Raw genomic sequence first — 230,686 nt, 5'->3', positions numbered from 1 at the left:
TGTGCTTACGCTCGGGTTGCTTACGGTGTGCATCGGGCTCGTCTGTTTCGCGGCGGTCGTGACCATGCTTGCTTATGCGCCTCTTATCGTAGGCATGGTCGTGACGGGCATCGGCGCGGGCATGCTCAACGGCGAGACGACCAAGGTTTCGATGACCGTGATCCCAAAGGAGCGATCCGGCATGGCGTCGGGTGTGTCGGGCACGACGCGTTTTACCGGACTCGTCATCGGAATCGCGATGCTCGGCGCGGTGATGTTTGCGCGTGTCCAAAATGCCATTACGAATTCGATGTCATCCGTCGATTTGCAGCAGCGCCTTCATCTCGTAGTGGATATCACTGCAGGGCATCTTCAGAGCGCAACCTTGCCAGGCTGGAGCGATGCCGCGTTGCATGCACTCGGTGGGATTAGCTTCGCCAAAGGGTATCAAGCGCTGTTCGTCGTGGCTGCATTGTTCATGTTGTTGTCGGCAGCGTTGACTTGGCGCCTCGTGAATCCGGCTGAGACACCGCCGACTTTAGCACGCTGAATCAAGGCTTGAAATCAGCCAGTATCACGCCGTTGCGAATATTTTCAAGCGCACGGGCTATGTAGTCGACGGTCGGCTCAGGCGGATGGTCCAGCGGCGCCCAAACAAACGCAGAACACTTGTGCGGCTCCATGTTCGCAAGGACGCCTTCCCAAGAACGACATGTCAAAAAGAAGCTTATTCGGTTCTGTTCCGAATCGCGTCGCATCACCAACGTGAAGTCGAATGAACCTGGCGCGATGCTCACGCCGGCTTCTTCCTTCGACTCGCGGATCGCGCATTCCTCGATGGATTCCCCAGGTTCGAGATGACCGGCGACCAGCGAATACTGACCGTCTCTATGGCCAGTACTTGCGCGCTGGATGAAGAGATATTCGTTATTGTCGTTCTTGAACAGGACATGTACGTCGACAACGCTTTGCATTCGGCTCATCTTTGTGCACCGTGGAAGAAGCTGATGTTCGGTTCGCGATCCTACGTCGCGAAGCGGCGAGCGCAAGTTTAAACCGCGAGGCGGCTTATTAATATTGGCGGCGATGAATCAGGCTGATTGCGTCGAGCCTCGACGGCGACTTCGGTTGAATCCTGATCCGGCGTGCACTATGTTGGAACTCATCCTCTCAGTATTTCCCGAAGCGAGCGCACAAAGCAGCCCTGCCAATGAAGCGCGAATTAAAAAGTTGGGAATCCAAATCAGCGTGCTAAACCGTCGCGCCGGCTCTGTGACTCGACACGATCGAATCCGCGTCGGCGTTAAGCTCCTTGCGAGTGACGACAGCATGAAATCACGGTCGACGCTTTGTTCATCACGCCCTTTGTCGCCAATCGTTGGCATGTTGTTCGATAGCGGCACCTCGTGGGGTCCGGTCATGGCCGCAGGCTTTGGTGAGCCGTATCTGCGGTGGCAGTGAATTCGGGCTTTGATGAGCGTGGCGGAGTTCTCGCATCCTCACCGATTCGTGATCGGGTCGCAGGAAGGCGGCGCGCCAACGATTCAGGCGCACCCGGCCGGGAGAGAACTCCGGCATCGCGTTTGCATGACGAGATATCACGTTTGCAGCGATGTTCACCGGTTTCCCGAGGATTGCGCTCCCTGCATGTCGAGCCTCGAACGGCCCTTTAATGCGGGTCATCCATTCAGCATGCATAGCGCATGCGATTCCACTTTGCCTTTTGCCATCACGATGCTTCGCGATGTTATCGAGAGGCCGCTAAGAAGTATCGCTTAGTCAACTTTGTTACCCAGCTTTCGAGCATCGGGATGACAGGGGACATCGCGCTTTGCTTCTAGAGTAACGCTCTAGCCGTTGCGGACGGTTGAGAGCCTGAGATTACCGGCTTTCGCAAATGGCCCGGCCGAATTTCTGCCCCTAAGAAGTGCGATAAGGGTCGCTGTCTTTAGCGATCCTCTAAGCAGCTTGCGCTAGCAAAACTCGTCGGCCTGTCGCGTCGATTCCATCACACATGGCAACGTCTCGCGACTCGACGCTAGCGCCTACGCCCTGTGCGCTCTCTACCGTTCTAACGGGCTACGCGTCGATCCAACGATTGCGGAATGTCGCACAACGCCTTTAAGACCAACTGTGTCCAATTTTTGTACCCCTGAAACCGCCGCCATCCTTTCGAAATGGAAACGTCATATCAATCGGTATATGTTTCACTGTCAGGAAAACTTAACGCATTTTTTTCTTAATTTCACATTTACAGTCATCTCATAAGACGATAACCTTGCTTCCGTTCTCACCAATTCGGCACATCTTGCTTTAAGCAAGAACTCGTACAGCCGAAAGCGGTAATAGTTGCTACATCTAACGCGGTTTCTTGTGTCTTACGTTCGGTAGCTTCGATCGGCAGTTCCTGCAGTATCGAAGCAATCGTTTGCTTACGTGCTGAGTACAAAGCAAGCCGCGGAAAGCCGTGACTCGTCGCGAAGTCGACGTGGTGCAACGGCAAACCTCGCAACTAGCGAACTGTGTGCTAGCTGTCGGCGGAAGTGCCGGCAACCTTTTAAACATGTGCGGGCGCTAGCCCGGCAATTAGGTATGCAAACTAACATGAATGAAAATCAGTCATCCCATTTCCTGAAAGTTCTGTCGAAAACTAAAGCCGCAGCGCTTGCCACTGCTCTGGTCGCTTCCACGTTGCTAGCAGCTTGCGGTGGCGGCGGCGAAAGCGCAGTCGATGCCGCAGTCGACAAGTCTGCCGCCACGCCGCAATCGACCGAAAAGGCCGCAACCACCAGTTCCATTTTCTACGGCGCAAACGGCCACATCACGAACGGCGGCGCGTATGACACCACGTCGTACGCAACGCAGCTTTCGCAACTCCAAAATCTCGGTGTGAAGATTTACCGTAACGACGTGTACAGCCAGGCATCGGCGAAAGTTCTCGCCACGGTCGCAAAGCAGTTTGCGGCAGGCGGCGTACAGGTTTATCCGGTGATGCTGCTGGGCCTGAACTACAACAGCGAGCAGGCCGCCTATAACGCGGGCTACACGATGGGCCAGCAGACGGCGCAGACGTACAACTACACGTACTACGAAGTCGGCAATGAGCTCGAAGCAAACACGCTCTCTGGCAACTACGACGGCAACGTCTGGAACCATTACAGCAATCAGCCGTTCACGGTCGCACGCGGGTTGATTCGCGGCATGATCGCGGGCGTGAAGTCGGTTAATAGCTCGGCGAAGATCATCGTCGACGGCACGTGGAAGCACACCGCGTTCTTTCAGATGCTTGCGGACGGCTCGCAGCCGGACGGCACGCATGGTCACCCGACTGTCAGCTGGGACATCACGGCATGGCACTGGTACTCGGACCAGGGCGACATGACCCACGCTTGCGGCAACACAGGTTGCCATGACATCCTCGGCGTGCTGAACTCGTTTGGCAAGCCGGTCTGGATCAACGAGTACGGTGTGCGTCCGACCTACGGTACGTACTCGGCAATCGCGTCGTACTTCACCGGCAGCTTGATGATGCAGCAGTTTTACAACAACGCGGCAAAGTACAACATCCAGTCGATTCAGGCTTTCGAAATGTACGACGACAGCGAAGGCGCATACGGCCTCATGACGAGCGATGGCAAGACGCAAAAGCCTGCCTTCACCGCAGTCAAGAGTTTCATTGCAAGTCACCCGAAGTAAAGCGAGTCAGAAAGGGCCTTCGGGCTCTTTCTTTTCTTGTTTCGGTAAGCGTTGAGGCCCGTTCCCATTCAACCGATGGTCAACGTTCACCAGGGCGCACGTTACGTCACGATGCTCGCTAGCCGCATCAATTCCGACTGACGCGAGCAGGACGTTTTCTTGAGCGTTGCGGCAAGGTGCTTACGTACGGTCGCAATCGACAAGTCAAGAATCGCTGCGCATTCATTGACGCTGTGACCGCAGATCAACTCGCACAGCATCCGCGCTTCAGCCTGCGATAAGCCCAACACACTTTGTAGTGTCGCTACCTCCGGCCGGCGAAAAATATGACGGCGCTCAATGCGCAATACCGCTCGCGGCCGTGAGGAAAGTACAAGGTCGTCCGCGCGCGTGATTACGATATGCCACGCATGTCCCCAAGCTCCAGTCACGACGATCGTGCTGCACTGACCGCGAGCCAGCGTCTTCGCCACGCTCGACTTGAGTCCTTCGTAGGCCTTCGGGTTCAGATGCATGAGCTGTCCATCGCGGATAGCAAGACCACCCTGGTCGCCAAGTAGGGCCAACGCGTTCGACATCTTGCACATGACGTTCAGATCGGCATCGACGGCGACGACCGTGGTCTCTTCGTTGAACAGATAATCGACCAGCGCTGCGGCATCGCTGCTTTCGAGCGCGACGGCCTTGACCGTCCGAGCGTCCGACATCGCTTCCTGCGCGTTGATCGAAACCGCGACGTTCATCTCCGATGCCACGATACATTCCAGCATTTCATCCCCTTCGGTGTTTTTTTAGGCCGGCTTTGGAGCCATCACGTTGGCACTTTTGCATCGACCAGGCAGAGGCAATTTGTATGCCAAATCCTGCGAAGCCTTGTTGGACAAGAGGTCTCCAAAAGCCGCTCACTGCTAGTTGAAATCCGCACGAATTTGAACCAGGCGGACCAAAATTGTTTCAGTCACGAACGTCCAGTTTTCGGTCGCTAACGTTTGCGCAGCGGCTTTTAAGGGCGATCGCCTCAACCGAACGAGCGTCTCAAACGCCCGCCGCACGTGCGTTCTCGTAACACCGTAACGTGTTCCCCGCGACACGAGTCGCGGAAGTTTCATGGCAGCGAAAGGTGTTCATTTGACCCATCGACATCCGCCATCGCCATCCGCCAGAATGCGTTCCATACCACTGCATCGCTTCGGCAAACGAAGTCTGCAGGAATGACGACGAGAGGCTTGTATGCGACACGATGGCGATGCAAACAGGATCTCGACGAAGGGCGCGTGGCGCATGCCGCAGTTCTGGGTCGCGTCGATGACGTTCGTGACCACGGCCGCGCTACTCGGCAACATGGTCGATAACGCGGCATATGCTCAAGGCGCGCAGGACGCCGATTCGCCGTCGAGCGCTCATGGCTCCGCTTCGGGTAATGAAGCACGTGCGCTCGTCACGCTGCCGAACCCGCCGACGCCGAGTCCGCTTACGAGGGTCCGGCCGCAAGCGGCGTCGCCTGCACTCACCGACAGTGCGACGGTCAGCCGCCAGTCGACGATCACGGGCAGCAACACATTGCCCGCCAAGCCGGATGCCAGATCTCCACTCGTGGATACGCTTGGCGGGATCGTTACCAACGACGCGGTGACGCTGGTAGGCGAAGACTTCTATAACTTTTTTGCTCAGGCATGGACGCAGATGCCGATGAGCGAACGCTATAACGTGTCGGTCCATGAGCGTCCCTCTGCAAGATACGGCAGTCTGGTCTGGATCGAATACGATCAGCGTCGTGTGTTTCAGGCGTTCTTGCCTATTGCCCGGGCGAACGTGCGGCCTATTGCCGAAAGCGCGGCGGCGAGCGCGTTGCAGACAGTGCTGCAGGCGGATATATCGCGCCTGCTGTTTCATGAAGCCGATCTCGCATCGGATGAAATGTAAGTCGCGGCATACGGTAGCAGAAAGACAAAGACAGCATTCAAACGATAAAAGAGAGTTCGAGGAAATCGGGATGACTAACCAAAAGACCTTCACGCGGATACTGCTTACCGCCATTGCCAACGCGGGACTGATCGGCGGAGCGTATGCCTCGCCGCTGGTGTACGAGCCCATCAATCCGACCTTCGGCGGGAATCCCGCGAATGGTCCTGTTCTCATGGATCAGGCGACCGCACAGAACAAGCATCAGGACCCGAGTCTGGCGAGCCTGACCAGTTCGCAGTCCACGCTCGATCAATTCAACAGTCAGTTGCAGCAGGCCATTCTGTCACGCGTGGCGAGTTCGGTCACGAGTTCGATCGTGGGCACGGATGGATCGCTCAAGCCAGGCACCATCAACACGGGCAACTTCTCGATCAACATCGCGCAGATAGCGAACGGCAATCTGCAAGTGACGACGACCGACAAGACCTCGGGTGCTTCAACGACTTTCGTGGTGAGCGGCGGCCAGTAACGCAGCCTACGCCAATTGCTGGAGCGAGGGCTGCGACCAGCCGTCATCCAGATCGATACCAACAAGAAACAGCAAGACACGGGGAATATCATGAACCGATTCGCACTCCGGGCAACGCTCGCGCTCGTCAGCGCCGCCGTGCTCACGCTCTCAGGCTGCGCGGTATCGCCGCAGAATGTGGCGGGCAACGCGACGCTCACGCCGCCCACGCGCGTGACCCGCGACCTCGTGCATCTGCCGCCGCCCAAGGGCCGCGTGCTCGCTGCCGTCTATGGCTTTCGTGATCTGACCGGTCAGTACAAGCCGTCGCCCGACAGTTCGTTTTCATCGCAGGTTACGCAAGGGGGAGCGTCGTTCCTCGTTGCCGCCATGCGCGATTCCGGCTGGTTCACGCCGGTCGAGCGCGAGAATCTTCAGGACCTGCTGACCGAACGCAAGATCATGCGCGCGCTCGAAACACCGGACGACAAGAACCGCGTCATTCCGCAGATCGGCGCGTTGGCGCCGGCCAGCATCATCCTCGAAGGCGGGATCGTGGCGTACGACTCGAATGTGAAGACCGGCGGCGCCGGCGTGGCGTATCTCGGGATCAGCGGCTCGCAGCAATATCGCGTGGATCAGGTGACCGTGAATCTACGCACCGTCGATATACGCAACGGGCAAATCCTGAATAGCGTCTCGACCACCAAAACCATCTATTCGTATCAAGTGGATGTCGGCGTCTACAAGTTCGTTGGCTTCAAGGATCTGCTCCAGGCTGAAGCAGGCTTGACGCGCAATGAGCCGGCGCAGTTATGCGTCAAGGAGGCGATCGAATCCGCAGTGGTTCATCTGATCGTGCAGGGACTGAAGAACCAGACGTGGGCGCTCAAGGACGACAAGGACTGGTACGACCAGACGGTTCAGCGTTATCTGCAGGAAAACCAGAACTACGTCGCGGAGATGGACAAGGTCAATACCTCGTATGACCCGACGAAGGTCGAACCGGAAAAGGCATCGTCGGGCGGTTGATTCCGGCGCACGCGATTAGTAGCTCGCATCAGGAGCCGTAAATGAAGAACCAAAGAATCAAGAAGTCGCTCGCTCATAAAATATACGGAATGCTTATGATTGTTGCGTCTACCGCGAGTGCCGCTGACCTGTCCTTCATCTCGGACTTCGGTGCAGGGGAGCCGGCTTTCACGGTGAGCCGCCAAAGTGCGACGGTGAATCAGACGGGTTCAGCGAACACGGTGCAGGCCCGGCAAACCGGCGTCAACGCGATCACCATCAATCAGATTGGCGTGGCGAACGTGGCGGCGTCGCAGCAAACCGGGACGCAGAACTGGCAGTCGCTCGTGCAGTCAGGTAACGGCAATCAGTATGTCGGCGTGCAATCGGGGTCATACAACACGGCCAGCGTGACGCAACGAGGCAATAGCGACTACGCGTCGGTTACGCAATACGGGTCTCGCAACGACGCATCGGTGGCGCAACGCGGCAACGGTAATCAGGCAACCATCATTCAAGGAGGCGCCGGCAGCGGCATTCAGGTCCAGCAAACGGGTAACGGAGCAAAAGCGTTGGTGATCGCCCGATAAGCATACAACGACGAGCAACGAATCAAGGAGCAGCCATTCGATGAAACGACGAGTGAAGTAGCGGCAGCAGCAGGGGAAAGGCGGCAAGTGCACACCATGAAAAATGCCAAGCAGGCCGGACCGCTGAAATGAAAGCAAAAGCACAAACACGAAACCATCGTTCACTGGTTCATATAAGGGGTTGACCAATCATGAAGATCAAAGCATCCGTCGTTGCAATGGGGTTTCTGGCACTGGCCTCGTCGAGCGTGTTCGCCGAAGCCATCAACAACACCGTCACCGTGACCACGACCGGTACATACAACAATGCATTGGTTGACCAGAAGGACACGAACGGCGATAACGTCGCAATATCGCAGCAGGGCGGCCTTATCGCGGCCGGCAACCGCGCGAGTGTCACCGAATCGAGCTCACGCGACAACACAGTTGTGATCAACCAGTCGAGTATGCTGAACAACGCATCGGTCAATACGAGCGGCGGTGCGGGCAATGCGACGAACATCGATCAGAGCGGTGTGCTTACCGCGGCCAAGGCGTCGGTCGTGCAGACGGGCGAAGTGCAGAACAAGGTCAACATCACGCAGACCGGCTTCGTGAGTGGTTCGAGCGCCAACGTGAACTCGAACAATGGCACCGGCAACACGACTTCGATCTATCAGACCGGCGTGAATTCGGCGAGCGTTGCGCAGAATGTCGGTTCGGATAACACGACAATCATCAGCCAGACCGGCGCGCTTGGCGTGGCATCGGTGGGCCAGGCCTCGTCGTCGGGTAACAACACGAATGTTCAGCAAGATGGCGCCAGCGGCAACGCGACGGTCTCTCAGACGCTCGGCTACGACAACACCACGAACATCGCGCAGCATGGCTCGCTGGAGACGGCAACGGTCTCGCAACTCGGCGCGCTCGGCAACACGACGCAGATTCTGCAAACCGGTCCGAGCAACACGGCAAACGTCGCACAGACTTTGTCGGCGGCCAACCTGACTTCCATCTTGCAGACCGGCTCGAATAACAACGCGGCCGTCTCGACGATGCTTGCGCTAGGCGGCAACGTCACGGTGTCGCAGATGGGCTCGAAGAGTCAGGCCTCGGTTTCGCAGGTGAGCGAAGCAGGTTCGAGCGCGACCGTGTCGCAAAGTGGCTCAGGCGTGAATAATGTCAGCACGTTGCAGCACAACGGCAGCGGCAACGAGATCACGTCGACCCAGGTTTCGACTGGCACGGCCGTCAACACGGCGGGCCTTTCGCAAGTCGGCGCATTCGGCTCGAAGCTCGATGTGCTCCAACATGGCAGCGGCAACAATGCGGTGGCGTATCAGGCCGGGATGGAAGAAACGCTGCTGGCATCGCAAGATGGCGTAAGCAACGAGTTGTACTCGTCGCAATCGGGCAGCGGCAACCGCATTGCATCGACGCAAGTTGGTGGAAGCAATTACGCATCGGTCACGCAAGCCGGTTCAGGCAACATCGCCACCGTGACGCAAACAGGCATCCACAACTCGACGACGATCGCTCAGCACTAAGGGGCGTAGTAAAGATCGTTGTGTGTGTTCGACTCGAACGGCCGAGCCCCCGGCCGTTTGATCGATGCTCTCCTTCACCCCGCGTGGTGCCGGTCGATATTCATAGCCACCACGCCGGGTGCTTTTCCATTCAGACGCGCTTTGCCTGAGAGGAGCCAATCATGATCGCGTTCTCCGATGTCGCCGTGTCCTTCGATGTCACTTCCGCCAACGGTTCAATCCGCGTCGTTCCGTACGTCGTCAGCGTGTACGACACCGGCCTCGACTACGACATGCACGTGCTCAAGTCGGGCGCGTCGGGCACGTCGAACGTGTCGCAGTCGGGCAGTTTGCACTTGCGCGGCGGCGAGAGCCGAGCGGTCTCGACGCTTGCCGTGTCATCGGCGAAAGGGGAGGCTTGCAAGGTCAGCATCACGTTGATGCAGGCCGGGCGTGTGATCCGTACGGTCAGCACGGATTGCGGAACTGGCAGCGCTTACCAGGCGACTCGTTGAAAGCCCGAGCGGCCGTTTGAACCATCAACTTTGCCACTGAGTCTTCAATCGTTCGATGAACCATTTGCCTGCCGGTCCAGGCGGCTGCGAAGGCTGCTGAAAGATGGACATCGTCAAAAGCCAGCCGCTGGGCGGCATCTCGTCCGTATCGAGAACAACCAGCGTCCCTGCGGCGATGTCTTTTTCGACCATATGCAAGGGCATGCCTCCCCAGCCCACGCAGTCCTTTAGAAACGCATATTTGGTCGACAAGTCCGCCAAGCGCCAGGTCGAAGCGGAGGCCACGCCGAAGTCGCGACCTGCCGTGAGATCGGATCTGTCGGTCAGCACTAGTTGAACGTGGCGGCCCAGTTCACGCCGTGTTATCCGGCGACCGATGGCTGCAAGCGGATGCTGCGCCGAAGCCACCGCGACCACGGGCACGTCGCCGAGCCGCTCGCTCGTCAGCGATGAAAATGCCTGTGGCAGCGGCGGTAGTATGCCGAGACTGCATCGGCCGTCGAGAACGGGTAGATAAGCCGCTCCCAGTCCTTCGACGAAGAGACGTAGCGGCGTCAGTGGAAACTGCTCGGCGAAGGCCTTTGCGACTGCACTGATCACATCAGTCGGGAAGAAAACGTCGACCACTACCGAGAGTTCGGCTTCCACGCCCGATGTCATGAGCCCCGCACGCGCCTTCAACGCATCCACCCCAGCGACGATATTGCGAGCGTCCGCGAGCAACAGCGCGCCCTCCGGCGTGAGCTTCGGGAATCGTCCAGAGCGCTCGAAAAGAATGACGCCCGTTTGATCTTCCAATCCTCCGACCCAGCCACTTACCGCCGACTGAACGCGATTGAGTTTTCGCGCTGCCGCCGAGAAACTGCCCTCATCCACGGCGGCGATAAAGGTTCTGAGTTGGTCCAGCGATATTCCATCGAGCATAGCGGCTATCCATCTCCGAGCATGATGGATTGTATCTCGATATGCCGTCTTCCCAGATCGTTCACGCGCTGCCACGATCCACACAAGCAACGACGTACTCGTGACCAACCAAAAAAGGAATTCTCATGACTTATTCGATCATCGGGAGCGGCAGCGTAGGCGCCGCGATTGCCCGTCAATTCGCTCGCAGCGGCATCACGGCAGGCATCGCGAACACGCGCGGGCCGGAATCCATCGCACCTATCGCGCAAGAGCTCGGCGACAAGATCGTACCTATGACGTTGCAGGACGCGCTCAAGGCCGACGTGATCATTCTCGCGGTTCCGTTCTGGGCGCATCGCGATGTCGCCAAGGCTATGGCTAGCTGGCAAGGCAAAGTCGTCATCGACGCCACCAATGCCTATGGCGTGCCGCTAAACGAACTGGACGATCTGCCTTCCTCGGCGGTCGTGGCGAAGGCGCTGCCGGGCGCGCATTTGGTCAAGGCGTTCAACCATCTGCCCGCGCGCGTGCTCGCGCAGGAACCCGCGACTTCAGCGGGACGCCGAGTGCTCTTTTTATCGAGCGATGATGAGGGCGCCAATGCAACCGTCGCGGCGCTCGTCGAACGGCTCGGTTATGCGCCGGTCAGTCTCGGCAAGCTCGCCGAAGGCGGACAACTCGTGCAGGCCCGTGACAAGCATTGGGCGGCGTTGATCTTTCAGGACCTGTTCAAGAAGGAGCAATGAGCCCTGTACGATCATGTCATCGGACCCAAGCCGTATGACCGGGGAAGGTCGGCTATCCGTGCCCTCAATGACATATAAAGGCGCCGCTTGAAGTCGTGTGAAAGTTGCTCGTCGATGCAAAGCAGGGGGCGAGCGACTACTGCGTGCCTCTATAAGAACGCATTCAGCGCACCCGCCGCGACGAATACAGCGATAGTCCGCTTGACATGCGAGCGGATCTCGTTGCGAAGATCATCGAGGTTTTCATCCATCAATGCTCTCATGAGCATGGGCGGAACGATTGCATCGAGCATCTGAGTAGCGATGATCAACGCATTGCGCTTGATGGCAGCGCGCGTACTGGCGTCGCGCGCAATTTGCGAATGTTCCGCCATCAAGCTCGCGACCGCATCGATGCCGCGCAGGCGCCCCGCCTCGCGTGTCATTTTCGCCAGCGACGGAAATCGCGGCGCGTCCGCTACCACCACTCTGATCAACCCGATCACCTCGTCGTCGAGCAAGCGTGTGACGAGCGCGCGCGTCACCCCTTCGAGTTGCTCGACGAGAGCAGAGGATTGCGGCGCCTCGAACACGGGACGCAAGCACCGCTCACAATTTCGTTTGACCACTTCGGCGAAGAGCGCTTCCTTGCTCGGATACCGACTGTACAACGTTGCCTTGCCTGCGCCCGCCGCCTCGGCGATGCGCTCCAGCGACGCTCCAGCGAAACCCTGCTGCAGAAAGACGGTACTCGCCGCGTCCAGAATGCGCTCTTCCACATCGCCTGCCATCGCGTTGGACGGACGGCCTTTCTTGCGCGAGAACATGGCTCCTATGGGGCATAGGGAGGCATGTCCGTTGCCATCTTTCATCGTGCGTTTCACGGCTGATCCTTGCATAAATCTCCAGCGCAAGATTAACACAGACGCCGCTTATTAAAAAAAGAACGAGACCGTTCCGTTCTATTGTAGAATGCATCTCAATATTGGTTGGGAGACTGCAATGGCCGGAAGTGAAAGCGAAGATAGCAAGCCCTCCGGCGATGCCGGAGAAGGCGACCGCGAGCAAGCCGACAAGAAGCCGGGCGAGGAAACGTCCAAGCCGATGAGCCCGAAGCGCAAGCGCATGAATGCCATCATCGGCGGAACGGTATTACTGATTTGTGTGGCTGGAGGCGTTGCGTACTGGCTCCATAGCCGGCACTACGAGAGTACCGACGACGCGTTCATCGACAGCAATCAAAGCCAGATTGCATCGCAGGTGAACGGTCGCGTGATCGAATTGCTGGTGGCGGATAACCAGCACGTCGAAAAGAATCAGCCGCTCTTGCGCATAGATCCACGCGACTTCGAAGTGAAGCTCGAACAAGCCGAGGCACAGGAAGCCAATGCCGTTGCGCAAGTTGCGCAGGCGCATGCCGACCTGCTGTATCAGCAAGCCAATCTCGCGCAGCAGACCGCGCAGGTGCGCGTCGCGCAGGCCGATCTACTGCAGGCGCAACAGGATCTCGCGCGCTATACGGGCACGGACCCGGCCGCCATCACGCGTCAGCAACTCGAACAAAGTCAGGCGACCACCAAGAGCGCGCTCGCGAGGCTCGATAGCGCGAAGCAGGCCGTTCAGGCGGGCGAAGCGCAGGTCGCGTCGCAACGAACCAAGATCGACGCCGCTCAGGCATCGGTGCGTCAGACGCATGCGGATGTCGATAACGCGAAGCTGCAATTGAGCTACACGGAAGTCGTCGCACCGCAGGCAGGGAAGGTGACGCGCCGCACCGTGAACCTTGGCAACTACGTGACGCCCGGACAGGCGCTCGTTGCAGTGGTGCCCGACGAGATGTGGGTCACCGCGAACTTCAAGGAAACGCAGCTCGTTCACATGAACGTGGGACAACCCGTGGATGTCACCGTGGATGCTTATCCGGACAAGGTTCTCCACGCGCATGTCGAGAGTCTGCAACGCGGTACGGGCTCGGTGTTCAGCAGCCTGCCTGCGGAAAACGCCACGGGCAATTACGTGAAAGTGGTGCAGCGTCTGCCCGTGAAGATCGTCTTCGATGGCGACGACTGGCGCAACATGCCGCTCGCGCCGGGTCTCTCCGTCAGTCCGCGCGTGACGGTACGTTGACATGGCCGCTACGCACGCAGCATTGCCGAGGTCGGCGGCGGGGCCCTTCAATCCGTGGCTCATCGCGGTCATCGTGTCGATTGCCACCTTCATGGAAGTGCTCGACACGACCATTGCGAACGTGGCGCTCAGGCATATCGCGGGCGGACTCGGTGCGAGCCTCGACCAGAGCACGTACATCACGACGAGCTACCTGGTGAGCAACGCAATCGTCTTGCCTATCAGCGGATGGCTTGCGAACGTGATCGGGCGCAAGCGCTTCTACATGATCTGCGTGTTCCTGTTCACGGTCAGTTCGGTGGCGTGCGGCTTCGCCACCTCGCTGCCGATGATGATCGTCTTTCGCGTGCTGCAAGGACTGGGCGGCGGGGGTCTCGCGCCGGTCGAGCAGAGCATTTTCGCGGACACGTTCACACCGGACAAGCGCGCGATGGCGTTCGCGCTGTATGGTTTTACGGTCGTCACGGCGCCCGCCATCGGACCGATGCTTGGCGGCTGGATCACCGAGAACTATTCGTGGCACTGGGTGTTCCTCATTAACCTGCCGGTGGGGATGGTGTCGCTCGTCCTGACGTGGATGTTCGTAAGCGACAGCAAGCTCGTTCAGCAAGAGCGTCGCGCGCTGCTCGACCGAGGCTTGCGCATCGACTATCTCGGCTTCTTTCTGGTGGCGGTCGGCTTCGGCTGCCTGCAGATCGTGCTGGATAAATTCGAGCGCGAGGACGGGTTCTCGTCGAACTTCATCTGCTCGTTCGCGGCGGTTGCATGCGTCGCATTGGTGGCGCTGGTCTTTCGTGAACTGACGACCGCGCAACCAATCGTGAACTTGCGGCTTTTCAAGTCGCGCGCATTCGCCATCAGTTGCGGCGTCATGTTCGCGTTCGGGTTCATCATCAACAGCACGACGCAGATTCTGCCGCAATTTACGCAGGAATTACTTGGCTACGATGCCACCAACGCCGGCCTCACACTTGGCTTGGGTGGTCTCGTCACGTTGTTCTTCATGCCCGTGGCGGGCATCGTGACCGGGCGCGTGTTCCAGCCCAAATGGCTCGTGATGATGTCGCTTGCGGGCACGGGCGTCGCGTTACTGCATTCGGCGGGTCTCAATCTGAACATCGGCTTCTGGGATGTCTCGTTGTCGCGGCTTTATCAGGTCATCTGGCTGCCGTTTCTCTTTATTCCGCTTTCGACCGTGCAGTTCATCGGCATTCCGCCGGAAGAGAACAACAACGCATCCGCGCTCATCAACATGATGCGCAATCTCGGCGGCAGCTTCGGCGTGTCGCTCGTGACGACGCAACTGGCGTGGCGCGATCAGTTTCATCATGCACGGCTCGCCGAGCACATCACGCCGTATAACGGCTTCGTGAATGCGCTCGGCTCCATCGCCGGACGGGTCGAGCAACAGGCGTCCGTCATGAGTTATCTCGACGTGTTCATCATGCTCGGCGTCATATCACTCGTGCTGTGTCCCGTCTGTATCTTGTTGCCGAAGCTGCCGAAGCTGCCGAAGGGGGCACAAGTCAATGCGCATTGATTATCGATGGATTCCGTTTGTCGCGTTCCTGTCGGCCTGCACGGTCGGCCCGAATTTTCAGCGTCCTGCATTGCAGACACCGGCGCCGTGGCCCGAAACGCAGTCCACGAGCGAGGCTAACCGGTCGGTCGCGGTGCCCGAACCTGTCGATCCGCAATGGTGGAACAGCTTCGGCGATCCCGTGCTGACCGAGCTCGTCACGCGCGCGATGGACAGCAATCTCGACATCAAGGTCGCGGCGGCGCGGCTCCTGGAGTCGCGTGCACAGCTTGGCCAGACGAAGGCCGACGCGCTTCCGACGCTCAACGGCAACGCTTCCTACACGCGCGAGCTGCAGAGCGCCGATGGCGTCATCGGCTTGCTGGGCAGCGGCGGGTCATCGGCCACGGATACGAACGGACTCGGCGGACGGCAAGGCGGTGTTCCGACGTCGAGCGCGGCGCAAAACGCACTGCCGCCGTTCAATTTGTATCAGTATGGTTTCGATGCATCGTGGGAACTCGACCTCTGGGGCCGCGTGCGACGCACGACGGAAAGCGCGAGCGCCACGGTCGAAGCGCAGAACGAGGCGCGGCACGATGCGATCGTCTCGACCGCCGCCGAAGTCGCGCGCGATTATCTGAATCTGCGTGGGACGCAGGAAAAGCTGCGTATTACGCGAGAGAATCTGGCGTTTGCAGAGCGTACCGTGCAACTCACGGAGGAGCGCGCGAAGCATGGACTCGCTACCGATCTCGATGTCGCCAATGCGCAGAGCCAGGCCGAATCGAATGCCGCGGATATTCCGCAGGAAGAGCAGCAGGAAGCGAAGCTGATCAATGCCATCGGCGTGCTGCTTGGCGAGTATCCGCAAGCGCTTGCGGCGAAGCTGTCGCCGCCATCCGCCGTGCCGATGGCGCCGCCGCGCGTGCCGGTCGGGCTTTCATCGGAACTGGCGCATCGGCGGCCGGATATCCGCGAGGCGGAGGCGCAGCTTCATGCGGCAACGGCGAGCATCGGCGCGGCGAAGGCGGACTTCTTCCCCAAGATCACGCTGTCGGGAAGCGTCGCCATTCAGGCCACGCAATTCACGAATCTCGGTAGTTGGGGCGCGCGCAGCTACAGTGCGGGGCCGAGTCTTTCGCTTCCCATCTTCGAGGGTGGCCGCTTGCGTGCGACGCTCGCGTTGCGGGAAGCCCAGCAACAGGAAGCGGCGATCACGTACCGCAAGACCGTGCTGTCGGCATTCCAGGAAGTGGATGACGCGCTGACGGGATTCGCCGCCGAACAGCGCCGCCGCGATCGCCTGGAGGCAAGCGTGCAAGCGTCCAAACGCGCGCTCGACATTGCAAACAAGCGCTACATTCGTGGCCTGTCGAACTACCTCGACGTGTTGACGGCACAAAAGGCGTTGCTCACCGCCGAGCAGCAATGGGTCGACAGCACCGCGACGGTATCGACGAATCTCGTCGCGTTGTACAAGGCGCTCGGCGGCGGCTGGGATACGCAAGACGGCGCGTATGCGGCGCTTCCCGCCAAGCAGGAATAAGGCGCACAAGCGCGCGTTCGCGATGCCTCGATGACGGCTTGCGCGAGAACGAGGCTACACTCAGGGTTTTCCAAGCCGGAACGCGCTGTGCCCAAAGTGTCCACGATTCGCGAAGTGGCGGAACATGCCAAGGTCTCGAAGGCGACCGTATCGCGCTACCTGAACGGCAGCCTCGCGTTGCCGCCGGACACAGCCGAACGCATCGACGCCGCCATCGCGGCGTTGAAGTACCGGCAAAACAGCCTTGCTCGGCGCCTGAGCCTCGGCAGCAGCGAGACTATCGGCTTGGCCATGCCGGACGTGGCGAATCCTTTCTTCGCGGAGATCGCCGACGAAGTCGAGCTGGCCGCTTCCGAGCATGGCTACGGTCTGTCCTTGTGCATCACGCGCAACCAGTTCGCTCGCGAATCGCTGTATGTCGGCTGGCTCGACATCCAGCATCTCGACGGCCTGATCCTCGTCTCCAACCGTCCCGACGACGGCACGCTGCGCACGCTCATCGGCACGCGCGGCAATATCGTCGTGATCGATGAAGACGTGCCGGGCGCGGACGTGCCCAAAGTGCTCGTCGATAACGTGCAGGGCGGCTATCTCGCCACGCAGCATCTGATCGAGGCGGGGCATCGGCGCATTGCTCATATCAGCGGCCCGCTCGGTCTTTTTACCGTGCAGGAGCGTTGCGAAGGGTATCGGCGGGCGTTGGCGCAGGCGAATATCGAATTCGATGAAACGCTCGTTTGTTTCGGCTCGTACGAGCGCGAGTTCGGCGCGACGGCGCTCGGCCGTCTGCTTGCGCTGCCGTCGCCGCCCACGGCGATTTTCGCGGCGAGCGATTACCTCGCGGTCGGCCTGCTCGAAGCGCTGCGCGATCGACGTATCGACGTGCCGCGCGATATGTCGATCGTCGGCTTTGACGACATGGAGTTTGCGAGCCTGCTGATGCCGCCCATCACGACGCTTCGGCAGTCCGCGCGCGATCTCGGCCGCACGGGCGTCGAGTTGCTGCTTGCGCGTCTTTCGGGCGGCGGACCGTCCGCCGTGCGGCGGCTGCCCGTGAGTCTGATCCAACGCGCGTCCGTCGCGCCGCCACGTTCGCGCTGAACTCAGCGTCAACGCCACTCCACGCAAATTCTAATTTTGACCGGTTGACACGAACGAGGCGACGGCCGTAGCCTAAGTAAACCGGTTTACAAAGCGGCGCGTTTTCATCCGCGCCCTCTGAAGTTTCAACCATGCCAGGACCAGCCGACGAGTCGCTCGTTCTGCGCCTTTGCGATGGAGGAGCTGTGATGAACGCCATGCTTTCACGCCGGATCATGTCCGCGGTCGCCGTGATGTCCGCCGGATCGCTGATTACACTATCGGGCGGCGCGCACGCCGCCGACAAGAAGAAAATCGCGCTGGTCCAGATCAATCAGGAAGCGCTCTTCTTCACCCAGATGGATGACGGCGCGCAAAAGGCCGCGAAGGCCGCGGGTGCGGACCTCGCCATCTTCAATTCGAACAATGACCCGAACGCGCAGAACAACGCCATCGAGACATACATCCAGCAGAAGGTGGATGCGCTTCTCGTGGTCGCCATCGACGTGAACGGGATCAAGCCGGCGATTGCCGAAGCAAAGAAGGCCGGCATTCCGGTCGTCACCATCGACGCTATCGTGAACGGCGATAACGACGTGCAAGTCGGTGTCGACAATCTCAAGGTCGGCAAGGACATCGGCACCTACACGGCCGATTACGTCAAGAAGTCGCTTGGCGGCAAGGCAAGCGTGGGCGTGGTCGGCGCGCTGAATTCGTACATTCAGAACGTGCGTCTGGACGGCTTCAAGGCCGGTCTCGCGGGCGCGCCCAATGCGAAGATCGTGTCCACGGTCGATGGCCAGAACGTGCAGGATCAGGCGCAGACGGCCGCCGAAAATCTCATCTCCGGCAACCCGAACATGCAGGTCGTTTATGCAACCGGCGAACCGGCCTTGATCGGTCTCGTGGCCGCCGTGTCGGCGCAAAGCGCGACGGATCGCGTCAAGATTTTCGGCTGGGACTTGAGCGCGCAGGCCATCAAGGGCATCGATCAGGGCTTTGTCGTGGCCGTGGTGCAGCAGGACCCGGAAGGCGAAGGCAAGGCGGCCGTCAACGCCGCGCTCAAGCTGATCGCGAAGCAACCGGTCGAGAAGAACATCTCCGTTCCGGTGACCATCGTCACCAAGGCGAACGTGGCGAAGTATCGCAGCGTGTTCAAGTAGGCCGCGTCCAAACCGGGAGAGCCTCATGTCGAGTGTGGACACAGGCGCGCCGCTGCGTGTGCGGATGCGCGGCATCACCAAGCAATACGGCGCGATACAGTCGCTGCGCGGCGTGAATCTCGATGTCGCGCCGGGCGAAGTGCTGGGCCTCGTCGGCGACAACGGCGCGGGCAAATCGACGCTGTCGAAAGTGCTGTCGGGTGCGGTCGTGCCCGACAGCGGATCGATCGAGATCGACGGCAAGACGGTCCATTTCGACAATCCGGGCGATGCCCGCACGCATCGCATCGAGATGGTCTATCAGGACCTGTCCTTGTGCGATACGGTCGATGTCGCGGGCAATCTGTTTCTCGGCCGCGAGCCCATGCGCCGCGTGCTCGGCATGCCGATGCTCGATCACGCGAAGATGCATCGCGATGCACGTTCCATGCTGGACGGGCTCGGCATCCGCATTCCGGACACGAAACTCGACGTGGAAAATCTGTCGGGCGGACAGCGTCAGGCCATCGCCATTTCGCGCGCGGTTTCGTTCGATCCGAAAGTGCTCATCATGGACGAGCCGACTGCCGCGCTCGCCGTCGCGGAGGTCGAAGCGGTGCTCGATGTCGTGCGAACCGTAAGCGCGCGCGGCGTCAGCGTGATTCTCATCAGTCATCGGCTGCAGGACCTGTTTCTGGTCTGCGACCGCATCACGGTGATGTACGAAGGCACCGCTATCGCGGACCGGCCTATCGGCGAGACGAATCTGCAGGAGATCGTCGATCTGATCGTCGGGCACAAATTCAACGCGCGCTCCGCGCGTCCACACGCCGAACATTGATCATGGGTACCACCGTGTCCTCCGAATCTTCCGCACGGCGCGCGCTTTCGCTGTCGCACCGGCTGGGCCATCGTGCAGGCGTCGCGAGCATCGCGGCCTTCTTCGCGATCTGCGTCGTGGCGTTCAGCATCGCCACCGACACTTTTCTCACCACCGGCAATCTCCTTAACGTGCTGCGTCAGAGTGCGCCGTTGCTGATCGTCGCCACGACGATGACGCTTGTCATCACCACCGCGGGCATCGACCTTTCGGTGGGCTCGACGCTCGCGTTCGTCGGCGCGCTCGCGGCCATCGCGTTGCACGCGGGCATGCCGGATACGCTCGTTCTGATCGGCGGCCTCCTGCTCGGCGGGGTCATCGGGCTCGCGAACGGCTACTTCATCGCGATCGCGGGCATGCCCGCGTTCATCGTCACGCTTGGCACGTTGTCGATCGTGCGCGGTGCGGCGCTTCTCATCACGCAAGGCTATTCCGTGCCCGTGGATGGCAACGGCTGGTTCGTCGCGCTCGGCCGCGAGTGGTTCCTGGGACTTCCGCTGCCCGCCGTGATCGCGGTGGCCGTGATGCTCGCCGGATGGGTCGTGCTGCGTCATACGCGCTTCGGGCGCTACATCATCGGGATCGGCACGAACGCGGAAGGCGTGCGGCGCGCGGGCGTCGATACACGCGGCGTCATCATCAAGGTGTATGTGCTGAGCGGCATCGCGGCGGGGCTCGCAGGGCTCATTACGACCGCGCGGCTCGGGAGCGGTTCGTCGAATCAGGGCGTCGGCTTCGAGCTCGCGGTGATCGCGGCGGTCGTGCTCGGCAGCACCAATCTGTTCGGCGGCCGCGGCACCATTCTGGGCACGCTCCTCGGCGCGCTGACCATTGCCGTGCTCGGCAACGGGCTGATTCTGGTTCACGTGTCGCCGTTCTATACGCAGATCATCCAGGGGGCCATCATGCTGTTCGCGATCTGGCTGAACACGCGCATCTTTTCCGCCCGGCGTGGAAAGAAGGGCTGAACATGATGTCGACGAAACCCGTATTCGGTCATCCGGCGACGCTGCCCATAGGTGTCGGCAGCGGCCACGTGATGACGGTGCTCGGTCCGCTACCGGTCGAGCAAATGGGCATCACGCTGATGCACGAGCATATTCTGGTCGATGCCTCCGGCAAATGGGTCGCGCCGGCTTGTTGCGGCGAACGGCATATCGGCGAGCAGAAGGTGCATGTCGGCATTTTGGGCGCGCTGCGCATGAATCCGCTCATGAACCGCGACAACTGCCAGCTATTCGATGTCGATGCCGCCACCGAGGAACTGATGAAGTTCCGCGAATTGGGTGGCCAGACGGTGGTCGATCCGACCAACCTCGGCATTGGCCGCGATCCGCTCGCGCTGCAGCGCATTTCGCGGCGCACGGGGCTCAACATCGTCATGTCGACGGGCTTTTATCTGGAGCCTTCGCATCCGGCGTACGTGCGCGAGCGTTCCATCGACGAACTCGCCGAGCAGATGATCTTTGACGTGGGCGGCGCCGAGCGCAAGCCAGATGTGATCGCGGGGCTCATCGGCGAAATCGGCGTGTCGGCGGCGTTCACGGCGGAAGAAGAGAAGTCGCTGCGCGCGGCGGCTCGCGCGAGCGCCGCCACGCGCGTGCCGCTTTCGGTGCATCTGCCGGGATGGGTGCGGCATGGACATCGCGTGCTCGATATCGTCGAGCGCGAGGGCGCCGATCTCGCGCATACGGTGCTTTGTCACATGAACCCGAGCCACGCGGATATCGAGTATCAGCATTCCATCGCGCGGCGCGGTGCGTGGCTCGAATACGACATGATCGGCATGGACTACTACTACGCCGACGAAGCCGCGCAATCGCCGTCCGATGAAGAGAACGCGCGCGCTATCCGCGCGCTCATCGATGCGGGGTTCATCGGCAATCTGCTGCTCTCGCAGGACGTGTTCCTCAAGATGATGCTCACGCGTTACGGCGGCTTCGGCTACGGCTATATCCTCGAACACTTCGTGCCGAGACTCAGACGCCACGGCGTGAGCGACGCGCAGATCGAAACCATGCTCGTGACCAATCCCGCTCGCGTGTTCTCGGCGGCGGCATCTGGCGTGACGAGCCGTCGTGTTCAAGGAGATTGAGAATGACGAAGAAAGTCCTGCTCGCCGGAGAGTCGTGGACCAGCACGGCAACCCATGTGAAGGGTTTCGATCTGTTCGCGTCGGTGACGTATCACACCGGCTCCGAGCAGTTTCTCGCGCTCTTCAAGGACAGCGCCGGGTACGCGGTCACGCACATGCCGAGTCACGACGCGCAGACGCGATTTCCCACGACGCTCGAAGGGCTCAAGGAGTATGACGCGATCATTCTTTCCGACATCGGCGCGAATACGCTCTTGCTGCATCCGGATACGTGGGTGCACAGCAAGCGCACGCCGAACCGCCTGAAGTTGTTGCGCGAGTATGTGGAGGCAGGCGGCGGTCTCATGATGATCGGTGGCTATCTGAGCTTTCAAGGCATCAACGGCAGTGCGCGCTTTCGCAATACGCCCGTCGAGGACGTGCTGCCCGTGAAGTGCCTCGCGTGGGACGACCGCGTGGAAGTGCCCGAGGGGTTCACGCCGAGTATCGTCGCGCGGCATCCGGTGATAGAGGGCCTCGGCATGCAATGGCCGCATCTGCTCGGCTACAACGAAGTCGAGTTGAAGCCAGGTGCGACGCTCATCGCAACCGTGCCGGACACGGGCCATCCGTTGCTCGTGGCGGGGCAGTATGGCGAGGGCCGCACGCTTGCTTGGACAAGCGACATGTCCGTGCACTGGCTGCCGCCCGAGTTCTCCGCGTGGGACGGTTATGGACGGCTTTGGCGGCAGTGTCTCGACTGGCTGACCGAGGCGCGCGCGGCATGATGTATTTCGGTATCGCCGACCTCGATCTCGATCTCGACCTCGCGCGCGCGGCATGCGCGGCTTGCCGCGATGCTTGCCCGCGTGAGGCGCTCGGCTCGTATCTAGCAATGTTCGGCTACCGGATGGCACCATCATGAGCAGCGCGCGCGTCTGCGTGATCGGCAACGCGGCGATGGACATGACGCTGCGCGTGGCTTCGTTGCCGAAGCCCGGCGAGACGTCGATTGCGCTTGGCAGCACGCTGGACTTCGGCGGCAAGGGCGCGAATCAGGCGGTGATCGCTGCACGCGCGGGCGCGCAGGTGACGTTGCTTGCGGCTGTCGGACGCGACGCCGACGGCGCGCGCATCGTCGCCATGCTCGGTGAGGAAGGCATCGATACGCGGCACGTTGACCATCTCGATTGCACGACGGACCTTTCCATTGTCACCGTCGATGCTGCCGGTGAAAACACCATCGTCACGCGCAACGAAGCCGCCAGCGGCTACGCACCGGATGCCGCGTTGCTGGATGCCGTGAGCGCGCCGGGCGACTGGATCGTGCTGCAAGGCAATCTGGCGCGCACGGTGACGGCGACGTGGTTGCGCGCGGCGCGTCGCGGCGGGCGGCATACGCTTCTGAATCCGGGACCGGTGCAATTCGAGGTCAACGCGCTGCTGCCCGATGTCGATGTGCTCGTCGTCAACAGCGTCGAGGCCGAAATGCTGTCGGGCGACGCCGATGCACGCCGCGCGGCGCTCGCACTGCACGCGGCAGGCGCGACCGACGTGCTGCTCACGCTCGGCGCGGGCGGCGTCGTCTGGTGCGGCGCGCACGGCGGCATCGAGCAGATGCCCGCATCTGAAGTCATTGCCGTGGACACGGTCGGCGCAGGCGATGCACTCTGCGGCATGCTCGCGGCTGGGCTCGCGCACGGCCATCGTCTGCGCAACATCCTGCCTCGCGCAATGGCCGTTGCCGCCTATGTGGTCGGCCGGCACGGCACGCAGGCGAGTTTTCCGGATCGTGCGCGCATGCTCGAACTCGCGCGCTTCATCTGACCGATACTTCGACAGGATTCTCATGGACACCGGACACGAGGTTGGACGCGGACGCACCGACAGCATCGCGCATATTTTCGGCCGCCCGCGCGGCGTGGTCATAGGCGTGATTCACTGCCCGGCGTTTCCCGGCGCGCCGCGCTACGACGGAGGCACGAGCGAGGCGCTATACGAAACCGCTCTTGCCGATGCCCGCGCGTATGCAGCAGGCGGCGTCGATGGTCTCATCGTCGAAAATCATGGCGACGTGCCGTTCGCAAAACCGGATGACATCGGACCGGAAACATCGGCGTTCATGGCCGTGAGCGCGGACCGGATTGCGCGCGAGACGGGCCTGCCTATCGGCATCAACGTGCTTGCCAACGCTTCGGTGCCGGCGCTTGCCATCGCGGCCGCGAGCAATGCCGCGTTCGTGCGCGTCAATCAGTGGGCGAATGCTTATGTGGCCAACGAAGGCATCATCGAAGGCGAGGCGGCGCGGGCCTTGCGATATCGTGCGCGGTTGCGCGCGGAAGGCATCCGCGTGTTTGCGGACGCGCACGTGAAGCACGGCGCGCATGCAATCGTCGCGGATCGTGCGCTCGAGGAACTCGTGCGCGATGTCGAATTCTTCGATGCCGATGCGATCATCGCCACCGGCCAGCGCACGGGCGATGTCGCGAGCCTTGATTATCTTCGGCAGATTCGCGCCGCGACCAGGCTTCCGCTTTTGGTGGGCAGCGGCTGCACGGAAACCAACGTCGCGGAGATTTTGTCGGTCGTGGATGCGGTGATCGTCGCGAGTTCGCTGAAGGTGGGCGGCGTGTGGTGGAATCCCGTCGATGAAGACAAGGTGCGGCGGTTCGTACACGCGGCGCGAGGAGGTTAGGACGAGCGGTAGACTTCTCCTCGTGCAACCGTCTTCCGGGAGAATGAATTTGAACCAAGACAAAGAGGTCGAGCCGCTCTCGCGGCGCTTCGGGTTTCTGATCGAACTGGACAAGTTGAAGTCGGTTATGCGGCAGTCGCCGCTCATCGACCGCAGCCGCAGGGAGAATTCGGCGGAGCACTCGTGGCATCTGGCCATGTTCGCGCTGGTGCTTTCGGATTGCGCGAAGGATGTCGACAGTTTTCATGTCATCAAACTGCTGCTCGTGCATGACATCGTCGAGATCGATGCTGGCGATCATCCGCTGCACGCGCCAGGCGCGGATTCCGCGTCGATCGAGCAATCGGAGCAACGGGCCGCGGAGCGAATCTTCGGGTTATTGCCCGACGATCAAGGGCGCGAACTGCGCAAACTATGGATGGAATTCGAGGCGGCTGAGACACCGGAGGCGATCTTCGCCAAATCGCTCGATCGGCTGCAGCCGTTGCTGATCAATACCTTGACTGGCGGAGGCACGTGGACGGAGAACGGCGTGAACGAGCAACAGGTCGTGGAGCGGTACGGGCCTGTGATTGCACGCGGATCGCCGCAGTTGTGGGAAGCGGCGCGTGAGCTTGTCGGCGCGCACTTTTCCGGTGACGTCGCTCGCCGGAAAGACGACTGATGCCGTGGCGAATGGCGTTGAATGACGGCGAGATGCATCCGCAGTGTCGTAGTTGGCGATGATCGCCACCTTGGTTGAGGCGACGCGTTTTGTTCCGGTCGCTCATCGCCATGTTCAACGCGTGCCCGATACATGTCCCTGACGAGCCGAAGCTAACCGTGCCATCGGCGAGCGGATTTAACAAGCCCGCTCGGCGATTCGCATCCAGGAAAACCATCAATCGTTCAAGCCGCGTTCGTCGCCCGTCGATCCGCATCGCTCGTCTTGCGTGTTTCATGGCCGTGCCGCAACCGCACACTGCATATTGCCGCGACAATCAGCGCGACAGCAAGACACACCAGCCCGTTCATCGCCTTGCCGGTCGATTGCTCGATGATCCCCATGACCGTGGGCCCGACGAAGCCGCCGAGCAACCCGCACGTGTTGACGAGCCCGAGTCCGCCTGCAAGCGCGCTGCCTGAAAGCCGCGAAGACGGGAACGTGAAGATGATCGACTGAACCACGAAGAACATCGAAGCGGACACGCACACGCCGAGAAAGCCGATGACGGGCGTCGAATAGGCGGCGACCAGCATGCCCGCGGCCATGATCAGCAGGCCGCCCACGAGCATGCGGCGGCTGCGCGATGAATTGCTCGCGAAGCGCGGCAAAAGGGCGGCGCCGAGTGCGGCGGCGACCCACGGCGTGGACGTCAGCACGCCGACGACGAATGGCGAGAAGTGCCCCGAAGATCCGATGATCCCTGGCAAAAAGAAGATAACCGTATAGATGGTCAACTGATGGCAAAAGTAGACGAAGATCGAGAGCCAGATCTGTCTGTCCGCCAGCGCCGCGCGAAACGTATGACCGCCGTGACCGGTACCGATGGCTTCCTGTTCGGCGGCAAGACGTCGCTCCAGCGCCAGCGCTTCCTCGCGCGGTAACCACGAAGCGCGTGTCGGCCGGTCGGGCAACATCTTCCACACGACGATCGCGAGCAGCACGGCAGGCGCGCCTTCGACCATGAACAGCCATTGCCAGCCGTGAAAACCGAGCACGCCATCCATTTCCAGCAGCGCACCGCCAAGCGGGCCGCCGACGATGTTGGCCACGCACACGCCGAGCAGGAAGTAGCCGGTGGCGCGCGCGCGATCCTCGCGTCCGAACCAGTAAGTCAGATACAGCATCACGCCGGGAAAGAGTCCCGCTTCGGCCACGCCGAGCAGAAGACGCATCACATAGAACGAGGTCTCGCCGCGCACGAAGGCCATCGCCACCGAGAGCACGCCCCATGTCACCATGATGCGCGTGATCCAGAAGCGCGCGCCGACACGATGCATCACGAGATTGCTCGGAATCTCGAAAGCGGCATACGTCAGAAAGAACAGCCCCGCGCCTAGCCCATAGGCGGCGGATGACAGGCCAAGATCGATGCTCATCGTATGCTTGGCAAGCGCGATGTTGGTGCGATCCAGAAAGCTGATCACATACGAGATCACGAGCAGCGGCATGAGCTTGCGAAACAGCAGCGCGTTCAGCGACGCATGGGGTGACGCATGTGTTGAGTTACGCGAAGAACTGGGCGTGGACATGATGACTCCCGGCGTCAGGACAGATTGGAAGAGCAGGGCGCGCATGGACGACGAGGTGAAGCGTCGCGGCGAGATAGGTAGGCTTTCATGACTTGTCTCCTTGTATCTTTTCGTTGTCATGGCGCGGACGTCGCTTGGCGCGCGTCCGCTTGCTTCGGTGCGGTCTTCAGAAGTTCACGTTGTCGTGGCCCTTGAGCGCGAGCATCTGACGCGCTTCGGCGGGCGTCGCGATGTCGAGCGACAAGCCTTCGATCACCTGGCGAATCTGGCGCACTTGCTGCGCGCTCGATTCGGCGAGCTGGCCAGGACCGATCCACAGCGAATCCTCAAGGCCGACGCGCACGTTCGCACCTTGCGCCGCGCCGATGGACGCGAGCGGAATCTGATTGCGCCCCGCGCCGAGAATGGACCACACATAGTCCGAACCGAAAAGGCGATCGGCGGTTCGCTTCATATGCGCGAGATCTTCCGGGTGCGCGCCTATGCCGCCCAGCAGTCCGAACACGGTCTGCACGAAGAACGGCCCTTTCACTAGCCCGCGATCGACGAAATGCGCGAGGTTGTAGAGATGCGAGGTGTCATAGCACTCGAACTCGAAGCGCGTGCCGTTCGCCGTGCACGAGCTCAGGATGTACTCGATATCCGCGAAGGTGTTCTTGAATACGAGATCGCGACTCTTCTCCAGATGCTGACGTTCCCAGTCGTGCTTCAGGTCCTTGAAACGGTCGAGCATCGGATACAGCCCGAAGTTCATCGATCCCATGTTGAGCGATGCCACTTCCGGCTGAAAATGATGCGCGGGCTTGAGGCGCTCGGCGACCGTCATATGCGGACTGCCGCCCGTCGTGAGATTGATGACCGCGTTCGTTTCCGCCTTGATGCGCGGTAAAAAGCGTTCGAAAACCGCAGGGTCTTGCGTCGGCCGCCCGTCTTCGGGATCGCGCGCGTGCAAATGAAGAATCGATGCGCCTTCGCGTGCGGCGGCGAGTGCGGCATCGGCGATCTGATCCGGCGTGACCGGCAGATACGGCGACATGGAAGGCGTGTGGATGGCGCCCGTCGGCGCACAGGTGATGATGACTTTGCGTTTGCTTGCCATGGTGTTCGATCTCCTCTCGTACTTGTTTGAAGCGATATTCAGAGCGTTTCGACGTTGCCGCAGACGGACAGCGCCTGACCGGAAATCGCACTGCCTGCTGGCGAGCTCAGGAACAGCACGCTGGCGGCGATCTCCTCTTGCGTCACCATGCGGCGCAGCGAAATCTTCTCCAGATAACGCGCTTCCATTTCCTGATAGCTGATGTTCAGTTGCTTCGCGCGCGCGGCGATCACGCCTTCCATGCGCGGCCCCTTGACGATGCCCGGCTGCACCGCATTCACGCGAATGTTGTCCGCGCCGAGTTCGATGGCGAGACTCTTCGCGAGGCCCACGATCGCCCATTTGGTCGCGGAATAGGGCGTGCGGAATCCATAGCCGAGACGTCCTGCGACCGACGACATGAAAACGATCACGCCGCCGCCATTTGCTTCGCGCAGCATCGGCACGGCCTGGCTCGAAAAGTAGTAATGGCTATTCAGATTGATGTCGATGGTGCGTTCCCAGTCGTCCGACTCGATCTCGTCGATGCCGCCCGTCGGTCCCGCGATGCCCGCGTTGTTGATCAACACATCGAGGCCGCCGAGTTCGCGCTTCACGTCGTCGAACACGCGCGCGACGTCGGCTTTGTTCGATACGTCGGCGCGAGTACCGGTGATCGACGGCGATTCGGTCGCATGAGTCGATAGGGCATCGATGGCTTTGGCGTCAACATCGCATACATGCACGCGCGCGCCCGTGGACACGAACGCCTGCGCGATCGTCAAACCGATGCCCGACGCGCCGCCAGTAATCAGCACGCGCAATCCGGCGGGCGGGGCGAGCAGTTTGAGGTAATCCATGTGGTTGGCTCCTGTAGGACGGTTGTTATTTGGTCAGCTTTTCGAAGCGCGGGCGATGGTGATAGGCGTGTGCGGTTCTTGCTCGCATGGCCCATTTCGCGCTTTTTGCATCTTGCGCATGTTGATGCGTTGGTCCGCGCCACGGGCAGCGCAAGAGAGCCGGATTGATTCCGTGATCTGTGATCACAGTGTGTGTTTGTTGCTGATCTGTGTCAATCCGGTTTGCCTAGGGGATAACCCTTCTGCGAAGTAATCGCCTAGGCGAATTTATGAAATAGGCGTTTAATAAAGCAGCGAGCTCCGCTATTCTCACGTCATCGACAGTTGCGGCGCGCGCGAGACGAGCGGGTTGAATCGCTCGTTTCGAGGACGCGCCCAACTGAAGAACCGCTTCTGCTTACAACAATCAACCCCGAACCGCAGTCATGACGCAGGGATCGCCGTCTCCCGCAGCACCCGTCCCGCATCCGCCGTTGCAGGGCGGCCAGCTCGTGATTGCCACCATCGTGGTGGCGCTTGCGACCTTCATGACCGTCCTCGATACGTCGATTGCGAACGTCGCCGTGCCGAATCTCTCGGGAAACCTCGGCGTATCGGTCGATGAGGGAACGTGGGTCATCACGATCTTCGCGGCCGCGAATGCCGTATCCATTCCATTGACGGGCTGGCTTACGCAGCAGATCGGCCAGATCCGCCTGTTCGTCGGCGCGATTCTGATGTTCGTGTTCGCTTCGTGGCTTTGCGGCATCGCGCCTGACCTGCCTTTCCTGCTGGGCGCGCGGATCTTGCAAGGCCTCGTGGCCGGGCCGCTCATTCCCTTGTCCCAGGCCGTGCTGCTGAGTTCTTATCCGAAGGCGCGCGCCAACATGGCGCTGGCGCTCTGGGCGATGACCGCCACGGTCGGTCCGATCGCAGGACCGGTGCTAGGCGGCTGGATCACCGACAACTACAGCTGGTCGTGGATCTTCTACGTGAACATTCCGGTCGGCTTCATTGCGGCGGGCGCCACGTGGATCATCTATCGCAAGCGCGAGACGCCGACGAAGAAACTGCCCATCGATACGGTCGGCCTTGCGTTGCTCGTGGTGTGGGTGGGCTCGCTTCAGGTGATGCTCGACAAGGGCAGGGACCTCGACTGGTTCGCTTCGCCCTTCATCGTTGCGCTGGGGCTGATCGCCCTCGTCAGCTTCGCGTTCTTTCTCGTGTGGGAGTTAACGGAGGCGCATCCGGTCGTCGACCTGAGGCTCTTCGCATTGCGCAATTTCAGCAGCGGCACCATAGCCATTTCCGTTTCCTACGCGCTCTACTTCGGCAACCTCGTTCTGCTGCCGCAATGGATGCAGGAGTATCTCGGCTATCGCGCTTATGACGCAGGCCTCGTCACCGCGCCGGTGGGCATTTTCACGGTATTGCTTTCGCCTTTTATCGGGCGACTTTTACAGTTATTCGATGCCCGCGTTCTCGTGACGGTCGCGTTCATGGGACTGTCCGGTGTGTTCTTCATGCGCACGCAGTATCTGAGTACGGTCGATGCGTGGCATCTCGTCATACCGACCTTGCTGCAAGGTATTCCGACCGTGCTCTGGTTCGTGCCCCTCGTGTCGATCATTCTTTCCGGCTTGCCGCCCGAACGAATTCCCGCAGCGGCGGGGTTGTCGAATTTCGCGCGCATTTTCTGCGGGGCGGTGGGCACGTCGATCGCGGGCACCGTATGGAATCATCGGACGGTCGTGCATCACGTGCGACTGACCGAACAGGCGAGCGTCGACAATCCGATTTTCAATCAGACCATCGCGGCATTGCAGTCGCAGCTTCATATCGATGTGGGTGCGGCTTACGCATCGTTCGAGTTGATGGTGGCGAATCAGGCTGCCGTCATGGGGCTCGACGATTTCTTCTATGCGTCCACGTTCATTTTCATTTTGATCATTCCGCTTATCTGGATTACGCGGCCGGTGAAGGGTGGGGATTCGGCGGAGGCGGCTGGGGCGCATTGAGGCCAGGGAACAGGCATGCCTGCGGCGCGCGGTCGGGGTTCTAGTACGTCACGAACGCTTCCTGCAACGCGTGCGTGGTTCTCGTTCCCGTGAGCGCCACCATCATCAGGATTCGCGCCTTATGCGGGACCTGATCGTCCGCTGCGATCCATCCATAGCGATCGTCCGGCTGTGCGGCATTACGGATGACGATGCCGCTGCCCGTGCGCGACGCACGCACGATATGAATGTGTCTCGCGCGCGCTTTCACGAGCGAATCGATCAACTCGTGCGCCACGTTGCCGTTGCCCGTCCCGGCGTACACGATCGCATCCACGTCGGAGCACGCCATGTGTTCGACCACCGTCCGGTTGATGCCGCCATGCGCGTAGACGATAGCGACCTCGGGCAAGGTCTGGATGGTGTCGATGCTCCATTCGCTTTCCACCGTATGCCGCCGCGCCACCAGCCGATAAAAACGCGCGCGTCCCTCGACCACGTAGCCTAGCGGACCGAAGGTCGAACGAAACGCTTCCTGCTTGAAGGTGCTGGTCTTCACGACGTCGCGCGCCGAGTGAATCTCGTCATTCGAAACGACGAGCGTACCCTTGCCGCGCGATGCCGCGCTCGACGCCACCACGATCGCGTTGTACAGGTTGAGCGGTCCGTCGGCACTGAGCGCAGACGCCGGGCGCATTGCGCCGACCACGACGACGGGCTTCGCGCTCGGCACCACCAGGTGCAGAAAGTATGCCGTCTCGTCGATGGTATCGGTGCCGTGCGTCACCACGACTCCGTCGATGTCGTCCTGCTTGAGAAGCGCGCGAACATGCCGCGCGAGCCCGAGCAACTCCTCATTGCCGAAGTTTTCAGAGCCGGTCTGGAAAAGCTGGGCCGTTTGGATATCGGCGAGATCGCGCGCGCCGGGCAACGCGTCAAGCAAATCATCCACCGTTTCGACAGAGCAGTCGTAGGTCGCGGTATGCGCGGCCGACGCACCGCGCCCCGCGATGGTGCCGCCCGTGCCGACAATGACGACGCGCGCATTCATGATGCAGCACGCGGCGAGAAGGGGGTGTCGTCGAGCGAAGGTTGGCGCCCGGCCATCCGTTGCGCGAGCACGTGCGCCGAGCCCATGGCGAGCGTGAAGCCAAGCGCGCCATGACCGACGTTGAACCAGAGATTCCGGTATTTGGACCCTCCGATGATCGGCGTCCCGCGCGGGGTGGCCGGCCGCAAGCCCGCCCACGCGGCTGCCGCGTCATAATCGCCCGCGTGCGGAAAGACGGCCTGCGCTTCGCGCCGCAGCGTCGCGAGCCGGGTCACATCGATCGCACTCGAATGCCCCACGATGTCCGCCATGCCCGCCACGCGCAGACGGTCGCCCAATCGGGCGTACACCACCTTGCGGTCGAAGTCCGTCACGCTCGTCGCGGGCGCAGCCTTTCCCGCGACTGCATCGAGCGTCAGGCTGTAGCCCTTGAGCGGATAGACCGGCACCCGCACGCCAATTGTGCGCAGTAAGGCCGCGCTGTCGCAACCCGACGCCACGACAACATGTTCCGCGTCCAACCTGCGGCTTCCGGCAATTGCCCGGACCTCGCCTTTGTTCGACACGGACAGCGAACGCACGGCCGTACCCAGCTCGAACGCCACGCCTCGTTCGCGCAACAAGCTTTCGAGTCCCACGCAGAAGCGGTGACAGTCGCCTGCCTCTTCGCCCGGCGTATGGATGCCGCCGACGAATCGATCTGCCACCTGGGCCAGCGCGGGTTCGAGCGCGACGCAATCGCTCACGCCGAGCGCTTGCTGCTCGCTACCGAGCGTACGCTGGTACGACAGCAAGGACGCGGCCCGCGACATCGCCATTGCGCTTCGATGCATGACGAGCTTGCCAGCGCGGACGTAGTCGAAGGCAAGCGTGGGATGGGCGGCGGTAAATTCGTGCATCAGCGAGCGGCTCAGAAAGGACAGCGCAAGGAGTTGCGCCGTGGTCGATTCGCTCATCGCCTGAGTACAGGCCCGTGCGAATTGCCAGCACCAGCGCCACTGATTCATGTCGATGGCGGGCGAGACGCGCACCGGGGCGTCGCGACGCATAAGCCAACCGGGAAGCTTCGCAAGCACGCCAGGACCGGCGAGCGGCGCCACGTAGCTGTAAGAAAGCTGCGCGCCGTTGGCGCGGCTCGCTTCCGCCGCGACCTCCGTGCGCCGGTCGATCACGCTCACTTCGTGGCCGTCCTCGCGCAAGCGGTATGCGGTCGTGAGACCGATCACGCCCGCGCCGATCACCAGAATGTTCATGGCTTGCGTCGTCCTTGTGAATGTGCGGCCATTACATCTTGACGACGTCGAGCAACGTTTGATTTCCGCCCACGTAGTGATAGAGCGAGATCATTCCCTGCCTGAGGTCGCCGTGCGCGTCGAATTGCGTCTCGCCGAGTACGCCCTTGAAGTCGGTGTTGGGCATCGCCGCGAGAATCTTGTCCGGCGAGGTGGAATTCGCGCGCTTCATCGCGTCGACGATGATGTACACCGCGTCATACGCGAACGGGGCGTTGAGCTGCACCTTCTGCCCGAAGCGCGCTTCGTAGCGTTGCTCGAACGCGGGGCCATCGGGCATTTTAGCGAGCGGCATGCCGGCGATGGAACACACGACGTTGTCCGCCGCCTCACCCGCCAGTTGCGACAGCGACGCTGCGCACAGGCCGTCGCCGGCCAGTACCTTCGAGGAGATTGCGAGCTGGCGGGCCTGCTTCGCGAACGGGCCGCCTGTCGCATCCATGCCGCCGTACATGATCACGTCGGGATGCTCGCTCTTCACCTTGGTCAGGATCGCGCGGAAGTCCACGGCCTTGTCGGTGGTTGCGTCGTGCGACAGGACGTTCATCCCGTTCGCCTTGGCGCGCTTTTCAAATTCGTTCGCGAGACCCTGACCGTAAGCGGTGGCGTCGTCGACGATGGCGACCGACTTCGCCTTCAGCACTCGGGCTGCATAGTCGGCAAGCGCCGGACCCTGCTGCGCGTCGGTGGCGACCACGCGATACGTCGTGCGAAACCCCTGCTGCGTATAGACCGGATTAGTGGCCGAGGGCGAAATCTGCAGCACGTTGGCATCGCTATAAATTTTCGAGGCCGGAATGGAGGTGCCGGAATTCATGTGCCCGACCACGGCCGCCACCTTGTCGTCCACGAGCTTTTGCGCGACCTGTGTGCCTTGGCGCGGATCGGAGGCGTCGTCCTGCGCATCCAGCGCAAGCGTGATCTTCTGTCCGCCGATCACGAGGCCCTTCTTGTTGATCTCCTCGACGGCAAGCCGTGCGCCGTTCTCGGTGTCCTTGCCGAGGTGCGCATTGGCCCCCGTCAGAGGCGCGACGTGGCCGATCTTCACTACTTCATCGGCGCACGCCTCGACCGGATGCAGGACGACGAACGCACTTCCAAATGCGGCGCAAACCGCCAGATGCAACGCTGCTGACATGACGCACTCCCTGTTTTGAATCGGTTCTTTCCGGCCGTCTTCACCCCGGAACTGACTTCAATGTAACGGCGACGAAATAGGCGGCATTGCACGCGCTCGCGGAAAAATAGAACGAATGCGACAAGTCGCACCGATCGCTTTTCGGCGCTCCTATACTGGCGCCGACGACCTCACGGCATTCAAGGAGTGCATGGATGGCAATGGCGAATGCAAAAAAGTCCGATACCGCGACGCTCGGGCGCGGACTTGTCGAGCGGCTCGATCGCATGGACGGCGTGGATCGCAAGGTATCTGCGCGACGCGCGGGCGCCGAGCTCAGCGTCGGCCTTCTACTTTGGCCGAGCTTTCCGCTGCTTTCGCTCGCGAGTTTCTGCGACTGCCTGCGGCACGCCGCGGATCTCGGCGACCAGAGCCGCCAGTTACGGTGTACGTGGACCTTGCTCGGGCCGACGGACGACACCGTGGAAGCGAGTTGTGGCGTGAGCGTGCCAGTTCGGGCGTATTCCGGGAAGGCGTCGCGATTCGACTACTTCGTGGTGATCGGCGGCTTGCTGCCCAGGCTCGAACATGTCGACGAGCGCTACTGGGACGCGCTGCGCGACGCCGACGCAGCCGGCGTGCCGCTCATCGGCCTGTGCACTGGCAGCTTCGTGCTGGCGAAAGCGGGCTACATGCACGACCGCGTCGCGTGCGTGCACTCCTTTCACTACGACGATTATCAGTCCATGTTTCCTGGCCTGCGCGTGGTCACGAACGCCGACTACGTGATCGACGGCAACCGCATTACGTGCGCGGGCGGCGTGTCGGCCATCGAACTCGCCACGCGGTTGATTTCCGTGCATTGCGGCGCCGACCGCGCGTCGAAGGTCATTCACCAGATGACGGTGAGTCGCAAGAGCGGCACGTCCTTCGTCGAACGCCGCCGTGCGCTCGGCTACCTCGCCGTCGATAGTCTCTTGCTGCGTCACGCGATCGTGCTGATGGAGGAGAATCTCGAAGCCCCGCTGACGATCGCCGCGATTGCCAGGATGACCGGTTCAAATGCGCGGCAATTGGAGCGCGTGTTCATGTCTGAAATGGGCGTGACGCCAAAGGAGTTCTACCGGACGATGCGCTTGCGATACGCCCGCTGGCTACTCTTGAACTCGGCGAAGCGCGTCACCGCGATCGCCTACGAATGTGGCTTCGCGGATTCGGCGCACTTCATTCGCGGCTTTCGCGAAGCGTACGGTGTGACGCCGGGTAAGCTGCGCGCGTCGCTTAGCCGGACGTGAAGTGCGGAGGTCTTTGGACTTCGCTTACTTTGGCGTGCGCTTAGTTGCTGGCCGTGTCTGCAATGAATCGTGCAAAGTTCGGTGTAAGTCATCGTGCGAGATGAACATTTCGATCCAGTTGCCTGTCGGCGTTGCCCGGCCGAAGTGCGTGACTTCTAATCGACGACGCAGCCTTGGGAAACGATGAGCCCGGACTTCGGCAGAAGAATGATTCCGGTTGAGGTAGCGAAGTAAGTGCTCGAGTCGAGTCTCTGGAACGCGCCTCGATTCTGGAGGGTATTGAGCTGCGGCAGCGCTGCCGTTTCCGCACAGTCGAGCCGCAGCATTGTAAAGCGCGCGCTAGTCGGGCAGTTCGATGGTTCCTTCCATATATTGAACCGCGTGACCGGATATCAAAACACGCTCCGGTTCGATCTCGCAATGTAGAACGCCGCTTCGTTGGGAAGCCTGTAACGCGACGAGCTTCGGCTTGCCAAGAATGTCGGACCAGAGCGGAGCAAGCGCCGCGTGAATGGACCCCGTCACCGGGTCTTCGGCGCCGCCGTTCGCTGGCCAAAAGTATCGGGAGACGAAGTCGTATTGGTTGCCACGAGCGGTGACCGCGACATCCAGTGGTCCAAGTTGCGCGAGCAGTTCCAGATTTGGCACGACGGCGCGTACCTCGGCTTCGGTGTCGTAGAGGGCGATGTATGACTGCTGGTTTATGAAGACTGCCGTTGGCTTGATCGACAAACCATACGCGAGCTGGTCCGGAACATCTTTAATCCGTTCACTTTGTCGTCGCGGAAAGTTCATTTCAATCAGCCCCCGCTCGCGCCGATGAACAGAGAACGCGCCCGTTGCTTCTGCATGGAAGACGAGGTGATCGTCTTGAGGGAGATGTTCGAACAGAACGAAAGCGCTCGCCAGCGTCGCGTGTCCGCAAAAGGCGATTTCCTTGATCGGTGAGAACCACCGGATGTCGAAAACGCCATCGTCTCGACGCACGATGAACGCTGTTTCCGACAGGTTGTTTTCGCTGGCGATGGCTTGCATTAGCGAAGCGGGAAGCCACGCGTCGAGCGGAATGACCGCCGCATAGTTTCCCTTGAATACTTCGCTGGTGAAAGCGTCTATCTGATAAAGCTTCAGTTGCATGGGCGGTAGAGTCGAAGAGAGATGAGCTAGTTCGTTCCTATCCTATCGGCTTGAATGATTCGCGAACATGCACAGTTTCCATCTGACACGCTGAAAAGTGACAGCCTCGAAGCCATCGCGTAGCCGCGCCCGACTTGCCAAAACCCGTGCCCCGGATAGTTGTTCCGTCCACGAAAAATCTTCTCTTTTTTCTGCTCAGTGCAGAGGGCGCATGTTTGCCATCATCGCATCAGCGGACGCCATTGAGCATGGGGGAGGGTGCTGCCACTTACGACCGGATGGCTTTCACCGATAGCCATGCAAATGTATTGCTCCACGTAATGGCCGCCGATGGACTTACTGTGAATTACGCGAGAAGCTCGATGTCGACCGCCAACGGTGACGACCGTCTTGCTGTCGCGGAGTTTTCCGAAAAGGTCGCATTCGGGTTTGCTGACGGTTTCGCCTTGCAAACGAAGCTTTGGATCGCAATTGAAGCGGTACCGCTGCACTTACTCGACCTTCGCTTTTCGCGGCGGATGCGCGGCTATCTTGCACGCGAGTTCGACAAAAGCGCCTAGCGCAGCAGACGATTTGGGCTCCTTCCACGCAAGGTAGAGTTCGCTCTTCGTGTGCTCTTCGCGCAGAGGACGAAAGACGACGTTTTCCATGTGCGTTCGTTGAACCGACGCCGGTACGAGCGTCACACCGAAGCCGGCGCTTACAAGGCCAAGAGAAGCGTAGATCTGGCCCATTTCAAAGCTCGTGGAGGGAGAAAATCCGGCAAGCGCGCACAACTGGTTGATGGCGGCGTGATAATCGGGCGCGACATCCTTCCGATAATTAATGACGCGCAACTGCTTACAGTCCTTGATGGAAATGCGTCGTTTGGCTGCTAGAGGATTGTCTTTAGCGATGGCAACGTAAAACGGCTCCTGGAGCAACAAGACGCTGTTCAGTTGAGTATTTGGCGGCAACGAACGGACGAATGCCAGATCGACGTCTCCTCGGTTCAAGGCATTGATCTGTTCCGCAGAGGAAAACCATTGAAGCTCGACGGTCACCGCAGGGTAGCGCTGTTGAAAATCGCGCAAGAGCGGTGGCAGCAGTGTGTACGCAATGTGTTCGAAGAACCCAACCGCCACCCGGCCGGTTTCGCCTCTTGCTGCACGTTGCGAATCCACGATTGCGGAGTTCGTGTCCTTAAGAATCTGCTGGGCCCGTTCCTCGAAGACCTGGCCCGCCAATGAGAGAAACACGCGTTTACCTCGGCGCTCGAAAAGCGCTACGCCGATTTCTTCTTCCAGTTCCCGTATCTGCCGGCTCAACGGCGGCTGCGCCATGTGCAATTCGTCCGCCGCCTTCGTGAAGTTGAGTGTGCGTGCCACCGTCAGGAAATAGCGAAGATGACGCAGTTCCATTTGGAACCTTGTGAGTATCGATACGCGACCTATTATATCTTTTACATTGGATGCGAACGCTCTTAGGATCATGAGACCACACTAACAAGTCAGGAGATTCCCTCATGAAACTTACGACGTCGCAGTTGGAAGCGTACGAGCGCGATGGCTTCGTGGTTCTGCCAGAGCTTTTCTCGAAAGAAGAAGTCGAGCATATGAAGAGCGAGTTGCGCCGAATCCAAAAAATCGACACCGACCATCTCGTTCGTGAAAAAACGGGCGGCATTGCAAAAACGATTTATAAAGTTCATGAGACCGCCAGTCCAACGGCATCGCCGATTTTTCACTCCGCAGTGCGCTCGCCCAGATTGCTCGAACCCGCACAACAATTGATCAACGATCCCCAACTTTACGTCTATCACACGAAGTGCAATTTGAAGACGGCAATCGACGGTTCGGTCTGGCAGTGGCACCAGGATTTCGGCACCTGGCATATGGACGGCGTGAAAGAACCGCATATGACAACCGCGTTGGTCATGCTCGATGAGCCGACCGAAATTGGCGGATGTCTCTACTTTATTCCGGGAAGCCACAAACTAGGCTCACTCGATCCAACGTTCGATGAGACGACCGGTTATCGCTTTTACGTGGTACCCAAGCCGACCATGCTCGATATCTTGTCCAGCCATCCCAAGGCCGTGCCTATCATCGGCCGACCGGGAACAGTGGTGTTCTTCGACGCAAACATCGTGCATTCATCGGGTCACAACCTTTCAGGTGACGATCGATGGCAAGCCTATGTCGTCTACAACCAGGTGGAGAACAAGCCAGAACAGGTGAAGCAGCCGCGACCGGATTATGTGCGCTCGACCAATTTCGCTCCTCTCGAGGAAGGTTCGGACGAGATTCTCGACAGAGTTCAGATCGACTGAAATCTATCGATTTACTTTACCGAGTCGGCTGCAGGTGGCAGCGTGTCTATCGACGCGCCAGCGTGCTCGCATGGTCCATCGTTGGATCGCATCAATTGGACTGGACGCCGCCGCGTGCGGCACGTGCACAACGCTTTGCATGAAGGCATCGTTGATCCATCAACGCATAGGGAATGCGCGCCCGGTCCAATTACTTTTGACTCATACGCAGACGTTGCGTGGGCTGCTTCGGGCTTCCAGAATTTCATACGTGATGGAAGCCAAGAGTGAGAGTGAACATATCCTTCGCGACATCGCTCAGTCCTGAAAGCGGCAGCGCGGCCTCAAGCGCTTGCGGCGAATACGCTCATTCGTTGAAGAATCCAACTCAGCAGTTGTTCCGCGGCGCCGGAAAGCGGCCGTCGCGCCTTCACGAGAATGCGTGCCTTCGCCGCCTCGAATAGCGGGTGCTGTGTGTGTGCGGGTGGGGAGCCGTTTGAGGGCCGAGGGGAAGGTATGCGATCGACAGGAAGCGCGGCTTGCCACCGTTTAGTGGCTCTGGATTAACCGAGAGTCCGTCGGGCTGTGTTCAACGAACGTTGGTCATTTGGTAATTTACATAATCTTAATTATCGATTATTTAAATGTAGGTCCCAAGTTCAAATGTCGTTTTTCTGCCAAGTAGAGATGTCGCCTTTTGACATAGGTTCATTGCCAGACAAGAGTTTCTGGCGCGCGAGCAATCATCGACTATCTGAGGGCGTGGCGCAGCGCGCGCTTAGGTTAATCCGCGAGCGTTACGCCGACTTCGGACCCACCCTGGCATGCGAGAAGTTACGGGAGTGCCACGGCATCAGACTGGCTGTCGAGACAGTGCGAACGTTGATGACGGCCGCAGGACTCTGGGTTCCCCGCAAGCAGCGCCCGCCCAGCATTCACCAGCCGCGTAATCGGCGCGCGTGCCTGGGTGAGCTGATTCAGATCGATGGCAGCGATCATCGCTGGTTCGAGGATTGCGCACCGGCCTGCACATTATTGGTGTTTATCGACGATGCGACGAGCCGGCTGATGACGCTGCACTTCACCGCGACCGAGTCGACCTTCAGCTATTTCGAGGCGCTGTCAAAGTACTTGCGCGCACACGGCAAACCGATGGCGTTCCGTAGCGACAAGGCCAGTGTGTTCAATGTCAAGAACCGTTCGAGCACGGCGGGCAAAGGCGTGACGCAATTCGGGCGAGCCTTGTACGAGCTCAACATCGACGCATTTTGCGCAAACACGAGTCAGGCCAAGGGCCGCGTGGAGCGTGCCGATTTGACCTTGCAGGATCGGCAACGTCCGGACATTCCTTCAGAAAAAAAGCGAATGAAAATAAATACGGGTCAAGATAATCAACGTAATACGCAAAAAATCAAATCAACCTAATCTCCAAGTTAGACATTAATATCATAATGTCGGTTAAGTTCGTATGCGTCCCAGAACAACCCAAGCAAGCCTCACCCCCTCCCCTGAACCCGTCGCATGATCCGATCAAGCGCCTCCGAATAACTCGCGAAAGTCCCCTTCTGCTGCAACTCCGCGTGAAGCTGCTCGTTGATGCCGCCGGGCGTGCTCGACTCCTTGATCATCTTCGAGAACGGTTGATCGCCTTGCGTCGTATCGTGTGCCAAGCCGACGTGATAGCCCGACAAAAACGATCGGGCCGCCTCATACGGCAGCCCTTGGCGAACGAGCCACGCAGCCTGCTCTTCCAGTAGCGCGTAGAAACTGGCCATGGTTGCCGTGACTGCCGACAGCGCATCGAACTGATGTTCGCTGTCTACTTCGACCGCCTTACCCAACGGCCCAAAGAGCGCTCGCGCAAGTGCGCTCGGCGGACAGATGGCCGTGCTGCCCTTGCGTTCCGCGACGGCCGGCAAAGGAACCGCGCGCGCGACACTCGCGGCCGTGCGCACCATGTTGGATACTCGCTCGATCGACACGCCCGCCATGAAGCTGATGACCTGATGCCGTGCATCGAACTCGAGTTCGCCAAGCACCTTCGACGCAATTTGCGGCACGACCGCGAGACACACGACGTCGCTGGTGTCGAGCACCTCCTGATTGCTGCTGCACACCGCGACGCGCGCGTCGCGACTCGCAAGTTTCGCGGCGATTTCGGCATTGCGCGGCGAAAGCGCAATGTGTTCAAAGGGAACGTCGAACCGAATCATTCCGGTCACGACGGCCCGCGTGATCGTGCCGGTGCCAATGAATCCAATGCGCATAGTGCCTCGTATGGTCTGAGATGAACGGTTCAATCGAGCCCTAGCCACGTGGCCTTGGGCTACATATACCGTATCGTGCCGCAAACTGCGTTGTCATGCCGCGAGTGAAAATAGCCGGCAAGCGCAGTGGCCAATGCCGCAACAACGAGCCGTCGCGACATTGAGTCGGTCATCTATCGATGCGCCTGACGAACGTGCGATGCTCATCGTGCAAGCGCGCGATCGCCCGCCGAACCAGGGTCCGTGGCGCGAATGGCTTCGCTTCATTTGACCAACTCGACGCCCGACGAAAACTCACGCGATCTCGCTGACGTTGCACAAGGCGGTGCTCGATGCCATTATCGGCGGCGACGGCCCGCGCGCGAGCGCCGCCATGCTGGAACATCTCGTCGATACGGAAGCGCGCCGTCGACGTTCCGCACGGCTGCAAGGAGACAGCGGCTCAGAGGCGTAAGCACGCAGTGGTGCCGCGCAGCATCTTTCGTTTGATCAATCGTGAGGACGTGTCATGGCGATCGTCAGTGATGTCAGTAGCGACTATTTCCGCGTTCCCCTGCCCGTGCCGCTGTCCGACAGCACGCACGGCCTCATTCCCAATTTCGAGCTGGTCACGGTAACCGTTCGCGATGCCGATGGCGCCCAAGGTGTCGGCTACACCTACACCGTCGGGCGCAACGGCCGTTCGGTTCAGGCGGCGGCAAACGAGATCGCCGAACTGGCCCGGCATCAGGATGCGGACCTGGCCGAAGCGCTCTGGAAATCGATCTGGTGGGCCATGCATTACGGTGGGCGCGGCGGCCCGACTGTCCTCGCGCTATCCGCTTTCGACATGGCGATCTGGGACCTGAAGTCGAAGCGCGCGAACCTGCCGCTCTGGCGCATGCTCGGCGGCTACGATCCCAAGGTGCCGGTCTATGCGGGTGGTGTCGATCTGGACTTTCCACTCGATCAGTTGTTGCGCCAGGCGGAAGGTTTCATCGACCAAGGCTTTCGCGCCATCAAGATGAAAGTGGGACGCAAGAATCTGGCGGAGGACGTGGCGCGCGTCGCGGCCATGCGCGAGATGCTCGGCGACAGCTTCCCGCTGATGGTCGACGCCAACATGAAATGGTCCGTCGATGAAGCCATCCGCGCCGCGCGCGCACTTGCACCGTTCAACCCCGGCTGGCTCGAAGAGCCGACCATTCCCGACGATATCGCGGGTCACGCGAGGATCGTCAGCGAAGGCGGCTTGCCGGTCGCGACAGGGGAAAACATGCGCACGATCTGGGAGTTCCAGCAGATGATCACCATCGGTCGTGTGACGTACCCGGAGCCCGATGTCACGAATTGCGGGGGCATCACGCCGTTCATGAAGATCGCCCATCTCGCGGAAGCGCACAACCTTCCCGTCACCAGCCACGGCGCCCATGACGTGACCGTGCATTTGCTCGCGGCGGTTCCGAATCGCTCTTATCTCGAAGCGCACGGTTTCGGGCTGGAGAAGTATCTGGCCGAACCGCTTCGTATCGAGGACGGTTTTGCTATCGCTCCGGAAAGGCCGGGGCATGGAATCGAGTTCGACTGGAATAGGCTGAAGGCGCTGAAGGCTTGAGCTGGCTGTCGCCTGCTCAAGCGAGCGTCGCGCATGTCTTCGCCAAACGATCGCGTAGCCCGCTATGCCCCGGCGAGCGATGCGCGCGCGACGTTCACTTCTGGTTAGGCAACCGGCCACGTCTTTCGAAGCTGATTACCTTGAAGGTCACCGGAACACGTACACAGTCCGCGCCCGCGCCGAAACCTCACATCACCTTATCCAACGTGATCGGCAGATCCCGAACCCGCTTGCCCGTGGCATTGAAAACCGCATTCGCCACGGCCGCACCCACGCCCGTGATACCGATCTCGCCGACGCCACGCGCGCCCATCGGCGTGTGCGGATCGGCTTCATCGTTCCAGATGACATCGATTCTCGGGACATCGAGATGAACTGGGACATGGTAATCGGCAAGCGATGGATTGATCACGCGGCCGCTTCTCTCGTCGAATTGAGTCTCTTCCATGAGCGCAAGGCCGAGTCCCATGATGATGCCGCCGCGAAACTGGCTCGCAGCCGTCTTGGCATTGATGATGCGGCCGCAATCGAACGAACCGAGAAAACGGCTCACGCGAATCTCGCCGGTGACGACGTTCACACGCACCTCGCAGAAGAGCGCGCTATGGCTGTGCATCGACCAGTGCTGCAATTCAAAAGGCATCGGGGCTTCGGCCTCCACGGTCACTTCATCGCGCTGACCGCGAGCGAGTATGGCGCCGTAGCGTTCGTGCCGGGTTTCGTCGTCGAGCGCGCAAAGGCCGCCGTCGTGGCCGCCAACGTCGTCGGGCAAAAGACCGGACAGCGGCGAACTGTTGCCCGCAAGACGGAGCAGTTCCTTCACGAGCTTGTGATGCGCCGCGATCACCGCAGCGCCAATGGCCGCCGTCTGCTGCGAACCGCCCGCGAGCACCGCGCCGGGCAAGTGTGAATCGGCGTACTTGAACTCGATGTCCTCCATGGCGAGTCCAAGGCGTTCGGCCACGATTTGCGTCTGCGCGGTCGATGTTCCCATGCCCATTTCGTGCGCGGCGATGCTTACCGTCGCACGCCCCGCGCTATTGAGCGTGATGCGCGCCGCACCGCCGGGCATCCGATAGTACGGATACGTTCCCGTTGCGCAGCCCACGCCAACGAGCCAGTCGCCGTCGCGGCGTGCGCCCGGCTCGCCGCGCTCGGCCCAACCGAATCGTTCACGGCCGGTCTTCCATGCCTCGACGATTCCGCGCTGGGAAAATGGCAGTCCCGTCGTCGGATCTTTCTCCGGCTCGTTCTTGAGTCGCAACTCGATAGGGTCCATGCCCATGGCGTGCGCGAGTTCGTCGATGCCGCATTCGAGCCCGAAGGTGCCGACCGCCTCGCCGGGCGCGCGCATGAACGTATTGGCCGTCATGTTCATCTTGACGGTCTCGACATCGAGCAGAAAACTGCGCGACGCATATGCGCTCTTTGCCGGCAAGATGAACGGCTCCGGCATGTTGTTATGAGGCGTCATGGCGACCGTGCCGGTATGAATCAACGCGTCCAGGGTTCCATCAGCCTGGGCACCGAGCGCCACGCGTTGCTCGGTGAGCGTGCGTCCACCGACGATGCGATATACGCCCTCGCGCGTCAACATGATCCGCACCGGCCGTTTCACGAGTTTCGATGCAGCCGCGGCCAAAACCTGGTGTTGCCAAATAGTCTTGGAACCGAATCCGCCGCCGACATACGGTGACGTGACATGCACGTCCTTCTCGTCGATGCCGAACACCTGCGCAATGGTCCACGCTTCGTGCGCGACCGCCTGCACGGTATCGTGGATACGCAGCGTCTCGTCCTTCCAATAGAGCGTCGCCGCATGCAACTCGATTGGATTGTGATTGTGACGCGGCGTCGTGTAGCGCACGTCGATCTTGTGCGGCGCGGAGGCGAGCATTGCCTCGGCATCCTTGATCTCGAGCTTGAGCGGCTCGCCCTGAAACACGCCCGGCTCCGAGCCGTGCGCCTTCGCTGCCGCCAAGGACGTCACCGCATCGCCTGAGGTCTCGTACGTCACCTGTATCAGCGACTGCGCGTGGTCCGCCTGCTCTTGCGTTTCGGCCAGCACGAGCGCAACCGGTTGACCGTTCCAGTGAACTTGATCGTCCTGCATGATCGGCACATCGTCGCCACCCGCGGCCTTAGGCTTCGTCATGAACGCGGGCATCGGCTTCAGACGCGGCGCGTTCTTGTACGTCATCACGAGCACGACGCCCGGCGCGGCGTCCGCCGCCGACGTATCGATCTGCACGATGCGGCCGCGCGCTATCGATGCGTACTTGAGTGCCGCGTACGTCATGCCATCGACTGGAAACTCGGCCGAGAAGGTCGCCTGGCCGGACACCTTCAACGGTCCGTCGATACGGCTAACCGGTGCGCCGATCAGCCCGTGCTTGTGAAGGATCAAAGGGTCCGGCTTGCCGCCGGGAATGAAGCTATCGGGTGCGAGGGCGATGGCTTTTTTCATGACCGCCTGCACGGTGTCCTTGAGGATAGGCATTAGCGGATCTCCTTGCGAGCGGTCAGTTTGACCAGTGTGTCGGCAATCACGCGCTGACCCAGTTCGATCTTGAAGGCGTTGTCGCGAAGACCTCGAGCGGACGCAAATTCCGCCGCTGCGGCAGCGCGATACGCGGCTTCGGTCGCGGGTCCATCCTTGAGCGCCGCTTCGAGCGCGAAGGCGCGCCACGGCTTGTGCGCGACACCGCCCAGGGCGACTTTTACCTCCTTGACCATGCCGCCCTGCACGTCGAGAACCGCCGCCACGGAAACGAGCGCGAAGGCATAGGAAGATCGATCACGGACTTTGCGATAGGCGGATCGGCCCGCCGATTCAGGCGGCAACGTAACGGCCGTAATCAGTTCGCCTGCTTCGAGCACCGTTTCGATGTTCGGTGTGTCGCCGGGCAGGACGTGAAGATCGATCAGGGGAATACGACGCGCGCCATTGAGGCCTTCGACTTCCACGTTCGCGCCGAGTGCGGCGAGCGCTACCGCCATGTCCGAGGGATGCGTGGCCGCGCACGCGGAGGACGCGCCGAAGATGGCGTGCATGCGGTTGAATCCGTCCATTGCATCGCAGCCCGAACCCGGCTCGCGTTTGTTGCAGCGGGCGGCATCATCGTAAAAGTAGCCGCAGCGGGTGCGTTGCAGGAGATTGCCGCCGACCGTTGCCATGTTGCGAATCTGCGCGGAAGCGCCTGCAAGGATGGCTTCGGACAATAGCGGGTAGCGTTCGCGCACGCGCCGGTCAGCGGCCACGGCGGTGTTCTTTACGCCGGCGCCGATTCTCAGGCCGCCGTCATCCGTGTCTTCGATGGCGCATGAGAGGCCCGTGATATCGATCAGCATCGTCGGATGCTCGATCGTCTCTCGCATCAGATCGACGAGATTGGTGCCGCCGCCTAGGTACTTTGCATCCGAACGGGCACCGGACGTCAACGCCGCCTGCTGATCCAGGGCGCGTTCATAGGTGAAGGGATTCATTGTTCGACCCCTTGCTCGACGGACTCTTTCTGCGTCTGAACCTTTCCGAACGTGATCTGAATGGCGTCGACGATACCGTTATACGCACCGCAGCGGCACAGGTTTCCGCTCATCCGTTCGCGCAGTTCCGCATCGGTCAGTGAGAAGCCTTCCGCACTCACGTCCTCGCTGACATAGCTCGGCACGCCGCCTCTCAACTCCTTTTCCATTCCGATAGCCGAACAGATTTGACCGGGCGTACAGTAGCCGCACTGAAAACCGTCATGCTCGACGAAGGCTTCCTGAAGTGGATGAAGCGCGCCCGGTGCGCCGAGTCCCTCGACGCTGGTGATCTCGCGGTCCTGATATTGAACGGCCAACGCGAGGCAACTGTTGATGCGCGTGCCATCGACCAGCACCGTGCAAGCGCCACATGCGCCTTGATTGCAGCCTTTTTTAGCGCCAAAAAGATGGAGATGTTCACGCAGCAGATCGAGCAGCGACGTTCTTGGATCGAAGTCCAGGTCGACTGCCTTGCCGTTGATAACGAAATGCATGATTGCTCCTGTTGAATTAGAGCTCGCGCCAAGAGGCGGTGTACTGGCTGTTGAAGCGAAATGAGATGCGCCAGGCGACCCACGTCAGGTTTGCCTGGACCATTGGGCAAGCGCTGGTTCTTCGTCGATTGGAACTGTTTGCTCAGACGCGTCTTTCGGCAAGACCTCGACTGTTGAAAATCCGAACGACGCATGAGACGCCTGACAGCAATTCATGGACCTCATCTGCCGCAACGGTGCAGGGGCTCTAGGAAACAACCAGTCGCCTTTGACAGCCGCTTGGCGCATTTTGTCCTCATCCTGACCGCAAGCATTCTCGATTCCCGCAAAAAGCCCGCTTATGATGGGACTTTCCCAATCAAGGAGCGTCAAAAATGTCCGCCACCCTTCCCCGCTCGGCTTTGATCATCATCGACGTACAGGAATCGTTCCGTCAGACCGCCGACTGGTCGGATGCCGATCTGCCTGCCTTCAAGAGCGCCATCCTGCGTCTGGACCGTGGCGCGCGCGAAGCCGGCATTCCGGTCGTCCACATCTTTCACATCGGCAAGGCTGGTCCGTTCACCAAGGAATCCGGCTTTGTCGTGCCGCAGGATTGGTTGCCGGGCGCGCCCTCCGTGGTCTTCGAAAAACACACGCACAACGCGTTCACCGATACCGGCCTCGATCTCTGGTTGCGTCGCCGGCAGATCGATCATCTCGTCATCACCGGCATCCGCACCGAGCAATGCTGCGAAACCACGACGCGCGTAGCCTCCGACATCGGCTATACGGTCGACTATGTGACCGACGCCACGCTCACCTTCCCGATGACTCACGCGACGAGCGGACGCGTCTATTCGCCGGCAGAAATCAAGGCGCACACGGAACTGGTCTTGCAGAATCGCTTTGCACGCATCGCCAGCGTCGACGATGCGCTCGCCAATTGGCAAACGTCACGCGCGGCATGAAGCCCGCGACATCCGTATGGTTCGTGCTGACGCCCTCCGTGCTGATGCTCGATTATGCGGGCCCCGCCGAGGCTTTTCGCATGGCGGCCGAATCCGGCGCTTCGTTCGACTTGCATCACTGCGGCCCGCTGCCTCGCGTCGCGACCTCCATCGGCACGTTTGTCGATGGCCTCGAACCGCTGCCCGACAAGCTGCCGCCGAATAGCCTCGTCATGGTCGTCGGCACCACGGAATCGCCCGAGCCCGGCACGAGCGCGCCCTTCGATGCGGTCGCGCATTGGCTGCGAACCGCGCCGCGCGACGACACGCGCATCGCCAGCATTTGTTCCGGCGCCGTGCTGCTCGCGCGCGCGGGCTTGCTCGCCGGGCGCCGCTGCACCACGCACTTTGCGTTGATCGATCTGCTCAGGCGTGAGGAACCCACGGCGCGCGTGCAGGACGACTGCCTGTTCGTCGATGACACCGACGTGTTGACGAGCGCCGGCATCACGGCGGGCATCGACCTGGCGCTTCATGTGATCGAGCAGATCGAGGGGGCGGAACTGGCTGCGTCAGTGGCGCGACGTCAGGTGATGTACCAGCGCCGCGCGGGAGACGAATCGCAGCTGTCGCCGTGGCTTGCGCATCGCAATCACATGCATCCGGCGGTGCACCGGGCGCAGGACGTCATCGCGCGGGACCCCGCGCGCGCCTGGAGCGTGGCCGAGCTTGCGCAGGCCGCGCACGTGAGCTCGCGGCATTTGAGCCGGTTGTTCGCGGAGCATGCGGGCGTCACCGTGCTGGCGTATCAGCAAAGTCTTCGCGTGGCTCGCGCGCAAAGATTGCTGACGAGCCCGGACCTGTCGATAGAACGCGTGGCCGAGCAATCGGGGTTCGCGTCGGTACGCGACTTTCGCCGTGTCTGGAGGCGATATCACGATACGGCACCGCGCGAGTATCGGAGTGCAAGCGCCGTCTGAGCGGCGCGTCGAACTACCGCTCGCTGCGCGACGGACCGCTTTCTGTAATCACGCCCACAGATCGCAACGGCTCCCCGATGCACAATCGATCCGGAAAACGCGACGCCATTCGGCGCCCACCGCGTGCACGGAGGAGCAATGGGTTGGAAGAGTCTGCTGACGGAATTGCCGGTCTGGACGATTGGACGCTTGAACCCGGCACGGCATGATCCGCATCGCGACGTGCCGCGCGAAATCCTCGTGCTGCGCCCGAACGATTTCGGTGAATTGCTGACCACCACGCCGATCTTCGAGGCGCTCAAGAAGCGTTTTCCGACGACGCGCCTTGTCGCGGGCATCGGCGGTTGGGGGCGGCCGATTCTGGAAAACAATCCGTTCATCGACGAGATCGTCGAGATCGATGCGCCTTGGAACAACAAGCTCGTCCAGGACCGTTCACCGCGTAACGTTCTGCGCTTTCTACTGTCGTCGCCGCAAGTCGCCGCGCTGCGCAGGCGTGGCGGCTTCGATGTCGGCATCGACGTGCTCGGCAGCTACATGGGCGCGCTTTTGATGATGCGCTTAGGCGTGCGCTACCGCATAGGCGTGCGCGGCTATCGCGGCGGTCACAGCGGATGCCAGGAATTTATCGACTTCGCGCGTCGCCAAAGTGGACGCGCCGCGCTTGCGCAGGCCGAACTGCTGGGCGCGACCGATCTGCCCGAAGCGCGGCCGCAACTCTTTCTTACCGCGGATGAGCGCGCGCAGGCCGCGAACGTCTGGCACGCCGCCGAGTCTGGCAATCGCCCGGTGCGCGTGCTGGTCGGCATCGGGGCAGGCGTGCCGACCAAGGTCTGGGACCCAAAACAGGTCGGCCCCGCGCTCGCGCGGGTTGCGTCGGCGCTCAACCGAACCGACGACGCCTGCGACATCCTGATTGTGGGCAGCGCCGCCGACAAGGCGCGCGCCGCCGAAGCGATCGCCGCCGCCGGTCCGGGCGTGCCGGTTCGTTCGGTGGCGGGAACGTTGTCGATGCGAACGGTTTTCGCGCTTGCCGAATCGGCGGATGTCGTGCTGACGAACTCTTCCATGCTCATGCACGTGGCGGCCGCGTTTCGTCGGCCGACGGTCGCGGTGATCGGCGGCAGCATTACGAGGCCGAACGTTCACGACGCGATCTGGGGCTATCCGGAGCAGTATCGGAGTGTCTCGCCGGATAGCTATGTCGAGCATGCACCGGATAAAAACTGGCCTTCTGTCGACCGGGTCGTCGAGGCAGTACTGGACTCCGTGCGCGAGCGGCGCCCTGCTGCAACGCAGAGCTGAACTTCGCCAGCGATGACGCCGCGCCGCCTACGGACGGCGGCGCGTGAGAATCTCGGCTTCGCCTCGGCACCTCATTTCAAAGGGTAAATCCCGATCCAATCAGCGACCGGAAGGACGCTCGCATCTTTTATACTCGGTTTCGATTTGGCGAAACTCTTTTCGAACATACGAAATTGAAGCCGACTGACCGTGCTCTAAGCATCTTCGAGGCATTCGAAGCCGCATGCCGCCCGATGACGCTGTCGGAACTCGCATCGGCGTCGGGCATGCCGGTGAGCACCAGTCACGGCATCGTGAAAGTGCTGACCGAGCGCGGCTATCTCTACGTCACCGGGCGTCGCAAAGACTTGTTTCCAACGCGGCGGCTGCTCGACATGGCGCTCGAGATCGCCTCGCACGACCCGTTTCTCGAACGCATCGAGCCGTCGTTGCTGGCGTTGCGCGAGGCCACGCAAGAGACCGTGATCATTGGCAAACGTCAGGGCGATCACATCGTCTATCTCGCCGTGTACGAAGGTCCGCAGACCATTCGATACAGCGCGCCGGCCGGTGCGCTCAAACCGCTCTACTCGACGTCGATCGGCAAGGCGATGCTCGGTCAACTCGACGATGCAACGCTTTCCGACTGGCTCGCGCGCACGACGCTCGCGCCGGTCACCGCGCACACTTTGACCGCTGCAAACGCGTTGATGGCCGACCTCGTGGAATCGAAGCAACGCGGCTTTTTTCTCACGCGCGGCGAAAGCGTGAGCGATGTCTTTGCACTTGCCATGCCCGTGCATGTGAACCGGGAAGTGCTCGGCATCGCGGTCGCGGGGCCACGGTATCGGATGGAAGGCGCGCTCGACGGCATCGCGGCGCGCATACGCGCGGCTATCGGCGAGATTCAGGAAGAACAGACGCGCTGAAACGATGGTTCGATAAATAGAAAATCAGGAGACGGAAGATGCAGGCAAAGCGCTGGACCCGCATGTTCACCGCCATGTTCGCGCTCGCCGCGATATCGACAGCGGCACACGCCGACGACGTCGTGACGCTCAAGATGGCACACCAATGGCCCGACGACCCGAACGATTATGTGGTGCAGACCGGCAAGAAGTTCGCGCAGCAGGTCGAGCAGAAGTCGGGCGGCAAGATACACATCAACATCTTTCCGGCCGAGTCGCTCGTCAAGTCGCTGAACACCCACACGGCCTTGAAGAACGGCAGCGCCGATCTCGCAATCTATCCGTACATCTATTCGGCGGGCGCGATCCCGCAGATGAACCTCATCCTCCTGCCGGGCCTCTGGAAAACGCCCGAGGACGTCTTCAAATTCCGCACCTCCGCGCCCTGGAAAGAACTCGAAGCGAAGATAGAAGCATATGGCTTCAAGACGCTCTGCTGGATTCAAATCTCGGGCGGCATGGCATCCAAGTCCAAGCCCATCAACGTGCCCGCGGATCTGCCGCAACAGAAGGTGCGCGGCGCCGGAAAGATGATGGAGGCGGCCTTGCAGAGCGCCGGCGCGAGTACCGTGTCGATGGCGTCGTCGGAAACCTATAGCGCGATGCAACTCGGCTTGCTCGATGGCTTGTGGACGTCGTCCGGCACCTTCGGTTCGTATCGGCTTTACGAAGTGGCGAAGTACTACAACTCGCCCGAGGACTACAGCATCTACTACACGATCGAGCCGATCGCGATCAGCATGAAGACGTGGAACAAGCTCACGCCCGAGCAGCAAAAGATCATGACGGACGTGGGTCGAAGGCTCGAGCAGAGCGCGTTCGAAGGGGCGAAAGCGGACGACCGCCGCGTCGCGCAACTGTTTGCGAGCCATAACGCGAAGATCCACAAGATGACGCTCGATGAGTGGAACCAGTGGCAGACCTTGTTCCAGAAAGTCAGCTTCGCTAAGTTCCGCGCCGAAGTGCCCGACGGCGGACGTCTGCTCGATCAGAGCACGGCGTTCTACAAATAAGAGGCCGCGATGCGCCACGCATTGGACCGCTTCTCGCGCGGGCTCGACGCCTTTTGCCGGGGCGTCGCGTTGTCCGTCGGCGCGGCGGTCATCGCGACCGTGCTCGTCATTTCGTATGGCGTGCTCGCGCGCGAAGCGCTGCATCTTTCCGATGTCTGGGTCACGGAAGTCACGACTTACCTCATGGCCTACATGACCTTCGTGGGCACCGCGGCGCTGGCGTGGCAAGGCCGGCATCTCAAGGTCGACGTTCTCAGCGCACATCTCGGCGAACGTGGCAAGCGCGCGCTCGCGTTCATATCGACGGCCATCGTCACGGCGGTCGCGTTCGCGCTCGCATGCCTCGCATTCGACTTCTGGTGGGAGGCGTACACGAGCGGTGAACGTTCGTGGGGCATGTTCTCGCTCTCGCTGTGGATTCCTTATTCGGGCTTCTTCGCGGGCATGCTGCTTTTGTGCATCGCGCAGATCGTACGCTTGCTGACCATCGTATTCGCACGCGAACCGGCAGGCCGTGAAGTCGCCATCGACGACATGCTGCTCGGGAGAGAAGAATGAATCAGCTCGTCATCGGTGCGGGGATGTTCGGCGGCTTGCTCGCGGTGTTGTCGATGGGCGTGCCCATTGCGTTCGCGTTGCTGTTTGTCGCCCTCGCCTCGCTGTTCGTCACGGGCGGCGGATGGGATGCACTGAGTCTCGTACCGAGCACGTACTGGGGATCGGTTGCCACCTTCACGCTGACTTCCGTGCCGATGTTCATGTTCATGGGCGCGATCGTCTCCGCGTCGGGCATGGGCGCGCGTCTTTATGCGGCGCTGGCGACGATCCTCGACGGCGTGCCCGGCGGCCTCGCCGTCGCGACGACGCTTGCATGCGGCGTGATGGCGGCCGTATCCGGTTCGAGCGTGGCGACGGCGGCGGCCATCGGCGGCTTCGCTGTGTCGGAGATGCGCCGGCACCGCGTTCCCGAAGCGCGTGCATGCGGCGCGGTCGCGGCCGGCGGCACACTCGGCATTCTGTTACCGCCGAGCATACCGTTGATCGTGTATAGCGTGATCGCGGAGCAAAGTATCGGCAAACTGTTCGTCGCGACACTCATCCCCGGCGCGATCATGGCTTCTGCTTTCGGCATCTATCAGATACTGCTCGCCATGCGCGATCGTGCGCGCGGCAGCGAGAGCGAAAGGCGCACGCGGCCGCTCGCGAGCATGCGCGAACGTGTCGTCGCATTGAAAGACGTCGGCCCGTTCGCTCTGTTGATTCTCATCATTCTCGGCTCGCTGTATCGCGGGCTTGCAACGCCTCAGGAAGCGGCGTCGCTCGGTATCGTCGCAAGTCTGGTGCTTGCGGGCGTCGTGTACCGGGAGCTTTCGTGGAGCAAATTCCGGCAGATCCTGATCAGCGCGGCCCAAAGCAGCGTGATGATCCTCGCGGTGATTTCATCGGCCATCGTGTTCGGCTATGTGATGACGACGAGCCAGGTTGCGGCGTCGCTCACGCAAACCGTCGCGGGCGCGCACGTCGAACCGTGGGTGCTGTTCGTGAGCATCAACGTGTTGCTGATCTTTCTCGGCTGCTTCATGGAGACGATCGCGATCATCGTCGTGACCATGCCCGTGCTCGTGCCGGTCGTGGAGGCGTATCACTGGAATCTGATCTGGTTCGGCGTGGTCGTCGTCATCAACATGGAGATGGCGCTCATCCATCCGCCGGTGGGACTCAACCTCTTTGTCGTGCAGAGCGTCGCGCCCGATGTCCCGTTGCGACGGATCGTGCTCGGCACGTTGCCTTATGTGTTCATCATGATGGGCGTTCTTGCGCTCATCGGTATTTTTCCTTCGCTTTCGACAATGCTGCTCGGCGCGAACTGACACACGCCCGGCTACGAGGAGTTCGCATGGACATTCGCAAAGTGGCGGGCGCGCTGGGCGCCGAAATCTCCGGCATCGATCTGTCGCGGGGCGTGACACGCGAACAAGCGAGCGTTTTGCGCGCGGCGCTCAACGAGCATCTCGTCATCTTTCTGCGTGACCAGAACCTCGCTCCCCGGCAGTTCCTGGATTTTGCGGAGGCGATGGGCGAGCCTATCGAATATCCCTTTGTGAAGAGCCTCGAAGGTTTTCCGACCATCATCGAAGTCAAGAAACTGGAAACGGAGCGCGTGAATTTCGGCGGCATCTGGCATTCGGACACAACCTATCTCGACGTGCCGCCCATGGGCTCGATGCTGCTCTCGCGCGAGATTCCGCCCTATGGCGGCGACACCCTGTTCGCGAACCAGCAGCTTGCGTACGACGCGTTGTCCGACACCATGAAGCGGCTCCTCGAAGGACTGAAGGGCATCAGTTCATCGGCCAAGGCGGATGTGTCGCGTACCCGAGAGGATCGCATTCGAACGGACGGCGCGGGCAAGAAGCCGGACGATTTCGTGGCGAAGCATCCCGTCGTGCGCACGCATCCGGAAACGGGACGCAAGGGGCTTTACGTGAACATTGCGCATACGGTCGGCATCGACGGCATGACCACCGACGAAAGCGCGCCGCTGCTCGACTTTCTGTTTCGACACCAGGTGAAACCGGAGTTCACGTGCCGGTTCGTCTGGTCGAACAACGCGATTGCGTTCTGGGACAATCGCGCGGCTCAGCATAATCCGGTGAATGATTATCACGGGTTTCGGCGGGTGATGCAGCGGATCACGCTCAAGGGGGACGTGCCGCGATGAGGGGGGCGACGTTGGTTTGGCTCGAGTTTGTAAGGCGCGCTCAGCCAACGTATGCCGCTTCAGCGCATCCTTCAATATCGGTGCGCAAACAAAACAACGCCCCTGCAAGCGGTTGCGTCTCGAGCGCTTCCACGGACAACTTACGCGTACCGCTCGTCACAAAAAGCGTACGCATATCCGGCCCGCCGAACGTGCAGCTTGCTGGCTGCGTGACCGGCATCGGCACGACGCGGTCGATGCGTCCATCGGGCGCGTATCGCTTGACGACACCGCCGCCATATTGCGCGCTCCACAGGTAGCCATGACGATCGACGGTTGCGCCATCGGGAATTCCCGTGTCGCGGTCGAGCCGCGCGAAGAGACGTCGCTCGCCCGGCATGCCCGTCGAAATATCGAATGGAAACGCCCAGATCACGGGCTCGATGCCGTCCGCAAAGTACATCGTCGCGCCGTCCGGCGAGAAGCACAGGCTGTTGGGCACGGCTACGCGTTCGATCACGCGCGTATAACGCCCCGCTTCGAAGCGATACAGCGCGCCCACCGGCGTGCGTCCAATGTCATCCATCGAGCCGACCCAGAATCGTCCCTGTCTATCGCACTTGCCATCGTTGAAGCGCATTTGTGGCTGGCTTGCGTGCGGCGCGTCGAAACGTTCAATGGCGCCGCTCGCCGGATCGAAGAACGCGATGGCCGAGCGTAGCGCCACGATTAATCCGAGCCGCGACGCGCATGGCGCGATCGAGCCTACGAGTTCGGGCATGGTCCAGGTTTGCGTGTGGTCGTCGCCCCATTTGCGGCGGCGGATCAGATGGCTGCGGATGTCGACCCAATACAGCGCCTGTTCTTCGACCGACCAGTACGCAGACTCCCCGAGTACATCGCGCGTATTGCCGACACATTCCAGCTCGCTCAATGGGCGATCTCCTCCAGCGCTCGGCCCGTGACACGCGGACCGAGCCACGCCACCGTCGTGGCGATGATCGCCATTGCACCGCCGATGAACGCAAACACGCCAGCCTGCCCGAATTCACGCAGGAAAAAGGCGATGAAGAAGCCTGCGAATATCGAACTCAACCGGCTCCACGAGAACACGAAGCCGACCGCGCGAGCGCGCATCCAGGTTGGAAACAGTTCCGACTGGTAGGCATGCACGATGGTGGACATCCAGTTGACGACAAGCGTCTGCAGGCATCCAACCATAATGAGCCAGCCCGGCGCGTTCAGCATGGCGAAGATCGTGCCGATGATCGCCACGGATATCACACTGCACACGAGCTGCCATTTGCGCTCGAAGCGGTCTATCACGAGCATGACGAGAAGCGGCGCGACCGGATAGGTCAACACGATGAGAAACGTGTATTCGAGACTTCGCGTGACAAGAATGCCCTTCGCTATCAGAAGCGTTGGAATCCAACTCACGAAGCCGTAATAGCCGATGGTCTGGCAGAAGTTCACGATCATCAACATGATGGTGCGCGTGCGATAAACCGGCCCGAACATTTCGGCGATACGCCCTTCCGGATGTACCGTGCCAACGGCCTTTTCAGGTTCGGGCAACGCTTGGCCGTACTCCTTTTGCACCTTCGCTTCGATAACCGAAAGCACGCGGTCGGCCTCGGCGAGCCGCCCATGTTGCGCGAGCCAGCGCGGCGACTCGGGCAAGCGGCGCCGCAAGAACAGCACGAGCACCGCGCCGAACGAGCCGAAAAGAATCACCCAGCGCCAGCCATCGAAGCCGAACGGTCTCGTCGGCACGAACATCCACGCTAGAAAGGCCACGAGCGGCGCGCTGATTTGCGCCAGCCCGTAGAACAACGCGAATGCTTTGCCGCGCGCACCGCGAGGCGCGAGTTCGGAGATGTAGGTGTCGATCGTGATCATCTCGACGCCGATGCCTATACCGCCTATCAGCCGCCATATCTCGAGACCGTGCACCGAGCCCTGAAACGCCAAAATGAACGTCGTGACGCTATACCAGATCATCGAGCCGAGAAAGACCACCCGCCGCCCGAAGCGATCGGCGATATAGCTGAAACAGATCGTACCGATGAACAGCCCGAGGAACAGCGACCCGAGAAAGGCTGCAAGACCGTTGAGATCGAAGAACGATGCAGTGGTCGAAGTCAGCAGCTTGCTCTGGAACAAACCCGGCGCGATATAACCCGTGAAATAGATATCGTATTGTTCGAAGAGACCGCCCGCTGCGATCAGCATCAAGAGCGTCCACATGTGCCGGGTCATCGGCAGCCGGTCGAGCCTGCCGTTGATGGTGCCGGATACGACCTTCGGGTCTACGGAATCCATTGGCTGCTCCGCAACGGCGTCGATGCGCGTACTCACCGCGCGATGTCGTCGAGGGCCAGCCCCGTGGTGCGCGGGCCGAAGAGCGCCACCGCCACGACGACGATCGCCATCGCGGCGAAGATGAAGGCGAATACGCCCGGCACGCCGAACTCGCGCAAAAAGAACGCGATAAAAAAGCCCACGAAGATCGACGACAGCCGGCTCCACGAATACACGAAGCCCACCGCGCCCGCTCGCATGCGCGTCGGGAACAACTCGGCCTGGTAGGTATGCACGATAGTCGACAGCCAGTTGACCACGAGCGTCTGCACGATCCCCACCGCGATGAGCCAGCCCGGCGCCTTGAGCATCGAGAAGATCACGCCGATCACGGCCACCGAGATCGCACTGCACACGAGCTGCCATTTGCGCTCGAAGCGGTCAGCCACCAGCATGACGATGAATGGTGCGATTGGATAAAGCAGCACGATCAGGAAAGTGTATTCGAGGCTGCGCGTCACCATGATGCCCTTGGCGATGAGCAGCGTCGGAATCCAGCTGACGAAGCCGTAGTAACCAATCGTCTGAAAGAAGTTCACGACCACGAGCATCAGCGTGCGGCTGCGATAGCGCGGGCTGAATGCCTCGCGCAACGTGCCTTCCTGCTCCTCGGCTTCGGGCGCGTCGGCCGGTGGCGGCAGGTCCTTGCCGTAGTCACGGCGAACGCGGGTTTCAATCATCTGCATGACGCGTTCAGCCTCGTCGAGGCGACCTTTCTGCACGAGCCAGCGCGGCGATTCCGGCAGACGCAATTGCAGATACCACACGAGCAGCGCGCCCACCGATCCGAGCGCGATCACCCAGCGCCAGCCCTCGAAACCCAGCGGGGAAATCGGCACCAGCACCCACGCAAGGAACGCGATCAGCGGCGCGCAAATCTGCGCCACGCCATACACGAGCCCGAACGCCATGCCGCGTGCGTGTCGCGGCGTCAATTCGGAGACGTAGGAATCGATCGTCACGTACTGCACGCCGACGCCGATGCCGCAAATCACACGCCACACGTTCAGTCCTAGCGCCGTATCCTGAAACGCGATGAAGACCGTCGCAATGCAATACCACAGCATGGATGCGGCGAAGACGCGGCGCCGGCCGAATCGGTCAGCGAGACTGCCGAAGCAGATCGTGCCAATGAAAAGCCCGATGAACAGCGACGCCAGAAAGCCGGCGAGACCGTTCATCGCGAAGAAAGTGGGCGTGGTCGCCGTGAGGATGCCCGAGCGGAACAAGCCCGGCGCGATATAGCCCGCGAAGTACACATCGTAGAGTTCGAAGAAGCCGCCGAGTGCGACGAGGGTGAGGAGCTTCCACAGCGTGGCGGTCATTGGCAACCGGTCGAAGCGTGCGGTCACGCCGCCTGCCGTGATGACGCGCGCCGGATAATCCGCGCTGTCGAGCGACCCGGCGACATCGGCGCCGATGGCCCTGTTCGGGGTGTTCATCCTCTTCTCCTCCTGTGCAGCCGGCTGAATGCCTAAGGCGCATCGTACCGGTCGTGAATATCGGCGATACTAACTATTCGATGAGGACGGTGTGGAATTGCTGGCTTGGTTCGCATTGTCTGTCGCTAGCTTGTCCGGGCCGCTGTCTCCTTTCGATTAGCCCAGTCTAGTGACGCATGGAGCGGCCCACAATACTTGATCGTTGAATCAACTTGATCGCGGCGCCCAAGAAAAACGGCCCTCGCGAAGGGCCGTCGGCGTCATGTCGTGCGATGCGGAGATTCAGGGCGGCAGGATCGACGTCAGCAAGCGCGTCTCGTCCGAATCGTTCTGCGGGGCGTTCGCCTTGAGGTAGTCCGCGCGTGGACGTATCAAAGCGCCGGATTCGCGCTGCTCGATGATATGCGCCACCCACCCCGCCGACCGTCCGATGATGAACAGGCAAAACGCGCTGCGCGGCGGCAGCCCCAATGCCACGGTTAGCATGGTCAGCCCAACTTCCAGGCTCGGCAGACAGCCGTAGCCCGCTGCGATCTTGAGTGCCGCGAAGAGCGGATCGACCGCGGCGTGCCGCCCTTCGAGCCGCCGCGCGAGATCGATCAGGTAGCTCGCGCGCGGGTCGCCATCCGGATACAAGGGATGATTGAAGCCCGGCAGATTCCGGTGTGCCGCATAGTGCTCCGTGAAGAGCCGTTGCGCTTCTGCAACCGTGCGGCATGCGCGCAGCAGGTCCTCGGTGGCTTCGTACGATCGCGCGGACGTGAGCCCCGTCTGCGTGAGGATGGCCGCCGCCACGCATTCGCCGATATCCGCTCCCGCCGACGCCGCGATACGCGCCACGAAGGTCGCCTGCGCGAGTTCGTGATCCGCGCACAGCACGAGCGCGGCGTCAAGCGCGGCACGATGCGCGGCAGACGCCGAACCACCGAGCACGGTCAACAGCGTCGCGGCGAGACCGTCCGCGCGTTTGCGCGTGACGCCCGCCGCAGCGCCCGGCGTTGCGCGTCGCAAATGCGCAAGGCAATGCGCCATCGTTGCGATCATGCGGCTGCATTCGATGAACTGCGCGTCGCCGGCCTGCAACGCGCGCAGATGCTCGCCGCCGAAGCGCATTGCAATATCGGCGAAGAAGCGCACGAGTTCTCGACGTGGCTGGAGACCCGCCGTGCGCGACCAGGCATCGGCGAAACGTAACGTGCGACCGCACGGCTGCCACGAAAGGATCACGTCGTCGCGTGGATTCCAGAGCGCTTTCACGACCTGTTCGAAGGTCTTTCCCTTGCGCGCGAGTTCGAGCGCCGCGACGCCGCGATAACGCGGACCTTCGGCCGTGATTTCGGTGAGCGTGCTCGATATGATCGGCTCGCCCCAGCGCATGGCGGCCGCGGCGACGGGCGCGTGGCCACTGCGGGCATCGGCGCGCGATTTCATGCGTTCGACATCCTGGCGCGCATAAAGCCGGCGCCCCTTGTCGCCTTGCGGCACGCTGCGAATCAAGCCGCGGCTGACGTAGGCGTACAACGTTTGCAGCTTGATCTGCAGCAGCGCGAGCGTTTCAGCGCGTGTCAGATAATCGCCGGGCGCGTCGGGCGGCGCGCTGGCGGCATCATGCGGGTTCGATTGCACCTCGGTCTCCTGTCGACCCAGGACGGGCGCCGAAGCGCCCGTCCTGGTCCCATGCGAAGCTGCCAGCGCAAAAGCGCCGGACGGGGCACAGTGAACCACAAGATAATCAAACGCGTGGATGCTCACAATCGGGTCATGCCAGTACCGCGGTCGAACACGCTCCGTCTATGCATGAAGTCCAGCCGTCCGGCGGAAAGTCTTGGGAATGCCGGCCTTTGGCACCTGCCCGTACATCGGCTCGCCAGGCAGCCCTTCGTGCAGCAGTTCGCGCGCGGCGATCAGCCGTTCCAGGTCTATTCCAGTATCGAAGCCCATGCTTTCCAGCATGAAGACGAGGTCTTCCGTGACGATGTTGCCCGACGCGCCCGGCGCGAACGGACAGCCGCCAAGGCCCGCGAGCGCGGAATCGAAGAAACGGATGCCTTCTTCGAGCCCCGCCAGCGCATTGGCGAGGCCGAGTCCCATCGTGTCGTGCAGATGCAGTTTGGTCAGCTTGTCGCCGATCTCCGCGCGCACGGCCTTGACCATCTTGCGTACCTGAACGGGATTGCCGTAGCCGACGGTATCCGCGAGCGCGACGGCATCGACGCCTGCTTCGGCTAGCGCGACGGCCGTTTCGATTACCTTTTGCAAGGGAATCTCGCCGTCGATGGCGCAGCCGAAGGCCGTCGCGCAACCCGGCTCGATCGCCATTGGCCGCTCCTGCTCGCGCACCCATTCGACGATTCGCCGTACTTCGTCCACCTGCTCCATGGTGCCCTTGCGCGTGTTCGAGCGGCTGTGTCCCTCGCTCACCGAAACCGGTATGCCGACGCCATGTGCACCCGCCGCATATGCCGCCTGCGCACCGCGCAGGTTGGGCACGAGTGCCATCACGCGCAAGCCGGGTTGTAGCAGCGCCGCCTTGACGATTGCCTCGGTGTCCGCCATTTGCGGCACGAGCTTTGGCGGAACGAAACTGCCGACCTCTATTTCGCCGATACCCGCTTGCGCGATTGCCGCGATCCAGCGCGTTTTCTGCTCGGTCGGCATGATCTCGTGAGCCATTTGCAGACCGTCACGCGGCCCGACTTCGCAAACCATCACTTTTTCTTTCATGGGTCCTGCTCCTTCAAAAATGAGTCTTTGCACGAACGCGCTCGTCATCAACGCAGCACGCCCGCTTCGGTCAAGGTTTCAATTTCGTGCGCATCGAGGCCGAGCAGCTCACCGAACACGTAGTCGTTGTGTTCGCCGAGGCGCGGCGGCGGCGTGAAATCGCCGCGAAAGCCGGCGTTATCGCGCCACGGAAGCGCAATGCTGCGTGAGCCGTCCGCGAGCAGCGGGAAGAGGCCGCCATCGGCGAAATACGGGTCTTCCATCACCACGCCAATGTGTCTCGAACGCGCGGCCGGCACGCCACGCGACTGCAGCGCATCGAGTGCTTGCGCGGGCGTCTGGTCGCGCAGCCACTCTGCCAGTAAATTGTCCGCCGCTGCGCGATGCGCGGCGCGGCCGAACGCATCGGAGAAGCGGGGATCGGTAGCAAGTTCGGGCTTGCGCATGGCGTCGCAGAGCGCTCGCCATTGCCGGTCGTTGCCAATGGAAACGGCGAGCCAGGCGTCGTCGCCTGAGCAGCGGAAGCATCCGGATGGTGCGGCGTCCCATTCGCGCGCGCCCGTGGCCGTTGGCGTCTTGCTGCCGAGCGCCTCGCGAAACAGCTGTTCGGGCAATAGCGCGACGGTGCTTTCGAGCATCGACAGATCGATGTACGCGCCCTCGCCGCTCACGCGCCGGTGCCGGATGGCCGCAAGCACCGCGCAGCTTTCCCACAGCGCAGTGATCGGATCGGTCCACGCAGGCAGAATGCCCATGGCCTCCACGCGCTCGTTCGGCGTGCCCACCACGCTGGCGCGACCGCTGTACGCCTGCAATAACGAGCCGTAAGCAAGCGCATCGCGCTGCGGGCCTTCGCGACCCGTGCCCGACGCGGACACGAAAATCAGATCGGGGCGAATCTGCGCAAGCGTCGCGTAATCGAGGCCAAACTTCGCCAGCACGCCGTTGGAGAAGTTTTCGACGACCATATCGCTCTGCGCGATCAGACGCCGGATCAGTTCCGGACCTTGCGGCCGGCTCAGGTTGATCGTGCAGCTCTTCTTGCCGGCGTTCACCACTGCCCACCAGGGCGGACGCTGCGTATGTTCGGGCCGCGTCGCGGATTCGATCTTGATGATCTCCGCGCCCATGCCCGCGAGCATCTTGGTAGTCATGGGTCCGGCCAGCACCCAGCTGAAATCGACGACGCGCAAGCCCGCCAATGCTTTCTGTGTCATCACACGACTCCATGCCGGCGCAAGCTTTCGACTTCATCCGGCGACAGTCCGAGGCGCTCTTCGAACACCGCGCGGTTAGCGGAGCCAAGTGCGGGCGATACGACATCGCGCGCGCGTGGCAACTCTGCGCCCGAAGTCGTGCGCATGGCAAACGGCAGGCCGGGCATCGACAGTGGCGTGCCGCCCGCGCACTGCCAGCGATCGAAAAACCCGCGCGCATTCAGCTGCGCGTTATCCAGAAGATCGCGCGCACCGCTCACCGGAAAACACGCCACGCGCGCCGCCTGCGCGCGCTCGAAGACGTCGGCGCGGCTATGCTCGCGCGTCCACTTCGACATCTCGTCTTGCAGGATCATCCAGTTTTCGTTGCGCGCCGTGCGTTCGCCGCACAGCGTCTCATCGCGCGACCACGCCGGGTTTCCGAGCAATTCGACCCAGCGTTCCCATTGATGTTGTTCGCGCGGCGAAATCATCACGAAGCCGTCCTTGCACGGCAACAGCCAGATCAGCCCGCCCGCGACCTCGGTGCCCTGCAGTTCCTCGCGCAGCCGGCTGAAGCTGCGTTCGCCGCGCCCATGATCGGCGACGGGCTCGATCAGCAGATGCGCGATCACATCCAGCTCCGCGCATTCGATACTGCGTCCCTCGCCATTCATCTGCGCTTCGAGCAGGCCCCAGAGCGCCGCGTTCGCGGCGGCCACACCCGTGGCCAGCGCCACTTCGCGGTCGGCACAGGCGACGGGCGCTTGCTGATCGGGTGCGTGAACGGGGCGCGCCTGATGAAATGCATAGCCCGCGTGATGCGTGAGGGTGAAGTCGGTGTACGCGGACGGCGCGTCGGGTCCCGCATGCGTAGCCCAGGGCGTGACGGAAAGCGTGACGAGCGCGGGCTGAATGTGCCTGAGCGTATCGCCGTCGAGTTGCAGTTCCGCAAGGCGGCTTGTATTGGACGTAATCAGCAGATCGGCGGATTCCACGAGACGCCGCAGCAACGCAGCTCCTTGCCGATGCGACGGATCGAGCGTGGCGCTTTCCTTGCCGTGATTCAGATACGCGAAGAGCGCGGCATCTTCACCATAAGGAGCATTGGGTGCGAACGGGCCGGTTCGACGCAGCGTATCGCCAGTACCGGGCGGTTCCAGCTTGAGCACCTGCGCGCCGAGGTCGCGCAGCACGCGCGCACAGAAAGCGGCGGGCATGGCGTCGCTCCATTCGATCACGCGCACGCCGGCGAGCGGCGCGGCGACCACGCGCGCTGGGGATACGAAATCAGCGGCGCTCATGCGGCCTCTTCGAGAACGGCTGGATCGAAGGGATAAGGCACGGGCGCGCCGTTGCGCAAGGGCAGAACGACCGTTGCGCTGCCGGGCGTGCTTTCCCTGCCTTCCTGATTACGCAAGCCGATTTCCAGATGCGCGAGACCGAAGCCGCCGCGCCGTTCGGTTCCGGTCACGCGGCCCCACGCCGTGAGCAGATCGCCCGGCACGTTCATGCCGCGAAACTGGAACTGGAGCTTCCATGCCCAGCCGCTTTCACCGGCCCAGTCCGTCAGCAGTTGCAGCATGATGTGCTGTTTCCACGAGCCGTTGACCATTACGTCGGGTAACTTGTCGTGTTGCGTGGCGAAGCGCCAGTCGTAATGAATGCGATGCCAGTTCTCCATGGATGCCGACCAGCGCACGATATGCGCCGTGGTCATCGGTCCCTTGACGAGCGCCGGGATCTCCATGCCTGTTTCGACATCCTCAAAATACAGTGCAGCCATGATGACCCTCGCCTAGCGCATGATCTGGGTGTTCGTGACCTTCAAAAGCTTCTCGCCCTTCTCGTTCACGTAGGTCTCTTCGATGATGACGAGCACCATCGGTCCGCTTTTGCCGTCGCGCTGCACGATGTCCTTGTAGCGCGCCTGACGCAGCACCTTCTCGCCGACGCGCGCATAACGGTAGAGCTCGTATTCGTAGCCGCCGTTCAGATCGCGTGGCAACTCCACTTCGACGGCCGGCAGGCCGCTGAAACTGCGGCTCAGGCCATCGTAGTCAGGCTTGTTCATGTCATCCAGCGGGTCGGGCGATGACGGCGGTCTGCGAAAGGCATGCACCGGAAAACCCGGCGGCGCGACCAGTGCGCCATAACGACTTGTCGCGGCCCAGTCTTCGTCCCAGTAACGACGCGCGTCATCCATGGTTGCATGATGGAAGCGGCGCACTTCGCTTGCTTCGACGGCATGCGTCGACGTGACCCATTCGGTCTCGGCGCCGATGATGGCTTTCACCTTGCCGGTGATGTATTCGTTGCTCACGGCTCTAGTCTCCTGTCGCTACATCGACGAAGCCAGTCTAGGGGAGCCGCCCTTTAGCGCACAATACTTGATCGTTGAATCAACGTCTTCTCAGGGTCGCATCGATCGACTATCGTGCCTCACGTACCGCTCGACGCATGACACCACCAAGGGAGAGATGTCGATGAGAACGACCCGCTACGACGCGAACGCGCTCTTTGAATATGCAATGGAAGTGCTTTGCCTGGCGGGGCTCGCGAGCGCTCATGCGCGGGACGTGGCACGCACTCTCGTCGATGGCGACTTGATGGGACACGACACGCACGGACTCGCGCTGTTGCCAGGCTACGTGAAGCAGCTCGAACAAGGCGCCATGACACGCGACGGCGCGCCCGCAGTCATCTCTGATCGTCCTGCCGCGTTGCTGTGGGACGGACGGCGTCTGCCCGGACCCGCGCTCGTGCATGCCGGCATCGACGTCCTTGCCCCGCGCGCCCGCGAACTCGGCGCCGCCACGCTCGTGATCCGGCGCAGTCATCACATTGCATGTCTTGCCGCGTATCTCCTGCGCGCCACCGAAATGAACCTGGTGATGATGCTGGCGAGCTCCGATCCGAGCGTGCAAAGCGTCGCGCCGTTCGGCGGCACGCGGGCCTTGTTCACGCCGAACCCGATCGCTCTCGGCATACCGACATCGACGACTCCGATGCTGATCGACATCTCGTCCTCCGTGACGACCAACGCGATGAGCGCGCGCCGCCATCAGAACGGCCAATCGTTCGACGAACCTTGGATGATGGATGCACAAGGTAACGCGACGCATGATCCCGGCGTGCTGTTTGCCGATCCACCCGGATCGATCCTGCCGCTCGGTGGACTGGCCGCCGGTCACAAGGGATTCGGCATGGCGTTGATGATCGAGGCGCTGACAGGCGGACTGGCCGGCTTTGGCCGCGCCGATCCACACGAAGGCTGGGGCGCGACCGTGTTCATGTCGCTGCACGATCCGGCAGCATTCGGCGGTATCGAAGCATTCCAGAGGCAGATGGATTGGCTCGGCGACGCCTGCCGCACCAACCCGCCTCGCACGATCAACGACCCCGTGCGCCTTCCCGGCGAGCGCGCAATGGCAAGGCGGGCCGAGCAACTGAAGAATGGCGTGCATCTGCATGCCGATCTCGACACACCGCTCAAGGCTTGCGGAGAACGCTACGAGGTGCGCTTTCCGCAGCCCAAGCCGGAGGCAGCATGACGCCTAAACCTTTGCGCTCACCCCAGACCCGATGCATACTTTCTCTTCGGAAGCAGCGCTGCGGCGAAAAGACCGCACCCCGGAGACTCGATGCGATTCGACCTGCAATCGTTGAAACTGTTCATCGCCGTGTGCGAGCACGGCAGCATTGCCCGCGCGGCGGAAGCGGAAAACATTGCGCCTTCCGCGCTCAGCAAGCGCATGTCCCATCTTGAAGACACGCTCAAGAACGCGCTCTTCGTGCGCAGCAACAAGGGACTCGAACTGACGACCGCCGCTGCGGCACTCCTGCAGCACGCCCGCGTGCTGTTACGAGACATCGCCCAAATGGAGAGCGAGTTACTGGACCACGCCGAAGGCGTGCGCGGTCAGATTCGCTTACATGCGAGCCTCTCGACCATCGTTCAGTACATCGCCAACGACATACGCGTTTTTCTGGAGATGCACCCCGGGCTGCGCATCGATCTTCAGGAAAGCCTGAGCCCCGCGGTGGTCCGCGCCGTGGCGGAAAACGCGGCGGATATCGGCGTGTTCGGCGGCACGACGGTTACCACCGGCCTGCAGGTCTTCCCTTATCGCAGCGACCGGCTGGTGGTCATCATGCCGCCCGATCATCCGCTTGGCCGCGCCGAACGGGTCACGTTCCGCGAAGTCGCCGAGTACCCGCTCGTGGGGCCGCAAGTGGGCAGCTATCTGAATTCGTTGGTGCTGCGCGCGGCGGCGGATCTCGATCACCCGCTCAAGCTGTCGATTCGCGTCAACGGTTTCGAACCGGTGCGCAGCATGGTGGAAGCACGGCTTGGCATCGGGCTCGTGCCGGAGCATCACGCCGAACGGTACGTCAGTTCCGCGCCGCTGATCGCCGTGCATCTGGATGAAGCCTGGGCGGAGCGCCACTGGAAAATCTGCGTACGCGAAGCCGAGTCGCTTCCCGTGCCGGTGCAACTGTTTCTCAAGCATCTGCTTGCAAGTCAGGATGCGGCACACCATTAGGCGCCGGCAATCGGTCAATCACGAATAAGCCAGCTGCAATCCTGCTTGCGGCCATTGCAGCCTGGCCAGGCGGCCCGTGCCGGAGAGCGTCACGTAGGCCGTCTTCATGTCGGCGCCGCCGAAGCAGATGTTGGTCACCATGCCATCGGGCACCGGCACCTGTCGCAGCACTTCACCGGATGGCGCGACGACCGTGATGCAACCGGTCACGAGCGTGGCCACGCAAATGTTGCCCTCGGCGTCCAGCGCCAGGCTGTCGAAGCGCTGATAACCCGGCAAGCCGCAAACCAGACGCCCGCCATGCGGCGACGGATAAGGGTGCCTGCGCGCCCGGCCGGGCGCTTCCAGATCGAATGCCCAGAGCCGCGCGGTCTCGGTCTCCGCCACATAGACGATGCTGTCGTCGGGCGACAGACCGACGCCATTGGCCGTGGTGAGCGGATACGCCACCTCGACGATGGCCGAACCATCGGCGCGAGCGTAATAGAGGCCCGCGTGATCGCGCTCGCGCAGCCGGTTCTTTCCGAAGTCGGTGAAGTAGAAGCCGCCGTCGTGGTCGAACACGATGTCGTTCGGACCGCACAGCGGATGATCGCCGCAGTGGTCATACAGTGTCGTGAGCAAGCCCGACTGCGGGTCGAAGCGCTCGATACGCCCGCTCGTATAACGCGGATGCACGCCCGGTTTCGTGCGATTCAGTCCGGCAACGGTACGAAACAGAAAACCGCCGTTATTGCAGATGTAGAAGGCGCCATCCGGCCCGAGCGCCAGACCGTTGGGGCCGCCGTCCACCGCCGCCAGCACGCTCACTCTACCGTCGGGCGAAACGCGGCTGATGGTCTCCCGCTCGATCTCGACGAGCACCACGGAGCCATCGGGCATCGCCACCGGCCCTTCCGGGAACTTCAAGCCTTCCGCCAGGATTTGTATTGGGCTTTCCATCGCTGTCGTCCTCCCTTCAGCGCTTGTCGGCATGCTCGACAAAACGATTGTCGTAAGTCGCCTTCAGATCGATGGACGCCTTGCCGATGTCGGGATCGAACGCGGCCAGCACGTCGTGCACGGTGTGGGCCGCCGCATCGGTCATCAGGCCATCGCGCGAAATGCAGTCATGCATGTTGGCGTAGGCTTGCGCGAAGACATCCTTGTCGGCTAAAGCGTATTGCGCCGGCACGGCGGCGGCGACTTGTTCGGGCGTCGCCTGCGCCATCCAGCGTTCGGCTTCCAGAATCGCATTGGTCACCGCCTGCACCGTGTTGGGATATTTGGCCGCGAACTCCCGCGTGGTGTAGATGGAGGCTTCCGGATAATCGCCGCCGAGCGTCGCTCGGGTGCCGGCCGGGTCGCGCATCACGGCAAGCGGGAAGAGGTCGCCACTCGTCTGCAGCACAGTTGCGACCGGGTCGTTGCTCATCAAGGCGTCGATCTGCCCGCTGCGGGCGGCGGCAATCGCGCCTGCCGACGAGCCCACGCCGATGATCGAAACATCGCCCGGTTTCACGCCCGCCTTGTTCAGCAGATAGTTCGCGCCCATATGAAAGCTCGACCCCGGCGAACTCACGCCGATGCGCATGCCCTTCAGATCGGCGTAGGTCTTGACCTTGTCGTGACTCGCTCGCGTCACGCCGAACACCCAGCCGGGGCACGAAGCCAGCGTGACGAACGACACGAGCTTCTGGCCTTTCGCGGCCATCGTGATGGTGTTCGAATACGCGCCCGCGACGATATCGGCGCTGCCGCCCATCATCGCCTGAAGCGCTTTCGCGCCGCCGCTGAAGACGCCGATTTCGACTTCCAGCCCGGCCTGTTTGAAGTATCCGCGGCTATCCGCAATGACGAACGGCAGATACGGAAAGCCCACACCCGCCGCGGCCAGATGAAGCCTGGGCTTTTCCGGCACGGGAGCGGCGCTGCTCGCCGACTGGCTGACCAGTGCCGCACAGATGGCGAGCGCTGGCAACGACAGGCGCCTGAGCGTTCTCACGATGATGTCTCCCTCTTCCCAGGCTGACGTTGCTAGTAAGTGGCCCGACCGCCGGACAGATCGAAAACCGCTCCGGTGGTGAATGAGTTTTCCTCGCTGGCGAGCCACGCGATCATCGCGGCGGCTTCGTCGAGTTCAAGAAAACGGCCGCGCGGAATCTTGCCGAGCATGTAGCGGATATGCTCGGGCGATTGCTCCATCGCGCCGGGCGTTCGCGCCACGGCGGGTGTCACGCAGTTCACCGCGATATTGTGGCTTGCCAGTTCCTTGCCGAGCGACTTGGTCATGGCGATGACGGCCGCCTTCGCCGAGCTATACGCGGCCGCATTCGGATTGCCTTCCTTGCCGGCGACCGAGGACAGATTGACGATGCGCCCATAGTTCTGGTCGATCATCACCGGGGCCACGGCACGGCAGCAGTGGAAAGTGCCGTTGACATCGATATCCATCACCTGCTTCCAGATATCGATCGGATACTCGATCAGCGTGGCGTTCGGGCCGACGATAGCCGCGTTGTTGATGAGAATATCGATGCGCCCCGCGGCCTTCAGCGTGCCCGCCACGGCGGCCTGCACGCTGGCGTAATCGGCAATGTCGACACGCTCGAAGTGGACATCGTGCTCGCCCAGTTGCTCGCGCGCCTCGTCCATGCCGGCGGGGTTGATATCCCAGATGGCAAGCCGCGCGCCGGAAGCAAGCAGCCTGCGGCCGACCGCGAAGCCGATCCCCTGCGCGCCGCCCGTCACCACGGCAACGCGGCCCCTCAAATCGATTGCATTGGTCTGCAAAACGGTCTCCTCTAGTGATCTTCGATTGCGCCGGGGGTTTAAGCGCTCGTGGCCACCGTCTGTCCAGCGACAGGACGCCAGCGCAGCAAATGATCCTCGACCATCGACACGGCGGTATCGAGTATCAAGGCGAACACGGTCAGCACCAGAATGCCGGCGATCACCGAGTTGATATCGAATACGCCTTCGGCCAGCAGGATCAGGTAACCCACGCCCTTTTCCGAGCCGAGATATTCGCCCACCACGCTGCCCACGAAGGCGATGCCGATTGCGTTATGCAGGCTGGAAAAGACCCAGCTCGTCGCCGATGGCAAGTACACATGCCGCAACAATTGACGTGAGTTGGCGCCCAGCATCCGCGTGTTGGACAACACCGTCGGGCTGACCTCGCGCACGCCCTGAAAGACGTTAAAGAACACGACGAAGAAGACGAGCGTCACGCCCAGCGCCACCTTGGACCAGATGCCGAGTCCGAACCAGAGCGCGAAGATCGGCGCGAAGATCAGGCGCGGCATCGAGTTCATCGCCTTGATGAACGGATCGAAGACCGTGGCGAGGAACGGGCTGAGCGCAAGCCACAGGCCGCATGCCAACCCGAGGACCGTGCCGATCACGAACGCCAGCATGGTTTCGACGAGCGTCGTGTACAGATGACGGTAGATCGAGCCCGTCACGAACCAGTCGACGATACGCACCGCCACGCCGAGCGGATCGCCGAAGAAGAACGGCGACAGCCACTTCTGATGCGTGCCGAGCCACCACAGGAACAAGACACCGAACAGGATCAAAAGCCGCGTGACCAGGACGGTGAAGCGATTGTTTGAGTCAAACTCGATTGCGCGCATAGCTTTTCAAAACCTCGCCTCTGAGCACGTCCCAGATCTGGGTGTGCAGTTGCAGGAAACGCTGCGTCATGCGGATTTCCGACATCTCGCGTGGACGTTCGAGGTCGATCTTGAACTCGGCGATAGGCCGCGTTCCAGGCCCGGCCGAGAGCACGATGACGCGGTCCGACAACGAGATGGCCTCCTCCAGATCGTGCGTCACGAACATCACGGACTTGCGGTCGTGCGACCACAGTTGCAGCAACTCGTTTTCCATCAGGTGCCGCGTCTGGATATCCAGCGCGCTGAACGGCTCGTCCATCAGAATGATGCGAGGGTTGAGCGCGAGCGCCTGCGCGAGACCGGCACGCTTGCGCATGCCGCCGGACAACTGATGCGGATACTTCTTGCCGTGTCCTTGAAGTCCCACGCGATCGAGCCAGCCGCGCGCCACGCTGAGCGCCTGTTCGCGCGGCGTTCCCCGAAAGATCAGACCCATCGCGATGTTGTCTTCGGTCGTCTTCCAGGGCATGAGCGCATCGACCTGAAAAAGATAGGCCGCCTGCGTATTCAAGCCCTGCGTCAGCTTCTTGTCGAAGACGCTGATGCTGCCCGACGAGGGCCGCGTAAGCCCGGCAGCAACGTTGAGCAAGGTGGATTTGCCGCAGCCCGTGGGACCGACGATCGACACGAACTCGCCGTCGCCGATCGACAACGTGGCCTCCGAGACGGCGGTGTAGGTCTGCGCCCTCTTGCCGTTGCCGGCGAAGGTGCAGGTCACATTGTCGAAACGCAGGGCTTCGCGCACTTCGGTTTTTTCGCTGTCGAGGGGGACGCTCGGGGTGCCCTTGATTCCATACGTTGCCGTGCTCATGGCTGGATCTCCGCCGCTTTCCTGACGAACCGGTTGTCATACGTCGATGCAAGATCGATCTTCGCCGATGCCACTGCAGGGTCGAATGCCGCCAGCACCTCGCGCACCGTCTGCGCGCCCTTCGGCGTGATCTCGCCGTTCTGCGCAATGCAACGGCGGCTGTTCGTGAAGGCCTCCGCATAGAGCGCCTTGTTCTCGCCGATATATTGCGGGGGCACGTTGTCGGCGACTTCCTGCGGCGTCGCCTTGGCGATCCACTTCTCGGCGCGCACGATCGCATTGGCGACGGCCTGCACCGTCTTGGGATTCTTGCCGATGAACTCTTGCGTCGCGAAGAGGCTCGACTCGGGGTAATCCGAACCGAACACCTTGACGTTCCCTTCAGCCGTGCGCATGTTCTCAAGCGGCTTGAGGCTGCCATCCTTCATGAGGATAGTGGCGCTCGGGTCGTTGACGATCAGCGCATCGATCTGCCCGGCCCGCACGGCCGCCACCGCGCCGGCCGCTTGTCCCACGCCGATGATCGACACGTCGGAAGACTGCAGCCCCGCCTTGTGCAGAATGAAATTGAGTGCCATGTGCGTGCTGGAACCCGGCGCGCTCACGCCGATTCGCATGCCCTTCAGGTCCTTGGCCGATTTCACTTCGCCCTCGCGTTTTTGCGACACCCCGAAGATCCATCCCGGACAGATGACTTGCGCCGCGACCACCACGAGATGCTGTCCCTTGGTGGCCATGGTGATGGTGTTCGAATACGCGCCCGCCACCATGTCGGAGCTGCCGCCGAGCAGCGCTTCCAGTGTCTTCGATCCGCCGGAGAATGCGGCGATGGTCACGTCGAGCCCTTCGTCCTTGAAATAGCCGCGCTGTTTAGCGACGAGCATGGGCAGGTAGGTGATGCCCACCGACGCCGCCGCGATGTGCAGTTCGGGCTTCTCAGGCACATCCTTGGCTACGGCCGTCAAGGAACCGCAGGCGAGCGCGAACGCGGCACACAGCGCGATGGCGAGTTTCAGCTTCATGGTTGTCTCCTCCCTTTTTAGGGATTTTTAGGTACTTCAGGGACGACAGAGTGTCAATTGCGGACCGGCTTATGAATATCCTGGCATCTCCCGCGACTGCTGATTATCGACATAGCGGAGCCGGTCCGCGCAACGCGATCTTCTTAGGCCGCCTGTTTGCGCAGCGCCTCGACCACGGCATCGCCCATGTCGCGGGTGCCGACGCGCTGCGTGCCTTCCTGCTGGATATCCGCGGTCCGGTAACCGGCTGCGAGCACCGTGCGCACGGCCTGCTCGACCCGGCGCGCGTCGTCTTCCATTTCGAAGCTCTCGCGCAGCATCATCGCGCACGACAGAATCGCGGCAAGCGGATTGGCAATGTCCTTTCCGGCAATATCCGGCGCCGACCCGTGGACCGGCTCGTACAAGCCCTTGCGGTTATAGCCTAGCGAGGCCGAAGGCAACATGCCGATCGAGCCGGTCAGCATGGCGGCCGCGTCCGACAGAATATCGCCGAAGAGATTGCCCGTGACGATCACATCGAATTGCTTGGGGCGCCGCATCAGCATCATCGCGGCGGCGTCCACGAAGAGATGGCTCAGTTCGACGTCCGGGTATTCCCGCCCGACGCGCGTGACGACCTCGCGCCACAGCTGACTTGCTTCCAGCACGTTGGCCTTGTCCACCGAGCAGAGCTTGTGATGACGGCGCTGCGCGGCCTTGAAGGCGGCATGCGCGACGCGCTCCACTTCCGACTCCGAGTAACGCATCGTGTTGAACCCCACACGCTCGCCCGCCTGATTGGTCTCGAAGCCGCGCGGCTGGCCGAAGTAGGCGTCGCCGTTCAACTCGCGCACGATCACGATGTCGAGTCCATCCACCACTTCCGGACGCAACGTCGAAGCGCCGATCAGCTCCGGGAACATGAAGGCCGGGCGAAAGTTGGCATAGAGCGTCAGTGCCTCGCGCAATTGCAATAACCCGGTGCCGGGACGCTCCTCGCGCGGGATATCGGCTTCGTCGGCCACGCCTACCGCGCCGAAGAGAATCGCGTCGGCCTTGCGCGCCACTTCGAGCGTGGGCGGCGGCAGCGGCACGCCGTGCGCCTGAATGCCGGCATCGCCGATGGCAGCCTCCTGCGTCTCGGCGTGCGGCGCCACGATTCGCAGCACCTTGAGCGCCTCCGCGACAACTTCGGGGCCAATACCATCGCCGGGCATGACTGCAATCTTCATCTGTAATCTCCTTGGTCGTTATTGGAAACAGCGCGCCGTGTGCGCGCCGTCAAAAGGTTTCGGCACGGTCGCGCTCGAATGCCACGATGCGGTCCAGATGCGAAAGCGTGTAGTCGATCTCGTCCATGCCGCGCAACAGGCAATCCTTGGCGAAGGGCTCCAGCTCGAACGCGTGCGAGGACCCGTCGGGCAAGGTGACGGTCTGCGCGGGCAAGTCGATGGCGATGCGGCTGCCCGGACTCTCCGACAACCTATCGAGCAACGGCAGCACCACGGCCTCGGGCAACACGATCGGCAGCAGTCCGTTCTTCAGGCAGTTGATGAAAAAGATGTCGCCGAAGCTCGGTGCAATCGCCGCGCGGATGCCGTAGTCATAGAGCGCCCAGACCGCATGCTCGCGCGACGAACCGCAACCGAAGTTATGGTTGGCCACGACGATGCGCGACTCCCGCAAAGGCGCCTGGTTGAGCAGGAAGTCGGGACGTTCCGCGCCATTTGCATCGAAGCGCAGCGCACGAAACAGGAACTGGCCGAAGTCGTCGGAGCGGGGTTTTTGCAGATAGCGCGCGGGCAGAATCTGGTCGGTATCGCAGTTGATCGCGACGATCGGCGCCGCGACTGCATCGAGGTACTCGAGTCGTTCCATGTTCACACTCCCAGGAGACGGCGGACATCGGTGAGACGTCCCGTCACCGCCGCGGCGGCCGCCATCGCCGGGCTCATCAGATGCGTGCGCACGCCGGGTCCCTGACGGCCCACGAAATTCCGGTTGGATGTCGAAGCGCAGCGCTGGCCGGGTTCGGCAATATCGCCGTTGGTCGCGAGACACATCGAACAGCCGGGATAGCGCCACTGAAAACCCGCTTCCATGAAGATGCGGTCGAGCCCTTCCGCTTCCGCCTGCGCACGCACTTCATGCGAACCCGGCACGACCCACGCTTCCACGCTTGGCGCGATATGACGGCCGCGCGCCACTTCCGCCGCGCTGCGCATGTCCTCGATGCGCCCGTTGGTGCACGAGCCGATGAACACCCGGTCGATCGCGACGCCTTCGAGCGACTCGTTCGCCGCTAGGCCCATGTAGTCGAGCGCACGCGACATCGCCGCGCGCAGGTCGGGATCGGGCTGCTCCATGGGGTCCGGTACGCGGCCGTCGATGGCGCAGGCATAGCCGGGCGTGGTGCCCCACGTGACCATCGGGACGATCTCGGTCACGTCGATAAGCACTTCGCGATCGAACACCGCGCCTGGGTCCGTGAACAAGCCGCGCCAATACGCGAGCGCCCTTTGCCACCGGTCGCCCGTGGGCGCGTAGTGCCGTCCGGCGAGATAAGCGAAGGTGGTTTCGTCCGGGGCGATCATGCCGGCGCGACCGCCCGCCTCGATGGTCATGTTGCAGAGCGTCAATCGCCCTTCCATCGACAAGCCGGCGATGGCGGAGCCGGCATATTCGATCACGTGTCCCGTCGCGCCAGCCACGCCGATTCGCGCGATGACCGCGAGAATCAGGTCCTTCGCCGTGACGCCCGCACCCGGCGTGCCGTCGAGCGTGATACGCATGTTGCGCGACTTGCGCTGCCACAGGCATTGCGTGGCGAGCACGTGAGCCACTTCGGTGGCGCCGATACCGAAGGCCAGCGCGCCCACCGCGCCATGCGTGGACGTGTGGCTGTCGGCGCAAACGACGGTCATGCCGGGCAGACTCAGGCCCTGCTCCGGCCCGACCACGTGGACGATGCCGCGCCGCGTGTCGTTCATGTCGAACAGGGTGATGCGCGATTCGTTGGCGTCGCGTTGCAGCGACTCGATCATGGCGCGCCGTTCGAGGTCGGTCACCGCCGCAATATCGTTCGCCGTGCTGGAAACGTAGTGATCCGGCGTGCCGAAAATGCGCTCGGGCGAACGCGGCTTGAGCCCGCGCTGGCGCAACAGGTCGAAGGACTGCGCGGTGACATCGTGAATGTAATGACGATCGATGTAGAGAAGATCCTGCCCGTCGTCGCGGGACATCACGCGGTGGCTGTCCCAGATCTTGTCGTAAAGCGTGCGTGGACCCGCGCTAAGCTGATCGAGTTGCATTGCTTCGTCTCGCTCCGTCAAATGACCGCCTCGTCAGGCGCGGTGCAGTTTTGTTGTCGGTGGCTGTTTGAGAAGCATCTTGCATCAGGCCGGCTGGCTTGGACGTGGTCATTTGGCAAGGCACCATCGCCAATGGCGATGACAAAGCTACGTCGAACGGCTGACGCCATGCGCGTTCAGCACGTCGCGCAGGATCTCGACGAAGCGCCGGGCCGCGTTCGACAGCGGCTCGACGTGCGAATAGATGAGACTCGCGGTCAGCCGATGCTCGGCTTCGGCACGCAACGGCACGACATCGAGCAGGTCTCGCATGGCGGAATCGATGCAGAACGGATCGACCACCGCGACGCCGACGCCTTCCCTCGCGAGCGTGCAGGCGCTGATGGCCGAGCGCACGCGCACGACCGGCTCCGGCCGCCGCTCGTTCCTGAACACGTGCCCGACGATCCGTCCGAGCGGCGTGTCGTGCTCGTAATCGATCCACGGCATGGCGGCGACCTGTTTCGGGTCGAGTGCACGCCGCCGGGCCAGCGCGCCTTTTTTCGCGACACAAAGAAGCCGTCCGCTTGCAATCGGCATGGTGACGAGGTTCGGGTGCTCGACGGCGAACATCGATACGCCGATGCAGTTCTTGCCGAACAGCACGCGAGGCACGAGATGGTTGTGCGTGAGCGGTTCGAACTGAATGGGCAACTGCCGGAATTCGGCGTGGAATCGTGCAATGGCGAGCGGCACGAGATGCACGCCGAGACTGGGGCTGCATACAATGTTGAGCTTGCCGCTCGTGCCGTCGGCGAGAGAACGGACGAGATTATCGACGCGCTCGATGCCTTCATACGCGCGCATGACTTCGTCGAAGATACGTTTTGCCTCGGGCGTCGGATAGAGCCGGCCGCGCATGCGTTCGAAGAGCAAGAACCCGAGTCGGCTTTCCGTCACCTGCAAGACACGGCTCACGGAGGGCTGCGCCACATACAGCGAACGCGCGGCCTCGCTGATGGAACCCGTCATCATGATCGCGCGGAATACTTCAATCTGCCGCAGGCTCATGGTGCGCGTGTTGGGAATTTCCTCGTCGTAGTTCATGGGCTTGGTCGTTGTTCATCGCGCCGTCATGTTGCCGCGCCGCCGCTTTCGGATGTATGTGAACCGCCCGCAGTGTAGCGCGGGCACCGCCGCGCGACGAATCCATGCAGCGCGTCTATGGGATACGAAATTTGAACTATTTCACGGCGAATATCGACGTTGCTATGGTTCGTTCTAGTCGAGCCCCGCGAAGAGAGTCGATCCGAGCCATGCCCAAGCTTATCCATTTCCTGAATCCGAACGGTCTCGCCACCGTCACGCGCGAGATCGAAAAGACCGTGTGCGCGCTTCGAGGCGCGGACGACGCGCCCGTTTGCTTCGAGACGCTTTTCGCGGTCGACGGCGGCATCGAAACCCAGCGCGATGCCGACCGCGCCGCCGTCGCCGTGGCCGAGTACGTCGCGCGGCATGAAGCGTCGGCGAGTGCGTTCGTCATCGCGTGCTACAGCGATCCCGGCTTGCACGCCGCGCGCGAACTCACGCAACAGCCGGTGCTCGGCATCGGTGCCGCGGCCATGGGCGTCGCGCTTGCGCGCGGGTCGCGCATCGGCGTGATCGCGGCGAGCACGCACGGCATGCTGCGTCACTGGCGGTCTTATCATGCGGCGCGCATCGCACAGACGGTCGCGGGAGAACGCGCCGTGAATCTTGGCGTGGCCGAATCGGGCAACCGAGACGCCGCGCTCGACAAGCTCATCGCGACCGGCCGCGCGCTGTGTGACGAAGATGGCGCCGATGTCATCGTGCTCGGCTGCGCGGGCATGACGCCGCTTCGCGCCGATATCGAAGCGGCGCTCGGCGTGCCGGTAATCGATCCGTGCTCGACGGCCGCCTCGCTCGCCTTCGCCATCTGTCGCGAGCGGCAGGACCCATGGCGTCCGACATGAACGCCGCACTCATTGCGCTTCCGCGTCTCGGTGTGCTTGGCGGCATGGGGCCGCTCGCCACCGCCGACTTTCTCGTCAAGCTGATACAGGCGACGCCCGCCGCGTCCGATCAAGAGCATATGCCGGTCATCGTGCATAACGTGCCGCAAGTACCCGATCGCAGCACGGCCTTTCTCGCGGGATCGGACGCGCCCTGGCCGCATCTGCTCGACGGCCTGCGCACGCTCGAAGCGGCCGGTTGCGCGGCCATCGCGATTCCTTGCAATACGGCGCATGTCTGGCACGAGCGGCTCGCGCAGGAGACGGCACGGCCGGTGCTGCATATTGGCGAGGCAGCGCTTCGAGCGCTTGCGGTGACGTGCCCCGGTGCGCGGCGAGTCGGCATGCTCGCGACGACAGCGACGCTCAAAGCGCGTATCTATCACGATCAACTGGCTGCAAGCGGCATAGACGCGATCGAACCGGGTCAGATGTCGCAGACGACGCAGGTCATGGGCGCAATCGCCGCCGTGAAAGGCGGGAGAATCGACGAAGCGCGTGCGTGGCTCAAACGCGCCGCTCATGCACTGATCGATCGCGGCGCCGACGCGTTGCTCATGGCGTGCACGGAAATTCCGGTGGCGCTGGCGGGCGTTGCGCTCGACGTGCCCGCAATCGACCCGACCGAAGCGCTCGCGCGTGCAAGCGTCGACTGGTGGCTCGCCGCGCGCGAGCGAACCAACACCTCTGAATTCTCAAGCGGACAAAAGACATGCAGCAATTTGATCTGACCATACGTCATGGACTCGTCGCGTCGGACGAGGCAGTCTTCGAGGCGGACGTCGGCGTGGTCGGCGACCGGATCGTCGAAGTGGCGCGCGGCCTGCCCGCAGGCAAACGCGATATCGACGCGACCGGACGCTACGTGCTGCCGGGCGGTATCGACACGCACTGTCACGTCGAGCAACGCTCGGGCATGGGAATCATGGGCGCCGACGACTGGTACTCCGCAAGCGTCGCGGCGGCCCACGGAGGCACCACCATGATCGTACCGTTCGCCGCGCAGCATCGCGGACAATCGCTCAAACAAGTGGCCGACGACTACGCGGCGCTCGCGCGGGCAAAGTCGGTGATCGACTATAGCTATCACCTGATTGTCTCTGAGACGGACCGCCGCACGCTTCAGGAAGATCTCGTCGAGCAGATTCGCCGGGGCATCACGTCGTTCAAGGTCTACATGACCTACGATCAATTGAAGATCGACGACTACCAGATGCTCGACGTGCTCGCTCTCGCCGCACGCGAACGCGCGCTCGTGATGGTACATGCCGAAAACAACGACGTGATCCGCTGGGTCTCGCAAAAGCTGCTCGAAAGCGGCCGCACCGCGCCGAAGTACCACGCGACGAGTCACGTGGCGCTGGCGGAATCCGAAGCGACGAATCGCGTGATCCAGCTCGCCAGGCTTTTCGACGCGCCCGTGCTCATCGTTCACGTGTCCGCGCAGGACGCGCTCGCGACCATCGGCGCGGCGCAGCGCATGGGCGCGCAAGTGTACGGCGAGACCTGTCCGCACTATCTGCTGCTCACCGAAGACGCGATGGACCTTCCCGGCGTCGAAGGCGCGAAGTATTGCTGCAGCCCGCCGCTGCGTGACGCGAACGCTCAGCAAGCCTTGTGGACGGCGCTGAAGGCGGGCGTGTTGCAGACGGTGTCGTCGGATCATGCGCCGTATCGCTTCGACGAATCCGGCAAGCTGCCGCATGGCGAAGCCACCACGTTCAAGCAGATGGCCAACGGCATGCCCGGACTCGAAGTGCGCCTGCCGCTGCTGTTCTCCGAAGGCGTTCACAGGGGGCGCATGACGTTGCCTGAATTCGTCGCGCTGAGTTCGACGAATCATGCGCGCATGTACGGCATCGCGCCGCGCAAAGGGCTGATCGAAGCGGGCGCGGATGCGGACATGGCGGTTTGGGACCCACACCATGAAGTCGTGCTGACAGCCTCCGCATTGCACGATCGCGTGGGCTACACGCCCTACGAGGGGACGAAGGTAACGGGCTGGCCGCGCACGGTGGTGAGCGCGGGCCGCGTGATCGTCGATGACGCCGGCCTTCATGCCGAACCCGGCAGCGGCCGCTTCATTGCACGCTCGACGCCGTTGCCCTATCAGGCCACGCGCGAAGTCTCCGCGAGCGGCCGGTTTTTCCGCGCGCTTGCCGACGCCGGGACAGGCGCTCTCCACCCGTCTTTCGGATACCCCGAACATCAACACCCGGAACAAAAGAGGAAGTCATGAGCAAGTCACGCAAAATCGGCCTGGCCGTCGCGCAAATGGGACCGGTCCACCTCGCCGATGACCGTCGGGCGGTCGTCGAGCGGCTCGTCGCCATGCTGTACGAAGCGAAAGCGCGCAGTGCAAAGCTGGTCGTGTTCCCGGAGCTCGCGCTCACCACGTTTTTTCCGCGCTACTGGATGAGCGAGGAAGCGGCCATGGAACGCTTCTTCGAGCGATCGATGCCGAATCCCGACGTACAGCCGCTTTTCGACGCCGCGCGCGACGCGGGCATCGGCTTCTATCTCGGCTATGCGGAACTGACGGCGCAAGGCGAGCGCTTCAATACGTCGATCATCGTCGATGACAGCGGCAAGATCGTCGCGAAGTATCGCAAGACGCATTTGCCGGGGCATTCGGAGCACAAGCCGGACGCGCCTTTCCAGCATCTGGAGAAGAAGTTTTTCGCGGTGGGCAACTCGGGTTTTCCTGTCGTCGACACGATGGGCGCGCGCCTCGGCATGTGCATCTGCAACGACCGCCGCTGGCCGGAAACATGGCGCGCGATGTCGCTGCAAGGCGCGGAACTCGGCGTGCTCGGCTACAACACGCCGTCCGAGAACATTCATTGGCCCGAACCGGTCCATTTGCGCATGCATACCCATCTCGTCACGTTGCAGGCGAGCGCTTATCAGAATGCGATGTGGATTGCCGCCGCCGCCAAATGCGGCAAGGAAGACGGCTTTCATATGATCGGCGGCTCGGTGATTGTCGCGCCTTCGGGCGAGATCGCCGCGCAAAGCATGAGCGAAGACGACGAGGTGATCTTCGCGAACGTCGATCTCGCGTTTGGCGACACGTTCCGCGAGCACGTCTTCAACTTCGCGAAGCATCGGCGGCCGGAACATTACGGGCTGATCGTCGAGCGCACCGGCGCGGGCGCGCCGCTGCCGCACGATCCGGACGCGCTCAATTAAGGCGTCCACGGGGAGACCACACATGAACGACGACATCACGCAAGATGCATCGGCGTCGGCACGGCCGGCGTCTTACGGCAGCTCGCCACAAAGCGCCATGGACAAATCGATATTCGGACCGCCGCACGTGCGCGCGCTCGTCGCATCGATTTCCGGCTACGCCATGGACGGCTTCGACCTGCTGATCCTCGGCTTCATGCTGAGCCTCATCTCGGCGGACCTCGGACTCAGCTCCGCGCAAGCGGGCTCGCTCGTTACGTGGACGCTCGTCGGCGGCGTCGCGGGTGGCATCGGCTTCGGGATACTCAGCGATTATCTCGGCCGCGTGCGCGTGCTCACTTACACCATTCTGCTCTTTGCGCTGTTCACCGGTCTGTGCGCTTTCGCGACCGGATACCACGACCTGCTCGCGTATCGCTTCGTGGCGGGCCTGGGACTCGGCGGCGAGTTCGGTATCGGCATGGCGCTCGCCATCGAGGCGTGGCCCGCCGAAAAGCGCGGACGCGTCTCCTCGTATGTCGGCATGGGCTGGCAGATCGGCGTGCTGATCGCGGCGCTGCTGACGCCGGTATTGTTGCCGCATATCGGGTGGCGCGGCATGTTTCTCGTGGGACTCGCGCCCGCCGTGTTGTCGTTCGTCATCCGCAAGGCGATTGGCGAACCGAAGATCTTCATCGAGAAAGCAATCAGGAGACGGCACGAATTTCCCCTCAAGACGCTGTTTCGCGATCGGGAAACGCGACGCCGCAGCATCGGCATGATCGTCATGTGTTCGGTGCAGAACTTTGGCTACTACGGTCTCATCATCTGGATGCCGGGCTATCTGACGAAGGCGTTCGGCTTCACGCTCGCCAAGTCGGCGACATGGACGGCGGCGTCGATTCTCGGCATGCTGGTCGGCATCTGGATCTTCGGGCAGCTCGCGGACAGAATCGGCAGGAAGCCTACCTTCGTGATCTATCAGTTGGGCGCGCTCGTCATGGTGTTCGTCTACTCGCGCATGACGACGCCCGAGGCGCTACTGATTGGCGGCATGGTGGTCGGCGTGTTCGTAAACGGCATGATGGGCGGCTATGGCGCACTCATGGCCGAGTTGTATCCGACCCATGCACGCGGCACCGCGCAGAATGTGCTGTGGAGCATCGGCCGCGCGGTCGGCGGGTTCGGACCGCTCGCGATCGGCGCGGTGGCGAGCTATTACTCGTTCGGCACGGCCATCGCGGCGCTGGCTTGTATCTATATCGTCGATGTCGTCGCGACTGTCGTGCTGATTCCGGAGTTGAAGGGCGTGGAGTTGGAGTGAGCGGACGTGACAGGCGGAAGACGCTGGCCGGCGGTCGGGATGCATCGCGAGACCGATCGCACCCCGACGAGAGCTAGCGTTTGCCACGCCCGCCAGCCGGCTTACCTGCAACCGCGGCTGGCTTGTTGCCGGATTTACTACGCGGCTTCTTCACGCTAAACGGATTGACGCCAGACAATCCTGTGTCTTGTTGTGCCACAGGCTTGCGCTTGTTTTCACCATCCTGCGGGCGCGACTTCTTGCCGGGCACCGGCGCCGCGCCCGGCGTAACCTGCGGCACTTTCGGCTTTTTGGGCTTTTTAGGTTTTTTGACGATCTCGCCCGTCGCGCTGGTTTGCGGCACGCGATGCTCGGCTTCGAAACCTGGTTCTTCCCGGCGTACCAGCGTTTGCCGGATCAGCGCTTCGATCGCGGCAAGTTGCGGCGCTTCATCGGCACATACGAGCGACACCGCCACGCCGCTCGCGCCCGCGCGGCCGGTGCGGCCAATGCGGTGCACATAGTCTTGCGCCACGATCGGCAGATCGACGTTGATGACCAAAGGCAGGTCGTCGATATCCAGTCCGCGCGCAGCCACATCGGTGGCGACCAGCATATGGACTTCGCCGGTCTTGAAGCGTTCGAGTGCACGCAGACGCGCGGGTTGCGGCTTGTCGCCGTGGATGGTGTCGACCGAATAGCCCGCTTCATCCAGCATGGCCGCCAGATAGTCGACGCCATTACGGGTCTTGACGAACACCAGCGCGTGCTCCCACTTGTTCTCGGCCACGAGGTGCATGAAGAGTTCAGGCTTGTTCCTCTTATCCACCGTCACCACCCACTGCTTGATATTGCTGGCCGTGGCATTGGGCGGGCTAACGCTGATATTCACCGGGCTGCGCAGAATGCTCGCGGCCATCGTGCGGATTTCATCGGAGAACGTGGCGGAGAACAGCAGCGTCTGACGCTTTGCGGGCAAGGCGGCGAACACGGCGTTGAGTTCGCGTGCGAAGCCCAGATCGAGCATGCGGTCGGCTTCATCCAGCACTAGCGTCTGTACTCGATCGAACTGCACCGCGTTCTGGCGATTCAGATCCAGCAAACGGCCCGGTGTGGCGACCAGCACATCGACGCCTTTGCGCAAGGCCATCATCTGCGGGTTGATGCTCACGCCGCCATACGCGGCCAGAAATCGCAGGTCCAGGCCTTCGCCGTAATCGATAAAGCTTTGCAGCACTTGTTCAGCCAGTTCGCGCGTGGGCACGAGAACCAGAACGCGCGCACGATTGCTGGACACCGCCGGCCCGTGTTGCACCAGCCGTTGCAGCAGCGGCAGCGCGAAACCCGCCGTCTTGCCCGTGCCGGTCTGCGCGGCGGCCATGACGTCCTGGCCACCGAGCACAGCAGGAATCGCCTTGACCTGCACCGGCGTGGGTGTCTGGTAATTGAGCTTCTGCAGGTTGCGCAGCAACGGATCGATCAGGCCAAGCGAGGCAAAAGACATGCAGGTATTCCGGGCTAAAGCCGCAATTTTAGCGGTTACGGCGCTCGTTGCATGCGCCGAGCCATATCGACAGCGAGCAGCGTCGGCAGTCTCTTACAGGACGTCGACGGAATCCAACGGTAAGGAGCGCTCATGCAGCAGGAAGCGCCTTGAGTGACGCCCTTCACTTCTCGGTGCGTGGTTTCTCGATGGTGACTTTCGCCATGGCCGACCAGTCTCGCTCGCCCAATCCCGCCGCGACGGTTTCAGTCATGCGTTCGTAGACGGCGGCAAGCATCGGCAACGCGGCGCCCAGCTCTTGCGCGGCTCCAGACGCGAGTCGCAGATCCTTCAGTCCGAGCGATGCCTTGAACCCGGTTCGTAGTGTCCATCCGCGATATTCGCCGAATAGACTTGATACGACCGGCTGCCGAACGACGTATTTAGATCGTGAGATTTGCCGCTGCCGGCATTAGGGCGCTCGTCGCGACAAGTCCGGACGCTGTGCCGAAACTCGCTGCGACACCGCCAGCGGCGAAGCGTTCGAAGCGCGTGGAGCAGTCGGGTTCAGCATGACGGGAGCCTGACGGAATGATCATGCAAGGTGTCGGGGCACGTGCAACGCCTGACCGCGACGCGCAAACATGTTGGCTATCCGGTCTTCTCCATTCCCGCAGAACATTCCGACAGCCGCGTCTCTGTTCGTCATCGCACAGTTCGTGTATGGGAGTACGTAGTCAGTCTCGCCTTCCTAACTTATATTTGCATCGGCACCGCAAAAAAAAACGTCCCCGCCCTGATCACCCGCGACCGATGTCCGGTCAAATGCTTCCTCCAAGCGGCGACTCTCAACGCATTGCGCTACAACCAAAAAGGATACGACGCAATGATGTCTTTCCGCTCGGCGATCAAGCCTTTGATGGAACCGACCTTCACGCGCTGCATGGCGCTGGCGTCCGCCGTGTTGCTGGCATCGTGCGGCGGCTCGGACCATACCGATACCACGGTGCCCGACACCATCATGCAGGTGATGAAAAAGCCTGCGTACAGCGGCGCGACGTGGACCATGCAGGTCGTCGATCTGGATTCCGGACATGTCATCTACGATCTCGACTCGGGCTCACAGGTGTTCATCGCGTCCGTGCGTAAGCTCTTCTCCACAGCCAATGCGCTCGACGTCATCGGTGCGCAGCATCGACTGGTGACGCCGGTCTACAAGCAAGGCACCGTCGATGCAAACGGCACGCTCACCGGCAATCTCGTACTCGTCGCGAGCGGCGATCTCACCATGGGCGGTCGCGCGAATCCGGACGGAACGATCGCGCTCACCGCGTTCGATCACAACGAAGCCAATAGTGTCGGCAACGCGCAACTGACCACGCCCGATCCGCTCGCCGGTTACAACGCGCTGGCCGCGCAGGTCGCCGCCTCGGGCATCAAGACGGTCAATGGCGATGTGGTGATCGACGATCGTCTGTTCGACGCGTTCGACTTCCGCGATGAATTCAACGTGACGCCGATCCTGGTCAACGACGATCTCGTGGATGTCGCCTTCAGCGCGAGCGCGCAAGGTGCGCTGCTGCCGTTCGTGTACCGGCCTCAGTCGGCGGCGTTCACGGTGCAATCGACGCTCACCACGGGCGTGCCGACGTCGGACTTTGCCGTCGTGCTCAATCAGGCATTCCCGGATGAGCCGCTCGACTGTATCGGCCAGGCTACCTGTGTCGGCGATGTGAGCGGCACGGTGCCGGCGGGGGTTCCACCCGCGCTGACCGGCGCGTATCCGCTGGTGCAGACGTTTCGCATCACCGATCCCTCCACGTATGCGCGCACGGTGCTGATCGAAGCGCTCGCACGCGCGGGCGTGACCGTGACGGCCGCGCCCGTCAAGGCGAATCCGGTTGCATCCTTGCCGCCTCAAGGTTCTTATTCGAGCGCGCAACGCATCGCCCAACTCACCGCCGCTCCGTATGCGCAGGATCTGCGTTTCGTGAACAAGGTGAGCTACAACATCGGCGCGGACATTACGCTGATGCAATACGGACTGGCGAAGAACGGCTCGCGCACCATGGCCACGGCGCTTACGACCGAACAAGGCGAACTGTCTTCGACCTTCGGCATTTCGCCGGACCAATATCACTTCATCGACGGCAGCGGCGGCGGCGATACCACCGCGAACGCGAAGGCTGTCATCACGCTGCTGCGCGCCATGCGGCTCAAGCCCGACTATGCGACATACGTCGATACTTTGCCGGTACTCGGCGTCGATGGCTCGCTCACGACCGTCACCGGCTTCGAGGCCGATCCGACGCTAGCCGGTGCCAAGGGTCGTGTCTACGCCAAGACCGGCACGTATGGCGGTTTGAGCAACACCACACCGCCCGTGCCGCTTCTCAAGTCACAGGCGCTTGCGGGGTATATCGATGCAAAGAGCGGCCGGCGGCTTGCCTTCTTCCTGACCGTGAATAACGTGCCGTTCGTGGGTCTGGAAACCATCCTCGATGCTTTCCAGGACGAAGGCGAGATCGCGGCGCAAATCTGGAAACTGCAATGATGCGACATATGCCGTGGGCCGCTGACTTCGTCGGCGGCCTCACGCTGCCGAAAGATCGATCATTCTCAGAACAGGTGATGAATCCCGGCAAGACACACCACCTGCTTCCCACCCGAAGCCGCCCCGATGCCAAGCGTATTGGCCACCGCGCCGCCGCCCGCCGTTTCGAACATCACATCGGCATAAAGCTGGGTTGTCTTCGATAGCGAATACACATTGGCCGCCGTGAATTGCGTCCAGCGACGCGCGCCGAGCGTCGCCGTCCATGCGCCCACGCCGATTTCCTCCGCGGGTGTCACGCGCAGATTCGCGCCGGCGTCGATGCTGCGAAAATGTTCGCTGCCGCCCTTGGACGCGATGCGCATATCGGTTGCGAGCGCATGCAGCGTGACGCGCTCGAACCGGTACGAGCCACCAATACCCATCTCCCGCACCTGGCTCGCATTGAACGTGGCGCCGGGCGCGAGCGTCTGGCCTTCGAACGAAGTCAGCCCAAGCCCGCTTGATAGCGGCAGCAGCCGGTCGCGGTACTCCGAATACACCGCCACCAGTTTGAGCGGACCGTTGGTATAGTTCCCACCGAAACTGATCGTCCGCCCGTTGGTATTGCTGGCCGATGCGCCCGGGAATCCATAAAGCGCGCCGACGCTCAGGCCGCGATAAGCAGCGCTCTTCCACTTGACCGTGCTCGATAACTGCACGGGAAGCGTGCTGCCGAGACCATCGAGATTGCCTGGATGAAACGCGGAAAAGTCGCCGAGCAACTGCGCTGTCGAAACCGAGCCGAGCCAGTCGAAGTTCCAGTCGGTTTGACGCCCGAGCGTGACCGTGCCGAGCGTCGCGTCGGACATTCCGACATAGGCTTGTCGATTGAAGAACGTCGTGCTGCTGGCGGATGCACCCGTCGTCGTGACAAAACCGCTTTCGAGCCTGAACAGCACCGAGCGCCCCGCGCCGATTTCCTCGACACCCTGAAAGCCGAAGCGGTCCGCCTGCAGGGTCCCTTGCTGCGCGATATAAGCCGACGAGCCGCGCAAATTGCTCACGTATCCAATACCCGAATCGATGCTGCCGTATAACGTGACGCTGCTTTGCGCGAATGCCAGCGGCGAAACGACGAGCGTGGTCAAACCCGCGACGAGTGTCGCGCGATGAGTTTTTGTTGTCATGCTGTCTGGGAGGAGCGTTAGAAGGAGAACTGCCTGAGCTCGAAAGTCCGGAAATCAGGTTGACTGAACCTTCTCCACCGGCGCGAGACGCCACGCGCCGAATATGAGATTGACGATGATCGCCGTCAGCGTGCCCGCCGCCATGCCGTTACCCATCACGATCTGCAGCGAGCCGGGAAGCGCTGCATAGACGTTCGGCACGAGTATCGGTAGCAGACCCATGACGAGCGCCGCAGCCAGCGTGTACTGATTGCCGCGCGCGTGCAGATCGACCTTGCCGAGCAAGTTGATCCCCATCACGCCGATCATCGCGAAGACGATCAGCGCGGTGCCGCCGACCACGGGCGCCGGAATCGCGTAGGCAAGGCGTCCGAGCGGCACGAACAGCGCGATGAGCATCAGCATCACGCCCGCCGTCGCGGTGACGTAGCGAGACCGCACACGCGTGGTCTGCACGACGCCGATATTCTCCGCGCTCGTGATGATGAGCGACGTGCCGAGCAACGAGCCGATCAGCGACGCCAGCGCATCGCCGCGTATCGTGCGCGGTACGTCGCGGCGAACGTCGATCTTCCTGCCCGTGATCTCGCCGACGGCAACCGTCTGTCCAGTGGCTTCGGCCATCGAAATGACACTGAAGATCAGCATGGGAAGCGCGGCCAGCACGTCGAAGCGCGGCATGCCGAAGGGCAATAGCATCGGCCAGGTAAAGAGCGGGCCGCTCCAGAGGCCGCTTAGCGACATCGAACCCATTGCCCAGGCGGCGAACGTGCCGATGACAAGACCCAGCAGCACCGCGAGCCTGCCCAGCGTGCCCTTGAAGAGACGCGCGACCGCGAGCGTGGCCACGATGGTCAGCAGCGCAAGTCCGAGCGCCTCGGGCCGCGCAAAGCCCGGCGTGCCCGGCTGCCCGACGACGATTCCGGCGTAAATCCGGATGAGACTGACCGAGACGAGCAGCAGCATGGCGCCCACGACCACGCGCGGAAAGAAGCGCAGGCAGCGTGCGAATACCGGCAGCACGATCCAGTAGAAGAGACTGGTGAGGATCGCCGCGCCCGCCGCGGTACGCAGATCCGTTTGCATCGCGATGACGGCGAAGAGCATCGCGGGCGCGCCGCCCGGCACCATCACGAATGGCAGCCGCGCGCCCACCGGCCCTGCGCCGAGCGACTGTAAGATCGTGCCGGCGCCGCACACGAAGAACGTCGCGCCGATCAGATGCACGGTCATCTCGGCTGGCAGCGACAACATGCGCGACATCAGAAAGACCGCCGTAACGGGCGATGCGGCCATGGACAGCACATGTTGCAAACCGAACAGCGCGAGTTGCCATGCGGGCAAACGCGCGTCGACATCATGCGTGGCGGATTCAGCTTTCACGAGACCCCCATGGTTTCGAAGCGCGCGGCGCACGGCGCTCAAGCAGGCAACCATGGCAATTGCTCGCGGCGGTAGCGGAAGGTTTGAAAGACGCTGTTCAATTGCCCCGGACCTGTCTTGCGGGCCGCTTCGTCCGGGTATTCGGCGAACCACGGAATCACGTATTCCCATACCACTTCGCCTGCGGGCGTGACTTCGAAAAGACGCCCCGTCGCCGATTCGGTGATATGCGTGTTGCCGTTCGCGAGCCGCTGGGCGTTGCCCATGAACGCGCTGTAGAACATGTTGACCATGTCGTCGGCGTAAGACCATACGATTTCGTGCGTCGACGGATCGATCTCCAGCACACGCGAGAACGCCACGTGCGCGCCCGCGCGAAAGTTGCCGTTGTCGAACGTGAGGATGTTGCCGTTGGCGAGCGCGACCGGCGCATGCTGATGCGAAACCACGTCCGGTGGGATATGCATGGTCACGTGGCCCGTTCGACGGTCGACCGCGATAATGCCCGACGTGGTGCGTAAGCTAATCAGCACCTCGCCTTGCGCATTCACACCGAGCCCGTTCACGAGCGGCCAGTGATAACGGCCGAAGCCCGGCGCGATAGGAAAGTCTTTCGGATCGAGATGCTCCCAGGCTTTCCATTCCCACACGAGTTCGCCCGCGCGATTCACTTCGCGGATCACGTCCGCGAACATGGGCTCGTCCGGACCATGCGCCGTGCCGCCCGGCACGCGATCGGCGAAACCCGCGGGCACCGGCGCGCACGCGGCGTACAGCAGGTTTCCGTTCGGCAGCCACTGCGCGTCGTGATGATGCGCCGGGTCCTGGTAACGCCACACCACCTCGCCCTCCGGCGATACTTCGTAGAAATCGCCGCCGTGCCACATCGACCAAGGCGCATATCGATCTTCCGAATCCGCATGATTGCCGTTGTAACCGAGATTGCCGTTCGGGAGAATCACCGCATGACGGCCGGGGCGCACCGGCATCTGCCATTCATGCACGACTTCGCCGCGCATATCGACGAGAAACACGCGCCCGCCTGCCGTTTGCGGCGCGATCAGCGTATAGCCGCCAGCGGACAGGTTCGGGTCGTGCGCTATGAGCCCGACGCCGCGGCGACGCTGGGTGATTTGATCAACGGTGGTAGTCACAGTTTGCTCCGTTAAGATGATGGAGCAAAATTTAGGCTATTCCACGCGTCAGTAAAACCTGATTGTTTTAAACGGGTCGTCAGAAAAATCCATACGGTAAGCCATGCGTCCGATATCACAGACCTTCCGTTGCTTCGACGAAGTCGTCAGGCGCGGTTCCATCCGCAAGGCGGCCGAATCGCTGCATCTGACCGCGGCTGCGGTGCATCAGCAGATCCTCAATCTGGAAGAACAGGTCGGCTCGCCGCTCTTCGACCGCTTGCCGCGCGGCATGCAGCTCACCACGGCGGGCGAGATCATCATCGCGGCGGTGCGGCGCGGTCAGCGCGATTTCGACAACGCGATGACTCAGGTCGAGGACTTGCGCTCGCTGCGGCGCGGACACGTCAATCTGGCCGTGTCGCCTTCGTCGGCGGAGTATCTGGTGCCCGGCGCGATTCAGGCCGCGATGACGCGCTATCCGGGCGTCACCTACAGCGTGCGTTCGGGTAACGGCGAAAACATCTTGAAGTGGGTGGAGACCGGTGAGGCCGACATTGGCTACGGCCTGCGTCGCAAGCCGCCGCCTGGCGTCGTGGAAGTGCGCGCATATGTGCAGCACCTCGGCGTGGTCACGCCACCGGGACATCCGCTCATGAAACTCCAGCGACGTCCGCGACTACGCGACTGCCTTGGCTATCCGCTCATCCTGATGTCGCCGGATACCGAATTGCGCGCGATGGTCGATCAAATCGATCACCGCGACCGGCGCAATGCGCGACCGCTCGTCGAAACCAGTTCGGTCGCCATGGTGCGCCGGCTGGTGGCGGATGGCATCGGCATCGGCTTTCTGATTGCGGAGAATGTCGCGGAAGACGTCGCCGGGGGCAAGCTCGCATGGACGCCGCTCGCCGATGCGGGCGCGCAATCGTCCAGTTGCCTGTATCAACGCTCCGATCTGACGACCACGGTCGCGATGGGCATGTTCCTGCAATTTCTCGGACAGGCTATCGAGCAAACCGAGGACCGCTTTCACACGTCGACGCGCCCCGTGCGCAAGCGCGGCGCACGGGTCTAGCGAGCACTATCCTAGCGATGATACTTGTCGTCGAGCTCGTTGATCGCCTTCACATTGCCCGCGCTGCGTCCATTCTCGTCGAAGGAATTGGCGAGAAACGAATCGGCGATGGTCTTCGCGACTTCAGGTCCGATCACGCGCGAGCCCATCGTGATGATCTGCGCGTTGTTGGAAAGCGCCGCGCGTTCCGCCGAATAAGTATCGTGGCACAGCGCGGCGCGAATGCCCGGCACCTTGTTCGCCGAGATGCTTACACCAATGCCCGTCCCGCACACGAGAATCGCGCGATCGTATTCGCCGCTCATCACACCAGAGGCCACGCGGTCCGAGAGATTGGCGTAAAACTCGTTCGGGCTCGCCTCATTGTGCGACACCTCGAATACCTCGAAGCGGTCCTTCAAATAATCCGCCAGCACGCGTGCAAGTCCCACTCCGGCGCTGTCTCCACCAATTGCTAGCTTCATGAGTATCTCCGTCGATTGTTCGATGCAGGTGGCGCATGCCAAGTCAAAGCACCGCGCCGACGCGTTTCAAAATATCCAGATAGCCGCTCACGCTCCACGCCGAACGGCCGATGAAAAGTCCATCGATGTGCGGGCACGCGGCCAGTTCCGCGCAGTTGCCCGGATTGACGGAGCCGCCGTACAAACAGGGAATGCTTCGCCCGAGCGTTTCCTCCGCCACTTTGCTGATCTCGGCTTGACGCGCATCCGCATATTCGGGACTAGCCGGAATGCCGCTCTCGCCGATAGCCCATACAGGCTCGTACGCGAGCAGAATCGGCGCCGTTCGTTGTTCAGGAGAAAGACGCGCCAACGCGCCGCGCACCTCGGTGGCCAACACGTCCGCAGCGCGTCCGCTCTCTTTGTCGGCGAGCGTTTCGCCAATGCAGATCAGCGGCGTCAATCCGTGACGCACGGCGGCCTCGACCTTGCGTCCGACGGTGTCGTCGGTTTCGCCGAAGTGCTCGCGCCGTTCGGAATGGCCGAGTTCGACGAGATCCATGCCGCAATCGACCAGCATCGGCGGGGAAATCTCGCCGGTCCACGCGCCCTCTTCGGCCCAATGCATGTTTTGCGCGCCGACCTTGACATTGGTCTCGGCGAGAATCGACTTCACTTCGCGAATCGCGGTGAACGGCGGAATCACGAAGCACTGGATTCGCGGGTCGTCAGGGCTCGCGAGCAAACCCTCGGCGAAAGCGATCGCTTGCGCCAGGGTCTTGTTCATCTTCCAGCTCGTGCCGACCCAGAACGGGGTATCAGACATGGTTAGGTTGTCGGACAGTGTGTCTTGCAAATGAGGCCGCGTCATGCGCCGGACGTGCCTTATGCCCGCCCGGCGCGCGGATGAAAACGCCTGCTAGGTCACTTCGAAAGCACGAACGGCGCGGTGTATTTCGACACGTTCGCCTTCGTGATCAGCACGCAGTCGAACAACTGCTTTTCGCTGGCGGCGCCCGTCTTGCCGGTCTTCAGGAACTGATCGGCTTCCTGCACGGCCTTGGCGGAAAACTCCGCGACCGGTTGCAGCACGGTGTACTGCAACTCGCCCGCTTTCACTGCCTCGACCGCGGCCGGCGAGCCATCGAAACCACCGACTTTCACGTTCTTCAGCTTGCCCGATTGCTTGAGCGCCGCAATCGCGCCGAGCGCCATTTCATCGTTGCCGCTGATCACGCCGATCACATCCGGGTGCGCCTGCAGCAGGCTCTGCGTCGCATTGAAGCCTTGCGTACGATCCCAGTTGGCCACTTGCGAGCCGACCATCTTCAGATCCGGATACTGCGAGAGCACCGACTTGTAGCCGTTGGACCGCGTCGCGGCGTTGTTGTCCGAAGGCGAGCCGAGCAATTCGACATAGTTGCCCTTCGACCCGACATCCTTCGTCCATTGCTGAGCACCGAGCGCCGCGCCTTGCGCGTTGTTCGACACGAGCTGCGCCTTCGCGAGCCCCGGCTGGTTGATTTCCGCGTTGACGAGGAACACCGGAATGTTCGCGGCAATCGCCTTCTTCACGGCGCCGACGGAGCCGCTCGCATTGGCCGGATCCAGAATGATCGCAACCGACTTGTTGGTGATGGCCGTGTCGATCTGCTGGCTTTCGGTGTTCGTGTCGCCTTTCGACGCCGACACGTTCGCGCTATAGCCCAGCTTCTTGGCTTCCGCCGCCGCGATGTTGCCTTCGGCGAGCCAGTACGGATTGGCGGGATCGTTGACGATAATGCTGATCAGCCCGCCCGCCGCCTGAGCCTGGCTCGCAAACAAGGGCGCAGCCACGGCGAGGGCCGCAAGGATCAAGGTCTTTCTCTTCATAGTCATGGCGTGTCTCTTTCTTGGGTTGGTGTTGGCGCAGGACTTCGATATTCTTCTCGCGTGCCGGAGGTCGGGCTATGCCTTGCCGCCGCCTTGCGGAGAAGCCAGTGGGCCGCCGGTCGGCGTCGGACGCTTGACCTTGCGGCGATATTGAATGGCGTTGAGCAACACCGCGAGCACGATGACCGCGCCGGTGAATACCGTTTGCCAGTAAGACGAGATGCCGATGATCACGAGCCCGTCGGACAGAAAGCCGATCACGAACGCGCCGAGCAACGTGCCGCGAATGTTGCCGGTGCCGCCCATCAGCGATGCCCCGCCGATCACGACCGCCGCGATGGCCGTGAGTTCGTAGGTCGTGCCCGCGGTCGGCCCGGCGGACGTGAGCTGCGACGAAAGAATCAGTCCCGCGATAGCCGCGCACATTCCCGACAGCATGTACACGCTGATCAGCACGCGCTTCACGGGCACGCCCGACAATTCCGCCGCGCGGTCGTTGCCGCCGGACGCATAGAGCCAGCGCCCGAAGGCCGAGCGATTGAGCGCGATACTGCCGAGAATCGCGATGATCGCGAGAATCAGCACGCCCACCGGCACGTTGAACAAGCGGTCGAAGCCCAGGTAGTCGAAGCCGGTATTGCCCAGGTCCGCCTGACCGCCCAGGTTGTTGTACGTGAGGCCATTGGTCATGAGAAGGGCAAAACCGCGCACCACGTACATCACGCCGAGCGTGGCGACGAAGGCCGGCACCTTGAAGCGCGCAATGAGAATGCCGTTCACGAGCCCGATGAACGCGCCGAGCGCGCAGCACAGCACCACCACGACCCAGACCGACGGGTACATGACGACCCCGAACATATTGAGCGTCACGCCTTGCATGAAAAATCCAGCGACGACGCCCGACAGCCCGAGCGTCGAACCCACCGACAAATCAATGCCGCCGTTGATGATCACGAGCAGCATGCCGATCGCGAGAATCCCGTAGATAGCCACGTGTGAGGCCATCGTAAGGAAGTTTTCTACTGCGAAATAATTCGGCGAGAGAAACGAAAAGATGATGATGATGGCGATCAGCGCGAAGAACGCGCGTCCTTCGAGCAGCACTTTGCCGAGGTCGAACCCTTCGCCGGACGATCCGGAGCGAGTCGATGTTTTGGCGGCGTCGTTCATGTTCAATGTCTCCAGGCATGTTCTGATTCAGGCGACCACGGCTTCGCCGGAGGCGGCCATGATGTCGTCCTTGTTGGCGTCGGGGCCGAATTCCGCGGAAATCTTTCCGCGCCGCATGACGATGATGCGATGCGCAACGCTCAGGCATTCGCCCACTTCCGACGTCGAATACACGACGGCCAAACCCTTCTTCGCGTTCTCGGCGAGCAGACGAAAGACTTCCGACTTCGCACCGATGTCGATGCCGCGACTGGGTTCATCGAGCAGAATGACGCGCGGTCCGGTAGCCAGCATCTTGCCGATCACCACCTTCTGCTGATTTCCGCCCGACAGCGAACGGATCGAAGCGCCCGGTCCCGAGGTCTTCACGTGCACGTTGCGGATCGACTGGCCGACGAGTTCACGCTCGACCGGCGGCGACATCAAGATGCCCTTCACGAAAGAGCGGATGCTCGCGAGCGACAAGTTCGAGCCGACGCTCATCGTCGGCACGAGGCCGTCGCGCTGACGATCTTCCGGCACCAGCACGAGCCCACGGCCAATGCGCTGCGCGATACTCAGCCCCGCCATGCTCTCGCCCTCGAGCCGAATGGTTCCGCCCGTCACCGGCAGCCGCGTGCGTCCCGCGACCGCTTCGAGCAGTTCCGTGCGGCCCGCGCCCATCAGTCCGTAGATGCAGACGATCTCTCCCGCGCGCACCTTGAGCGACAGACGATCGACCACGGACACGCCCGAGCCGGATTCATCGGCGATGCTGACATCGTCGATATCGAGCGCGACTTCGCCGAACTCGTAGCCGGTCGGCGGCGAGCCGAGGTCGAAGTTCTCGCCGACCATGTTGCGCACGATCCATCCGAGGTCGATGTCCTTGCGCTCCGCCGTCGCGGTGATGCGGCCATCGCGCAGCACCACGGCATAGTCCGTGACCTGCAATGCTTCTTCCAGATGATGCGAGATGTAGACGATCGATACGCCCCGGCTCGTCAAGTCGCGAATCACCTTGAACAGCACCTCCACTTCGGATGCGCTCAGCGCCGAAGTCGGTTCGTCCATGATCAGGATGCGCGAATCGACCGACAACGCCCGCGCGATCTCGACGACCTGCTGCTGACCGAGGCGCAGATCGCGCACCAGCGTCATGGGGTCGACGTCTTCTTCGAGTTCCTCCATCAGCGCGCGCGTCTGCCGCGCTTCTTCGGCGAAGTTGACGCCGGTCGGCGTGCGCAGCTCGCGGCCCATGAAGACGTTGTCGCGCACGCTCAGGTTCGGCGCGAGACTCAGTTCCTGATGAATGATCGAGATGCCGTGATTGCGCGCATCCGTCGATGACGTGAACGCCACGCGTTCGCCATCCAGCTCGATTTCTCCGGAGGTCGGTTTTTCCACGCCCGAGAGGATTTTCATGAGCGTCGACTTGCCCGCGCCGTTTTCGCCGAAGAGCGTCGTGACCTTGCCGCGATGAATCTCGAAGTTCACGCCCTTGAGCGCATGCACGCCGCCATACGACTTGACGACATCGCGCGCAGACAGCAGCACGCCATCCTTCGCCGCGCCCTGTTCGTTGGTTGGATCGATGGTGCTCATTTCGCGTCCAGCTTCACAGGAGTGACGAGCCAGCCGTTCGGATTGATCAGCTGGAACACGCCGACGACATCGACTGTCTTGCCCGTCAGCTTGGCGGTATCGACCTTCGACAGAACCTGTTTCTTCATCTCCGTGTTGATGGCGTAACCGGCGTTCTGGTAATCGATCTGATTCGTGAACTGCCCGAAGCTGATGTCGCCCGTGGCATCGCGCAAGTCGGTGCCGTTGATCGCCGGTCCCGTCTGCACGCGTATGACGAGCGAATCGGGCAGGCCCGGCACCTTGACTTCGTACACGCCGGAGTCTTCCTTGCCCGCGACACCCGAGAACTTCACCGACATCTCAGGACCGATGCCGCCGCCCGCGATGCCGTATTGCTTGCCCGCCGCGTCCTGATCCTTGGCAATGGCGGCGGCCAGCGTCGCCGCATCGACGGCGCGCTTTTCTATCGCGGCCTGCGTCTTCGGAAACTGCTTCTTGCCGTAGGCTTCCGGCTCGAATTCCTTGGTCTGCGTATCGGCGCCGGAACCGATCTTCACGATTTTGGTACTCATGGCCATCGCGATCAGCAAAATGGCCAGCAACACGATGCCGATCACAACGCGCATGCCGCGCTTGCCCTGATGCTTGATCGACGGAGTCATTGCGCTCATTGGCTCACCTCGCGGCTGTCCATTCGTTCAGTGCGTGTCATGTCTTCCCCAGTTTTCTGCAATCACGTTGATGACCATCGCGGCGGAGGCCGCGCCCGGATCGATGTGACCGATGCTGCGTTCACCGAGGCGCGCCGATCTTCCCTTGGTCGCCACCATCGCCTTCGTGGATTGCGCGCCCGCGTTCGCCGCTTCGCGAACGCGGGTCAGGATGTCGCTCACGGACAAGCCGTCCGCCATGCCTTGTTCGGCTGCCGAGGCGGCAGGCGCCCACGCATCGACCATGGTTTTTTCGCCGACTTCCGCCTTGCCGCGCGACCGGATGCCTTCGGCCATCGCGACGATCAACCCCGGCGCTTCGTTCAGCGGCAATGCCTGACGCGCACCCGCCGCCTTCGCCGCGCGCATGAACGCCGTTGCGTAAAGCGGCCCCGACGATGCGCCGACCGCGTTGAGAAAACCCTTGGCCGCGGCGTTCCACTGATCCGCGAACGTGCAGTCGGACGGCAACGCGTCGATGGCCCTGGACGCGGCAGAAAAGCCCTGTTCCATCGCGATGCCGTGGTCCGCGTCGCCGATCACGCCGTCGAGCCGGCACAGTTCGTCGCGCGCCGCCGCGATGGTGCTCGCGAGTTCGCGGAACAGTTGCGCGTTGTCGGCGGTGGAAAGCGCGGACATCATGCGGCCCTCTGCTGAAACATCGCGCACTCGCACGGATGATCGATGAGGCGCTGCAATTCATCGTCGAGATGCATGACGGTGATCGACGCGCCCGCCATTTCCAGCGATGTGCACAGCGGCCCCACGAGCGTGCGATGCACGACGAGTCCCGCCTCCTGCAAGCGCTGCGAAACGCGCCGGTTGAGAATGTAAAGCTCCATGAGCGGCGTCGAGCCGAGCGAATTCACGAGTACCGCCACGCGGTCGCCCTTGGCCGCGCCCATCTCGGCGAGGATCGCATCCATGATTTCGTCGGTGATGTCGTCGGCCGTGCGCAAGGCTTCCCGGCGCATGCCCGGTTCGCCGTGAATGCCCATGCCGATTTCCATGTCGCCGGCGGCAATCTCGAAGTTCGGTTGACGCGTCTGCGGCAGCGAGCAAGGCGCGAGCGCCACGCCGAGCGTGTACGTGCGCGCGTTGGCATGGCGCGCGACGCGCTCCACCTCGCCGAGCGGCATCATCAGGTCCGCCGCGGCGCCCGCTGCCTTGAAGATGAACACGTTGCCCGCCACGCCGCGCCGCGTCTCGCGCTTGTCGCGCGGCGCGGAGGCGATGTCGTCGGTGGTCAGCACGGTGCGCGCCTCGACGCCGTCGAGTTCGAGCAGTTCGGTCGCCATGTCGAAGTTCATGACATCGCCCGCGTAATTGCCGTACATGAACAGCACGCCCGCGTTGCCATGCGCGGCGAGCGCGGCATCGACGGCCGGTTGCGGCGGCGGCGAAGCGAAGACGTTGCCGATCACGGCGGCATCGGCGAGACCGCGGCCGACGAAGCCCAGAAACGTCGGCTCGTGTCCCGATCCTCCGCCGATGATCAACGCCACCTTGCCCTCACGCGGCCCGTTGCGCGCGATGATCGCCCGGGGCGCGCTGTCGCTGCGCGTCAGCAGATCGCCGTGCGCGGCCATGACGCCCTCGAGCATCTCGTCGACGGCGGCATCGCCATCGTTGATCAGCTTCTGTGTCATCGTGCCTGGCATGTCTGACTCCTCAGATGTTGAGATCGGCGATGCCGGTGTCGAAATGCGGCGCCCAGAATGCCACCGATTCGGCGATCTGCGCGACGACCTGCCGATCCGTCGGCTCGCGTTCCTTGAACGAGAGTTCCAGGCAAATTTCGTTGTCGCGCCCGCCGCCCGCGTGCAGCGCCTCGATGAGCGGTTCCGGCTGAATGCGGCCGCGCGCGTTGTACTCCGCGGTGAACGGGCGATGCCCGCCCTTGTCCATCAACGACTGCTTGATATGGATGATCGGCGACACGCGCGGCACGGCGCGCGCCCACGCATAGGGATCGAAGTCGTCGGGGTTGGAACTGGTGACGTCGCCGTGGTCGATGTCGGCCATCATCCACATGGGAATGGCCATGTTCGCGGCGCTCAGGCGGTCTTGCAGCGCCATGCACGCGGCGATGGTCTCGCCGAATTCGCGGCCAATGGACATCGGTTCCCAGAACACGTATTTCAAGCCGGCCGCTTTGGCATGCTCGGCGACTTCGGCCCAGCAATCGATCGCGGTTTGCAGCAGCGCGTCACGCCGTTGCGGATCGTCGAAATCTCTGTAAGTGAAGATCGCGAACTGCGTGCCGATGGAGTCGCCGCCCAGATCGGCGGTGATATCCGCAAACGACTTGAACCAGTCGATGTAGTAGCGGCGCACGTCTGCATCCGGATGACCGAAGTGATTCAGACGGCCATACGGCCCGGTCATGCCCGAGGTGATCCGCACGCCGGTGCGCGTCATCGCCGCGCGCATCTCGCGCGTGAGCCGCCGCGTGGTTGCCGCCGGCCACGACGGATTGATGAACTCGTGCGTCAACTGCACGTCGCGGATTTTCATGTCGTGCGCGATGGTGTCGATCAGGTCGCCCGGTTCGGCGAAGCGGTTCACCAGTGGATTCGTGTTCAGTGCAAGCGTGAATGCCATGTTCGTCTCGTGTCTTTAAGCGGATTTACGCACGAGGCCGTCGAGCCAGGCTTCGAACGCGGACTTCTGCGCGGCGCTCATGTGCAAGCCGTGCTTGGTGCGCCGCGTGAGCATGTCGTCCGCCGACTCGGCCCATTCGTGCGACATCAGGTAGCGCGCTTCCGCTTCGTGGAAGTTCGGTCCGAACTGCTGGCCGAGACCGGCGAGCGAGGTCGCGCCGTCGATCACCTGCGAGGTCAGCGTGCCGTAGGTTTGCGTGTAATAGCGCAGCAGATTGCGCGGCAGCCACTCGTAGCGGCTTTGCAGACTCGCCATGAAGCGCGGCACGTCGGCGCCTTCCATGTCGCCGCCCGGCAGCGTCGCCGATGAAGTCCAGTCGGGGCCCATCTTCGGGAAGGTCGGCTGCAGCTTTTGCAGCGCGTGTTCGGCGAGCTTGCGAAACGTCGTGATCTTGCCGCCGAAGACATTCAGCAAGGGCGCGCCGCCGCTGGCGTCGAGATCGAACACGTAGTCGCGCGTGACCGCCGACGGATTGCCCTTGCCGTCGTCGTAGAGAGGACGCACGCCCGAGAACGTCTGCACGATGTCTTGCTTGCGTAACGGATGCTTGAAGTAGCGGTTCACCGCCGTCAGCAGATAATCGATTTCCTCGTTCGATATCTGCACGGTTTCCGGCGCGCCGTCCCACGGCACATCGGTCGTGCCGATGAGCGCCTTGTCGCCCTCATAGGCGTTGATGAAGATCACGCGCTTGTCGTGGTTCTGCACGAGATACGAGTGCGGACCGTCCCAGAACTTCGGCGTAACGATATGACTGCCCTTCACGAGCCGCACCTTGCGCGTCGACTTCGCGCCCGCGCGCCCGATGACATCCGATACCCACGGTCCCGCCGCATTGACGAGCGCGCGTGCGTTCACGACGCGCGTCGATCCCGTGCGCGTGTCGCGCAGTTCGACGCGCCACGCATTGCCCTCGCGCCGCGCGCCGATGCATGCGGTGCGCGTGAGCACTTCGGCGCCGCGCTTGGCGGCATCGACGGCACTCAGCACGACGAGACGCGCGTCGTCGACCCAGCAATCGGAATACTCGAAGCCACGCCGGTACTCGTCCTTGATCGGCGCGCCTTCCGGATTGCGCCACAAGTCGAGCGAACGCGTGCCCGGCAGCTTCTTGCGGCCGCCCAGATGGTCGTACATGAAGAGGCCCGTGCGCACGAGCCATGCGGGACGATCACCCGGACTATGCGGCAGCACGAAGCGCAGCGGCCAGATGATATGCGGCGCGGCATTGAGCAGCACTTCGCGCTCGATCAGCGCCTCGCGCACGAGCCGGAATTCGTAGTATTCGAGGTAACGCAGCCCGCCATGCACGAGCTTGCCGGAACGCGACGACGTGCCCTGTGCGAGATCGTCCTTCTCGCACAGAATCACCGAGAGTCCGCGGCCCGCCGCATCGCGCGCAATACCCGCGCCGTTGATGCCGCCGCCGATGACACACAGGTCCACCCTATCCTTCTCGCTCATCTCAGCGTTCCATGTTCGACGTTAGTTGAGGCCTGCGGCTAGCGCGTTCGGCCGATGCCGCGATTTCAGCAACCGCGCCGTTTCATCCCAGGTCGGTACGAGCGCCTCGCGCGCCTTCCGATACGCGGGAAAAAGCTGCGCATACAACTGCGTCAGTTCCGCATCGGGCGCTTCCACTTGTCCGAGCAGCGGCGTCACCCATTGCGCGATGCACGTGTTCATGTCGGGATACACGCCGAGCGCGACCGCCGCCATCATCGCCGCGCCCGCCGCGCCCGCTTCCTCGCGCAGCGAGATACGCACCGGCGCGCCGACCACCGCGCCGAGCACGCCGCGCAACGCGCGCGAACGCGTCGCGCCGCCGGTGAGACGCAGTTCATCCGGCATTGGAATGCCCATCGACGTATAGCAATCGCGCGCGGCCATGCCGAGCCCTTCGACCACCGCGCGAAACAGATCCGGGTAGCGGCTCTCGCTCGTGAGCCCGATGAAATCCGCGCGCGCGTTCGGGTCCACGAAAGGACCGCGCTCGCCGGCATCGGAGATATAGGGGTGATACAGAAGCGCACCGGGACGTCCCGACTGCAGCCATCCGTCGATACACTTCATCCGGTCGCCGTGCGAAAGGCTCGTGCCGAACTGCGCGAGCAGATCGCACGCGAGATTCAACACCCAGTCCACGTTCAGCGTCGCCGCCATGTTCGACTGCACTTGCGCCGACATGCCCGGCACCGGCAACGCAATCACGTAACCCGTGCCTTCCGCGTTCAGATGGATGTCGGCGTTGTGCATCGCGCGCATGTGCATGCCCGTGGAGCCGACGATCGAGCAACTCGCGCCCGTCGCGCCTTCCGTGTGAATGCCCGCGCCGAGCGCCGTCAGCACGATATCGACGAAGCCCAGACACACGGGCGTGCCTTCGAGCAGGCCGGTCGCGGCGGCGGCGTCTGACGTCAGCGGATGCATGATCTCCGTGCCGTCGACGATTTCCGGCAACAGGTCGCGCCACGCGGTGAGGCCGAGCGCTTCGATCACCGTGTCGTCGTATTGGCGCGTGCGAAAGTCGCCGTAGGTGAAGCTCGCCTCGGACGGATCGGTGGCGCGCACACCGGTGAGGTTGAGATACAGCCAGTCCTTGCAATGCAGTGCCACTTCGGTGCGTTCGAGCACTTCGGGCGTCGTCGCGGCCATGTGCGCGATCTGCGCGCCCTGACTGCACGCGGCGAGTCCCGTGCCGGTCGCCTGGAACCGCGCGCGGCTCGCCGGTCCTTCCTGCAGCAGCCGCACCGTGTTCGCGGCGCGCGCGTCGAGCCATAGCCATGCGTCGCTCGCCGGCTTATTGCCTGCGCCGACGAGCCATGTGCCGTCGCCTTGACCCGTCACCGCCAGCGCGCGCGTGCGTTGCGCGAGACCTTCGATCTTCGCGCCCAGATCCCGCAAGGTCTTCGCGCAGTCGCCCCAAGTTTGATCGAGCGATTGAGTCGCCGCGCCATCGGGGCTCGTGGTGTAGCGGTTCGGCACCGAGGCGACGGCAATCTGCCGTCCCGTCAGGTCGAAGGCCACGGCCTTGATGACCGAGGTCCCCGCGTCGATGCCGATGAGAAGGTCGCGTGCGTTCTCGCTCATCACGCCGCCTCCGTCGCGACAGGTTCCATCTTCAGCGCCAGCGCCGAGGCTTCGTCGGTGATCAATCCGCTCAGAAGGCCGCTATTGAGCACCGCGCGAATCGCCGCGATCTTCGACGCGCCGCCCGCAATCGCGATGATGCGCCGGCCCTTGAGGTCGTCGAGTTCGGGCGCGACCGTGCGCGCCGCCAGCGATGTTTCGACGGATTGGCCGGTATCGCTGAAAAAATGTCCGAGCAATTCGCCTTGACCGCCCTTGTCGCGCACTTCCTGAATTTCGTCGGGCTCGATCATATGCGATGCGACGAGTTGCGCGTCCGCATTCACCGATCCGATACCGACGACCATCAGATCCGCATGCGCCGCCATGTCGAACACTTCGCGCACGCCACGCTGCGCCAGCAACACTTCGCGATCCTCGGCCTTGTTGGCGAAGAACGGCAGCGGCAGCACATACGACACCGCGCCCGTCTGCTCGGCAAGTCGGTGAATCACGTCATACGGATTTGCCGTGTATTTGCGCGTGACGCCGCCAAGCAAGGACACGAAGCGCACCGTGCCCGCGTCCAGGCGCGGAATGTTCTCCACGACGGCCGCGAGCGTTCGCCCATGTCCTATGCCGATCACGCCGCCTTGCCGCGTCGCGATCTCGCGCTGCATGAAGTGCGCGCCAGCGACGCCAAGGGCGCGCAGCGGCAGATCGCCTTCGTTCAGATCGGGGACCACTTCGCAATAGCTAAGACCGAAGCGCTGCGCAAGCTCCGCTTCGAGCACGACGCATTCGGCGACATCGCCGTCGATGGTGAACTTGACCGCGCCGCTCTGATTCGCTCGCATGATCAGCCGATGCGCCTTGACACTGCTCACGCCGAGACGAGCCGCGACGTCGGCCTGCGTCTGACCGGCGGCGTAGTGCAGCCACGCCGCGCGAATCGCAAGACTGTCCTCGGCGTCACGCCTGTCGGCGGATTTCGTCATGTCGTCTCCGTGCGCACGTTGAAGTGATATTTTTTCTACGTGCTGAAATTTTTTTCACTGTAAGCACAATAGGCAACCCGATCCTCGATTACCATCCGCTATAACCCTAGATAAGCATCGCGCAATCCGAAGGCGAAATGTCGGCTTGACGCGATGCAACAAAAAATTCGGAGACACGATGGAGACGTATCTGCTCGGCGTCGACAGCGGTTCGACAGCCACGAAGGCGGTTGTTTTCGACACGGCCGGGCGCACCGTCGCCGTGGGCAGCCGGCGCGTCGAACAGCGGCAGCCGCGTGCGCGCCATGTCGAACGGGACATGCGAGAAACCTGGGATGCGGCCTGTGGCGCCATTCGCGATGCGTTGAGCGAGATTGCGCCTGGTTCCATTGCGGCCGTCGGCGTAACCGGACACGGCGATGGGCTCTATCTCGTGGATTGCGCGGGCGCGCCGCTCGGCGCCGGCATTCTCTCGCTCGACAGCCGCGCCTTCGACGTCCGGCAACGCTGGCGCGAGGAAGGCGTGCTGGAACGGGCGCTGTCATTGACCGGACAGCAGCCTTATCCGTACGCCGCCGTCAGCCTGCTGAAATGGATTCAGCTCAACGAGCCAGCGCGCTTCGCGCGGATCGGCCATGTCTTGTTTTGCAAGGACTGGCTGCGGCTCTGTCTCACGGGCGTCCCCGCCACCGATCCAACCGAAGCCAGTTCGTCCTTCACCGATGTGAACACGCAGCAGTACAGCGCCGAGGTCATGGCGCTCTACGGCCTGGGGACTATCGGCCAGGCGCTCGCACCCATCGTCGCGTCCACGGCGCAGGCCGGCCGCGTGACGGCGCTTGCCGCATCGCAAACCGGCTTGAAGGAAGGCACGCCCGTCGCAACCGGGCTGCACGACGTCACGTCGAGCGCGCTCGGCATGGGCAACGCCGAACCGGGCGTGTTGTCGGTGACGGCGGGAACGTTCAGCATCAACGAAATACTGTCGGATCGGCCGCAACTCGATCCGCGCTGGTCGTGCCGTAATGGCACACGGCCCGGCCAGTGGATGAACATGTCGATTTCGCCCGCTTCGTCGAGCAATGTCGATTGGGCTTTGCGCGAACTCTTTCAGCACGAAACGCAGGAAGCGGCGCGGCGCGGATGCTCGCTGTTTGATCTCATCGGCGACGAAGTGCAGGCGGTGTCGGCCGAACCGAGTTCGGTCATGTTTCATCCCTTCCTGTTCGGTTCTCCGTTCGAGCAGCCGGCGAGCGCGTCGTTCTTCGGCTTGCGCTCGTGGCACCGGCGCGCGCATCTGGCGCGTGCGGTGCTCGAAGGCATGGTGTTCAATCACCGCTGGCACATCGAAGCGTTGACGAGCGCTTTTCCGGCGCATCGTGCGGGGTTGACGGGCGGTGGATCGTCGAGTCCGTTGCTTGCGCAGTCGTTCGCGGATGTGCTTGGCATCGCTATCGACATACCCGAAAGTCAGGAGGCGAGCGCGCTCGGCGCGGCGCTTTGCGCAGGCGTCAGCGTGGGCGTTTTCGATTCGCTTGCCGATGCCGTGGCGCGCGCCTGCCGCGTTGCGCGCACGCATGCGCCGGACCCGCAACGCCACGCGAAGCTCGACGACGCGTACGCGCTCTGGTCGCAACTCATCGCCGCAGTTCAGCCCTTGTGGCCCGCGCTCGACCGCGCGGCCACCTCGCATTGAAGCCGGAGAATCTCGATGACAGAACGAAACCGTAATTTCTTTCTCGACCGGTTGAAGCAGAGCCCGAAGATCGGCGTGTTGATCGTGGGCGGCGGCATCAACGGCGCGGGTGTGTTTCGCGATTTATCGCTGCAAGGCGTCGACTGCCTGTTGATCGACAAGACCGACTTTGCCGCCGGTGCGAGTAGCGCGCCATCGCGGCTCATACACGGCGGCGTGAAGTATCTGGAGACGGGCGAGTTTCGCCTCGTCGCCGAATCGACGTTGGAGCGCAACCTGTTGCTGAAGAACGCGCCGCATTACGTGCTGCCGCTCGAAACCGTGCTGCCGATTCACTCGTACTTCGGCGGCATGGTGGCGTCCGCTCGACGCTTCTTCGGCATGAAGGCCAAGCTTGCGGATCGCGGCGCGATCATCTCGAAGATCGGACTTGCCATGTACGACTTCTTGGGACGGCACGACCGCACGATGCCGCGTCATCATCTCGCGACGCGAGCGCAATCGCTTGAAGACCTGCCGCTGCTCGATCCGGCAATCAAGGCGACCGCCACGTATTACGACGCCAAGGTGACGCAAGCCGAACGCCTGAATTTCGAGCTCGTCGCGGACGGGCTTGCCGCGTGCAAGCAATCGGCGGCGGCCAATTACACGAGCGTGGAGCGCGTCGAGGGCGGCGTCGTGTGGTTGCGCGACCTCGTAACGGACGAGCTCGTCGCGGTGCGGCCCGAGGTCGTCGTCAACGCGGGCGGTGCGTGGATCGACAGCGTGAATGCTTCGCTCGGCATAAAAAGCAAGTACATCGGCGGGACGAAGGGTTCGCATCTGATCGTCGATCACCCCGAGCTCCATGCGCAACTGCGCGGCCGCATGGTGTACTACGGCTCGAAGGACGGGCGCATCTCGCTCATCTATCCCTTCATGGACAAGTTGCTGATCGGCTCGACCGATATCCGCACAAGCGAGCCCGACGCCGTGCGCTGCGAGGACGATGAAGTCGCCTACATGCTCGGCGCGCTGCGGGAAGTTTTTCCACGCGTGGTGTTGAACGAATCGAACATTGCGTTCCGATACAGCGGCGTGCGCCCGCTGCCCTATTCCAATGCCGCCGATCCCGGCGATGTAAGCCGCGATCACGCGATGCATGTGGATCGTCTTGCCGGCACGCAAGTCCCGGTTTTATCGCTCGTCGGCGGCAAGTGGACGACGTTTCGCGGATTCGCCGAAACGGTCACCGACGACACGCTCGCACGCCTCGGACGCTCACGCGCGGTCCGCACGCGTCACACGGCGATCGGCGGAGGCCGCGATTTTCCGCGCGATGCGTATGCACGGGCCGAATGGATCGGCAATGTCGTTCGACAGTATGGGGTGTCGGCCGAGCGTGCCGACGGCTTGCTCACGCGCTATGGCACGACTGCTTCGGCAGTCGCGGCGTTTTGCGCGGGCGCACCGGATCGGCCCTTTGGCAGCGCATCGGACTTCACGGTGCGCGAGATCGAGTACCTGTGCGCGCACGACATGGTCACGCGTCTTGCGGACCTATTCTTCCGTCGCACGACGATCGCGATCTCCGGACATCTGACGAACGCGCTGCTGCTCGAAGGCGCGGAGATCGCGGCACAGGTGCTGGGTTGGGACGAACTTCGCAAGCAGAAGGAAATCGATACGACGCGTCAAGCGGCTCGCGAGCGGCATGGCATTGCGCTGCCCAGAGTCGAACTCGCGCGACAGACTATCGATTGATGCGAAGCCTCGGTTATCGCATTGCGGACTAAGGTTAGCTCGATCAATCTGTTCCGCCCGCATGGGTTGCGTTGATACGATTTCTGCTTTCGTTCAGCCCACTCATTCCCATGATTGCACCGGTAAAACTCAGGCCGTTCCTGCTCGCGCTGACGTTGAGCCAAGCCGTCTTCATCTCGCCCGGCTTCGCCGCGGACAATGCCACGCACACACTGCGAGTAGGCTTCGTGCCCGGCCCTTACGCGGACGAGTTTCGTCAGGGCGTCGAACCGCAACTCTCGAAGAAGGGCTACACCGTGCGCTACGTCGAGTTCAGCACCGGCCTGGAAGCGAACCAGGCGGTGTATCGCGGCGAGATAGCGGCCGACGTGATGCAGCACAGCGTGTATCTGAAGTCCTATAACGACCGCAACGGCACCGATCTCGTCGGCGTGGTGCAAGTGCCCACGCCACCGATGGGCCTTTTCTCCACGAAGCACCATGCGCTTGCCGAGGTCCGGAAAGGCGCGACGGTTGCCGTGCCCAACGATCCCGTCAATCTGGAACGCGCGCTCAAGATCCTTCAGCGTATCGGCTGGATTCGCATCCGTCCGAATCCGAATCCTGTCGATGTAACCGAGCGCGACGTGACCGATAATCCTGCCGGCATCAAGCTCGTGCTGCTCGAATCGGCACAGGCGCCGCGCGCGCTGGAAGACGTGGATTTTGCGGCGATTCAGGGCAACTTCGCGGTATCGAGCGGACACGCCCTGACCACGGCGCTGGCGCTCGAGGAGATGACTTCGCCCTACGTGAATCAGGTCGTGGTGAAAGCCGCGAACCAGCATTCGCAGACCACCGACGATATCGTCGAAGCGTACCGTTCGGATGCGTTCAGGCAAGCCATCGTCGGCAATCACGCGTATGACGGCTTTCGGCTGCCCGACTATTTTCCTCGATGACTTCGAGCGGCGCCCCCTTCACTGCTGTGCGCGACTGCTCGAAGCGAGCAATCGTTTGATCGAAGCAAGCCCACGTCCGTGCGCTGGCGGCATGGATGTCCATGCATCGGCTTGCATCGGAAGTTTCGTCGAACGAGAAAAACGGATGAACGTGACCTGCGGATGAGTTCACGCGAAACGCAGATTGTTCTCCTCGACCCAACCCGCGAGCCAGAGTTCGAGCTTGGCCGGCGGCAGCGGGCGGCTCAAATGAAATCCCTGCGCAAGATCGCATTGCAACTCCCGCGGGCGCGTCATCATTTGTTCGCTCTCGACATCTTCCGCCACGACCTTCAGTCCCATGTTGTGCCCGAGATCGATGGTCGAGCGCACGATGGTCTCGTCGTCTTTATGATCCGTGATGCCCATGACGAAGGATCGATCGATCTTGATCTCGTTCCCGGGCATGCGCTTCAGGTACGACAAAGAAGAGTATCCCGTGCCGAAGTCGTCGACAGACAGGCGAATGCCGAGCGCATGCAGACGGTCGAGGGTTTCGATAGCATGGTTCGGGTCGTCCATGCGTTGGACTTCGATCCTGTGGTCAATGCCGCGCGCCAAGCAGCAGCCAGCGAGCGGGCACCGACGCGATTGCGGAATAACGGCGCATGAGTATGAAGCGCCGTTTTCCCACATCGATAAATCAGGCAGCCAGATTCACAGGCAAGTCCACGACATGCCAGTACGACGCATATTCCGGCCCTTGCGGCGCACTCGATAACTTTCTGGTGAAGCGCACATAAACCTTGAGCGCAGTGCCCGTGTAAGTGTCCGCGAGAGCGATCCTCAGATAGACCTGCTTGCCATCGAGGACATTCGGCGTCGCAAGCGAGTTATTGACGTTCGGGCCGCCGCCGTTCGTCAAGTTCACCGTGCTCGGTCGGGCAATGGGCGCCGGGCTCGCCTGATTCGTCAAGACGATGCTCGTAACCTGCCCCGCCATCACGGCCCATTCCACGGTCCAGTTTGCGTTGAAGGAGGCGAAGTCGTCCCCGTACGCACCGGTGTAGCCCTGAATGGTCATGCATAGCAATTGGCCGGACTTGAGACCCGCGGTTGCCGTCGTCGCGCTGTCATAGGTGGTCTGCGTTTCGTCGCCGATACGAAAGCGTCCGATCACATAGCCGCCGCTGCTCGTTCCGTTCACCGTGGGAACAGCAAGCCGGGTCTTGATGGTGTCCCAGGTCGGATTGTCCTGTGGCTCGGTCCACGTTGCGTACGGTACGTCGGTAGCCCAAGTTGGCACATCCGGTAATACCGAGCGGCCCGCCCACTGATACGCGGAGAAGGGGCTGACCTCGGTAAGCACGGGGCCATCGAAGCCCACACCCTTCTTCTGCGTGAGGAGCCAGTCCTGCCACGGATAAACACTCGTAACGGGCGTGGCCGGGAAATACTGCGTGCCCGACAGCGCGTGCGTTCCCGTCACCACGTCCAGCTTGATGTTGCGTTTGCCGAGAGCGGACAAGTCGTTGTACACCCGGTACGCTTCGTTCACTGGAATGTACTGATCCTGCGCCCCGTGCGCGATATAGAGGTTGACGTCCTTTAACTTGGTCAGGTCTGCTTCGTTGCCCCAGGTCGTATGGACGACCGTTCCTGAATTGATGAAGAGTGCCGCGAACAGATCGGGTTGCAACGATGCCGCTTCGTAGGACCAACCCGCGCCCTGCGAGATGCCTGTTGCGTATATGCGCGTCGAGTCGACATTGCCTACGCGCGTCGAGATGGCCTTCATCAACTCGCCGATGGCGTTCATATAGACCATCTCGGCGTCGTAGTTGACGCACGCTTCCCAAGGCACGGTCACCGTCACGATGTATGACGGATACTTCGCCTGCAAGGCCGCGTTTGCGAAATCCGCCGCGCCGTTGGAGGCGTAGAAGTTGGCCGTCATGTTGGCGTCGTTGCCTAACCCGCCCAGCACGGCCACGAGCGGATATGTCGTCGATGCCACCGTTTTCGGCGTGTAAAGCCGCACGTACATCTGGCCGACGCCGTCGTTTGCTGTCCCGACTGCATCCAGCGTTTTGTCGATGGGAAACGTCCACTTGTACCATTCGAAGTCGGTGTAAGTGTCTGGATTCGCGGCTTTGGCCGTTGGATCGAGCGCCAACGTCCCTGAAGAATTGGATGAATCGTCTCCGCCCCCGCCGCACCCGACGAGCAACGCGAGCGGCGCGGCGCCGAGTAATCTGGCAAAGTCTCGCCGACTCATGCCTTCGCGACGCGCATCGCTCGCTTTTACGCCGTGCTTCTGGCTCGCGTCATCGTCCGGTTTCCTGAACATCGTCTCTCTCCTCGTTTGAATGCATGGATCGAACGCATGAGCTAACGTGCCTTCGGTCGATCGCGTCAGCCGTTTTGTTTTTGTAAATGTACTGACTAGTTCGCATGCGGATCAGTAGGAGAACACCTTACGATCGTTTTTTCTCTTTATGGTCTAGTGGGATGCGACGAAGGTAATTAGTGCTGTGACGCGCCGCACCAACGTAACGGCGGATAGGGACTTCGTAAGCGGAGCTTCGCGACGATCGCGCGACGACATGATCATCGCGCGAAGATTTCAGACCGGACCTTTGAGCGTCCGATCGAAGAATTCGATCATCGTGGACCATCCGCGCTCGGCGGCCTCTTGGTCGTAGACCGGAAAATCCGGCTTCATCCAGCCGTGCGCGGCGCCGGTATAGGTCTCAGCGACATACCGAACGCCGGCCTGCTTCAATGCGTCTTCGAAGCGCTGCGCCATGGATGACGGGTAACTTCCATCGGCGTCGGCCGCTGCGATATAGAGTTCGGCCTTTAGTCGTGGCGCTGAGAGATGCGGGCTGTCAGGGGCATCGGTTGCGAGATTGCCGCCGTGAAAGCTTGCCACCGCCGCGAAGCGATCGGGATATTGGCCAGCGGCGGTGATAGCCATGCCGCCGCCCATGCAAAAACCGACCGCGCCGATACGTTCGGGTTCAACGTCCGTGCGCGTGTCTATGTAGGCAAGCAATGCTTCTGTATCTTCGGCGGCCTTCGCGTTACCCGTGGTGACCATCAGCGGCCCGAGGATCGCTCGCACATCGCCCTTGAATACTTCCACGGGATCGAAAGGCCCATACGAACCGTGGCGATAAAAAAGGTCTGGCAGCAGGACGACATAGCCCGCGTTCGCCAGCCGTTGCGCCATATCCGATACAGCTGGACGTATGCCGCCCGCATCCATGTAGAAGACGATGACCGGCGAGGGCGTTGCCGTATCGGCGGTGAAAACGTGAACGGGACACGTCCCGTCGCGAGTGGAAACGCTCACCTTTTCATAAGCCATGATGTCGCGCCTTGAGTTGAGAGCCGTGCTTGGGAATTGTCGAGAGATCATGTGTGAGCAAGACGCTTCAATCCTTGACCAAACCGCCATCGACGACGAGGTTCTGTCCCGTCACCGCTCGCGCCCACGGTGAGAGAAAGAACAGCACTGCGTCGGCGAATTCTTCCGGCGTCGTGACACGGCGCAACGGCGTGAATCCGGCGACCATATCGAACACGGCTTCGGGCGTCGCGCTGCTGGCGTCGGTCGTGCGCAAGAGTCCGCCGGACACCATGTTCACCGTGATGCCGTCCGGTCCGAGATCGTTCGATGCAGTTCTCGTCAACGCGAGCAATGCCGCTTTGGCCGCCGTGTAGTCGTGATAAGGCACGACGGGGTTCTGAAATAGGTTGGTGCCGACATTCACGATACGGCCAAAGCCAGCGGCACGCATTGCGGGCAACGCGGCTTGAATCGTATTGAGCGCGCCCTTGAGGGCGCCTTCGATCTGCTGCTGAAAGCGCGTCCATTCGATATCGCCGATCTTCGGTCGCGCGTCGCCATCGAAGCTGAATTCGGCAAGCGCGTTGTTCACGACGGCATGTATCGGCCGGCCGCTTTTAGCGAGCGCTTCGTCGAAGAGACGCGCGACGGATGCCTGATCCGTGATGTCGGCCTGAACCGCCACGACGCGCGGTCCAAGCCGCTCGACCAGCACGTTCGCTTGCGCTTCGCTACGACGATAGTTGATGACGACACTGGCGCCTTCACGCGCGAGGGCTTCAGCGATCGCCGCGCCCAGTCCGCGCGCGCCGCCGGTGACGAGTACGTTTTGTTCAGACAGCAGCATCGACATCTCCAAGGTTTGTTCTGGAATAGCCGATGCATTATGCAGCATGGGGTTAAGCGGCGCGTAAGTACACACGCGCTTCAGGCGCGCCGCAGCCTTCGTTTAAGGCGTACGCAGTTGCGTCACGAGCAATCTTTGCGTCTAATTTAGCTAGACCATAGCGTGGCTTCGGACAGCGCCTGCGCGGCTATCAGCCTTTGCCAGAGCGCTCGAAAAAATTGCAAGCCACGCGCTTCTTGCCAGCAACCGTCAATGCAGCCACTAAACCCAATTCGCTCAGGCGAGATCGACTTGTCGCGGTCGCAGAATCTTTTCGAATTCTTTTCTTAAGATGCAATAGCAAGCGCACGCCTGCTTCTCCAGACCAACGCGATCGAGAATTTCAATGCTGCCTCGGCCGTGCCGAATCAAGCCTGCATCGTGAAGTTTGCCCGTCGCCTCGGTGACGCCTTCTCTTCGCACGCCAAGGCTGTCCGCGACGCCTTGTTGAGTGACGCGCAAAACCATTGACGGCGCCCTGTCCGCCTGCGTCAATAACCATCGGCACAATTGCTGGCGCAGCGAATGATGTCGGTTGCATGCGGCTGTCTGTGCAACCTGGGTCAGCAACGCCTGCGTGTATAGAAGCATTAAACGGCGCAAGAACGCCGAACGGCCAATGAGTTCACGCAACGCATGAGCCTTGATGCGGTACGCAGATCCGGGAAACTGGACCTGAACACGCGTTGGCATGAACTTGCCGCCCGTTAGCACCGGCAAACCTGTCATGCCCTCGCGCCCGACGGCGGCAATCTCGGTCGATGCACCGTCCTCCACCATGTGAAGAAGCGAGATGATCGACGTAGTCGGAAAATAGACATACTGCATTTGTTGGCCGGGATCATACAGGCGTTGTTCGCTACGCAGTTCGATCAACTCCAGATGGCGTGCGATCTCTTTCCACTCCGGCGCGGGAAGCGAACATAGCAAGGCATTACCATGCAGATCCGATGTCAAATTCAGCATGCTCTTCGCTCGTTTAAGCTATTGCATAACCTTAGCATTTTTTCGTTTGCAGGTTGCTTTTAGCCTTAAGCGGTTGTTGGTCCGGCAGCTATCCTGTCAAGCGAAAGCTATAAGCGCTTAGCGTCTTAGCGGTCGTTTTGTTAAGGCGCCATCAGGGGTCTGATCTTAAGCCTTGAACGGCTTTTGTCGAAGTGGGACAGCCAGCTAAGAACCTGCTTCTTTAGACGTTAAGGCATTAATGGCTGAATTTCGCTCAAGCGTCTTTGAAGATCGCCACCGCTGATTCTTCTTCTTAGAATCGAACGAATCGCTCTGTTGCCAGCCATCGTCGTGAGTCAAAAATCCGGGCACGACTATCTGTTGTTTTAGGCAAAGTCAGCCACCCGACCTCTGCCACGCGCCGACTGCATCCTTGCTATCTTGCTGCCGATAGTGACTCTCGCATTTTCCACAAATGCTCGCCAACACGTGCATGAGCACAACCCAATTCTTTCTAAATAATTCTATTTTCCTGTCATATACATTTCATCATCCGGCCTTACATTCCTCTTTCGACGCTGCACGCGGGCCGAGTGCCTAAGCAGCCTGATCCCCCGATCATCGATAAAAACAGGAACTTCCCATGTCCGACCGGACGAATCTTTCCCGCCGCCGCACGCTTAAACTTCTTGCGGGGGCGCCGATGTTACCGCTCGGCGGATTCGCCGCCGCCACGACGCTCGCCGGCTGCGGCGGCAGTGATTCCAATGCGGCCCCGGCTGCCACCGCGGCGTTCGCAAGCGCGGCATTCACGTCGATGGCCGCACCCACGCTCAACGATCCCGCGTCGATGGCGACGACCACGGTGAAATCGTCACTCAACGTCACGTTCGCGGACGGCACCACGCAAGCGTACAAGCTCGCCTATCAACCGTTCTTCGTCACCGGCGACATGGTGCCGAACGGCAGTGGCGGCAACATCCTTGCAGGCGGTTATTACGATATCAACGGCCAGCCGATCATCGATACCTCGGTGCCGGGCAAGGAGCGTCAGTTCTATTCCGACTGCCCCGACGGTAGTTCGTTGCTCACGCTTGCCAATGCAACGGTGCCGGGCATCAAGGGCAAGACCGTATTCGCCGTGGTGCAGTTCGAATACACCACGCGGGATCAGAGCCTCGCGTCGCAGTACGGCCAGTTACCCTCGCCTATCGCGGTATTGACGCTCGATCAGAACCCGACGACGGGCCACCTCACGTTGGTGAAATATCACAACGTAGACACCTCGAAAGCGAACGGTCTATGGATCACGTGCGGCGCGAGCCTTTCGCCCTGGAATACGCACTTGTCGAGCGAGGAGTACGAGCCGGACGCGTCGAGCATCGCGAAGAACGCGCAGTTCAAGGCCTTCAGCCTAGCGCTATATGGCGACGCGACGCGCGCCAATCCCTACCACTATGGGCACTTGCCGGAAGTCACGGTGAATCCGGACGGGACGGCATCGATCAAAAAGCATTACTGCCTCGGACGCATCTCACACGAATTGATCCAGGTGATGCCGGACCAACGCACCGTCATGATGGGCGACGACGCGACCAACGGCGGCTTGTTCATGTTCATCGCGGACAAAGCGGCGGACCTCTCGTCAGGCACGCTGTACGTCGCCAAGTGGACGCAGACCTCGTCGGCGGGCGCGGGATCGGCGAACCTCTCGTGGATTCGCATCGGCAATGCCACGAGCGCTGAAATCGAAGCACTCGCCGGATCACTCAAGGCAGCCGACATCATGGACATCGCCACCGCGGACCCGGCGGACGCCAGCTACACGAAGATCAATTTCAACGGCACGTTCAACTGGGTCCGCGTCAAGCCGGGCATGGACAAAGCGGCGGCGTATCTGGAAACGCACCGCTATGCGGCGCTCATCGGCGGCAGCATGGGATTCACGAAGCTCGAAGGCACGACGGTCAACGCGAAGGACAAGATCGTGTACACGGCGATGTCCCGAGTCGAGAAATCGATGGTCAAGGGCAACGCGGCCTCGCGCGATGTCGCGGTCGACAAGACCATCGTCGCAGGCGCCGTGTACGCGCTCAATCTCAAGGCCGGTCAGAAAGACGTGACGGGCGCGGCGATAGACAGCGAATGGGTGCCGGTCGACATGGCCGCGCCCGCCGCGCTCGTCGGCGAGGACCTGGCTGCGCCCGACGCGCTCGGCAACCTCGCGAACCCCGACAAGATCGCAAATCCGGACAACCTGAAGTTCTCGGAGAAGCTGCGCACGTTGTTCATCGGCGAAGATTCCAGCACACACGTGAACAACTTCCTTTGGGCCTATAACGTCGATACCCAAACGCTTGCACGCGTGCTTTCGTGCCCGTCGGCGGCGGAATCCACCGGATTACACGCGGTCGACGAGATCAACGGCTGGACCTACATCATGAGCAACTTCCAGCATGCGGGCGACTGGGAGAGTCCGCTGCATGACAAGGTCAAGGCGACCGTCGATCCTTTACTGCGCGCGAATTATAAAGATCGATTCGGCGCGACTGTCGGTTATCTCACTGGCGACGCGAGCAGCATCAGGCTGGCTAAAGCTTGAGAAGCGGCATGCCGGCACTTCGCCGCATCTGCAATAGATGAACCGAACTTGAATCTGCAGCCAGGCCCGCAGTGTCGCTCACGACCGTCGGGCCTGACGATTAAAACCGCTACGACGCGTTCGCCTCAAGCAAACTACTTGACGGCACCCGACGACATGTCCGAACTCTGCGGCATGGCTTGCGACGAAGCTTTGTTGCCCGGCTCATAGGTTCGGTTCACATCGCCCGGATCTCTGTTCCACGGACTCGACACTGGCTCGCTGTGGTAGGTCCTTTCGGACGTAGCCGCGCCATGAGCACCACCGCTGCCGCTCCCGCCGTTACCGTTTCCGCCCGCCAGCGCGGGCATGGACACCAGCGCGGACACGAGTGAAGCCAACACGCACGAAACCTGGACATGCGACGCAGTCTTTGCCATTTCGGAACTCCTTAAGGACCACGAGCCTCGACACCCGTGTTCGATTCGTCGGTCTGATTTTGATAGAGCCGCGACGGGTCAAACATGCCGCAGCAAAATCAAATACGTAGAAGCCTGGGTGTTGGATGCAGCATTTCTTTTATTCATCAGAGTATGCAGTTGCTTTCCGCCAACGAGCAAAGACGATCGACGGGTACAAATCTGGCTAAAGCGCTCACTTGGAGCGCTGATCGAGGAACGAATTCAGCGCTCGGTCCCGACCATCCAGAGAAACTCATGCTCCCTTACAGCAGACAGGGCCAAGGCGACGTCACCTTCGTGCTCATGCATTTCTTAGGCGGCTCACACCGTACTTGGTTTCCTACCTTGCCTTTTCTCGACCATGAACACCTTTGCGTCGCGCTCGATACCCCCGGCTTCGGCGATGCCGCGCATATCGAAGGCTACAGCGTGAGCGAGATGGCCGATCACATCGACGCTACCATCCGTGCATTGCAACTCGAACGTTGCGTGCTCGTCGGTCATTCGATGACGGGCAAAGTCGCGGTTGTGCTCGCGGCCCGCAAGCCGGACTATCTGGCAGGCTTGATCCTCGTCGCGCCCTCGCCTCCCGGACCGCAACCCATGAGCGAGCAGGACCGGGAACAGCAACGAGCGTATGGCAAGACTCGGCCGGAAGCGGAAGCGTTCGTGGATGAATCGAGCGCACACCGCTTGCCGGATGATGTTCGCGAAGTCGCAATCCACGATGCCCAACGCGTCGATCTCGTTGCCTGGCGCGCATGGGTGGACGGCGGCAGCAAGGAGGATTGGAGCGATCGCATCGGTACGCTCGATTATCCGGCGTTGCTCGTTTGCGGCGCGGACGATAAGCAAGTGCCCGGTCCGGACGAGCAACGCATGACAACATTGAAGCATTTTCCGAATGGCAACGTGAGCGTGATCGATGGCGCAGGCCACCTCATGCCCTTGCAGACGCCGCGGATCTTGGCACAGGAGATGCTGAATTTTGCAGAGACGCTTTAGCCACGACGACTTGCGTGGTTGCGGAATCAATCAACTAAGGGGAATCCATGGACTTGGGAATCAGGGGGCGCGTGGCGCTCATCACCGGCGCGAGCGGCGGCATTGGTCTCGCGGTTGCAAAACAATTGAGTGAGGAAGGCGTGCATCTGGTGCTGTCGGACGTGGATCAGCAAAAGCTCGAAAAGGAAGCCGGCGTGCTCGCGCAATCCAGCTTGTTGATTGCGGCCGATATGACCAGGCAACAAGAGGTAGACGATCTCGTCAAGCGAGGCACGGAACGGTTCGGGCAGATCGACATCGTGGTTCATACGGCTGGCGTTACCGGCGCAAAAGGCGATCCGCTCGAACTGGCGGATGCAGACTACGAGGAAGCTTGGGCGACCGACTTTTTTTCGGCTGTACGTGTGGCTCGTGCGGCCATTCCGCCCATGCGTGCGAAGGGCTGGGGGCGCTTCGTTTGCATCACGTCCGAGAACGCGGTGCAGCCTTACTGGGAAGAGGCGGTGTACAACGTTGCCAAGGCCGCGCTTGCTGCATTCATCAAAAATCTGTCCTACAAAGAGGCTGCACAAGGCGTGCTGTGCAATACCGTCTCGCCTGCATTCATCGAAACCGGCATGACGAACGGCATGATGGAAAAACGCGCCAAGCAAATGGGCGTGTCCTTCGACGAGGCGGTCAAGAGTTTTCTCGACGAGGAACGGCCGGGAATCGTTCAAAAGAGACGAGGTCAGCCCGAGGAAGTCGCGGCGGCCATCGCTTTGCTGGTTTCGGATCGTGCGTCGTTCATCAACGGCAGCAACGTTCGGGTGGATGGCGGCTCGGTTCAGGCAATCCAGAACTGATTTCGATACGAAGCGCGCACGCTCGCCAGACATGCGCGCTTCAAAGCCAGCCCATTGCCGATGCCTTGAGCGTTGCCGCCGCGCGTGTCGAGCATTCGAGTTTGCGAAAAATATTCTCTACGTGTGTGCGCACCGTGCTTGGACTCAAGACGAGTTCGCGTGCGGCTTCCTTGTTACTCGCGCCGCGTGAGATCGCTTTCAAGACGTCGATCTCTCGCACGGAGAGCAGCGCACGCGACGGAGCATCGCTTACCTGACGTCTTACGGGAGCGTCGGCGTCGGTGAGCAGCGCATCGACTGCATTGGCATCGAAGCGGCCTTTAGCGACTTCGTCGAGCATTCTCTGTGCGGCCTCGTTGGGTGAAAGCGCCGCTCGCCACGGACGCAGTGAACGAAGCGCCACCCATGCAACAGACGCGGCCAGCACGCGCGCTTCCAACCCAAGCGCCTGATCGCGCACGCCGCGAAAATAGCCCGAGCCGTCGAGGCGTTCATAGGCATACGATGCGACCTCCGCCGCTTCACCTATCGCGCCCGCCAGACGTCCCGCACGCGACGTCCAGTACGGCACCAGACGCACCTTTTCCCACGCGCTTTCGCTCAAACGCTCCGGTTGATTCCACACCGCGTTAGGCACCGACGCGCGGCCAATGCCGTGGATCAACCCGGCGTGATAGACCCGGGCGCGCGATTCATCGCTCGAGGTGAGCCGGGCGCACGCCGCCAGTGCCGTCGATGCAACCGCGCGCGAGAAGCCCGTCATCCACGGAAGTTTGAGGTCGATGACGTCTGCAATCAACTCCGGCGAAGTGGTCTGCCGCATGTGCGCGGTTGAAAGAACCGCATCGACTTCGGCGGGCGTCAAGCAATTTAACTCCTTCAGCCAGTGCACCGCATGGCGCTTCGCATATCCTACAAGCACTGCCGGATAGCGCATGTCAGCGCGCTTCGCGATTTTAGCGAGCGCCCCGTCCACGCCATACACGCGGCTGTAGATTTCCAGATCGCCCGCTAGCGAGACGATGGACACAGGCACGGGAACCGCTTCGTGCGTGAGATGCGAAGGCAAGCCGCGACCGTCCCACGTCTCGAAGATGTGCCGCAACGCCGTTTCGGTCGCGCGCGCGAGTCCGAGCATGCGCGCCACTTCTCCCGCGACCTCGCAATGGGTCACGGCAAGCGGCGTGAGCGCCGCGCCAGCGTCGCCGAGCGCTTCGAGCGGTTCCGCCCAATCCGGATGATCCTCGAGCATGGCCTGGCGAAACGCTACATCGTCACCGAAAACCTGCGCGAAGCCCGACGCATTTGCCGTGCAACCGGACCAGCGCAGCAACGCCGCCTCGCGCACTACGTCGGCATTCGCGATCGCGAGACCGGCCGCACTCGCCAGACGCGAGGCGAGCCACGCCGTACGAGGCGAGTGGTCGGTTGGCTGCCCCATGCTCAAGTCACCGATGAAGGCGAGCGCCTTCACACAATCGAACACGAGCAAGGGAGACTGGCCGGCTTCCTGATCAGTCATGGGATGACCACGGGAGTTTTGCACGGAAATGCGCCCACTATACGCGACATCGATTTCCCATAGCCTCGGTCATTCGACCGATGCACAGTGCACGCGCGAGGTGCAAAGATCTCGGTCATCGTGAAGCGCCAACCAGTCATTGCAAGGAGTCACCATGTCCGACTACTCACTGCCAGAAAAAACGCTCGCCAACGCAGAGCGCTGGCTCAAGAACTACTATTTCACCCGCGCGGCGGTTTCGATCGTATGGGTGGCGCTGGCCTTCGTGGTCGGATTGCACTCCGTGGCCGGCGCGGCGGTTTTGCTGGTCATCTACCCGGCATGGGATGCATTCGCGAACTATATCGACATGTCGCGAAGCGGCGGGAAGACCGGCAATCGCACGCAGGCGATCAACGTTGCGATCAGCGCGGCCACGACCGCCGCCGTGATCATTGCGCTCAAAACGAATACGGCATGGGTCCTCGGCGTCGTCGGCGTCTGGGCCATCTTGTCCGGGCTTCTTCAACTCGCCACCGCGTTACGTCGATGGAAGCGCTTCGGCGCGCAATGGGCCATGGTTCTTAGCGGCGCTCAATCGGCACTTGCAGGATGCTTCTTTCTGGCGCTTACACCCGCACCTCTTACGCTTGCAATTTCGAAGATAGCCGGTTACGCGGGCGTCGGTGCGGCCTACTTCCTTATCTCGGCCTTGTGGTTATCGGCTGCGCAATTTCGGCGCCATCGCGCGAGCACGGTCTGAGCAATCGAGCGCGCCGAGATGGGTTGCAGCGAAGAACGCCCGTACAACGACCGCGATGTATGGGCACCTTTATTTGTACCCCTGCGCCTGTAGGCCGAACAGGTGCGCATAACGTCCATTCAGCGCGAGTAGTTGTCGATGGCTTCCGCTTTCCAGTATCCGCCCCTGGTCCAGCACGATGATTTGGTCGGCTCCTCGCACGCTCGAAAAACGATGTGAAATCAGAATGGACATCCGCTGCCCTGACTGCGCCTGAAACTGCTCGAACACCCCAGCCTCGGCTTCGGGGTCGAGGGCGGCGGTCGGCTCGTCGAGAATCAGGATATCCGCGCTTTCCCGCATATAGGCCCTTGACAGCGCAATCTTCTGCCACTGCCCGCCCGAGAGTTCTCGACCACCCGCAAACCAGCGTCCGAGTTGAGTCTCGTATCCGTTCTCCATCTGCTCGATGAACGCGGCAGCCATGCCCTTCTGTGCCGCTTCGCTCCATCGGGTCCTGTCCGAGAAGGCTTCGATATCGCCGACGCCCAAGTTCTCGCCAGCCTTGAACTGGTAACGAATGAAGTCCTGGAAAATGACACCGATCCGGCGACGCAGTGTGTATTCGTCCCACTCTTGGAGGTCCGAACCATCAAGAAGGATACGACCGGCGGACGGCGTGTAAAGGCGCGTGAGAAGCTTGATGAGCGTGGTCTTGCCCGAGCCGTTCTCGCCTACCAAAGCGAGTGTCTGCCCGGGCTTCAAATCGAAGCTGATGTCGGTCAGTGCCGGGCGCTCGGCACCCGGATAAGCGAACGACACACGCTCGAACTGCAGACCTTGTCCCGGATGCGTTCCTTGAGTCAGATGACCGGAGCTCACGTTTTCGGGCTGCGCGAGGAACTCGAACAAGTCGCTCAGGTAGAGACCATCCTCGTAGAGCCCGCCAATCGAGGACAGGCTGCTGCTCACCGCACTCTGACCTTGCCTGAACAGCACGAGGTACATCGTCATCTGCCCCAGCGAGATGGCTCCGCTCACCGTCTCAAGGACAATCCATCCATAAGCCGCATAGAACGCGATGGTGCCGACCACGCCGAGCAGAAAACCCCAACCGTCTCGTCGCAACGTGAGTGCGCGGTCTTCGGCATAGAGCTTCTCGAAGGTGTCGCGATAGCGCTGCAGAAGAAGCGGGGCAAAGCCAAACAGCTTGACTTCCTTGATGTTCGCTTCACTCGAGAGCAGAGACTCGATGTAATTCTGCTGTCTGCTTTCGGGCGTCCTTCGCCCAAAGAGCCGGAAGGCGCTACCCGAGAATCGCGCTTCGGAAATAAAGCTCGGAATGGCACCGACGACCAGAATGACAAGCGCCCATGGCGAAAACCTCACGAGCAACACCGCGAAAGTCGTGACGGAGATAAGGTTTTGTACCAGACCGAGCGACTTCATCACGAGCGACAACGGCCGTGAAGACGCGTCTCGCCGTACTCTTACAAGGCGGTCGTAGAACTCTGAATCCTCGAATTGAACGAGACTCAATTTTTGAGCCTTCTCCAATATAAGCAGGTTGACCTTCTGCCCGAGTTGCGCGCGGAGTAGCGCCTGCAGCAAGGACAACGACCGCTGACTCGCCGCAAGCGCGATGAGCACCAATGCTTCGAGGAGGAGATAGCGAACGACCGGCCAATGTAAGCGATGCGCTGGTTCATGAGAGGCCGTGACGACCGCGTCGACGATACGCTGCCCAATGACCGCGGCCGCCGCGGGAAGCACGCCGGCAACGATGGTCGCGACGAGAAGCCCACTGAGAAATAGCGGTGACGTGCTCCAGACGAGCATGAACGCTTGCGTAGCTCGCTTGAGAAACTCGCCGACCTGACGCAGCATTTTCATGGTTCTGCTAGGCGACATTGGAATGAGAGATGATCCGGAATATGCAGTGGACGCCTGGTCGCACGTGGCGAGCCTGCCAACGTAGACGGTCCCGTTGTCCGCGAGACGAGCTTACCTCACAACGAATGGCAAGACTGCATGAACAAACTTGCGAGGACCGTATGAGCAGTCGGTAAGAAAACACGCTTCTCCGGGGGGTTCCCACCAACGGCATCCGCTGCTTCGCTTCCGGACGTGCAGAAATCTGGAGCTGCAATTTCTGGGAGCCTTGGAAATAGAATACAGTCCGGCAGTTCAGCACGCGGTTATGGCCGGCGTCCGGACGGCAAGATGGATTGACCACAAGGAAGACGCATGGACTTCGATGCAGTCGTATTGGGCGGGGGTATTGTCGGAACGTCGATAGCGATTCATTTGCAGCGCCGTGGACTCGCCGTTGCACTGATCGATCGCAAGCCTCCAGGCAATGAAACCTCACTCGGCAATGCAGGGATAATTCAGCGCGAGGGCGTTTATCCCTATGCTTTTCCTCGTGACCTCGCCAAGATTGCCAGGTATGCGAGCAATCGCGCCACGGATGTTCGATTTCATGCGGCAGCAATGCCTAAGCTAGTGCCGTTTCTTTACCGTTATTGGTATCATTCGCGCGCCGACCGTCACGCAAAGATTGCGAAGGCTTACTCGACCCTCATCGAGCACAGCGTCTCGGAACATCGCGAGTTGATCGAAGCGGCCGGAGCGCAATCTTTAGTGCGAACGCAAGGCTGGATAAACGCTTTCCGAACTTCAAAAGCGTTCGAAGCGGCCATGGCGGAGGCGTCGCATTGGCAGGACGCCTATGGCATCCCGTTCGACGTTCTCGCCGATGGCGCTTTACAGGCAGCGGAACCCTCTCTTGGTCCCGCGCTCAGATATGCAATCCGGTACTCGTCGGCGGAGTCCGTGAGCGATCCATCAGGGCTCGTCGGCGCTTACGCAAACTTATTCGAAAAGCTCGGCGGCACGTTCTTCATTGGCGACGCGTCGACACTCGAGTCCGGGTGGCGGGTCACCACCGAGTCGGGTGTGGTCACCGCGGACCAGGTCGTCGTTGCCTTGGGACCGTGGGCCAATGACGTCACGACGAAGCTGGGTTACGCGTTGCCGCTCGAAGTAAAGCGCGGCTACCACATGCACTATGCGGCGAAGGCTGGAGCAACGTTGAATCAGCCCGTTCTCGATGCGGAAATCGGTTACGTCATCACGCCGATGGTTCGTGGCATCAGATTGACGACCGGCGTCGAGCTAGGCTTTCGTGACTCACCGAAAACGCCTGTGCAACTCGAGGCCGTGGAGCCCTTCGCCCGTCAGACGTTTCCAATCGGCGAACGTCTCGACGAGGTGCCCTGGCTCGGACGCCGGCCTTGCACGCCCGACATGATGCCTGTCATCGGCCGCGCACCGAATCATGAGAAGCTTTGGTTCGCCTTCGGGCACGCTCATCACGGGTTGACACTCGGCCCCGTTACCGGACGGCTCATCGCCGAGTTGATGACGGGCGAAGATCCGTTCGTGGACCCGCATCCGTTCCGGGCGGAGCGGTTTTAGGCCGCTTAGCGTTTGCAAGGCAAGTGCAGCAACGCGAGCACATCGAGGGAACATTCCCGCATGGCACGGCACGTCGTGTCATACCGCGAGCAACGGTGTTGTTATGATTGCGTCGTCGCGAGGCAACGTTACGCGACGACGCCCCTCGTCCTCGAGTTCCCTGATGCTCACGCACCATCTATCGTTTTTCAAGCGCCCTTGGTGGGGTGTCATGGCGCTGACTTTCGCGGCGTTCATCTTCAATACCACCGAATTCGTGCCCGTCGGTTTGCTTACCGCAATTGGTAACAGCCTCGACATGCGTCCGACCGACGTCGGCGTGGTGATGACCATTTACGCATGGACGGTGTCCGTCGCGTCATTACCGTTGACCTTGTTCGTCCGCGAAGTAGAACGCCGCACCCTGCTAATGCGCGTCTTTATCGTGTTCATACTCAGTCATATCGTGACTGGAGTCGCGCCGAACTTCGAGATATTCGTACTGGGTAGAATCGGCATTGCGTTTGCGCATGCCGTCTTTTGGTCGATCTCCATCCCGCTCGTCGTGCGCCTGGTTCCACCGGACGGAGAGCGCCGTGCACTCGCGATGATATCGATCGGAACATCGGTCGCCATGGTGGCCGGTGTCCCCATCGGACGAGCGATAGGCGATACCTTCGGATGGCGCGCGACCTTCCAGATCATCGCAGGCGCGGCGGTGCTCGGCATGGGCGCGTTATGGTTGACGTTGCCAAAACTCGATAGCCAGGGTTCAGGTTCGTTGAACAGTCTGCCAAAGCTCCTCAAGACACCCGTGCTGGTTGCGCTCTTCGCGGTGACGGTTCTTACGGTCTGCGCGCACTTCACTTCCTACACTTATCTCGAACCGTTTGCTCGCGCCGTGACAGGCGCGAGCAATATCGAAGTGACATTTCTGCTGGTGCTGTTCGGTGCCGCGGGCGTTCCGGCCGCAGTCTGCTTCAGTCGCTTTTACGCCAACCGCCCGCGCCGGTTCCTGCTGTGGACCTTGTGTGCCCTTGCCGCTTGCTTGCTGTTGCTTTGGCCTTGCGGACAGTACGTCGGCACGCTGTCGATGCTCTTGCTGTTCTGGGGCGTGGCGATCATCTGCTTCGGGCTTGCCATGCAGGCACACGTGCTGCGACTGGCTCCGGATGCGGCGGACATAGCCATCTCGATGTTTTCCGCTCTGTACAATATAGGCATCGGAGCCGGCGCGCTGGTCGGAAAGTTCGTCGCTCGCGATGTCGGGCTAGCCTGGGTCGGAATGTTCGGCGCAGCGGTCGCCGTGCTTGGCGCGGTAGTGTGTTGGCTCGCGTTCATGGCGGCACGTCGTGGCACGCGGCGCGCTGCGCCCTTGTTGACTCACTAGCGAGCCGCGTGGTCGGGCGTGGTTGGTCGGATGTCACCCGACCCGTGTCGACTTTCGTGAACCGCACGTCTTGCAAGAGCATCGAATACTCGAGGCCGGTGAGTGTTCCTTGCGACAAAGAAATCGAATAGGCGCGCTCCCGCGCGTGCATCTGAGTAACTGGCTTCGATCGTCGTTCTTGCGCGCCTGCGTCGCACGAATCGTCGGGACGAAACAGCATTGGAAGTCGCAAACAAAGAGGCTATTAGCAGCACATGGATATCTTTTATCACGCGCCAAGTTTCGAGCAGAACGTCAAGAACGGGCTGGTTGGTTCAATTGGCTCCAGCAGCGCCAAACTGGTCACGCTCTCCCAGCGGCTGCCTAAGCGGATCTGGGTCTTCAAGACGCCAAGAGGTTTGAAGGGCTCTATTCAGTTGCTCGCGTCATTGCTCGTTTGCGATGAACCCAGCGTCGCGGTGCAGTCCGACCAACCGCACATGGTCTTCTACGACGTGTTTTCGCCTGAATCCGTGATTTTTACGGAGTCAGGGACGCCCGAGCGCATCGAAGAAGTCTCGGGGTACTTCCAATACCGGTGGCATGCCGCCTTCAGCGCCAGTTTTAGAGGCGACGTGGGACTGCAGGCCATGGAAGCCGATGTCGTGCGAGGACTGGAGGCACTGGTTTCCGGTTGGGAAAGAGTACAGATGCTCGAACGTGTGAAGAACGTCGATAGCGTTCGGCCTATCAATCCCTTCGCGCCGCCGCGCTGAACAGTCGGAAAGCCAGCCGTTACGCTTGGTGTTACCGAATACGCCGTGCGACAAAGCACACGGCACATCCGTGATGGTGGTCGTGGCGCGGCGGCCGCCGGCGTCCGCCTTCAGCCGCCCCGTTTATTCTTCTCCTAACCCGAACAGTGCATTCTGCGCCGGGGTGATTCCGCAAGAAGCGCAAACGCTGCAGTATGGCTTCAGGCCGCTGCAGACCGGTTCCGAGCGAAACAAGTGCTCGCCGGGACGCGGCGCCATAACCACTCCTTGTTCGGGATACACCATGACCGCGATTCCTGTCATTCGATACCAGTCCGAGAATATCGATGGGCTCAACGTGTTCTACAGAGAAGCGGGGCCTTCGGAAGCCCCCGTGGTGCTGCTGTTGCACGGCTTTCCCACGTCCTCGCATATGTTCCGCAATCTCATTCCCATCCTGGCCGAAAAGTATCACGTAGTCGCGCCCGATTACCCGGGCTTCGGTCAGAGCGATGCGCCCGATCACACCGTCTTCAAGTACGGCTTTCAGCATTACGCTGAAATCGTCGATGCGTTGCTCAAGCGTCTTGGCATCGACCGCTTTGCAATGTACGTGATGGACTACGGCGCGCCTGTGGGATACCGCCTCGCGCTCATGGACCCGGCGCGGGTGACGGGGCTCATCGTTCAGAACGGCAACGCGTATGTCGAAGGGCTGCGCGAATTCTGGAACCCGATCAAAGCGTATTGGGCAGACAATTCGGTCAAGAATCGCGAAGCGCTGCACAGTCTCGTGACGCTGGACACGACGATTTTTCAATACACGGACGGCGTTTCGGACGTATCGAGAATCAGCCCGGATAACTGGATTCACGATCAGGCGCTGCTCGACCGGCCCGGCAACCGCGAAATCCAGATGGACCTCTTTCTGGACTATGGGACGAACGTGCCGCTCTATCCTGAGTTTCAGGCGTTCTTCCGTGAGCATCGGCCGCCGACCATCATCGTGTGGGGCAAGAACGACAAGATCTTCCCGGAAGAAGGCGCGCATCCTTATCTGCGGGATCTTCCGGATGCGCGAATACACATTCTCGACACGGGACACTTCGCGCTGGAAGACAAGCTCGACGAGATGGCGCCACTCTTGATCGATTTTCTCGATCGCTCGCTCGTGCGATCGAAGACGTAGTAAGCGGGCAGATACCGCAAAGCGCGACGTGACCGCCGTAACCATCGTCCGTCGCGCGCTTGGTACCGAAAGTGTCCCATTCAAAATGTCGACGCTGCGTATAGGACGTCCGCAAGAACTTCGCTCGCGCAGCAACGGTCGGAATCGGTCTCACTCGTGTAGACTGCGCCGTGATCTCGACAGATCGGCTGCCTCGACGCGGCTTATCTCGCCGGGTCCGGCGTGTGTCGATCTCCGCGTTCGACGCGACCATCGACGCTAGATGGTCTCGAACAACCGGTAGCAGGCCGGAACGATTGCTCGATCGAGCCGCCAGCGCAAGAACAAATAAAAAAAGGGCATCTCTGGAACACCCCCTGACTGAAGCGCAAGTCCAATCTTCGAATAATGATTGGATATGCGAAGCCGCATGTGACGACGTAATCGACGTCTCGACGAATTCCCGATCCGGCGAATTCGATAGTGCGACAAGCGCCCTCGCCGTCAATGGCTGGTGTGTCGTGCCAAATTTTCTGACACAGCCCCAGACACAGGCGTTGGCGACCGAATGCATGGCGATGTATGCAGCTCAGTTGCTGACACCCGCCCGTGTGGGTGCCAAACGCGCGGCCACGCTCTTGCGCGGCGACAGTACGCGCTGGTTCCAGCCCGATGCGTTGAGTCCGCGGCAGCAGACGTTCGCCGATCGCATCGAAGCGCTGCAAATGGCGCTCAACCGTGAACTGTTTCTAGGCCTGGTCGATAGCGAATCACACTACGCGGTGTATCGGCCAGGTACCGGATACACACGCCATCTCGATTGCCTGCGCAATAACGACAGCCGCGTGATTTCCGCCGTGTTCTATCTCAACGAAGCGTGGCAGGACGTCGAAGGCGGCGCACTGCGGCTCTACCTTGCCGATCAGACACATCACGACGTCTTTCCACGCGCCGGGACGCTGCTGTTGTTTCTCTCGGCACAATTCGAACACGAGGTACTGCCCGCAACACGCGATCGCTTGAGCATCGCGTGCTGGATGAGGCAACGAGTGTGACGCTGGCGGCACGCAAGCCATGTTCATACGTTGGCTGCCGGCCGCATGACTGAACGCACGATAGCGAGCGGCCCGGGCCCTCGCTATCGTTGTCCTGCTTCTACGCTTTTACGCTTCGTGACTGAGCGCGGCAGGCGGAATCGGGCCGCGCACGAGCAACCAATAGCCGATCACCGCAACAGCGGCAACGCCCGCTCCCACGAACAGCGCGGGCTGGAACGAATGCGTCTTTTGCACGATGAAGCCCGTGACCACCGGCGCCAGCGCCCCGCCGAAGTAGCCGCCGAAGTTCTGCATCGCGCCGATCGACGCGGTGCAGTTGGCGGGCGCGGCAACGGACGCCGTCGCCCAGGCTGCACTGCTCGATACATACAGAAGCAACATCGAGATGGAGATGAACACGACGGCCAGCGTCGCGCTGTGCGTGAGGCCCGTTAGAATCGTGAAGACGCAGACACCGAAAAGCGATGCGGCCATCGGGTATTTCCTGCTGTTGACCGCCGATACGCCGCGCCGCGCGAGCACGTCGCAGATCTTTCCGCCGGACAAACTACCCACCACGCCGAAGAGATACGGAACGGCCGCCACCCATCCCGACTTCGAGATGGTGAGATGAAATTCCATTTGCAGGTACGTCGGCAGCCATGCGTTGTAAAGCCACAAGACGTAGATCGTGCCGAAGAAACCCAGCAGCATGCCCCACGTCGTTCCGAACTCCAACAGACGGCGCCACTCGCGCCATGTCGGACGGGTCTGCACTTCGCCATCGACGTCGGTCAGATAGGCGCGCTCCCGATGCGTCAGGTCGACCTGACGCGGGTCGCGATGCACGAGGTAGAAGCACAGCGCCACGACGAGGCCCGCGATACCCATGATGCCGAACATCCATCGCCATCCGACAGTCAACATGACGACCGTGAGCAAGGGCGCCGATATGGCGGTGCCGAGCGTCGACGAGCTGTTCCAGATGCCGGTGGCGGCACCGCGCTCTTTCTTGCCGAACCAGTCACGAACGACTTTGGCGCTCGTCGGAAACTGCGGCGCCTCGCCTATGCCGAGCACCATGCGTGCCGTGAAGAACTGGGCGAAACTGGTCACGACGCCGCCGAACGCTTGCGCTATCGACCACATCGCGAGGCTTACAGAGAGCATGACACGCGCACCGAAGCGATCGACCAGCGCACCCGCCGGGAGTTGCGCAAAGGCATAAGCCCATAGAAACGCCGACAGCAACAAACCCATTTCCCCGACCGAAAGGCCGAGATCCTGCCGGATGAGCGGATTCGCAATGGACAGCGTCGCGCGGTCGATGTAATTGATGACTCCGCTCAGGAGCAGCAAAGCAAGTGCGGTACGCTGAATTCGCCGCACTCTCGGTGAAGCCTGGTCATTCGATGCCATGCTCTCAGCATCGCCAAGGTCGGATTCCGGGACATGCGGCGCCGTGGTGGATTGCTCCATGTATCTGTCTCCTGGATGTTTGGTTTTATCAGCGAAGCCGTTTTTTAGATCCGAACGCGAGCAATACTGCATTGGACTGACGCACGATAGCTCCGCCTTAATTAGAAATCCAATCAATTTGCGCGTGATGTGGCCCGGGGAAAACCCGCCTTCTGCCTTGGATCAAGGCGTGCATGTAACGGCAGCCGCCACATGGTTACCGCGCGCGCCGTAGTTGTAGTAGCAACGGCCGTTGCCACCAGACTGAAATTGGTCTATATTTAGTCTCGTTCAACCTGTAGAACGGAGTATCCGATGCACATTGCCGATCATGTGAAGCCGATCAGCTATTTAAAGAGCGAAGCGGCACAAATCGTCAAGGACCTTGCCGAGTCGGGCGAGCCGCTAATCATCACGCAGAACGGCGAAGCAAAGCTCGTGGTGCAGGATGTGCGAACTTACGAAGCCGCCCAGCAGACACTCGCCATGTTGAAAATTCTGGCAATCGGTCAAAAGCAGATCGAACGCGAGGATTATGTCGAAGGCGATGCATTCTTTTCGGAACTCGACGGATTGGACCGCGAGGAAAGGCTTCGTTGATGCCGGCGCTGTTGAAGTACCGGGTGTTGCCGACAGCCCGAATCGGCATCGAGGAACTGAGAAGTTATATCGTCCGTACTTTCGGCTGGGAAACGTGGCGTCAGACCTCTGCGCACTTGCAGGAGACGATCACGCAAATCCGCCAGTTCCCCGAGAGCGGCCATATTCCGGTTGAACTCGAAGGTTTCGTCGACGACACTTTCCGGCAAGTCATTTCCGGCAAGAACCGAATTGTCTATCAGGTGCGCGAAGGCGTTCTGTACATCCATCTCGTCTGCGACACGCGACGCGATCTGCAAGCGCTCCTTCAGCGAATCGTGCTGCGGCTGATCTGAACCTAGTGGTACCGCACGTCAAGGACGTGCGGTACCACTTAATTGCCGGCATCGTCCGTGGATGAGGCCTCGTCCTTCGTTTCCTCGTGCTTTATATGCGGCTTCTTTCCGGGCTGCGGCGCGTGTTCCGCGTCCGGCGCGATGTCTTCGCCGTGATGTTTCTTTTCCTGCTGCACTTTTTTGTCGTGCGCGACGTTACGGGGATCGGTCATGGATTGTCTCAACGGTTGGTTCGACTTGGCCGCTCAAGTTCGCGACACCGAAAAGGCAGCGCAGATTCCGGGCCAGCTACCGGCGCGAAGCTGGCGACGCGTTCCGTTGAGCTGCCAGTCGCGTCGCGAACTTTGCCCGCGGTTGGCGAATCGAGCGCACAGGCGCCGAAGCACTTCGAATCCGCGCCGATGTGAGCCACGCCGTGTCCGGCTCAGCGCGTGGTCAGCGTCTTCGCATTGGCATGCGCCGGCATGTCGTTGCCGCGCACGGCTCTCATCCCCGCATCCTGCCTTAGGCCCCAGATCCATGTCACAGCGAGACAGGGCAGGAGCGAAGCGATCGAATAGCCGACGCCCGCAAGCGGGTTGCCGGTCAGATTGACGAGCGCGAGGCTGATCAAAGGCAGAAACCCGCCGAACACCACGTTGCCGAGTTGTTGTGCAAGGCCGAACCCGGTCGTGCGGCTCTGCGGAGGAAAACACTCGGCGACGAACGCAGGCAGTGGCGCCATGATCATCGCGGTCAGCACGGCGAGTACGGCGATCAGCAGCGAGACGGAGATCCACTGCGACGACGCCGCGCTGGCCCTGATGCCCGCAAACGCCGGATAGACAGCCGCGATCCACATGACGATGCCGATCAGCATCACGCGCGCGCGCCCGACGAGATCCGACAATCGGCCGAACACCGGATAGAGCGGCGAGGCGATCAAGATGCCGGCGCCGAGACACACGTTGGCCTGTGTCGGTTCGACTTTGAGGACGTTCTGCAAGAAATAAAGCATGTAGACGATCGAGGTGTACAGCGACACCGAGGTGCCGCCTTGCGCGCCGAACATCGCCACCAGAATGGCTTTCCAGGACGTTCTGCTCGACAGTGTCTCCTGCAAGGGCCGCTTCGACAGCCGGCCTGCGTCGCGCATCTCCGTGAATACCGGCGTCTCCGTCATGCCGAGCCGTATCCACGTGGCGACGGCCACGATCGGCGCGGAGATCAAAAACGGCGCCCGCCATCCCCACGATTCGAAGCTGGCCGTATCGAGCGAAAGCTTCAGGGCCGAGACAACGACGAGCGCAAGTAGCAAACCGATGCTCGCCGTGCTCTGCAAGACGCTGGTCGCCATGCCCTTGCGGCCTTCCGGGGCATGCTCCATGACGTACACGACAGCCGAACCATACTCGCCGCCGAGCGCGACGCCCTGCACGATGCGCAATGTGAGCAGCGCGATGGGCGCGGCAATGCCAGCAGATGCATAGGTAGGCAGACAACCGATGCCGACGGTGGCAATTCCCATGATCGCGAGCGTGATGACGAAGGTCTTCTTGCGTCCGATGCGGTCGGCCATCGGACTGAAGATCACGGTGCCCAGCGGGCGGGCCACATACGCGATGCCGAACGTGGCAACGCCGGCCAGCGCCGCGACGGACTTGTCCGTGGAAGGAAGGAACAGATGCGTGAGCGTCGCCGTCAGCGCGACGTAGACGAAGAAGTCGTAATACTCGAGCATCGTTCCGAGACTGGACGTCACGATTATGCGCAACATGCCGGGCCGACCATGCACCTTGCCTGATTCTTTGTTCATGTGTGTCTCCTCCAGTTGGTCATGTCAGGCGGCGCCGCCTTCGCCGCGCGGCGCCTTTCGTCGGGCCTGCTGCTCGATGAATGCCGACACCGCCTGTTTGTGCTCGTTCCCGCACAGCAAGATGGCCTGCATGTTCGCCGCCAATTCGAGCGCGGCGGGCAACGTACAGTGCGACGACTCGCGCACCAGCTTCTTCGACATACGCAGCGCGAGCGGCGGACTGCCGGCAATGCGCCGCGCAAGCGCGAGCGCTTCGCTATCCAGCATGTCGTCGGGATAGACGTTCGCGACGATACCGAGCCGCCTGGCCTCGTCGGCATCGATAAATTCGCTGGTCAGCGTCAGTTCGAGCGCCTTCGCAGGTCCCACGATGCGTGACAGAAACCACGCGCCGCCGATACCGGAAACCAGGCCCAGTCGAAGGAAGCTCTCGGCGAAGACCGCGCGCGCGCCGGCGACCCGGATATCGCACATCAGCGCCAGGTCGCAGCCTGCGCCGACCGCCGCGCCGTTCACCGCGCAGATCGACGGCACCTCCATTTCGCCGAGCGCGCGCGTGATCCGGTGCAGACTCGTACGCAGGCGTTCGCGCACTTGCTCGACGCCGCCGTCCATTAGATCCTTGCCGCTCTGCATGTCCTTGACGTTTCCGCCCGTGCAGAAATGCCTCGACGACGATCGCAGCAGCAGGCAGTGCACATCGGCCCTGCGATCGACGGTTTCCAGTACATCCGATAACGCTTCGGTCATTGCCACCGTGAGGGCGTTGCCATTCGCGGCGCCATCGAGCGTGACGGTCATCACGCCTTCGTCGACTGTGTAGCGCACGAGCGGCGCATCGCCGCGTTCCATGTCCTGCATGGTCTGTCTCCTGAGGTAAATGCGTTCTTGTCCGACGCCGCGCGCCTACGTCGTACCGGCATGCGCCGCGCTCGCGCGTATCACGCCGGCGTTCAGCAACGCGGCGATTTCCTCTTCCTCGATGCCGTAAAACCCCAGCATGTCGAGCGTATGCTGACCCGTCGTCGGAGCGGGCGTCTCGTCGGGCGGGGCTGAATCGGATGGCCCGAGCGCGAAGCCGTGGCTCTGCATACGGCCCGCGACCGGATGCTCGACCGTGCGGGCAATGCAGCTCTCGCGATACTCCGTCGTCTCGATGACCTCGCGATACGTGGTGACGGGCGCGCAGAGAATATCTCTAGCCGAGAGCAGGTCGATCCACTCGCCCGTGCTCCGCCGGGCGAAATGCGCGTCCAGAATCGTGTGAAGTTCGGCACGGTGACGCACGCGGGCGTCGTTGGTGGCGAAACGCGTATCCGCTTCGAGGCCGGGCGCATCGAGCAACTCGCACAACGCACTCCAGCGGCCGGGATGGTAGGCCACGACCATCATCCATCCGTCGCGGGTGCGGAAGGCTTCGTTTGGGCACGCATACGGCGCCGCGCTGCCGACTTTCTCCGGGTCCGCTCCCGATGCAAAGAACGCCGCGAAGCTGATCTGCTGCAGCATCAGCGTTGCGTTGTAGAGGCTCACGTCCAGGTGTTGCCCCGTTCCGTTCAAGCGCGCCGTGTGCAACGCGCCCAGCACGGCGATCGTGGCGAGATAGCCGCCCATCATGTCGGCTACCGGCACCGGCACTTTCAGCGGATCGCCGTGCGCCGTCCCGAGCGTGCTCATGAGTCCGCTCACGGCCTGTATCACGCCATCGACGCCGGGCCGCTTCGTGTTCTCGCCGCGTTGACCGAATGCCGAGATCGAGCAATAGACGAGTTTCGGATTGGCGGCGCGCAGCGCCTCGTAGTCGAGGCCCAGCGACGCCATGACGCCCGGCCGAAAATTCTCGACGAGCACGTCCGCGCGGCGCGCCATGGTCGCGACGGTCCGCCGCCCGGCGTCGGTCTTGAGATCGATGGCAAGGCTGAACTTGCCGCGATTGACGCTCATGAACGTCGGGCTCACGCCGTTCTGCCACGGCGGCCCTATCTGCCTGCCGATTTCACCGCCAGGCGGCTCGATCTTGACGACGTGCGCGCCGAGGTCGGCGAGCGTCATCGAACAGACCGGTCCCGCCAGCACATGCGAAAAGTCGAGGACGCGCACGCCTTTCAAGCTATCTCGAATCATTGTCGTGGTCCTGTCTCCGGGTCCGACGTTGCGTCGAACCATGGCGCAGATTAGAGCCGCGCCATCACCGGAACAATCGACTTTTTCGAAACGAGGCTTTGAGTTTTTGTTAAGAGGTGCCGCTAGTCTGGACGAGCGAGATCAACCAGTCGCGGAAGGTCGTCAAGGCTGCGGAAGGACGGCGCGTGGCGGCCCACGCGAAGTAATAGGTATACGCGCCACGGTCGAGCTCGAGGCGAAATGGCGCGACCAACTCGCCGCTGTCGAGTTCGGCCCGGACCAGCGCTTTTTGCGCGATTGCCACGCCATGACCTTCGATTGCGGCCTGATACGCCAGCAGTGAGGTTTCATAGCGCATTTCGCGACGGCGCCCATCGAGCGGGAAGCCCGCCGCCTTCATCCACAGCGCCCAGTCGTCGGCGCGCGCGAGCGAATGCAGGAGCGTCTCGCCCTGCAACCTGCCGCGCGCGCGGGTCTTGCGCGATGGCGCGGCGACGGGCACGAGTTCATTGGGAATGAGCCTTTGTGCGGAGAGACCGGGCCACTTGCCGTCGCCGAGCTGGATGCCGCCGTCTATATCCTCACGCTCGAAATTGAGCGGTGCCGACGACGTGGTGAGTTGGACATCGACGTCCTCATGCTGGCGATGAAAACTGGCGAGCCGCGGAATGAGCCAGCGCACCGCAAACGTCGCGGGGCATCGAATCTTGAGCACCTGCGAGCGCCGCCCTGCCCCGCGGATACTGTCGGTTGCCTGGCGCAGTCCTTCGAAAAAAGGCATGAGTTCGGCGAGATAGCGCGCGCCCGCCGAAGTCAGTTCGAGCCTGCCCCTGACGCGCTCGAACATTTCCACGCCAAGAAAGCCTTCCAGCGCTTTTACTTGCCGGCTGACGGCCGCCGGTGTCACGGCGAGTTCGTTCGCCGCTTTCGATACACTCAGAAGACGTCCGGTAGCTTCGAAAGCGCGTATCGAATTCAGAGAAGGCAGCGGCGCGGGACGGTCCATGAACTTCTGCGTGATCTACGGAGGTTCTAATACTGACGTAAAAGCGCGGCTAATGCACTCCGTCTGCGGCGATCTTCAAGTGGCTAATGCAACCTCGTTTTAACTTCTTGATGATGTAATCGGGATATTCGTCGCGCCGAATGAACACGGTATGAATAACTCGTCGTCTTCTTTGGATTGAACGCCTCAAGCAGCGGCGATCAATGGCCCGCTCTGATTTTGGTGATTAACTGTCTCACGGCATACGCGTTCCATGCCGACTCCTCGAAATCGAGTCGCCACGCTTCTTATGTTCGGGAGATTGGCAGCCGGTTGGGTACGTCGTTTGCGCCATGGCTCCTGCAAGACGACACTAAACACTTTCCTGGAGTTAAAGATGGCAACGACGGACTCGAATCGCGCTGGCGAAAAGAACCTGACCACCCCGACCGACCTCGGCAACGACGCCCGCACGGAGGTGTCCGCAGGATTGACCCAACTTCTCGCGGACGTCTTCTCCTTGTTCGTCAAAACGAAGAACTTCCATTGGCATGTAAGCGGCCCGCACTTTCGCGATTACCACCTTTTACTCGACGATCAAGCCGCCTTGGTCTTCGCGATGATCGATCCGGTCGGAGAACGCGCTCGTAAGCTGGGCGGAACGACCTTGCGCTCGATTGGGCAAATCGCTTCGCTCAAACGACTAGGTGACAACGATGAGGCGTTCGTCGCGCCCGAAGCGATGCTGGATGAATTGCGCCAAGATAACGAACTGCTGATCAAATTCATGCGTGAGCTCCACGAACTTTGCGACGACAAGGATGACGTGGCAACGGCGAGCCTGCTCGAGAACTGGATCGATCAGACCGAAGAACGGGTGTGGTTTCTCTTCGAAACGACTCGTCATACGCGCTGAGTCCTTGGGGAAAAGCACGGTCGCACGTGCCGGCGCACGGTGCGACAGGGCATGGACGCGACCGTTAGCCTGTTTCCGCCTGGCTTCGTTCACTTATCTGGATGGGTTGCAAGCTCGCTCATGTGAGCCAGCATATCGGCGGGGTCGACGAATACGTGCAAGGCCCCTGCCCGCTGCAGCTCGGCCTCGCCCACACCGCCCGACTGCAGCCCTATTCCGTAGGCATGGCAACGGCGCGCGCCAAGCAAGTCCCAAGTGCTGTCTCCGACGACATAGCTGTATTCGATTGCAACACCTAGCTGCTTGGCTGCGGCCATGAACACATCCGGCTCCGGCTTGCCATGCTCGACTTCGCTGCTGGTTGCAACTACGGCCGCTTTGGCATCGATGCCCAGCTTTTCGAGGTTTGCCGCAGTTGCTTCCGGGCTTCCGCTCGTCGCGATGGCCCACGGTATATCGGCCTTGGTCAAGGCTGCAAGCAACGCCTGTGCACCCGGCAGAGGCAAGATCTGCGGTGACAGTTCCTTCAACAGTTCGCCCTGCCGACGCTTCACGCGATCAATGCAGTCTGCGGACGTTTCGCCAGCGATCTCCCGAAAAATCTGCGCTGCGAACAGCTCGCTACTCATCCCGATTTTTCGATGGATTCTCGATCCAGGCAGCGCAAGGCCCTCGCTCGCAAGCGCTTCGGTCCAGGCGGAGACGTGTTGGTAGACGCTGTCGACGAGCGTTCCATCGAGATCGAAGATAAAGGCCGTTTTCATCGTTTATTCCTGAAACATGCCGGTTGACTGAAAAGCTACTTGGATATGCGAACGCGTGACGGGCTGCGCCTCTCCTTCCTTCCTGTCGAGATCCGACATGACCCGCGCACGCGGGCGGGCGCTTGCAGTTTGCCGATGTTGACTAGCGTCGAAGTGTGAGTTGAGCCGTTTTCCCGGATGCTAGATGTTCGGCATCCTTAGGTCCAATCCCAAAGGCTCACGCTTGCCAGGGGTCTTCCCTAACGCTGCGCACGATGGATGCCTGGGCGTGTGTCACAACTGCCATCCACTCCGATTTGCTCGGCGCGCTGCTAAAAATGCGGCATTCATTCGCCTTGAGGTTGCGCATGACGGTCGCTTTCACTGACAATCACCAAGCCACTCGTCGAGCCGCGGCCGGGCCGTCGATCGAAAAGTTATTCAGGAGATCGAGGTTTGACCCCAGAATACACACTGCCGCGATAGCGTCCGGCATACCGCCTTCAATAAGACTGTTCGAGCAGACTGATCTCGTCGAGGAATGACATGGCCCCGAATTCGCAGCGAACGCCGGCGTCGGTATCGTCGAAGCTGGTTGCACAACGTCTGCGCAAGCAACAGGAGCTGGCAGTTGCGTTTGGCGCCACGGCTTTCGGGTTGCTTCACTTCCCTAAGGTTCTCGACGAGGCATGCCGGGTCCTGTCCGAGGGAATGAATGCGAAGCATACAAAAGTGCTGCGCTACGTCGCCTCAAATCACACGCTCATCATGACGGCGGGTATTGGATGGGACGACGAGGATTGGCTCATTCCAGTGGAAGCAGAAGCGAGTAATCCTGCTGGGGCGGCGTTCCTCACGCGCCGCATCGTCGTAAGCGGCGACATCGACGTGGACAAGCGATTCAACGTTCCTCCAATCATGGCCCGGCATGGACTCAAAAGCGCGATCAATGTCCCGATTCAAGGTATGGGAGAGCCGTTCGGCATTCTCGAGGTGGATAGCACGCATAGCCATGCTTTTGCCGACGTCGACGCGGTGTTCATTTCGGCTATCGCCAACATCATTTCCTTCTGCCGGGAACAGAGCCTGGCCGAGGACGGACTCGGCGCGGCACAACGCTTTTCGCCTCAACTCGTGGGTGCGAGTTCCGACTGCGTGTTGCTGGTGACGACGGACGGAAAAATCGAATTTGCCAACGAAGCCTGCCAATCCGCATTTGCATTCGAGGAAGGCTCCAACCTCGTCGGGGCTGCTCACACCGCGTTATGGCACGACGATGACCAAGCACGCATTGCACAGGCCGTTCGCGCAGCCATTGCAGGGAAGTCCACGCGCGTCGATGGGCGCAGCGCGTCTACCATCATCGGCGACGAGCAGTCGTGGGATGTATCCATTTCCCCCGTGCTCAATGAGCACGGCGCCATTACCGGCGCGTTGATGGTGCTGCGGAACATCACGGAATGGCGCTCGCATGAAGACGCGCTCGTCAAGATGGTCTCATCGCAGGAAGCCAGGCTGGAAGACTCGGCTCTGGCAATCAAGGAAGTGCATCATCGCGTCCGCAATAGTCTCCAGTTGGTGCAGACTCTTCTCTCGCTGCAGGCAAGTTTGGCAGCAGACGCAACCGTCAAGCATCAGCTCCAGGCAGCGGCCACGCGAGTGGATTGCATTGGATCGGTACATGAGCGTTTGTATTCGACGGATAACGCCTTGAAAACCGATGCGCAGGATTATTTAAGCGGCGTGGTCGATCACATAGCCGAATTAGACCCAGGCAGATCGATCTCGGTCGATGCGAGAGGCGTCTCGTTGAGCGAGACGCAGATGACCACATTGGGACTCGTCGTGGCTGAAATGACGATGAACGCGTTGAAGTACGGTCGTGGGCATATTCATGTGGGCCTGACGGACGAGACGGGTAATCTGACGTTAGTGGTCGAGGATGAAGGCAACGGCTTTCCGGAGAATTTTCCTACGCCTAGCGGGACCGGTCTCGGAATGCGCTTGATTCAGCGGTTCAGTGGCGCGTCTGGAGGCAGCGTCCGGGTCGACAGGTCGGTTTCGTTTAGTCGACTGGTTGTAACGTTCACCAAGAGGTGATGGGCGACAGGCCAGCGATGGATCGAGAGCGCAACGCTGCTCTTAGCGATGGTGTGAAACTCCTCATCGGCCGTCGATTGTCGCAGCGAACGCGGCATGCCAAACCAGCGCACCGCCAACGACGCTCGCAGCAGCGCCGTGGTCCCTGACCTGCTAGCTTGCATGCCATGACAACGCAATTGTCCGAGCTTTCCTGACGTGCATTGTTTGGTCGCGCACAGAGTCCTGAACCCGCACGCGTAATATTCCGTAAGCATCTATTTAGCGCGGAGCCGATTGGACGAATGCCGTATTGCGGATTCGGTCTACTACGCGCGTCGAGATTCAATAAAACAAAGCGAGCATGCCCGCAGTCCACCGACTGTGAGTGTACGTGCGCGTATAAAGATTTCACCGGGGGTGTCGCTGTTTCATGACACGTCACTAAACTAAAAGAACTCATTCTGACCAAATGCAATCGTCAATTCTTGCCAAGCCTCCCAACGCGGACGAGACAAGACTTTCTGCGCCAGATAAGTCCATTAACGAATCGACACTCCGTGGATTGGCAGGTAAAGATCGACAAAGCTCCAAGCCGTCCGCTTTGCCAGAAAGAAAAGCGAAATCAGAAAGCGCCGCCCTCGCTCCTCGATCAGTCTTTCATGAACCGTGGTGGCTCGATATTGCAACCGATGGCAATTGGCGGTCAGCCAAAGTCCGGCGCGGCGACGAAGTTGTCGGCGAGATGCCGTACTCGCTAAGCCGCAAAGGACTCTGGCGCACCTCGCAAATGCCACCGCTCACGCGGACGCTCGGACCGGCTTTCAAGATCAATGAAACCGATAAGACGCGCGCGATGCTGGATCGCATCAGCATCACGGAAGAACTGATCGGGCAGATTCCCGACGTCCACAGCTTCTATCAGATCTTCGACCCGCGCGTGGAAGATGCCCTTGCGTTCGGCCTGAATGGCTTTACCGTGTCGACGCGATACACGCTGCAGTTCTCCGCCGATCGCTCCATCGAGGAACTCTGGAAAGGTCTGCATTACAAGACTCGCAATATGATTCGTACCGGTCAGAAGTTCGTGACCGTGAAGCCACTCGAACCTGCGCAATTCAACCGGTTCTACGAAAGCAACCTCGAAGCACGCAGTCGTTCGAATGTCTATGGATCGAGCGTGATGCAACGGCTCGTCGATGCATTCGTCGAGCGCGGCGCGGGATATCTGCTTGGCGCCTTCGACACGACCGGCGCGCTCGTCGCCGCGATAGGCGTCACCTTCGACAATCATGCCGCGTATTACATGCTGTCTTCGCGCACGCGGGATGCTCATGGCGGTGCGATCAGCGTGCTCGTCTGGCAGGCTATCGAAGACGCCATGAAACGACAGTTGACCTTCGACTTCGACGGCATTCCCAACGCAAGCACGTTCCGCTTTCTTAGCGGGTTCAAGCCCGTGCTCAAGCCGCGCATCGTGATCGAGCGGCATAGTCCCGTCTGGTCGATGGCCAAGGCAGGCCGCCGTCTGATTCGCCCGAGAAAATCGGACTGGTTCGTCTCGACAGTTTGACTGAACGCCGGGGGTGCGCTCGAGCATTTCATAGAGAACGGGGTCTGTGTTTTCCGCAAGGAAACACATGGCAGCGGTAAATCCAAAATAACAATTCGGCCAACGTTATGCAGCGACTGAACGGCAATGCAACACGCCAGCAGACTGGCATCAGCATCATCAGCGATCCGGAAAACTTTCTTGCACTCCGCGACGAATGGAACTCGCTATGGTCCCGTATAGGCGGACATCATTACCAGTCATTCGACGTTTGCTGGCTCTGCTGGACGCGAGTAGCCAAGCCGCGTGGCGGTAGCTTGCATTGCATCGTATATCGGGAGCGCGGAGAACTCGTGCTCGTCTGGCCTCTGGTGCGCCGCCGACACTCGCTCTGGACGATCCTCGAGCCGCTGGCATCGGGAACGGCCGACCATACGAGCATCCTCGCATCGACCGGATCGGAAGCGGCTATCGAAACTGCGTGGCAGGCCGCCAGCAAGGGAAGCCGCATCGATCTGTTCTCGATTCCCTACGTGAGCAAAGGCACGCGGCTCGACCGTCTTGCGTCGGGGCACGGCGGTCTCGTCGTAGCCAGACAGGACATCTCGGCCCTGGCGCTCCTGCGCCGGGAACCCGACTGGACGGCGTACTGCAAGACGCTCTCCACGTTGTCGAAGAAGAAGCCCGGCGCGCTGGAGCGCCGCTTCATGAAAGAGGGTGCGCTTGAAATCAAGGTGCTCGACGCTCGGGATGTGAGCGAGCATCGCAAATGGGTCGATTGGATGCTCGCGCAAAAGCGGCAATGGGCCGAACGAAACGGCAAGGACGGCCCGTGGCTGCATTCGGAGGGATACCGCGACTATCTGGTCGATCTGCTCGATGGAAGCCGTGGGAAGTCGTCGGCATTGATGTTCGTGATGACCCTCGACAATGCACCGGTGTGCGCCAACATGGTCGGACTGGCGCTGACTTGCGCAAGTGGTCTGATCGCGGGTTTCGATCCGAGCTTCGCCAAGTTCTCGCCCGGCGCCATCATGATGGAGCGCTGCGTCAAGTGGACATGGGAAAACCAGTTGGATCTCGATTTCGGCGTCGGATCGGAACCCTTCAAGGCTTACTGGAGTCGCGGCAACGTTCTTCACAACACGAGTTTCGAACTCGCGCTCTCCCCGTGGGGACGAGTCGCTTTCCTTGCGAAAGATTGCTTGAAGAAGCTGGCCGAGTGGAAGGCGTCGCGAGCGAATGGCAGTGAGGCGCAAGGATCGGTTCAGCCAGCCGATGCCGACATGGCAAAGTTTCCGTCCTCGCTGCCGGGGAAAAGCGTTGCAGGTCTCACGCGCTCGCGAATGAGTGCGCAGTGAGCTAGCGCGATCGCGCTACTCGCTTACCGGCTGCGAGCGCGCAGCGCTCGTCAGTGCTCGCAAAATTGTCTCAGCGCCGCGACGAGCAATTCGGGTTGTTCCTCGGCGAGAAAATGTCCGCACTTGGGCAGCGAACCGCCGCGCACGTTGTCGGCGACGGCGCTCATTCGGCTGACCATGTGCGGGCCCCAACGCTTCTCGCCGCCCAACGCGAGAACCGGGACGCTTGCCGGCAACCGCGCCGCCGCGCGGTTATCTATGACATCCTGAGGGAATTGCCGATACATCTCCATCGCCGCCCGGAACGCGCCGGGATGCATATAGGCACGCACATATTCGTCCATGTCGCGTGCCGATATGGCAGCGGGGTTATCGGTTCGATCGTTGATGAATGCGCTGATATAAACACGCTCACGGCCACCGCAAATCAGGGCTTCCGGCAGGAACGGCTTCTGATGAAACGAGAAGTGAAAGAGCAAGGGACTCGATGCGATCTCATCCCAATCGCCGATGCCCGGAATGGACGCGTCGAGCACGGTGAGCGAACGTACAGGAAACTGCCATGCGAAGGCGTAAGCGACCATCGCGCCGATATCGTGACCGACGACATGGGGCGGCTCGTCGCCGAACTTCCTCACCAGACCGAAGAGGTCTGCCGCGAGTTGCTTTTTCGTGTAGCCCGCTTCCGTCTTGTCCGAGAAGCCCACGCCTCGAAGATCAGGGACGATCAAAGTAAAGTCTTCGCCGAGCGGCAGGAGCACGCGGCTCCATTCCCACCAGTTCTGCGGGAAGCCATGGATCAGAAGCATGATTGGCGCTGTACCAACGGGCCTTCCGCCGGTCACGTAATGCAGTTTCACGTCTCCGACAACGTCTGCGTCATGCCGGAATCCGTCGGGGAGAACGTCTGGGGAGAATTGTCCTTCTGAAAACATCTGCATACTCCGGATCGAGTTATTGCATCAATTGAGAAGCGAACGCTTAAGTCTTAGCCAATTGCCGCGCCGATGATTTCCGCAAGCTGCGCGGGTTGCGAGAAGAATGGTGAGTGGCTCGTCTCGATGGTCACGACCTCAGCGCCCGGCACGTCGGCTTGCATCAGCCGTTGTTGCGCGATTGGAAGAGCGAGGTCCTTCGTGCATTCGATGAAGACTCGCGGAATCGATCCATAACGCTCCTTCGTCGTGTCGATTCGCGCAGCGTAAGGCGCCGTGGCATTGATGCGGGCAACGTTGGCCGCGGCCACGGCCACGTCTCGATCGCTGCAATCACCATAGAACGACGACCGCACTCTACGGACGTCATCGACGTTCAACGCGACGCCCTTGCCATCAGGCGTTGCATTCACAATCTCGAAGAGCGCTTCGACCGAAGGATCGTTCGTATAGCCTTCAGATAGAAGGTAATCGTTCGCCGATTTGCCCGGCGGCGTCATGAACGCGGCAAGGTAGATGAGCTTGCTGATCTTCTCCGGATATTTCTCGGCAAGATAAGTGAGCGACACGCCTCCCATGCTATGTCCGAGCAACACGAAAGGCTCGTGCGCGCCTTCGAGCAACGCGGCAACGGACGCCGTGTAGTCGGCCATGTCTTCGACTTGATCGTAGATTGCGGGATCGAATCCGTGCGATTTCAAGTCCGGGTGGATGACGGAGTGTCCGCGCGCTGCAAGCAACGTGGCCACCTTCTGAAAACAACCGCCCCAATGCCATGCGCCGTGTATCAACACGATGGTTTGCTTCATATGCGCGCTCCTGGGAATGTGTTTAATCGCGAGTGATGTCGATGCATGCTGGTCTACAAACGATTCATATGCATCCCGGCGTCGAGCTCGAAGGCACTTCCCGTCGAGAAGGCGAACGTTCCGATGGCAAGCGTCGCGACCGCGCGTCCGATGTCGTCGGGCGTGCCCCATCGGCGAATCGGCGTAAGTCCATCACGTATGCGTTCGTCGAAACTGGCCGCCGAAACCGACGTCATGTCGGTGCGAATGATGCCGGGACGAATCTCGTGAACCGCGATGCCATGCTCGGCAAGACGCGTGGCGAAGAGCTTGACCATCATCGAGACGCCCGCTTTGGAGATGCAATATTCGCCACGGTTAATGCTGACGGTTTCCGCGCTCGTCGATGAAATGCACACGATGGATCGATACAAACTCGAATCAGGCTCATTCAGCATTCGACGCGCAATCCGCTGCGTCAGAAAGAAGGGACCGCGCAGGTTGATGTCGAGATTGCGATCGTAGCTTTCGACCGAGACATCGAGCAGGTCACCGCGCGAAAGCACGGACACGCCAGCGTTATTGACGAGCGTGTCGATGCGTCCGAACGCGGACCACGCGCGTTCAGCGAGGTCGTCCTGCTCGTTCAGCTCGGCGATATCGCCCAGCGCCATCGCCCATTTGCGGCCTCTTGCTTCGACTCCCGCGATGGTTTCCCGCATGGCGTCGTCATCGCACAGATCGTTGATGACGATGTCGAATCCGGCATCCGCGAGATGCCAGACAATGCCTCGGCCAATGCCTCTTCGACCGCCTGTGACCATCGCGACTGGCGCGTTACGCTTCATGCAATCTCCCTGGCTGGTTCATGTTGTTCGTCGACCATCGGTTTCGAATGCTAATCTCGTCCGGTGCTTCGAACCTATCGATCGGATAAAGACAATGTCAGACATCGACGTCAAGCTGCTCACCGTCTTCGCGGAGACCTACAAGACGGGCAGCGTCTCGCAGACGGCAGTCAACCTCGGTCTCTCGCAACCGACCATCTCGTTCAATCTTTCAAAGCTGCGCGAGCACTATCGCGATCCACTCTTCGTGCGTTTCCCTCATGGGATGGAACCCACGCCATTTGCCACCGACCTCTACGGACGAGTGCTCGACCTGCTTGCGTCGTTCGAGGTCGTCTCGAAGTACCAGACCCAATTCGACCCCGCACTGGCCAATCGCGACTTTCATGTGGCATTGACCGACGTTGCACAGAACGTGTTGCTGCCTCGCTGGCTCAACCGGCTGCGTTCGATTGCGCCCGAGGTCAAACTGACGATAAGTCATATCGCCGACGAAACGGCTGGCTTGATGCAGACTGGCGAAGTCGAACTTGCTATCGGCTACATGCCTCAACTCAACGAAGGCTTCTATCAACAGAGGCTGATGGAAGAAACGTATATCGGCATCATCGCTGCGGATCATCCAAGACTCAGCAGCCGGCCGAGTGTCGCCGAGTTCTTGGCGGAAGGACACATCGCGGTTACGCCATCGGGCACGGGTCACTCCATTCTCAACCGTGTCTTGCGCGAGATGCGTCTCACGCGAAGGGTCATGCTCGAAGTACCCAGTTACCTCGGCGTTGCTGAAATTGCGGCTCGCACCGATCTCGTCGCGATGATCCCATCACGACTTGCCGTACTCATGCTCAAGGAAAAATCGATTCGATCGTTCGCATTGCCGTTCGATCTTTCGGCTTATGTGGTGAAACAGCATTGGCATTCGCGTAACCATCACGACGCGGGGCATCGATGGCTGCGTTCCGTCGTGGCAGATCTCTTTCTCGAAGATTCGACGTCATCGTAACCTTGAGTCGAGTATCGGCAGATAATGAAGTGGTGTCCATAAAGCCCGCTTGATAAGCCTTATCCAATCCATCGATAGGCGCGCAACGGACAGTGCGCTATCTTTGAAGAACGAACTGCCGCACGGCATCGGCGAATTCCGCAGGTCTTTCTTCCGGCACGTAATGACCGCAATCGTCGATAAGCCTCTCCGTCACGTTCGATGCCACGCGACGCAACGTGTGGGCCGATGCCGGTCCGTATCCCCATTGCGCGCCGATGGCGAGGCACGGCGTCTGAAGCGGCGAACGTCCCCAGACCGCGTTGTCCTTTCTATCGAGCGGTAGCGTGCGGTAATAGCTGAAGGAACAGCGCAAAGCGCCGGGTCGCGCCAATGCGCGCGCATAGACTTCAATGTCGTCGCGGCTGATCGAGTCGGCATCGAACACGCCGACCGTCTCCCGATGCACGAAGTGATCGACGAACAGAAACTCGCGGCCGCTCACGAGCGACTCTGAAATATCCCCGGCCATGTTGAAGCCAAAATGCCAGCTACCGCCGCGCGAAACGTCCATGGCCTCTTCTTGCCCGAATGCCGGAAGACTGCTCTCGACGAAAACGAAGTGACTGACCGCTTCCGGCCACTGAGCGGCATATGCATAGGCCACGTGCCCGCCGAGATCGTGCCCGACGATAGCCACTTGCCTCACGCCGAGCGCTTCGACCAGATCATGCAATCTGCGAGCGATGGTCTTCTTGTCGAAACCGGACTCGGGCTTCGAGGAATCGCCGAAGCCCGGAAGATCCGGCGCGATGACATCGAAGTCACGGCTCAACAGCGGCATGACGCGCCGCCATGCCCATGAGGTTTGCGGCCATCCGTGCAGCAAGAGCAGCGTCGGCCTGCCGTCGGGTGTTCCGCTACGCCGGTAGGCCAGCCGAGCATCATGCAGGCGATGGGAGCGCAGCGACGTGTTGTCATCGGTCATGGTGAGGCTCCTGCCTATCGCTCAGGCTCTGCGCGGACGCACGCAGATCGTCCAGTGGCGTCGAAGAGATGATCTCCAGAACCGGGACACCGGAGAAGTCCACGTCGTTGAGAGCCTTGAGGATCTCGTCGAAGCGCACCGAGCCCAAACCCACGCGGTCGTGGCGCCATTGACTGCGTGTGCCGTCGGACAGGTGCAACTGGCCAAGGCGTGCCGCGCATTGCCTGACTGCATCGGCCTGATCTTCTCCGACGAACTCGGCGTTGGACACGTCATAGGCGATCAGCAGCCTCTCGTGCGGCAGAGCATCGAAAAAGGCGAGCATCGCGGCGGTCGTGGGAATAGGCGTTTGCGGATGAAGCTCGACGTAAAGCTTCTGATCGAGACGTTCCGCCACGCGCAGAAGCTGCTCCAGGCTATCGCGCAGCAGAAGCTCGGTGTCCTTTTTCGGCGGAGGAAAGAGCGAAGACACCCTGCCCGGCACGACGACGATTGCCCCGCAGCCCAAGTCCGAAGCGAGTTGCATCGTGTCGATGTAGAGATCGAGGGAGTATTGCCTGAACGGCTCGACCCGGCTTACCAGATTCAGATCGAGCGCAGGCAGGTTCAAAGATTCGATCCGAAGGCCTTCGCTTCGCAGCGTACCGGCAAGACTCGATCTATCGGCAGTGGATAGTTCATCCGGCCAAAGATGACCGGGTACGACCAACGCATCGAAGTCGTTCAGGCCGATCTCCTGCATCTTTCGCATGGCGCCAAGCGCCGTCTCTTCCCACATGAATGAGAAGGTGCTGCCTCCAAAGGATCGCGCGAGTTTTTGCATGCCTTCCTCAAGCCGAAGTTGGAATGAACTCAATTGTGAACGTGTTTCCTTAAAGGAACAAGCAGTCTAGCTTGCTGCTCATGAGATTTGGCGTCATTTCTCTGGAAAAAATCACCTGATGCATGAACCAACTGGACAGCAGGCACTTCGGGAAAAACCCTCGTTTGTTTCCATACAAGAACTCATGGATAAAAATCGTTGACTTCCAATTGCTGAAACTTTAAACAGAGAGGATCGCTTCGATAAAGACGCAGCCTCGACATGCGCTCATTCGCGTTTCATGAGGACGATGAGAAGGTCATCGTCGACTGCATCGAATACATGCGTCGTCTGCTTGAGGCAGCGTCGCAACAATCACGACACTAGGAGACAGCGATGAGCAGTGCGGTAAAGCAATTGAACGTCCAGCAGTTCCTGGATACGAGGCCATTCAGCGGCTTTCATTGGAAGATCCTTTTGCTGGGTCTCGTCGTCCTGATTCTCGATGGCTTCGATGTGGTCGCGATGGGATTCATCGCACCCCCGCTCATCGCCGACTGGAAGATCAGCCGGGCCGCGCTCGGGCCAGTGTTGAGCATGGGACTATTCGGCCTCGCGATCGGCGCGCTGACGGGGGGTCCGTTGGCCGACCGCTTCGGCCGTCGCAAGGTCATCATCGCCGCGGTCGTCTTCTTCGGCGTGATGAGTCTCGCCTCGGCCTGGTCGCCGAACATCGAAGTGCTTTCGGTGATGCGTTTTCTGACTGGACTCGGCCTCGGCGCATCGCAGCCGAACGCCGCGACGCTTGCTTGCGAATATGCGCCGGAGAAGCATCGTTCGGTCATGGTAACGGTCATCTATTGCGGCTTCACGCTTGGCGCGGCGGGCGGCGGCTTCCTCTCAAGCTATCTCGTGCCGACTCACGGCTGGCATTCTATACTGGTCGTCGGCGGCATCGTGCCGCTTCTCTTCGCGGTTCTGCTGTTCTTCGTTTTGCCGGAATCCGCGAAGTTTTTAGCTCTGAAGCACGAGGGACGCACGGCGCTTGCGAAGATCATCAACGAAATTCAGCCCGGCACGGTAAACGGTTCGACCGGCTTCGTGACGCCCGAACGCGAACACGCCGGCAAGGGCGTGATTCGCCTCATCGTGTCGAAACCGCATACCACGGTCACGCTCGCGCTCTGGGTCGGGCTCTTCATGAACTTGATGACGGTCTACTTCCTGAACAGCTGGCTGCCGATTATCGTCAAGGACAACAACTTCTCGCTGGCTGACGCGGCGCTCGTCGGCGCGATGATGCAAGTGGGCGGCACGCTCGGGAACATCGTCATTGGCTGGGAGATGGATCGCTTCGATTCGCGCAAGGTCATGATCGCGACACTATTCGGGGCGCTCGTCTTCACGGTGGCGGTGTCGCAGATGAACGTCGGGCTAGCCGGTCTCATCACGCTCGTGTTCCTGCTCGGTTATTGCACGAACTCCACGAACACCGGCTGGACGGCGATGGCCGCGAGCTACTACCCAACGGAGATTCGAGCGACAGGCACGAGCTGGATGACGGGCATCGGCCGCTTCGGTGCCATCTCCGGTGCGTCGGTCGGTGCGGTGCTTCTGAGCTTCAAGTGGAACTTCGGGCAGTTGTTCCTCTTCTTGACGGTGCCGATTGCAATCGCCATCGTCGCTGCGTATGTCCAAGGCCGCGGCCGGGGGAACGCAGCGCCGGTGTTGCGCGACGCCACCATGCATTGATGATGGGCTCTGCTGCTGGCCGAAGGCGCTGCATCGTCATCTCCAGATCGACAAGACGGATGCGGCCAGCAGCAAACCCATCGCAAGATTGACCACGCGCCAATGACGCGGCGTTCTAAGCAACCGTGCAAGCAATGCACCGAGCGCGCACCACAATACGAGCGACCCGCATGCCGCAACGCCGAAGGCCGCGCCGAGGAGAATCGCAAGCCGGTTGGGACTGTCCGCCGCTAGCGCGAAGGACGCCGCGGCGCCGACGGTCATCGCCCAGCTTTTCGGGTTGAGCCACAAGAGCAGCATGCCGTTGATCAACGTGACCGGCCGCGCGGGACCGCTGTTCTCATTCGGCGGTCCGCTTCGGGCGACGCGCCATGCCAGCCACAACAAGTACGCGGAACCAAGCGCTTTCGCGGCGGTTTGCAGCGCGGGCATCGCCAGCAAGATACCGGCAAGCCCGAGTGCGGCGAACGCGCCGAGCACGGCAAGACCGATGGCGATGCCGAGCATCAACGGGATCGAGCGCATGAAGCCGAAGCGCGCGCCAGACGCGGTGGCAAGTGTAGTGGCGCCGCCGGGCGTGATGGTCGCGACGACTGCGAAGAGAAAAAGCGGGAGGTTGAGGGAGGCCATGAACATGCGTGCGGGTATCGAGACTTGCACTCTACTGATCGCCCACGCATCAGCAAAACCAAAAATCTTGATGGCACGCATTACGATGCATAATGCGTCGATGCCTCGAAACTTCGATCTCGATCTCATCCGCACCTTCGTCACCGTGGCCGACAGCGGCAGCATGACCGTTGCCGCGAATCGGCTGCACATGACGCAAGGCGCCATCAGCCAGCAAGTCAAACGGCTTGAAGACTTGCTCGACTGCCTCTTGTTCGTGCGCAAGACGCGCAAGCTCGAACTCTCACGCAAGGGTGAACAGTTCCTCGTGAAGGCGCGCCAGTTGATGCGGCTCAACGACGATATTTGGTCCGACATGACCGGGCAGTCGTTAAGCGGCAGCCTTCGCGTTGGCGTGCCCTACGACCTCGTCACCGCGCTCGCGCCCGCGATGAAATCGTTCGCCGATGCTCATCCGCACGTGGAAATTTCGCTGGTATGCGGCGCATCACGCGAACTGCGCAACGCGTTGAACAGCGGTCTGGTGGATGTGTCGCTCGTCGAATACGTTGCGAGCGAGGCCGAAGGCGAAGTGATCCGCATCGAGCCGCTCGTGTGGGTGACGGGCCGCGGCAGTGAAGCGTGGCGCAAGCGCCCATTGCCGCTGTCGATGGTCGACGAACGCTGCGCCTTCCGTCCGATGGTGCTGCGCGCGCTCGCGGACGAAGGCATCGCCTGGCGCACGGTGTTCGAGAGCGGCAACATCGAGGCGACCGCAGCCACCGTGCGGGCGGGCCTTGCGATCACCGCATGGCTTGCCTTTACCGTACCCACCGACCTCGAAAGGCTTGCGCCTCATGAGTCCGGCTTGCCTGCCCTTCCGCCATTCGCCATCTGTCTGCAATTGCCGCAATCGATCCAGCCTGCCGCGCTGGAGTTTGCAACGTGCGTGCGCGAGTCGATGCGCGAGGATGTCGCCTTCCCGTTCGAGACATGCTGACTTCCTTTTTTCATAGCGGCGATGCCATCCGCAGCCGACGCGTGAGCGACATCGTTTTGTCGACCACACTCGACTTGCCCGAGCCGCCTGCAAGTCTCATCGCCGACTGGCAAAGAGAAGCGATGTCGCGGCTCGTTCTCGAACCCGGCGATGTCGAGGTCATGCCATTGGCGCGAACTCGCGCGCGCTGGACGGACTACAAGCACTGCGTGCGAGCTATCGTCGACTGGACGAACGCGCTCGGACTACCCGGCGTGCTCGCCGCCAGCGACATAGCGCTCATGGCCTGTCGTGGCGCGAGATACCATCATGACGGAGCGCAATATGGCGGCGCGGCTTTTTGCAATCTCTTTCTGAGCGAAGACAAGGGTCTGGACGTGCATTTCCCCGCTGCGAGTCATCGCATTCCGTTGACCCGTGGAACCGCCATGATCTTCGATACGGGCCAGCCTCATGGCGTCATTCAACGCGATAGCGAAAGCTTCAACGTGTCCGACTTCGCGCCCGACGAGGACTACGTTCAAGTGTTCCTGAGCTGGGAACTTCCGATCGAAAACGCCTGCGTGGCACAAGCACTGCAAGTAGAGTTCGATGTGGATGGCGCGAGCTCGTCGCAATTGGATGACGAGCAAGTGTGGTTTGAAGGCGCGCCAGCCGATGTGTGCCCGGAGACGGGTCGATGGCATCGGCTTGGCTGATCGGCAGGCGATTCATTTGCCGACACGCGCCTGCAAATGTGCGGGATAGCGTTCACCCTGTACGATGATATTCGCGAGCCGCGTATCGATGTCGCGCAGATTGTCCGCCGTCAACTCAATGGAAGCGCCACCGATGTTTTCCTTCAGTCGATGCAGCTTCGTCGTGCCGGGAATCGGCACGATCCACGGCTTTTGCGCGAGCAGCCACGCGAGCGCGACTTGCGCGGGCGTCGCGTTCAGACTCGTGGCGATCTGCTTGACCACGTCGACCAGCGCCTGATTTGCCTTGCGATTTTCTTCCGAGAAACGCGGGACGACATTGCGAAAATCGGTTTGATCGAAACCAGTGCTCGCGTCGATTGCGCCCGTCAAAAAACCCTTGCCGAGCGGACTGAACGGCACAAAGCCAATTCCGAGTTCTTCGAGCAGCGGCAGGATTTCTTTCTCGGGCTCACGCCACCATAGCGAATATTCGCTTTGCAAAGCCGCAACCGGTTGCACGGCGTGCGCACGGCGAATGGACTCGACGCCCGCTTCCGACATGCCGAAATGTCTGACCTTGCCTTCCTGAATCAGCTCCTTCACGGCGCCCGCGACGTCTTCCATTGGCACCTCGGGGTCGACGCGATGCTGATAAAGCAAGTCGATGCGATCCGTGCGCAACCGCTTGAGCGCCGCGTCCGTCACCGCGCGAATGTTGTCCGGCTTGCTGTTGACGCCCTTCTGCACGTCGCCGCCCTCGAAACCGAACTTCGTTGCGATCACGACTTGATCGCGGAACGGCGCAAGTGCCTCGCCGAGCAGTGTTTCGTTCGCGCCTTGCGCATAGGCTTCGGCTGTATCGAAGAAAGTCACGCCTTGCTCGAAGGCAGAGCGGATGAGTTCGATCGCATCGGCCTTCTCCGCTGCAGGGCCGTAGGCAAAGCTCAGTCCCATGCAGCCAAGGCCGATTGCCGATACTTCGAGACCACTCTTCCCGAGAATACGTCGGTTCATCATGCGACTCCTTCGTCGTTTGCCGGCACGCCGCCGCGATACTGCTCGTCCGTGACCTTTTCCATCCAGTCGACGGGACTGCCGTCGAGCTTCTCGGCAATGGCGATATGCGTCATTGCCGTGGTGGCGGTCGCGCCGTGCCAGTGCTTCTCTCCGGGCGCAATCCAGACGATGTCGCCCGCTCTGATGTCCTCCAATGGTCCGCCATCGCGCTGCACCCATCCGCGGCCCGCGATCACGATCAGCGTCTGACCCAGCGGATGCGTGTGCCACGCGGTGCGCGCGCCTGGTTCGAACGTCACCGTTGCGCCGCCGATGCGCGCGGGTTCGTCGCCCGCAAACGGCGCGTCGATCCTCACCGTTCCGGTGAAATATTCAGCTGTGCCCGTCGCCGAGGGCTGCGAGCCGCATTCGATGATCCGCATGTGCGTTCCTTGCAATAGTTGTCTCGACGTTCAATGTAGCAACGCGACTTCCTGCGATAAAGAGCTAAAATCGGCATGAAGTTAGAAGCCAGGCTTATAAATCATCATGGCACGTTCCGATCTGTCCGATATCACCGCGTTTCTCGCTGTCGCCCGCGAGGGCAGCTTCACGAAGGCGGCCGCGAAGCTTGGCGTTTCGCAGTCTGCGCTGAGTCAGACGGTGCGCAATCTCGAAGCACGGCTGGGCCTTCGCCTCCTGACCAGAACGACACGCAATATATCGCCGACTCAAGCTGGCGAACGGCTGATCCAGTCGGTCGGCCCCAGGCTCGATGAGATCGAGGCCGAACTAAGCGCGCTCACCGCCTTGCGGGATACGCCGGCGGGCACCGTGCGCATCGCTTCTGGAGAACACGCGGCGGAAATGCTGCTATGGCCGGTGATAGAACGGCTTTTGCCCGACTATCCGGACATCACGATCGAACTCGTCATCGACAACGGGCTCACGGATATCGTCGAACAGAGGCTCGATGCGGGCGTGCGGCTCGGCGAGCAAGTGGCCAAGGACATGGTTGCGGTGCGCATCGGTCCCGACGTGCGCATGGCCGTGGTCGGCACGCGCGACTATTTCGCCGCGCATCCGAAGCCGAAGACGCCGCGAGACCTGACGGCGCATAACTGCATCAACATCCGGCTGCCGACGGCCGGCGGCATTTATGCGTGGGAGTTCAAGAAAGGCGGACGCGAGTTGAACGTGCGCGTGGAGGGACAACTCGTCTTCAATAGCGCGACGATGGCCGTGAAAGCCGCGCTTGCGGGAGTGGGCCTCGCCTTCGTGCCCGAACAGCGGGTCTTATCGCAGATCGAAAGCGGTGCGCTCTTGCGGGTGCTGCCAGACTGGTGCCCGTCGTTTTCGGGCTTTCATCTTTACTATCCCAGCCGACGTCAGCCGACTCCTGCGTTCGTCGTCGTTGCCGATGCGCTGCGTCGCGGCGTATAGGTTCGCGGCGACCCGTGTGCCCGAACTCGGTCAGTCGAGGTTGAGCGGCTGCTCGTGCGGAGCGTGACTAGCCACGCGCTGCTCATTGTTTGTCTCCGAATGCCTGAGCTCAATTTCCGGCTAAAAGCCGCGCGCCGAGGCTTAACAAGAGCGCGGGCAGCATGACGATCGCACCGACCTTCAGGAACTGCATGAAGCTCACTTCCTCGCATTCGCGCCGGATGGAAGAGAGCCAGAGAATGGTCGCCAGCGAACCGGTGATCGAGAGATTGGGACCGAGGTCCACGCCGATCAGCAACGCATCGATCACGCGTTCGGGGCTATGTGCTTGCAGCACGGTCGCGCTTGCAATGAGACCCGCTGGCAAGTTGTTGATGGCGTTGCTGCCGAGCGCGATGACCACGCCCGACACCGCCGCCGTTACCGCCTGATTCTGCTGCGACGCGAGCGCCAGCAAATGCGAAAGCGCCGCGACGACGCCCGTATGCGCCAGCATCTCCACGAGCACGAAGAGGCCAGCCACGAGCGGCAGCACGCTCCACGATATCTCGCTCATCAGCTCGACCGGAGATTGACGTTCTTTCACGAGTACCACCAAAGCGGTGCCGATGCCGAGGATCGCGGTGGGCAGGCCGAGTTGCATGTCGAACGCGGAGACGGTGAGCAGAGCCACCGCCGTGACGCCGATGCCCGCGAGCGTCACTTTGCCGTTCGCGCTGAGCGGTTCGACGTTCAGATCGCGAGCGCACGAGCCAGCGAGTTCGTCGCGCTGCGTCCAGCGCAGCATGAAATACGTCGCAACGATCGACAACACCGAAGGCAAGGCAAATCGCGCACTCCACGAGCCCAGCGCGGGCGTGTGATTCGCGTAAAGCACGAGATTCGCCGGGTTCGAAATCGGCAACACGAAGCTCGCCGCGTTGGCGATGAACGCGCACACGTACAAGAGCGGCAACGGCTTCGTATGCGCCTTCCTCGCCGCCGCGAAAACAGCGGGCGTAAGCACGACGGCGGCGGCATCGTTCGAAAGGAACGTCGTCACCACGACACCGACGAGATACACGAGCAGAAAGAGCTTTCGGGGCGAGCCCTTGGCATGGTTCACGGCAAGCACCGCGATCCAGTCGAACAGGCCTTCGCGCCTGCCGAGTTCCGACAGCAGCATCATGCCGATGAGAAACAGGTAGACGTCGCTTCCCTTGCCTATCGCCTGCCACGCGAGATTCAGCGGTAGCAACCCGAGCGCGACGAGCAACACGGCGCCCGTGACCGCCCAGATCGCCTCGGGCCATTTGAAGGGACGCAGGATGACGCCGGCAGTCGCGGCAAGCCCGATGCCCCAGGAGAGAAAAATCGGATTCATGTAGCGAGAGAGGGTTCGTTGGCAGAATCGCGATGGATGCCGCATGCCTTCTTGAGCGCGCTGCCGAAGAATAGCCACAACAAGAGCGAGCCGATAGACACGGCTCCAAGTACGAGAAACGCAACCTTATAGCCGAAGTGCTGGGCCAGCATGCCGCCGAGCGCCGGACTGAGCGCCGCGCCGATTCCCTGCACGGTCATCACCACGCCCTGCCCGACATTCACGCGCCCCGTGCCTTGCAGCAAGCGCACGACGAGCGCGGGAACGGCCACGCTTTGCAGCCCCGCGCCGATGCCGTCCAGCGCCTGCACGGGCCACACGCCCCAGGCGTTGATGAGCATCGCCGCGACCAGACCGCGCAGCGGCAGTGCAAGAAAGGTGATGAGAATCACGCCCCAGTAACCTAAACGTTGAATGATCCGGCTTGCGAAAAACGCGGCGGCCACCATCACGAGTTGCGCGATGACGATGGTTTGCGCGGTAAAGGCGCTTGGATCGCCCTTGTGTGCCGCGACGACGGCAAGGCCATAGAGCGGCAACATCGCCGCATTGCCGAGGTGGAACATCGCGAGTGAAGCGGCAAGCAGCAGCAACGGCTTGCACGTGAGCAGCATGCGAAAGCCGCTCGCGTGCTCGCGCTCGCGCTCCTTCGAGGACGAAGCGCCGAGCCCGCGCGCACTATCGTGATCGATCGAATCACGCCGGATCAGGAGCGTGGAAATCACGGTCATCGCGCCGAACAAGCCGGCGAGCACGAACACCGCGCCGAAGCCGAAACGCCAGCCGAGCCACCCCGAAAGCGCTGCGGCCACGACATTGCCTGCGTGATTGGCCACCTGATTGCGCCCGAACTGGCGGTCGAAACCGCGTTCGCGCACCATGCCGAGCGTGACGCCAGCCACCGCCGGACCCAGCGCCGCGCCCGTCACCGCCGTGAGAATCTGCGAGGCGGCGACCATCCAATAATCGTGCGATACCCATAGCACGAGCGAGGCGAGCGTCGTCATCACGCCTGCCACGACGATCAGGCCGCGCTTGTAACGCGTGGCATCGACGAGTGCGCCCGCTGGCGAGGTCGCGAGCATCCCCGCAATGCCGCCGAGCGTCATCACGGTTCCGATAGCATCCGTATGCCAGCCCTGAGCCTGCAAAAAGACCCCGAGAAATGGTCCGATGCCGGCTTGCACATCGGCCATGAAGAAGTTCAGGCCTTCCAGCGCGTAGAGAGGATTCATTGGGCGATCACCTCTTCAGGTGGTTCAGGCTTTGGTAATCATCGTCGAATGAAGCGTGCAGATCCCCGAAATGCACCCAACTCAGCATGTCGCTCTCCTCGTCGTGCTTGCTTTACGCGTCGATCAGTTCGGCGATCTCGTCCACTTCGATCGTGCAGCCATGACGATTCTTGACGCCATGCCCCCACGCCTGGACATGCGCGCCCGGAGTCAGATACGCGACCAGTTCGGCGGCGGCATGCGGCGGCATGCGCAGCGACGTGCCATCGTCGAGCAATGCGCCGCGTAACTCGCCCTTCGGACCGAAGAGCGAGAGCACCACTTCACCGCTCGCGTCGATCGGCTCGCGCTCGACGTGCGGCTTCTCATGCGGCTTGCCATCGCGATGCGGGCCTTCGTCGAGAATGACCTTGCCCGTCTTCGTCACGAGCGCGACCGCCGCGATCATGTCCGCGCCGCGCGGCTTCACGCCACGCACGCCGACTTCATCGCCCACGGCGATTTGCCGCGCGATCTGGCGCGACAGATGAGGCGGGAAATGAACCTGCCGCGCATGACGGGCGCCGAGCACGAAGCCATCCAGTTCGCCGTGCGGATTCAGAAGGAAGCGCGTCACGGTGCCACGCGTTTCGGGAAGGCTGTCAGGGTCGATCCAATGCATGTTTTGATTCCTCGTTCAGATGTCGATGAAAGTTCGCTTGTAACCGGCAGCTTCAAGGGTTGGCCGGAGCGCGGTCATAAAGCCGCGTGAGTTTTCCCGGTGCGCCGAATGCCGTTGCCTGAAGCGCGGTGCCGTACTGATTGCGCGTGCCGTAGCCTTGCGCGGATACCTTCGCGCCCGTGTGGACAAGACTCGGAAACTGCTGCGCGACCGGAGGCGTGAGCTTGATGACGGTGCCATCCGCGAGAATCACGCCGTCCGGTTCGCCGCGCGGAGCGGTCGTGACATGGGCCACTTGCCCCTGTGCGCTCAGATGCGCGAGCCCCGCGCCACGCAATTCACGCGGCATGGGTTGCGCGCCCGGAAGCGGCGGCGTATCGACGAGTTGCTGGCCGCTTCTCGAATCCGCGATGCGTTGTGCCTTGAGATTGCCGCCCGCATCGCGCAAGCCGCTGATTTGCACGCTGTCGCCGGGACGCATCGCGGAGACAAGCTGCGCGCTCATATGCGGCGGAAAGCGCACGAGCGCGCCGTCGTCGGTCAGAAAGCCGTCGACGTCGCCATCCGGGTTGGTGAGGAAGCGGGCCACCGTGGCCCGTGTGTCCACTGCCGTGCCGGCGTCAGTTGATTCGAGCGGAGCCTGACCAGGCGGCGGCGCGGGCATGGCAGTCGGTGCGGGCGCGGCGGCAACCGGCGGCGGTACGACGGGCGCCGCTGCCGGTGGCGCAACGGGTGTTGCCGCGGCTTGCGTCTGAGCGACGCAGCCTGTGCTGGTCACGAGCAAAGCGGCACAAGCCGCCGCGCCGAACACGCGAACAGCGTTGAGTTGAATGGGATACTTCGAGATCGATTGCATGACTCACTCCTCCACTAGGTGCGCAGTCTTTTGCAAGCCCTATGCCATGAGCCTCGACCCCTTGCAGCCTATGGGCGACGCCATGTCACGCGATCACGGTGTCAAGGAATCGGACACACGCAGTCCGGTTGCTTGACACTCGCCGTTTGCTCAGTCGCCGGAATTGGAAGAGTCGACGTTCGCCAGACGCGTATAGAGCGACTGGCGGCTGATGCCGAGCCTGCGCGCGGCTTCTGCGCGATTGCCATCGGTGAGTGCGAGTGCACGGACGATCAGCGCCCGTTCGAGTTGCGCGAGCGCGTCGTTGAGCGGCAGTTCGGCGAGACTGGCGGGAATGGCGTCGTTGACGCTGGCGGCGGTATCGAAGAGAAAGGCGAAGTCATCGCGCGTGAGCAGCGCGCCGGGCGCAAGCGCGCTCGCCCTTTCCATGGCGTTGGCGAGTTCACGGACGTTGCCGCGCCAGCCGAAGGTGACGAGCAGACGTTGTGCATCGGATGACAGATGCTTGCGCGTTTCCGGCGATGCCGCGAGCGTCGAGAGGAAGTGCTCCGCGAGCGGCAAGATGTCCGCGACGCGTTCACGCAAAGGCGGCATATGCAGCGGAATCACGTCGAGCCGGTACAGCAAATCCTGACGGAACGTTCCTGCCGCGACCATGGCCGGCAGGTCGCGATGCGTCGCGGCCACGATGCGCACATCGACGGCTATGGTTTGATTCGCGCCGAGCGGCGTGACCTGGCGCTCCTGAAGCACGCGCAAGAGCTTCGCCTGCATGGCAAGTGGCATGTCGCCCACTTCATCGAGGAACAGCGTGCCGCCGTGCGCCTCTTCGAAGCGCCCGCGCCGTTGTGCATGCGCGCCAGTGAACGCGCCCTTGCCATGCCCGAAGAGCTCGCTCTCGAGCAAATCCGCTGGAATCGCCGCACAGTTCACGGCGACGAACGGTCCCCCGGCGCGCGCCGACGCGCGATGCAGCACGTGCGCCGCCACCTCCTTGCCCGTGCCCGTTTCTCCGGTGATGAGCACGGTCGAACTCGTGCCCGCCGCGCGGCCAAGACGCTTTTGCACGTCGCGCATGGTTTCGCTGATGCCGAGCAATTGCGGCTCGCGCGACGGCGCTTCGTCGGCGAAGGCTGGCGGCGCGGCGGCGGGCGCATCGGCGTGCGCGGCGAGCATGCGTTCGAGCAACGCGGCGATCTCGTCGCGGCCGACGGGCTTGGTTAAATGCTCGAACGCGCCGAGCCGCATTGCGCCGATGGTGTTGTCGCTCGTCGCGTGCGCGGTGAGCATTGCCACAGGCACGCGTCGAAGGTCTGCGTTCTCGCGCAGCGATTCCAGAACCGAGAGACCGTCCGCACCGGGCAGCCGGAAGTCGAGAAAGATGCAGTCGGGGGTGTCGTGCTCACGCAGCCGCTCGAACGCCGCCTCGCCGGAGCGCGCTTCGAGCGGCGTATGACCCAAGTCCTGAACGGTTTCGGCGAGGCCTTCGCGGAAGGCATCGTCGTCGTCGATGATCAGTATGGTCGCCATGGCAAATCGATCACAAAGCGCGTCACGTTGGAATCTTCCGCAAGATAGGCGCGCCCGCCATGCGCCGATGCAATCTCACGAACCACGGCAAGACCGAGCCCCGAGCCGTCGGGGCGCCCCGTCACGAACGGCTCGAAAATGCGCTCTCGTTCGGCCACGTTCACGCCGGAACCATCGTCGATGACTTCGATTCGCAGACGTTTGCCCTGCGCACATTGTGCGCCATGCACGCGCACCGTTACGTGTCCGCCCGGCGGCGCATGCCGCAACGCGTTGACCACCAGGTTGTCGAGCGCGCGCGCCAGTTGCGCGGGATCGAAGACGGGCTGGGTCGCGCCTGTCTCGACCTCCGCGTGCAGGGAGACGTCCCGGCATTGCGCGCGCGACTCGTGCGACTGCACGATCTCCGCGAGCCATACGTGCGGGTCGACCGCGCGCGCGTCGATGGTCACGGGCTGCGTCAGGGCAAGCAGGCTCGTCACCTGTGATTCGATACGGCCCACCTGCTCGATGATCGTCTTCAACGCGGCTTCGCGGCGCGTGGCGTCGCCAGCAAGCGCGTTTTCTGCTTTCAGACGCATGGCGCCTGCGGGGTTGCGTATTTCGTGCGCGATCTGCGCGGCCATCTTGCCCAGCGTGCTGAACCGCTCCGCCTGCGCGAGTTGTGTGCTCAGTGCGTTCGCTTCGCGCTGCAGGCGCTCGGCGCGTTCGACGTATCGATTGAGCGCCGCGACGATCTGATCCAGGTCCTGCTCGCCGAGCCGTTCCAGCCGCTTGCCTTGCTCGAACGCGCCCGCTGGCGCAAGCGCCTGTTCGAGCCGCGTGAGGTTGCGTTTCCAGCGCCTGAGGGCCAGCGCAAGAATGAGCGCAAGCACGACGATGATGGTAAGCACGCCCGCGAGAATGCTCGCGGCGCGCTCTCCATACGGCCCGAGCGGTGGATGCGCGCGCGTCAGCATCCACGCAAAGAGGCCTGTATGGCGCGGCACGGGACACGCGACGGCGACCACGGCATCGCCGCCGCTCGACACAACATCCTCTTGCATCTGGCTCGCGCTCGCCGCGTTTTTTAGCGTTCGCAGAATGAGCGGCGTTTCGGCCTCGGGGACATCGCGCTTCACGCCGCTGCCTTCGTACGTGGGAAAGGCGTACGCGAGAAAGCCGTTCGGTGCGCCCTTTGCAGGAGCCGCGGTCCAGAAGCCGCCTTCGATGCCATCGGTGCGGATCAGCACGAGGTCGAGGACCGCGTGCATGAGATCGAAATTGGTTTCGCCGGGACGTTGCATCGACAAGTCATAGCGCGATGCGACCGCCGTGCAGGCTGCGGTTGCCTGGCTTTTCGCGGCGGTGACGCGCTCGCCGAGCGCCGAGGAAAGCATGAGCCACACGGCGGCCGTGAGCAGCCCGCAGAGGACCGCCACGAGTATCCAGAGCGCAAAGAGCTGTGCGGAGAACGACGGTCGCGGCATCAAGATAGGGAGACTGAATGGGTTGGCGCTCTTGTAAGCAAGTATCTCGCCTAGCTTGGATCGGGAAGCGATCGTTCAAGCATTGGATGACGATGTCGAATGCTTTCGTTTTTTTTGCGGCACCCCGCCCAACTTCGTGATACGGTAGCGCAGCACGTGTTTCGTCGAAGCATGACGCAGCGTTGTACGTAACAGGCTTACCGCATCTTTGTTTCATCGATCATGCAGTTCGATTTCCCATTCGGGCGACCATCCTTCAAAGGCTGGTCGCCCGTTTGTGCATTTGGGCTCGCAAAACCGTGAGCAGAGTTAGAAGTGTTTTTATTCTCATCTGAGATGAGAGTCGCTTGAATATTTTTTGCGCGCCTCCATGCGAAAGGCAAGAAGTGCGCGCGATGGGAAACGACATGGCTTCCGCACAAGAACTCAGAAAATTTCGGGCAAACCTCGCCGATGAACTTCACAGCGCCGCGATCTACGAGACGCTGTCACGCGTGGAACAAGACCGCTCTCGGAGCGAAGTCTTTAGCGAACTCGCCGCATCCGAACGAATGCATGCACTCGTGTGGGCCGATAAACTCAGGGCAAACGGAAAAAAGGCGCCTTCCGGTTTCAATGCCAAGACTTATCTCATGCAAGCGCTCGTCCATTTGCTCGGACCGCGCTTCGTGCTTCCGTCGATTGCGGCTGCGGAGTTTGCCGACCGCAACAAGTACGCGGGCAATCCGGACACCGCACGCATGTCGGAAGACGAGCAACGACATGCGAGCGTCGTGCAGGCAATGGCGAACTCGGGCATGCCCGCGGCGTCGCAAGGCGCGGACATCGCGCAAGGAGAGTCGTGGCATCGCGGCGTTTCATCCGGCAACGACTTGCGCGCCGCCGTGCTCGGCGCCAACGACGGCCTCGTATCGAACTTCTGCCTGATCATGGGCGTGGCGGGCGCTGGCACGGGCAACAAGGCCATCCTGCTGACCGCGCTTGCCGGATTGATTGCCGGCGCCTGTTCGATGGCACTGGGCGAATGGCTTTCGGTGACCAATGCACGCGAGCTTGCGCAGGCGCAGGTATCGAAGGAAGAGAACGAACTCGAGCACAGCCCGGAATCGGAAGAACACGAGTTGACGCTCATCTACAAGGCGAAAGGACTGAGCGCGGAAGAAGCGAGGCGCGTGGCCGCGCAGATCATGCAAGACAAGGACAAGGCGCTGGATGTGCTCGTGCGCGAGGAACTGGGTCTGGACCCGGCTGAACTCGGTGGCAACCCTTGGTCCGCGGCGGCCGTGTCGTTTTGTCTGTTCGCCGCCGGCGCTATTTTTCCCACGATGCCGTTTCTGTGGACGTCCGGCACGACCGCCATTGTTCAGTGCATCGGCTTCAGTGTGCTGGCGCTGGTGGCTATCGGCATGTTCACGTCGCTCTTCAATGGCCGCAGCGCAAGCTTCTCGGCGATGCGCCAGGTTGTCGTGGGACTGGCTACTGCCGCGTTCACGTTCGGCATCGGGCACGCGCTGGGAGTGGCGGTGTCGTGATGGAAGCAAAAGCTGGACATTACCGTCACGTCAAAGGTCGCGGCGAAACCACTTCGCGAAGACGCCAGATTCCGCGAGCGAGTGGGTAGCCTGACGCCGCGTTCCTTGCGCTCGCGCGACAGAGACTGCATTCAAGCCATCGTTCTTCAGCTTGGCCGCCTCTTCAAAAAAATAATGCGTTTCGCGAGCAACCAGATCGCGTTCATTGTCCATCGTGATGATGTGATAGCAGTCGTCGAGGAAAATCTTGCGTCGACGTGTCGAACCGATACCGCGATACACGACATCGGCGTTCGCGGTGGTGGAGATGTCGTCGTCTATTGCATGAATCAGCAGGCAGTCTGCTTTGATCTTTGCGATGTTTTTGGTTACGTATTTCGCCAGGGCTTTGGCTTCGAAGATATGGTGCATCGATAAAGTGGCGGCGCCGATTTCGGAATCCCCTCGACGCTGCATGCTCTTTGCCACTTTTGCCCTTAGCGCCTCGTTCTTCAAACCGAAGGGCGAGCGCTCACGCAAGCTGTAGAAATTCCGGATCGGTGTTTTATAGGCGAGGCCTAGCATCCAGTGATACCAGGGAATGGTCCAGCCGTCGTAGTCGAGCGTAACGGAGAGCAACGACAGCGCAAGAATTTCAGGCTCCTCTATGGCGAGCGCAAGCGCCAATGTGGCGCCAATGCAAAGACCGCCTACCGACACGCTGCCATACGCGCCCGCGAGTTTTCGAAAATGCGCCCTGACCTGCTCGCGCCACTCGACGGACGTGCCGCATTCGGTTCCAAGTCCATACCCGGGCAGGTAGGGGACATGCACGGCAAAGCCTTGTTTGGCGAGCGCCCGGGCCACATAACCCATTTCCTGCGGCGTGCTTCTCAAGCCATGAAGCAATAAGACAGCATGATTTCGGCTGCTTGCGGCGTGGACGATATCCTGCATCAATACGTTTTGAGCGCTCATTCAATAGACTCGGGCGGAACTTTCAAAATCAGATACGCGCCGTGCGAGGTAGGAAAGCGCTCCAAGCGACATGTCAAATCGGAACCAACGACATCACGGCGAGGCAATCTGACAACCCAGCTTCTTGTGACCTCGTCGCTCGATTGTTCGAAGGCCGAGGCAAATGTAGACGCGTCGCTTTCGGAAAATGTCGCCATTAGTCGCGATGAAGCCGATTCTCCTTCCAACGGCGCAAGTTCTTTTTCGAACGATTCGTTGACGTACTCATAGGACGACCCAACCTTCCCTATGTATAGGATATCGGCGCTTTCGTCCGTGAACTGACGAAGCAATCGGTCTGAAATCAAATGCGACGCCTCCGCGCTTCTTCTACGCTTGTCGGACCGTAAAAGCATTTGATGTCGGGACCGCGCGACTTCGGCAAAAAGTCTGGCTTCGTGTTGAGTGCGTCTAAGCCACTCGATCATGCAGAGGAAAAGAAGCGTAGCCGTTGGGAAAGCAACGAAAAGAATCACGTCCTCTTTGTCGAAGTATCCGAAATTGGCATACGGTGGTACGAAAAAATAGTCGGCGATAGGCACGCCAATGGCCACCACGAGTATGGCTGGACCAATACCGAGAAAGAACCCCACGAGGACCGCCGCGACCGTGAAGAAAAGTGCAGGCATGTGCGCTTCCAGCACGGGGTGCATCAACTCTCGCGCACCGAAGGCAGCAAGCGCGGCGACCAGTGCCACTCCATAGCGCCAGGCGCCTCTGGGCGCCCAGCTCCTTGCGTTGTTTAACACTCGTACTCCACGGAGTTTTGGATGGTGCGTCTCGGCGTCTGAATACGTCATTCATGCGCACCCGTTGCGCGCTTTTCCGTCCGACAAACCACACCACATGCCAGCCGCGATGCGCACCATCTTTCGCTTCGATGAGCCTTGACTGAAATCGCGATGATTAAGGCCATACTAAGCTTTGGATACTTAGGCGACCCTTAGCAAGCCGTTTCGCGTGATCGATTACATTACGCATACGCATGGCGACAAGGCACCAGACGTGTGGTTCTTTTGACGTGGACGTGAGGGTTTTGCTAGACATGCCGATGAGTGTCGACGCGCGAGGCGTCGACACGGCTTTCGTCGTGAGGGCGTTACACCTGCGCGTAAATCGAACTGCCCAAGGTCAGCGTGGTGGCGTTGCTCGCCGATGCGAAGCGAATCTCGTAGAGATCGCGGCCGAAGTTGCCCGGCACCTTAACCGACATGCCGCCGCGGTCATCTGCAAGCGGCACGAAGAGTTGATAGCGAAGGTCGCTATTGCCGTACAGCACGTAGCCCGGCAATTCGGGCAGGCTGGTGAGATACGCGGGCTCGTTGCCGTCGACCACGATTGGCACCGCTGTCGACGAGTCGTTCGTCACGCGCCATTGCGTGCCCAGGCGTTGCTGCCACGCGGCGTCGAGTGGCGCGAGCGCGGCAAGTTGCTGGCCGATGGGTAACGTAAGGCATAGCCCGCGCCAGGGACGACGCGTTTCATCAGATAACGATAGCTGAATGGGGTGCCGTCCTCGTCGGTTCCGGTGACGACCGCGAAACGGTACGAGGCCGTATCGCTATTGCTCCAGTACCATCCGTCGCTGCGGTACTGATAGGCGCCCGCGCCAAGCTGCCCCCACGTGCGCGTCACACCATTCCACTGGTTGAGTTGCACACTGCCGTCGCCGTTGGCGATCACCTGAAGCGGCGAGTCCGAGTTGCCGTAGATGCCGGCCGTGTCCGCAATAACCGGACCCGTAGCCGCTGAAGGCGCCGTGCCGCCGACCGTGGGCGGCAGCGCGGCGATGGTTCCGTCCTCTTTCAATGCCGAAAGCACGATGCTCTCCGCAAGCTTGCGCGCGTCGTAGCCCGTATTGCCGGTCACCATCAACGCCAGTTGCGCCTTCGGCACGATGAAGAATTCGCTCGTGAAGAAGGCCGTGCCGCCGTCCTTTTCCCATCCGAGAACGCCGGCAGCGGCTAGCCCCGGTTGCACGACTGAATCCCATGCGAGACCCCAACGCCATTCCGGCGATGGATTGATCAGGAGCCCCGCTGTCTGGTCCGTACCCATCTGCGCAATGCCCGCCGCGGACACGATCTGCTTGCCCTCGAACGCGCCGCCGCCGAGGAACATCCGCGCGAGATTCATCATGTCGCCGGGCGTCGAACTCAGCCCGCCCGTCGCGTAAGCGTTGACGAACTCCTGATATTGCGTGCCGTTCACATAGGGATACGAGAACGAGCCATCGGTCGGCACACTTGTCAGATAACTCGAATTGGTCATCTTCAGCGGCGCGAGAATGTTCGTCTCGACGAAGCTCGCGAAGCTTTGCCCGGTCATTGCCAAGACGAGTTGCTCCACCATCGTGAAGCCGTCGTTGCAATACACTGCAAGCTCGCCCGGCAAATGCTTCAAATGGGTGTTGGCGAGCTCGGCCTGCGTGTCGGCCGCATAGCCGGGAACCGGCGAGAACGTGAAGAGATTGCGCGAATTGGTACCGGGAAAACCCGACGAATGCGACAGCAGATGGCGTGTCGTGATTCGCGTGTACTCGGGGGAAAGCATCGAGAACGTGGGCAGATAGCGGACGATGGGGGTATCGAGCGTAATCAGTCCACGGTCCTGAAGGATCGTTGCGGCAAGCCCTGCAAAGAGCTTGCTGACCGATCCGATATTGAAGCGCGTCGCTGTCGTGGCCTGGGTCTGGCTCGGCACCGACGATGCGCCGAACGCTTGCTGCCACACGACGTCGTTGCCCTTGAGCATGGCAACCGAGATGGCGGCCACGGGCTGCGCCGTATTGCCGATGGCTTGCTGGATAGCCTGTTGGCCCATCGCAATGGTCTGCGGGTAGGAGGCGGCGTGGTTGTCGTCGCCGCCGCAACCGGGCAGCAGTGTCGCTAGCATGCCTGCGCCGGTGAAACCGAGGAACTGCCGGCGTCCCAAGCTGGAAGGTTTGTCGTTATTGCGGTCAGATGGAAGCACGGCGGTTCTCCTTGTTGATCCAGAGCCTACGTAGTGCGGTTTCTGCCTTGCGCGGCGAATTATAGCCTTCCTAACGGCTTCTTAGCATCGAAAATTTTGCTCTTCGGTGCGGTGTATTCGTCTCCCGTCGACATCGCCTGGACAAGCGTCATTTGCCGCTTCGCCTTTCTCGCGAAGCGGCTTTGCATGAGTCGTCGCTTAGCGATTTTGCGAACGCAACGTAACGGCCCAGAAAACGAGCGCAGCCACACTTACGGCGAACCCGAGGACGCAGACACCCATCCAGCCCGCTTGCGCATACACGTAAGTGGACGCCGCCGCGCCGATACCGCTCCCCGCCGAATAGAAAAGCATGTAGCAGCCCACGAGACGCCCGTGCGACGCAGTCTGGCCGCTCAAAATCATGCTTTGATTGACCACGTGCACTGCCTGGCCGCCGAGGTCGAGCAACGCGATTCCCACCATCAACGCGATCATGCTCTGCGACATGAGGCTTATGGGTATCCACGAAGTCACAAGACAGATCAGCGCGATGCCAGTGGTCCACTGACCGAGACCTCGGTCGGCCAGATAGCCCGCCCTCGCTGCGGCCAGCGCCCCGATTGCGCCGACCAGCCCGAACGCGCCGATCTGTGTATGCGACAGCGAGTGCGGCGGCGCGCTGAGCGGCAAGACCAGCGCGCTCCAGAAAATACTGAACGCCGCGAACATGAAAAGGCCGATCACGCCACGAACCCGCAACACGCGCTCGGATGCAAGCAGCATGAACATCGACCTTAGCAGTTGAGCGTAGGTCAGCTTGAGCGGGCTCATGCGCGGCGTCGGCACTGCGTTCCAAAGCACGAGCAGCATGACGGCCGCCAATAGACCCGATATGAGATACACCGAGCGCCATCCTGCAAGGTCGGTGATGACGCCAGCGAAGCAACGCGCCATTAGCAACCCGACTACCACGCCGCTTTGCGCGGCGCCAACTACGCGACCGCGTTCCGATTGATGCGCAAGTGTCGCCGCGTACGCGATCAATCCTTGCGTCATCGCGGTGCCGAGCATCCCGACGCCGACCATGCCGATGAGCAATATCGCCGGCGAATGCGCGAAGCCGACCATGGCCAGAGCAGCCGTGAGAAAGACGAGCTGAATGCACATCAAGACCTTGCGGTTAAGCAGATCGCCAAGCGGTACGACCAGCAACAAAGCCAGCGCGCAGCCAACTTGCGTTGCCGTGATGACGCCACCAACGGCTGCCTGCGTAATGCGGAAGTCTTCGGCAATGGCGTCGAGCAGGGGCTGTGCGTAGTAGACGTTCGCGACACTCACCGCGCAGCACACTGCGAGCAGCAAAACGAGGACGGACGGCAGTGAGCGAGGCGCATCTTCTGCGGGATTGTCGTTTTGTTCTGTCGCGTCGCACGGTGTGCTTCCGGCATTCATGGATCGCCCTGCCCTTATATCTTTAACTAGTTTCACAATGCAACTAGAATCCAGTCTAGACAAACTTGTTTTAAAATGCAACTGGTTGAGGTGGGTCGCTAAGACAGATATCGGTTCGGATTTGACTGGAGAAATGCAAATGGCGCAGCGCAAAAGTCTTGCGGATTCATCGTGTCCCGTCGCACGGGCACTCGATATCGTGGGCGAGCGATGGGCGCTGCTTATCGTGCGCGATGCGTTCGACGGCGTGCGTCGCTTCGGCGAGTTTCAGGAAAGTCTCGGGATCGCGCGCAATATTCTCGCCGACCGCTTGCGACTCCTCGTCGATGCGGCCGTGCTCGAAGTGGTCCCTGCGTCGGACGGCTCCGCTTATCAGGAATATGCGCTAACGCCGAAGGGCGAAGCGCTGTTCCCTGTGATTGTCACGTTGCGGCAATGGGGTGAAGCCAACCTTTTTGCACGCGGCGAAAAGCATTCGCAGCTAATCGATCGCGCGAGCGGTAAGCCGGTGGCTAAGCTAACGTTGCGTACGGCTAGCGGTATCGCACCCGCGGCGCGTGGAACATACGTTAAGAAAGTCACGGTGTGACGATCTTTTTCGGTGTGAAAGGCACTCAGAACAATTGATTTCAACGTTGAGTAAACCAGACTGCGCCGATGAATGGTCTGGGCCTACTCAAGGTCATCCGCCTTTGAGATCGTCAACTCGCCCGACTTAACGATCGCATGTTTCAGTCGATGAACTTAATTGCACGCTCTCCGCTTGATTCGTTGCCTTCGGCGCGTCGACGGATTCGTCTGCGGTGCGGACACGAGTGCATTGTGGCTTAGCAAGTTCGAACCATCATTCGATTAACACCGTCGCGTGCAGGCTCTCCTTGCCATGTACTCTCGGCACTCGACAAAAGACCTTCAGAGCGCAGCCGCGTCTGCCTTGGAAATCGTGAGTCGGAGACAAGTCCCAAAGGTGTCGGTTTGTGACGTTCACTTTCTAGAGCGCTGTCTGCCGCTCTAATACACCCCCAATTTCGAATGCGTAAGGGCGCTTGCCCTTAAAAGCCGTTTTTAGCATTTTTAACGTTTGAATTCATTCACTTAGAAAATAATAAACGCCTTAGCGGCTTGCTTGGCATGCCTCTCGCATATGTAGCTGCGAGCGCAACAAATCAACGCTCGACCAACCAACCACTTAGGAGATTCACCATGCTGACGATCAAAGACCTCGCCGCTTCCAAAGAACTCGGCCGTGCTGAGATGGGCGCCATCACGGGCGGTAGCTCGTTCTTCTCGAATGCCGGTATCAACAGCAACGTTCAAGCAGGCGGCGTGTCCTTCGCTTCGCCGCAAGCGAACATCGCACCTGTCACGCAAGTCGATGCATCGACCACCACCAACGTCGATCTCAAGACCGTCAACAAGTCGATTACCGCCGTGGGCAGCATGCTCGGTGGCATGGCGCTTTAATTCACACCATCCAATCACATTGTTTAGGAGATTCATCATGCTGACCATCAAGAACCTCGTTGCTTCCAAGGAACTCGACCGCGCTGAAATGAGCGCCATCACGGGCGGTAATTCGCTCTTCTCGAACGCCGGTTTCAACAGCAACGTTCAAGCAGGCGGCGTGTCGTTCGCTTCGCCGCAAGCGAACGTTGCGCCTGTTTCGCAAGTCGATGCATCGACCACCACCAACGTCGATCTCAAGACCGTCAACAAGTCGATCACCGCTGTGGGCAGCCTGCTCGGCGGCTTGGCACTTTAATTCACACCATCCAAACACATTTCTTAGGGGATTTATCATGCTGACTATCAAGAACCTTGCTGCTGAGAAAGAACTCGATCGCGCTGCAATGGGCTCCATCGCGGGCGGCTTCTCGATCTTCTCGAACACCGGCGTCAACTCGAACTATCAGGCAGGCGGCGTGTCTTTCGCGAGCCCGCAAATCAACGTCGCACCGGTCACGCAGGTCGATGCCTCGCAACACACGAACGTGGACGTCAAGAGCATCACCAAGTCGGTCGATGCGCTCGGCAGCATGTTCGTCGGCATGAAGGTCTGAGGCCTCGCAGGCTCAGAGAGGGAAGGACCACGTGCCTTCTTCTCTCGTTGATTCTTGCCGATAACGTCCGAGCCTCAACGAGAGGACCGTATCTCCTTGCGGCCCTCTGGGTGAACTGCTTTTTTTGGCCCGCTCTTTAGCGGGCTTTTTTTCGTTGGCTGTCGCACGGTATTGAGTTGGAAGCTGATGACTCTCCGAACAGTCCTACACTGTCTCTTCGAACTGAAGCTATTCGCTCTATACGGCGAAAAAAAAAGGCGTCCGTTACTTGCGACAGCCGTTGCGTCCTTAGCCGGCCGAACAAACGTAAATTCCTTGACTCTTTCCTAGCGTGGCCGAAACGTCGGTTTCGCTTCGTTTCGAGTGGCGATTACCGAAAGACGACTGTCTTGGTTGTCAACTCGAGTGCGAGGGTTTGCCTGGCAGAAGCGCTCATCCGCGAGCGCTATATCGGCGGACACCGGTCACGCACTTGTCTGTCGCGCTACGCTGCTGGTGGACCACTCCTGCGCTCCCTTCTAGCGTCAAGATGAAACACCGTTTCGCCGCCCAACACAAAAGCAAGGTTGTTGTCCAACAAATGCCCAATCATGTTCCAAAAAAAAGGCAAGTATCGTTAAATTGACGCTTAAGAACCAAGACGGGCATCCGTTAACTGAGTTTCTCTCAAAGAACATGGTCCTCGGGTTAAAGACATGTTCATTCTGGCCGCCCCGCTTTGCGGGCGGCTTTTTTTTGCCGGAAGTAGTAAAGGCTTTTGCTATGGAAACGAAGGTGCCGAGAACAAGAGAACGGACGCTCGGCAGGCAGGAACGCAGGTGAACTGATCTGGACGCCATGGTCAACCGACTAAACAAACAACGCTATGGTCCAGTTCCTTCACTGATCGAACAGACACCGTCCAGCATAACCGTCCGAATAACCGAGAATTCATACGGTCCACATTGAGCAATATCTTGCGAATGCCACTCTCGAGACAAGACCCGCGCGTGTTGGAAGAGCACTCGACGCCTTCTCGCAAAGCGGTGCATATCAAGCTTGAGAGCAAAAGAGACGATTCACACGGCGACTTGGACGCAACGAAATTGGACATGCATCCGCGCAACGACGCACTGCGGCAATCGCCTAACGATTGAATCGCACTGCACGCTCACGAGCGAAAGCAATCATGGCGCGCTAAGCAAGCTCGCCACATGAGCCGAGCGCGTCTCATCGGCAATTTCCCGCGCAGTCTTGCCGCGGTCATCCTTCAAATCCCGATTCGCGCCACGAGCAAGCAGTATCGACGCAGTCTGCGCTCGATCGTATCCCGCCGCCCACATGAGCGCCGTCAGATGATTGTGATACGCGGCGTTCACGTCGACACCCGAGTCTAATAGACGCTGCACGATCGCGGTTTGCCCGAGTCCAGCCGCATATTCCATCGCTGTCTTGCCTACGCGATCCGTCGCCGCCGCATCCGCGTGTCGCGCAATAAGCAACGCCACGATTTCATCGTTGCCGTCGAACGCGGCAGCCATCAATGGTGTAATGCCCTGCACGTCAGCCTGGCTCACATTAGCGCCGCGCTCGATCAACAAGCGCGCCATCGGCGTCATGCCGCGCTTGCATGCGCTGATGAGCGGCGTGTCGCCTATACGGTTACGCGAATCGATCTTCGCGCCTTGATCGAGTAGCTCGACTACAGCATGCGTGTCACCATTGCGAGTCGCGTTAAGCAAGCGTTCGTTGAGCGCATAGGCATCGTCATCGGCATGAACGGAGTCGAGCAACGCAAGCGTCATGCATGCGAACACGAGCGCTTTGCTAATCGGTATGGAAAGCGTCATTGCAAGTTAGCGACGTAGTTCGCAAGATTCTCGATGTCCGCGTCGGTCAGGTTCTTCGTCACGCTCGTCATGTTGCCCGCATCGTTCATGCGCTTCTTCGCGCGGAAGTCCTGCAGTTGCTTCACGATATACGGATACTGCTGACCCGCGACCCGCGGTATTTCGTTCTGCCCTTTCATGCCGCCGAGATGGCACATCGTGCAGAGCACTTCATCGGACTTCTTTTTGCCCGCCTCCACCTTGACCGGGTCGGCCTTGAAATCGGTCGACACGAGTGTCTGCGCCGCGAAGTAATCGGCGAGATCGTGCATGTCTTCCGACGACAGATTGGCGGCCATCGGCGACATGCGTGGATCGCTTCGACGGCCTGCCTTGAAATCGCGTAACTCAAGGAACAGATAGCGCGATGTCTGACCCGCGAGCGATGGATAATCGCCGCTCGTCGAATTGCCGTTCTGCCCGTGGCATGCAACGCATACGACGGCTTTCGCGGCGCCGGCCTGCGCATCGGCGCGCGCGAACGCTGGCATTAAAAACAACAGGCAAGCGACCATTCCCGCTACACGAATGCGTTCGTCTCTCTTGCGTTTCGATGGACGCATCGTCACCTCAAGGCAGCGCAAACACGAGAAGGCTATTGCCACGCTTGAAGTCCAGCTGCGTGTTGCCGCCCGCCGCGACCGCGACGTATTGCTTGCCGTTCACCATGTACGACACGGCCGGTGCGTTCACGCCCGCACCGCATTGGAACTCCCACAACTTGCGGCCGGTACTCGCATCGAAGGCGCGAAAGAGGCCATTACCCTCACCGTTGAAGACAAGTCCTCCCGCAGTCGCGAGCACGCCGCCAATCAAGGGCTGATCCGTCTTGTAACCCCATGCGATCTTGCCGGTATCGACATTCACCGCAACCAGCTTGCCCCACTGTTGCTCGGCTGGAATAGTCTTGAATGCCCCGCCGAGCCATAGTTTTCCGCCGGGATAAGCGGCGTCTTCAACCTGATACGTCATCGGTTGATGCAAGTTTGCCGCATACGCCATGCGCGTCTTCGGATTGAATGCCATGGGCGACCATTCGACGCCACCGTTCGCGCCCGGCAGCATGCGCGCGCCGGTCGCTGTCGGCAAGGTCCAGACGCCTTCTTGAGGAATCATCGCTTCGGAAATGCGGATGATGTGACCGTCGCGGCGATCATGCACATAGACGAATCCGGTCTTGCCGCCATGAATGATGGCCGGAACCATCTGTCCGCTCTTGTCCTTTACGTCGATGAGGATTGGTGGGCTCACTGCATCCAGATCCCACACGTCGTGCGCGATGTATTGGTAATGCCATTTGTACTTGCCGGTATCGAGATCGATGGCGACGAGCGAATCGGTGTAGAGATTGTCGCCAGGACGAATGGCTCCATGAAGGTCCGGCGAGGGATTGCCCACTACGAAATACACCGTACGTGTCGCGCGATCGACCGCAGGCGCCATCCACACACCGCCGCCAAGCGTCTTCTCGAAGTCGTGGCCTTTTTCCGCGAGCGTCTTTTTCTCCGCCTCGATATCGCGCTTCATGTTGCGGCCCACGGCGTCGTTTTCGGCCCACACGCCTTCGCTGCCGGAGTCGGGAATGGTGTAGAAGGTCCAGAGCAATTGACCTGAGTTCGCGTCGAATGCCTTGACGAAACCACGTATGCCGTACTCGCCGCCGTTCGTGCCGATCAACACCTTGCCATCGACGACGACCGGCGCCATCGTTTCGGAATAGCCGTCCTCCGGGTCCGCGATCTGCGAGGTCCACACGACGCTGCCGGTCTTTGCATCGAGCGCCACGAGCTTGGCGTCGAGCGTGCCCATATACAGGCGGTCGCCGGCTATGGCGACGCCGCGATTATTCGGTCCGCAGCAAAAGGTCGTAACCGGTCCCATCTTGTGCTTGTAATGCCAGAACTCCTTGCCGGTGACCGCGTCGATTGCATAGACGTGGTTGTAGGAGGTCGTGAGAAACATGACGCCGTTGGATACGATCGGCGCGGTTTCCATCGACTCCATCACCGCCGTCTGGAAGATGAATGCCGGCTTCAGCTTGGCTACGTTTGAACGATTGATCTGCGCTGCCGGCGCATAACGCGTCTCGGCATACGATCCGTTCGAATGCAGCCATGAGGCGCTGTCGTTCGCGGCGGCATCGAGTTGCGCCTGCGATATCGGCCGCAATGACGTGGGAACCGGCGCTGTGGCCGTAGTGTTGGCGTTCTGGATCTCGTCGGCAGAGTAAGCCGCAGGCGCTGTAATCATTCCGAAAGCGCCGACAAGAGCCGCGACTGAACCAAGCAAAGCACGGGGATAGCCTGCCATGACGGTCTCCTTATTCATTTTCTTCTGCGCCTGTGGGCTGGATTCGAGATGCGCGTCGCGAAACGCGCGGAATCCGAGAAAAAGCATAGGCAATTTAACGAGGCACTTCCAGAGCGTATTGATACGAGCCGCGCGGCTCGTGCCAAGCGATTCATTCTTCAGCCGACGCTTCCGTCTCCTATATACCCTTCCCGACACGGCCCAAGCTCACACATACGAATCCATTACACATAAATTAATGGCGCATTCTTGAATGTTCGAAAGCCCATATTCCTTAGCGATTAAACGCTCGTTCTATTCCATTCGGCCTACTACGGTTTACCAAAATAAAAATTCATAACCCCTTCTTGTTCCTTCCTTAAACGTCTCTTGTCGGGAGAATCGCCATGCTTGAAAAAGTCGCGAAGTGCTTGGCCGTGGGTGTGCTTATTTCGGCTTCCTCATTTATCTACGCACACGATTACGACGATGTCCCTACCGGCCGGTGCACGCTTCCACAAGGAACGATTTCTCTCGTCGAACGACAGCTTTACACCGTCGTCAATCTATCCGACTCGAACGGCGGAATTTTCAAGCCCAACCGGATGTGGGCCGCCATCGTCGACCGCGAGGGTCATCTATGTTCGGTCACCAAGACCGGCGATGCATGGCCTGGCAGTCGCGCCATAGCAATAGCCAAGGCGTACACCGCAAACAGTTTTAGCAACGATGCGCTTGCGCTTTCCACCGCAAATCTCTATGCCGCCACGCAGCCGGGCGGATCGCTTTATGGGTTGAACAATTCCAATCCCTTCGACGCGCGCTTCCTGGAACAAGGCAGCGGGATCAACCATAGCGTAGGCGGCGTGATCACTTTCGGCGGCGGCGTGGCGCTCTACGCCGGTGGAAAAGTAATTGGCGGCCTTGGCGTGAGCGGTGACAGTTCGTGCGCGGACCATGCGATTGCCTATCGCATGCGCAAGCTTGCAGGACTTGGCTCCGTGCCTGCTGGCGAAGGACCGAACAACACGGACAATATCAAATACTCGACCGGAGCCTCGCCGATGGGATTCGAACAGCCTCACTGCTTCCCGAGCGATCTAAGCGCAAGCGGAGTCGAGAATATTCCGCACTGACCGTCTTCAATGACGTCACGGGCAGAGGACGGCCCGTCCGGCTGATCGGCATCGACGTGTTCCGAGCGCATAAGCGATAAGCGCCCTGTCGATGAGCAAACGATTGCGCCGCTGTCGCAGCCGAAACCAAATGAAGTCGTTTGTTATTAAATGATAGACGCATCTTTTTTAGCTTTTGCTTAACGACGCATCGTTCTTTGCGGCATTGTCCATTGCAAGCGAATGAGACTCTCACGCTTAGGTAGCGGAAAATTGCAAGGTACTAAGCCTACGAGCTTCGGCACCACGACTTTCTTAGCCAAAAGCTACTCGCATACGTTTGCCACCGTCTCAGCGGCGAATGTCGACCTATAGTCGCCTAAAAAAACTAACGACCTCTTTAGAAGCACGTTAAGCTATTTCTGGTATAGCAAAAAATTTGCATGCTGTTGGTCAACCGCAAGTAAGACATCCCCGTTAGCTATCGATGCCAGGCATCCGCATGGTAGCGACCTCTTCGCTTGCCGTGATGGACATCGAGCCGAATTCTCTGCAGAGGATCCAGACCTGCTTCGTTTGAAGCGGCCTGTCTCATCCCTCCGCTAGAAAAATCCTCAAAGACTTTTTCTTTTCTCCCCTTCATTTCCTTTACTAAAAACATGAAGGCAGAAAGCCAATCGAATTATTACCAAAAATTTCCTAAGCGTTTTTTTAATGACGCAAAGGCCTTGGAGATTAGTGCGTTGAAGATCCTACATAGCGAGTCCTCGAAGGGATGGGGCGGTCAGGAAATCCGTACGCTCAAGGAGATGGTCGCGCTGCGTGAGTGCGGCCATAGCGTGGAACTGCTGTGTCCGAGCGATGCACGTCTCGGCATTCGTTCAACCGAGCTTGGCTTCGCCGTGCACCACGCGCGCATGCGTAGCGGCGGCGACGTGCGCTCCATGATGAGAATCAAGGCGCTGCTGCAACGCCGTGCCTACGATGTGCTCAACACGCACAGCGGTCACGACAGTCTGGTTGCCGGCACGGCCGCCCGATTGGCGGGAACGCCTCTCGTCGTGCGTACGCGGCATCTCGCATTGCCTATCAGTTCCCTCGCAACTTATACGTGGATTCCTCATCGCGTCATCGCGGTCAGTCATTTCGTGCGCCGCTATCTGATCTCGGCTGGGGTCTCCGAGAAGCGCGTGGAGACTATCCACGACGGCATCGCGACTGAGCGCGCCACGCATTCGTCGCTGCGAGACGAACTCAAACTCGGGCCGGATGCAACCATCGCATGCATGGTGGCGATCATGCGCGACGAGAAGGGACACGAAGATCTGATCGACGCGGTACGGCCTTTATTCGACACGCATCCACACCTGCATATCGTGATGGCCGGGGACGGTCCCGCTTTCGAACGCATAGAAGGCATCGTGACGCGTCTGGGTCTTGCGAGTCGCATCCATCTGCTCGGTTTTCGTACCGACGTCCCCAACATTTTGCGAGGCAGTGATTTCTTCGTGCTGCCGACGCATCAGGAAGCGCTCGGCCAAGCGTTCATCGAAGCGATGGCCGCGGGCCTGCCCGTCATCGGCACGAGTGTGGATGGCGTGCCCGAATTGATCGAAGACGATGTAAATGGTCTGCTGGTACCGCCGCGCAATCCGCCGGCATTGCGCGCGGCTATCGCTCGCATGATCGACGAACCCGGCTTGCGTGAACGTCTGCGCACCAATGGCATGCGTATCACCGAGCGCGGCTTCACCATTGCAAACATGGCATACGAAACCGCGCTCTTCTACCGGCGCGCATTGAAAGAAAGGGAATCTCGCCGATGAAACAACAAGCGCGCGCCATTCCCGTGTTGATGTATCACCACGTCAGTCCGTCGCCGGGCATGATTACCGTCAAGCCCGAGCATTTTGCGGAGCAAATGGCGTATCTCGCGAGCGCGGGGTATCGCACGATCGGCGCCGTGCAACTCGCGGCGTTTCTACGCGGCGAAGAGATGCCGGAGCGCTCGTTCGTCATTACCTTCGACGATGGCTATCTGGATAACTGGGTCCATGCACATCCGGTGCTGCAGCGTCATGGCTTTACCGCACTGTGCTTTCTCGTCAGCAGCTGGCCGGGCGATGGCAACGTGCGGCCCAATGCAGCCAACGCGCCAGCCCATGCGTTGCCCGCAGTGCTCGACCATCACGCGGGCGAACGTGCTATCGAAGAAGGACGCGCCGACGATACGATCCTGCGCTGGTCCGAAATCGATGCGATGCGCCATGCCGGCACGTTCGAATTTCATAGCCATACGCATACGCATGTTCGTTGGGACCAGAAGACCGCATCGGCCGATGAGAAGCGGCAGCGCCTCAGTGAAGATTTGAAGACTTCGCGCGCGACCTTGAACGCGCGGCTGGGCCAGGTATCGGACCATCTATGCTGGCCGCAAGGCTATTACGACGAGGACTATCGCGAAGTCGCACTGGACGCGGGCTTTAGCCACTTTTATACCTGTCATCCCGGGACCAATTCGCGCGGACAAGAGGCATCGAACGAAGCGCGTGGATCGATCCGACGTCTCGAGGTGAGAGATCGCCCGGCATCGTGGCTTCGTTCGCGTATGTGGGTGCATAGCCGGCCGTTGGTGAGCCGCGCTTACCTCAGCGTCAAGCGGTAAGCGGTAAGCGATAGCCGAACCCGATCTGCGCTCAGTCCTGCTCTCGCCGCACGCGCGCGTCTTCTTCCAGGCGCGTGTCTTCGATCTCTTGCAACACGCTATCGAGATCGACAGGGCCAGTGGGCGCTTCGACGTGACCGGTCAATGCGACATCGACATGCAGGCCGCCCGCTTCGAACAGCGACCATATCTCCGTTCCGTAGTCGGTGCGCAGAAGTTTTGGCGCGAACTGACCGAAGTAACTCGCGAGGTTGTCGACGTCGCGCTTGAGCATGGGCGCGGCTTCGTTGTTGCCCGCCGCATCGACGGCCTGAGGCAAGTCGATGATCACCGGACCTTCGGCCGCCAGCAAAATGTTGTATTCCGACAAGTCGCCGTGAATCACGCCCGCGCACAGCATGCGCACAACTTGCTTGAGCAGCATTGCGTGCAGTTCCAGCGCGCGTGCTTCGGTCAGGTGAACGTCGTTGAGGCGCGGCGCCACGTTTCCCGATTCATCGACGACGAGTTCCATCAGCAACACGCCGTCGGTGCAGATGAAGGGTTGAGGCACGCGCACGCCCGCATTGGCCAGGCGAAACAGCGCATCGACCTCGGCGTTCTGCCACAACGCTTCCTGCATTTCGCGGCCGTAACGCGTGCCTTTTTCCATCGCGCGCGCTTGCCGGCTGTTCTTGACCTTGCGGCCATCCCGATACGACGATGCCTGCCGGAAGCTGCGCTGCTTCGCGTCCTTGTAGACCTTGGCGCAACGCGTCGCGTCTTGGCAGCGCACGACGTAGACGGTAGCTTCCTTGCCGCTCATGAGCTGGCTGATGACCTCGTCGATGAGTCCTTCTTCGAGAAGCGGTATGAGGCGTTTAGGCGTTTTCATGCGAGCCTCGGATGGGGCTCGTGGCGCGAGCGTTCGAGATGCGTAACGTTCCGCGAGCGGAAGACTGACGGACCGACGCCATGGAAAAGAGCGGCGCAGCCACAGGGCAGATTGTGCGATTCATGCCGAATTATACGGGGGTGCGTGCGAACGGCCGCCTCGGCTCCTGTTCGCGCGCCAGAACCACCTCCACCATTGCTCCCACGCCTCCTGGCGCGTCGTGGATCGCAACCACGCCGCCGTGCGCCCGCACGATCTCCTTGGCAATCGCGAGTCCAAGTCCGCTGCCTTCTTCTGCCGATGCCCGGAAGAACGGCTCGAAAACGCGCTCGCGCAACGTCGCCGGAATGCCCGGCCCTTCATCCACGACGCTGACGGTCACGTTCACGTGCGTTTCCTTGGCATCGACCGTGACGCGCGTGCCGCGCGGCGAGTAGCGTATGGCGTTATCGATGAGATTGGAAAACACGGCCGACAAGAGCGGCTCGCTTCCCGTCACGACGAGCGCACCTTCGAACGCTACAGCCAGTTCGATATCGCGCCGCCGCGCCACGAGCGCGAGCTTCTCGACGGCCAGCGTGATGACCGCGCGTAAGTCCACCGCCTCGCCTTCGTAAGCAGTGTAGTCGGCGGCTTCGGCTTGGGCGAGCATGAGAAGCTGATTGATCAGCGTCACCATCGCGCGGTTGCTTTGATGCATGGCAGTGAGCGTTTCCCTCACTTCGTCTAGACCGTGCTGGCGGCGCGCGTACTGAAGCTGCGACCCGAGCAGCGTAAGCGGCGTGCGTATCTGATGCGCGGCATCGGCGATGAACCGGCGCTGCGTCGCCGTTTGCCGTTCGATGACATCGAGCGATGCATTGAACGCCGTGACGAGTGGATGCAGTTCCACCGGAAGACCTGTCGCGTCGATTCGCTCCTTGCTCTTGAGCGGATGAACGGCCAAGCCGCTCGCGAGCTTCTCGAGTGGTCTCAACTCGAGTGCGAGCCCGGTGCAGATCAGGATCATGGCAACCGCGATGCTGCCGAGAATATAAGCAATCTGCGGCGTCCAGAGCGATGCAACCAGCGCGTCGCGGGCAACGAGCGTGCGGCCTATGGAGACGACCAGTTCGATGGTCTTGCCATTGTCGAACATGGCGCGCTTAAGCGATACGGCGCGAATGGGCGAGCCTGCCACCTGCGCGTCGTACCACTGCGGAGAGGCGCTCAGACGCATCCGCGGAAAGTCGGATGTTCCCGCGATCACCGCGCCGCCCGCGATCTCGATGCGATAGAACACTTGATCGCCTTCGGGCGTGCCGACGATCTGAATCGTGCTCGGCGATACCGAAGCCACCAGATCGTTGTCGTTCCAGCGCACATCGGCGGCCATCACGCGTGCTGCGGCAAGCAACGCCGCGTCCTGCAGCAGGTCGGCCGTGCGCCGCGCGTTCAAGTGCGTGGCCCATCCCGCGACGATCCCGAAGATCGTCGTCGGAACGATCAGCCAGATCAGGAGCCGCGCGCGCAGGCTATGCTTGCGGCTCTTCATGTTCCAGCAGATAGCCGAGCCCGCGCAACGTAATGATCGCAGCCGTGCTCTTTTCGATTTTCTTCCTGACCCGCGAGACGTAGATCTCGATGGCGTCGCCGCTCGGTGGCGCGTCGCGGTCGTTCAAGGCTTCGGCGAGCACGGCCTTCGAGACCGTCCGCCCGGTTTGCAGAATGAGCGCTTCGAGTACCGCGTGTTCGCGCGGCGTGAGCGACAGCGCGTCATCGCCGACGAAGAATTGCCGCCGGTCCATGTCGTAGAGCAAGGTGCCGCAGCGTAAGCGGTTCGAGCGCACCGGCGCGTGCCGCCGCGCAAGCGCCTTGATACGCGCGATCAGTTCGCGTTCGTCGAACGGCTTCACGACGTAATCGTCGGCGCCATCGGCCAGGCAAATTACCTTTTCGCCGATGTCGCCCGTGGCCGTTAGAACCAGCACGGGCGTGTCGTTGGCCTGGTCGCGCATGCGCCGCAGGACCGCCTTGCCCGACATGCCGGGCAGGTTGAGGTCGAGCAGCACGACGTCATAGCGCGTGCCGGCGAGCGCTGCTCCGGCGGTTTCGCCATCGGGCACATGCTCGACGAGGAAGCCCTCGTCGGTCAGCGTCTTGCTCAGCCAGTGCGCCAGCTGGCGGTTGTCTTCGATCAGCAGAAGTTTCATTGCTCCGGAACGCTTTGCCACCGGTATCCATTGCGGGCTTCGCGCGACCGGTAAAGGACGAGCGTCGCGATTGCGCCGCACAGCGCGGCCACGGCCATCCATGCGCCGGGCGCCGCCTTGTCGCCGGTGAAGTGGATCAGCGACGTCGATATGGCCGGCGTGAAGCCTCCCACCATCGTGGCGAGGCTGTACGCCATCGAAAAACCGGTCGTGCGCACGTTCGCCGGCATCAGCTCGGTGAGCGCGACCACCATCGCCCCGTTGTACCACGCATAGAGCACCGAGAGCCACAGTTCCACCGCGAGCAGGCGCTCGAACGACGGCGCCGCGACGAGCCATTGCATCGCCGGATACGAGGTCAGGATGGTCAGCGCGGTAAAGATGAGCAGGATGGGCCGCCTGCCGACGCGGTCGGACACGGCGCCGGAAATGGGCAGCCACACGAGGTTCGACACGCCCACGCAGACGGTGACGATAAGCGAATCGAGCGACGAAAGATGCAGCACCGATCGGCCGAAAGTGGGCGTGTAGGTCGTGATCAGATAGAACGACGCGGTCGTCATGATGACGAGCCCCATGCCCGCCACGATCAGCCCGGCGTTCTCGACCATCGACATCATGATCTCGCCCATGCTCGGATGATGCTTGCGCGCGGCGAACTCGTCGGTCTCGCGCAGCGTGCGGCGAATCATGAACAGGAACGGCACGATCAGGCAGCCGATCAGAAACGGGATACGCCAGCCCCATGCGTTGACGTCGGCGACCGGCATCAACTGATTCAGCAGCACGCCGAGCGAAGCCGCGAAGATCACCGCCACTTGCTGGCTGCCGGATTGCCACGAGCAGAAGAAGCCACGCTTGCCCGGCGTCGCGATCTCGGCGAGATAAACCGACACGCCGCCCAGTTCGACACCGGCCGAAAAGCCCTGCAGCAACCGCCCGATCAGCACGACGATGGGTGCCGCCACGCCAATCGACGCGTAGCCGGGAACGAACGCCACGCACGCGGTGCCCACGGCCATGAGCCATAGCGAGAGGATCAGGCCGCGACGACGCCCGTGGCGATCGACATACGCGCCGAGCACGAGCGCGCCGACCGGACGCATGACGAAGCCCGCGCCGAACACCGAGAGCGAGAGAAGCAGCGAGACGAACTCGTTATCCGAGGGAAAGAACGTGTGCGCAATCGCGCTCGCGTAATAAGCGTAGACGGTGAAGTCGAACATCTCGAGAAAGTTGCCGCTGACCACGCGGAACACTGATCGAAACGGCGATTCGGTACGGCCTTGAATAACGGATGCCATGAGGTCCCCTTCTGCAAAAGGACGAGTTGCGTCACCGGCGCGGCACTGCGAGCGCCGGAAGAAAAAAGTCATGCGATGCCTGTGAGTGAAGCGGTCAACCGATTTCCATGACCGCCTTACCGGACTGACGACGTTCTTCGAGCGCGGCATGCGCCGCCTCGACGTTATCCATCGTGTAGCGCCCGTTGATCTCCACGCGCAACGCGCCTTCGACGATGGCGGCGAAGATGTCGTCGGCACGTCGCTGCACGGTGGTCGCATCGGCGAGATGGTCGGCCAGGCGCGGGCGCGTGAGAAAGAGCGAACCGGCCTCGCCGAGTTCGTACGGATCGAGGTCGCGCATGGGACCGGTGACGGAGCCGTAGTTCACGATGAGTCCGCGCACACGCGCTGCCCGGAAGCTGTCGCGCAGGGTACTCTTGCCGACCGCGTCGAACACGACGTCGACGCCACGGCCGTCGGTCAACTCGCGGGTACGATCCGCGAAGCCGCCGTTCTCGTAGAGCAGCACGTGATCGGCGCCGCGCGCCTTTGCGATGGCCGCCTTGTCCGGGGTGCTCGTCGTCGCGAATACTTCCACGCCGCGCCGTTTTGCCAACTGCACGAGCAACTGGCCGATGCCGCCCGACGCCGCATGCACGAGGCAAGTCATTCCCGCTTCGAGCCTTGCCACGTCGTCGAGCAGATAGTGCGCGGTCGAACCCTGGAAGATCGACGCGGCCGCGACGTCATAAGCAATCGCGTCCGGAATGCGTGCGAGCCGCGCAGCGGGCACGATCGCATAGTCGGCGTAGGCGCCCCACGAGATGCACCACGCGACTCGGTCGCCCTTGCCGCACGAGGTCACGCCCGCGCCCACGGCAACCACTTCGCCCGCGCCTTCCATGCCGAGCGTGCATGGAATGCTCACGGGATAGGTCCGCGAATCGCGATACTTGCCTTGTCGCGTGTGAACGTCCATGAAGTTGATGCCGGCCGCGACGACGCGCACCAGCACTTCTCCCGCACGCGGCTTCGGAATCTCGATATCGACGCGCCGCAGCACTTCGGGTCCGCCGTACTCGTGAATTTGAATGGCTCGCATCGGCATGTCTCCATTGAAATGAAGGTCGCGGCGCGTCAGTGCGCGTCGGCGACGAAACGGTCGGTCCAGGTTCGCGTGAGATCGACGTGACGCGCCGATACCTCGGTATCGATGTCCGCAAGGGTCGCGAGCACGGTCGATGGCGCACTGGCGGGCATCCGGCCTGTCGAGGAGAACGCCGGCTTCATCACGGACAAGGCTTGGCGGTAGATTGCCGGGTCGTTGCCCTTGAGCGATGCCGGCATGGCGGCCTCGATATCGGCTTCGCTGTGTGTGCCGATGAAGCGCAGCGCGTCGAGCAACGCGTGCGCGAGCCGGCCGGTTTCATCCGGATGCGCGTCGATCCAGTCGCGCCGCATGTAAAGACAGGCACCGACGTATGGGCCGCCCAGCTGGCTTTGCGTATCGGCGACACTGCGTAAGTCGACGAGCGGCTTTGCCGCGCCGCGCGACAAGAGGCGCGTGGCGGTGGGCTCCTCGGTCATGACGGCATCGACGTCACCGCTCGAAAGCGCTTTGTCGAAGGCGGCTTCATTGGCCAGCGGAACGATGGTGTAGGCGTCGGGCGCGAGGCCGGCGCGCGTGGCGAGGTAGCGCGTGAGAAAGTAAGTCGATGAACCGAAGCCCGTGACGCCGAGGCGCCGGCCTTTGGCATCGGCCATGTTGCGCATGCCGTTCGTGCCAAGCTCGATGAGTCCGGCCGACTGCCCGAGAACGATGACCGACTGCACGTCCATGCCGCGGCTTTGAAGACCGATGGTGTGATCGTAGAAGCCCACCGCGCCTTCGATTGCGCCCGCGACCAGTTCGGTGGAAGTATCGATGCCGGCCGGCACGGACAGCACGCGCACGTCGAGCCCTTCCCTGCGGAAGTAGCCAAGCCGATCCGCGAGCACGACAGGCAGATAGATGAGCTTGGCCGCGCCGCCGGTCATGAGCCGGATCGGCTGCGCGAGGCTCACCTGAGCCACGCATGACGCGATCAGGCAAATGAGTGCGCGGCCAAGCGGTCCTGCACGACGCGGCATCGAAGTCTCCTTGTTATCTGGGCGCCTGTCGTCGCAGGCGTCGTGATGTCGAGGAGTATAAGAAACCGCGCCCTTCTGAATGCTTTCCGCGAAGCATCTCTTTTCTACGTAGTTTCCCGACGCGCGAACGGTATGCGATCGCGCGCGGCCTCAAACCGGATGCTGATCCGTTCGCATGCCGAGCTCGGTTACGCTCTCCTGAGTTTTGGAAGAGCGAATAAACCGTTTGGCGAGAAACGCGCGAATCGGCTCTTCTACGAACTTCGTCAGGAGCACCGCGCACACGATGGTAATCGCGCAAGTTGCCAGCATGGGCGCTACCGCATACTGGTTCGCTTTTCCGAAGTACATAAAGACCGCCTGCCCGATCGGATAGTGGATCAGATAAATCGGGTAGGAAATCCAGCCAAGAAAACGCGCGATATTGATATCCACCGCCGATGTGCAACGTACAGTCGATCCGAACGCCACCAGCCACGGCGCGACGCCGAAGATAACGAACATCGGGTAAATCCCGTGCAGCGACATGGGAAAGAAAAACAGAACGAGTACGAGCGTGAACAGAAAGTAAATATTGGCGAACGCGCGAGGTACGATCGCGGTCGCGATTCTCGTGATCGAATCTTTCTTGTTGTAGAGAAATACACCCACCAGGAAACCGAAGGCCACGCGGAAAAATCCGCCGTCGAACCGGCTGCCGGACCAGCCCTGCTCGAAATCGAACAGACCGTGGCCATGCAGGTCGATGGTCGTCAGCGCGCTCGTCGTCAGGAACGCCGCCGCGCTCAGAAGGATCATCTTGAATATCGAGCGCATTTGCAGCCTGACGATCAACACGAACGAAAGGCTGGCCACCATTTCGAAGAAGAGCGACCACGCGGGGGGATTACTGGGGAAAATGGGACCGCCCAGTTCGCCGATATATGGCGCGAGAAACGAGTTATAGAGCGTCGAAGAAATGATGTTCCCCGACGAGAAGTTCGTGAGCCCCTCGCGCCCCGCCTCGATGAAAACGGGTAGCCCGATCAGCAGCGAAAATATGAGCATCGGATAAAGCCGGATAATGCGTCTCTTTATATATTCCGCGTTGGTCATGCCGTTCTGCAACCGAGCGCCGTAAGAATGCGCGATGACAAAACCGCTCAGCACGAAAAATAAATCGACCGCTTCATAAGCGTTCCTGAAAAGCATTTCCTGACTGAGGTGGGAAATCATGACCGCGAGCGCGGCCACGCCCCTGAGGCCGTCCAGCGCCTCATATCTATTGTTGGTCTCTGCCATTAATCCCCCGCTGCCTTTTTTGTTAGGTTTGCGCGAATTTACCAATCGTGAAAATTTTGAAAAGTGCGGTGGAGTACGGTGTCCCGATACTCGTGCAGAACATAATCTTACGATTTTCTAATTTACCGAATCTATTTGTAATTATCCGCAGTCGAGGCTTAGCTCGTCTCTTCTAACGCGTAGCAATGGATTGCGCAAAGGCTTCACGGAACATCGGAACCAGGCGCTTGTTGCCGAATTCGCTCAGGTGATCCGCGTCGTAGTACAGCGGTCTCAGTTGCTGACTCGCCCAGCATCGCCCGTGATCGCAAAGGCGCGGCTTGGGATCGAGAAGTTTGATGCCGCATTGCGACGCCGCCGCTTCCTGCGCCATCCGCACGACATGGTTACGCCTGTCGTAGTCGTCGAGCGGAATGGACAGGTCGTTGGTGCCCCGCTTGAACATCAACTGACGCGACACGGCTTGCGGCACCTCGAATGGCATCTCCGGCACCGGCTGCACGAGATAGACCGGATGCGACTTCGCAATCAGACAAGCCGATGCCACGAGATGCTGCGCATACTCCGCGAGGAACGCGGGCGTCGGCGAATCGTACGGGCGCGAGAAATAGACCAGCGGATGGTGACTGAGTGCGCTGCCATCGATCGGACCCAACGCATAGTCCGACGTGCGATTGACGATCAAGACGGGGATGGCCGAGTCGATCGATGCCAGCTTGCGCAAGGCCCAAGCGTTGAAGTTGGCGCATTGCTCGTCGGCATCGCGCGAACCCGGGACCGCATGCTCACCGTAGATCGTCGGACAGCCCGAGTAACTCAGCTCCATGATCGAACCGTTGGGCAGTGCTTTCTGGACGGCGCTCACCATTGCATCGGCGTGGCTGTCGCCGAGCACGATCGCCCGAAGTGGACCACTGCCGAACGTACAAGCCGGCGATTTGCCTCCGGACGACGCGAGGCATTGGTCGCGCATCGGGCTGAAATCGAGTTGCTCGTTCGCGGCCATGTCCCACAACTCCGGCACGCGGTTGGGGACGTGCTGATATCGCGCGCCAATGGCGACGAGGGTCACGCCTACCATCGCCGTGCCCAGATACAGCAAGCGTGCGGGCTTCGTCGCGCGAGCGAGATATGCGCGCGTCGGCCGTTCGATGAGTTGATAAGACGCCTCGCCAAGCAGCACGGCCGCAACGATACCGCCCGCGATACTCATGGGATCGTGCAGACGATCGGAGTAGACCAGCAACACCGCGACCGGCCAGTGCCAAAGGTAGAGCGAATACGAACGCGTGCCGAGCCATTGCACGATGCCGTTGCCCGTGAACATGGAGCGCTGTCTCGATGCCGCGATGACCAACGCCGCGCCGAGCACGGGCACGATTGCAGAGCCGCCGGGCCAACTGAGGCTGGAATCGAAGCGCACGACCGCCAGCGCGATCAACGCAAGTCCGACGCCTTCGAGCACACGCGTGAGCGCGGCGGGCAACTTGCGCTGTCCGGCGTAAAGCCAGACCATGCCTCCGGCGAGCATTTCCCACGCGCGGCTTGGCAGGAGATAGAACGCGGCGTCGGGCCAGCGCCACGTGGCATAAATCGACCAACTCAGCGACGCCACGCCTGCAGCGGACAACAGCGCAATGACACCGGCTCTGCGCCGCCAGCGCCATGCGAATGCGGCTGCGAGCGGCAGCAACAGATAGAACTGCCATTCCACGGACAACGACCACGTGTGCAGGAGCCACTTCTCATGCGACGCCGAATCGAAATAGCCGGAGCGTCTCCAGAAAAGGACATTGGAAACGAACGTGAGCGCGGAGGCCGCGTTGAGCGAGAGCTCCCGATAATCGACATGCACGAGCCAGAACCAACCGACTCCGAGCAAGACTACGCACAACGCGATAAGCGGCGGCACGATACGCACCGCGCGCGACAGATAGAAATCGACCAGCGAGAAGCGGCCGCGCTCGAGCGCCGCGACGACGATTCCAGTCATCAGAAAGCCAGAAATGACGAAGAACACGTCGACACCGGCGAAGCCGCCGGAAAAACCCGGAATGCCGAAGTGAAAGAGGACGACGGGAAGCACTGCCCACGCGCGCAGGCCATTGATGTCGTAGCGGAACGCCGTGCGGACGGCGGATTCCGCGCGCCGTTCGCCAGCAAGGCCCGTCTCGGCGGGCATTCTCGTTGTTTGCATGGATTTGTTTTCTAAGGTCTGGATGGATCGAGGCGCGGTCTAAAGAATTACGGCGCCGCCTCCTTCAGCAATCGTAAGAACAATAACCGGGTTGTTTTGTTGCTTCCGCTGAAAACGATGTCGCTGGGTTCGTTAGCGCACCAGGAGTGTTCGCGACGTGCCAGCGGCACGCGGTTAGATAGGCCGCCAGCAAAGGGCCGAGCGGCGATGCGGTCCAAGTGTTCACCCTGAAAACGAAGAAAGCGTTGAGTTGTTCTCGCGCCACGACATGTTGTTTGTTCGATTATTCGCGGCACGCGGATGACCTCGCCCTGCCGACGTCACGCAAACGTCAATGGTTCAAACAAGAGTGTTAATCTCCCCGACGGTGGCTTGAAAGCATCAAGTCCCGTACTCGTTGACGCACAAGCGTTCGTCTCAATTCGACGCCGGGGTTCTCGGCACGCGGATTGCCTTAGACGCTTCCATGCCGCGGGATCTGCTCGCGGCCGACTATCAACATCAAGAGGACAATATGAAGATCGTAACTAAAGGCATTCTTGTCTCGGCACTGACGCTCGGCTTGTCGTGCGGCGCGTTCGCGCAAGGGAATGGCGCGGGCGAGCCGGGCAGCAACGGCGCGGGTCGGGGTGGCGTCGGCGTCGGTACGCCCAACGGCGACGGCGAAACCGGCTCGCCTTCGGGCCCGACCGGCAAGCACTCGACGTTTCCCAAGAAGCACTCGAAGGCCAAGAAGAGCAGCAGCACGACGACGAACGCCGCGCCGCAGTAAGGCGATTTAGTCGCGGATTCAATCGCGCATCGAGAATCAGGCGGGCATGCTCCTGTTGGCGCGTGCCCGTTCGCCGCTCAAGCCTCTGCTTTGAGAAGTCGAGCGCATGTCCAAGTACTTAAGGCGAAACCGACAACGCCCACGCCTCGAAGCCATCCCATTCCTAGAGCCGGAAATTCTCCCGGAGGGTGGCAATGAGCAAGTCGATCGCTTCGCTACCACGGCCGCCGGCATCCCGCATCAAAACCACTTCGTGGTCCACGACGCGCGGCAGCTTGTCCAAGACTCTCATCTCTTCGCTCACCCGCGCGCGGTCCAACAGCGTGACCGCAAGCCCGGATTCGACGCATGCCTTGATGGCCTGACTCGAAGCGCTATCGAGTATTACCCGCCATTTTCGCCCGGCGCGTTCCAGCGCATTGGTCATCGCTGCACGATACGGGCAAGGCTCGGCATAAAGAGCCAACGGAAGCGGACGGCTCTCGTCCAGCGTGAACGCCGCGCTTCCGACCCATACCGGCGTAGTCACTGTCAGCACCTCAGCGGGCCTGCTTGCCTTGATAGGCTGAACCAATAGCGCCACATCGAGCTTGCCCCGGCCCACCTGGTCACGAAGTTTGAGACTTGGCGCGGTCCTCACTTCGAGCACGACGTTGGGCCACATTGTCGAAAAGCCGGGGAGAATGTCGCGAATCACATGCGATGCATATTCATCCGGCACACCCAGCACGACCCTCCCCGCCAGCGCTTTCCCATGAAAATCCTGCAAAACACGGTCGTGCGCGTTTAGTAGCTCACTCGTACTGGAAAGTAACCGCTTGCCGAGCACGGTGAGCGTCACCGCCTGATTGTCCCGATCGAGCAAGCGGCCGCCAGCAATCGCTTCGAGGCGCTGAATGTGAATGCTGATCGCGGCCGGGCTCTTGTGCACGAACTCCGCTGCCGAGCGAAATTTGCCGAGTCGCGCTACCGCGTGAAACGTGCGCAACAGTTCGATGTCGAGGACCGCTTCCATGGTGGTTTAACCGAATTGAACGAGATGCTCAGTATATTTTGATTTTCGAATCGTCGCGCACTGTCTACGCTAGGTGCATGACCAAGCTCTCGACACCTTGCCCGACATCCCGCCCGCTCGCACTGCGGCCGCTGCGCTTGCCTTTACCGGCATTGGAAGCGTTGATGATCGTCGCGTGGAGCTCCGGCTTCGTCGGCATGCGCTTTTCCGCCGACTACGCACCAGTTTTCCTCGTGGTGTTATGGCGTTGCGCGGCGGTCTCGCTTTGCCTGCTTCCGTTCGTGGCGCGCGAAATCATGCGCACGCCGCCCGCCGTGTTACTGCGGCACGGCGTGATCGGCTTATTCGCGATGGCGGGCTATATCGCTGGCATCGGAAAGGGCATTGAACTCGGGGTATCGGCGGGACTTTCTGCGCTGATCGCAAACCTTCTGCCTGTCGGTACGGTGGTGATTTCGTCCGTGTTTTTCAGCGAGCGTAGTTCACGCCGGACGTGGCTTGGCATGGCGCTGGGCGTGGCAGGCGTGCTATTCGTCAGTCGCGATGCTTTTACACTTGGTTCTGCTCCTGTGTGGGCGTACGGCCTGCCGGTGGCAGGCATGGCGTCCTTGGCCGTGGCTACGGTGTGGCAGCAACGCGCGTCCGGTCGTCTTGGCTCGCTAAGTCTATTGGCCACCCTTTGGCTCCATTGCAGCGTGACGTGCGTGGTTTTTCTCGGCCTGCAGACATTTCAAGGAAGCATCGCGCCGGTTGCCACCACGGGATTCGCCGCCAGCGTGGTCTGGACGGCGCTCCTCTCCACGCTTGGCGGATATGGTCTGTACTGGTTATGTCTGAAGCGTTCGTCAGCGGCGAGAGTATCGAGCGTCCTTTTCTTGAGCCCATCGGTCACGCTCGTATGGGCATGGGCCATGTTCGGTGAACCACTTTCCTGGTCGATGCTTGCCGGAACCGTCGTGGCGGCGATGGGAATCGTCTTGATGACGCGAACGCCTGTGCCGAGTTGACGGTCGACATTTCACATGACGCTGAAACATGCCGCAGTCGACTGTCGCAAAATGACTTGAGCATCATCTGCTTGTCCCTTGACCCGAAGGAGGACACGATGGCTCAACGCATCTTCCAGACAATCGAACCGAAGATTCTTTACTTCGGCACACCGGTCGCTCTGATCAGCTCGCTCAACGAGGACGGCACGACCAATCTCGCGCCGATGTCGTCGTTCTGGGCGCTCGGCTGGACGCTCATGCTCGGCTTGCTGGACGAGACAAAGACGGCTGAAAATCTCGAACGGCATGCGGAATGCGTGATCAATCTTCCGTCGCCGGAAATGTGGAAGCAGGTCGAAAAACTCGCGCCTCTGACTGGAAAGAACCCCGTCCCCGAGTTGAAGAAAAAGCAATTTCGCTTCGAGAAGTGCAAGTTCGAGGAAGCGGGGTTCACTCAGCTCGCCAGTGATTGCGTGAAGCCTTACCGCGTTGCTGAGTGTCCCATGCATCTGGAGGCTCGCGTGCGTCACATTCACCGAATGGGCGGCGAGCAACTTCAAGCGCTTGGCGGTGGCGTCGCCGCAGAAGTCGAGATCGTTCGCGTGCATGCAGACGAAGCCTTCGTCAAGAACATGCACCATATCGATGCCAAAAAATGGTCACCGCTGGTCTATAACTTCCGCCACTACTTTAGACTCGCCGATCACGAACTCGGAAAGACGTTCAGAGCGTGAGGGTCGAGCAAGGAACTCAGCCGCGTATCCGAACGACGAGACCGCAGACTGATACTTTCTTGCATACACGCCAGCCATTGGCCGCTCTTTGAAGATTCGCGCGAGACACCGGTGCAAGGTCAATTCCTTTCGCGGAAGCCGGAAACCCACGCGCGGTCTTCTGCCCACCGCTCATCCCCGGCCATCAACAAGGTTTTCCCTCCCCTACCTGTTCCGGGTGGGTTGCCTCCCACTGCTAGGTATTACCGTGACGTTACGAAACCGTCATTGGCATGCCGCCGCATGCGGCGAGGCCAGAAAAATACCAAGGAGACAACAATGCAACCCAGGTTCCTCGCGGCCGCTTCAGGCGCCGGCGACAGCGTCTTCCGGCGGGGCTGAGCATGATGTCTCCGCCCGATTTCCAGTCGCGCCCGGCATGGACCATGACCGTCATGCTGACGGCCCTCTCCCTCATCAATTTTCTCGACAAGATCGTGCTGGGTCTGGTGGCCGTGCCGCTGACGGCGGAACTTCATCTGTCGCCGCAGCAGTACGGCCTCGTCGCCGGCAGCTTCTTCTGGCTGTTTTCGGCTTCGACCGTCGTCGTCGGGTTTCTCTCCAACCGCATTGCGACGCGCTGGATTTTGCTCGCCATGGGGCTGGCCTGGGCGGTGCTGCAAGTGCCGCAGGCGCTGACCACGAGCGCACTCGGGCTGCTGGCTTGCCGGGTGATTTTGGGCGCGGCGGAAGGACCGTCGTTTCCGGTCTCCGTGCACGCGCTGTACAAATGGTTTCCCGATCGCAGACGCAATCTGCCGGTGGCTGTAATCAATCAGGGAGCCGCCGCTGGCATGTTGCTGGCCGGGATGCTGATTCCGCTCGTGACGAAGCAATGGGGCTGGCGCATGAACTTCGTGCTGCTCGGCGCAATAGGCATGATCTGGTGCGTGCTTTGGCTATGCTTCGGCCGCGAAGGACCGATCGACGAGAGACGATCAGCGCGCGGCAACCAGCGTACCGTTAATCAATCCGCGCTTGCCTCGTCGCAACGGCTTTCGTATCGCCGCATCCTGACGGACCGTTCGGTCCTCTCCGTGTTCGCGCTCGGCTTCACGGCCTACTGGACACTCGGACTCAGCCTGACCTGGCTGCCCACTTATCTCGAGAAAGGGCTTGGTTTCTCCGGCGTCGAGGCAGGCCGCTGCTTCGCGGCAGTGGTCGCCACGGCGGCGCCCGTGAACCTTGGCCTCAGCTGGATCTCGCAGCGCATGCTGGCAGGCGGCGCATCGAGCCGCCGGGCGCGGGTGCATCCAATCTGCCTGAGCGCCATGGCCGGCGCGCTGGTGTTCGTCTTGCTGATCCTGCTGAATGCGCCGCCCATTCAGAAAGTCGCGCTGCTAGCCATCGCCTGCGCGCTGCCGACACTGAGCTTCACGCTCGCGCCCGCCCTGCTCGCGGAGATAGTGCCGGATAGTCAACGCGGTGCGCTGGTCGCGATCCACACCGCGCTCGCAAGCCTCGGCGCCGCCATTGCACCGGCGGTGATGGGGCGGATCGTGCAGACCCACGGCGGCGGCACTAGCCATGCGTATGAACTCGGCTTCGTCGTGAGTGCCGTTTTGCTGCTTGCCGCCGCGCTCGCCGCGCTGCGCTGGCTTCGTCCCGAGCAGTCCGTGAAGACGTTGCAGCACGTGGCCGCCCGCGCCCCCGCCTGATGGACCTTGCCCCGAGGCCTCCCCACTGCCTTCCGGCGAACAAGCAGCGAAACACCGTGCTCATCTGAACCGCAAACCGAGCCATGAATAGACCTGAGAGAAACCAGCAGCCCGATACGAGCGCTGCGGAGTATGACTACATCGTCGTGGGCGCGGGATCGGCCGGTTGTGCGGTGGCGGCCAGACTGGCCGAAGATCCGTCGGTGAGCGTCGCGCTTCTCGAAGCCGGTCCCCATGACCACCACCTGAGCGTATGGGCGCCTATCGGCCTTGCGGTCACGGTGCGCAAGCACGGTCCGCGCAACTACGCCTACTACTCCGAGAAGCAGCCCGGTCTCGGCGGTCGCCCCTCCTTCCAGCCGCGTGGCCGGGGACTCGGCGGCAGTTCGTCGATCAACGGCATGGTGTACATCCGCGGGCACCGCTGCGACTACGACGCGTGGGCAAAGCTCGGCTGCACCGGCTGGAGCTACGACGACGTACTGCCCTATTTCCGTCGCAGCGAATGCAACCAGCGCTTCCTCGACGACAGCGGCGATCCCTGGCACGGCGGCACCGGCCCTCTGCACGTCAGCGACCTGCGCACGCCCAATCCGTTCTCCCGGCGTTTCGTCGCGGCCGCGCTGCAAGCCGGCTATCGCCCAAACGACGATTTCAACGGCGCGGAGCAGGAAGGCGCAGGGCTCTACCAGGTCACGCAATGGAATGGCGAACGGTGGAATGCCGCGCGCGCGTATCTGCATCGTGGCGACAAGCGCGACCCGAGCTTCAGCGGAGGTCGGCCGAATCTTGCCGTGCTCACCGACGCCCATGCGCTTCGTCTCGTCTTCAAGGGCAAGCGTGCAAGTGGCATTCACGTCGTGCGCGCGGGCGTCGAGCAAACCTTGCGGGCCCGCCGCGAGATCGTGCTCGCTTGCGGCGCGTTCAATTCGCCACAACTGCTGATGGCCTCCGGCATTGGTCCGGCCCAACATCTACGCAGCGTAGGCATCGACGTGATTCACGACCTGCCCGGCGTCGGCGAAAACCTGCAGGACCATCTCGACGTCATCGTCAACAAGCAGGTGAGGTCGACGGACCTCTATGGCTATTCAGCCGGCGGCTTCCTGCGTCTCATGTCCGAGATCGTGCGATACCGGCGCAACCGCACGGGCATGGTCAGCTCCAACTTCGCCGAAGCGGGTGCGTTCGTCAAGACGCGTCACGACCTTGCCGTGCCCGACGTGCAACTGGCCTTCGTGCTGGCGCTGCTCGGCGATCGCAACAAAAACAAGCGCTCGAAGCTCGGACACGGCTATTCCTGTCATGCATACGTCCTGCGGCCCGAGAGCCGCGGTCATGTTCGTCTGCGCACGGCCGACATGCGCGATGCTCCGTCGATCGACCCGCGCTTTCTCTCCGCCGAAGCGGACATGGACGCGCTCGTTGCGGGCGTCAAAATCGTGCGCCGCATCTATGCGCAACCCGCTCTGGCCGATGCAGGCGGCAAAGAAATGCTCACCGACGACTTCGGACCCGACGGCTCGAACGAAGACGCGATCCGTGCGTTCGTGCGCAGTCAGGCCGACAGCGTCTATCACCCGGTCGGCACCTGCAAGATGGGCATCGACACGCAGGCGGTCGTCGATCCAAGCCTGCGCGTGCGCGGCATCGACGGTCTGCGCGTGGCGGACGCGTCGATCATGCCGACGCTCATCGGCGGCAACACGAACGCGCCGGCCATCATGATCGGCGAAAAGGCGGCGGACTTGATCCGCGCCGCAAACAGATAGATTCGGACAGCTTCAAATGGAGCATCACATGCAAGCAATCGAAACCGCACCCGCGTTCAACACAACGCACGCCGTACCCGAGAGATGGCCCTTCGCGGTGGAGCGTCACACGCCGACGATCGGCGCGACGATCGAAGGCGTCGACCTGCGCGATCCGCTCGACGACGACACCTGTCTCGCCTTGCGCCGCGCGCTGCTCGAATACAAGGTCCTGTTTTTCCGCGATCAGGACATCACGCCGTCCCAACATGTGGCGCTGGCGCGGCGCTTCGGCGAACTGGAGATCCACCCGGCGTTTCCGCATCACCCGGAGCATCCCGAATTGGTGATCCTCGGGCGCAACGAAACGCGCCGTGGACGCGAAAACATCTACCACTCGGATGTATCGTGGCGTGACATTCCGTCCATGGGTTCGATGCTGCGCTGCGTGCAATGCCCGGACGTGGGCGGCGACACGATCTGGATCAACATGGTCGCGGCCTATGCGAACCTTCCCGAGGAGATCAAGGCACGCATCGCTCATCTCGAAGCCGTCCACGACATTCTGCCGCTGTTCGGCACGGCGTTGCCGAAGGACCAGCATCCCGTCATGCGCCAGAAGTTTCCGCCGGTCACGCATCCGGTGGTGCGCGTGCACCCGGAAACCGGCGAGAAGGTTCTCTACGTCAATGAGGCCTTTACCACGCATCTATCGAACTACGGGCACGTGACGGCTGAGGCTTATCGCGTCGGCTTCGACTACAAGCTCGCCGAGATGGATCTGCTGCAATACCTGTTCCGTCAAGCTCAGGCGCCCGAATACCAGGTTCGTCTGAAGTGGAGGCCCAACACGATCGCCTTCTGGGACAACCGCGCCTGTCAGCACTACGCCGTGCAGGACTACTTCCCCGCGCCGCGCCATATGATGCGCGCCACGGTAATCGGCGACCGTCCGGTCGGCATAGCCTGAGGAGACGGCATGACAATATTGAACACGTTCTACATCGGCGGCGCGTGGGTCGAACCGTGCGCCGGCAGCACGCTGATGGATATCGTCGATCCCGTCACCGAGGAACCAACCGGCAAGCTCGCGATGGGCACGGCAGCCGATGCCGACCGCGCCGTGGCCGCGGCACGCGCTGCGTTCCCGGCGTGGTCAGCGACGAGCCGCGAGGAACGCATCGCCTTGCTCGAACGGGTGATCGAAAGGTATCGCGCCCGTCTCGACGATCTTGCCGACGCCGTGCGCCGCGAGATCGGCGCGCCCATCGCACTGTGCAGGCACTTGCAGGCGCCGATCGGCCTCGCGCAGCTTCAGGCGGCCCTTGAAACCCTGCGGCATTTCGAATTCGAGACGAATCACGGCAAGAGCGATGTACGCCGCGAAGCGATCGGCGTTGCCGCGCTCATCACCCCGTGGAACTGGCCTCTGAACCAGATCACCGCCAAGGTCGCGCCTGCGCTCGCGGCGGGCTGCACCATCGTGTTGAAGCCTTCCGAGATCGCCCCGTTCGACGCCGTCGTTTTCGCGGAAATCATGCATGAAGCGGGCGCGCCGGCAGGCGTCTTCAACATGATCTTCGGCGAAGGACGGGTCGTGGGCGAGCGATTGTCCGCGCATCGCGACGTGGACATGGTGTCGATCACCGGTTCGACGCGCGCTGGCATCGAAGTCGCCATGAGCGCCGCGCCGACAGTCAAGCGAGTCGCTCAGGAGCTTGGCGGCAAGTCGCCGCTCCTGATCCTCGACGACGCCGACCTCAAGGCCGCAGTGACGAGCGGCGTCGCACAATGCATGGCCAACTCGGGGCAGACGTGTGTCGCGCCCACCCGCATGCTGGTGCCGCGCGACCGTTACGAAGAGGCCGTGACGATTGCCGCCGCCGTTGCCAACGCAGTGACGGTTGGCGACCCGGCCGATCCGGCCACGAAGATGGGACCGATCTCCAACCGCGCCCAGTATGACAAAGTGCAGCGAATGATTCGCACCGGGCTCGAAGAAGGCGCGCGGCTCGCGGCGGGCGGTGTGGGCCGGCCGGAAGGCATCTCGCGAGGTTTCTATGCGCGCCCCACCGTCTTTGCCGATGTTCACAACGGCATGAAGATCGCGCGTGAAGAGATTTTCGGCCCTGTGCTGGTGGTGATCGCCTACGACGATGAGGAAGAAGCCATCGCTATCGCCAACGACACGGACTTCGGGCTTGCGGGTTATATCGCCACCGGCGATGCACAACGGGCCCGGCGCATCGCAACGCGGCTGCGCGTGGGATCGGTGCGGATCAATGGCGCCATGATGGACATCACCGTGCCCTTCGGCGGCTATAAAACTTCCGGCAACGGGCGCGAATGCGGAGCGGAAGGGCTGGCCGAGTTTCTGGAATGCAAGTCGGTCACTGCCTGACGGAACACGTGAATCGGTGGAAAGAAAGGCCTGCAGCACGAGGCCTTTCTCATGGCGCCGCCAAAGCGCCCTCAGATCGTGGACAAGGTCAGCGCGTTCTTCACTGACTTCACGCCCTCCACGCCTTCGGCCACTTGAGTGGCCAGTCCGATCTGCGCCTCTTCCGGTACGGTGCCTTCCAGTATCACCGCCCCTTCAGACGCGCGAACCGTGATGCTGGCCACCCGCAGCCCCCGAGTCTTGCTGAGTGCGCGGAGCACGCTCTTTTGCAACGCCCGGTCGGCCGCCTTGCTGGCTGCTTTGCTTGCCTTCGCATTCGATGCCGGCACGGAGGACGCGGCATAACTACTCTGAGCGTGCGCACCGGCAGACCCGCCTATGGAAGCCGCCAGCATGAAAGCAGCGCCGACGAGCCGCATCGCTTTAATCGATTGCATCAGGATTTCCTTTCTCTCTTTGGTTGTCGTGAACGAACCCCATCGTCAGAAACGATGTGTCATGCCAACGAGTCCCAGAACTTGTTTCGAGCCGCTGACGACTCCCGCCACGCCGGGCCAGCTCATGTTTGCGCTGCCGTTGTTCTTCACGTACCCGGCGCGCATATAAAAACTGGTGCGTTTCGAAATTTTGTGGTCGACGCCGACCTCGACACCGAGGCTATTGTCGTGAACGCCGCGCACGACGCGTTGAATGCCCGCAAGTTCAACGGTATCGAAAGGCGTGGCCTGAATCGTCGCGCCCAGCTCCATGATGCTGTACGAATGCACCAGAGTCCCGAGCGGCAGGCTCACCGCGGGCGTCACTGTTACCAGCGCGCCATCGGGCACATCCTTGGGGCGGTTGTAGGAATAGTTGAACTGGAAGTTCACGATGCCCAGCCGATACGCCAGCGCCCCGGTGAAATGTTCGGTCGCCATCAACGGGAACGATGTCAAGAGGGAAGGCGCGGCAGGCACCAGCGGCGCGGTCTCGTTCGAGCCGTGCTGATACTGATAGCCGACGCCCGCGTAAAAGCCGTAACCGGAATAGCTCGCGGCCAGGTCGAGCATGTTGCCTGAAGTGACGGTCACTGGCTGGGTCGTGGCAGACGCCAGCGCGTACATCGCATAGAGGTGAACGCCGCTCAGGTCGGGCGAGAGATAGACGATCGAACTGCTGGTTCGCCCGGACACGTACTGGGTCGCGAGAGTGGCGCGATCAGTGGCGCCGGCGAGATCGGCTGCGGCCAGCGGCGACAACGCTTCGTTGCCGCGGAACGGGTCCGTGAAATACACCGCCCAGAAGCTGGGCTGATATTGACGCCCGAAGCTCAACTGGCCGTAGGTGTCGTGCTTCAATCCCACCCAGGACTGCCGGTAGAACATGGCGGTGCTGTCGGCGAAGTAAGTGCCGTTATTCGTGTTGTACCCGCTCTCGACATCGAACACCGCCTTCAGCCCGTTGCCGAGGTCTTCCGAACCCTTCAGGCCGACCAGCGAACCTGTCGACCCGCCGCTTCGCTCGGCATATGAATGCCGTCCACCGTTATCCAGATACTGTACGAACACGTCCGCGACGCCGTACAGGGTCACGCTCGACTGCGCGGAAGCCGCCCCGGCGGCGAGCATCAAAACAGCCCCGAATACAGGTCTGATCCTGAAACGCATGCATGTCTCCCTTTGTCGTTCTGAATCCGGTGAACATGAGCAATGCCAAGGTGTGTCGACCGTGGCCAGCCAACACGCATCGAGCCGATGCCGCGGATCGCCACGTCGGCGCGCGGGCCCAAGATCGACGTCTCTGTTGTCGCGAGTCAATATTGCAAGGACCGCCAGACGGAACCACTACCCGAACCGAGGGGGGACGGGAATACCCCGAGCGAGGCAAGGGCGAGCGGCCTCGACGCCTACCCGAAAGAGGGGGCGGCAAAAGCGCGCCGCGCCGTTACGCTCGACAGAACCGGTCATCAGCGTGCCGATGCTCCCGGGCATTGGTTCTTGCATGACCCATGCATTGATCTGCTGCACTTATCCTTGAGCGAGGTGGCAATGTCCGCGATCCGATCCATGCCCGTCACGCGGCGGCCTGTGCATACCCGACGCATCGAGTGTGCGGGTTATGAAAGAAGCGACGGCCTGTTCGATATTGAAGGCCACATGATCGACACCAAGGCCGACGACGCCAATCTGATCTTCAAGGTCGTGCCGGCCGGCTCGCCAATTCACGACATGCGTATCGTCGTGACCGTCGACAGCAGGCTCGTGATCCATCGCATAGAGGCTCGCACCGAGGCCGCGCCAAGCCGCTATTGCGCGGAGATCAACGCGGCCTACGCGTGCCTCGCGGGCGTGGCAATCGGCGCGGGATTCATGAAGGAAGTAAGACGCCGCCTTGCCGGGACAAGCGGTTGCACGCATCTGAGCGAACTGCTCGGGCCAATTGCGACGACCGCTATCCAGACGCTCATAGGCTTGCGCGCCAGCGGAAAGGTCCGTCAAGAGCAGTCCGACCAAGCCGACATGCCAATGCTCGACACCTGCCATGCGTGGCGCGCGGACGGCGAGGTCGTGCGTTTCGTCTCCCGGCGCAAGCGCGAGCGCGAAGCTTCTCAGACTGTTCCTTCACGCGCCGGTAAAATATCGTAGTTGCATGATCTCGACCGCCCCGCCCCGGCGTGAAAATCCGCGACTAGCGCTGCGCTACAATAAGCCGGTCATCATTTTGTCTTCTGGCAGGCGCCGCTCAGGCGCCTAACCGGAACGCGCAAGGCGCAGGTCAGCATGCCGCAGAATTCTCCTTTCGAGGACCGTCCGCTCTCGCGCCGCCTGCAAAACGGCAGGATCGAACCCAACACCGAATCCCGTCTGGTCGCACCGCGCGGCGCCGCACGCATCGTTGCGCGCGAGCGCTTGCTCGCCCGGTTGCTCGACGCGCGCCGCAGTCGTTGCGTGATTCTTCAAGGTCCCGCCGGTTGCGGCAAAACGAGTGTCGTGATTGCGTGGCGCGAGGCTTTACTGTCGCTCAGTTTCGACATCGCGTGGCTCACCCTCGCACCGGAAGACAACGACCTCGCCCACTTTTTCGATTGCCTCGTCGCCAGCCTCGCGCACGTCGACCCCGCCATCTCCCGCGAAGCCGGGCTGCTGGGCGGTCGTGGACTGGATGACGAAGCCGTCGAACGCACCGTCATCGCGCTCGTGCGCGGCATCGCCGGTCATCCCGGAGACGTCGTGCTGGTGCTCGACGACCTGCATCATCTCGCCAACGCACGCAGTCACGAAGCGTTGCAGTGGCTCCTCGATTACGCGCCGCCCAACCTTCACCTCGTGCTCGTTTCGCGTGGCAGCGTGCCACTCTCGCTTGGCCGGACGCGCGACGAGGGACTCGTGCTCGAACTGGACATGCGCGATCTTCGCTTCACCGCTGCGGAATCCGAACAATTCCTGAGAGAGCAGCTCGGTGAAATCAATCCGCGAGATGCCCGCTACACGCATGAGCAGACGGATGGCTGGGTCGCCGGCCTGCAACTGTGCGCGATGCGCTTGAAAAAGAGAAAACCAGGCGCGGCGGATATCGCCGGGGCCGATCTCTCGACGCACGGTAGGCTTCAGGACGCGCGCGGCCTTACCGAGTACTTCGAGCGGGAAGTGTTGTCGCGCCTTGCGCTCGCCGAGGTCGAGTTGCTGATTCGAATTTCGGCCTGCACGCTGTTTTGCGCGCCGCTGTGTATTGCCTTGCTCGGAGACGAACAGACAGCGGGCGAAGTGCGCGTGCGGCTGGCGAGACTTGAAAGCGACAACCTCTTCATTGCGCCGATCGAAAGCGCGGGCAGCGAAACGTGGTATCGGCTCAACCCGCTCTTTCGCGAGACCCTGCTGGAACGCTTTCAGGCGCGCAGCGAAGTGCATCGACGTGCCGTGCATCGGGCGGCATGGACCTGGTTTCGCGATCACGATCATCCCGACGAGGCGGTGCGCCACGCATTGCTCGCGGGCGAAGCGGCCGCCGCGGCCGATCTCGTCCAGCGCGTTGCCCGCACCATGCAGGTCGCCGGGAAACTGCGCAAGCTCGTCGGGCTCATGCGGCTGCTCCCATGCGTCGAGGTTCAGGCTCGCATCGGTCTGCGGCTTCTGATGGCGCATCTGCATCTGTATGCGCGCGAATTCGGCGCCTGCGCGGCGGCCATCGCGCGACTGCACGACGACATTCCTTTCGCCGACACTCAATCGCGCTACCGCCTGGCTCTTTTGCGCACGGCGCTCGCCGTGCAACGCGACGACCCCGACGCCGCCGCCTTGATGTTGCCGCAACTGCTGGACATTCCCACCGACGCGGACAGTCTCGCGACGGGCGCGCGCACCAACCTGCTCTCGTGGATCCACATGCGCCACGGCGCGTACGAAGAGGCGCGGCGCGTGCAGACGCAGTCGGCGCAACTGCTCTTCGAAGGCGCACCGCTTTCCGGCACGCCAGCGGGCGCGCTGAACGGCCGCTGCATGATCGGATTCAGCCATGCGCTGGAAGGCAGGTTCGTACAGGTCGAGCGCATTGCCCGCGACGTACTCTGCAAGGCCGACAGACTCGGCAGTGCGGCCGCCGAAGCCGCATGTTTCGCCGCCGCGTTGCTGGCCGAAGCGCTCTACGAGTTCGGCGAACCCGGCGCCGCGCGCAAGCTGCTTGAAGAGCGTATCGACGTGCTGGAGCGTGTCTCCATCCCCGACTCCGTGCTGCGCGTGTTCACCGTGCTTTCGGCGGTGCACTGGACGACCGGGCATCGGCTGAACGCGTTCGCATACCTCGAACGGCTTGAACGATACGCGACGCAACACGGCCTCGTGCGGCTCGTCGCTCATGCCGTGGCAGAACAGACGCGGCGTCATCTGTCATGCGGACAGTTCGACGCGGCGCAAGCGGGACTGACCCGCCTCGACACGATGGCCGCGCACAGCGACGCCGCCCCTTCCACGACCGTCGCGGAGATTCGGGCGATGGCGGCACGCGGGCAGATCGACTGGTGCATGGCGCACGAAGACTGGGAAAGCGCGGCACTGCGTCTGCAATCGCTCATTCCGTTTTACGAAGCGCACGGCTGGCAGCGGCACGTTGCCTGTCTGCAAATGCAGTCGGCATTGGTCGATGAGCGGCGCGGCCGACCGGACGCGGCGCGCGTGGCCGTGCTGGCCGCATTGCGGCGCGGACACCGGCTCGGTCTCATACGCAGTTTGCTCGATACGGACCCCGGCGCCCTCGATCTCATCACTCATGTCGAGCAGAGTGAACCGCACGATCCCGTGCTTTCCTTTTACGTGGACCGATTGCATGCCGCGCAACAAGGCGCGCCGCGCAGCGGTGCCAAGCCGGCCGCGCGGCTCAACAACGCGGGCGGGAGCATCGACACGTTGAGCGAACGCGAAACGCGCGTGGTTGGATTGCTGGCGCACGCGCTGCCGAATAAAAAAATCGCGCGCACGCTCGGCATTTCGCCCGAAACCGTCAAGTGGCATCTGAAGAACATCTACGGGAAGCTCGGCGTGGCAAGCCGCGACGAAGCGGTCGCCCGCGTGCGCGATCTCGAACTGAGCAACGCGACGCTGGGCAGCGCCGCCAGTGGAGCAGGCTGACGAGCCCTGACTCGTTCTTGCGCAGCCACGCCACCCGCCTTGGGTGGTTCCGTCGCAGCCGCAACGCACTATCCTTCGATTCAAGGGGTAGTGCGTAATCATTGCGCACACAAAACTCCACGAAATAACGCCGGTGCGCGCCGCGGTGCGCACTGAAGCCAAGGAGACAGGCGTAAATGAGTACGCTGATGGATGACGTATCTGCAGTAGCGCCTTATCGTCCCGTGCGTTTCCCGGAGCGCCGGCCGCACATCGAGCACCGTCCCGACGGCACGCTTATCCTCAGTTCGGCGAGCGCGCCGCCGGTCATTGCCGAGCGCAGCTTTGCCGCGTTCATTCCCGCGTGGGCCGAGCGTCGCGGCGACGACACGGCATTCGCCGAGCGCGATGCAACGGGCGCATGGCGCACCATTAGCTGGCGCGAACTGTGGGTACAAGTCCAGACGGTTGCCGCTGCGCTGCTCGAAATGGGACTGGGTCAGCAGCGTCCCGTGATCCTGCTATCAGGCAATTCGATCGAGCAGGCGGTATTGCTGCTCGCGGCCGAATACGTCGGCATTCCGAGTGCGCCGGTGTCGCCTGCTTATTCGCTCGTCAGCCGGGACTTCGCGCGTCTCAAAGGCGTGCTGCGAATGGTTCCGCCCGCCACGGTGTTCGTGCAGGATGCGGCGCAGTTCGCGCGCGCGCTTGCCGCTCTCGCCGCTTCGGGCGTCGCGGGCACATCGATCATCACCGTGTGCAACGCCGCGCCCGGCCACCGCACCTGGGCCGATTTGCTCGCCAGCGGATTGACGCACGCGCGCAGCGCCGCCGTCGCGGCAGCGCATGCATCGATCGACGGCGCCCACACCGTTCGCGTGCTGTTCACCTCGGGCTCGACTGGTGTTCCGAAGGGCGTGCCGCTCACCTACGGCAACTTCAGGGCAGTCGCGTCCTACTACGCCGACAACCTCGGCTGGCTGCTGGAATCGCCACCGGTCTTTCTCGACTGGCTGCCCTGGCATCACGGTCTGGGCGGCGTGCTCAATCTCGGCCGTTCGATCCAGTTCGGCGCGACCCACTATATCGACGACGGCCGGCCGCTTCCGGGCCTGATCGAGCGCACGGTTCGCAATCTGCGCGACGTCTCGCCCACCGTGTTCACGAGTGTTCCCTCGGCGTGGGCCGTACTGGCGGGCGAACTCGAACGTGACCCCGTGCTCGCGCGGAGCCTGTTCGCCGACGTCCAGTATTTCGGCTATGGCGGGGCCAGCCTTCCCGCCGACGTGTGGAATCGCATCCAGCGCGTCGCCGTCGATACCATCGGCCGGCGCATCGTCTTTTCGACCGGTCTCGCCTGCACGGAAACGAGCGGCATGGGCACCTATTGTGGCTGGCCGTCGAAAGACCTCGGTAACATCGGCGGCCCGGTTCCCGGCTCCGAAGTGAAGCTGGTGCCGCTCGACGGCGGCGACGGACGCTACGAGATCCGCATGCGCGGCGCGAATGTCTTCGGCGGCTATCTCGACAATCCGGAACTGAGCGCGGCCGCGTTCGATTCAGAAGGATTCTTCCGCCTCGGCGACGCCGTCCGTCTGGCCAATCCGGAAGACGCGGGCGAAGGCCTGCTCTTCGCCGGCCGCGTGGTCGAAGACTTCAAGCTCACCAACGGCACCTGGGTACGCACGGGCGCCGTCCGTCTCGGTCTGCTCGAACTGTGCGCCCCGCTCATTTCGGACGCGGTGATCTGCGGTCACGATCACGACTATCTCACCGCGCTTGCATGGCCGAACGTGGCCGCCTGCAAACGGCTCGCCCCCGAGCTTGCCGAACTGGACGCGGAAGCGCTCGCCCGGCATCCGCTCGTGGTGGCCGCGCTGCGCGAACGCCTCGTCACTCAGCGAGGCGGTGGCGCCAGCCGCACCATCGAACGCGTGATGCTGATGGCGGAACCGCCTTCCATCGACGCCAACGAGATCGCCGAAAAAGGCTACGTCAATCAGGCCGTCACCCGCGCGCGGCGCGCTCATCTGATCGAGCCTCTCTTTCACGCCGAGCCGGCCGCGCATATCGCCTGCGCACGGTAAGCCTCACACCCGGATCAGGCGGATCTTTTCTCAGGAACTTAGTCATGCACATTACTCGAACCGTCTTCCGCGACGATCACGAAATGCTGCGCACCAGCGTGCGCCGCTTTCTGGAACGGGAATGCGTTCCGAAACAGGCCGAATGGGACAAGACCGGCCGCGTCGATCGCGAAACCTGGCTGAAGGCGGGCCGTGAAGGACTGCTGTGCCTGACGCTGCCAGCCGAATACGGCGGAGGCGGCGGCGATTTCGGGCATGCGGCCGTGCTCAACGAGGAAGTGAATCGCGCGGGCCTGAGCGGGCTGGGCTTCGGCGTTCACTCGGACGTCATCGCGCCTTATATCGCGCGCATCGGCAGCGAAGAGCAAAAGCAGAAGTGGCTCCCCAAAGTCTGCTCGGGCGAGGCGATTCTCGCCATCGCAATGACCGAACCGGGTACCGGCAGCGACCTCAAGTCCGTGCGGACGAGCGCCGTGCGCGATGGCGACGAGTACGTCATCAACGGCAGCAAGACCTTCATTAGCAATGGTCTGAATGCCGACCTGATCATCGTGATCTGCAAAACAGACCCGAGCGCGGGTTCGAAGGGCGTGAGCCTGATCGTGGTCGAGGCAACTCGTGCGGGATTTCGCCGTGGCCGCAAGCTCGACAAGGTCGGCATGCACGGGCAGGACACCGCCGAGTTGTTCTTCGACGACGTGCGCGTTCCGGTCGCCAACCGTCTCGGCGAGGAAGGTCAGGGCTTTGCCTACCTGATGGGTGAACTGCCGCAGGAGCGCTTGTCCATCGCCATCGGCGCGGCGGCGAAGCTCGAAGCCTGCCTCGAACATACGCTGAACTATGTGAAGGACCGCCGCGCCTTCAATCAGACCGTATGGGACTTCCAGAACACCAAATTCAAGCTTGCCGACATCAAGGCCCAGGCCACGGCCGTGCGCCTGATGGTCGATCACTATCTGGCCGAGCACGTGCGCCGTCGCCTGACGCTCGAAGAAGCCGCCATCGCCAAGCTCTACGCCACCGAGACACTTGGCAAGGCGCTCGACGAGATGGTGCAGCTTCACGGCGGCTATGGCTACATGCTCGAGTACCCCGTCGCACGCGCCTTCGCCGATGCGCGCGTGAACCGCATTTATGGCGGCACGAGCGAGGTCATGCGCGACCTCATCTCCCGCAAGCTGTAAGTCGAACCTTCTTTTCCACGGAGCAGTGATATGACTCGTAACGTCTTCGTCGCCGGCGTCGGCATGATCCCGTTCAAGAAACCCGGCACCAGCGACACCTACGACGTGATGGGCGCCGGCGCGGTACGCCAGGCACTGGCCGATGCCGGGCTCGACTACGCCGACGTCCAGCAGGCCTACGCCGGTTACGTCTACGGCGATTCGACCTGCGGTCAGAAAGCGCTCTACCGCGTGGGCATGACCGGCATTCCGGTCATCAACGTCAACAACAACTGTGCAACCGGTTCGTCGGCGTTGTTCCTCGCCCGTCAGGCCGTCCAGAGCGGCGCGGTGGACTGCGCGCTTGCGGTCGGCTTCGAATTCATGCAGCCGGGCGCGCTGTCATCGAAGTGGAGCGACCGCGCACCGGCGCTCGAACGCGCGCTGGATCTGGTCAACGAACTGGTCGACCGAACCGATCTGCCGTCTGCCATCCGCCAATTCAGCGGCGCGGGCCGGGCGCACATGGAGAAGTACGGCACCCGCCTCGAAACCTTTGCCAGGATTCGCGCGAAGGCGAGCCAGCATGCGGCGCGCAATCCGCTTGCCGTGTTCCGCAATGTCGTGACGCCGGAAGACGTGCTGGCCTCGCCGATGATCTGGGAAGGCGTGCTGACGCGCCTGATGGCCTGTCCGCCGACTTGCGGGGCGGCTGCGGCGATCGTCGTGTCGGAGGCGTTCGCGCGGCGGCACGGCTTGCGCACCGACGTGCTGATCGCCGGCCAGTCTCTCACCACCGACGAGCCGAGCACTTATGACAGCCGCGACATGATCCGCGTGGTCGGCTTCGACATGACGCGCTCCGGCGCGAAGCTCGCGTACGAGCAGGCAGGCGTCGGTCCCGAAGACATCGACGTAATCGAATTGCACGACTGCTTCGCGCAGAACGAGTTGTTGACCTACGAGGGCCTTGGTTTGTGTGCCGAAGGCGATGCGGAAAAACTCGTCAACGACGGCGACAACACATACGGCGGCAAGTGGGTGGTCAATCCCTCCGGCGGGCTCTTGTCCAAGGGTCATCCGCTCGGCGCGACCGGCCTTGCTCAGTGCTACGAGCTGACCCATCAGATGCGCGGCACGGCCGACGAACGTCAGGTGAAAGGCGCGAAGGTCGCGCTGGCGCATAACCTCGGGCTCGGCGGCGCGTGCGTCACGACCGTGTACAAGGCCGCCTGATGCCGCGACTTCCGATGGAGTATCCGACATGATCGACAAGAAGCACATCGGCCTGGTGATTCCGGCCTTTCGTACCGTGGCCGAAGCGGGACGACTGCGCTTTTTCGCGAAGGCGATCGGCGAGACCAACCCGATCTATTTCGATGAATCGGCGGCGCGCGATGCCGGCCATCCCGGCCTGCCACTGCCGCCCACCTTCCTGTTTTCACTGGAACTCGAGCAGCCCGATAAAAGCTGGCGCGACGAGATCGGCATTCAGGTCGCGCGCATCCTGCACGGCGAGCAGTCGTTCACCTATCACCGTCTGGCCTATGCGGGCGACGTGCTGCGCTTCGAGTGCCGCATCGCCGACATCTACGACAAGAAAGGCGGCGCGCTCGATTTCGTGGTGCGCGAAACGCGTGTGACCAACCAGCATGGCGAGCATGTCGCGGATCTGCGCAGCGTGCTCGTGCATCGCAACGGCTGAGGAGAAACCCGAATGACACCATTAAGTTTCGATGACATCGAGGTGGGTGACACACTGCCGCCGCTCACGCTGGTGCCCGTCGACCGCACGACGCTGGCGCTTTTCGCAGGCGCATCCGGCGATCACAACGCGGTTCACATCGACCTCGATTTTGCACGGCGTGCCGGCATGCCCGACGTCTTTGCGCACGGCATGTTGTCGATGGCCTGGCTCGGCCGCCTGCTGACGCTGTGGACCGACCAGCGCAATCTGCGGCACTTCGGCGTGCGCTTCGTCGGCATCACGCAACTGGGACACCGGATCACGTGCAGCGGACGGGTCGTCGACAAATCCGAGGCGAATGGCGAACGTCTCGTGAAGGTCGAGATCCAGACCACCAATCAATACGGTGAGCCGCGCGTCCTGGGCGACGCGTCGATCGCACTGTAGTTTCGTTTCATCAAGGAGATAGACATGGGTAAGCTCGACGGCAAGGTAGCGCTCGTCACCGGTTCCGGACGTGGTATTGGCCGCGCGATCGCGGAGAAACTGGCAAGCGAAGGCGCACGTCTCGTGATCAACGACCTCGACGCCGAGCCGGCGCACGAAACGGTCGAGGTTTTGAAGAAGATGGGCACGCAGGCCGTCGCGGTCGTCGGCAACGTAAGCGCGCCCGACTTCGCCGACCGCTTCATCGGCACGGCGATGAACACGTTCAAGGGCATCGACATCATCGTCAACAATGCCGGCTATACGTGGGACGACGTGGTCCAGAAGATGACCGACGAACAGTGGTACGCGATCATCGACTGTCACATGACCGCGCCGTTTCGCATTCTGCGCGCCGCCTATCCGCATGTGAAGGCGTTGCATGCCGCCGACAAGGAAGCCGGGCGCGACGTATATCGCAAGGTCGTGAATATTTCGTCGGTATCGGCGCTCACCGGCAATGCCGGGCAAATGAACTATTCGTCGGCGAAAGCGGGCGTGATCGGCATGACGCGTGCGCTGAGCCGCGAGTGGGGGCGCTTCAACGTCAATGTGAACTGCGTGGCGTTCGGGCTGATTCACACGCGCATGACGAAGGCGGATGCGGATTCCGGCGCGACGGTCAGGATCGAAGGGCGCGATATTCGCGTGGGCGTGAATGCGGAGCGGCTAAAAGCGCATGCGATGAGCAATCCGCTGGGACGCGGGGGCACGCCGGAAGAAGCGGCTGGCGGCGTGTATCTGTTTTGCTCGCCCGAGTCGAACTACATTACGGGGCAGACGGTGGCGGTCGCCGGCAATCTGCAGTGATGCGGGCAGTGACATGAACGCGCAACGGTCCGGCTCGAAGCCGGACCGTTTTTTTTGCTACCGCGTATGACTCGGACGGGCTCAGTCCTCTGCCTGAAAGCCGACCCCGTGAAGGCGCATGCGATCGATGGCCGCGTCGTCGAACCCCCAATCGTGCAACGCAGGCAGACCCCCTTCACCGCGTTGCGGCGCGGCGCGCGTGACTTTCGAAGGCGTGCGAGAAAAACGCGGTGCGGGTGCAGGCTGAACCACGCCAGCCACCTCGACGAAACTGCCGCGCGCCTGATGCTGCGGATGAGCCGGCGCTTCCGAAAAGCTCAAAACTGGCGCGACACACGCGTCGCTACCTTCGAACACGGCGCACCATTCATCGCGCGTGCGTTCGAGAAAGGCCGCCGCAAAGCGTTCGCGCAGGACCGGCCAGCCGCTGCGATCGTGCTGCTCCGGCAATCCCGCGTCCGCGAGGCCGAGCTTCGTGAGGAGTTCGGCATAGAAACGCGACTCGACCGCGCCGACCGTCATGTATTGACCATCGCGAGTGCGGTAGCTGTCGTACCAGGGCGTGCCGCCATCCAGCAGATTGCTCTCGCGCTCCTCGCGCCAGTTGCCCGAAGCGAGCATGCCCCAAAAGATCGAACCCAGTTGTGCCGCGCCTTCGATCATCGCGGCATCGACTACCTGACCTTCGCCGCCACGCTGAACGTCGAAGAGCGCCGCCACCACGCCCAGCGCGAGAAGCATGCCGCCACCGCCGTAGTCGCCGACAAGATTCAGCGGCGGCACCGGCGCTCCGTCGGCGCGGCCGATGCCGGAAAGCACGCCGGACAGCGCGATGTAGTTCAGATCGTGCCCCGCGCGCGCGGCGAGCGGACCCGTTTGCCCCCAACCGGTCATGCGTCCATACACGAGTCGCGAGTTGCGCGACAGTGCGGCTTGCGGGCCGAGCCCAAGGCGTTCCATGGTGCCGGGCCGAAAGCCTTCGATCAGCACATCGGCGCGGGAAATAAGATCCAGCGCGGCTTCGGCCGCTTCGGGTTGCTTCAGATCCAGCGTGACCGAACGACGACCGCGCCCCGTGACATCCGCACGGTTGCCGTTGGTCTTCGGACCCAGATCGGCGTGCGGACGGGGCCGGTCGACTCGCAAGACATCCGCGCCCATGTCGGCCAGCAACATGGCGCTGAACGGCCCCGGACCGATTGCCTCGAATTCCAGCACGCGTACACCGCTCAAAACACCCATCGTTCCTCCCTTTTCGATTTTGCATGACGGTGCGTTCAGCGCACCGCGGTAGATCGGCTTTCCGTCTTCCGGATGACGGCCTCGATTCAGTGGAAGTAAGCCAGAATGCAGGAGAAGCTGCACCCCCCTGGCCGGGTGGAAGGCTTCGCTGCCTGACTTCGTTAGTTGACGGCGCGCGCCCTGCCCGCCCAGTATGCCGCGCGGAGTTCGCGCTTGAGGATCTTGCCCGCGCCCGACAAGGGCAGCCGCTCCCGAAACTCGATCGTTCTGGGACATTTATAGCCGGCGATGAACGCGCGGCAATGCCTGCGTATCTCTTCTTCGCTGGTCGTTTCGCCGGGCTTGCACACGATCACGGCGTGGACCGCTTCGCCCCACATGTCATGCGGCACGCCTATCACCGCACACGCGGCGACCGCGCCGTGAAGTGCGATCACGTTTTCGACCTCGGCGGAATAGACGTTTTCGCCGCCGCTGACGATCATGTCCTTGAGCCGGTCGACGATGTACAGATAGCCTCGGTCGTCCATATACGCGCCGTCGCCAGTATGCAGCCAGCCGCGACGTAAGGCCTGCGCGGTTTCCTCCGGCTTGTTCCAGTAGCCCGCCATTACGTTCGGTCCGCGCACGACGAGCTCCCCTACCGTGCCGCGCGGCACTTCCTGGCCGTGCACATCGACCACTTTCACCAGTAGTCCGGGCAGCCCACGGCCGATGGAGCGATAAAGGCCGCTCTTTCTCGCCGCGTCATCGTGATTGGCGGGCGGATTGACGGAGATGCTGGGACAGGCTTCGGTCATGCCGTACGAATGCGCCAGTTCGACACCCGGCAGGCATTCGATCACGCGATTCAGCAACGGCTCGGGAATAGGCGACGCGCCATAGGTGAGACGCCGCAAGCGCGACAAATCGGCTTGGGCAAAATCTGGGTGATTCAAGACGGCCTGGATCATCGTCGGCACGAGCAGGGTTTCGCTGACGTGCTCTTGATCGATTGCCTTCAAGACTTCGCGCGCGTCGAAGGCGGGAATGATCACATGCGCCTCGCCCGCAACGAACTGCACGAGCGCACGCCCCAGAGCCGCGACATGAAAAAACGGCGCGGCGTGCAGCACCGCGGTCCCGGCGAGCGGCGCCGATTCCGCGATTCGCATGATGCACGACGACCACATGTTCAGATGCGTCTGCATCACCCCTTTCGGAACGCCGGTGGTGCCCCCGGTGTACATGATGCAAGCGAGGTCGGCGCCGCTGCGACCGATGTCCTCCATCGGCGCGGCTGCCGCGATCAGGGCGTCGAACGACAGCATGCCGTCCGGCGCCGCGCCATCGCCTGCGTGAACCAGTATTGGAACGGTTCGCACGAGGCGGCATACGTCGCGCGCGGTCTCGAGGTGCTGGTCATCCACGATCAGGATGCGCGTGTCGCAATCGTTCAACGAATAGGCGATCTCCGCGGCGCTCCAGCGAATATTGACGGGATTGAGCACGCCGCCGCCCCACCAAACGCCCATCGCATACTCGAGGTAGCGGTCGGAATTCAGCGCCAGCATGCCGACCCGCTCGCCCTCCGTCAGGCCGAGTTCGACCAGAGCCGACGCAAGCCGCGCGACGCGATCGCCGAATTCACGAAAGGTCCGCCTGCGCCCTTTGAACGATACCGCCGTCCGGTCCGGGTTCTGCCGAAGCGAGCGATGAAGGCCCTGAGTCAACTGCATGCTGTCTTCCCTCTGCCGGCGCGTTATCCGTTGAACGACGGGTGCCGTTTGTCGATGAAAGCGGAAACGGCTTCGCGGTGATCGTCCGTTTGATGAGCCAACGCCTGATAAGCCGCCGACATTTCCAGCAGCGTGTCGAGCCGGCAATGCATGCCTTCGCGCAGCAGCCGTTTGGCAAGGCGCACCGCATGCGGCGGATTGGCCGCGATGTCCTCGGCGAGGGCGCGCGCGGCCGCAAGCAGCGTGTCATGCGCAACGACGCGCGATACGAGATTCCATTCGAGCGCCTGCTGGGCGCCGATCACCCGGCCGGTGAAGGTCAGTTCCGCCGCCCGCGACAGTCCGATGATGCGTGGCAGGAGCCACGCGCCACCATCGCCGGGAATGATGCCGAGCCGGACGAAACTTTCGGCGAACTTTGCGTGTTCCGACGCAATGCGTATATCACACATGCAGGTGAGATCCAGTCCGGCGCCGATTGCCGCGCCATTCACCGCGGCGATGACAGGCACTTCCAGATTGAAGAGCGCGAGCGGCAACTGTTGAATGCCTCGCCGGTACTCCTGACGGATCTCCATGCCTGACATGGACCCCGATGCATGCCGCTCCATGTCATGGACGTTGCCGCCCGAAGAGAAGGCCGTTCCGGCACCGGTCAGGATCACGGCCCGCACCGAGCGGTCCGTCTCGATCCGCCTGATCGCGTCGAGGAATTCGTCCACCGCCGTGTTGCCGGTCAGCGGATTGCGGCGCTCGGGCTCGTTCATCGTCAGCGTGACGATATGACCGTCCTGCTCGTACTTCAGAAAGTCGTTCATGGAATGTCCGGTCGTTATTAGAAGCCGTCGTCTCAGGCCGTTTTGTCTCAGGCCGTTTTGTCTCAGGCCGTTTTGTCTCAGGCCGTTTTGTCTCAGGCCGTTTTGTCTCAGGCCGTCGTCTCAGGCCCGTCACTCAGGCTGTTTCGAGCGGCGCGGTTCGTGCGAAGTCGGCGATGGTGGGGGTCATCCGCGCAAGCGCCGCCTCGCCGACCACGCAATTCCAATACGCCTCGGAACCGTCGGCCATGCGCCATTCGTGCAGTCTGCGCGTATAGAGCTGCAGGTCGTACTCCGCGGTAACTCCGATAGCCCCGTGCAGCGCGTGAGCGATGGATGCCACCAGCGGCACCGCCATGCTGGTGCGCGCCTTGGCGATCGCCGTCGCGAGCCGCGCCGGCACAGGGCCGGCGCCGGAAAACGCCAGTTCGGCTGCAATTGCCGCCGCGCTCGTGTGCTGGGCCATCACACTCAACTGATGTTGCACCGCCTGAAACTTGCCGATGGACTTGCCGAATTGAGACCGGTCGTTGCAGTACCGAAGCGTCATGCCGAATACGCGATCCATCGCACCGGAGATGGCTGCCGCGTGAATGGCCGCGCTGAACAGAGGCACTTCCCCGCCGCTTCGACCGAGCGGCGCGGAAACGCGGTCGCCGCGCCATGTCAAGGTTGCGCACAGGCTGCCCCGCACGCCGCCCGGCTCGCGTGCGGCATGGTTCGCGTCGAGCAGAAGCAGAGCGCCATCGAGATTCGCGAGCACATATTCACAGATGGTCCCGAACGGCGTGGCGGGCGCCTCCAACGAATGGTGCTCATCGTCAAGGCGTCGGCAGCGGCCCGCCAGCGTGATCATGCCGGCTGGAGCCGCAATGCCGCTCTCGCGCAACAACGCCCGCGCCGCGATGCTCTGCGCCACCGGCGCGGGCGTGGCAAACCGCCCCAGCGTGACGAAGACAGGCGCGAGCGCGGACAGCGCAAGCCCGGCACCGCCCGCGCTTTCCGGCGTCAGCAGTTCCAGAAAGCCGGCTTCTTCCAGTGCAGCCCAGATAGCCGAGGGCGAGCCACCGTTTTCGATGGCCCTGATGGCGTCCGGAGTCGCGTAATCGCGCAGAATGGCCTCGATTGCTTCCGTGAACATGGGAGTCTTTCCTGATGCATGAGAATTAGCGCAAGCCCAGGCCGCGCGCGATCATGCCGCGCAGCACTTCGCGCGTGCCGCCGCGCAACGAGAATGCAGGGGAAACTTGACTGAGATAGGCCAGCGTCCGATACAGCTCGGGTGCGATGGACCGTGCCGGATCGGCCGTGATCGCGGCTTCCAGCAGCGCGGGTATGGTCTGCTCGAACTCGGTGCCGATGTCCTTCACCAGGGCGGCTTCGACCACGGGGCTCTCGCCGCGCGCGAGCCGCGCCGTCACCGCGATGGACATGCAACGCAATGTCGCCAGTTGCGCGACGAGGCTGCCAAGCAAAGCAAGGTCAGCGGGTTTCGCGCTCTCTCTTCGCAAATGGGCGACCCAGCTATCGAGCAGCACGACGCTCGAATAAAGCCGCTCCGGGCCGCTACGTTCGAACGCGAGTTCCGCGGTCACCTGTTCCCAGCCTGCGCCTTCCTCGCCGATCAGCGCTTCGTCGTTGAGGAAGACATCGTCGAAGGTCACTTCGGAGAAGTGCGCGTCGCCCGTGAGGTCCACGATAGGCCGCACAATCACGCCCGGCAACGCGAGATCCACGATGAACTGCGACAAACCCTTCTGGCGATCCTCCGGCGCTCCCGACGAACGCACGAGCGCGATCATGTACTGACAGTGCTGTGCATTGGTCGTCCATATCTTGCGGCCGTTCAGCCGCCAGCCGCCTTCACTGCGTACCGCGCGGGTTCGCACGCTGGCGAGATCCGAGCCCGCGTTGGGTTCGCTCATGCCGATGCAGAAAAACGCCGACGCGGCGCAAATGCGCGGCAGGTAGAAGTCCTTCTGCGCCTGCGTTCCGTAGCGCAGGATCAATGGACCGCTTTGCCGGTCCGCGATCCAGTGCGCGGCCACCGGTGCGCCAACGGCAAGTAATTCTTCCACCAGCACGAACCGTCGAAACGCATCCATTCCCGCGCCACCGTAACGCGTGGGCAGCGTGAGCCCGACCCAGCCGCGCGCGGCGAGCCGACGGCTGAATGCGGCATCGAAGCCCATCCATGAACGGGCGCGGACGTCGGCCGCGGCGTGCGGCAGATGTTCCGCGATGAACTCCTTCACTTCCGCGCGGAAGGCTTCGGCCTCGACGGGCAACGCCGTTAGATGAAAGGCATCCAGCAGATTACTCACGTCTCGCTCCCCGTGTTTGCATGACAGACGTCCGATGAACGGCGCCCGTGTTCGAAGTGCGAAGTCGAATGCATGGTCACGCTCGAAGCCGCGTCAGTTCGTGCCGTAAAGCGTGACCACGCACGCACCGCCCAACCCGAGGTTGTGCTGCAACGCATGCCGCGCGCCCTCGACCTGACGCCGGTCCGCGCTGCCGCGCAACTGATGCGTGAGCTCGTAACACTGCGCAAGCCCCGTCGCGCCCAACGGATGTCCCTTCGATAGCAGCCCGCCCGACGGATTGACCACGACCTTGCCGCCATACGTGTTGTCGCCGTCCTTGACGAATTTTTCCGCGCCGCCTTCCGGACAGAAGCCCAGCGCCTCGTAGCAGATGACTTCGTTGTGCGCGAAACAGTCGTGCAGTTCGCATACGTCGATATCTTCCGGTCCGACACCCGCGTTTTCGTAGACCTTGTTGGCCGCCGAACGCGTCATATGCGTGCCGACGTAATTGAGCATCGACGGCGGATCGAACGAAGCGGGCGGATCGGTGGTGAGCGCCTGCGCGACGATCCGCACGTCGTTGCGCAGCCCGTGCTTCTTCGCGAAACGCTCCGACACGAGGATGGCGGCAGCGCCGCCGCACGTTGGCGGGCATGCCATCAGGCGCGTCATCACACCGGGGATCAGCACCGTATCGTTCATGACGTCTTCGGTGCTGACCTGCTTGCGAAACAGCGCCAGCGGATTATTGGCGGCGTGACGGCTCGCCTTGGCGCGCACGGCGGCGAACGTTTCCATCGTCGTGCCGTGACGCTTCATGTGTTCACGTCCCGCGCCGCCGAAGGTTCGCAACGCCTGTGGAAGATGCGCGAGATCCGCCGTCAGGCCATGCATGATCGGCACGAACCGTGCGCGCGTGACCGGGCGGTCGTCCCAGTGCGACTTCAGCGCGCCCGCCTGCATCTGTTCGAAGCCGAGCGCCAGCACGCACTCGGCGTCGCCCGTGGCAATGGCCTGACGCGCGAGATAAAGCGCCGTCGAACCCGTCGAACAGTTGTTGTTGACGTTGACGATCGGGATGCCCGTCATGCCGACTTCGTACAGTGCGGTCTGGCCGCAGGTGGAATCGCCATAGACGTAACCGGTAAAGGCCTGTTGCACGAGGTCGTAGGGAATGCCGGCGTCGGCGAGTGCGCGGCGCGTCGCCTCCGCTCCCATTTCGATGTAACTCTGGCTCGCGCCCGGCTTGGCGAACTGAATCATTCCGACGCCTGCCACCAGCACTTTTTCGCTCATGATGTTTCCCGTCAATAGTAGGGATGCTTACAGTTTTCTGGAGATCAGGTCGCGCAGCACTTCGCTGGTGCCGCCGAAGATGCGCGTCACCCGCATGTCGGCGAACGCGCGCGCGATCGGATACTCGAGCATGTAGCCGTAGCCGCCGTGCAACTGCACCATCTCGTCGATGCACTTCCACATGGTTTCGGTCGCGAACAGCTTGGCGATGGCGGCTTCCTGCAAGGTGAGCCTGCGCTCCATATGCTCGCGGAGGTAATAGTCCACCAGCGTGCGTACGGCCACTGCTTGCGCCTTGACATCGGCCAGCTTGAATTTCGTGTTCTGGAAGTCCCACACCGTCTGATTGAACGCGCGGCGATCCTTGACGTATTGCAGCGTGAGCTCCAGTTGGCGTTCGAGTTTCGCCGCACTGTAGATCGCGATGATCAGGCGCTCCTGCGGCAGTTCTTCCATCAGGTGGATGAATCCACCGTTTTCCTGACCGATCAGATTGGTGACGGGCACGCGAACGTCGTCGAAAAAGAGTTCGGCCGTGTCGGCGGCGGCCTGACCGACCTTCTCCAGCTTGCGACCGCGCCGAAAGCCCGCGCGGTCAGTCTCGACCATGATGAGGCTTACGCCTTTTGCGCCCGCGGACGGGTCGGTCTTGCAGACCGCCACCACCATGTCGCAATTCAGGCCGTTGGATATGAAGGTCTTGCTGCCGTTGATGATGTACTCGTCGCCGTCGCGGACCGCCGTGGTGCGGATGGACTTCAGGTCGGAGCCCGTGCCAGGCTCGGTCATGGCAATGGCGAGAATCTTCTCGCCGCGACAAATGGGCGGCAACCAGTTGCGTTTCTGCGCCTCGGTGCCGAGACGCACGATGTACGGCGCGGTGATGTCCGAATGCACGGAATAGCTGAAGCCCGACACGCCAGCGCGATGCAGTTCTTCCGCCACGATGGCCGAGTGCCCGAAGTCGCCGCCGCCACCGCCGTATTCTTCCGGCACGGTCACGCACAGCAGTCCTTCGCGGCCCGCTTTCAGCCAGGTCTCACGATCCACGCAACCGGCCTCGTCCCATTTGGCCTGACGGGGCAGGCATTCCCGCTCGAAAAAACGCCGCGCGGTTTCGCGCAGCATTTCATGGTCCTCGCGATAGACATTACGCTTGACTTCCACCGAACACTCCTCATGACGGATTGTCGCGGCCCACGCATGCGGGAGCGTGCCGCTTCGACAAGGTCATTCTGCGTCGGGAACGGATGGAACGAGCCCACCCGCGTAGGGTGGAAAGCACGGGAAAGCGGGCAGCGAGCGCATGGTCAGCCGGCGTTCAGATCGCGCATTCTGGCGACAGCGCCATCGCGGCCGGATACGTCGAGCTTTCGATAGATATTTTTCAGATGCCACTTCACGGTGTCGAGCGATACATCCATGACGCGCGCTATTTTCTTGTTCGGCAGCGCGAGCGCGAGCAAACTCAGCACCTCGCTCTCGCGTTCGCTCAACAGATCGCCCGAGGCCTGCGGACTGCTCGCCCCGGCAGGGAAGCGTGCGCGTGCTTTCCCCGCATTCACGAGACGCTCCGCGTAGAACGCCAGCACGGGATCGAAGTGCGGATCCGACACGACGACGTCGAGCATCGCCTGCGAGTCACCCGCGCCATCGAGCACGCTGCGCATGAGTCCGAGGCGATGGCCCACGCGCAACGCCTCGGTCAGATGCTCGCGGGCGCGTTTGTCGTTGCAACGGCCTTGCTCCGCGATGGCCAGCTGCAGGCGCAGGCTCGCCACGCGGCTCCACCGCCCGCCCGCCTCGGACAACGCGGCGAGCGGCTTCAGACGCGCGACGGCGCCGTCGAAATCGTTCTGATGCAGACACATGGCGATACGGGCAAGACCGGCGCATACGCTGATTTCCCACGCCGTGCTGCGCACCGCGCCCGAGTAACGCACGGCGAGCGCCTCCAGCCGTGACAGCGCGGCATCCGCTTCGTCGACCTGGCCGTCGTCCAGCAGCCAGCGCGAACGCCAGTGCAGCGCGCAGGCGAGCAGCCGGTCGACCTGGCGGCGCGCCGCGTAATCTTCAAGACGCGTCAGATAATCGAGCGCTTCGCCGCGTCTGCCGGCCAGCCAGTGAGCGCCGGCCAGCACGGTCAGCGCGCGCAGTACGGTGTCGGGAATGGACACTCGTTCGAGCAGGTCGATGCGGTTCTCCAGCAGCGCGAGCGCGGCCTCGACATCGTTCAGTTCGTAAAGCGCCTCGCCCAGCAGCGCCGCCGACATGCACGCAATACCGATATACGCCGCGCCTTGCTTGTCTGCCTCGCTCAGCACCTCGCGCAGAACGCGCTCCGCGAGCAGCACCTGTCCTTCGGCGGCGTGCGTCATGCCGCCCATGCATCGGCCGAGCAGGATGCCGCGCGGCGCGCCTTCACGCGACGCACCTTCTTCCAGCACCTTGCGCGCCTCCGCGTACTCGCCGCGATGGATGAACATCCACGAGAGAATGTTGCTGCGCCCGGCACGTGTGAAGGCGTCGGCGTCGGACGGCACGCGCTGCAATTCCGGTAGCAAGGCGGCCACGGAGTCGGTATCGTCGCGCTGCAGCGCCAGTCCACCCCGCAACACGGCAAGCGCATACCGCTCGCGCGGGCCGGACCGCTCGCTGCGCCGTGCAATCTGCCGAATGCCCTGCTGCAGCGCATCGGTTTCGCCGGCATACATTTGCAGATACGCCTGCATCACGAGGAGATCGAAGCGCGCCGCCACTTGTCCCGGCGGAAGGCGGCGCATGAGGCTCGCGAGCTGCCGCAATTCGCCGCGCGCGAGCAGCGTGTGAGCGAATCCCTCGACCATATTGGCGGCTGCCTCGCTGTTTCCAGCAAGCACGGCATGTTGAACTGCCTCGTCCATGTGACCGTGCGCATCGAACCAGTGCCATGCCGCTGCATGAAGCCCACGTTGCGCCTCGTCCGGCAACCCCGCCACGCGGTTCAGCAGGACGCTGCGCAACAACGGATGCAGGCGGTACCACGCATCGCGCTCCTGTTCGGGGGCGACAGACGTGACGAACAGATTGTCGGCCTCCAGGCGAATGAGTTGCGCGGCGATATCGTCGATGGCGAGACCAACGACGCCGGCTTGCTCCAGCAGATCAGCGCAGAGCGGCGCGCAGAAGCGGCCGCAGAGGGCCGCGTGGGTGAGCAGGAGCACATCGTCGCGGGGCAAGCGGGCCAGCACCTCGCGTTCGAAGTAGCCCACGAACGCCGCGCCTTCGCACACGCTCGCTGGCGCAGGCGGAGCCCCGCGTCTGGCTTTGAGGTCGTTCGCGAATAACTGGAGGCCGGTCGCCCAGCCGTCGGTGAGTTCGTGCACGACCTGTGCGTCGCGCTTGCCGATCCGGCCGGACTGCTCGCGAAGAAAACGCTCCGATTCCTCGGCGGAGAAACGCAAGTCCTGCTGATCGAACTCCGTGGTCAGACCTTGCGCGCGCAATCGCGCGAGCGACAGCGGCAACGGCCGCCGCGAAGTCAGTACCACATGCAGTTGCGGCGGCGCGTAGTCGATCAGCCATCGCAACGCCTCGAAGATGCGCGCGTCCCTGAGATGGTGGACATCGTCGAGCATCAGCACGAGTTCGCGTTTGTGACGGGCGACACCCCGCACGAGAGCGATGACCCAATGTTCCACGGCAAGTTCGTCGCCATCGCGTGCGGTGAGGCGTTCCGCCAAGTCGACGATCGACCGGTCCACCAAGGCGAGACTCGCGAGCAGACCGGCGAAGAATATGCGCACCTCGTCGTCCGCAGGCGCGAGCGACAGCCATGCCACGTCGAAGTCGAGCGTCAGAAGGGAGTGCCGCCACCCCATGAGCGTGCTGGTCTTCGCGCTTCCGGCCGGCCCGTGAATGACGATGCAGCGCTGGCGCCGTGCGTCGAGCAGGCGGGCCAGCAAGGCGCTTCGTGGCATCAACTGACGTGCGCCGCGTGGCGGTACGAACTTGTGCGCCACACGCACGACAGACACGTGGGATTCGACTGCGGTTTCGCCAAGATCGGACATGCTGGACTCTGCAAGCGGGGCCGTGATTCGTCCCGATTGTAGGACCCGGTCGATGCATTCCGAAGGCCCCTTACTACCACCCACCCGATTCGGGTGGGTTGGCGAGCCGGCCACCCTACCCCGATGGCCACGCATGCGGCGACGGCATCGGCGGATTCATCGACGCGCGGCCTTTGTTCCGAATTGAGATCGTCTTGAGGAGCGGCCCGCCGGGACGGCCAAGCGCGATGCTGCCGCAGGCTTACGAAGACACTTCTACAAGAAGCGTCTGTGCATGCATCGCACGCAATACGGCCGATGAACCCGACGCGCCCGCGTTACTTCGCCGATGGCGTGGACTCCGATATCAGCGACGCCAGATCTCCACGCGACGCGCCGAAAAGACGCCCCGCCGGCACATTGAACGCTTGCGCGATCTTGTCGAGCGTCACGATGGAAGCGATGCACGTCCCACGTTCTATCTCGCCGACATAGGAGCGATTGAGCCCGGCTTGTTCGGCGAGTTGTTCCTGCGTCCAGCCGAACGACTCGCGCAACTCGCGCACGGTCGCGCCGAAGTGACGCACCACCGTGCTCATGGCGTGACCTGTTCGGCTTGCGGCGCGCGCTTGGGCGTTTGCACGACCGTTTGGGTCGGCGTCTGCGCATGCGACACCGCCGCGCTCTGCGAAAGCGCCTGCGTCACGTAGCTTCCCGGCGCGACATCGTGCGTGAGCCATACGTTGCCGCCGATCACCGCGCCTTGACCGAGCGTAACGCGGCCCAGAATGGTCGCGCCCGCGTAGATGACGACATCGTCTTCCACCACGGGATGCCGTGCGAGTCCTTTCTCCAGATTGCCTGCGGCATCGCGTGGAAAGCGTTTGGCGCCGAGCGTCACCGCCTGATAGATGCGCACGCGGTCGCCGATCACCGTCGTCTCGCCGATCACCACGCCCGTGCCATGATCGATGAAGAATCCCGCGCCGATCTTCGCGCCCGGATGAATATCGATGCCCGTTTCGCTATGCGCGAGTTCCGCGACGATGCGCGCGAGCAACGGCAACTCCAGCCGGTACAACTCATGCGCGATCCGGTGATGAATCATCACGAGAATGCCGGGATAGCAGAGCAGCACTTCATCGACGCTGCCTGCCGCCGGATCGCCCTGATAGGCCGCGAGAATATCGCTGTCCAGAAGGCTCCGAATGCGCGGCAACGTCTTCGCGAAGGCCTTCACCGCGGTGCTCGCGCGTGCGTCGATGGCCGCATCGTCGCGCGGTGCGTGACGCGCCTTGTATTGCAGTTCCAGCTTTGCTTGCACGAGAAGCCCTTGCAGCGCGAAGTCGAGCGCATGGCCCACGTAAAAGTTCTCGCTTTCCTGACGCAGATCGGGCGGTCCGAGCCGCATTGGAAAGAGCGCGCCCTTCATCGCGCCGACGATATCGGTCAGCGCCTCGCGCGCCGGAAGTTCGCGCCCGCCCGGTTCGAGCGATCGCCGCTGCACTTCCCGCCATTGCTGGCGCACCGTCTGAAGCGACTGGACGATGTCATCGATATCGAATACGGCCACGGTTGCAGTCCTCTATGTTTGAAGCTCGACGTCTTGGTCACCCGACAGTCGCCCGACAAAAAGGCAACCGTCTATAGCCATCAATCCCGACTATGCGAGACATGGCGGGAAAGTGGAACCAAGCAAAATTCATTTGCATAGAAGATGGTGCGGATGGCGCGGCGCGGCGCCGCGGTGAAGATTGCTGCTAGCGCCTGAGCGCCGCAAACCGCTTGTTGCGCTGGTCGATCCACATCCGCGCCCAGCGCAACGCATACGCGACCGCGTGATCCGCCTCGAAGAAGTAATCGAGTGCATCGAACGTGAACGACGAGCCGTGCGGCGACACCTTGTTCTCGATAGTCAGGTTTGCCGCGAACAGGCCGCTCGGCATGGCATGGGCAGACGGTGCCACGTCGTATCCCTTGTATCGCATGGAGGTCTCCGTTTATGCGCGTGCGGACCGTAGCGTCCGCGATGTTTTTATCCTAGTATGCGCGCCATGCCGCACCAACGAAGCCTTTGGTCTTAGCAAATTAACAACGCGCTCACTTGGATAGGATCGTTACGCCTTCGCGGCAGCGAGGACCTTGACGCGCGCGGCTATCGCCGGGTCCATTGGCGTGTAGACGATCATGCCGAGATCGGGCCGGCCATCGACGGAGAATGCGGAATACTCCAACTCGATCTGACCGAGCACGGGATGAAGCAGGCGCTTGATGCCATTGCTGTCGCCGTGGTTCAGCACATCGTTGTCGCGCCATAACGCCTCGAATTCCGGGCTTGCGCCGCAGAGTTCGTCCACGAGTTCGCTCACCTCGGAAGCGAGTCCGGCACGCGCCACATCCGCTCTGAACGCGCCCACGACGAAGCGCGCGACGCTTTCCCAATCGTGCTGCTTGGCCCTGACGGTGGGATTGCGGAACAGGAACTGCAGGATATTGCGCTCACCGGGCGGCAGCGTGCCGTAGTCGGTCAGCACGACAGCGGCGGCGCGGTTCCACGCGACCACATCCCAGATGGCGGTCTTGATGATTGCCGGACTCGCTTCGAGCGAATCGAGCAGGCGTTGCAAGCGGGGGTGAACGCCTTCGACCGATTTGTAGCGCACTTCGGGCGGCCGCCCGAGGCCCAACATGAAGAGATGCTCCCGTTCGGTATCCGTCAGCATCAATGCGCCGGAGATGCGGTCGAGCACTTCCGCCGATGGCGCGCCGCCCCGCCCTTGTTCGAGCCACGTGTACCAGGTCGGGCTGATATGCGCGCGCTGCGCGACCTCTTCCCGGCGCAGGCCGGGCGTTCGTCTGCGCCCGGAATATCCGAAGCTCGCCGGGTCGAGCCGCGAGCGACGGCTCCTTAGGAAATCGCCCAGCGATCGTGCGGTGTTGACTGACATGAAGACCCTGTTAGTCGCTTTACCATGATGAAGTCACTACTTTAACGGGATAAGAAACGATCGGATAGTAAGCGGGTCACGACCAGGGAGCTTTGACCATGCGTATTTTTCTGACAGGCGCGACCGGTTTTATCGGCTCGGCCCTTGTTACCGAACTCATTCGCGCCGGGCATCAGGTGCTCGGCATGACGCGCTCCGATGCGGGTGCGCAAACGCTCGAGAAAGCGGGTGCCGACGTTTATCGCGGCACGCTGGAAGAGCCGGACAGTCTCGTCGCTGGCGCGGCGCAAGCAGACGCCGTCATCCACACGGCTTTCGATCACGACTTCTCGAGGTTCATCGAGAACTGCGAGAAGGACAAGCGCGTCATTGCCGCGCTCGGCTCGGCGCTCGAAGGCTCGGACCGGCCGCTCGTCATCACGTCGGGAACCGGGATGGGCGGTGGCGCGCATGGCGAGGCGGCGAGCGAGGATGTGTTCAACGCGAGTCATCCGAACCCGCGCATCGCGTCGGAACTCGCGGGTCATGCGTTGCTGGACGCGGGCATCAACGTCTCGGTCGTGCGGCTGCCCCAAGTCCACAATCCGTTTAAGCAGGGACTCATTACGCCGCTCGTCGAGGTCGCGCGGGAGAAAGGCGTATCCGCTTATGTCGGCGATGGCCAGAACCGCTGGCCGGCGGGTCATCTGTCGGATGTCGCGCGGCTTTATCGGCTGGTCGTGGAAAAGGGCGAACGGGGCGCGCGATATCACGCGGTGGGTGAAGAAGGCGTCAGCAGCCGTGAGATCGCCGAGTCGCTGGGACGAGGCCTGAAGCTGCCGGCCGTTTCCATCGCGCCGGAGGAAGCCGCCGCGCATTTCGGATGGATGGCCATGTTCGTCGCTCTGGATATGCCCGCATCGAGCGCGTTGACGCAGGCGCGGCTCGACTGGCATCCGACCGGGCCGACGTTGATCGCCGATCTGGACGAGGCGCGGTATGTTTAACGCTTGAACGCGCGGCGCGGCGCCTCGGCATGAGAGCGCTGCGCATCGCTTCTGGATCGCTTAAGAAGCCGTGGAGCGTCTTCGACGCAAACGTCGAGGACGCTCTCGCGGAAGCGTTCCATTGCCGACGTCAAACCGTCAACCACCCAGCAACGACTTGCCTTGCGACAGTATCTTGTCGCAGACCTGCTTGGTAATCTGCTCCTTGAGCCCCCCGCCGCTCAGATCGACCTTGCCGCTGCCGCTATTGAGAATGCCCTTGGAGCCGTCGGTGTATCCGCTATCGCTCGTCGATGCACCGCCCGGCAGTTTGCTCATCAAGCCGTCCTTGACCGATGACGCGCCACCGCCGAGGTAGTTGTTCTTGATGCAATACTGGAGCACGCCGGCTACGTTGCCCGTGCTGTTCGATGTCAGCGATTGCAACGACATCCCGCTGCCCAGACTGCCGAGGCTGCTCAGTCCGCCACCGGCTCCGCTATTGCCCCCCTGATTGAGCAGATTGCCGAGCTGCGCATGCGCGGCGGGGACATACGCGAGCGTCGCGGCGAGCATCGTAGCGGCCAGGGTGGAACGAGTGCGTGAGATCATGCGAGCCCTCTCTCTTCGTTGAAAACATCCTCCACTATAGTGCGTTTCGAAGAAGCGGCGACCCGGACTCGAACCCTTCGATGAAACAGTGCTCGCGAGATCGAGCAATGCACGCGCGCCACGGGTTCAGACAAGCTTACGGAATGTCGACCCGATGCGCTTGCCTAAACGGTCCGACTTGTCGAACTGTGCGATCGGCTCGTGGATGCGGAGCGCATCTTCGAGTGTCGGCGCCAAGTGTCGCGCCGCTTTTTACGCCGCGCATCAGGGTGCGGTTTCAATGAAGACCAAAGCAGTCGCGATGTGATTTGCTACGCATAAAACATTGGTAGCCGCGGCACGTGAAGTGCCTATAGTCGAAGGCTTTACAACGACCTTAGCGCCTGCTCCATGAAACACACGACCCGTCGTCAACTCCTCGCCAGCCTCGCCTCTTTCGCACTTGGAACCGTCGTTCTCGCACCGATGCACGCGCAAGCGGAGACACGCGAGGTCGTCATCGGCTATCAGGACATGGTCGTGCCGTGGCGCTATGCGCAGGCAAGCGGCGCGGTCGAAAAGGCGACCGGCTACAAGGTCACGTACCGCAAGCTAGGCAGCGGCGCGGACGTGATCCGCGCGCTGGCGTCCGGCTCGATACAAGTGGGCGAAGCAGGGTCGAGCCCGATCGCGGCCGGACTGTCGCAAGGCGTCGATCTCTCGCTCTTCTGGATTCTCGACAACATCAACGACGCTGAAGCGCTCGTCGTGCGCAACGGCTCCGGCGTGACGAAGCTCGCTGATCTGAAGGGCAAGACGCTGGGCCTGCCGTTCGTATCGACCTCGCATTTTCATGCGCTCGTGGCGTTGCAGCAGGCGGGCGTCGATCCTTCATCGGTGAAGATCGTCAACCTGCGGCCGCCTGAAGTGGCGGCGGCGTGGGAACGCGGCAATATCGACGCGACCTACATCTGGGACCCGGTGCTCGCCAAGGTCAAGCAGAACGGCAAGGTGCTCGTGACATCGGGCGAAGTTGCGAAGGAAAGCGGCAAGGCGACCTTCGATGGCTTCGTCGCCTCGCGCAAGTTCGCGCAGGACAACGCCGCGTTCATGGCGGGTCTCACCAAGGTGCTCGCCGATACCGACGCGCAATACCGCGATCACAAAGCCGACTGGACCGCCGGTTCGAAACAGGTCGAGGCCGTGGCGCGAGAGTCCGGTGCAACCGCCGCCGACGTGCCCGCGAGTCTCTCGCTCTACGCCTTTCCAAGCGCGAGAGAACAGGCGTCGCCAACCTGGCTCGGCGGCGGTCAGCAATCCGGCGCTGCAAAGTCGCTCACGGCCACCGCACAGTTCCTTAAGCAACAAGGCACGATCCAGAACGTCCTTGCTGACTATTCGACGGGCGTCGATCCGCGCTTCGCGCAGCAGGCCGCGAAATGACTTCGCTGTCCATCCGCAATCTCGGCGTCACGTATGAAGGCGCGAGCGCGCCCGCGCTCAAGGGCGTCGATCTGCAAATCGGCAGCGGCGAGTTCGTCGTCGCGCTCGGCGCTTCCGGATGCGGCAAGACCACGCTGCTCAATTGCCTTGCAGGCTTTCTCGATCCAACCGAAGGCGAAGCGTCGCTCAACGGCGAGCCGATTCTCGGGCCGGGCGCGGAACGCGGCGTCGTGTTCCAGAAGTACGCGCTCATGCCCTGGCTCGACGTGCTCGACAACGTCGCGCTCGGCTTACGCTTTCGCGGCGTCAAGCGCGACAAGCGTCGCGAGATCGCGCGCCGCACGCTTGCCCTCGTCGGCCTCGCGCAATACGAGCACGCGAAGGTCTATGCGCTGTCGGGCGGCATGCAGCAGCGCGTGGGCATCGCGCGGGCGCTCGCCAGCGATCCCGAAGTGCTGCTGATGGACGAACCGATGGGCGCACTCGATGCGCTCACGCGCGAAACCGTGCAGGAACTCGTGCTCGATGTCTGGGCGCGCACGCAAAAGACGGTGTTTTTCATCACGCATAGCGTGGAGGAAGCGCTCTTTCTCGCCACCCGTCTCGTGTTGATGACGCCGGGTCCGGGCCGTATCGAGGAAGTGCACGAACTGCCGTTCTCGCGCGAGTACGTCGCGAATCGCGATGCCCGCGCGGTGAAGGCATCGCCCGCGTTCATCGAGTGGCGCGAGCGTCTGACGCGGCGATTGCATCGTCCTGTCACGGAGGCCGTGTGACGCAGCCCGTTCAGGAGGCCCGCTTCGCTCCACCCTCAGAAAGCGCGGCAGTGCCTCGCGCCCGGCGCGCGAAGCGTGGCAAGCGCTATCGCGGCATGCCGGGCGCGGGACCCACCGCGATGCCGAGCACGTTATGCGTCGTGGCGATCGCCGTGCTGTGGTGGGCGACCACGCATTTTCACTGGTTGCCACCGCTTTTTCTGCCGTCGCCCGAGGCCGTGTGGCGTGCTTTCATCGATGCCGTGCACGGGCGCATTCAGGGCGGCCTGCCGCTATCGGAGCATCTGCTGTGGAGCGCGATTCGCGTGTTCGGCGCGTTCGCGCTCGCGGTCGTGACGGCGGTGCCGGTCGGCATTTCGATGGGCGTGAGCCGGATTGCGCGCGGCGTGCTCGATCCGCCTCTGGAGTTTTACCGGCCGCTGCCGCCGCTCGCTTATCTGCCGCTCGTCGTGATCTGGTTCGGTATCGATGAAACCGCGAAGATCGTCGTCATCTGGCTCGCGTGTTTCGCGCCGATCGCCATGGCCGCGCGCGCGGGCGTGCGCAGCGCGACCACCGAGCAGGTGAACGCCGCGTGGTCGCTCGGCGCGAGCTTCCGGCAAGTGGTGCGGCATGTCGTGCTGCCCGCCGCGTTGCCCGAGATTCTGACGGGCTTGCGCATAGCGGTCGGCTTTGGCTGGACCACGCTCGTCGCGGCGGAAATGGTCGCGGCTAACGCCGGTCTCGGACAGATGGTGCTGAACGCGTCGAGCTTTCTGCGCACCGACGTAGTGGTGATGGGCATCGTGCTCATCGGTGCGATTGCGTGGATCTTCGACTTCGGCATGCGCGCGCTGGAACGGCGGCTCGTGCCGTGGAAAGGGCGTTGAAGGCGCGCCTTCCACGCAATCATCACAGCGAAGACAAGCGCGATGCGTTCCTCAAGCAGTCGTCGAAGCGCGTTTCTCGATGGACTGCGGCGGTCACAAGGCAGCTTCGCGAACCGAAAGACATCGTTCTCGAAGGCAAGGCGCGATTGCCTTCCTTCGCGAACGACTTCATGCGGCTACGCGTGGTCAAGCCGAATCAATCGAACACGACCACCTGCCGAATCGCTTTTCCCTCATGCAGCAGGTCGAAGCCATGGTTGATCTCGTCGAGCTTCAGGCGTCCCGTGAGCAACTTGTTCACGGGCAAGCGGCCTTGCGAATAGAGATCGACGTAATGGGGAATATCGCGTGACGGCACGCACGTGCCGATATAACTGCCCTTCAACGTGCGTTCCTCCGCAACGAGACTCACCGCTGGCAGCGGCCAGTTGGCGGTCGATGGCGGCAGCCCGGCGGTCACCGTCATTCCGCCGCGACGCGTGATGCGATACGCGAGATCCAGCGCGCGAATCGAGCCTGCGAATTCGAATGCGAATTCGACGCCGCCCGAACTCAGCGAGCGAATCTGTTCGAGCGCATTGTCCTGACCCGCGTTGACCGTATGCGTGGCCCCGAGCGCGCGTGCCTGTTCGAGCTTGTCGTCGGCCAGGTCGATGGCGATGATCTGCCGCGCGCCCGCCGCGTGTGCACCGATGAGCGCGGCGAGACCGACACCGCCCAGCCCGATCACCGCCACCGACGCACCGACTCGCACCTGCGCCGTATTGACGACAGCGCCCACGCCCGTGAGCACCGCGCAGCCGAAGAGCGCGGCATCGCCGAGCGGCACGGCGGGATCGATCTTCACGACCGAGCGGCGCGACACGGTCGCGTACTCGGCGAACACGGAGCAGCCGAGATGATGGTTGAGCGGCCCGCCCCCATGCGAAAGCCGCCGCTCGCCGGACAGCAGCGTGCCGGCGCCGTTCGCGGCCGCGCCCGGCTCGCACAACGCCGGCCGCCCTTCGGCGCACGGGGCGCAGTGTCCGCAACTCGGCACGAACACGACGACCACGTGATCGCCCACTTTCAAATCGGTCACGCCCGCGCCGAGTTCCTCGACGATGCCGGACGCTTCATGCCCCAGCGCCATCGGCATGGGACGAGGCCGGTCGCCATTGATGACCGACAGATCCGAATGACACAACCCCGCCGCCGCGACCTTGATCAGCACTTCGCCCGGGCCGGGCGGCGCAAGCTCGACCTCTTCGATGCGAAGCGGCTTCGATTCCGCGTAAGGCGTGGCCGTACCCATCGCGTTCAGAACTGCTGCCTTGATCTTCATTTCGTCCCCTCGATGCCGCGGTTGCCGAGTTCCTCGACAAGCACGCGAATGTTTTCCGAATAGTCTACCGGCACGATCACGAGCTGCACGCCGCCGTCCTCGAACGCGCCCTCCAGCGCCGGAACCAGTCCTTCGGCCGATTCTACGCGCCGCCCTTTCGCGCCGTAGGCATCGGCATACTTGAGGAAGTCCGGATTGCCGAAGGTGAGGCCCCAGTCGATGAACTTGTCGACGGCCTGCTTCCAGCGAATCATGCCGTACGCGTCGTCCTGAATGATGAGCACCACGAGGTTCAGCTTCAGCCGCACCGCAGTTTCCAGCTCCTGCGAATTCATCATGAATCCGCCGTCGCCGCACACCGCCATCACGCGCCGCTCGGGGTGGAGAAGCGCCGCCATCATCGCGGATGGAAGGCCTGCGCCCATCGTCGCCAGGGCGTTGTCGAGGAGCAGCGTGTTGGCGCTGCGTGTGCGGTAACAGCGCGCGAACCAGATCTTGTACATGCCGTTGTCGAGCGCGACGATGCCATCGGCGGGCATGACTTCGCGCACGTCGTGGACGATCCGTTGCGGCGTCAGCGGAAAGCGCGATTCGTCGGCGCGGTCGAGCGTGCGCTTCAGAATGCCTTCGCGCAGCGGCGCCAGCGCACCCGCGCACGGCAACCTGCCTTCGACGCGCGCGGCGAGGCGCGACAGGCTCAAGCCTAGATCGCCGACCACTTCCGCATGCGGAAAGAACACCTGCTCGACATTGGCGGGCGTGTAGCCCACATGGATCACCTGCGGCCCCTTCGGTCCCATGAAGAACGGCGGCTTTTCGACCGTGTCGTGACCGATTGCGAGGATCAGGTCGGCGCGGTCGATCGCTTCGTGCAGATAGTCGCGCTCGCTGAGCGCGGCCGTGCCCATCCACAGCTCGGTGGCTTCGTCGTTGCCGATAGCCGCGACCGTGCCCTTGCCCATCTGCGTGTTGAAGAACGGAATGCCGGTGCGGCGAATGAAGTCGGTCAACTGGCCCGCGAGCCGCGGCCGGTTGCTCGCCGCGCCGAACATGACGAGCGGCCGTTCGGCGTGCATCAGCAGGTTCGCGGCGCGTTCGATCGCGGCGTCGTGCGCGACGGGCAGTTCGACCGGATGCCTGGGAACGATGCCCACGTCGTCGCTCACTTCGGTGGCCGCCACGTCTTCCGGGAGTTCGAGATGCACGGGGCCGGGACGCTCTTCGGCGGCGAGCCGGAACGCGTCGCGTATGACCGTCGGAATACTCGCGCCGCTCACGATCTGCCGCGATGCCTTGGTGAGCGGCTTCATCGTCGCCACGATATCGACGATCTGGAAGCGCGCCTGCCGCGAGGTCATGATGGCCTTCTGGCCGGTGATGAGGATCATCGGCATGGCGCCGAGTTGCGCGTAAGCCGCCCCGGTGACGAGGTTCAGCGCGCCGGGACCGAGCGTCGCCATGCACACGCCCGGCTGACCGGTCAGACGACCGTGCGTGGCCGCCATGAAGGCCGCCGACTGCTCATGGCGCGTCACGATGAGCTGAATGCTCGATTTGCGCAGCGATTCCACGACATCGAGGTTTTCCTCGCCCGGCACGGCGAAGATACGAT

General features: G+C 61.7%; 208 protein-coding genes and 2 pseudogenes (2 of these 210 only partly in view). 95 read left to right on the top strand and 115 right to left on the bottom strand.

All coding sequences use genetic code 11. From position 1 onward, the window contains the following. Positions 1-529, top strand: the end of a protein-coding gene (locus tag NCT04_RS25995; protein ID WP_250468335.1) for an MFS transporter. The gene continues 1,016 nt to the left of window position 1, outside the view; 529 of the gene's 1,545 nt are visible here — the last part of the coding sequence; the start codon falls outside the window, past its left edge; it ends in the stop codon at positions 527-529. Position 530: 1 nt separating this feature from the next. Here the strand turns inward: NCT04_RS25995 and NCT04_RS25990 are convergent, their stop codons facing one another. Beyond that, entirely contained in the window at positions 531-962 is a 432-nt protein-coding gene (locus NCT04_RS25990) for an NUDIX hydrolase (RefSeq protein ID WP_250468334.1), read from the bottom strand. A gap of 1,621 nt (positions 963-2,583) precedes the next feature. Between NCT04_RS25990 and NCT04_RS25985 the strand changes: the two genes are divergently transcribed. Further along, entirely contained in the window at positions 2,584-3,675 is a 1,092-nt protein-coding gene (locus tag NCT04_RS25985) for a lipopolysaccharide biosynthesis protein (protein ID WP_244832454.1), read from the top strand. A gap of 101 nt (positions 3,676-3,776) precedes the next feature. Here NCT04_RS25985 and NCT04_RS25980 read toward each other — a convergent pair whose 3' ends face one another. Further along, positions 3,777-4,445 (bottom strand): helix-turn-helix transcriptional regulator, encoded by a 669-nt coding sequence (locus tag NCT04_RS25980; protein WP_250468333.1) that lies wholly within the window; start codon positions 4,443-4,445, stop codon positions 3,777-3,779. Between the two features lie 460 nt (positions 4,446-4,905). Between NCT04_RS25980 and NCT04_RS25975 the strand changes: the two genes are divergently transcribed. The 6 genes from NCT04_RS25975 (at position 4,906) to csgH (ending at position 9,709) form a co-directional block, all read left to right on the top strand. After that, positions 4,906-5,598, top strand: a complete 693-nt coding sequence (locus tag NCT04_RS25975) for a CsgE family curli-type amyloid fiber assembly protein (protein ID WP_250468332.1) — start codon at positions 4,906-4,908, stop codon at positions 5,596-5,598. 70 nt (positions 5,599-5,668) lie between these two features. Continuing rightward, positions 5,669-6,109, top strand: coding sequence for a curli assembly protein CsgF (locus tag NCT04_RS25970; RefSeq protein ID WP_244832457.1), 441 nt, complete (start codon positions 5,669-5,671; stop codon positions 6,107-6,109). 90 nt (positions 6,110-6,199) lie between these two features. After that, positions 6,200-7,120 (top strand): CsgG/HfaB family protein, encoded by a 921-nt coding sequence (locus NCT04_RS25965; RefSeq protein WP_250468331.1) that lies wholly within the window; start codon positions 6,200-6,202, stop codon positions 7,118-7,120. Between the two features lie 41 nt (positions 7,121-7,161). Further along, positions 7,162-7,689 (top strand): hypothetical protein, encoded by a 528-nt coding sequence (locus tag NCT04_RS25960; RefSeq protein WP_250468330.1) that lies wholly within the window; start codon positions 7,162-7,164, stop codon positions 7,687-7,689. 191 nt (positions 7,690-7,880) lie between these two features. After that, positions 7,881-9,215 (top strand): hypothetical protein, encoded by a 1,335-nt coding sequence (locus tag NCT04_RS25955; protein ID WP_250468329.1) that lies wholly within the window; start codon positions 7,881-7,883, stop codon positions 9,213-9,215. Between the two features lie 161 nt (positions 9,216-9,376). After that, positions 9,377-9,709: a curli-like amyloid fiber formation chaperone CsgH gene (csgH, locus tag NCT04_RS25950; protein WP_250468328.1), complete on the top strand. Its 333-nt coding sequence runs from the start codon at positions 9,377-9,379 to the stop codon at positions 9,707-9,709. A gap of 24 nt (positions 9,710-9,733) precedes the next feature. Here csgH and NCT04_RS25945 read toward each other — a convergent pair whose 3' ends face one another. Further along, positions 9,734-10,708, bottom strand: coding sequence for a LysR family transcriptional regulator (locus tag NCT04_RS25945; protein WP_350030045.1), 975 nt, complete (start codon positions 10,706-10,708; stop codon positions 9,734-9,736). A 50-nt stretch (positions 10,709-10,758) separates the two neighbouring features. Here NCT04_RS25945 and NCT04_RS25940 point away from each other — a divergent pair, with 50 nt between their 5' ends. After that, positions 10,759-11,361 (top strand): NADPH-dependent F420 reductase, encoded by a 603-nt coding sequence (locus NCT04_RS25940; protein WP_250468327.1) that lies wholly within the window; start codon positions 10,759-10,761, stop codon positions 11,359-11,361. Positions 11,362-11,510: 149 nt separating this feature from the next. Here NCT04_RS25940 and NCT04_RS25935 read toward each other — a convergent pair whose 3' ends face one another. Continuing rightward, on the bottom strand, positions 11,511-12,167 hold the full coding sequence (locus tag NCT04_RS25935; RefSeq protein WP_250468326.1) for a TetR/AcrR family transcriptional regulator: 657 nt from the start codon (positions 12,165-12,167) through the stop codon (positions 11,511-11,513). A gap of 175 nt (positions 12,168-12,342) precedes the next feature. Between NCT04_RS25935 and NCT04_RS25930 the strand changes: the two genes are divergently transcribed. The 13 genes from NCT04_RS25930 to NCT04_RS25870 all read left to right on the top strand — a co-directional run bounded on the left by NCT04_RS25930 (position 12,343) and on the right by NCT04_RS25870 (position 25,070). Further along, complete coding sequence (locus NCT04_RS25930; RefSeq protein WP_244832463.1) at positions 12,343-13,467, top strand: HlyD family secretion protein; 1,125 nt, start codon at positions 12,343-12,345, stop codon at positions 13,465-13,467. 1 nt (position 13,468) lies between these two features. Further along, entirely contained in the window at positions 13,469-15,007 is a 1,539-nt protein-coding gene (locus NCT04_RS25925) for a DHA2 family efflux MFS transporter permease subunit (RefSeq protein WP_250468325.1), read from the top strand. Continuing rightward, a complete protein-coding gene (locus NCT04_RS25920; RefSeq protein ID WP_250468324.1) occupies positions 14,997-16,535 on the top strand; it encodes an efflux transporter outer membrane subunit in 1,539 nt (512 codons plus the stop codon). Before NCT04_RS25925 ends, NCT04_RS25920 begins: the two co-directional genes overlap by 11 nt. An 87-nt stretch (positions 16,536-16,622) precedes the next feature. After that, positions 16,623-17,636, top strand: coding sequence for a LacI family DNA-binding transcriptional regulator (locus NCT04_RS25915; protein WP_250468323.1), 1,014 nt, complete (start codon positions 16,623-16,625; stop codon positions 17,634-17,636). Between the two features lie 188 nt (positions 17,637-17,824). Beyond that, entirely contained in the window at positions 17,825-18,778 is a 954-nt protein-coding gene (locus NCT04_RS25910; protein ID WP_250468322.1) for a substrate-binding domain-containing protein, read from the top strand. A gap of 25 nt (positions 18,779-18,803) precedes the next feature. Beyond that, entirely contained in the window at positions 18,804-19,598 is a 795-nt protein-coding gene (locus NCT04_RS25905) for an ATP-binding cassette domain-containing protein (protein ID WP_250468321.1), read from the top strand. A 2-nt stretch (positions 19,599-19,600) separates the two neighbouring features. Beyond that, positions 19,601-20,605, top strand: coding sequence for an ABC transporter permease (locus NCT04_RS25900; RefSeq protein ID WP_250468320.1), 1,005 nt, complete (start codon positions 19,601-19,603; stop codon positions 20,603-20,605). Positions 20,606-20,607: 2 nt separating this feature from the next. Continuing rightward, positions 20,608-21,732, top strand: a complete 1,125-nt coding sequence (locus NCT04_RS25895) for a phosphotriesterase family protein (protein WP_250468319.1) — start codon at positions 20,608-20,610, stop codon at positions 21,730-21,732. Positions 21,733-21,734: 2 nt separating this feature from the next. Continuing rightward, positions 21,735-22,499: a glutamine amidotransferase gene (locus NCT04_RS25890; protein ID WP_244832416.1), complete on the top strand. Its 765-nt coding sequence runs from the start codon at positions 21,735-21,737 to the stop codon at positions 22,497-22,499. Then, positions 22,496-22,636 (top strand): hypothetical protein, encoded by a 141-nt coding sequence (locus tag NCT04_RS25885; RefSeq protein ID WP_250468318.1) that lies wholly within the window; start codon positions 22,496-22,498, stop codon positions 22,634-22,636. The genes NCT04_RS25890 and NCT04_RS25885 overlap by 4 nt, the downstream gene beginning before the upstream one ends. Further along, complete coding sequence (locus tag NCT04_RS25880; RefSeq protein WP_250468317.1) at positions 22,633-23,538, top strand: ribokinase; 906 nt, start codon at positions 22,633-22,635, stop codon at positions 23,536-23,538. Before NCT04_RS25885 ends, NCT04_RS25880 begins: the two co-directional genes overlap by 4 nt. Before the next feature lie 22 nt (positions 23,539-23,560). Continuing rightward, positions 23,561-24,406, top strand: a complete 846-nt coding sequence (locus NCT04_RS25875) for a BtpA/SgcQ family protein (protein WP_250468316.1) — start codon at positions 23,561-23,563, stop codon at positions 24,404-24,406. Positions 24,407-24,455: 49 nt separating this feature from the next. After that, positions 24,456-25,070, top strand: a complete 615-nt coding sequence (locus NCT04_RS25870; RefSeq protein ID WP_284509435.1) for an HD domain-containing protein — start codon at positions 24,456-24,458, stop codon at positions 25,068-25,070. A 224-nt stretch (positions 25,071-25,294) separates the two neighbouring features. On the opposite strand, the gene NCT04_RS25865 is transcribed toward NCT04_RS25870, so the two are convergent. The 3 genes from NCT04_RS25865 to NCT04_RS25855 form a co-directional block, all read right to left on the bottom strand. Further along, on the bottom strand, positions 25,295-26,641 hold the full coding sequence (locus tag NCT04_RS25865; RefSeq protein ID WP_250468315.1) for an MFS transporter: 1,347 nt from the start codon (positions 26,639-26,641) through the stop codon (positions 25,295-25,297). A gap of 166 nt (positions 26,642-26,807) precedes the next feature. Then, on the bottom strand, positions 26,808-27,740 hold the full coding sequence (gene kce, locus NCT04_RS25860; RefSeq protein WP_244832421.1) for a 3,5-dioxohexanoate:acetyl-CoA acetone transferase: 933 nt from the start codon (positions 27,738-27,740) through the stop codon (positions 26,808-26,810). Between the two features lie 38 nt (positions 27,741-27,778). Further along, a complete protein-coding gene (locus tag NCT04_RS25855; protein ID WP_250468314.1) occupies positions 27,779-28,579 on the bottom strand; it encodes an SDR family oxidoreductase in 801 nt (266 codons plus the stop codon). 425 nt (positions 28,580-29,004) lie between these two features. On the opposite strand from NCT04_RS25855, the gene NCT04_RS25850 reads away from it, so the two are divergent. Beyond that, the gene (locus NCT04_RS25850; protein ID WP_250468313.1) at positions 29,005-30,576 is read left to right on the top strand and encodes a DHA2 family efflux MFS transporter permease subunit; all 1,572 of its coding nucleotides are present in this window, start codon (positions 29,005-29,007) and stop codon (positions 30,574-30,576) included. A gap of 40 nt (positions 30,577-30,616) precedes the next feature. Here the strand turns inward: NCT04_RS25850 and NCT04_RS25845 are convergent, their stop codons facing one another. From NCT04_RS25845 to NCT04_RS25835, 3 genes are read right to left on the bottom strand one after another with little or no spacing between them, the layout of a single operon-like run. After that, on the bottom strand, positions 30,617-31,606 hold the full coding sequence (locus NCT04_RS25845) for an asparaginase (protein ID WP_250468312.1): 990 nt from the start codon (positions 31,604-31,606) through the stop codon (positions 30,617-30,619). Continuing rightward, positions 31,603-32,859 (bottom strand): D-amino acid dehydrogenase, encoded by a 1,257-nt coding sequence (locus NCT04_RS25840; protein ID WP_250468311.1) that lies wholly within the window; start codon positions 32,857-32,859, stop codon positions 31,603-31,605. The genes NCT04_RS25845 and NCT04_RS25840 overlap by 4 nt, the downstream gene beginning before the upstream one ends. A 31-nt stretch (positions 32,860-32,890) precedes the next feature. Next, complete coding sequence (locus tag NCT04_RS25835; protein ID WP_244832426.1) at positions 32,891-34,036, bottom strand: branched-chain amino acid ABC transporter substrate-binding protein; 1,146 nt, start codon at positions 34,034-34,036, stop codon at positions 32,891-32,893. Between the two features lie 200 nt (positions 34,037-34,236). Between NCT04_RS25835 and NCT04_RS25830 the strand changes: the two genes are divergently transcribed. After that, positions 34,237-35,310, top strand: a complete 1,074-nt coding sequence (locus NCT04_RS25830) for a GlxA family transcriptional regulator (RefSeq protein WP_250468310.1) — start codon at positions 34,237-34,239, stop codon at positions 35,308-35,310. A gap of 339 nt (positions 35,311-35,649) precedes the next feature. Here the strand turns inward: NCT04_RS25830 and NCT04_RS25825 are convergent, their stop codons facing one another. After that, positions 35,650-36,447 carry a PhzF family phenazine biosynthesis protein gene (locus NCT04_RS25825; RefSeq protein ID WP_250468309.1) on the bottom strand — a complete coding sequence of 266 codons (798 nt, stop codon included), beginning with the start codon at positions 36,445-36,447 and terminating at the stop codon, positions 35,650-35,652. A 491-nt stretch (positions 36,448-36,938) separates the two neighbouring features. Beyond that, positions 36,939-37,847 carry a LysR family transcriptional regulator gene (locus NCT04_RS25820; RefSeq protein WP_250468308.1) on the bottom strand — a complete coding sequence of 303 codons (909 nt, stop codon included), beginning with the start codon at positions 37,845-37,847 and terminating at the stop codon, positions 36,939-36,941. Positions 37,848-37,951: 104 nt separating this feature from the next. Here NCT04_RS25820 and NCT04_RS25815 point away from each other — a divergent pair, with 104 nt between their 5' ends. Together NCT04_RS25815 and NCT04_RS25800 are read left to right on the top strand one after the other, a co-directional pair. Next, a complete protein-coding gene (locus NCT04_RS25815; RefSeq protein ID WP_250468307.1) occupies positions 37,952-38,758 on the top strand; it encodes a phytanoyl-CoA dioxygenase family protein in 807 nt (268 codons plus the stop codon). A gap of 687 nt (positions 38,759-39,445) precedes the next feature. Then, positions 39,446-40,069 (top strand): annotated as a pseudogene (locus tag NCT04_RS25800) (ISNCY family transposase); the annotation flags it as partial. A 164-nt stretch (positions 40,070-40,233) separates the two neighbouring features. Here NCT04_RS25800 and NCT04_RS25795 read toward each other — a convergent pair. After that, the gene (locus NCT04_RS25795; RefSeq protein WP_250468306.1) at positions 40,234-41,004 is read right to left on the bottom strand and encodes a pyrroline-5-carboxylate reductase; all 771 of its coding nucleotides are present in this window, start codon (positions 41,002-41,004) and stop codon (positions 40,234-40,236) included. A gap of 508 nt (positions 41,005-41,512) precedes the next feature. Between NCT04_RS25795 and NCT04_RS25790 the strand changes: the two genes are divergently transcribed. Beyond that, positions 41,513-42,598: a mandelate racemase/muconate lactonizing enzyme family protein gene (locus tag NCT04_RS25790; RefSeq protein WP_250468305.1), complete on the top strand. Its 1,086-nt coding sequence runs from the start codon at positions 41,513-41,515 to the stop codon at positions 42,596-42,598. 187 nt (positions 42,599-42,785) lie between these two features. Here the strand turns inward: NCT04_RS25790 and NCT04_RS25785 are convergent, their stop codons facing one another. From NCT04_RS25785 to NCT04_RS25775, 3 genes are read right to left on the bottom strand one after another with little or no spacing between them, the layout of a single operon-like run. Continuing rightward, positions 42,786-45,098, bottom strand: coding sequence for a xanthine dehydrogenase family protein molybdopterin-binding subunit (locus NCT04_RS25785; protein WP_250468304.1), 2,313 nt, complete (start codon positions 45,096-45,098; stop codon positions 42,786-42,788). Beyond that, positions 45,098-46,084, bottom strand: coding sequence for an FAD binding domain-containing protein (locus NCT04_RS25780; RefSeq protein ID WP_250468303.1), 987 nt, complete (start codon positions 46,082-46,084; stop codon positions 45,098-45,100). The genes NCT04_RS25785 and NCT04_RS25780 overlap by 1 nt, the downstream gene beginning before the upstream one ends. Then, on the bottom strand, positions 46,081-46,620 hold the full coding sequence (locus NCT04_RS25775; RefSeq protein ID WP_250468302.1) for a 2Fe-2S iron-sulfur cluster-binding protein: 540 nt from the start codon (positions 46,618-46,620) through the stop codon (positions 46,081-46,083). Before NCT04_RS25775 ends, NCT04_RS25780 begins: the two co-directional genes overlap by 4 nt. 374 nt (positions 46,621-46,994) lie before the next feature. Here NCT04_RS25775 and NCT04_RS25770 point away from each other — a divergent pair, with 374 nt between their 5' ends. The 8 genes from NCT04_RS25770 to NCT04_RS25735 all read left to right on the top strand — a co-directional run bounded on the left by NCT04_RS25770 (position 46,995) and on the right by NCT04_RS25735 (position 54,516). Then, positions 46,995-47,570: an isochorismatase family protein gene (locus NCT04_RS25770; protein WP_250468301.1), complete on the top strand. Its 576-nt coding sequence runs from the start codon at positions 46,995-46,997 to the stop codon at positions 47,568-47,570. Then, entirely contained in the window at positions 47,567-48,529 is a 963-nt protein-coding gene (locus tag NCT04_RS25765; protein WP_250468300.1) for a GlxA family transcriptional regulator, read from the top strand. Before NCT04_RS25770 ends, NCT04_RS25765 begins: the two co-directional genes overlap by 4 nt. A 138-nt stretch (positions 48,530-48,667) precedes the next feature. Then, positions 48,668-49,834: a glycosyltransferase family 9 protein gene (locus NCT04_RS25760; RefSeq protein ID WP_250468299.1), complete on the top strand. Its 1,167-nt coding sequence runs from the start codon at positions 48,668-48,670 to the stop codon at positions 49,832-49,834. Between the two features lie 173 nt (positions 49,835-50,007). Beyond that, complete coding sequence (locus NCT04_RS25755; protein WP_250468298.1) at positions 50,008-50,742, top strand: IclR family transcriptional regulator; 735 nt, start codon at positions 50,008-50,010, stop codon at positions 50,740-50,742. Positions 50,743-50,780: 38 nt separating this feature from the next. After that, complete coding sequence (locus NCT04_RS25750; RefSeq protein ID WP_250468297.1) at positions 50,781-51,794, top strand: TRAP transporter substrate-binding protein; 1,014 nt, start codon at positions 50,781-50,783, stop codon at positions 51,792-51,794. Positions 51,795-51,803: 9 nt separating this feature from the next. Beyond that, complete coding sequence (locus NCT04_RS25745) at positions 51,804-52,352, top strand: TRAP transporter small permease (RefSeq protein ID WP_244830391.1); 549 nt, start codon at positions 51,804-51,806, stop codon at positions 52,350-52,352. Continuing rightward, positions 52,349-53,665 (top strand): TRAP transporter large permease, encoded by a 1,317-nt coding sequence (locus tag NCT04_RS25740; protein ID WP_244830392.1) that lies wholly within the window; start codon positions 52,349-52,351, stop codon positions 53,663-53,665. Before NCT04_RS25745 ends, NCT04_RS25740 begins: the two co-directional genes overlap by 4 nt. Positions 53,666-53,691: 26 nt before the next feature. After that, complete coding sequence (locus NCT04_RS25735) at positions 53,692-54,516, top strand: TauD/TfdA dioxygenase family protein (RefSeq protein WP_244830393.1); 825 nt, start codon at positions 53,692-53,694, stop codon at positions 54,514-54,516. A gap of 40 nt (positions 54,517-54,556) precedes the next feature. Here NCT04_RS25735 and NCT04_RS25730 read toward each other — a convergent pair whose 3' ends face one another. From NCT04_RS25730 to NCT04_RS25690, 9 genes are all read right to left on the bottom strand, one after another. Next, positions 54,557-55,429, bottom strand: coding sequence for an SMP-30/gluconolactonase/LRE family protein (locus NCT04_RS25730; protein WP_250468296.1), 873 nt, complete (start codon positions 55,427-55,429; stop codon positions 54,557-54,559). Continuing rightward, entirely contained in the window at positions 55,426-56,820 is a 1,395-nt protein-coding gene (locus NCT04_RS25725) for an MFS transporter (RefSeq protein WP_250468295.1), read from the bottom strand. Before NCT04_RS25725 ends, NCT04_RS25730 begins: the two co-directional genes overlap by 4 nt. Positions 56,821-56,852: 32 nt before the next feature. Beyond that, on the bottom strand, positions 56,853-58,301 hold the full coding sequence (locus tag NCT04_RS25720; RefSeq protein ID WP_250468294.1) for an MFS transporter: 1,449 nt from the start codon (positions 58,299-58,301) through the stop codon (positions 56,853-56,855). 282 nt (positions 58,302-58,583) lie between these two features. Beyond that, on the bottom strand, positions 58,584-59,927 hold the full coding sequence (locus NCT04_RS25715) for a citrate synthase (protein ID WP_250468293.1): 1,344 nt from the start codon (positions 59,925-59,927) through the stop codon (positions 58,584-58,586). Between the two features lie 165 nt (positions 59,928-60,092). Next, positions 60,093-61,025, bottom strand: coding sequence for a hydroxymethylglutaryl-CoA lyase (locus NCT04_RS25710; protein WP_250468292.1), 933 nt, complete (start codon positions 61,023-61,025; stop codon positions 60,093-60,095). 47 nt (positions 61,026-61,072) lie between these two features. Then, entirely contained in the window at positions 61,073-62,242 is a 1,170-nt protein-coding gene (locus tag NCT04_RS25705; RefSeq protein ID WP_250468291.1) for a CaiB/BaiF CoA transferase family protein, read from the bottom strand. Beyond that, positions 62,242-63,525 carry a CaiB/BaiF CoA transferase family protein gene (locus NCT04_RS25700; protein WP_250468290.1) on the bottom strand — a complete coding sequence of 428 codons (1,284 nt, stop codon included), beginning with the start codon at positions 63,523-63,525 and terminating at the stop codon, positions 62,242-62,244. Before NCT04_RS25700 ends, NCT04_RS25705 begins: the two co-directional genes overlap by 1 nt. Then, a complete protein-coding gene (locus NCT04_RS25695) occupies positions 63,522-64,007 on the bottom strand; it encodes a hotdog family protein (protein ID WP_250468289.1) in 486 nt (161 codons plus the stop codon). Before NCT04_RS25695 ends, NCT04_RS25700 begins: the two co-directional genes overlap by 4 nt. 12 nt (positions 64,008-64,019) lie before the next feature. Continuing rightward, positions 64,020-64,544: an FAS1-like dehydratase domain-containing protein gene (locus NCT04_RS25690; RefSeq protein WP_250468288.1), complete on the bottom strand. Its 525-nt coding sequence runs from the start codon at positions 64,542-64,544 to the stop codon at positions 64,020-64,022. Between the two features lie 157 nt (positions 64,545-64,701). Between NCT04_RS25690 and NCT04_RS25685 the strand changes: the two genes are divergently transcribed. Both NCT04_RS25685 and NCT04_RS25680 read left to right on the top strand, forming a co-directional pair. Further along, on the top strand, positions 64,702-65,775 hold the full coding sequence (locus tag NCT04_RS25685; protein WP_250468287.1) for an Ldh family oxidoreductase: 1,074 nt from the start codon (positions 64,702-64,704) through the stop codon (positions 65,773-65,775). A gap of 90 nt (positions 65,776-65,865) precedes the next feature. Beyond that, positions 65,866-66,768: a LysR substrate-binding domain-containing protein gene (locus NCT04_RS25680; RefSeq protein WP_244830394.1), complete on the top strand. Its 903-nt coding sequence runs from the start codon at positions 65,866-65,868 to the stop codon at positions 66,766-66,768. Between the two features lie 18 nt (positions 66,769-66,786). Here NCT04_RS25680 and NCT04_RS25675 read toward each other — a convergent pair whose 3' ends face one another. The 10 genes from NCT04_RS25675 to NCT04_RS25630 form a co-directional block, all read right to left on the bottom strand. Continuing rightward, positions 66,787-67,710 (bottom strand): SMP-30/gluconolactonase/LRE family protein, encoded by a 924-nt coding sequence (locus NCT04_RS25675; RefSeq protein WP_250468286.1) that lies wholly within the window; start codon positions 67,708-67,710, stop codon positions 66,787-66,789. Between the two features lie 16 nt (positions 67,711-67,726). Then, positions 67,727-68,752, bottom strand: a complete 1,026-nt coding sequence (locus NCT04_RS25670) for an ABC transporter substrate-binding protein (RefSeq protein WP_250468285.1) — start codon at positions 68,750-68,752, stop codon at positions 67,727-67,729. A 32-nt stretch (positions 68,753-68,784) separates the two neighbouring features. Beyond that, entirely contained in the window at positions 68,785-69,540 is a 756-nt protein-coding gene (locus NCT04_RS25665) for an SDR family NAD(P)-dependent oxidoreductase (protein ID WP_250468284.1), read from the bottom strand. Positions 69,541-69,578: 38 nt separating this feature from the next. Continuing rightward, the gene (locus NCT04_RS25660; protein ID WP_244830399.1) at positions 69,579-70,385 is read right to left on the bottom strand and encodes an ABC transporter permease; all 807 of its coding nucleotides are present in this window, start codon (positions 70,383-70,385) and stop codon (positions 69,579-69,581) included. Beyond that, complete coding sequence (locus tag NCT04_RS25655; protein WP_250468283.1) at positions 70,366-71,238, bottom strand: ABC transporter ATP-binding protein; 873 nt, start codon at positions 71,236-71,238, stop codon at positions 70,366-70,368. Before NCT04_RS25655 ends, NCT04_RS25660 begins: the two co-directional genes overlap by 20 nt. After that, positions 71,235-72,260, bottom strand: a complete 1,026-nt coding sequence (locus tag NCT04_RS25650; RefSeq protein WP_250468282.1) for an ABC transporter substrate-binding protein — start codon at positions 72,258-72,260, stop codon at positions 71,235-71,237. Before NCT04_RS25650 ends, NCT04_RS25655 begins: the two co-directional genes overlap by 4 nt. 143 nt (positions 72,261-72,403) lie before the next feature. After that, positions 72,404-73,474: a 3-isopropylmalate dehydrogenase gene (gene leuB / locus NCT04_RS25645; protein ID WP_250468281.1), complete on the bottom strand. Its 1,071-nt coding sequence runs from the start codon at positions 73,472-73,474 to the stop codon at positions 72,404-72,406. Positions 73,475-73,523: 49 nt separating this feature from the next. Continuing rightward, entirely contained in the window at positions 73,524-74,120 is a 597-nt protein-coding gene (gene leuD, locus NCT04_RS25640) for a 3-isopropylmalate dehydratase small subunit (RefSeq protein WP_244830405.1), read from the bottom strand. 2 nt (positions 74,121-74,122) lie between these two features. Beyond that, entirely contained in the window at positions 74,123-75,553 is a 1,431-nt protein-coding gene (gene leuC, locus NCT04_RS25635; protein ID WP_250468280.1) for a 3-isopropylmalate dehydratase large subunit, read from the bottom strand. Between the two features lie 147 nt (positions 75,554-75,700). Continuing rightward, positions 75,701-76,639 carry a LysR substrate-binding domain-containing protein gene (locus NCT04_RS25630; RefSeq protein ID WP_250468279.1) on the bottom strand — a complete coding sequence of 313 codons (939 nt, stop codon included), beginning with the start codon at positions 76,637-76,639 and terminating at the stop codon, positions 75,701-75,703. A 209-nt stretch (positions 76,640-76,848) separates the two neighbouring features. On the opposite strand from NCT04_RS25630, the gene NCT04_RS25625 reads away from it, so the two are divergent. The 5 genes from NCT04_RS25625 to NCT04_RS25605 all read left to right on the top strand — a co-directional run bounded on the left by NCT04_RS25625 (position 76,849) and on the right by NCT04_RS25605 (position 82,060). Next, positions 76,849-77,526 (top strand): aspartate/glutamate racemase family protein, encoded by a 678-nt coding sequence (locus NCT04_RS25625; protein ID WP_250468278.1) that lies wholly within the window; start codon positions 76,849-76,851, stop codon positions 77,524-77,526. Continuing rightward, entirely contained in the window at positions 77,523-78,296 is a 774-nt protein-coding gene (gene cuyB / locus NCT04_RS25620) for a cysteate racemase (protein ID WP_250468277.1), read from the top strand. The genes NCT04_RS25625 and cuyB overlap by 4 nt, the downstream gene beginning before the upstream one ends. Continuing rightward, complete coding sequence (gene hydA / locus NCT04_RS25615) at positions 78,278-79,804, top strand: dihydropyrimidinase (protein ID WP_250468276.1); 1,527 nt, start codon at positions 78,278-78,280, stop codon at positions 79,802-79,804. The genes cuyB and hydA overlap by 19 nt, the downstream gene beginning before the upstream one ends. Then, on the top strand, positions 79,801-80,757 hold the full coding sequence (locus tag NCT04_RS25610) for an N-carbamoyl-D-amino-acid hydrolase (protein ID WP_250468275.1): 957 nt from the start codon (positions 79,801-79,803) through the stop codon (positions 80,755-80,757). The genes hydA and NCT04_RS25610 overlap by 4 nt, the downstream gene beginning before the upstream one ends. Before the next feature lie 97 nt (positions 80,758-80,854). Further along, positions 80,855-82,060 carry an MFS transporter gene (locus NCT04_RS25605; RefSeq protein WP_250468365.1) on the top strand — a complete coding sequence of 402 codons (1,206 nt, stop codon included), beginning with the start codon at positions 80,855-80,857 and terminating at the stop codon, positions 82,058-82,060. Between the two features lie 73 nt (positions 82,061-82,133). Here the strand turns inward: NCT04_RS25605 and NCT04_RS25600 are convergent, their stop codons facing one another. Together NCT04_RS25600 and NCT04_RS25595 are read right to left on the bottom strand one after the other, a co-directional pair. Then, positions 82,134-83,543: a DEAD/DEAH box helicase gene (locus tag NCT04_RS25600; protein ID WP_250468274.1), complete on the bottom strand. Its 1,410-nt coding sequence runs from the start codon at positions 83,541-83,543 to the stop codon at positions 82,134-82,136. Between the two features lie 163 nt (positions 83,544-83,706). Next, positions 83,707-83,868: a hypothetical protein gene (locus NCT04_RS25595; RefSeq protein ID WP_250468364.1), complete on the bottom strand. Its 162-nt coding sequence runs from the start codon at positions 83,866-83,868 to the stop codon at positions 83,707-83,709. Positions 83,869-84,408: 540 nt separating this feature from the next. On the opposite strand from NCT04_RS25595, the gene dacB reads away from it, so the two are divergent. Continuing rightward, positions 84,409-86,076, top strand: coding sequence for a D-alanyl-D-alanine carboxypeptidase/D-alanyl-D-alanine endopeptidase (gene dacB / locus NCT04_RS25590; RefSeq protein WP_350030043.1), 1,668 nt, complete (start codon positions 84,409-84,411; stop codon positions 86,074-86,076). A 65-nt stretch (positions 86,077-86,141) separates the two neighbouring features. Here the strand turns inward: dacB and NCT04_RS25585 are convergent, their stop codons facing one another. The 3 genes from NCT04_RS25585 to NCT04_RS25575 are packed head-to-tail and all read right to left on the bottom strand — an operon-like array spanning position 86,142 to position 89,782. Beyond that, entirely contained in the window at positions 86,142-87,245 is a 1,104-nt protein-coding gene (locus NCT04_RS25585; RefSeq protein ID WP_250468273.1) for a porin, read from the bottom strand. A gap of 54 nt (positions 87,246-87,299) precedes the next feature. After that, the gene (locus NCT04_RS25580) at positions 87,300-88,628 is read right to left on the bottom strand and encodes a uracil-xanthine permease family protein (RefSeq protein WP_244830422.1); all 1,329 of its coding nucleotides are present in this window, start codon (positions 88,626-88,628) and stop codon (positions 87,300-87,302) included. 38 nt (positions 88,629-88,666) lie between these two features. Continuing rightward, positions 88,667-89,782 carry an aryl-sulfate sulfotransferase gene (locus NCT04_RS25575; protein WP_250468272.1) on the bottom strand — a complete coding sequence of 372 codons (1,116 nt, stop codon included), beginning with the start codon at positions 89,780-89,782 and terminating at the stop codon, positions 88,667-88,669. A gap of 103 nt (positions 89,783-89,885) precedes the next feature. Between NCT04_RS25575 and NCT04_RS25570 the strand changes: the two genes are divergently transcribed. Beyond that, positions 89,886-90,839, top strand: coding sequence for a LysR family transcriptional regulator (locus NCT04_RS25570; protein WP_250468271.1), 954 nt, complete (start codon positions 89,886-89,888; stop codon positions 90,837-90,839). Positions 90,840-90,850: 11 nt separating this feature from the next. Here NCT04_RS25570 and derI read toward each other — a convergent pair whose 3' ends face one another. From derI to NCT04_RS25510, 12 genes are all read right to left on the bottom strand, one after another. Then, positions 90,851-91,303 (bottom strand): D-erythrulose-4-phosphate isomerase, encoded by a 453-nt coding sequence (derI, locus tag NCT04_RS25565; protein ID WP_250468270.1) that lies wholly within the window; start codon positions 91,301-91,303, stop codon positions 90,851-90,853. Positions 91,304-91,346: 43 nt separating this feature from the next. Next, complete coding sequence (locus NCT04_RS25560; RefSeq protein ID WP_244830429.1) at positions 91,347-92,108, bottom strand: triose-phosphate isomerase; 762 nt, start codon at positions 92,106-92,108, stop codon at positions 91,347-91,349. Between the two features lie 98 nt (positions 92,109-92,206). Next, positions 92,207-93,160 (bottom strand): D-ribose ABC transporter substrate-binding protein, encoded by a 954-nt coding sequence (locus NCT04_RS25555; RefSeq protein ID WP_244830431.1) that lies wholly within the window; start codon positions 93,158-93,160, stop codon positions 92,207-92,209. A 69-nt stretch (positions 93,161-93,229) separates the two neighbouring features. Beyond that, positions 93,230-94,324, bottom strand: a complete 1,095-nt coding sequence (locus NCT04_RS25550) for an ABC transporter permease (RefSeq protein ID WP_244830432.1) — start codon at positions 94,322-94,324, stop codon at positions 93,230-93,232. Positions 94,325-94,351: 27 nt separating this feature from the next. Further along, positions 94,352-95,908, bottom strand: coding sequence for a sugar ABC transporter ATP-binding protein (locus NCT04_RS25545; protein WP_250468269.1), 1,557 nt, complete (start codon positions 95,906-95,908; stop codon positions 94,352-94,354). After that, a complete protein-coding gene (locus NCT04_RS25540; RefSeq protein WP_250468268.1) occupies positions 95,905-96,561 on the bottom strand; it encodes a DUF2291 family protein in 657 nt (218 codons plus the stop codon). The genes NCT04_RS25545 and NCT04_RS25540 overlap by 4 nt, the downstream gene beginning before the upstream one ends. 27 nt (positions 96,562-96,588) lie before the next feature. Further along, positions 96,589-97,242, bottom strand: coding sequence for a dihydroxyacetone kinase subunit DhaL (dhaL, locus tag NCT04_RS25535; protein ID WP_250468267.1), 654 nt, complete (start codon positions 97,240-97,242; stop codon positions 96,589-96,591). Beyond that, positions 97,239-98,261 (bottom strand): dihydroxyacetone kinase subunit DhaK, encoded by a 1,023-nt coding sequence (locus tag NCT04_RS25530; protein ID WP_244830439.1) that lies wholly within the window; start codon positions 98,259-98,261, stop codon positions 97,239-97,241. The genes dhaL and NCT04_RS25530 overlap by 4 nt, the downstream gene beginning before the upstream one ends. A gap of 10 nt (positions 98,262-98,271) precedes the next feature. Further along, positions 98,272-99,204, bottom strand: coding sequence for a sugar phosphate isomerase/epimerase family protein (locus NCT04_RS25525; protein ID WP_250468266.1), 933 nt, complete (start codon positions 99,202-99,204; stop codon positions 98,272-98,274). A 15-nt stretch (positions 99,205-99,219) separates the two neighbouring features. Beyond that, positions 99,220-100,728: a glycerol-3-phosphate dehydrogenase gene (locus tag NCT04_RS25520; RefSeq protein ID WP_244830443.1), complete on the bottom strand. Its 1,509-nt coding sequence runs from the start codon at positions 100,726-100,728 to the stop codon at positions 99,220-99,222. A gap of 21 nt (positions 100,729-100,749) precedes the next feature. Then, positions 100,750-102,354 (bottom strand): FGGY-family carbohydrate kinase, encoded by a 1,605-nt coding sequence (locus tag NCT04_RS25515; protein WP_250468265.1) that lies wholly within the window; start codon positions 102,352-102,354, stop codon positions 100,750-100,752. Continuing rightward, entirely contained in the window at positions 102,354-103,331 is a 978-nt protein-coding gene (locus tag NCT04_RS25510; protein WP_250468264.1) for a sugar-binding transcriptional regulator, read from the bottom strand. Before NCT04_RS25510 ends, NCT04_RS25515 begins: the two co-directional genes overlap by 1 nt. Before the next feature lie 178 nt (positions 103,332-103,509). Between NCT04_RS25510 and NCT04_RS25505 the strand changes: the two genes are divergently transcribed. From NCT04_RS25505 to NCT04_RS25495, 3 genes are all read left to right on the top strand, one after another. After that, positions 103,510-105,027, top strand: coding sequence for an FGGY-family carbohydrate kinase (locus NCT04_RS25505; protein WP_250468263.1), 1,518 nt, complete (start codon positions 103,510-103,512; stop codon positions 105,025-105,027). A gap of 15 nt (positions 105,028-105,042) precedes the next feature. Then, positions 105,043-106,770, top strand: a complete 1,728-nt coding sequence (locus NCT04_RS25500; RefSeq protein ID WP_250468262.1) for a glycerol-3-phosphate dehydrogenase/oxidase — start codon at positions 105,043-105,045, stop codon at positions 106,768-106,770. Positions 106,771-106,880: 110 nt separating this feature from the next. Continuing rightward, positions 106,881-107,711 carry a MetQ/NlpA family ABC transporter substrate-binding protein gene (locus NCT04_RS25495; protein ID WP_250468261.1) on the top strand — a complete coding sequence of 277 codons (831 nt, stop codon included), beginning with the start codon at positions 106,881-106,883 and terminating at the stop codon, positions 107,709-107,711. Positions 107,712-107,879: 168 nt separating this feature from the next. Here NCT04_RS25495 and NCT04_RS25490 read toward each other — a convergent pair whose 3' ends face one another. The 5 genes from NCT04_RS25490 to NCT04_RS25470 form a co-directional block, all read right to left on the bottom strand. Further along, the gene (locus tag NCT04_RS25490) at positions 107,880-108,272 is read right to left on the bottom strand and encodes an EAL domain-containing protein (RefSeq protein ID WP_250468260.1); all 393 of its coding nucleotides are present in this window, start codon (positions 108,270-108,272) and stop codon (positions 107,880-107,882) included. Between the two features lie 121 nt (positions 108,273-108,393). Continuing rightward, complete coding sequence (locus NCT04_RS25485; protein WP_250468259.1) at positions 108,394-110,040, bottom strand: carboxylesterase family protein; 1,647 nt, start codon at positions 110,038-110,040, stop codon at positions 108,394-108,396. Positions 110,041-110,316: 276 nt separating this feature from the next. Continuing rightward, positions 110,317-111,063, bottom strand: a complete 747-nt coding sequence (locus NCT04_RS25480; RefSeq protein WP_250468258.1) for a dienelactone hydrolase family protein — start codon at positions 111,061-111,063, stop codon at positions 110,317-110,319. Positions 111,064-111,130: 67 nt separating this feature from the next. Then, a complete protein-coding gene (locus NCT04_RS25475) occupies positions 111,131-111,892 on the bottom strand; it encodes a 3-oxoacyl-ACP reductase (RefSeq protein ID WP_250468257.1) in 762 nt (253 codons plus the stop codon). Between the two features lie 276 nt (positions 111,893-112,168). Next, on the bottom strand, positions 112,169-112,897 hold the full coding sequence (locus NCT04_RS25470; protein WP_244830457.1) for a Crp/Fnr family transcriptional regulator: 729 nt from the start codon (positions 112,895-112,897) through the stop codon (positions 112,169-112,171). Positions 112,898-113,519: 622 nt separating this feature from the next. Between NCT04_RS25470 and NCT04_RS25465 the strand changes: the two genes are divergently transcribed. Further along, positions 113,520-115,478, top strand: a complete 1,959-nt coding sequence (locus tag NCT04_RS25465; RefSeq protein WP_250468256.1) for a PhoX family protein — start codon at positions 113,520-113,522, stop codon at positions 115,476-115,478. Between the two features lie 134 nt (positions 115,479-115,612). Here NCT04_RS25465 and NCT04_RS25460 read toward each other — a convergent pair whose 3' ends face one another. After that, positions 115,613-115,897 carry a hypothetical protein gene (locus NCT04_RS25460; protein WP_244830459.1) on the bottom strand — a complete coding sequence of 95 codons (285 nt, stop codon included), beginning with the start codon at positions 115,895-115,897 and terminating at the stop codon, positions 115,613-115,615. 276 nt (positions 115,898-116,173) lie between these two features. On the opposite strand from NCT04_RS25460, the gene NCT04_RS25455 reads away from it, so the two are divergent. Beyond that, a complete protein-coding gene (locus NCT04_RS25455) occupies positions 116,174-116,923 on the top strand; it encodes an alpha/beta fold hydrolase (protein WP_250468255.1) in 750 nt (249 codons plus the stop codon). Positions 116,924-116,970: 47 nt separating this feature from the next. Continuing rightward, on the top strand, positions 116,971-117,768 hold the full coding sequence (locus NCT04_RS25450) for an SDR family NAD(P)-dependent oxidoreductase (protein ID WP_250468254.1): 798 nt from the start codon (positions 116,971-116,973) through the stop codon (positions 117,766-117,768). Between the two features lie 40 nt (positions 117,769-117,808). Here NCT04_RS25450 and NCT04_RS25445 read toward each other — a convergent pair whose 3' ends face one another. Beyond that, positions 117,809-119,290, bottom strand: coding sequence for an HD domain-containing phosphohydrolase (locus NCT04_RS25445; protein WP_250468253.1), 1,482 nt, complete (start codon positions 119,288-119,290; stop codon positions 117,809-117,811). A gap of 154 nt (positions 119,291-119,444) precedes the next feature. Between NCT04_RS25445 and NCT04_RS25440 the strand changes: the two genes are divergently transcribed. After that, positions 119,445-120,032: a DUF308 domain-containing protein gene (locus NCT04_RS25440; RefSeq protein ID WP_250468252.1), complete on the top strand. Its 588-nt coding sequence runs from the start codon at positions 119,445-119,447 to the stop codon at positions 120,030-120,032. Between the two features lie 69 nt (positions 120,033-120,101). Here the strand turns inward: NCT04_RS25440 and NCT04_RS25435 are convergent, their stop codons facing one another. After that, entirely contained in the window at positions 120,102-121,904 is a 1,803-nt protein-coding gene (locus NCT04_RS25435; protein WP_250468251.1) for an ABC transporter ATP-binding protein, read from the bottom strand. 354 nt (positions 121,905-122,258) lie between these two features. On the opposite strand from NCT04_RS25435, the gene NCT04_RS25430 reads away from it, so the two are divergent. The 5 genes from NCT04_RS25430 (at position 122,259) to NCT04_RS25410 (ending at position 127,817) form a co-directional block, all read left to right on the top strand. Beyond that, complete coding sequence (locus tag NCT04_RS25430) at positions 122,259-123,491, top strand: NAD(P)/FAD-dependent oxidoreductase (RefSeq protein ID WP_250468250.1); 1,233 nt, start codon at positions 122,259-122,261, stop codon at positions 123,489-123,491. Between the two features lie 163 nt (positions 123,492-123,654). Next, positions 123,655-124,860, top strand: a complete 1,206-nt coding sequence (locus NCT04_RS25425) for a sugar transporter (RefSeq protein ID WP_284509434.1) — start codon at positions 123,655-123,657, stop codon at positions 124,858-124,860. Between the two features lie 254 nt (positions 124,861-125,114). Next, a complete protein-coding gene (locus NCT04_RS25420) occupies positions 125,115-125,615 on the top strand; it encodes a hypothetical protein (RefSeq protein ID WP_244830472.1) in 501 nt (166 codons plus the stop codon). A 283-nt stretch (positions 125,616-125,898) separates the two neighbouring features. Further along, on the top strand, positions 125,899-126,783 hold the full coding sequence (locus tag NCT04_RS25415; protein WP_250468248.1) for an alpha/beta fold hydrolase: 885 nt from the start codon (positions 125,899-125,901) through the stop codon (positions 126,781-126,783). A 551-nt stretch (positions 126,784-127,334) separates the two neighbouring features. Continuing rightward, entirely contained in the window at positions 127,335-127,817 is a 483-nt protein-coding gene (locus tag NCT04_RS25410) for a 2OG-Fe(II) oxygenase (RefSeq protein ID WP_250468247.1), read from the top strand. A gap of 108 nt (positions 127,818-127,925) precedes the next feature. Here NCT04_RS25410 and NCT04_RS25405 read toward each other — a convergent pair whose 3' ends face one another. Beyond that, on the bottom strand, positions 127,926-129,278 hold the full coding sequence (locus tag NCT04_RS25405) for an MFS transporter (protein ID WP_250468246.1): 1,353 nt from the start codon (positions 129,276-129,278) through the stop codon (positions 127,926-127,928). A 294-nt stretch (positions 129,279-129,572) separates the two neighbouring features. On the opposite strand from NCT04_RS25405, the gene NCT04_RS25400 reads away from it, so the two are divergent. Further along, positions 129,573-129,857, top strand: coding sequence for a type II toxin-antitoxin system Phd/YefM family antitoxin (locus NCT04_RS25400; protein WP_244830477.1), 285 nt, complete (start codon positions 129,573-129,575; stop codon positions 129,855-129,857). Further along, a complete protein-coding gene (locus NCT04_RS25395) occupies positions 129,857-130,192 on the top strand; it encodes a type II toxin-antitoxin system RelE/ParE family toxin (protein ID WP_250468245.1) in 336 nt (111 codons plus the stop codon). The genes NCT04_RS25400 and NCT04_RS25395 overlap by 1 nt, the downstream gene beginning before the upstream one ends. 38 nt (positions 130,193-130,230) lie before the next feature. Here NCT04_RS25395 and NCT04_RS25390 read toward each other — a convergent pair whose 3' ends face one another. From NCT04_RS25390 to NCT04_RS25370, 5 genes are all read right to left on the bottom strand, one after another. After that, positions 130,231-130,404, bottom strand: coding sequence for a hypothetical protein (locus NCT04_RS25390; protein ID WP_244830479.1), 174 nt, complete (start codon positions 130,402-130,404; stop codon positions 130,231-130,233). Between the two features lie 212 nt (positions 130,405-130,616). Beyond that, positions 130,617-131,987: an MFS transporter gene (locus tag NCT04_RS25385; protein WP_250468244.1), complete on the bottom strand. Its 1,371-nt coding sequence runs from the start codon at positions 131,985-131,987 to the stop codon at positions 130,617-130,619. A gap of 24 nt (positions 131,988-132,011) precedes the next feature. After that, positions 132,012-132,848, bottom strand: a complete 837-nt coding sequence (locus tag NCT04_RS25380; RefSeq protein WP_250468243.1) for an enoyl-CoA hydratase-related protein — start codon at positions 132,846-132,848, stop codon at positions 132,012-132,014. A gap of 45 nt (positions 132,849-132,893) precedes the next feature. Beyond that, positions 132,894-134,111: a CaiB/BaiF CoA transferase family protein gene (locus NCT04_RS25375; protein ID WP_250468242.1), complete on the bottom strand. Its 1,218-nt coding sequence runs from the start codon at positions 134,109-134,111 to the stop codon at positions 132,894-132,896. 109 nt (positions 134,112-134,220) lie between these two features. Further along, a complete protein-coding gene (locus tag NCT04_RS25370; RefSeq protein WP_250468241.1) occupies positions 134,221-135,117 on the bottom strand; it encodes a LysR substrate-binding domain-containing protein in 897 nt (298 codons plus the stop codon). 376 nt (positions 135,118-135,493) lie between these two features. Between NCT04_RS25370 and NCT04_RS25365 the strand changes: the two genes are divergently transcribed. Beyond that, the gene (locus tag NCT04_RS25365) at positions 135,494-136,012 is read left to right on the top strand and encodes a Dps family protein (protein WP_244830484.1); all 519 of its coding nucleotides are present in this window, start codon (positions 135,494-135,496) and stop codon (positions 136,010-136,012) included. An 89-nt stretch (positions 136,013-136,101) separates the two neighbouring features. On the opposite strand, the gene NCT04_RS25360 is transcribed toward NCT04_RS25365, so the two are convergent. Further along, positions 136,102-136,776, bottom strand: coding sequence for an HAD family hydrolase (locus NCT04_RS25360; RefSeq protein ID WP_250468240.1), 675 nt, complete (start codon positions 136,774-136,776; stop codon positions 136,102-136,104). Positions 136,777-137,301: 525 nt separating this feature from the next. Here NCT04_RS25360 and NCT04_RS25355 point away from each other — a divergent pair. The 3 genes from NCT04_RS25355 (at position 137,302) to NCT04_RS25345 (ending at position 141,747) form a co-directional block, all read left to right on the top strand. Next, a complete protein-coding gene (locus NCT04_RS25355) occupies positions 137,302-138,855 on the top strand; it encodes a sensor histidine kinase (protein WP_250468239.1) in 1,554 nt (517 codons plus the stop codon). Between the two features lie 769 nt (positions 138,856-139,624). Beyond that, positions 139,625-140,407, top strand: a complete 783-nt coding sequence (locus tag NCT04_RS25350) for a GNAT family N-acetyltransferase (protein WP_250468238.1) — start codon at positions 139,625-139,627, stop codon at positions 140,405-140,407. A 107-nt stretch (positions 140,408-140,514) separates the two neighbouring features. Further along, positions 140,515-141,747 carry a GNAT family N-acetyltransferase gene (locus NCT04_RS25345; protein ID WP_250468237.1) on the top strand — a complete coding sequence of 411 codons (1,233 nt, stop codon included), beginning with the start codon at positions 140,515-140,517 and terminating at the stop codon, positions 141,745-141,747. A gap of 50 nt (positions 141,748-141,797) precedes the next feature. Here the strand turns inward: NCT04_RS25345 and NCT04_RS25340 are convergent, their stop codons facing one another. The 3 genes from NCT04_RS25340 to NCT04_RS25330 all read right to left on the bottom strand — a co-directional run bounded on the left by NCT04_RS25340 (position 141,798) and on the right by NCT04_RS25330 (position 144,318). Next, a complete protein-coding gene (locus NCT04_RS25340) occupies positions 141,798-142,556 on the bottom strand; it encodes an alpha/beta fold hydrolase (protein WP_250468236.1) in 759 nt (252 codons plus the stop codon). 179 nt (positions 142,557-142,735) lie between these two features. Further along, positions 142,736-143,491: an alpha/beta fold hydrolase gene (locus NCT04_RS25335; protein WP_250468235.1), complete on the bottom strand. Its 756-nt coding sequence runs from the start codon at positions 143,489-143,491 to the stop codon at positions 142,736-142,738. A 53-nt stretch (positions 143,492-143,544) separates the two neighbouring features. Next, positions 143,545-144,318 (bottom strand): 3-ketoacyl-ACP reductase, encoded by a 774-nt coding sequence (locus NCT04_RS25330; protein ID WP_250468234.1) that lies wholly within the window; start codon positions 144,316-144,318, stop codon positions 143,545-143,547. Between the two features lie 94 nt (positions 144,319-144,412). Between NCT04_RS25330 and NCT04_RS25325 the strand changes: the two genes are divergently transcribed. Next, positions 144,413-145,321, top strand: a complete 909-nt coding sequence (locus tag NCT04_RS25325; protein ID WP_250468233.1) for a LysR family transcriptional regulator — start codon at positions 144,413-144,415, stop codon at positions 145,319-145,321. Positions 145,322-145,418: 97 nt separating this feature from the next. Here the strand turns inward: NCT04_RS25325 and NCT04_RS25320 are convergent, their stop codons facing one another. Together NCT04_RS25320 and NCT04_RS25315 are read right to left on the bottom strand one after the other, a co-directional pair. Continuing rightward, complete coding sequence (locus NCT04_RS25320) at positions 145,419-146,288, bottom strand: alpha/beta fold hydrolase (protein ID WP_250468232.1); 870 nt, start codon at positions 146,286-146,288, stop codon at positions 145,419-145,421. Next, a complete protein-coding gene (locus tag NCT04_RS25315; protein ID WP_250468362.1) occupies positions 146,278-147,030 on the bottom strand; it encodes a sugar phosphate isomerase/epimerase family protein in 753 nt (250 codons plus the stop codon). The genes NCT04_RS25320 and NCT04_RS25315 overlap by 11 nt, the downstream gene beginning before the upstream one ends. 456 nt (positions 147,031-147,486) lie before the next feature. Between NCT04_RS25315 and NCT04_RS25310 the strand changes: the two genes are divergently transcribed. After that, positions 147,487-148,842 carry an MFS transporter gene (locus NCT04_RS25310; protein WP_250468231.1) on the top strand — a complete coding sequence of 452 codons (1,356 nt, stop codon included), beginning with the start codon at positions 147,487-147,489 and terminating at the stop codon, positions 148,840-148,842. A 36-nt stretch (positions 148,843-148,878) separates the two neighbouring features. Here the strand turns inward: NCT04_RS25310 and NCT04_RS25305 are convergent, their stop codons facing one another. After that, entirely contained in the window at positions 148,879-149,472 is a 594-nt protein-coding gene (locus NCT04_RS25305; protein ID WP_250468230.1) for a LysE family translocator, read from the bottom strand. A gap of 100 nt (positions 149,473-149,572) precedes the next feature. On the opposite strand from NCT04_RS25305, the gene NCT04_RS25300 reads away from it, so the two are divergent. After that, on the top strand, positions 149,573-150,451 hold the full coding sequence (locus NCT04_RS25300) for a LysR substrate-binding domain-containing protein (RefSeq protein ID WP_250468229.1): 879 nt from the start codon (positions 149,573-149,575) through the stop codon (positions 150,449-150,451). Then, positions 150,445-151,149 (top strand): hypothetical protein, encoded by a 705-nt coding sequence (locus NCT04_RS25295; RefSeq protein WP_250468228.1) that lies wholly within the window; start codon positions 150,445-150,447, stop codon positions 151,147-151,149. The genes NCT04_RS25300 and NCT04_RS25295 overlap by 7 nt, the downstream gene beginning before the upstream one ends. Positions 151,150-151,161: 12 nt before the next feature. Here NCT04_RS25295 and NCT04_RS25290 read toward each other — a convergent pair whose 3' ends face one another. Next, the gene (locus NCT04_RS25290) at positions 151,162-152,145 is read right to left on the bottom strand and encodes an aldo/keto reductase (protein WP_250468361.1); all 984 of its coding nucleotides are present in this window, start codon (positions 152,143-152,145) and stop codon (positions 151,162-151,164) included. Beyond that, positions 152,145-152,570 (bottom strand): (R)-mandelonitrile lyase, encoded by a 426-nt coding sequence (locus NCT04_RS25285; RefSeq protein WP_250468227.1) that lies wholly within the window; start codon positions 152,568-152,570, stop codon positions 152,145-152,147. The genes NCT04_RS25290 and NCT04_RS25285 overlap by 1 nt, the downstream gene beginning before the upstream one ends. Before the next feature lie 106 nt (positions 152,571-152,676). On the opposite strand from NCT04_RS25285, the gene NCT04_RS25280 reads away from it, so the two are divergent. Further along, positions 152,677-153,570, top strand: coding sequence for a LysR family transcriptional regulator (locus NCT04_RS25280; RefSeq protein WP_250468226.1), 894 nt, complete (start codon positions 152,677-152,679; stop codon positions 153,568-153,570). A 109-nt stretch (positions 153,571-153,679) separates the two neighbouring features. Here the strand turns inward: NCT04_RS25280 and NCT04_RS25275 are convergent, their stop codons facing one another. The 6 genes from NCT04_RS25275 to NCT04_RS25250 form a co-directional block, all read right to left on the bottom strand. Next, a complete protein-coding gene (locus NCT04_RS25275; protein ID WP_250468225.1) occupies positions 153,680-154,933 on the bottom strand; it encodes an arsenic transporter in 1,254 nt (417 codons plus the stop codon). After that, positions 154,930-156,168, bottom strand: a complete 1,239-nt coding sequence (locus NCT04_RS25270) for an MFS transporter (RefSeq protein ID WP_250468224.1) — start codon at positions 156,166-156,168, stop codon at positions 154,930-154,932. The genes NCT04_RS25275 and NCT04_RS25270 overlap by 4 nt, the downstream gene beginning before the upstream one ends. Before the next feature lie 112 nt (positions 156,169-156,280). After that, on the bottom strand, positions 156,281-156,829 hold the full coding sequence (locus NCT04_RS25265) for a hypothetical protein (RefSeq protein ID WP_250468223.1): 549 nt from the start codon (positions 156,827-156,829) through the stop codon (positions 156,281-156,283). Between the two features lie 52 nt (positions 156,830-156,881). Next, the gene (locus tag NCT04_RS25260) at positions 156,882-157,685 is read right to left on the bottom strand and encodes a hypothetical protein (protein ID WP_250468222.1); all 804 of its coding nucleotides are present in this window, start codon (positions 157,683-157,685) and stop codon (positions 156,882-156,884) included. 150 nt (positions 157,686-157,835) lie between these two features. Beyond that, a complete protein-coding gene (locus NCT04_RS25255) occupies positions 157,836-159,215 on the bottom strand; it encodes a sigma-54-dependent transcriptional regulator (RefSeq protein ID WP_250468221.1) in 1,380 nt (459 codons plus the stop codon). Then, entirely contained in the window at positions 159,200-160,684 is a 1,485-nt protein-coding gene (locus tag NCT04_RS25250) for a sensor histidine kinase (protein WP_250468360.1), read from the bottom strand. The genes NCT04_RS25255 and NCT04_RS25250 overlap by 16 nt, the downstream gene beginning before the upstream one ends. 407 nt (positions 160,685-161,091) lie before the next feature. Here NCT04_RS25250 and NCT04_RS25245 point away from each other — a divergent pair, with 407 nt between their 5' ends. Further along, positions 161,092-162,216 carry a VIT1/CCC1 transporter family protein gene (locus tag NCT04_RS25245; RefSeq protein ID WP_250468220.1) on the top strand — a complete coding sequence of 375 codons (1,125 nt, stop codon included), beginning with the start codon at positions 161,092-161,094 and terminating at the stop codon, positions 162,214-162,216. A 30-nt stretch (positions 162,217-162,246) separates the two neighbouring features. Here the strand turns inward: NCT04_RS25245 and NCT04_RS25240 are convergent, their stop codons facing one another. The 5 genes from NCT04_RS25240 to NCT04_RS25225 form a co-directional block, all read right to left on the bottom strand. Continuing rightward, positions 162,247-163,173 carry an alpha/beta hydrolase gene (locus NCT04_RS25240; protein WP_250468219.1) on the bottom strand — a complete coding sequence of 309 codons (927 nt, stop codon included), beginning with the start codon at positions 163,171-163,173 and terminating at the stop codon, positions 162,247-162,249. After that, positions 163,170-163,910 carry a DUF4118 domain-containing protein gene (locus NCT04_RS25235; RefSeq protein ID WP_250468218.1) on the bottom strand — a complete coding sequence of 247 codons (741 nt, stop codon included), beginning with the start codon at positions 163,908-163,910 and terminating at the stop codon, positions 163,170-163,172. The genes NCT04_RS25240 and NCT04_RS25235 overlap by 4 nt, the downstream gene beginning before the upstream one ends. 401 nt (positions 163,911-164,311) lie before the next feature. Beyond that, a complete protein-coding gene (locus NCT04_RS34780; protein ID WP_350030042.1) occupies positions 164,312-164,581 on the bottom strand; it encodes a hypothetical protein in 270 nt (89 codons plus the stop codon). Then, a complete protein-coding gene (locus NCT04_RS25230) occupies positions 164,578-166,185 on the bottom strand; it encodes a serine hydrolase domain-containing protein (RefSeq protein WP_350030041.1) in 1,608 nt (535 codons plus the stop codon). Before NCT04_RS25230 ends, NCT04_RS34780 begins: the two co-directional genes overlap by 4 nt. A 198-nt stretch (positions 166,186-166,383) precedes the next feature. Then, the gene (locus NCT04_RS25225; protein WP_250468217.1) at positions 166,384-167,619 is read right to left on the bottom strand and encodes an MFS transporter; all 1,236 of its coding nucleotides are present in this window, start codon (positions 167,617-167,619) and stop codon (positions 166,384-166,386) included. A 139-nt stretch (positions 167,620-167,758) separates the two neighbouring features. Here NCT04_RS25225 and NCT04_RS25220 point away from each other — a divergent pair, with 139 nt between their 5' ends. The 4 genes from NCT04_RS25220 (at position 167,759) to NCT04_RS25205 (ending at position 169,679) form a co-directional block, all read left to right on the top strand. Then, complete coding sequence (locus NCT04_RS25220) at positions 167,759-168,208, top strand: winged helix-turn-helix transcriptional regulator (RefSeq protein WP_250468216.1); 450 nt, start codon at positions 167,759-167,761, stop codon at positions 168,206-168,208. 614 nt (positions 168,209-168,822) lie between these two features. Then, positions 168,823-169,083 carry a hypothetical protein gene (locus NCT04_RS25215; RefSeq protein ID WP_250468215.1) on the top strand — a complete coding sequence of 87 codons (261 nt, stop codon included), beginning with the start codon at positions 168,823-168,825 and terminating at the stop codon, positions 169,081-169,083. Positions 169,084-169,120: 37 nt separating this feature from the next. Further along, the gene (locus tag NCT04_RS25210; protein WP_250468214.1) at positions 169,121-169,381 is read left to right on the top strand and encodes a hypothetical protein; all 261 of its coding nucleotides are present in this window, start codon (positions 169,121-169,123) and stop codon (positions 169,379-169,381) included. A 37-nt stretch (positions 169,382-169,418) separates the two neighbouring features. After that, positions 169,419-169,679: a hypothetical protein gene (locus tag NCT04_RS25205; protein WP_250468213.1), complete on the top strand. Its 261-nt coding sequence runs from the start codon at positions 169,419-169,421 to the stop codon at positions 169,677-169,679. Positions 169,680-170,845: 1,166 nt separating this feature from the next. Here NCT04_RS25205 and NCT04_RS25200 read toward each other — a convergent pair. The 3 genes from NCT04_RS25200 to NCT04_RS25190 are packed head-to-tail and all read right to left on the bottom strand — an operon-like array spanning position 170,846 to position 173,857. Beyond that, positions 170,846-171,508: an ankyrin repeat domain-containing protein gene (locus tag NCT04_RS25200; RefSeq protein WP_409014828.1), complete on the bottom strand. Its 663-nt coding sequence runs from the start codon at positions 171,506-171,508 to the stop codon at positions 170,846-170,848. Then, positions 171,505-172,062 carry a c-type cytochrome gene (locus tag NCT04_RS25195; RefSeq protein WP_250468359.1) on the bottom strand — a complete coding sequence of 186 codons (558 nt, stop codon included), beginning with the start codon at positions 172,060-172,062 and terminating at the stop codon, positions 171,505-171,507. The genes NCT04_RS25200 and NCT04_RS25195 overlap by 4 nt, the downstream gene beginning before the upstream one ends. Positions 172,063-172,117: 55 nt before the next feature. Further along, entirely contained in the window at positions 172,118-173,857 is a 1,740-nt protein-coding gene (locus NCT04_RS25190) for a pyrroloquinoline quinone-dependent dehydrogenase (protein WP_250468212.1), read from the bottom strand. A gap of 386 nt (positions 173,858-174,243) precedes the next feature. Here NCT04_RS25190 and NCT04_RS25185 point away from each other — a divergent pair, with 386 nt between their 5' ends. From NCT04_RS25185 to NCT04_RS25175, 3 genes are all read left to right on the top strand, one after another. After that, positions 174,244-174,972, top strand: coding sequence for a GlcG/HbpS family heme-binding protein (locus NCT04_RS25185; protein ID WP_250468211.1), 729 nt, complete (start codon positions 174,244-174,246; stop codon positions 174,970-174,972). Between the two features lie 722 nt (positions 174,973-175,694). Further along, the gene (locus tag NCT04_RS25180) at positions 175,695-176,777 is read left to right on the top strand and encodes a glycosyltransferase family 4 protein (protein WP_250468210.1); all 1,083 of its coding nucleotides are present in this window, start codon (positions 175,695-175,697) and stop codon (positions 176,775-176,777) included. Continuing rightward, the gene (locus tag NCT04_RS25175) at positions 176,774-177,616 is read left to right on the top strand and encodes a polysaccharide deacetylase family protein (protein ID WP_250468209.1); all 843 of its coding nucleotides are present in this window, start codon (positions 176,774-176,776) and stop codon (positions 177,614-177,616) included. The genes NCT04_RS25180 and NCT04_RS25175 overlap by 4 nt, the downstream gene beginning before the upstream one ends. Before the next feature lie 31 nt (positions 177,617-177,647). On the opposite strand, the gene NCT04_RS25170 is transcribed toward NCT04_RS25175, so the two are convergent. The 8 genes from NCT04_RS25170 to NCT04_RS25135 all read right to left on the bottom strand — a co-directional run bounded on the left by NCT04_RS25170 (position 177,648) and on the right by NCT04_RS25135 (position 187,576). Then, on the bottom strand, positions 177,648-178,490 hold the full coding sequence (locus NCT04_RS25170) for a PA4780 family RIO1-like protein kinase (protein WP_250468208.1): 843 nt from the start codon (positions 178,488-178,490) through the stop codon (positions 177,648-177,650). A gap of 130 nt (positions 178,491-178,620) precedes the next feature. Further along, positions 178,621-180,024, bottom strand: a complete 1,404-nt coding sequence (locus tag NCT04_RS25165; RefSeq protein WP_250468207.1) for a sensor histidine kinase — start codon at positions 180,022-180,024, stop codon at positions 178,621-178,623. Next, entirely contained in the window at positions 180,005-180,682 is a 678-nt protein-coding gene (locus NCT04_RS25160; RefSeq protein WP_244830328.1) for a response regulator transcription factor, read from the bottom strand. Before NCT04_RS25160 ends, NCT04_RS25165 begins: the two co-directional genes overlap by 20 nt. After that, on the bottom strand, positions 180,679-181,986 hold the full coding sequence (locus tag NCT04_RS25155) for an MFS transporter (protein WP_250468206.1): 1,308 nt from the start codon (positions 181,984-181,986) through the stop codon (positions 180,679-180,681). The genes NCT04_RS25160 and NCT04_RS25155 overlap by 4 nt, the downstream gene beginning before the upstream one ends. A gap of 94 nt (positions 181,987-182,080) precedes the next feature. Then, entirely contained in the window at positions 182,081-183,070 is a 990-nt protein-coding gene (locus NCT04_RS25150; RefSeq protein WP_250468205.1) for a quinone oxidoreductase family protein, read from the bottom strand. 35 nt (positions 183,071-183,105) lie between these two features. Beyond that, on the bottom strand, positions 183,106-184,098 hold the full coding sequence (locus NCT04_RS25145) for an ABC transporter substrate-binding protein (protein WP_250468204.1): 993 nt from the start codon (positions 184,096-184,098) through the stop codon (positions 183,106-183,108). Positions 184,099-184,248: 150 nt separating this feature from the next. Next, positions 184,249-185,379: an acyltransferase family protein gene (locus NCT04_RS25140; protein WP_250468203.1), complete on the bottom strand. Its 1,131-nt coding sequence runs from the start codon at positions 185,377-185,379 to the stop codon at positions 184,249-184,251. Positions 185,380-185,551: 172 nt separating this feature from the next. Further along, complete coding sequence (locus NCT04_RS25135) at positions 185,552-187,576, bottom strand: acyltransferase family protein (protein ID WP_250468202.1); 2,025 nt, start codon at positions 187,574-187,576, stop codon at positions 185,552-185,554. 514 nt (positions 187,577-188,090) lie between these two features. Here NCT04_RS25135 and NCT04_RS25130 point away from each other — a divergent pair. Then, positions 188,091-188,348 carry a hypothetical protein gene (locus tag NCT04_RS25130; protein WP_244830318.1) on the top strand — a complete coding sequence of 86 codons (258 nt, stop codon included), beginning with the start codon at positions 188,091-188,093 and terminating at the stop codon, positions 188,346-188,348. Between the two features lie 163 nt (positions 188,349-188,511). On the opposite strand, the gene NCT04_RS25125 is transcribed toward NCT04_RS25130, so the two are convergent. Next, positions 188,512-189,363, bottom strand: coding sequence for a LysR substrate-binding domain-containing protein (locus NCT04_RS25125; protein ID WP_250468201.1), 852 nt, complete (start codon positions 189,361-189,363; stop codon positions 188,512-188,514). Positions 189,364-189,401: 38 nt separating this feature from the next. Here NCT04_RS25125 and NCT04_RS25120 point away from each other — a divergent pair, with 38 nt between their 5' ends. From NCT04_RS25120 to NCT04_RS25095, 6 genes are all read left to right on the top strand, one after another. Next, the gene (locus NCT04_RS25120; RefSeq protein WP_350030040.1) at positions 189,402-190,370 is read left to right on the top strand and encodes a DMT family transporter; all 969 of its coding nucleotides are present in this window, start codon (positions 189,402-189,404) and stop codon (positions 190,368-190,370) included. 98 nt (positions 190,371-190,468) lie between these two features. Continuing rightward, entirely contained in the window at positions 190,469-191,086 is a 618-nt protein-coding gene (locus NCT04_RS25115) for a flavin reductase family protein (protein ID WP_250468200.1), read from the top strand. A 383-nt stretch (positions 191,087-191,469) separates the two neighbouring features. Beyond that, complete coding sequence (locus NCT04_RS25110) at positions 191,470-192,783, top strand: MFS transporter (protein WP_250468199.1); 1,314 nt, start codon at positions 191,470-191,472, stop codon at positions 192,781-192,783. Between the two features lie 83 nt (positions 192,784-192,866). After that, positions 192,867-194,555 (top strand): GMC family oxidoreductase, encoded by a 1,689-nt coding sequence (locus tag NCT04_RS25105; protein WP_250468198.1) that lies wholly within the window; start codon positions 192,867-192,869, stop codon positions 194,553-194,555. Between the two features lie 28 nt (positions 194,556-194,583). Then, positions 194,584-195,504: a TauD/TfdA dioxygenase family protein gene (locus NCT04_RS25100; protein WP_250468197.1), complete on the top strand. Its 921-nt coding sequence runs from the start codon at positions 194,584-194,586 to the stop codon at positions 195,502-195,504. 9 nt (positions 195,505-195,513) lie between these two features. Continuing rightward, positions 195,514-196,935, top strand: coding sequence for an aldehyde dehydrogenase family protein (locus tag NCT04_RS25095; protein ID WP_250468196.1), 1,422 nt, complete (start codon positions 195,514-195,516; stop codon positions 196,933-196,935). Between the two features lie 71 nt (positions 196,936-197,006). Here NCT04_RS25095 and NCT04_RS25090 read toward each other — a convergent pair whose 3' ends face one another. Together NCT04_RS25090 and NCT04_RS25085 are read right to left on the bottom strand one after the other, a co-directional pair. Continuing rightward, complete coding sequence (locus NCT04_RS25090) at positions 197,007-197,372, bottom strand: BON domain-containing protein (protein WP_250468195.1); 366 nt, start codon at positions 197,370-197,372, stop codon at positions 197,007-197,009. 45 nt (positions 197,373-197,417) lie between these two features. After that, positions 197,418-198,581 (bottom strand): porin, encoded by a 1,164-nt coding sequence (locus NCT04_RS25085; protein ID WP_250468194.1) that lies wholly within the window; start codon positions 198,579-198,581, stop codon positions 197,418-197,420. Between the two features lie 87 nt (positions 198,582-198,668). Here NCT04_RS25085 and NCT04_RS25080 point away from each other — a divergent pair, with 87 nt between their 5' ends. From NCT04_RS25080 to NCT04_RS25045, 8 genes are all read left to right on the top strand, one after another. After that, positions 198,669-199,559, top strand: coding sequence for a DUF2889 domain-containing protein (locus NCT04_RS25080; protein WP_250468193.1), 891 nt, complete (start codon positions 198,669-198,671; stop codon positions 199,557-199,559). Between the two features lie 135 nt (positions 199,560-199,694). Beyond that, a complete protein-coding gene (locus NCT04_RS25075) occupies positions 199,695-202,535 on the top strand; it encodes a winged helix-turn-helix domain-containing protein (protein ID WP_250468192.1) in 2,841 nt (946 codons plus the stop codon). A 176-nt stretch (positions 202,536-202,711) separates the two neighbouring features. Then, positions 202,712-204,601, top strand: coding sequence for a feruloyl-CoA synthase (locus NCT04_RS25070; protein ID WP_250468191.1), 1,890 nt, complete (start codon positions 202,712-202,714; stop codon positions 204,599-204,601). Positions 204,602-204,645: 44 nt separating this feature from the next. Next, on the top strand, positions 204,646-205,785 hold the full coding sequence (locus tag NCT04_RS25065; RefSeq protein WP_250468190.1) for an acyl-CoA dehydrogenase family protein: 1,140 nt from the start codon (positions 204,646-204,648) through the stop codon (positions 205,783-205,785). Between the two features lie 30 nt (positions 205,786-205,815). After that, the gene (locus NCT04_RS25060) at positions 205,816-207,000 is read left to right on the top strand and encodes a lipid-transfer protein (protein ID WP_250468189.1); all 1,185 of its coding nucleotides are present in this window, start codon (positions 205,816-205,818) and stop codon (positions 206,998-207,000) included. Between the two features lie 28 nt (positions 207,001-207,028). Then, positions 207,029-207,469, top strand: a complete 441-nt coding sequence (locus NCT04_RS25055; protein WP_244830295.1) for a MaoC family dehydratase N-terminal domain-containing protein — start codon at positions 207,029-207,031, stop codon at positions 207,467-207,469. 12 nt (positions 207,470-207,481) lie between these two features. Beyond that, complete coding sequence (locus NCT04_RS25050) at positions 207,482-207,898, top strand: MaoC family dehydratase (RefSeq protein ID WP_250468188.1); 417 nt, start codon at positions 207,482-207,484, stop codon at positions 207,896-207,898. Between the two features lie 24 nt (positions 207,899-207,922). Then, positions 207,923-208,747, top strand: coding sequence for an SDR family NAD(P)-dependent oxidoreductase (locus NCT04_RS25045; protein WP_250468187.1), 825 nt, complete (start codon positions 207,923-207,925; stop codon positions 208,745-208,747). A gap of 81 nt (positions 208,748-208,828) precedes the next feature. Here NCT04_RS25045 and NCT04_RS25040 read toward each other — a convergent pair whose 3' ends face one another. The 3 genes from NCT04_RS25040 to NCT04_RS25030 all read right to left on the bottom strand — a co-directional run bounded on the left by NCT04_RS25040 (position 208,829) and on the right by NCT04_RS25030 (position 212,525). After that, positions 208,829-209,989 carry a CaiB/BaiF CoA transferase family protein gene (locus NCT04_RS25040; RefSeq protein WP_250468186.1) on the bottom strand — a complete coding sequence of 387 codons (1,161 nt, stop codon included), beginning with the start codon at positions 209,987-209,989 and terminating at the stop codon, positions 208,829-208,831. Positions 209,990-210,150: 161 nt separating this feature from the next. Beyond that, positions 210,151-211,707, bottom strand: a complete 1,557-nt coding sequence (locus NCT04_RS25035) for a long-chain-fatty-acid--CoA ligase (protein WP_250468185.1) — start codon at positions 211,705-211,707, stop codon at positions 210,151-210,153. A gap of 23 nt (positions 211,708-211,730) precedes the next feature. Continuing rightward, a complete protein-coding gene (locus tag NCT04_RS25030; protein ID WP_250468184.1) occupies positions 211,731-212,525 on the bottom strand; it encodes a crotonase/enoyl-CoA hydratase family protein in 795 nt (264 codons plus the stop codon). Between the two features lie 42 nt (positions 212,526-212,567). Between NCT04_RS25030 and NCT04_RS34775 the strand changes: the two are divergent. Next, a pseudogene (locus NCT04_RS34775) lies at positions 212,568-212,627 on the top strand (hypothetical protein); the annotation flags it as partial. A 31-nt stretch (positions 212,628-212,658) separates the two neighbouring features. On the opposite strand, the gene NCT04_RS25025 reads toward NCT04_RS34775, so the two are convergent. The 9 genes from NCT04_RS25025 to NCT04_RS24985 form a co-directional block, all read right to left on the bottom strand. Then, on the bottom strand, positions 212,659-213,663 hold the full coding sequence (locus NCT04_RS25025; protein WP_250468183.1) for an acyl-CoA dehydrogenase family protein: 1,005 nt from the start codon (positions 213,661-213,663) through the stop codon (positions 212,659-212,661). 25 nt (positions 213,664-213,688) lie between these two features. After that, positions 213,689-214,846, bottom strand: a complete 1,158-nt coding sequence (locus tag NCT04_RS25020) for an acyl-CoA dehydrogenase family protein (protein ID WP_250468182.1) — start codon at positions 214,844-214,846, stop codon at positions 213,689-213,691. Positions 214,847-214,939: 93 nt separating this feature from the next. Beyond that, on the bottom strand, positions 214,940-216,127 hold the full coding sequence (locus tag NCT04_RS25015; protein ID WP_250468181.1) for a lipid-transfer protein: 1,188 nt from the start codon (positions 216,125-216,127) through the stop codon (positions 214,940-214,942). A gap of 27 nt (positions 216,128-216,154) precedes the next feature. Then, positions 216,155-217,294: an acyl-CoA dehydrogenase family protein gene (locus NCT04_RS25010; RefSeq protein WP_250468180.1), complete on the bottom strand. Its 1,140-nt coding sequence runs from the start codon at positions 217,292-217,294 to the stop codon at positions 216,155-216,157. Positions 217,295-217,437: 143 nt separating this feature from the next. Then, the gene (locus tag NCT04_RS25005) at positions 217,438-220,179 is read right to left on the bottom strand and encodes a winged helix-turn-helix domain-containing protein (protein ID WP_250468179.1); all 2,742 of its coding nucleotides are present in this window, start codon (positions 220,177-220,179) and stop codon (positions 217,438-217,440) included. A gap of 317 nt (positions 220,180-220,496) precedes the next feature. Further along, the gene (locus NCT04_RS25000) at positions 220,497-220,757 is read right to left on the bottom strand and encodes a helix-turn-helix domain-containing protein (protein WP_250468178.1); all 261 of its coding nucleotides are present in this window, start codon (positions 220,755-220,757) and stop codon (positions 220,497-220,499) included. Then, on the bottom strand, positions 220,754-221,731 hold the full coding sequence (gene epsC / locus NCT04_RS24995) for a serine O-acetyltransferase EpsC (protein WP_244830271.1): 978 nt from the start codon (positions 221,729-221,731) through the stop codon (positions 220,754-220,756). Before epsC ends, NCT04_RS25000 begins: the two co-directional genes overlap by 4 nt. A gap of 187 nt (positions 221,732-221,918) precedes the next feature. Further along, the gene (locus tag NCT04_RS24990; RefSeq protein ID WP_244830270.1) at positions 221,919-222,146 is read right to left on the bottom strand and encodes a hypothetical protein; all 228 of its coding nucleotides are present in this window, start codon (positions 222,144-222,146) and stop codon (positions 221,919-221,921) included. A 129-nt stretch (positions 222,147-222,275) separates the two neighbouring features. Continuing rightward, positions 222,276-223,106 carry a helix-turn-helix transcriptional regulator gene (locus tag NCT04_RS24985; RefSeq protein WP_250468177.1) on the bottom strand — a complete coding sequence of 277 codons (831 nt, stop codon included), beginning with the start codon at positions 223,104-223,106 and terminating at the stop codon, positions 222,276-222,278. A 98-nt stretch (positions 223,107-223,204) separates the two neighbouring features. On the opposite strand from NCT04_RS24985, the gene NCT04_RS24980 reads away from it, so the two are divergent. After that, positions 223,205-224,092 (top strand): SDR family oxidoreductase, encoded by an 888-nt coding sequence (locus tag NCT04_RS24980; RefSeq protein WP_250468176.1) that lies wholly within the window; start codon positions 223,205-223,207, stop codon positions 224,090-224,092. Positions 224,093-224,230: 138 nt separating this feature from the next. Here NCT04_RS24980 and NCT04_RS24975 read toward each other — a convergent pair whose 3' ends face one another. Then, complete coding sequence (locus tag NCT04_RS24975) at positions 224,231-224,683, bottom strand: DUF2501 domain-containing protein (protein ID WP_255784742.1); 453 nt, start codon at positions 224,681-224,683, stop codon at positions 224,231-224,233. A 390-nt stretch (positions 224,684-225,073) separates the two neighbouring features. Here NCT04_RS24975 and tauA point away from each other — a divergent pair, with 390 nt between their 5' ends. The 3 genes from tauA to NCT04_RS24960 are packed head-to-tail and all read left to right on the top strand — an operon-like array spanning position 225,074 to position 227,750. Further along, positions 225,074-226,105, top strand: a complete 1,032-nt coding sequence (gene tauA / locus NCT04_RS24970) for a taurine ABC transporter substrate-binding protein (protein WP_244830267.1) — start codon at positions 225,074-225,076, stop codon at positions 226,103-226,105. Next, positions 226,102-226,881, top strand: coding sequence for a taurine ABC transporter ATP-binding protein (locus tag NCT04_RS24965; protein WP_250468175.1), 780 nt, complete (start codon positions 226,102-226,104; stop codon positions 226,879-226,881). Before tauA ends, NCT04_RS24965 begins: the two co-directional genes overlap by 4 nt. Positions 226,882-226,931: 50 nt before the next feature. Further along, entirely contained in the window at positions 226,932-227,750 is an 819-nt protein-coding gene (locus NCT04_RS24960; RefSeq protein WP_250468174.1) for an ABC transporter permease subunit, read from the top strand. Between the two features lie 196 nt (positions 227,751-227,946). Here the strand turns inward: NCT04_RS24960 and NCT04_RS24955 are convergent, their stop codons facing one another. Together NCT04_RS24955 and NCT04_RS24950 are read right to left on the bottom strand one after the other, a co-directional pair. Then, a complete protein-coding gene (locus NCT04_RS24955; protein WP_250468173.1) occupies positions 227,947-229,074 on the bottom strand; it encodes a zinc-dependent alcohol dehydrogenase family protein in 1,128 nt (375 codons plus the stop codon). Continuing rightward, a protein-coding gene (locus NCT04_RS24950; protein WP_250468172.1) for an acetolactate synthase large subunit crosses the window boundary here: on the bottom strand, positions 229,071-230,686 show its 3' portion. Its footprint extends 49 nt past the window's final position; the window shows 1,616 of its 1,665 coding nt (coding positions 50-1,665); its start codon lies off the right edge, out of view — the gene reads right to left on this strand; it ends in the stop codon at positions 229,071-229,073. Before NCT04_RS24950 ends, NCT04_RS24955 begins: the two co-directional genes overlap by 4 nt.

Origin of the sequence: Caballeronia sp. GAFFF2 (assembly GCF_023631485.1) — a bacterium.
Classification (GTDB): domain Bacteria; phylum Pseudomonadota; class Gammaproteobacteria; order Burkholderiales; family Burkholderiaceae; genus Caballeronia.
The sequence above is the reverse complement of the archived record's forward strand: the minus strand, read 5'-3'. Positions and strand labels throughout refer to the sequence as shown.

Excerpts from the sequence above, each read along its gene's own strand:
- NCT04_RS25380 (WP_250468243.1), bottom strand. The coding sequence starts at position 132,848 with ATGCAGGACATGGAACGCGGCGATGCGCCGCTCGTGCGCTACACAGTC.
- NCT04_RS25125 (WP_250468201.1), bottom strand. The coding sequence starts at position 189,363 with ATGGAAGCGGTCCTCGACATCGAACTGTTGCGCACGTTTCACGCGGTA.
- NCT04_RS25375 (WP_250468242.1), bottom strand. The coding sequence starts at position 134,111 with ATGATTCGAGATAGCTTGAAAGGCGTGCGCGTCCTCGACTTTTCGCAT.
- NCT04_RS25260 (WP_250468222.1), bottom strand. The coding sequence starts at position 157,685 with ATGCAATCGATCTCGAAGTATCCCATTCAACTCAACGCTGTTCGCGTG.
- NCT04_RS25905 (WP_250468321.1), top strand. The coding sequence starts at position 18,804 with ATGTCGAGTGTGGACACAGGCGCGCCGCTGCGTGTGCGGATGCGCGGC.
- NCT04_RS25630 (WP_250468279.1), bottom strand. The coding sequence starts at position 76,639 with ATGAACTACGACGAGGAAATTCCCAACACGCGCACCATGAGCCTGCGG.
- NCT04_RS24955 (WP_250468173.1), bottom strand. The coding sequence starts at position 229,074 with ATGAAGATCAAGGCAGCAGTTCTGAACGCGATGGGTACGGCCACGCCT.
- NCT04_RS25435 (WP_250468251.1), bottom strand. The coding sequence starts at position 121,904 with ATGAAAATGCTGCGTCAGGTCGGCGAGTTTCTCAAGCGAGCTACGCAA.
- NCT04_RS25130 (WP_244830318.1), top strand. The coding sequence starts at position 188,091 with ATGAAGATCGTAACTAAAGGCATTCTTGTCTCGGCACTGACGCTCGGC.
- NCT04_RS25385 (WP_250468244.1), bottom strand. The coding sequence starts at position 131,987 with ATGAACAAAGAATCAGGCAAGGTGCATGGTCGGCCCGGCATGTTGCGC.
- NCT04_RS25360 (WP_250468240.1), bottom strand. The coding sequence starts at position 136,776 with ATGAAAACGGCCTTTATCTTCGATCTCGATGGAACGCTCGTCGACAGC.
- NCT04_RS25340 (WP_250468236.1), bottom strand. The coding sequence starts at position 142,556 with ATGCTTCTGATCCATGGCTTCCCGCAGAACTGGTGGGAATGGAGCCGC.
- NCT04_RS25495 (WP_250468261.1), top strand. The coding sequence starts at position 106,881 with ATGATTGCACCGGTAAAACTCAGGCCGTTCCTGCTCGCGCTGACGTTG.
- NCT04_RS25540 (WP_250468268.1), bottom strand. The coding sequence starts at position 96,561 with ATGAGCGCAATGACTCCGTCGATCAAGCATCAGGGCAAGCGCGGCATG.
- NCT04_RS25660 (WP_244830399.1), bottom strand. The coding sequence starts at position 70,385 with ATGCGCGCAATCGAGTTTGACTCAAACAATCGCTTCACCGTCCTGGTC.
- leuD (WP_244830405.1), bottom strand. The coding sequence starts at position 74,120 with ATGGAACGACTCGAGTACCTCGATGCAGTCGCGGCGCCGATCGTCGCG.
- NCT04_RS25080 (WP_250468193.1), top strand. The coding sequence starts at position 198,669 with ATGCCGCGGATCGCCACGTCGGCGCGCGGGCCCAAGATCGACGTCTCT.
- NCT04_RS25655 (WP_250468283.1), bottom strand. The coding sequence starts at position 71,238 with ATGAGCACGGCAACGTATGGAATCAAGGGCACCCCGAGCGTCCCCCTC.
- NCT04_RS25320 (WP_250468232.1), bottom strand. The coding sequence starts at position 146,288 with ATGACCGATGACAACACGTCGCTGCGCTCCCATCGCCTGCATGATGCT.
- NCT04_RS25175 (WP_250468209.1), top strand. The coding sequence starts at position 176,774 with ATGAAACAACAAGCGCGCGCCATTCCCGTGTTGATGTATCACCACGTC.
- NCT04_RS25220 (WP_250468216.1), top strand. The coding sequence starts at position 167,759 with ATGGCGCAGCGCAAAAGTCTTGCGGATTCATCGTGTCCCGTCGCACGG.
- NCT04_RS25525 (WP_250468266.1), bottom strand. The coding sequence starts at position 99,204 with ATGGCATTCACGCTTGCACTGAACACGAATCCACTGGTGAACCGCTTC.
- NCT04_RS25285 (WP_250468227.1), bottom strand. The coding sequence starts at position 152,570 with ATGCGGATCATCGAATGCGGCTCGCAGCCCTCGGCGACGGGCACAGCT.
- NCT04_RS25100 (WP_250468197.1), top strand. The coding sequence starts at position 194,584 with ATGCAAGCAATCGAAACCGCACCCGCGTTCAACACAACGCACGCCGTA.
- NCT04_RS25305 (WP_250468230.1), bottom strand. The coding sequence starts at position 149,472 with ATGGCCTCCCTCAACCTCCCGCTTTTTCTCTTCGCAGTCGTCGCGACC.
- NCT04_RS25005 (WP_250468179.1), bottom strand. The coding sequence starts at position 220,179 with ATGTCCGATCTTGGCGAAACCGCAGTCGAATCCCACGTGTCTGTCGTG.
- NCT04_RS25345 (WP_250468237.1), top strand. The coding sequence starts at position 140,515 with ATGCAGCGACTGAACGGCAATGCAACACGCCAGCAGACTGGCATCAGC.
- NCT04_RS25040 (WP_250468186.1), bottom strand. The coding sequence starts at position 209,989 with ATGGGTGTTTTGAGCGGTGTACGCGTGCTGGAATTCGAGGCAATCGGT.
- NCT04_RS25150 (WP_250468205.1), bottom strand. The coding sequence starts at position 183,070 with ATGCGAGCCATTCAAATTCACGAGTACGGCGGACCCGAAGTGCTGCGG.
- NCT04_RS25425 (WP_284509434.1), top strand. The coding sequence starts at position 123,655 with ATGCTCACGCACCATCTATCGTTTTTCAAGCGCCCTTGGTGGGGTGTC.
- NCT04_RS25160 (WP_244830328.1), bottom strand. The coding sequence starts at position 180,682 with ATGAAACTTCTGCTGATCGAAGACAACCGCCAGCTGGCGCACTGGCTG.
- NCT04_RS25370 (WP_250468241.1), bottom strand. The coding sequence starts at position 135,117 with ATGGACCGTCCCGCGCCGCTGCCTTCTCTGAATTCGATACGCGCTTTC.
- NCT04_RS25530 (WP_244830439.1), bottom strand. The coding sequence starts at position 98,261 with ATGCCAGGCACGATGACACAGAAGCTGATCAACGATGGCGATGCCGCC.
- NCT04_RS25500 (WP_250468262.1), top strand. The coding sequence starts at position 105,043 with ATGACAGAACGAAACCGTAATTTCTTTCTCGACCGGTTGAAGCAGAGC.
- NCT04_RS25410 (WP_250468247.1), top strand. The coding sequence starts at position 127,335 with ATGGCGATGTATGCAGCTCAGTTGCTGACACCCGCCCGTGTGGGTGCC.
- NCT04_RS25270 (WP_250468224.1), bottom strand. The coding sequence starts at position 156,168 with ATGAATCCTCTCTACGCGCTGGAAGGCCTGAACTTCTTCATGGCCGAT.
- NCT04_RS25350 (WP_250468238.1), top strand. The coding sequence starts at position 139,625 with ATGCCACCGCTCACGCGGACGCTCGGACCGGCTTTCAAGATCAATGAA.
- NCT04_RS25395 (WP_250468245.1), top strand. The coding sequence starts at position 129,857 with ATGCCGGCGCTGTTGAAGTACCGGGTGTTGCCGACAGCCCGAATCGGC.
- NCT04_RS25115 (WP_250468200.1), top strand. The coding sequence starts at position 190,469 with ATGGCTCAACGCATCTTCCAGACAATCGAACCGAAGATTCTTTACTTC.
- NCT04_RS25875 (WP_250468316.1), top strand. The coding sequence starts at position 23,561 with ATGGACACCGGACACGAGGTTGGACGCGGACGCACCGACAGCATCGCG.
- NCT04_RS25610 (WP_250468275.1), top strand. The coding sequence starts at position 79,801 with ATGAGCAAGTCACGCAAAATCGGCCTGGCCGTCGCGCAAATGGGACCG.
- NCT04_RS25030 (WP_250468184.1), bottom strand. The coding sequence starts at position 212,525 with ATGAACGACTTTCTGAAGTACGAGCAGGACGGTCATATCGTCACGCTG.
- NCT04_RS25195 (WP_250468359.1), bottom strand. The coding sequence starts at position 172,062 with ATGGTCGCTTGCCTGTTGTTTTTAATGCCAGCGTTCGCGCGCGCCGAT.
- NCT04_RS25685 (WP_250468287.1), top strand. The coding sequence starts at position 64,702 with ATGTCGATGAGAACGACCCGCTACGACGCGAACGCGCTCTTTGAATAT.
- hydA (WP_250468276.1), top strand. The coding sequence starts at position 78,278 with ATGCAGCAATTTGATCTGACCATACGTCATGGACTCGTCGCGTCGGAC.
- NCT04_RS25145 (WP_250468204.1), bottom strand. The coding sequence starts at position 184,098 with ATGCCGCGTCGTGCAGGACCGCTTGGCCGCGCACTCATTTGCCTGATC.
- NCT04_RS25060 (WP_250468189.1), top strand. The coding sequence starts at position 205,816 with ATGACTCGTAACGTCTTCGTCGCCGGCGTCGGCATGATCCCGTTCAAG.
- NCT04_RS25265 (WP_250468223.1), bottom strand. The coding sequence starts at position 156,829 with ATGCATTGGATCGACCCTGACAGCCTTCCCGAAACGCGTGGCACCGTG.
- NCT04_RS25820 (WP_250468308.1), bottom strand. The coding sequence starts at position 37,847 with ATGGAACTGCGTCATCTTCGCTATTTCCTGACGGTGGCACGCACACTC.
- cuyB (WP_250468277.1), top strand. The coding sequence starts at position 77,523 with ATGAACGCCGCACTCATTGCGCTTCCGCGTCTCGGTGTGCTTGGCGGC.
- NCT04_RS25095 (WP_250468196.1), top strand. The coding sequence starts at position 195,514 with ATGACAATATTGAACACGTTCTACATCGGCGGCGCGTGGGTCGAACCG.
- derI (WP_250468270.1), bottom strand. The coding sequence starts at position 91,303 with ATGAAGCTAGCAATTGGTGGAGACAGCGCCGGAGTGGGACTTGCACGC.
- dacB (WP_350030043.1), top strand. The coding sequence starts at position 84,409 with ATGATGTCTTTCCGCTCGGCGATCAAGCCTTTGATGGAACCGACCTTC.
- NCT04_RS25355 (WP_250468239.1), top strand. The coding sequence starts at position 137,302 with ATGGCCCCGAATTCGCAGCGAACGCCGGCGTCGGTATCGTCGAAGCTG.
- NCT04_RS25475 (WP_250468257.1), bottom strand. The coding sequence starts at position 111,892 with ATGCTGCTGTCTGAACAAAACGTACTCGTCACCGGCGGCGCGCGCGGA.
- NCT04_RS25930 (WP_244832463.1), top strand. The coding sequence starts at position 12,343 with ATGGCCGGAAGTGAAAGCGAAGATAGCAAGCCCTCCGGCGATGCCGGA.
- NCT04_RS25840 (WP_250468311.1), bottom strand. The coding sequence starts at position 32,859 with ATGAACATTCTGGTGATCGGCGCGGGCGTGATCGGTCTCACGACCGCA.
- NCT04_RS25275 (WP_250468225.1), bottom strand. The coding sequence starts at position 154,933 with ATGAATCCGATTTTTCTCTCCTGGGGCATCGGGCTTGCCGCGACTGCC.
- NCT04_RS25745 (WP_244830391.1), top strand. The coding sequence starts at position 51,804 with ATGCGCCACGCATTGGACCGCTTCTCGCGCGGGCTCGACGCCTTTTGC.
- NCT04_RS25165 (WP_250468207.1), bottom strand. The coding sequence starts at position 180,024 with ATGAAGAGCCGCAAGCATAGCCTGCGCGCGCGGCTCCTGATCTGGCTG.
- NCT04_RS25955 (WP_250468329.1), top strand. The coding sequence starts at position 7,881 with ATGAAGATCAAAGCATCCGTCGTTGCAATGGGGTTTCTGGCACTGGCC.
- leuC (WP_250468280.1), bottom strand. The coding sequence starts at position 75,553 with ATGCAACTCGATCAGCTTAGCGCGGGTCCACGCACGCTTTACGACAAG.
- NCT04_RS25935 (WP_250468326.1), bottom strand. The coding sequence starts at position 12,167 with ATGTTCTCGCGCAAGAAAGGCCGTCCGTCCAACGCGATGGCAGGCGAT.
- NCT04_RS25700 (WP_250468290.1), bottom strand. The coding sequence starts at position 63,525 with ATGAGCGCCGCTGATTTCGTATCCCCAGCGCGCGTGGTCGCCGCGCCG.
- NCT04_RS24980 (WP_250468176.1), top strand. The coding sequence starts at position 223,205 with ATGCGTATTTTTCTGACAGGCGCGACCGGTTTTATCGGCTCGGCCCTT.
- NCT04_RS25290 (WP_250468361.1), bottom strand. The coding sequence starts at position 152,145 with ATGAACCGACGTATTCTCGGGAAGAGTGGTCTCGAAGTATCGGCAATC.
- NCT04_RS25215 (WP_250468215.1), top strand. The coding sequence starts at position 168,823 with ATGCTGACGATCAAAGACCTCGCCGCTTCCAAAGAACTCGGCCGTGCT.
- NCT04_RS25720 (WP_250468294.1), bottom strand. The coding sequence starts at position 58,301 with ATGAACACCCCGAACAGGGCCATCGGCGCCGATGTCGCCGGGTCGCTC.
- NCT04_RS25880 (WP_250468317.1), top strand. The coding sequence starts at position 22,633 with ATGAGCAGCGCGCGCGTCTGCGTGATCGGCAACGCGGCGATGGACATG.
- NCT04_RS25430 (WP_250468250.1), top strand. The coding sequence starts at position 122,259 with ATGGACTTCGATGCAGTCGTATTGGGCGGGGGTATTGTCGGAACGTCG.
- leuB (WP_250468281.1), bottom strand. The coding sequence starts at position 73,474 with ATGAAGATTGCAGTCATGCCCGGCGATGGTATTGGCCCCGAAGTTGTC.
- NCT04_RS25085 (WP_250468194.1), bottom strand. The coding sequence starts at position 198,581 with ATGCGTTTCAGGATCAGACCTGTATTCGGGGCTGTTTTGATGCTCGCC.
- NCT04_RS25520 (WP_244830443.1), bottom strand. The coding sequence starts at position 100,728 with ATGAGCGAGAAGGATAGGGTGGACCTGTGTGTCATCGGCGGCGGCATC.
- NCT04_RS25330 (WP_250468234.1), bottom strand. The coding sequence starts at position 144,318 with ATGAAGCGTAACGCGCCAGTCGCGATGGTCACAGGCGGTCGAAGAGGC.
- NCT04_RS25835 (WP_244832426.1), bottom strand. The coding sequence starts at position 34,036 with ATGTCAGCAGCGTTGCATCTGGCGGTTTGCGCCGCATTTGGAAGTGCG.
- NCT04_RS25900 (WP_250468320.1), top strand. The coding sequence starts at position 19,601 with ATGGGTACCACCGTGTCCTCCGAATCTTCCGCACGGCGCGCGCTTTCG.
- NCT04_RS25600 (WP_250468274.1), bottom strand. The coding sequence starts at position 83,543 with ATGTCTTTTGCCTCGCTTGGCCTGATCGATCCGTTGCTGCGCAACCTG.
- NCT04_RS25070 (WP_250468191.1), top strand. The coding sequence starts at position 202,712 with ATGAGTACGCTGATGGATGACGTATCTGCAGTAGCGCCTTATCGTCCC.
- NCT04_RS25625 (WP_250468278.1), top strand. The coding sequence starts at position 76,849 with ATGCCCAAGCTTATCCATTTCCTGAATCCGAACGGTCTCGCCACCGTC.
- NCT04_RS25295 (WP_250468228.1), top strand. The coding sequence starts at position 150,445 with ATGCTGACTTCCTTTTTTCATAGCGGCGATGCCATCCGCAGCCGACGC.
- NCT04_RS25225 (WP_250468217.1), bottom strand. The coding sequence starts at position 167,619 with ATGAATGCCGGAAGCACACCGTGCGACGCGACAGAACAAAACGACAAT.
- NCT04_RS25785 (WP_250468304.1), bottom strand. The coding sequence starts at position 45,098 with ATGCCTATCCTCAAGGACACCGTGCAGGCGGTCATGAAAAAAGCCATC.
- NCT04_RS25300 (WP_250468229.1), top strand. The coding sequence starts at position 149,573 with ATGCCTCGAAACTTCGATCTCGATCTCATCCGCACCTTCGTCACCGTG.
- NCT04_RS25240 (WP_250468219.1), bottom strand. The coding sequence starts at position 163,173 with ATGAGCGCTCAAAACGTATTGATGCAGGATATCGTCCACGCCGCAAGC.
- NCT04_RS25710 (WP_250468292.1), bottom strand. The coding sequence starts at position 61,025 with ATGAAAGAAAAAGTGATGGTTTGCGAAGTCGGGCCGCGTGACGGTCTG.
- NCT04_RS25110 (WP_250468199.1), top strand. The coding sequence starts at position 191,470 with ATGATGTCTCCGCCCGATTTCCAGTCGCGCCCGGCATGGACCATGACC.
- NCT04_RS25140 (WP_250468203.1), bottom strand. The coding sequence starts at position 185,379 with ATGGCAGAGACCAACAATAGATATGAGGCGCTGGACGGCCTCAGGGGC.
- NCT04_RS25325 (WP_250468233.1), top strand. The coding sequence starts at position 144,413 with ATGTCAGACATCGACGTCAAGCTGCTCACCGTCTTCGCGGAGACCTAC.
- NCT04_RS25845 (WP_250468312.1), bottom strand. The coding sequence starts at position 31,606 with ATGAATGCGCGCGTCGTCATTGTCGGCACGGGCGGCACCATCGCGGGG.
- NCT04_RS25585 (WP_250468273.1), bottom strand. The coding sequence starts at position 87,245 with ATGACAACAAAAACTCATCGCGCGACACTCGTCGCGGGTTTGACCACG.
- NCT04_RS25310 (WP_250468231.1), top strand. The coding sequence starts at position 147,487 with ATGAGCAGTGCGGTAAAGCAATTGAACGTCCAGCAGTTCCTGGATACG.
- NCT04_RS25035 (WP_250468185.1), bottom strand. The coding sequence starts at position 211,707 with ATGCAGTTGACTCAGGGCCTTCATCGCTCGCTTCGGCAGAACCCGGAC.
- NCT04_RS25790 (WP_250468305.1), top strand. The coding sequence starts at position 41,513 with ATGGCGATCGTCAGTGATGTCAGTAGCGACTATTTCCGCGTTCCCCTG.
- NCT04_RS25570 (WP_250468271.1), top strand. The coding sequence starts at position 89,886 with ATGCGTCCGATATCACAGACCTTCCGTTGCTTCGACGAAGTCGTCAGG.
- NCT04_RS25650 (WP_250468282.1), bottom strand. The coding sequence starts at position 72,260 with ATGAAGCTGAAACTCGCCATCGCGCTGTGTGCCGCGTTCGCGCTCGCC.
- NCT04_RS25680 (WP_244830394.1), top strand. The coding sequence starts at position 65,866 with ATGCGATTCGACCTGCAATCGTTGAAACTGTTCATCGCCGTGTGCGAG.
- NCT04_RS25045 (WP_250468187.1), top strand. The coding sequence starts at position 207,923 with ATGGGTAAGCTCGACGGCAAGGTAGCGCTCGTCACCGGTTCCGGACGT.
- NCT04_RS25315 (WP_250468362.1), bottom strand. The coding sequence starts at position 147,030 with ATGCAGGAGATCGGCCTGAACGACTTCGATGCGTTGGTCGTACCCGGT.
- NCT04_RS24975 (WP_255784742.1), bottom strand. The coding sequence starts at position 224,683 with ATGATCTCACGCACTCGTTCCACCCTGGCCGCTACGATGCTCGCCGCG.
- NCT04_RS25505 (WP_250468263.1), top strand. The coding sequence starts at position 103,510 with ATGGAGACGTATCTGCTCGGCGTCGACAGCGGTTCGACAGCCACGAAG.
- NCT04_RS25205 (WP_250468213.1), top strand. The coding sequence starts at position 169,419 with ATGCTGACTATCAAGAACCTTGCTGCTGAGAAAGAACTCGATCGCGCT.
- NCT04_RS25960 (WP_250468330.1), top strand. The coding sequence starts at position 7,162 with ATGAAGAACCAAAGAATCAAGAAGTCGCTCGCTCATAAAATATACGGA.
- NCT04_RS25405 (WP_250468246.1), bottom strand. The coding sequence starts at position 129,278 with ATGGAGCAATCCACCACGGCGCCGCATGTCCCGGAATCCGACCTTGGC.
- NCT04_RS25885 (WP_250468318.1), top strand. The coding sequence starts at position 22,496 with ATGATGTATTTCGGTATCGCCGACCTCGATCTCGATCTCGACCTCGCG.
- NCT04_RS25725 (WP_250468295.1), bottom strand. The coding sequence starts at position 56,820 with ATGGATTCCGTAGACCCGAAGGTCGTATCCGGCACCATCAACGGCAGG.
- NCT04_RS25865 (WP_250468315.1), bottom strand. The coding sequence starts at position 26,641 with ATGTCCACGCCCAGTTCTTCGCGTAACTCAACACATGCGTCACCCCAT.
- NCT04_RS25390 (WP_244830479.1), bottom strand. The coding sequence starts at position 130,404 with ATGACCGATCCCCGTAACGTCGCGCACGACAAAAAAGTGCAGCAGGAA.
- NCT04_RS25750 (WP_250468297.1), top strand. The coding sequence starts at position 50,781 with ATGCAGGCAAAGCGCTGGACCCGCATGTTCACCGCCATGTTCGCGCTC.
- NCT04_RS25075 (WP_250468192.1), top strand. The coding sequence starts at position 199,695 with ATGCCGCAGAATTCTCCTTTCGAGGACCGTCCGCTCTCGCGCCGCCTG.
- NCT04_RS25135 (WP_250468202.1), bottom strand. The coding sequence starts at position 187,576 with ATGCAAACAACGAGAATGCCCGCCGAGACGGGCCTTGCTGGCGAACGG.
- NCT04_RS25990 (WP_250468334.1), bottom strand. The coding sequence starts at position 962 with ATGAGCCGAATGCAAAGCGTTGTCGACGTACATGTCCTGTTCAAGAAC.
- NCT04_RS25910 (WP_250468322.1), top strand. The coding sequence starts at position 17,825 with ATGAACGCCATGCTTTCACGCCGGATCATGTCCGCGGTCGCCGTGATG.
- NCT04_RS25090 (WP_250468195.1), bottom strand. The coding sequence starts at position 197,372 with ATGCAATCGATTAAAGCGATGCGGCTCGTCGGCGCTGCTTTCATGCTG.
- NCT04_RS25545 (WP_250468269.1), bottom strand. The coding sequence starts at position 95,908 with ATGAGCACCATCGATCCAACCAACGAACAGGGCGCGGCGAAGGATGGC.
- NCT04_RS25415 (WP_250468248.1), top strand. The coding sequence starts at position 125,899 with ATGACCGCGATTCCTGTCATTCGATACCAGTCCGAGAATATCGATGGG.
- NCT04_RS25855 (WP_250468314.1), bottom strand. The coding sequence starts at position 28,579 with ATGGATTACCTCAAACTGCTCGCCCCGCCCGCCGGATTGCGCGTGCTG.
- NCT04_RS25605 (WP_250468365.1), top strand. The coding sequence starts at position 80,855 with ATGGACAAATCGATATTCGGACCGCCGCACGTGCGCGCGCTCGTCGCA.
- NCT04_RS25105 (WP_250468198.1), top strand. The coding sequence starts at position 192,867 with ATGAATAGACCTGAGAGAAACCAGCAGCCCGATACGAGCGCTGCGGAG.
- NCT04_RS25170 (WP_250468208.1), bottom strand. The coding sequence starts at position 178,490 with ATGAAAACGCCTAAACGCCTCATACCGCTTCTCGAAGAAGGACTCATC.
- NCT04_RS25365 (WP_244830484.1), top strand. The coding sequence starts at position 135,494 with ATGGCAACGACGGACTCGAATCGCGCTGGCGAAAAGAACCTGACCACC.
- NCT04_RS25985 (WP_244832454.1), top strand. The coding sequence starts at position 2,584 with ATGAATGAAAATCAGTCATCCCATTTCCTGAAAGTTCTGTCGAAAACT.
- NCT04_RS25925 (WP_250468325.1), top strand. The coding sequence starts at position 13,469 with ATGGCCGCTACGCACGCAGCATTGCCGAGGTCGGCGGCGGGGCCCTTC.
- NCT04_RS25765 (WP_250468300.1), top strand. The coding sequence starts at position 47,567 with ATGAAGCCCGCGACATCCGTATGGTTCGTGCTGACGCCCTCCGTGCTG.
- NCT04_RS25740 (WP_244830392.1), top strand. The coding sequence starts at position 52,349 with ATGAATCAGCTCGTCATCGGTGCGGGGATGTTCGGCGGCTTGCTCGCG.
- NCT04_RS25825 (WP_250468309.1), bottom strand. The coding sequence starts at position 36,447 with ATGCAACTGAAGCTTTATCAGATAGACGCTTTCACCAGCGAAGTATTC.
- kce (WP_244832421.1), bottom strand. The coding sequence starts at position 27,740 with ATGGCAAGCAAACGCAAAGTCATCATCACCTGTGCGCCGACGGGCGCC.
- NCT04_RS25515 (WP_250468265.1), bottom strand. The coding sequence starts at position 102,354 with ATGAGCGAGAACGCACGCGACCTTCTCATCGGCATCGACGCGGGGACC.
- NCT04_RS25770 (WP_250468301.1), top strand. The coding sequence starts at position 46,995 with ATGTCCGCCACCCTTCCCCGCTCGGCTTTGATCATCATCGACGTACAG.
- NCT04_RS25485 (WP_250468259.1), bottom strand. The coding sequence starts at position 110,040 with ATGTTCAGGAAACCGGACGATGACGCGAGCCAGAAGCACGGCGTAAAA.
- NCT04_RS25210 (WP_250468214.1), top strand. The coding sequence starts at position 169,121 with ATGCTGACCATCAAGAACCTCGTTGCTTCCAAGGAACTCGACCGCGCT.
- NCT04_RS25975 (WP_250468332.1), top strand. The coding sequence starts at position 4,906 with ATGCGACACGATGGCGATGCAAACAGGATCTCGACGAAGGGCGCGTGG.
- NCT04_RS25015 (WP_250468181.1), bottom strand. The coding sequence starts at position 216,127 with ATGAGCGAAAAAGTGCTGGTGGCAGGCGTCGGAATGATTCAGTTCGCC.
- NCT04_RS25440 (WP_250468252.1), top strand. The coding sequence starts at position 119,445 with ATGTCCGACTACTCACTGCCAGAAAAAACGCTCGCCAACGCAGAGCGC.
- NCT04_RS25850 (WP_250468313.1), top strand. The coding sequence starts at position 29,005 with ATGACGCAGGGATCGCCGTCTCCCGCAGCACCCGTCCCGCATCCGCCG.
- NCT04_RS25465 (WP_250468256.1), top strand. The coding sequence starts at position 113,520 with ATGTCCGACCGGACGAATCTTTCCCGCCGCCGCACGCTTAAACTTCTT.
- NCT04_RS25000 (WP_250468178.1), bottom strand. The coding sequence starts at position 220,757 with ATGAGCACGGTGGTGCGTCACTTCGGCGCGACCGTGCGCGAGTTGCGC.
- NCT04_RS25460 (WP_244830459.1), bottom strand. The coding sequence starts at position 115,897 with ATGGCAAAGACTGCGTCGCATGTCCAGGTTTCGTGCGTGTTGGCTTCA.
- NCT04_RS25780 (WP_250468303.1), bottom strand. The coding sequence starts at position 46,084 with ATGAATCCCTTCACCTATGAACGCGCCCTGGATCAGCAGGCGGCGTTG.
- NCT04_RS25245 (WP_250468220.1), top strand. The coding sequence starts at position 161,092 with ATGGCTTCCGCACAAGAACTCAGAAAATTTCGGGCAAACCTCGCCGAT.
- NCT04_RS25795 (WP_250468306.1), bottom strand. The coding sequence starts at position 41,004 with ATGCGCATTGGATTCATTGGCACCGGCACGATCACGCGGGCCGTCGTG.
- NCT04_RS25830 (WP_250468310.1), top strand. The coding sequence starts at position 34,237 with ATGGCGAATGCAAAAAAGTCCGATACCGCGACGCTCGGGCGCGGACTT.
- NCT04_RS25965 (WP_250468331.1), top strand. The coding sequence starts at position 6,200 with ATGAACCGATTCGCACTCCGGGCAACGCTCGCGCTCGTCAGCGCCGCC.
- NCT04_RS25400 (WP_244830477.1), top strand. The coding sequence starts at position 129,573 with ATGCACATTGCCGATCATGTGAAGCCGATCAGCTATTTAAAGAGCGAA.
- NCT04_RS25920 (WP_250468324.1), top strand. The coding sequence starts at position 14,997 with ATGCGCATTGATTATCGATGGATTCCGTTTGTCGCGTTCCTGTCGGCC.
- NCT04_RS25065 (WP_250468190.1), top strand. The coding sequence starts at position 204,646 with ATGCACATTACTCGAACCGTCTTCCGCGACGATCACGAAATGCTGCGC.
- NCT04_RS25510 (WP_250468264.1), bottom strand. The coding sequence starts at position 103,331 with ATGACGAAATCCGCCGACAGGCGTGACGCCGAGGACAGTCTTGCGATT.
- NCT04_RS25155 (WP_250468206.1), bottom strand. The coding sequence starts at position 181,986 with ATGGCATCCGTTATTCAAGGCCGTACCGAATCGCCGTTTCGATCAGTG.
- NCT04_RS25890 (WP_244832416.1), top strand. The coding sequence starts at position 21,735 with ATGACGAAGAAAGTCCTGCTCGCCGGAGAGTCGTGGACCAGCACGGCA.
- NCT04_RS25760 (WP_250468299.1), top strand. The coding sequence starts at position 48,668 with ATGGGTTGGAAGAGTCTGCTGACGGAATTGCCGGTCTGGACGATTGGA.
- NCT04_RS25550 (WP_244830432.1), bottom strand. The coding sequence starts at position 94,324 with ATGAACGACGCCGCCAAAACATCGACTCGCTCCGGATCGTCCGGCGAA.
- NCT04_RS25200 (WP_409014828.1), bottom strand. The coding sequence starts at position 171,508 with ATGACGCTTTCCATACCGATTAGCAAAGCGCTCGTGTTCGCATGCATG.
- NCT04_RS25255 (WP_250468221.1), bottom strand. The coding sequence starts at position 159,215 with ATGGCGACCATACTGATCATCGACGACGACGATGCCTTCCGCGAAGGC.
- csgH (WP_250468328.1), top strand. The coding sequence starts at position 9,377 with ATGATCGCGTTCTCCGATGTCGCCGTGTCCTTCGATGTCACTTCCGCC.
- NCT04_RS25480 (WP_250468258.1), bottom strand. The coding sequence starts at position 111,063 with ATGGCTTATGAAAAGGTGAGCGTTTCCACTCGCGACGGGACGTGTCCC.
- NCT04_RS25280 (WP_250468226.1), top strand. The coding sequence starts at position 152,677 with ATGGCACGTTCCGATCTGTCCGATATCACCGCGTTTCTCGCTGTCGCC.
- NCT04_RS25775 (WP_250468302.1), bottom strand. The coding sequence starts at position 46,620 with ATGCATTTCGTTATCAACGGCAAGGCAGTCGACCTGGACTTCGATCCA.
- NCT04_RS25050 (WP_250468188.1), top strand. The coding sequence starts at position 207,482 with ATGACACCATTAAGTTTCGATGACATCGAGGTGGGTGACACACTGCCG.
- NCT04_RS25735 (WP_244830393.1), top strand. The coding sequence starts at position 53,692 with ATGGACATTCGCAAAGTGGCGGGCGCGCTGGGCGCCGAAATCTCCGGC.
- NCT04_RS25560 (WP_244830429.1), bottom strand. The coding sequence starts at position 92,108 with ATGTCTGATACCCCGTTCTGGGTCGGCACGAGCTGGAAGATGAACAAG.
- NCT04_RS25490 (WP_250468260.1), bottom strand. The coding sequence starts at position 108,272 with ATGGACGACCCGAACCATGCTATCGAAACCCTCGACCGTCTGCATGCG.
- NCT04_RS25555 (WP_244830431.1), bottom strand. The coding sequence starts at position 93,160 with ATGACTATGAAGAGAAAGACCTTGATCCTTGCGGCCCTCGCCGTGGCT.
- NCT04_RS25055 (WP_244830295.1), top strand. The coding sequence starts at position 207,029 with ATGATCGACAAGAAGCACATCGGCCTGGTGATTCCGGCCTTTCGTACC.
- NCT04_RS24990 (WP_244830270.1), bottom strand. The coding sequence starts at position 222,146 with ATGCGATACAAGGGATACGACGTGGCACCGTCTGCCCATGCCATGCCG.
- NCT04_RS25815 (WP_250468307.1), top strand. The coding sequence starts at position 37,952 with ATGAAACTTACGACGTCGCAGTTGGAAGCGTACGAGCGCGATGGCTTC.
- NCT04_RS25190 (WP_250468212.1), bottom strand. The coding sequence starts at position 173,857 with ATGGCAGGCTATCCCCGTGCTTTGCTTGGTTCAGTCGCGGCTCTTGTC.
- NCT04_RS25980 (WP_250468333.1), bottom strand. The coding sequence starts at position 4,445 with ATGCTGGAATGTATCGTGGCATCGGAGATGAACGTCGCGGTTTCGATC.
- NCT04_RS25695 (WP_250468289.1), bottom strand. The coding sequence starts at position 64,007 with ATGGCTGCACTGTATTTTGAGGATGTCGAAACAGGCATGGAGATCCCG.
- NCT04_RS24965 (WP_250468175.1), top strand. The coding sequence starts at position 226,102 with ATGACTTCGCTGTCCATCCGCAATCTCGGCGTCACGTATGAAGGCGCG.
- NCT04_RS25420 (WP_244830472.1), top strand. The coding sequence starts at position 125,115 with ATGGATATCTTTTATCACGCGCCAAGTTTCGAGCAGAACGTCAAGAAC.
- NCT04_RS25940 (WP_250468327.1), top strand. The coding sequence starts at position 10,759 with ATGACTTATTCGATCATCGGGAGCGGCAGCGTAGGCGCCGCGATTGCC.
- NCT04_RS25450 (WP_250468254.1), top strand. The coding sequence starts at position 116,971 with ATGGACTTGGGAATCAGGGGGCGCGTGGCGCTCATCACCGGCGCGAGC.
- NCT04_RS25445 (WP_250468253.1), bottom strand. The coding sequence starts at position 119,290 with ATGACTGATCAGGAAGCCGGCCAGTCTCCCTTGCTCGTGTTCGATTGT.
- NCT04_RS25185 (WP_250468211.1), top strand. The coding sequence starts at position 174,244 with ATGCTTGAAAAAGTCGCGAAGTGCTTGGCCGTGGGTGTGCTTATTTCG.
- NCT04_RS24985 (WP_250468177.1), bottom strand. The coding sequence starts at position 223,106 with ATGTCAGTCAACACCGCACGATCGCTGGGCGATTTCCTAAGGAGCCGT.
- NCT04_RS25470 (WP_244830457.1), bottom strand. The coding sequence starts at position 112,897 with ATGCTGAATTTGACATCGGATCTGCATGGTAATGCCTTGCTATGTTCG.
- NCT04_RS25025 (WP_250468183.1), bottom strand. The coding sequence starts at position 213,663 with ATGTTCACGGAAGCAATCGAGGCCATTCTGCGCGATTACGCGACTCCG.
- tauA (WP_244830267.1), top strand. The coding sequence starts at position 225,074 with ATGAAACACACGACCCGTCGTCAACTCCTCGCCAGCCTCGCCTCTTTC.
- NCT04_RS25455 (WP_250468255.1), top strand. The coding sequence starts at position 116,174 with ATGCTCCCTTACAGCAGACAGGGCCAAGGCGACGTCACCTTCGTGCTC.
- NCT04_RS25335 (WP_250468235.1), bottom strand. The coding sequence starts at position 143,491 with ATGAAGCAAACCATCGTGTTGATACACGGCGCATGGCATTGGGGCGGT.
- NCT04_RS25970 (WP_244832457.1), top strand. The coding sequence starts at position 5,669 with ATGACTAACCAAAAGACCTTCACGCGGATACTGCTTACCGCCATTGCC.
- dhaL (WP_250468267.1), bottom strand. The coding sequence starts at position 97,242 with ATGATGTCCGCGCTTTCCACCGCCGACAACGCGCAACTGTTCCGCGAA.
- NCT04_RS25250 (WP_250468360.1), bottom strand. The coding sequence starts at position 160,684 with ATGCCGCGACCGTCGTTCTCCGCACAGCTCTTTGCGCTCTGGATACTC.
- NCT04_RS25895 (WP_250468319.1), top strand. The coding sequence starts at position 20,608 with ATGATGTCGACGAAACCCGTATTCGGTCATCCGGCGACGCTGCCCATA.
- NCT04_RS25675 (WP_250468286.1), bottom strand. The coding sequence starts at position 67,710 with ATGGAAAGCCCAATACAAATCCTGGCGGAAGGCTTGAAGTTCCCGGAA.
- NCT04_RS25705 (WP_250468291.1), bottom strand. The coding sequence starts at position 62,242 with ATGACACAGAAAGCATTGGCGGGCTTGCGCGTCGTCGATTTCAGCTGG.